The organism is Mycobacterium malmoense (assembly GCF_019645855.1).
GTDB classification, from domain to species: domain Bacteria; phylum Actinomycetota; class Actinomycetes; order Mycobacteriales; family Mycobacteriaceae; genus Mycobacterium; species Mycobacterium malmoense.
The window spans coordinates 1,990,109-2,220,794 of record NZ_CP080999.1; the positions used below are offsets into that span (position 1 = coordinate 1,990,109).

203 protein-coding genes and 10 pseudogenes (2 of these 213 cut by a window edge) are annotated in these 230,686 nt (G+C 69.0%); 139 read left to right on the top strand and 74 right to left on the bottom strand.

All coding sequences use genetic code 11. The features are described from left to right. From K3U93_RS09370 to K3U93_RS09385, 4 genes are all read right to left on the bottom strand, one after another. Window positions 1-632, bottom strand: partial view of an Rv2629 family ribosome hibernation factor gene (locus K3U93_RS09370; RefSeq protein WP_083011357.1) — the 5' portion only. The gene continues 508 nt to the left of window position 1, outside the view; the window shows 632 of its 1,140 coding nt (coding positions 1-632); its start codon is at window positions 630-632; the stop codon falls past the left edge of the window. Window positions 633-708: 76 nt separating this feature from the next. Next, on the bottom strand, window positions 709-1,887 hold the full coding sequence (locus K3U93_RS09375; RefSeq protein WP_071509304.1) for a GAF domain-containing protein: 1,179 nt from the start codon (window positions 1,885-1,887) through the stop codon (window positions 709-711). Window positions 1,888-1,963: 76 nt separating this feature from the next. Next, window positions 1,964-3,313 (bottom strand): nicotinate phosphoribosyltransferase, encoded by a 1,350-nt coding sequence (locus tag K3U93_RS09380; RefSeq protein ID WP_083011358.1) that lies wholly within the window; start codon window positions 3,311-3,313, stop codon window positions 1,964-1,966. Continuing rightward, a complete protein-coding gene (locus K3U93_RS09385; protein WP_230981621.1) occupies window positions 3,310-5,163 on the bottom strand; it encodes an AMP-dependent synthetase/ligase in 1,854 nt (617 codons plus the stop codon). Before K3U93_RS09385 ends, K3U93_RS09380 begins: the two co-directional genes overlap by 4 nt. Before the next feature lie 199 nt (window positions 5,164-5,362). Here K3U93_RS09385 and pat point away from each other — a divergent pair, with 199 nt between their 5' ends. From pat to K3U93_RS09400, 3 genes are all read left to right on the top strand, one after another. After that, window positions 5,363-6,373, top strand: coding sequence for an acetyltransferase Pat (pat, locus tag K3U93_RS09390; protein ID WP_083011359.1), 1,011 nt, complete (start codon window positions 5,363-5,365; stop codon window positions 6,371-6,373). A gap of 115 nt (window positions 6,374-6,488) precedes the next feature. Beyond that, complete coding sequence (locus K3U93_RS09395) at window positions 6,489-6,971, top strand: flavodoxin family protein (protein WP_071509300.1); 483 nt, start codon at window positions 6,489-6,491, stop codon at window positions 6,969-6,971. A 7-nt stretch (window positions 6,972-6,978) separates the two neighbouring features. Beyond that, a complete protein-coding gene (locus tag K3U93_RS09400) occupies window positions 6,979-8,406 on the top strand; it encodes a wax ester/triacylglycerol synthase family O-acyltransferase (RefSeq protein WP_083011360.1) in 1,428 nt (475 codons plus the stop codon). A gap of 25 nt (window positions 8,407-8,431) precedes the next feature. On the opposite strand, the gene K3U93_RS09405 is transcribed toward K3U93_RS09400, so the two are convergent. Both K3U93_RS09405 and K3U93_RS09410 read right to left on the bottom strand, forming a co-directional pair. Further along, a complete protein-coding gene (locus K3U93_RS09405; protein WP_083011361.1) occupies window positions 8,432-9,775 on the bottom strand; it encodes a YhgE/Pip domain-containing protein in 1,344 nt (447 codons plus the stop codon). 134 nt (window positions 9,776-9,909) lie between these two features. Next, on the bottom strand, window positions 9,910-10,116 hold the full coding sequence (locus K3U93_RS09410; protein WP_176220023.1) for a hypothetical protein: 207 nt from the start codon (window positions 10,114-10,116) through the stop codon (window positions 9,910-9,912). A 232-nt stretch (window positions 10,117-10,348) separates the two neighbouring features. Here K3U93_RS09410 and K3U93_RS09415 point away from each other — a divergent pair, with 232 nt between their 5' ends. The 3 genes from K3U93_RS09415 to K3U93_RS09425 all read left to right on the top strand — a co-directional run bounded on the left by K3U93_RS09415 (window position 10,349) and on the right by K3U93_RS09425 (window position 13,189). Continuing rightward, window positions 10,349-10,981: a hypothetical protein gene (locus tag K3U93_RS09415; RefSeq protein WP_083011363.1), complete on the top strand. Its 633-nt coding sequence runs from the start codon at window positions 10,349-10,351 to the stop codon at window positions 10,979-10,981. 235 nt (window positions 10,982-11,216) lie between these two features. Continuing rightward, window positions 11,217-12,368 (top strand): site-2 protease family protein, encoded by a 1,152-nt coding sequence (locus tag K3U93_RS09420; protein WP_071509314.1) that lies wholly within the window; start codon window positions 11,217-11,219, stop codon window positions 12,366-12,368. A gap of 29 nt (window positions 12,369-12,397) precedes the next feature. After that, on the top strand, window positions 12,398-13,189 hold the full coding sequence (locus K3U93_RS09425) for a universal stress protein (RefSeq protein WP_083011364.1): 792 nt from the start codon (window positions 12,398-12,400) through the stop codon (window positions 13,187-13,189). 4 nt (window positions 13,190-13,193) lie between these two features. On the opposite strand, the gene K3U93_RS09430 is transcribed toward K3U93_RS09425, so the two are convergent. From K3U93_RS09430 to K3U93_RS09440, 3 genes are all read right to left on the bottom strand, one after another. After that, window positions 13,194-13,793, bottom strand: coding sequence for an MBL fold metallo-hydrolase (locus K3U93_RS09430; RefSeq protein ID WP_230981622.1), 600 nt, complete (start codon window positions 13,791-13,793; stop codon window positions 13,194-13,196). Window positions 13,794-13,806: 13 nt separating this feature from the next. Beyond that, entirely contained in the window at window positions 13,807-14,703 is an 897-nt protein-coding gene (locus tag K3U93_RS09435; RefSeq protein ID WP_071509294.1) for a universal stress protein, read from the bottom strand. A 111-nt stretch (window positions 14,704-14,814) separates the two neighbouring features. Next, the gene (locus K3U93_RS09440; RefSeq protein WP_071509293.1) at window positions 14,815-15,612 is read right to left on the bottom strand and encodes a class I SAM-dependent methyltransferase; all 798 of its coding nucleotides are present in this window, start codon (window positions 15,610-15,612) and stop codon (window positions 14,815-14,817) included. Window positions 15,613-15,727: 115 nt separating this feature from the next. Here K3U93_RS09440 and fdxA point away from each other — a divergent pair, with 115 nt between their 5' ends. The 5 genes and pseudogenes from fdxA (at window position 15,728) to K3U93_RS09465 (ending at window position 18,517) form a co-directional block, all read left to right on the top strand. Then, window positions 15,728-16,084: a ferredoxin gene (gene fdxA, locus K3U93_RS09445; protein WP_071509292.1), complete on the top strand. Its 357-nt coding sequence runs from the start codon at window positions 15,728-15,730 to the stop codon at window positions 16,082-16,084. After that, complete coding sequence (locus tag K3U93_RS09450; protein WP_071509291.1) at window positions 16,081-16,758, top strand: helix-turn-helix transcriptional regulator; 678 nt, start codon at window positions 16,081-16,083, stop codon at window positions 16,756-16,758. The genes fdxA and K3U93_RS09450 overlap by 4 nt, the downstream gene beginning before the upstream one ends. Continuing rightward, window positions 16,755-17,180, top strand: coding sequence for a hypothetical protein (locus K3U93_RS09455; RefSeq protein WP_083011365.1), 426 nt, complete (start codon window positions 16,755-16,757; stop codon window positions 17,178-17,180). The genes K3U93_RS09450 and K3U93_RS09455 overlap by 4 nt, the downstream gene beginning before the upstream one ends. A 31-nt stretch (window positions 17,181-17,211) precedes the next feature. After that, on the top strand, window positions 17,212-17,562 hold the full coding sequence (locus K3U93_RS09460) for a cupin domain-containing protein (RefSeq protein WP_071509289.1): 351 nt from the start codon (window positions 17,212-17,214) through the stop codon (window positions 17,560-17,562). A gap of 9 nt (window positions 17,563-17,571) precedes the next feature. Next, a pseudogene (locus K3U93_RS09465) lies at window positions 17,572-18,517 on the top strand (NAD(P)H-dependent flavin oxidoreductase). Between the two features lie 18 nt (window positions 18,518-18,535). On the opposite strand, the gene K3U93_RS09470 reads toward K3U93_RS09465, so the two are convergent. Then, window positions 18,536-19,036 (bottom strand): DUF1990 domain-containing protein, encoded by a 501-nt coding sequence (locus K3U93_RS09470; RefSeq protein WP_083011366.1) that lies wholly within the window; start codon window positions 19,034-19,036, stop codon window positions 18,536-18,538. Between the two features lie 71 nt (window positions 19,037-19,107). Between K3U93_RS09470 and K3U93_RS09475 the strand changes: the two genes are divergently transcribed. From K3U93_RS09475 to K3U93_RS09510, 8 genes are all read left to right on the top strand, one after another. Continuing rightward, window positions 19,108-19,968 carry an aldo/keto reductase gene (locus K3U93_RS09475; protein ID WP_420915410.1) on the top strand — a complete coding sequence of 287 codons (861 nt, stop codon included), beginning with the start codon at window positions 19,108-19,110 and terminating at the stop codon, window positions 19,966-19,968. A 79-nt stretch (window positions 19,969-20,047) separates the two neighbouring features. Next, a complete protein-coding gene (locus tag K3U93_RS09480; protein ID WP_083011368.1) occupies window positions 20,048-20,692 on the top strand; it encodes a PaaI family thioesterase in 645 nt (214 codons plus the stop codon). 85 nt (window positions 20,693-20,777) lie between these two features. Beyond that, entirely contained in the window at window positions 20,778-22,877 is a 2,100-nt protein-coding gene (thrS, locus tag K3U93_RS09485) for a threonine--tRNA ligase (RefSeq protein ID WP_083011369.1), read from the top strand. Further along, a complete protein-coding gene (locus tag K3U93_RS09490) occupies window positions 22,870-23,463 on the top strand; it encodes an ATP adenylyltransferase (protein ID WP_071511521.1) in 594 nt (197 codons plus the stop codon). The genes thrS and K3U93_RS09490 overlap by 8 nt, the downstream gene beginning before the upstream one ends. Then, window positions 23,460-24,116, top strand: a complete 657-nt coding sequence (gene pgsA, locus K3U93_RS09495) for a phosphatidylinositol phosphate synthase (protein ID WP_071511511.1) — start codon at window positions 23,460-23,462, stop codon at window positions 24,114-24,116. The genes K3U93_RS09490 and pgsA overlap by 4 nt, the downstream gene beginning before the upstream one ends. Further along, window positions 24,113-25,051, top strand: a complete 939-nt coding sequence (locus K3U93_RS09500; RefSeq protein WP_230981623.1) for a phosphatidylinositol mannoside acyltransferase — start codon at window positions 24,113-24,115, stop codon at window positions 25,049-25,051. The genes pgsA and K3U93_RS09500 overlap by 4 nt, the downstream gene beginning before the upstream one ends. Next, entirely contained in the window at window positions 25,051-26,187 is a 1,137-nt protein-coding gene (locus K3U93_RS09505; protein ID WP_071511519.1) for a glycosyltransferase family 4 protein, read from the top strand. The genes K3U93_RS09500 and K3U93_RS09505 overlap by 1 nt, the downstream gene beginning before the upstream one ends. Beyond that, window positions 26,187-27,239: an NUDIX hydrolase gene (locus tag K3U93_RS09510; protein ID WP_083011370.1), complete on the top strand. Its 1,053-nt coding sequence runs from the start codon at window positions 26,187-26,189 to the stop codon at window positions 27,237-27,239. The genes K3U93_RS09505 and K3U93_RS09510 overlap by 1 nt, the downstream gene beginning before the upstream one ends. 3 nt (window positions 27,240-27,242) lie before the next feature. Here K3U93_RS09510 and K3U93_RS09515 read toward each other — a convergent pair whose 3' ends face one another. Next, complete coding sequence (locus K3U93_RS09515) at window positions 27,243-28,229, bottom strand: LLM class flavin-dependent oxidoreductase (RefSeq protein ID WP_071511509.1); 987 nt, start codon at window positions 28,227-28,229, stop codon at window positions 27,243-27,245. A 205-nt stretch (window positions 28,230-28,434) separates the two neighbouring features. Between K3U93_RS09515 and K3U93_RS09520 the strand changes: the two genes are divergently transcribed. The 6 genes from K3U93_RS09520 to K3U93_RS09545 all read left to right on the top strand — a co-directional run bounded on the left by K3U93_RS09520 (window position 28,435) and on the right by K3U93_RS09545 (window position 33,267). Further along, the gene (locus K3U93_RS09520; RefSeq protein WP_083011371.1) at window positions 28,435-29,175 is read left to right on the top strand and encodes an SDR family NAD(P)-dependent oxidoreductase; all 741 of its coding nucleotides are present in this window, start codon (window positions 28,435-28,437) and stop codon (window positions 29,173-29,175) included. A 118-nt stretch (window positions 29,176-29,293) separates the two neighbouring features. After that, the gene (locus K3U93_RS09525) at window positions 29,294-29,893 is read left to right on the top strand and encodes a TetR/AcrR family transcriptional regulator (RefSeq protein ID WP_217808436.1); all 600 of its coding nucleotides are present in this window, start codon (window positions 29,294-29,296) and stop codon (window positions 29,891-29,893) included. Window positions 29,894-29,990: 97 nt separating this feature from the next. After that, window positions 29,991-30,899, top strand: coding sequence for a pyridoxal 5'-phosphate synthase lyase subunit PdxS (gene pdxS / locus K3U93_RS09530; RefSeq protein WP_083011372.1), 909 nt, complete (start codon window positions 29,991-29,993; stop codon window positions 30,897-30,899). A gap of 9 nt (window positions 30,900-30,908) precedes the next feature. After that, window positions 30,909-31,754, top strand: a complete 846-nt coding sequence (gene tesB / locus K3U93_RS09535; protein ID WP_071511506.1) for an acyl-CoA thioesterase II — start codon at window positions 30,909-30,911, stop codon at window positions 31,752-31,754. After that, window positions 31,751-32,347, top strand: a complete 597-nt coding sequence (gene pdxT / locus K3U93_RS09540) for a pyridoxal 5'-phosphate synthase glutaminase subunit PdxT (protein ID WP_083011373.1) — start codon at window positions 31,751-31,753, stop codon at window positions 32,345-32,347. Before tesB ends, pdxT begins: the two co-directional genes overlap by 4 nt. Before the next feature lie 167 nt (window positions 32,348-32,514). Beyond that, entirely contained in the window at window positions 32,515-33,267 is a 753-nt protein-coding gene (locus K3U93_RS09545) for a YebC/PmpR family DNA-binding transcriptional regulator (protein WP_083011405.1), read from the top strand. Window positions 33,268-33,286: 19 nt separating this feature from the next. Here the strand turns inward: K3U93_RS09545 and K3U93_RS24820 are convergent. Next, window positions 33,287-33,370 (bottom strand): annotated as a pseudogene (locus K3U93_RS24820) (DUF2617 family protein); the annotation flags it as partial. A 10-nt stretch (window positions 33,371-33,380) separates the two neighbouring features. Further along, the gene (locus K3U93_RS09550; RefSeq protein ID WP_071511503.1) at window positions 33,381-33,998 is read right to left on the bottom strand and encodes a DUF4178 domain-containing protein; all 618 of its coding nucleotides are present in this window, start codon (window positions 33,996-33,998) and stop codon (window positions 33,381-33,383) included. A gap of 202 nt (window positions 33,999-34,200) precedes the next feature. Between K3U93_RS09550 and ruvC the strand changes: the two genes are divergently transcribed. From ruvC to ruvB, 3 genes are read left to right on the top strand one after another with little or no spacing between them, the layout of a single operon-like run. Beyond that, the gene (gene ruvC / locus K3U93_RS09555; protein WP_083011375.1) at window positions 34,201-34,779 is read left to right on the top strand and encodes a crossover junction endodeoxyribonuclease RuvC; all 579 of its coding nucleotides are present in this window, start codon (window positions 34,201-34,203) and stop codon (window positions 34,777-34,779) included. Next, entirely contained in the window at window positions 34,776-35,366 is a 591-nt protein-coding gene (gene ruvA, locus K3U93_RS09560; RefSeq protein ID WP_083011376.1) for a Holliday junction branch migration protein RuvA, read from the top strand. Before ruvC ends, ruvA begins: the two co-directional genes overlap by 4 nt. After that, window positions 35,363-36,415: a Holliday junction branch migration DNA helicase RuvB gene (ruvB, locus tag K3U93_RS09565; protein WP_083011377.1), complete on the top strand. Its 1,053-nt coding sequence runs from the start codon at window positions 35,363-35,365 to the stop codon at window positions 36,413-36,415. The genes ruvA and ruvB overlap by 4 nt, the downstream gene beginning before the upstream one ends. Before the next feature lie 4 nt (window positions 36,416-36,419). Here the strand turns inward: ruvB and K3U93_RS09570 are convergent, their stop codons facing one another. Beyond that, on the bottom strand, window positions 36,420-37,940 hold the full coding sequence (locus tag K3U93_RS09570; protein WP_083011378.1) for a PE family protein: 1,521 nt from the start codon (window positions 37,938-37,940) through the stop codon (window positions 36,420-36,422). A 334-nt stretch (window positions 37,941-38,274) separates the two neighbouring features. On the opposite strand from K3U93_RS09570, the gene K3U93_RS09575 reads away from it, so the two are divergent. Beyond that, window positions 38,275-38,934: a hypothetical protein gene (locus tag K3U93_RS09575; protein WP_083011379.1), complete on the top strand. Its 660-nt coding sequence runs from the start codon at window positions 38,275-38,277 to the stop codon at window positions 38,932-38,934. A 12-nt stretch (window positions 38,935-38,946) separates the two neighbouring features. Here the strand turns inward: K3U93_RS09575 and car are convergent, their stop codons facing one another. Together car and gabT are read right to left on the bottom strand one after the other, a co-directional pair. Then, the gene (car, locus tag K3U93_RS09580; RefSeq protein ID WP_083011380.1) at window positions 38,947-42,489 is read right to left on the bottom strand and encodes a carboxylic acid reductase; all 3,543 of its coding nucleotides are present in this window, start codon (window positions 42,487-42,489) and stop codon (window positions 38,947-38,949) included. Between the two features lie 148 nt (window positions 42,490-42,637). Then, entirely contained in the window at window positions 42,638-43,987 is a 1,350-nt protein-coding gene (gabT, locus tag K3U93_RS09585; protein ID WP_083011381.1) for a 4-aminobutyrate--2-oxoglutarate transaminase, read from the bottom strand. A gap of 168 nt (window positions 43,988-44,155) precedes the next feature. Between gabT and yajC the strand changes: the two genes are divergently transcribed. The 6 genes from yajC (at window position 44,156) to K3U93_RS09615 (ending at window position 52,334) form a co-directional block, all read left to right on the top strand. After that, window positions 44,156-44,521, top strand: coding sequence for a preprotein translocase subunit YajC (yajC, locus tag K3U93_RS09590; protein ID WP_083011382.1), 366 nt, complete (start codon window positions 44,156-44,158; stop codon window positions 44,519-44,521). Window positions 44,522-44,598: 77 nt separating this feature from the next. Further along, window positions 44,599-46,455, top strand: coding sequence for a protein translocase subunit SecD (secD, locus tag K3U93_RS09595; RefSeq protein WP_083011383.1), 1,857 nt, complete (start codon window positions 44,599-44,601; stop codon window positions 46,453-46,455). A gap of 3 nt (window positions 46,456-46,458) precedes the next feature. Next, complete coding sequence (secF, locus tag K3U93_RS09600; RefSeq protein ID WP_071511493.1) at window positions 46,459-47,748, top strand: protein translocase subunit SecF; 1,290 nt, start codon at window positions 46,459-46,461, stop codon at window positions 47,746-47,748. A 5-nt stretch (window positions 47,749-47,753) separates the two neighbouring features. Beyond that, window positions 47,754-49,403, top strand: a complete 1,650-nt coding sequence (locus tag K3U93_RS09605) for an ABC transporter substrate-binding protein (RefSeq protein ID WP_071511492.1) — start codon at window positions 47,754-47,756, stop codon at window positions 49,401-49,403. Next, window positions 49,400-49,942: an adenine phosphoribosyltransferase gene (locus tag K3U93_RS09610; RefSeq protein WP_176220020.1), complete on the top strand. Its 543-nt coding sequence runs from the start codon at window positions 49,400-49,402 to the stop codon at window positions 49,940-49,942. The genes K3U93_RS09605 and K3U93_RS09610 overlap by 4 nt, the downstream gene beginning before the upstream one ends. Before the next feature lie 43 nt (window positions 49,943-49,985). Then, window positions 49,986-52,334, top strand: a complete 2,349-nt coding sequence (locus tag K3U93_RS09615) for a RelA/SpoT family protein (protein WP_071511516.1) — start codon at window positions 49,986-49,988, stop codon at window positions 52,332-52,334. Window positions 52,335-52,431: 97 nt separating this feature from the next. On the opposite strand, the gene K3U93_RS09620 is transcribed toward K3U93_RS09615, so the two are convergent. Together K3U93_RS09620 and K3U93_RS09625 are read right to left on the bottom strand one after the other, a co-directional pair. After that, window positions 52,432-54,135 (bottom strand): protein kinase domain-containing protein, encoded by a 1,704-nt coding sequence (locus K3U93_RS09620; RefSeq protein ID WP_071511515.1) that lies wholly within the window; start codon window positions 54,133-54,135, stop codon window positions 52,432-52,434. Between the two features lie 38 nt (window positions 54,136-54,173). After that, a complete protein-coding gene (locus tag K3U93_RS09625; protein ID WP_071511491.1) occupies window positions 54,174-55,070 on the bottom strand; it encodes a peptidylprolyl isomerase in 897 nt (298 codons plus the stop codon). Window positions 55,071-55,174: 104 nt separating this feature from the next. On the opposite strand from K3U93_RS09625, the gene K3U93_RS09630 reads away from it, so the two are divergent. The 4 genes from K3U93_RS09630 (at window position 55,175) to K3U93_RS09645 (ending at window position 59,762) form a co-directional block, all read left to right on the top strand. Then, window positions 55,175-55,837, top strand: a complete 663-nt coding sequence (locus K3U93_RS09630) for an MBL fold metallo-hydrolase (protein WP_083011384.1) — start codon at window positions 55,175-55,177, stop codon at window positions 55,835-55,837. Further along, entirely contained in the window at window positions 55,834-57,096 is a 1,263-nt protein-coding gene (hisS, locus tag K3U93_RS09635; RefSeq protein ID WP_083011385.1) for a histidine--tRNA ligase, read from the top strand. Before K3U93_RS09630 ends, hisS begins: the two co-directional genes overlap by 4 nt. A 78-nt stretch (window positions 57,097-57,174) precedes the next feature. Next, window positions 57,175-58,695: an HNH endonuclease signature motif containing protein gene (locus K3U93_RS09640; protein ID WP_083011386.1), complete on the top strand. Its 1,521-nt coding sequence runs from the start codon at window positions 57,175-57,177 to the stop codon at window positions 58,693-58,695. Window positions 58,696-58,733: 38 nt separating this feature from the next. Then, a complete protein-coding gene (locus K3U93_RS09645; RefSeq protein WP_071511487.1) occupies window positions 58,734-59,762 on the top strand; it encodes an Rv2578c family radical SAM protein in 1,029 nt (342 codons plus the stop codon). A gap of 1 nt (window position 59,763) precedes the next feature. Here the strand turns inward: K3U93_RS09645 and K3U93_RS09650 are convergent, their stop codons facing one another. Continuing rightward, window positions 59,764-61,335: a purple acid phosphatase family protein gene (locus tag K3U93_RS09650; RefSeq protein ID WP_083011387.1), complete on the bottom strand. Its 1,572-nt coding sequence runs from the start codon at window positions 61,333-61,335 to the stop codon at window positions 59,764-59,766. Between the two features lie 87 nt (window positions 61,336-61,422). On the opposite strand from K3U93_RS09650, the gene K3U93_RS09655 reads away from it, so the two are divergent. Beyond that, entirely contained in the window at window positions 61,423-61,878 is a 456-nt protein-coding gene (locus tag K3U93_RS09655; protein WP_071508799.1) for an Rv2576c family protein, read from the top strand. Here K3U93_RS09655 and K3U93_RS09660 read toward each other — a convergent pair whose 3' ends face one another. Together K3U93_RS09660 and K3U93_RS09665 are read right to left on the bottom strand one after the other, a co-directional pair. Beyond that, window positions 61,879-62,217, bottom strand: coding sequence for a gamma-glutamylcyclotransferase family protein (locus K3U93_RS09660; RefSeq protein ID WP_083011388.1), 339 nt, complete (start codon window positions 62,215-62,217; stop codon window positions 61,879-61,881). Next, window positions 62,214-62,732 carry a helix-turn-helix domain-containing protein gene (locus K3U93_RS09665; RefSeq protein WP_083011389.1) on the bottom strand — a complete coding sequence of 173 codons (519 nt, stop codon included), beginning with the start codon at window positions 62,730-62,732 and terminating at the stop codon, window positions 62,214-62,216. The genes K3U93_RS09660 and K3U93_RS09665 overlap by 4 nt, the downstream gene beginning before the upstream one ends. Before the next feature lie 63 nt (window positions 62,733-62,795). On the opposite strand from K3U93_RS09665, the gene K3U93_RS09670 reads away from it, so the two are divergent. Both K3U93_RS09670 and K3U93_RS09675 read left to right on the top strand, forming a co-directional pair. Beyond that, window positions 62,796-63,587 (top strand): aldolase, encoded by a 792-nt coding sequence (locus tag K3U93_RS09670; protein ID WP_083011390.1) that lies wholly within the window; start codon window positions 62,796-62,798, stop codon window positions 63,585-63,587. Window positions 63,588-63,598: 11 nt separating this feature from the next. Beyond that, entirely contained in the window at window positions 63,599-64,471 is an 873-nt protein-coding gene (locus K3U93_RS09675; protein ID WP_139797090.1) for a dihydrodipicolinate synthase family protein, read from the top strand. On the opposite strand, the gene ypfJ is transcribed toward K3U93_RS09675, so the two are convergent. The 3 genes from ypfJ to K3U93_RS09690 are packed head-to-tail and all read right to left on the bottom strand — an operon-like array spanning window position 64,468 to window position 66,757. Beyond that, complete coding sequence (ypfJ, locus tag K3U93_RS09680; protein ID WP_071508803.1) at window positions 64,468-65,346, bottom strand: KPN_02809 family neutral zinc metallopeptidase; 879 nt, start codon at window positions 65,344-65,346, stop codon at window positions 64,468-64,470. The genes K3U93_RS09675 and ypfJ overlap by 4 nt on opposite strands. Before the next feature lie 9 nt (window positions 65,347-65,355). Then, a complete protein-coding gene (locus K3U93_RS09685) occupies window positions 65,356-65,859 on the bottom strand; it encodes an SRPBCC family protein (RefSeq protein WP_071508804.1) in 504 nt (167 codons plus the stop codon). 10 nt (window positions 65,860-65,869) lie between these two features. Then, window positions 65,870-66,757, bottom strand: a complete 888-nt coding sequence (locus K3U93_RS09690) for an oxidoreductase (protein ID WP_217808437.1) — start codon at window positions 66,755-66,757, stop codon at window positions 65,870-65,872. Window positions 66,758-66,811: 54 nt separating this feature from the next. Between K3U93_RS09690 and aspS the strand changes: the two genes are divergently transcribed. From aspS to K3U93_RS09705, 3 genes are all read left to right on the top strand, one after another. Next, window positions 66,812-68,593, top strand: coding sequence for an aspartate--tRNA ligase (gene aspS, locus K3U93_RS09695; protein WP_139797091.1), 1,782 nt, complete (start codon window positions 66,812-66,814; stop codon window positions 68,591-68,593). Window positions 68,594-68,642: 49 nt separating this feature from the next. Continuing rightward, window positions 68,643-69,086 (top strand): nitroreductase family deazaflavin-dependent oxidoreductase, encoded by a 444-nt coding sequence (locus K3U93_RS09700; protein WP_083011392.1) that lies wholly within the window; start codon window positions 68,643-68,645, stop codon window positions 69,084-69,086. A 152-nt stretch (window positions 69,087-69,238) separates the two neighbouring features. Beyond that, a complete protein-coding gene (locus K3U93_RS09705; protein ID WP_083011393.1) occupies window positions 69,239-70,294 on the top strand; it encodes an FUSC family protein in 1,056 nt (351 codons plus the stop codon). 6 nt (window positions 70,295-70,300) lie between these two features. Here K3U93_RS09705 and K3U93_RS09710 read toward each other — a convergent pair whose 3' ends face one another. Continuing rightward, window positions 70,301-70,690, bottom strand: a complete 390-nt coding sequence (locus K3U93_RS09710; RefSeq protein WP_083011394.1) for an MmcQ/YjbR family DNA-binding protein — start codon at window positions 70,688-70,690, stop codon at window positions 70,301-70,303. Between the two features lie 113 nt (window positions 70,691-70,803). On the opposite strand from K3U93_RS09710, the gene K3U93_RS09715 reads away from it, so the two are divergent. From K3U93_RS09715 to K3U93_RS09740, 6 genes are all read left to right on the top strand, one after another. Continuing rightward, window positions 70,804-71,724, top strand: coding sequence for a transglutaminase family protein (locus K3U93_RS09715; RefSeq protein ID WP_083011395.1), 921 nt, complete (start codon window positions 70,804-70,806; stop codon window positions 71,722-71,724). Then, complete coding sequence (locus K3U93_RS09720; RefSeq protein ID WP_083011396.1) at window positions 71,717-72,772, top strand: zinc-binding metallopeptidase family protein; 1,056 nt, start codon at window positions 71,717-71,719, stop codon at window positions 72,770-72,772. The genes K3U93_RS09715 and K3U93_RS09720 overlap by 8 nt, the downstream gene beginning before the upstream one ends. Before the next feature lie 253 nt (window positions 72,773-73,025). Further along, the gene (locus K3U93_RS09725; protein ID WP_071509599.1) at window positions 73,026-74,222 is read left to right on the top strand and encodes a hypothetical protein; all 1,197 of its coding nucleotides are present in this window, start codon (window positions 73,026-73,028) and stop codon (window positions 74,220-74,222) included. A gap of 674 nt (window positions 74,223-74,896) precedes the next feature. Then, on the top strand, window positions 74,897-76,162 hold the full coding sequence (gene ltrA / locus K3U93_RS09730; RefSeq protein ID WP_230981624.1) for a group II intron reverse transcriptase/maturase: 1,266 nt from the start codon (window positions 74,897-74,899) through the stop codon (window positions 76,160-76,162). A gap of 140 nt (window positions 76,163-76,302) precedes the next feature. Then, window positions 76,303-76,530, top strand: coding sequence for a ribbon-helix-helix domain-containing protein (locus K3U93_RS09735; RefSeq protein WP_083013021.1), 228 nt, complete (start codon window positions 76,303-76,305; stop codon window positions 76,528-76,530). Continuing rightward, on the top strand, window positions 76,527-76,829 hold the full coding sequence (locus K3U93_RS09740) for a toxin (protein ID WP_083013019.1): 303 nt from the start codon (window positions 76,527-76,529) through the stop codon (window positions 76,827-76,829). Before K3U93_RS09735 ends, K3U93_RS09740 begins: the two co-directional genes overlap by 4 nt. A gap of 46 nt (window positions 76,830-76,875) precedes the next feature. On the opposite strand, the gene K3U93_RS09745 is transcribed toward K3U93_RS09740, so the two are convergent. The 5 genes from K3U93_RS09745 to K3U93_RS09765 all read right to left on the bottom strand — a co-directional run bounded on the left by K3U93_RS09745 (window position 76,876) and on the right by K3U93_RS09765 (window position 84,810). Next, window positions 76,876-77,268: a type II toxin-antitoxin system VapC family toxin gene (locus K3U93_RS09745; protein ID WP_083013017.1), complete on the bottom strand. Its 393-nt coding sequence runs from the start codon at window positions 77,266-77,268 to the stop codon at window positions 76,876-76,878. Beyond that, complete coding sequence (locus tag K3U93_RS09750) at window positions 77,265-77,510, bottom strand: type II toxin-antitoxin system Phd/YefM family antitoxin (protein WP_071508812.1); 246 nt, start codon at window positions 77,508-77,510, stop codon at window positions 77,265-77,267. Before K3U93_RS09750 ends, K3U93_RS09745 begins: the two co-directional genes overlap by 4 nt. 140 nt (window positions 77,511-77,650) lie before the next feature. Then, window positions 77,651-80,311 (bottom strand): circularly permuted type 2 ATP-grasp protein, encoded by a 2,661-nt coding sequence (locus K3U93_RS09755; RefSeq protein ID WP_083013015.1) that lies wholly within the window; start codon window positions 80,309-80,311, stop codon window positions 77,651-77,653. Further along, window positions 80,311-83,652, bottom strand: coding sequence for a transglutaminase family protein (locus K3U93_RS09760; RefSeq protein WP_083013013.1), 3,342 nt, complete (start codon window positions 83,650-83,652; stop codon window positions 80,311-80,313). The genes K3U93_RS09755 and K3U93_RS09760 overlap by 1 nt, the downstream gene beginning before the upstream one ends. Before the next feature lie 99 nt (window positions 83,653-83,751). Further along, window positions 83,752-84,810, bottom strand: coding sequence for a DUF2189 domain-containing protein (locus K3U93_RS09765; RefSeq protein ID WP_220688605.1), 1,059 nt, complete (start codon window positions 84,808-84,810; stop codon window positions 83,752-83,754). Window positions 84,811-84,949: 139 nt separating this feature from the next. Here K3U93_RS09765 and K3U93_RS09770 point away from each other — a divergent pair, with 139 nt between their 5' ends. Beyond that, window positions 84,950-86,293 (top strand): replication-associated recombination protein A, encoded by a 1,344-nt coding sequence (locus tag K3U93_RS09770; RefSeq protein ID WP_083010823.1) that lies wholly within the window; start codon window positions 84,950-84,952, stop codon window positions 86,291-86,293. Window positions 86,294-86,406: 113 nt separating this feature from the next. On the opposite strand, the gene K3U93_RS09775 is transcribed toward K3U93_RS09770, so the two are convergent. Further along, a complete protein-coding gene (locus K3U93_RS09775; protein ID WP_071512833.1) occupies window positions 86,407-87,030 on the bottom strand; it encodes a hypothetical protein in 624 nt (207 codons plus the stop codon). A 197-nt stretch (window positions 87,031-87,227) separates the two neighbouring features. On the opposite strand from K3U93_RS09775, the gene K3U93_RS09780 reads away from it, so the two are divergent. From K3U93_RS09780 to aroQ, 10 genes are all read left to right on the top strand, one after another. Beyond that, entirely contained in the window at window positions 87,228-87,617 is a 390-nt protein-coding gene (locus K3U93_RS09780; protein ID WP_176219989.1) for a secondary thiamine-phosphate synthase enzyme YjbQ, read from the top strand. Between the two features lie 128 nt (window positions 87,618-87,745). Continuing rightward, complete coding sequence (gene alaS, locus K3U93_RS09785) at window positions 87,746-90,442, top strand: alanine--tRNA ligase (protein WP_083010824.1); 2,697 nt, start codon at window positions 87,746-87,748, stop codon at window positions 90,440-90,442. Next, window positions 90,443-90,964, top strand: coding sequence for a Holliday junction resolvase RuvX (gene ruvX, locus K3U93_RS09790; RefSeq protein WP_083010825.1), 522 nt, complete (start codon window positions 90,443-90,445; stop codon window positions 90,962-90,964). It abuts the gene before it with no gap. Continuing rightward, complete coding sequence (locus K3U93_RS24825) at window positions 90,957-92,204, top strand: endolytic transglycosylase MltG (protein WP_230981625.1); 1,248 nt, start codon at window positions 90,957-90,959, stop codon at window positions 92,202-92,204. Before ruvX ends, K3U93_RS24825 begins: the two co-directional genes overlap by 8 nt. Next, complete coding sequence (locus K3U93_RS09795; protein WP_230981664.1) at window positions 92,191-92,988, top strand: shikimate dehydrogenase; 798 nt, start codon at window positions 92,191-92,193, stop codon at window positions 92,986-92,988. Before K3U93_RS24825 ends, K3U93_RS09795 begins: the two co-directional genes overlap by 14 nt. A 10-nt stretch (window positions 92,989-92,998) precedes the next feature. Continuing rightward, a complete protein-coding gene (locus K3U93_RS09800) occupies window positions 92,999-93,415 on the top strand; it encodes a prepilin peptidase (RefSeq protein WP_083010827.1) in 417 nt (138 codons plus the stop codon). A 100-nt stretch (window positions 93,416-93,515) separates the two neighbouring features. After that, entirely contained in the window at window positions 93,516-94,721 is a 1,206-nt protein-coding gene (aroC, locus tag K3U93_RS09805) for a chorismate synthase (RefSeq protein ID WP_083010828.1), read from the top strand. Further along, a complete protein-coding gene (locus tag K3U93_RS09810; protein WP_083010829.1) occupies window positions 94,721-95,266 on the top strand; it encodes a shikimate kinase in 546 nt (181 codons plus the stop codon). Before aroC ends, K3U93_RS09810 begins: the two co-directional genes overlap by 1 nt. Then, on the top strand, window positions 95,263-96,360 hold the full coding sequence (gene aroB, locus K3U93_RS09815; protein ID WP_083010830.1) for a 3-dehydroquinate synthase: 1,098 nt from the start codon (window positions 95,263-95,265) through the stop codon (window positions 96,358-96,360). Before K3U93_RS09810 ends, aroB begins: the two co-directional genes overlap by 4 nt. Next, window positions 96,357-96,791, top strand: a complete 435-nt coding sequence (gene aroQ, locus K3U93_RS09820) for a type II 3-dehydroquinate dehydratase (protein ID WP_071512842.1) — start codon at window positions 96,357-96,359, stop codon at window positions 96,789-96,791. Before aroB ends, aroQ begins: the two co-directional genes overlap by 4 nt. 8 nt (window positions 96,792-96,799) lie before the next feature. Here aroQ and K3U93_RS09825 read toward each other — a convergent pair whose 3' ends face one another. Beyond that, complete coding sequence (locus K3U93_RS09825) at window positions 96,800-97,498, bottom strand: B-4DMT family transporter (protein ID WP_176219985.1); 699 nt, start codon at window positions 97,496-97,498, stop codon at window positions 96,800-96,802. Between the two features lie 33 nt (window positions 97,499-97,531). On the opposite strand from K3U93_RS09825, the gene K3U93_RS09830 reads away from it, so the two are divergent. The 7 genes from K3U93_RS09830 to cas7c all read left to right on the top strand — a co-directional run bounded on the left by K3U93_RS09830 (window position 97,532) and on the right by cas7c (window position 106,009). Continuing rightward, complete coding sequence (locus K3U93_RS09830) at window positions 97,532-98,665, top strand: M24 family metallopeptidase (RefSeq protein ID WP_083010831.1); 1,134 nt, start codon at window positions 97,532-97,534, stop codon at window positions 98,663-98,665. A gap of 14 nt (window positions 98,666-98,679) precedes the next feature. Beyond that, window positions 98,680-99,243: an elongation factor P gene (efp, locus tag K3U93_RS09835; RefSeq protein WP_071512844.1), complete on the top strand. Its 564-nt coding sequence runs from the start codon at window positions 98,680-98,682 to the stop codon at window positions 99,241-99,243. 2 nt (window positions 99,244-99,245) lie between these two features. Then, complete coding sequence (gene nusB / locus K3U93_RS09840) at window positions 99,246-99,731, top strand: transcription antitermination factor NusB (protein WP_083010832.1); 486 nt, start codon at window positions 99,246-99,248, stop codon at window positions 99,729-99,731. A gap of 27 nt (window positions 99,732-99,758) precedes the next feature. Next, window positions 99,759-102,587 carry an aminotransferase class I/II-fold pyridoxal phosphate-dependent enzyme gene (locus K3U93_RS09845; RefSeq protein WP_083010833.1) on the top strand — a complete coding sequence of 943 codons (2,829 nt, stop codon included), beginning with the start codon at window positions 99,759-99,761 and terminating at the stop codon, window positions 102,585-102,587. A 104-nt stretch (window positions 102,588-102,691) separates the two neighbouring features. After that, the gene (gene cas5c, locus K3U93_RS09850; protein ID WP_071512847.1) at window positions 102,692-103,360 is read left to right on the top strand and encodes a type I-C CRISPR-associated protein Cas5c; all 669 of its coding nucleotides are present in this window, start codon (window positions 102,692-102,694) and stop codon (window positions 103,358-103,360) included. Further along, complete coding sequence (cas8c, locus tag K3U93_RS09855) at window positions 103,360-105,102, top strand: type I-C CRISPR-associated protein Cas8c/Csd1 (RefSeq protein ID WP_083010834.1); 1,743 nt, start codon at window positions 103,360-103,362, stop codon at window positions 105,100-105,102. Before cas5c ends, cas8c begins: the two co-directional genes overlap by 1 nt. A gap of 1 nt (window position 105,103) precedes the next feature. Further along, window positions 105,104-106,009, top strand: a complete 906-nt coding sequence (gene cas7c / locus K3U93_RS09860; protein ID WP_083010835.1) for a type I-C CRISPR-associated protein Cas7/Csd2 — start codon at window positions 105,104-105,106, stop codon at window positions 106,007-106,009. A gap of 133 nt (window positions 106,010-106,142) precedes the next feature. On the opposite strand, the gene K3U93_RS09865 is transcribed toward cas7c, so the two are convergent. Continuing rightward, window positions 106,143-106,754 (bottom strand): TetR/AcrR family transcriptional regulator, encoded by a 612-nt coding sequence (locus K3U93_RS09865; RefSeq protein WP_071512891.1) that lies wholly within the window; start codon window positions 106,752-106,754, stop codon window positions 106,143-106,145. Window positions 106,755-106,836: 82 nt separating this feature from the next. On the opposite strand from K3U93_RS09865, the gene K3U93_RS09870 reads away from it, so the two are divergent. The 7 genes from K3U93_RS09870 to K3U93_RS09900 all read left to right on the top strand — a co-directional run bounded on the left by K3U93_RS09870 (window position 106,837) and on the right by K3U93_RS09900 (window position 115,148). After that, a complete protein-coding gene (locus K3U93_RS09870; RefSeq protein ID WP_083010836.1) occupies window positions 106,837-108,294 on the top strand; it encodes an FAD-dependent monooxygenase in 1,458 nt (485 codons plus the stop codon). Window positions 108,295-108,539: 245 nt separating this feature from the next. Continuing rightward, window positions 108,540-109,232, top strand: a complete 693-nt coding sequence (locus tag K3U93_RS09875; protein WP_230981666.1) for a GntR family transcriptional regulator — start codon at window positions 108,540-108,542, stop codon at window positions 109,230-109,232. After that, window positions 109,229-109,459 carry a 4Fe-4S dicluster domain-containing protein gene (locus K3U93_RS09880; RefSeq protein ID WP_071512852.1) on the top strand — a complete coding sequence of 77 codons (231 nt, stop codon included), beginning with the start codon at window positions 109,229-109,231 and terminating at the stop codon, window positions 109,457-109,459. Before K3U93_RS09875 ends, K3U93_RS09880 begins: the two co-directional genes overlap by 4 nt. A gap of 16 nt (window positions 109,460-109,475) precedes the next feature. After that, entirely contained in the window at window positions 109,476-110,864 is a 1,389-nt protein-coding gene (locus tag K3U93_RS09885) for an ABC transporter substrate-binding protein (protein WP_083010838.1), read from the top strand. Then, a complete protein-coding gene (locus tag K3U93_RS09890) occupies window positions 110,861-111,718 on the top strand; it encodes an ABC transporter permease (protein WP_071512854.1) in 858 nt (285 codons plus the stop codon). The genes K3U93_RS09885 and K3U93_RS09890 overlap by 4 nt, the downstream gene beginning before the upstream one ends. After that, the gene (locus K3U93_RS09895; protein WP_083010839.1) at window positions 111,715-112,464 is read left to right on the top strand and encodes an ABC transporter ATP-binding protein; all 750 of its coding nucleotides are present in this window, start codon (window positions 111,715-111,717) and stop codon (window positions 112,462-112,464) included. The genes K3U93_RS09890 and K3U93_RS09895 overlap by 4 nt, the downstream gene beginning before the upstream one ends. Then, window positions 112,461-115,148, top strand: a complete 2,688-nt coding sequence (locus K3U93_RS09900; RefSeq protein ID WP_176219986.1) for a fumarate reductase/succinate dehydrogenase flavoprotein subunit — start codon at window positions 112,461-112,463, stop codon at window positions 115,146-115,148. Before K3U93_RS09895 ends, K3U93_RS09900 begins: the two co-directional genes overlap by 4 nt. Here K3U93_RS09900 and K3U93_RS09905 read toward each other — a convergent pair. The 5 genes and pseudogenes from K3U93_RS09905 to K3U93_RS09925 all read right to left on the bottom strand — a co-directional run. Next, window positions 115,115-115,528 (bottom strand): annotated as a pseudogene (locus K3U93_RS09905) (FAD-binding monooxygenase); the annotation flags it as partial. The gene K3U93_RS09900 and the pseudogene K3U93_RS09905 sit on opposite strands and share 34 nt — an antisense overlap. A gap of 50 nt (window positions 115,529-115,578) precedes the next feature. Then, a complete protein-coding gene (locus tag K3U93_RS09910; protein WP_071512857.1) occupies window positions 115,579-116,118 on the bottom strand; it encodes a GNAT family N-acetyltransferase in 540 nt (179 codons plus the stop codon). Window positions 116,119-116,120: 2 nt separating this feature from the next. Then, complete coding sequence (locus K3U93_RS09915) at window positions 116,121-117,326, bottom strand: serine hydrolase domain-containing protein (protein WP_071512858.1); 1,206 nt, start codon at window positions 117,324-117,326, stop codon at window positions 116,121-116,123. Window positions 117,327-117,331: 5 nt separating this feature from the next. Continuing rightward, the gene (locus K3U93_RS09920; RefSeq protein WP_083010840.1) at window positions 117,332-117,988 is read right to left on the bottom strand and encodes a class I SAM-dependent methyltransferase; all 657 of its coding nucleotides are present in this window, start codon (window positions 117,986-117,988) and stop codon (window positions 117,332-117,334) included. 10 nt (window positions 117,989-117,998) lie between these two features. Beyond that, window positions 117,999-119,250, bottom strand: a pseudogene (locus tag K3U93_RS09925) (HNH endonuclease). 140 nt (window positions 119,251-119,390) lie between these two features. Here K3U93_RS09925 and pyrR point away from each other — a divergent pair. The 7 genes from pyrR (at window position 119,391) to pyrF (ending at window position 128,080) form a co-directional block, all read left to right on the top strand. Further along, a complete protein-coding gene (gene pyrR, locus K3U93_RS09930) occupies window positions 119,391-119,942 on the top strand; it encodes a bifunctional pyr operon transcriptional regulator/uracil phosphoribosyltransferase PyrR (RefSeq protein ID WP_083010841.1) in 552 nt (183 codons plus the stop codon). Continuing rightward, the gene (locus K3U93_RS09935; protein ID WP_071512862.1) at window positions 119,939-120,895 is read left to right on the top strand and encodes an aspartate carbamoyltransferase catalytic subunit; all 957 of its coding nucleotides are present in this window, start codon (window positions 119,939-119,941) and stop codon (window positions 120,893-120,895) included. The genes pyrR and K3U93_RS09935 overlap by 4 nt, the downstream gene beginning before the upstream one ends. Further along, a complete protein-coding gene (locus K3U93_RS09940; RefSeq protein ID WP_083010842.1) occupies window positions 120,892-122,184 on the top strand; it encodes a dihydroorotase in 1,293 nt (430 codons plus the stop codon). The genes K3U93_RS09935 and K3U93_RS09940 overlap by 4 nt, the downstream gene beginning before the upstream one ends. Then, a complete protein-coding gene (locus K3U93_RS09945) occupies window positions 122,181-122,690 on the top strand; it encodes a PH-like domain-containing protein (protein WP_083010843.1) in 510 nt (169 codons plus the stop codon). The genes K3U93_RS09940 and K3U93_RS09945 overlap by 4 nt, the downstream gene beginning before the upstream one ends. Beyond that, the gene (gene carA, locus K3U93_RS09950; protein WP_083010844.1) at window positions 122,687-123,805 is read left to right on the top strand and encodes a glutamine-hydrolyzing carbamoyl-phosphate synthase small subunit; all 1,119 of its coding nucleotides are present in this window, start codon (window positions 122,687-122,689) and stop codon (window positions 123,803-123,805) included. Before K3U93_RS09945 ends, carA begins: the two co-directional genes overlap by 4 nt. A gap of 94 nt (window positions 123,806-123,899) precedes the next feature. Continuing rightward, window positions 123,900-127,244, top strand: coding sequence for a carbamoyl-phosphate synthase large subunit (gene carB / locus K3U93_RS09955; RefSeq protein ID WP_083010845.1), 3,345 nt, complete (start codon window positions 123,900-123,902; stop codon window positions 127,242-127,244). Further along, entirely contained in the window at window positions 127,241-128,080 is an 840-nt protein-coding gene (gene pyrF, locus K3U93_RS09960) for an orotidine-5'-phosphate decarboxylase (RefSeq protein ID WP_071512867.1), read from the top strand. The genes carB and pyrF overlap by 4 nt, the downstream gene beginning before the upstream one ends. Window positions 128,081-128,239: 159 nt before the next feature. Here the strand turns inward: pyrF and K3U93_RS09965 are convergent, their stop codons facing one another. Continuing rightward, window positions 128,240-128,662 (bottom strand): TOBE domain-containing protein, encoded by a 423-nt coding sequence (locus tag K3U93_RS09965; RefSeq protein WP_071512868.1) that lies wholly within the window; start codon window positions 128,660-128,662, stop codon window positions 128,240-128,242. Between the two features lie 478 nt (window positions 128,663-129,140). On the opposite strand from K3U93_RS09965, the gene mihF reads away from it, so the two are divergent. The 5 genes from mihF (at window position 129,141) to metK (ending at window position 133,157) form a co-directional block, all read left to right on the top strand. Further along, window positions 129,141-129,458 carry an integration host factor, actinobacterial type gene (gene mihF / locus K3U93_RS09970; protein ID WP_015355818.1) on the top strand — a complete coding sequence of 106 codons (318 nt, stop codon included), beginning with the start codon at window positions 129,141-129,143 and terminating at the stop codon, window positions 129,456-129,458. Window positions 129,459-129,514: 56 nt separating this feature from the next. After that, window positions 129,515-130,117, top strand: coding sequence for a guanylate kinase (gmk, locus tag K3U93_RS09975; RefSeq protein WP_083010846.1), 603 nt, complete (start codon window positions 129,515-129,517; stop codon window positions 130,115-130,117). Window positions 130,118-130,187: 70 nt separating this feature from the next. Further along, window positions 130,188-130,520: a DNA-directed RNA polymerase subunit omega gene (gene rpoZ, locus K3U93_RS09980; protein WP_071512870.1), complete on the top strand. Its 333-nt coding sequence runs from the start codon at window positions 130,188-130,190 to the stop codon at window positions 130,518-130,520. Between the two features lie 35 nt (window positions 130,521-130,555). Continuing rightward, on the top strand, window positions 130,556-131,827 hold the full coding sequence (coaBC, locus tag K3U93_RS09985) for a bifunctional phosphopantothenoylcysteine decarboxylase/phosphopantothenate--cysteine ligase CoaBC (protein WP_083010908.1): 1,272 nt from the start codon (window positions 130,556-130,558) through the stop codon (window positions 131,825-131,827). A gap of 118 nt (window positions 131,828-131,945) precedes the next feature. After that, window positions 131,946-133,157, top strand: coding sequence for a methionine adenosyltransferase (metK, locus tag K3U93_RS09990; RefSeq protein WP_071512871.1), 1,212 nt, complete (start codon window positions 131,946-131,948; stop codon window positions 133,155-133,157). Between the two features lie 69 nt (window positions 133,158-133,226). Here metK and K3U93_RS09995 read toward each other — a convergent pair whose 3' ends face one another. The 4 genes from K3U93_RS09995 to K3U93_RS10010 all read right to left on the bottom strand — a co-directional run bounded on the left by K3U93_RS09995 (window position 133,227) and on the right by K3U93_RS10010 (window position 136,993). Beyond that, window positions 133,227-134,708, bottom strand: coding sequence for a flavin-containing monooxygenase (locus tag K3U93_RS09995; protein WP_083010847.1), 1,482 nt, complete (start codon window positions 134,706-134,708; stop codon window positions 133,227-133,229). 46 nt (window positions 134,709-134,754) lie between these two features. Then, window positions 134,755-134,982 carry a hypothetical protein gene (locus K3U93_RS10000; RefSeq protein WP_083010848.1) on the bottom strand — a complete coding sequence of 76 codons (228 nt, stop codon included), beginning with the start codon at window positions 134,980-134,982 and terminating at the stop codon, window positions 134,755-134,757. 65 nt (window positions 134,983-135,047) lie between these two features. After that, complete coding sequence (locus tag K3U93_RS10005) at window positions 135,048-136,010, bottom strand: alpha/beta hydrolase (protein ID WP_083010849.1); 963 nt, start codon at window positions 136,008-136,010, stop codon at window positions 135,048-135,050. Window positions 136,011-136,033: 23 nt separating this feature from the next. Beyond that, entirely contained in the window at window positions 136,034-136,993 is a 960-nt protein-coding gene (locus K3U93_RS10010) for an alpha/beta hydrolase (protein ID WP_083010850.1), read from the bottom strand. On the opposite strand from K3U93_RS10010, the gene K3U93_RS10015 reads away from it, so the two are divergent. From K3U93_RS10015 to K3U93_RS10025, 3 genes are all read left to right on the top strand, one after another. After that, window positions 136,992-137,732, top strand: a complete 741-nt coding sequence (locus tag K3U93_RS10015; protein ID WP_083010851.1) for a lysoplasmalogenase — start codon at window positions 136,992-136,994, stop codon at window positions 137,730-137,732. The genes K3U93_RS10010 and K3U93_RS10015 overlap by 2 nt on opposite strands. 131 nt (window positions 137,733-137,863) lie before the next feature. Next, window positions 137,864-139,822: a primosomal protein N' gene (locus K3U93_RS10020; RefSeq protein WP_083010909.1), complete on the top strand. Its 1,959-nt coding sequence runs from the start codon at window positions 137,864-137,866 to the stop codon at window positions 139,820-139,822. 145 nt (window positions 139,823-139,967) lie between these two features. Beyond that, on the top strand, window positions 139,968-140,456 hold the full coding sequence (locus K3U93_RS10025; protein WP_071512877.1) for a MarR family winged helix-turn-helix transcriptional regulator: 489 nt from the start codon (window positions 139,968-139,970) through the stop codon (window positions 140,454-140,456). A gap of 59 nt (window positions 140,457-140,515) precedes the next feature. Here the strand turns inward: K3U93_RS10025 and K3U93_RS10030 are convergent, their stop codons facing one another. Then, window positions 140,516-141,349: a class I SAM-dependent methyltransferase gene (locus K3U93_RS10030; RefSeq protein WP_071512878.1), complete on the bottom strand. Its 834-nt coding sequence runs from the start codon at window positions 141,347-141,349 to the stop codon at window positions 140,516-140,518. Window positions 141,350-141,531: 182 nt separating this feature from the next. On the opposite strand from K3U93_RS10030, the gene fmt reads away from it, so the two are divergent. From fmt to ribD, 4 genes are all read left to right on the top strand, one after another. Next, complete coding sequence (fmt, locus tag K3U93_RS10035; RefSeq protein WP_071512879.1) at window positions 141,532-142,464, top strand: methionyl-tRNA formyltransferase; 933 nt, start codon at window positions 141,532-141,534, stop codon at window positions 142,462-142,464. Then, a complete protein-coding gene (locus K3U93_RS10040; RefSeq protein ID WP_071512880.1) occupies window positions 142,461-143,834 on the top strand; it encodes an RsmB/NOP family class I SAM-dependent RNA methyltransferase in 1,374 nt (457 codons plus the stop codon). The genes fmt and K3U93_RS10040 overlap by 4 nt, the downstream gene beginning before the upstream one ends. Window positions 143,835-143,911: 77 nt before the next feature. Then, window positions 143,912-144,619 carry a ribulose-phosphate 3-epimerase gene (rpe, locus tag K3U93_RS10045; RefSeq protein ID WP_139797006.1) on the top strand — a complete coding sequence of 236 codons (708 nt, stop codon included), beginning with the start codon at window positions 143,912-143,914 and terminating at the stop codon, window positions 144,617-144,619. Beyond that, a complete protein-coding gene (gene ribD / locus K3U93_RS10050) occupies window positions 144,616-145,644 on the top strand; it encodes a bifunctional diaminohydroxyphosphoribosylaminopyrimidine deaminase/5-amino-6-(5-phosphoribosylamino)uracil reductase RibD (protein WP_071512882.1) in 1,029 nt (342 codons plus the stop codon). The genes rpe and ribD overlap by 4 nt, the downstream gene beginning before the upstream one ends. Here the strand turns inward: ribD and K3U93_RS10055 are convergent. Together K3U93_RS10055 and K3U93_RS10060 are read right to left on the bottom strand one after the other, a co-directional pair. Further along, the gene (locus K3U93_RS10055; RefSeq protein ID WP_071512883.1) at window positions 145,641-147,326 is read right to left on the bottom strand and encodes an MFS transporter; all 1,686 of its coding nucleotides are present in this window, start codon (window positions 147,324-147,326) and stop codon (window positions 145,641-145,643) included. The genes ribD and K3U93_RS10055 overlap by 4 nt on opposite strands. After that, a complete protein-coding gene (locus tag K3U93_RS10060) occupies window positions 147,323-148,039 on the bottom strand; it encodes an LppX_LprAFG lipoprotein (protein WP_071512884.1) in 717 nt (238 codons plus the stop codon). The genes K3U93_RS10055 and K3U93_RS10060 overlap by 4 nt, the downstream gene beginning before the upstream one ends. 83 nt (window positions 148,040-148,122) lie before the next feature. Between K3U93_RS10060 and K3U93_RS10065 the strand changes: the two genes are divergently transcribed. The 6 genes and pseudogenes from K3U93_RS10065 (at window position 148,123) to K3U93_RS10090 (ending at window position 154,247) form a co-directional block, all read left to right on the top strand. Further along, on the top strand, window positions 148,123-148,725 hold the full coding sequence (locus K3U93_RS10065; RefSeq protein WP_071512885.1) for a riboflavin synthase: 603 nt from the start codon (window positions 148,123-148,125) through the stop codon (window positions 148,723-148,725). Window positions 148,726-149,304: 579 nt separating this feature from the next. Beyond that, window positions 149,305-150,582, top strand: coding sequence for a bifunctional 3,4-dihydroxy-2-butanone-4-phosphate synthase/GTP cyclohydrolase II (locus K3U93_RS10070; protein ID WP_071512886.1), 1,278 nt, complete (start codon window positions 149,305-149,307; stop codon window positions 150,580-150,582). Then, a complete protein-coding gene (gene ribH / locus K3U93_RS10075; protein ID WP_071512887.1) occupies window positions 150,579-151,061 on the top strand; it encodes a 6,7-dimethyl-8-ribityllumazine synthase in 483 nt (160 codons plus the stop codon). Before K3U93_RS10070 ends, ribH begins: the two co-directional genes overlap by 4 nt. Further along, window positions 151,058-151,528 (top strand): PH domain-containing protein, encoded by a 471-nt coding sequence (locus K3U93_RS10080; protein WP_071512888.1) that lies wholly within the window; start codon window positions 151,058-151,060, stop codon window positions 151,526-151,528. Before ribH ends, K3U93_RS10080 begins: the two co-directional genes overlap by 4 nt. A 172-nt stretch (window positions 151,529-151,700) precedes the next feature. Further along, window positions 151,701-152,786 (top strand): annotated as a pseudogene (locus tag K3U93_RS10085) (HNH endonuclease signature motif containing protein); the annotation flags it as partial. A gap of 21 nt (window positions 152,787-152,807) precedes the next feature. Beyond that, window positions 152,808-154,247 carry a recombinase family protein gene (locus K3U93_RS10090; protein WP_083010853.1) on the top strand — a complete coding sequence of 480 codons (1,440 nt, stop codon included), beginning with the start codon at window positions 152,808-152,810 and terminating at the stop codon, window positions 154,245-154,247. Here K3U93_RS10090 and K3U93_RS10095 read toward each other — a convergent pair. The 4 genes and pseudogenes from K3U93_RS10095 to K3U93_RS10110 form a co-directional block, all read right to left on the bottom strand. Continuing rightward, window positions 154,169-154,441 carry a cyclin family protein gene (locus tag K3U93_RS10095; RefSeq protein WP_071509278.1) on the bottom strand — a complete coding sequence of 91 codons (273 nt, stop codon included), beginning with the start codon at window positions 154,439-154,441 and terminating at the stop codon, window positions 154,169-154,171. The genes K3U93_RS10090 and K3U93_RS10095 overlap by 79 nt on opposite strands. Continuing rightward, window positions 154,441-156,045, bottom strand: a pseudogene (locus K3U93_RS10100) (replication initiator). Before K3U93_RS10100 ends, K3U93_RS10095 begins: the two are co-directional and overlap by 1 nt. A 23-nt stretch (window positions 156,046-156,068) precedes the next feature. Beyond that, entirely contained in the window at window positions 156,069-157,511 is a 1,443-nt protein-coding gene (locus K3U93_RS10105) for an FtsK/SpoIIIE domain-containing protein (RefSeq protein WP_083010854.1), read from the bottom strand. A gap of 102 nt (window positions 157,512-157,613) precedes the next feature. Beyond that, window positions 157,614-157,952: an SCO3933 family regulatory protein gene (locus K3U93_RS10110; protein WP_054585837.1), complete on the bottom strand. Its 339-nt coding sequence runs from the start codon at window positions 157,950-157,952 to the stop codon at window positions 157,614-157,616. Between the two features lie 288 nt (window positions 157,953-158,240). On the opposite strand from K3U93_RS10110, the gene K3U93_RS10115 reads away from it, so the two are divergent. Both K3U93_RS10115 and K3U93_RS10120 read left to right on the top strand, forming a co-directional pair. After that, window positions 158,241-158,582, top strand: a complete 342-nt coding sequence (locus K3U93_RS10115; RefSeq protein WP_230981626.1) for a putative quinol monooxygenase — start codon at window positions 158,241-158,243, stop codon at window positions 158,580-158,582. Next, on the top strand, window positions 158,569-159,786 hold the full coding sequence (locus K3U93_RS10120) for a helix-turn-helix domain-containing protein (RefSeq protein ID WP_071510779.1): 1,218 nt from the start codon (window positions 158,569-158,571) through the stop codon (window positions 159,784-159,786). Before K3U93_RS10115 ends, K3U93_RS10120 begins: the two co-directional genes overlap by 14 nt. Window positions 159,787-160,398: 612 nt before the next feature. Here K3U93_RS10120 and K3U93_RS10125 read toward each other — a convergent pair. The 3 genes from K3U93_RS10125 to K3U93_RS10135 all read right to left on the bottom strand — a co-directional run bounded on the left by K3U93_RS10125 (window position 160,399) and on the right by K3U93_RS10135 (window position 162,636). Continuing rightward, the gene (locus K3U93_RS10125) at window positions 160,399-161,082 is read right to left on the bottom strand and encodes a class I SAM-dependent methyltransferase (RefSeq protein WP_071510775.1); all 684 of its coding nucleotides are present in this window, start codon (window positions 161,080-161,082) and stop codon (window positions 160,399-160,401) included. A gap of 491 nt (window positions 161,083-161,573) precedes the next feature. Further along, window positions 161,574-161,804: a hypothetical protein gene (locus K3U93_RS10130; RefSeq protein WP_230981627.1), complete on the bottom strand. Its 231-nt coding sequence runs from the start codon at window positions 161,802-161,804 to the stop codon at window positions 161,574-161,576. A gap of 1 nt (window position 161,805) precedes the next feature. Further along, entirely contained in the window at window positions 161,806-162,636 is an 831-nt protein-coding gene (locus K3U93_RS10135; protein ID WP_071510778.1) for a RelA/SpoT-related domain-containing protein, read from the bottom strand. Window positions 162,637-162,793: 157 nt separating this feature from the next. Here K3U93_RS10135 and K3U93_RS10140 point away from each other — a divergent pair. The 6 genes and pseudogenes from K3U93_RS10140 to K3U93_RS10165 form a co-directional block, all read left to right on the top strand. After that, window positions 162,794-163,171 (top strand): annotated as a pseudogene (locus K3U93_RS10140) (HNH endonuclease signature motif containing protein); the annotation flags it as partial. Between the two features lie 19 nt (window positions 163,172-163,190). Further along, complete coding sequence (gene uvrC / locus K3U93_RS10145) at window positions 163,191-165,134, top strand: excinuclease ABC subunit UvrC (protein WP_083010857.1); 1,944 nt, start codon at window positions 163,191-163,193, stop codon at window positions 165,132-165,134. Continuing rightward, window positions 165,131-166,018 (top strand): RNase adapter RapZ, encoded by an 888-nt coding sequence (rapZ, locus tag K3U93_RS10150; RefSeq protein ID WP_071513530.1) that lies wholly within the window; start codon window positions 165,131-165,133, stop codon window positions 166,016-166,018. Before uvrC ends, rapZ begins: the two co-directional genes overlap by 4 nt. Beyond that, a pseudogene (gene yvcK, locus K3U93_RS10155) lies at window positions 166,015-167,047 on the top strand (uridine diphosphate-N-acetylglucosamine-binding protein YvcK). Before rapZ ends, yvcK begins: the two are co-directional and overlap by 4 nt. Then, window positions 167,044-168,021 carry a DNA-binding protein WhiA gene (gene whiA / locus K3U93_RS10160; protein WP_071513528.1) on the top strand — a complete coding sequence of 326 codons (978 nt, stop codon included), beginning with the start codon at window positions 167,044-167,046 and terminating at the stop codon, window positions 168,019-168,021. Before yvcK ends, whiA begins: the two are co-directional and overlap by 4 nt. 20 nt (window positions 168,022-168,041) lie before the next feature. After that, window positions 168,042-169,445: a WS/DGAT/MGAT family O-acyltransferase gene (locus tag K3U93_RS10165; RefSeq protein WP_083010858.1), complete on the top strand. Its 1,404-nt coding sequence runs from the start codon at window positions 168,042-168,044 to the stop codon at window positions 169,443-169,445. Here K3U93_RS10165 and K3U93_RS10170 read toward each other — a convergent pair. The 4 genes from K3U93_RS10170 to K3U93_RS10185 all read right to left on the bottom strand — a co-directional run bounded on the left by K3U93_RS10170 (window position 169,442) and on the right by K3U93_RS10185 (window position 173,744). Next, complete coding sequence (locus tag K3U93_RS10170) at window positions 169,442-170,695, bottom strand: alpha/beta hydrolase (RefSeq protein WP_083010859.1); 1,254 nt, start codon at window positions 170,693-170,695, stop codon at window positions 169,442-169,444. The genes K3U93_RS10165 and K3U93_RS10170 overlap by 4 nt on opposite strands. After that, complete coding sequence (gene fadD12, locus K3U93_RS10175; protein ID WP_083010860.1) at window positions 170,695-172,317, bottom strand: acyl-CoA ligase FadD12; 1,623 nt, start codon at window positions 172,315-172,317, stop codon at window positions 170,695-170,697. Before fadD12 ends, K3U93_RS10170 begins: the two co-directional genes overlap by 1 nt. A gap of 3 nt (window positions 172,318-172,320) precedes the next feature. Then, on the bottom strand, window positions 172,321-173,142 hold the full coding sequence (locus K3U93_RS10180; RefSeq protein WP_083010861.1) for a lysophospholipid acyltransferase family protein: 822 nt from the start codon (window positions 173,140-173,142) through the stop codon (window positions 172,321-172,323). 284 nt (window positions 173,143-173,426) lie between these two features. After that, window positions 173,427-173,744, bottom strand: coding sequence for a hypothetical protein (locus K3U93_RS10185; RefSeq protein ID WP_176219988.1), 318 nt, complete (start codon window positions 173,742-173,744; stop codon window positions 173,427-173,429). A 148-nt stretch (window positions 173,745-173,892) separates the two neighbouring features. On the opposite strand from K3U93_RS10185, the gene K3U93_RS10190 reads away from it, so the two are divergent. Both K3U93_RS10190 and K3U93_RS10195 read left to right on the top strand, forming a co-directional pair. Beyond that, on the top strand, window positions 173,893-175,662 hold the full coding sequence (locus K3U93_RS10190; protein ID WP_083010862.1) for a DUF3556 domain-containing protein: 1,770 nt from the start codon (window positions 173,893-173,895) through the stop codon (window positions 175,660-175,662). 156 nt (window positions 175,663-175,818) lie between these two features. Continuing rightward, a complete protein-coding gene (locus K3U93_RS10195; protein WP_083010863.1) occupies window positions 175,819-176,634 on the top strand; it encodes a L,D-transpeptidase in 816 nt (271 codons plus the stop codon). 65 nt (window positions 176,635-176,699) lie between these two features. Here the strand turns inward: K3U93_RS10195 and K3U93_RS10200 are convergent, their stop codons facing one another. Further along, a complete protein-coding gene (locus tag K3U93_RS10200; RefSeq protein WP_071513541.1) occupies window positions 176,700-177,284 on the bottom strand; it encodes a hypothetical protein in 585 nt (194 codons plus the stop codon). A gap of 452 nt (window positions 177,285-177,736) precedes the next feature. Between K3U93_RS10200 and gap the strand changes: the two genes are divergently transcribed. The 6 genes from gap to ppc are packed head-to-tail and all read left to right on the top strand — an operon-like array spanning window position 177,737 to window position 185,654. Beyond that, window positions 177,737-178,756, top strand: coding sequence for a type I glyceraldehyde-3-phosphate dehydrogenase (gene gap / locus K3U93_RS10205; RefSeq protein WP_071513520.1), 1,020 nt, complete (start codon window positions 177,737-177,739; stop codon window positions 178,754-178,756). A gap of 3 nt (window positions 178,757-178,759) precedes the next feature. Then, window positions 178,760-179,995, top strand: a complete 1,236-nt coding sequence (locus tag K3U93_RS10210; RefSeq protein WP_071513519.1) for a phosphoglycerate kinase — start codon at window positions 178,760-178,762, stop codon at window positions 179,993-179,995. Next, window positions 179,992-180,777: a triose-phosphate isomerase gene (gene tpiA, locus K3U93_RS10215; RefSeq protein ID WP_083010864.1), complete on the top strand. Its 786-nt coding sequence runs from the start codon at window positions 179,992-179,994 to the stop codon at window positions 180,775-180,777. The genes K3U93_RS10210 and tpiA overlap by 4 nt, the downstream gene beginning before the upstream one ends. Before the next feature lie 47 nt (window positions 180,778-180,824). After that, window positions 180,825-182,543, top strand: a complete 1,719-nt coding sequence (locus K3U93_RS10220; protein WP_083010865.1) for an FUSC family protein — start codon at window positions 180,825-180,827, stop codon at window positions 182,541-182,543. A 24-nt stretch (window positions 182,544-182,567) separates the two neighbouring features. Further along, window positions 182,568-182,801: a preprotein translocase subunit SecG gene (gene secG, locus K3U93_RS10225; RefSeq protein WP_071513516.1), complete on the top strand. Its 234-nt coding sequence runs from the start codon at window positions 182,568-182,570 to the stop codon at window positions 182,799-182,801. A 45-nt stretch (window positions 182,802-182,846) separates the two neighbouring features. Then, window positions 182,847-185,654, top strand: coding sequence for a phosphoenolpyruvate carboxylase (gene ppc, locus K3U93_RS10230; RefSeq protein ID WP_083010866.1), 2,808 nt, complete (start codon window positions 182,847-182,849; stop codon window positions 185,652-185,654). Between the two features lie 40 nt (window positions 185,655-185,694). Here ppc and K3U93_RS10235 read toward each other — a convergent pair whose 3' ends face one another. From K3U93_RS10235 to tkt, 6 genes are all read right to left on the bottom strand, one after another. After that, window positions 185,695-186,093, bottom strand: a complete 399-nt coding sequence (locus K3U93_RS10235; RefSeq protein WP_071513540.1) for an ATPase — start codon at window positions 186,091-186,093, stop codon at window positions 185,695-185,697. Between the two features lie 80 nt (window positions 186,094-186,173). Continuing rightward, window positions 186,174-186,917, bottom strand: coding sequence for a 6-phosphogluconolactonase (pgl, locus tag K3U93_RS10240; RefSeq protein WP_071513514.1), 744 nt, complete (start codon window positions 186,915-186,917; stop codon window positions 186,174-186,176). Next, entirely contained in the window at window positions 186,914-187,825 is a 912-nt protein-coding gene (gene opcA / locus K3U93_RS10245) for a glucose-6-phosphate dehydrogenase assembly protein OpcA (RefSeq protein WP_083010910.1), read from the bottom strand. Before opcA ends, pgl begins: the two co-directional genes overlap by 4 nt. A gap of 49 nt (window positions 187,826-187,874) precedes the next feature. Continuing rightward, the gene (gene zwf, locus K3U93_RS10250) at window positions 187,875-189,419 is read right to left on the bottom strand and encodes a glucose-6-phosphate dehydrogenase (protein ID WP_071513512.1); all 1,545 of its coding nucleotides are present in this window, start codon (window positions 189,417-189,419) and stop codon (window positions 187,875-187,877) included. Beyond that, window positions 189,416-190,537 carry a transaldolase gene (gene tal / locus K3U93_RS10255; RefSeq protein ID WP_083010867.1) on the bottom strand — a complete coding sequence of 374 codons (1,122 nt, stop codon included), beginning with the start codon at window positions 190,535-190,537 and terminating at the stop codon, window positions 189,416-189,418. The genes zwf and tal overlap by 4 nt, the downstream gene beginning before the upstream one ends. Window positions 190,538-190,552: 15 nt before the next feature. Next, complete coding sequence (gene tkt / locus K3U93_RS10260; protein WP_083010868.1) at window positions 190,553-192,655, bottom strand: transketolase; 2,103 nt, start codon at window positions 192,653-192,655, stop codon at window positions 190,553-190,555. Window positions 192,656-192,913: 258 nt separating this feature from the next. On the opposite strand from tkt, the gene K3U93_RS10265 reads away from it, so the two are divergent. Both K3U93_RS10265 and K3U93_RS10270 read left to right on the top strand, forming a co-directional pair. Continuing rightward, the gene (locus K3U93_RS10265) at window positions 192,914-193,867 is read left to right on the top strand and encodes a heme o synthase (protein ID WP_071513509.1); all 954 of its coding nucleotides are present in this window, start codon (window positions 192,914-192,916) and stop codon (window positions 193,865-193,867) included. 403 nt (window positions 193,868-194,270) lie between these two features. After that, entirely contained in the window at window positions 194,271-195,782 is a 1,512-nt protein-coding gene (locus tag K3U93_RS10270) for a PPE family protein (RefSeq protein ID WP_083010869.1), read from the top strand. Here K3U93_RS10270 and K3U93_RS10275 read toward each other — a convergent pair. Further along, window positions 195,779-196,753, bottom strand: a complete 975-nt coding sequence (locus K3U93_RS10275; protein WP_083010870.1) for a quinone oxidoreductase family protein — start codon at window positions 196,751-196,753, stop codon at window positions 195,779-195,781. The genes K3U93_RS10270 and K3U93_RS10275 overlap by 4 nt on opposite strands. A gap of 19 nt (window positions 196,754-196,772) precedes the next feature. On the opposite strand from K3U93_RS10275, the gene K3U93_RS10280 reads away from it, so the two are divergent. After that, window positions 196,773-197,621, top strand: coding sequence for a DcsG N-terminal domain-containing protein (locus K3U93_RS10280; protein ID WP_083010871.1), 849 nt, complete (start codon window positions 196,773-196,775; stop codon window positions 197,619-197,621). Here K3U93_RS10280 and K3U93_RS10285 read toward each other — a convergent pair. The 4 genes from K3U93_RS10285 to mptB are packed head-to-tail and all read right to left on the bottom strand — an operon-like array spanning window position 197,571 to window position 202,047. Next, the gene (locus K3U93_RS10285) at window positions 197,571-198,542 is read right to left on the bottom strand and encodes a COX15/CtaA family protein (protein WP_420915411.1); all 972 of its coding nucleotides are present in this window, start codon (window positions 198,540-198,542) and stop codon (window positions 197,571-197,573) included. The genes K3U93_RS10280 and K3U93_RS10285 overlap by 51 nt on opposite strands. 27 nt (window positions 198,543-198,569) lie before the next feature. Then, window positions 198,570-199,349, bottom strand: a complete 780-nt coding sequence (locus K3U93_RS10290; protein ID WP_083010872.1) for an ABC transporter permease — start codon at window positions 199,347-199,349, stop codon at window positions 198,570-198,572. After that, window positions 199,346-200,296, bottom strand: a complete 951-nt coding sequence (locus K3U93_RS10295; RefSeq protein ID WP_083010873.1) for an ABC transporter ATP-binding protein — start codon at window positions 200,294-200,296, stop codon at window positions 199,346-199,348. The genes K3U93_RS10290 and K3U93_RS10295 overlap by 4 nt, the downstream gene beginning before the upstream one ends. After that, window positions 200,293-202,047 carry a polyprenol phosphomannose-dependent alpha 1,6 mannosyltransferase MptB gene (gene mptB / locus K3U93_RS10300; protein ID WP_083010874.1) on the bottom strand — a complete coding sequence of 585 codons (1,755 nt, stop codon included), beginning with the start codon at window positions 202,045-202,047 and terminating at the stop codon, window positions 200,293-200,295. The genes K3U93_RS10295 and mptB overlap by 4 nt, the downstream gene beginning before the upstream one ends. Before the next feature lie 18 nt (window positions 202,048-202,065). Here mptB and K3U93_RS10305 point away from each other — a divergent pair. The 7 genes and pseudogenes from K3U93_RS10305 to K3U93_RS10335 all read left to right on the top strand — a co-directional run bounded on the left by K3U93_RS10305 (window position 202,066) and on the right by K3U93_RS10335 (window position 210,614). Beyond that, window positions 202,066-202,946, top strand: a pseudogene (locus K3U93_RS10305) (helix-turn-helix transcriptional regulator). Beyond that, window positions 202,943-206,602, top strand: a complete 3,660-nt coding sequence (sufB, locus tag K3U93_RS10310) for an intein-containing Fe-S cluster assembly protein SufB (protein ID WP_083010876.1) — start codon at window positions 202,943-202,945, stop codon at window positions 206,600-206,602. The pseudogene K3U93_RS10305 and the gene sufB overlap by 4 nt, the downstream one beginning before the upstream one ends. Beyond that, entirely contained in the window at window positions 206,599-207,771 is a 1,173-nt protein-coding gene (gene sufD / locus K3U93_RS10315; RefSeq protein WP_083010877.1) for a Fe-S cluster assembly protein SufD, read from the top strand. The genes sufB and sufD overlap by 4 nt, the downstream gene beginning before the upstream one ends. After that, window positions 207,768-208,544 carry a Fe-S cluster assembly ATPase SufC gene (sufC, locus tag K3U93_RS10320; protein WP_071513500.1) on the top strand — a complete coding sequence of 259 codons (777 nt, stop codon included), beginning with the start codon at window positions 207,768-207,770 and terminating at the stop codon, window positions 208,542-208,544. The genes sufD and sufC overlap by 4 nt, the downstream gene beginning before the upstream one ends. A 2-nt stretch (window positions 208,545-208,546) precedes the next feature. Continuing rightward, entirely contained in the window at window positions 208,547-209,806 is a 1,260-nt protein-coding gene (locus K3U93_RS10325; protein WP_083010878.1) for a cysteine desulfurase, read from the top strand. After that, a pseudogene (gene sufU, locus K3U93_RS10330) lies at window positions 209,803-210,292 on the top strand (Fe-S cluster assembly sulfur transfer protein SufU). The gene K3U93_RS10325 and the pseudogene sufU overlap by 4 nt, the downstream one beginning before the upstream one ends. Further along, the gene (locus K3U93_RS10335; protein WP_083010879.1) at window positions 210,267-210,614 is read left to right on the top strand and encodes a metal-sulfur cluster assembly factor; all 348 of its coding nucleotides are present in this window, start codon (window positions 210,267-210,269) and stop codon (window positions 210,612-210,614) included. The pseudogene sufU and the gene K3U93_RS10335 overlap by 26 nt, the downstream one beginning before the upstream one ends. Window positions 210,615-210,619: 5 nt before the next feature. On the opposite strand, the gene K3U93_RS10340 is transcribed toward K3U93_RS10335, so the two are convergent. Together K3U93_RS10340 and K3U93_RS10345 are read right to left on the bottom strand one after the other, a co-directional pair. Further along, window positions 210,620-211,369: a DUF5666 domain-containing protein gene (locus K3U93_RS10340; RefSeq protein ID WP_230981628.1), complete on the bottom strand. Its 750-nt coding sequence runs from the start codon at window positions 211,367-211,369 to the stop codon at window positions 210,620-210,622. Between the two features lie 378 nt (window positions 211,370-211,747). After that, a complete protein-coding gene (locus K3U93_RS10345) occupies window positions 211,748-213,577 on the bottom strand; it encodes an acyl-CoA dehydrogenase (RefSeq protein WP_083010880.1) in 1,830 nt (609 codons plus the stop codon). 237 nt (window positions 213,578-213,814) lie between these two features. On the opposite strand from K3U93_RS10345, the gene K3U93_RS10350 reads away from it, so the two are divergent. Together K3U93_RS10350 and trxA are read left to right on the top strand one after the other, a co-directional pair. Beyond that, window positions 213,815-215,794: a heavy metal translocating P-type ATPase gene (locus K3U93_RS10350; RefSeq protein ID WP_083010881.1), complete on the top strand. Its 1,980-nt coding sequence runs from the start codon at window positions 213,815-213,817 to the stop codon at window positions 215,792-215,794. Between the two features lie 57 nt (window positions 215,795-215,851). Further along, window positions 215,852-216,184: a thioredoxin gene (trxA, locus tag K3U93_RS10355; RefSeq protein ID WP_071513493.1), complete on the top strand. Its 333-nt coding sequence runs from the start codon at window positions 215,852-215,854 to the stop codon at window positions 216,182-216,184. Window positions 216,185-216,212: 28 nt separating this feature from the next. Here trxA and K3U93_RS10360 read toward each other — a convergent pair whose 3' ends face one another. After that, window positions 216,213-217,670 carry a condensation domain-containing protein gene (locus K3U93_RS10360; RefSeq protein ID WP_071513492.1) on the bottom strand — a complete coding sequence of 486 codons (1,458 nt, stop codon included), beginning with the start codon at window positions 217,668-217,670 and terminating at the stop codon, window positions 216,213-216,215. A gap of 302 nt (window positions 217,671-217,972) precedes the next feature. Between K3U93_RS10360 and K3U93_RS10365 the strand changes: the two genes are divergently transcribed. The 4 genes from K3U93_RS10365 to K3U93_RS10380 all read left to right on the top strand — a co-directional run bounded on the left by K3U93_RS10365 (window position 217,973) and on the right by K3U93_RS10380 (window position 221,499). Next, window positions 217,973-218,683: a GAP family protein gene (locus tag K3U93_RS10365; RefSeq protein ID WP_071513491.1), complete on the top strand. Its 711-nt coding sequence runs from the start codon at window positions 217,973-217,975 to the stop codon at window positions 218,681-218,683. 10 nt (window positions 218,684-218,693) lie between these two features. Next, entirely contained in the window at window positions 218,694-219,542 is an 849-nt protein-coding gene (locus K3U93_RS10370; RefSeq protein ID WP_420915412.1) for an enoyl-CoA hydratase, read from the top strand. An 18-nt stretch (window positions 219,543-219,560) separates the two neighbouring features. Further along, window positions 219,561-221,189 (top strand): ABC-F family ATP-binding cassette domain-containing protein, encoded by a 1,629-nt coding sequence (locus K3U93_RS10375; protein ID WP_083010883.1) that lies wholly within the window; start codon window positions 219,561-219,563, stop codon window positions 221,187-221,189. Between the two features lie 103 nt (window positions 221,190-221,292). Beyond that, entirely contained in the window at window positions 221,293-221,499 is a 207-nt protein-coding gene (locus K3U93_RS10380; RefSeq protein WP_071513488.1) for a helix-turn-helix domain-containing protein, read from the top strand. A gap of 38 nt (window positions 221,500-221,537) precedes the next feature. On the opposite strand, the gene K3U93_RS10385 is transcribed toward K3U93_RS10380, so the two are convergent. Then, window positions 221,538-222,119 (bottom strand): TetR/AcrR family transcriptional regulator, encoded by a 582-nt coding sequence (locus K3U93_RS10385; RefSeq protein ID WP_071513487.1) that lies wholly within the window; start codon window positions 222,117-222,119, stop codon window positions 221,538-221,540. A gap of 14 nt (window positions 222,120-222,133) precedes the next feature. Next, window positions 222,134-224,953, bottom strand: a complete 2,820-nt coding sequence (locus K3U93_RS10390) for an aconitate hydratase (protein WP_139797000.1) — start codon at window positions 224,951-224,953, stop codon at window positions 222,134-222,136. A 258-nt stretch (window positions 224,954-225,211) separates the two neighbouring features. On the opposite strand from K3U93_RS10390, the gene K3U93_RS10395 reads away from it, so the two are divergent. The 6 genes from K3U93_RS10395 to K3U93_RS10420 form a co-directional block, all read left to right on the top strand. Further along, window positions 225,212-225,751, top strand: a complete 540-nt coding sequence (locus K3U93_RS10395; RefSeq protein ID WP_083010885.1) for an Rv1476 family membrane protein — start codon at window positions 225,212-225,214, stop codon at window positions 225,749-225,751. Window positions 225,752-226,000: 249 nt separating this feature from the next. Next, a complete protein-coding gene (gene ripA, locus K3U93_RS10400) occupies window positions 226,001-227,437 on the top strand; it encodes an NlpC/P60 family peptidoglycan endopeptidase RipA (protein ID WP_220688607.1) in 1,437 nt (478 codons plus the stop codon). A 10-nt stretch (window positions 227,438-227,447) separates the two neighbouring features. Continuing rightward, entirely contained in the window at window positions 227,448-228,188 is a 741-nt protein-coding gene (gene ripB / locus K3U93_RS10405; RefSeq protein WP_083010887.1) for an NlpC/P60 family peptidoglycan endopeptidase RipB, read from the top strand. Between the two features lie 197 nt (window positions 228,189-228,385). Continuing rightward, window positions 228,386-229,519, top strand: coding sequence for a chaperone MoxR1 (moxR1, locus tag K3U93_RS10410; protein ID WP_071513482.1), 1,134 nt, complete (start codon window positions 228,386-228,388; stop codon window positions 229,517-229,519). Continuing rightward, a complete protein-coding gene (locus tag K3U93_RS10415) occupies window positions 229,516-230,469 on the top strand; it encodes a DUF58 domain-containing protein (RefSeq protein ID WP_071513481.1) in 954 nt (317 codons plus the stop codon). The genes moxR1 and K3U93_RS10415 overlap by 4 nt, the downstream gene beginning before the upstream one ends. Continuing rightward, window positions 230,466-230,686, top strand: partial view of a VWA domain-containing protein gene (locus tag K3U93_RS10420; RefSeq protein WP_071513480.1) — the beginning only. Its footprint extends 787 nt past the window's final position; 221 of the gene's 1,008 nt are visible here — the first part of the coding sequence; the start codon lies at window positions 230,466-230,468; the stop codon falls past the right edge of the window. Before K3U93_RS10415 ends, K3U93_RS10420 begins: the two co-directional genes overlap by 4 nt.

Below are 230,686 nucleotides of genomic sequence, written 5' to 3' on the forward strand. Positions count from 1 at the left end.
TCGGAAACCAGGTCCGTGCGCGAACGAACTTCGCCGCACAGGAAAACCACCGCGGGATCCGCCTCGTCCACCAGCCGCGCGAGTTCGTCGGCGACCGCGCGGCAGTTCATGCGGATAGCTTCCTCGGTGGTGTGCTGGAGGTCGCCGTAGCCGTTCCAGCCGGCGGTGGCGGGCTTGTGCACCGGATAGCCGCCGCCGTCGACGCTTATGGAGCGCACGGCGCCGCCCTGATGCAGGGTTATGTCCGCGCCGGCGTGGTCGACCGCGGCAAACACGTAGGTCGGTCGCCGCGTCTCGAGCTCGATCAGCGGCATGACGTAGGGGTAGTCCGAGAGGCGAACCACCGTCGACGTCGGCGGCCCGGCCAGGTGCTCGTTGACCAGCACCTGATCGCCGGTCGCGATCACCGCGCGGCCGCGCCGGCCGACGGCCGGCCGATGGCGCAGCACGGCTTCCTCCAGCGTGCCGAGGATTTCCGCGCCCGCCCCCAAATCCTCGAGACGCCTGCGGATGTCGTGCCATTCCGTTTCCAGCCGCTCGGCGGCATCCGCGGTGTCGTGTGAGTCGTCGAAATAGACCGAGGCGAACGGGCCTTCGGCTTTCACCAGCCACCTGAGGCGCTCCGATTGCATGCCATCCCTCTCCGCTGTTGCGCCTTATGTATGTCGGCCAACCGTACGAAGGACGATCGCGGATGCGCGAGGGCCGTTAGCCCCCAGATACGGGCCTTTGGTCCCGGGCGGCCGCGTCCCGCTCGTGGCGTTCGAGTTCGCGAATCCGCTGCTGGGTGGTGGAGTACTGCAGGGCGACCGCGGCGTGGTCGGCGTAACCGGCGACCAGCTCGCGTTCATCCTCGGTGAACACGGCCCGGTGGTTCGCGCGGCCGACGATCAGCGCCCCGGCGATCACGTTCGCGTCACGCAGCGGCGCCACGATCGCCGGACCGAGGCCGGCGGTGTCGGCGGTGAGCGTCAGTTCCCGGACGGCGAGCGTGGCGCGGTCGTGAAACGCGGCCCAGACCGGTGAACGGTCGGCCCGGATGGCCAGCCCGACCTCGATCGGCGCGGGGGGTGACCCGTCGATCGCGCCCACCACCAGTCGGTCGACTTCTTCGGCGGCGGCGGGTTGGGGCGGCACGGCCAGCAACGACCACTCCGCCCCGACGAGCCCGCGCACGCGCTCGACGATCAGCTGCCGCACCGGGCCCAATTCGGTGCCGGCCAGCAACGCCATCGACACCGCGCGGGTAGCCTCCAGCCAGGCCTGCCGCGCACGTGTCTGCTCGAACAGCCGCGCGTTTTCGATCGCGATGGCCGCCGCCGCCGCCAGCGCCTGCATCATCACCTCGTCGTCCTCGGTGAAGGTCGCATTGTCGGCTTTCTCGGCCATGTAGATGATCCCGAACACCTCGCCGTCCCTGAGCACGATCGGGACACCCAGAAACGTCCGCATCGGCGGATGGTGTGGCGGGAACCCCGCCGACGCCGGGTGGGCGGAGATGTCCTCCAGCCGCAGGGGACGCGGATCGTTGAAGAACAACCCGAGCACGCCGGCACCGTGCGGGAAGTCGCCGATCTCGGCCCGGGTGGCCTCGTCGATCCCCTCAAAGACGAGATCGGACAGCTCGTTTCCCACCCCGCGCACGCCCAGCGCACCGTATCGGGCGCCGGTGAGCTCGACGGAGGCGTGCACGATCCGGCGAAAGGTCTCGTTGAGCTCCAGACCCGAGGCCACCATCAGCATCGCCTCGATCAGCCGGTCCAGGCGGTCGCGGATCTGGACGATTTCGGCAACCCGGTCGCGGACCTCGGCGAGCAACTCGTCCAGGTGAAGGCGATTGAGCATCCCGTCCAGCCCCGGGTTGTCTGCGTGCCCCTCCTCGCTCACAGTCCGACATCCTCCCACGCGTGGACGCGACTCATGACGAGGGATGATAGTGCGTCGCGCCGATGGCGCCCGCCGGTCAACTCGTCGATTGCCGGGCGCGGCGCAGGCTTTCGAGTTCGCCCGCGATCCCCGGGCTGACGTCCACGGGGTAGGACCAGCCGGTGGCTTCCAGCGAACGAAGCTGCGGCGGAAGCCGATCGACCTGCTGGCGCGCCCAATTCCGCGACTCCTGAAGATTGCGTTGCGGAAGGCGCCGGCCGTTTTTCATGACGGGCACCAACAGCGGCTCGCCGTCGAGGTGTTCGCCGGGCATGCCGATCGTGTCGCCGGCGAAGAGCCCGTCGGCAAGCCGGCGCACCACCTGCTTGCGGCCGGGATAGATCACCTTGCCACTGGAGAACTTCGTCCGCCCGGTGCCCTCGTACTCCACCAGCTTGTACGCCATGTCGAGCGCCGGCGCATCTTGGGCCACGACGAGTTTGGTGCCCACGGCGAAGGTGTCGATGGGGCAGTCGTCGTCCATCAGCGCCGCGATGCGGTACTCGTCGAGACCGGACGACGCCACGATTTCAACCCGGCCCAACCCCGCCGCGTCCAGCTTGGCGCGCGCCGCCTTCGACAGCGCACCCAGATCGCCGGAATCGAGCCGGATCGCCGCCACGTCGAGGCCTTCCCGGCGTTTGGCGAGTTCGATGACGTGGTCGACGCCGCGCAGCGTGTCGTAGGTGTCGACGAGCAACGTGGTGCCGGGGTAGAGCCGGGCGAACGCGTCGAAGGCGTCGAGCTCGTCGTCGAAGGCCTGGATGAAGCTGTGGGCCATCGTGCCGAACGCGGGGATTCCGTATTGCCGGGCCGCGAGCAGGTTCGAGGTGCCCGCTAGGCCGGCGAGGTAGCCGGCCCGCGCGACCTTGAGCGCCGCGTCGGTGCCGTGCGCGCGCCGCGCCCCGAAGTCCACCACCATCCGTCCGCGGGCCGCGTCGACCACCCGGGCGGCCTTGCTCGCGAGCACGCTCTGCAGGTGAATCTGGTTCACGACGAAGGTCTCGGCGAGTTGGGCTTCCAGGATCGGCGCGATCACCTGGACGATCGGCTCGTGGGGAAAGACCACGGTGCCTTCCGGAACCGCCCACACGTCTCCGGTGAACCGAACCGCGGACAGCGATTGCAGGAATTCCTCGGTGAACAGCCGCAATCCCCGCAGGTAGTCGATGTCCTCCGGCTGGAATTGAAACGCCTCGAGAAAGTCGAGCACGTCCGACAGGCCGGCGGCCATCACATAGGACCGGCCATGGGGGAGCTTGCGATACATGGTCTCGAACACGGCCGTTCCCGACACGTGTTCGGCCAGATAGGCCTGCGCCATCGTGACCTCGTAGAGATCGGTGAACAGCACCGAAAAGTGCTGGGGCGCAGTATCTTTCGTCATGTGGATGATCGTTCGTAAAGGCCCGAAAGGCGGTCGGCGAACTTTTCGATGACGACCTTGCGGCGAAGTTTCATGCTCGGCGTCAGGTCACCGGCGTCGACGGAGAGTTCGCGGTCGAGGATCGCGAATCTTTTGATCTGTTCCCAGCGGTTCAGTTCCACGTTCAGCGCGTCGACGTATCCGGCGATCAGTTGCCGCGTCCTCTCGTCGCGCGCTATCTCGGCGAACGACATGCCCGCCAGCCCATGCTTGGCGGCCCAATCTGTGATCGCCTCGCCGTCGAGGCTGACCAGCGCCACGCAGTACGGCTTGGCCTCGCCGTAGACCAAGAGCTCGCTCACGTACGGGCACAGGCCCTTGAATTTCGCGTCGATCGCCGACGGCGCAACGTATTTGCCCTGCGAGGTCTTGAACATGTCCTTCTTGCGGTCGGTGATCCGCAGAAAGCCCTCGGCGTCGATCTCCCCGATGTCGCCGGTGTGGAGCCAACCGTCGTCGTCGAGCGCCTCGGCGGTGGCGTCCGGGAGATCGTGGTAGGAGGTCATCAAACCCGGTCCCCTGAGCAGGATTTCGCCGTCGTCGGCGATCTTGGCTTCGGTGGCCGGGAACGGCCAGCCGACCGTGCCGAACCGGTAAGCCTTGGGGCGGTTGATAAACGACGCGGCGGCGGTCTCGGTGAGCCCGTAGCCCTCGAGGACGATGATGCCGACGGCGTCGAACCACTGCGCGACGTCACGGTCCAGGGCGGCGGCCGCGGAGACGAAGAACCGCAAGCGGCCGCCGAAGCGTTCGCGGATGGTGGAGAACACCAACCGATCGGCCACCTTGTAGGCCAGCGACGACGCCAGCGACGGCTTCTTTCCGGCTTGCCGGGCTTCCGACACCGTCATGCCGACCCCGATCGCCCAGTCGAACATCTTCTTGGTGAGCCTGCCCCGCTCGGCAACCATCCCCTCGATATGGGCATGCGCTTTCTCGAAAATGCGTGGTGCGGCGCCCATGATGGTGGGACGTAGGGTCGCCAGGTTGTCGACGATCCTCTCGACGCGGCCGTCGATCGCGGTAGGGAAGCCGATCTGCAGCGGCAGCGCCAGCATCACCTTGCCGAACGCATGGGCCAGGGGCAGCCACAGGAAGTTCAGGTCGTCGGGGCCGAGGATGCCCAGCGCGTCGATGGCCGCCGCGGTGTACGTCCACGCCCCATGGGTCAGCCGCACCCCCTTCGGACGGCCGGTGGTGCCGGAAGTGTAGATGAGGCTGGCGAGTTGGCCGGGGCCGACGGCCGCGACGCGCTCCGTGATGGCGTCCGGCGAGTTGGCGAGCAGTTGCTTGCCCAACTGCTCGCACTCGGCGAGCGTGATCACCCAGTCGCCGTCACCGTCGCCGTCGATGATCACGACCCTGCTCACGTCGGGCAGTTCGGCGCGGTGCTCGAGCAGCTTATCGAGCTGGGCCTGATTCTCGGCGACCACCACCCGGCTTCCCGAATTGGCAACGATGTAGGCGACATCGGCGGCGTTCGTCGTCGGATAGACGGTGGTGGTCGCCGCGGCCGCGCACATCACGGCGAAATCGACGAGCACCCACTCGTAGCGGGTCGACGAGGCGAGCGCGACCCGGTCCTCCGGGGCGATTCCGAGCGCGATCAGCCCGCCGGCGATGTTGTGGACGCGTTCGCCGACCTGCCGCCAGGTCACGCTCTCCCAGCTGTGGTCCAGTGGGTATCGAAAAGCCTCCGCGTCCGGGGTGGCGGCGACGCGGCGGAGGAACAGGTGTGCCACCGACGGCGCCCGACCCTCGATCTTGGCGAAGTCGGGCCGCTCCACCGCGGCGAGCGGTGCTATCTTCATGTTGCTAATCCGTTGGTGCCGAACCGAATACCGTCGGCGTGGCCAAGCCGATACACCCCTCGATCGTGGCGCGCCCTGCCAGTGGCGGATAGAGGCAAAGGTCACGCGGAGTCCCGGCCCGACAGGGTCCTTTGTCACCGCGCTTGCCTACCTACTTCCCGGGCGGTGGCCGCGCCGGTCGCGTACCGTACATCGAGTGATGGCACGCAATTGCCGAGATGCCCGGTGTGCCAATCGATCACCATCGGAGCTGGCGGCGCTGGACGTGTTCGCCGACGTTCCCGCGCGCGACCTCGCGGAACTGGCCGCCGGCCTGCGGCCCCTGCATGCGGCCGCCGGCGAGGTCCTGATGCGCCAGGGTGAACAAGCGGTGTCGTTCGCGATCATCGTCTCGGGCCGGGTCGAGGTCAGCCACCTCGGCCCCGACGGGCAGGTCGCGGTGACCGAGCTGCCGGCGGGGACGATCGTCGGCGAAATCGCCTTGCTGCGAAGCGCGCCCAGGACGGCGACGGTGATCGCGAAGGATGAGGTGCGCGGCTACCTCGGGTACGACGGCGCTTTCGAGCGCATGCTGGCCATGCCGGCCGTCGCCGACCGGATGGTCCGCACCGCGCGGCAGCGGTTGGCCGCATACGTCGCCCCGATCCCGGTATCGGCCGGCGACCGCGCCGGGCTGTTGCTGCGCCCCGTCCTGCCCGGGGACGCCGAGCGGTTCAAGGGCAATGGCTCGTTCTCGCGGGAGACGCTGTACCGGCGGTATCAGGGCGGTGCCCCGACCGACGCCCGGCTGGCCTACCTGTTCGAGGTCGATTACGTCGACCACTTCGTCTGGGTCGTCGCCGACGGCCCGCACGGGCCGGTCGTCGGCGATGCCCGCTTCATCCGGGACAAAGACGACCCGGCTTCGGCAGAGGTGGCCCTCACCGTGGCGGACGCCTATCAGGGCCACGGGCTCGGGACGCTGCTGCTCGGTGCGCTGGCGGTGGCGGCGCGCGTCGACGGCGTCAAGCGGTTTCACGCCCGCGTGCTTTCCGACAATCCGCCCGCGCGGGCGTTGGGCGACAGGGTGAACGCCCGTTGGGAGTGCGCCGAGCCCGGGGTGGTGACGACGACGGGCGAGATCCCGGAATTCGTTGACCTGTCCCTGGATCCCGGCACGCGTCTGCGAATCCAACGGGTGGCCCACCAGGTCATCCACGCGTTCGGCTGACACGAGCGCAAGTGACCAATGCCCCGGGCATTCGTGCCTTTGCGCCCTTCCCGGACGGCGAGACATGCGCGCAGCATGGATCCGTCCGGGCAAAGTCCTCCAGGAGGAGTTGGCAATGAAGTCGCTCATCGTCTGTGTTTCGAAATCGCACGGCAATACCCGCCGCGTGGCCGACCGGATGGCCGAGGTGCTCGGCGCCGAGGTCGTCGAACCCGAATCGGTCGACCCGGAGAAGCTTTGCGAATACGACCTCGTCGGATTCGGCTCCGGCATCTATTACATGACGGTGGACACGAGGCTGCGGGACTTGATCCGCCGCCTACCGCGCGTCAGCGGCGTTCGCGCGTTCACGTTCTTCACCAGCGGCGCCCGGGAAATCCCGCTGTTGGACTACAACAAACCGGTTCAAAAGCACCTCGAATCGAAGGGCTTTGAGGTAATCGGTTCGTTCTCCTGCCGCGGGTTCGACACGGTCGGGCCGTTCGGGTTCATCGGCGGGATAAACCGGGGACGCCCGAACGACCACGACCTCGACCGGGCCGCGAAATTCGCGGCACGCCTTCGCGACCGGGCCGCGGGCTCCCACGCAGCTTCCTGACCGGGCCATGAACCCGCCGAACCCGCTCGACCCGCTCGACGTGGCGATGATGACGGCGGAGTTGGTGGGCAGCCCGATGCACGTCGGCGCCGTGCTGATCCTGTCGCCGCCGGCAGGCGCCGGCCCGAACTACGTCGACGAACTGTATCGTGGGGCGCTCGCCGGCGACGACCCGATCGACCCCAGGCTTCGCAGGCATCCGCATCGCGGGGTGGACACCGGTGGCGTGTGGGTCTGGCGTGCCGCCAACGACGTTGACATAAGCCAACATTGCCAGCGCCGGACCGTGTCCGCGGACCCCGACGAGTTCTGGCGGCTGATCGGCGAGCTGGATGCTGAGCGCCTCGAGCGGTCCCGCCCCATGTGGATGTCGTATCTGATCGACGGCCTCGACCGCGGCCGGTTCGCGTTCTATATCAAGGTCCATCACACCGTCATCGACGGTGTGGCCGGCTTCCGGATGATCGCCGACGCCCTGAGCACCGATCCGCGACGCCGATCGATGCCACCCTTCTTCGCCGACCGCCGTCGCGAATCGACGCCGCAGCCGGCGCGCGGGCCGCTGCCTCGACTGGTGGCGCCGCTGCGGTCGCTGGTCGGCACGGCGGCGTCGGGCGTCGGGCTGATCGGGCGGGTCGTCACGGGCGAGTTGTCGACCGTGGTCGACAGCCTGGTCGGTCACACGACCGTGCTGCCCTTCGGGGCGCCCCACACGCGGTTCAACGGTCGCCTCGGGCCCGGGCGTGCCATCGCGGCCGGCAGCTGGCCGAAAGACCGCATCGATGCGGTGCAACGGGCGGCAGGCGTTACCGGCAACGACGTGGCGACCGCCATGGTGGCCGGCGCGGTGCGCCGCTGGCTGCTGGAGCGTGGGGAACTGCCCGGGCAGTCAATGGTAGCCATCTGCCCGATCACGGTGCGCAAGCGTAATGCGCCAAATAGTCAGCACGGCAACATGTTCGGCCTCTGGCTGTGCCCGTTGGGCACCGACATGGACGATCCGGCCGCGCGGCTGGGCCTGATCCACCGGTCGATGTCGGAGGGGAAACGCTGGGTGGCCAAGCGCGGATCCGCGGCGTCGCTGCTGACGACCGCGGGAAGCATCGCCGCGACGGTGGTTGTTCCGCTGCTGCCGTTCACGCCGAAGATCCGCACCGGATGCAACCTTCCGATCTCGCACGTCCCCGGTCCCCGGGTCGAAATGTATTGGAACGGCGCGCCGGTCGAGGAGATATATCCGGTTTCGACGGTCTATGACGGCATGGCGCTCAACGTCACGACGTGCTCGTACGCCGACCGGGTTGGATTCGGCTACGTTGCGGGCGCCGACGTGGTGCCCGACGTCGACACGCTGATACCGCTGACCGAGCAGTGTCTGACCGAACTCGAATCGGCTGTGGGCGTGCGCATCAACCGCGGTCGCCGCCGGCACTGATCTCGCATACACGCGGGACGTCGGGTTACCGGTCTGTGCCGGCCGAAACACGTTCTGCCGCTTGCCCGGTGGCGGGTGCCGCGCGGACCTCGATGCGGTGGACGCCCGTGCGGTCGTAGAACCAGGCGACCACGGCACCGAACACCAGGCCGATGCCAAGCCCGATCACGCCCACCACCAGCGCACGCGACAGCCCGGCGTCGGCGCGACCGTCGAAGTACAGCAGCGCCCTCGACCCCAGGAAAGCCTGCCGCATCGGTTCGAATCCGGCGAGCCAGCCGAAGAACCGCGGCGTGGCCTCCAGCGGGATGGTGGCGCCCGTCGACGGCAGGCCGAAGAAGAGGAAGACGAACAGGCTGATCAGCGTGCCCAGGGAGCCGAGGGCCGCGATCAGCGACGCCGACGTGACACCCACCGCGGTGATGACGAACGCACCGAACAGCCACACCGACAACGGATGCGGCACCGGCATGCCCAGCGCGGATGCTATCCACAGGTAGACCGCCGACGTCGACAGCCCGAGCAGCACCACCAACGCCCACTCGACCAGCAGCGTCTGCAGCCGAGAAACCTTGACCTTGCTGGCAAGGCGATACCACGGCCCGAATTCCGCTGGGACGTAACCCAATAACGCGTCGGTGGTCATGCTCACCACGATCGCGGCGGTGACACCGCCGATCAGCAGCATCAACGAGAAATAGAAGGCCGAAAGTCCGGCTCCGGTGCCGGCGGGCAGCGGGTTGTCGGCAATGGTCTGGATGTCGATCGGGCTGGCCAGCACCAGGGAGGCGCCTCCCGGCGGCGGCGCTCCACCGTTGAGCTGTTGCAGCAGCGGGGTGAGCTTCGCGCCGGTCGTGGCGTTGACGGCCGCCATCGCCTTGGTGATGGCTTTCGCGGCGATGGCGGCGCCCATGGCGCTGGCGCGCGGGTTGGTCGAGATCGTGATGACCGGCCTGGCCGGCTGTCCCGGCTGCAGCGCGGCCTGCGGCAACGCGAGCAGTCGCGGCGTCAGGTCGGGTGGCAGCAGGACTTCGGCATAGACCTTCGCGGTGTCGAGTTGGTGACGTGCCTCGTCGGCCGGCAGCATCCGGAGGTCGAACTGATCCTTGTCCACGTTGGTCAGCAGGCCGTCGGCGATCGTTTTGCCCGTCGGCCCCGCGTCCTGGTCGACGACCGCGATCGGGAAGTGCCGCAGGTTCGCCGAGGGATTGAGGATGCCGCCGAAGTACAGCATGGCGAACCCGGACAGCAAGGCCAGGCAGATGACGATCGGCGCCAACCAGAATCGCAGCTTCAGCAGGGTGTTGCCGCTCGCGGGACTGGGCGCCTCGTGTTGGGGATGATGGTCGGACGACTGATGGTCAGTCATTGGGGAACTCCTTGCGCCGCAACCATTGCCGGTCATCTCCGATCCACGCCGATGGGCACCACTATCCGGCGCGCGGCGCGACGGCCGATAGTGCCGTTGGTCCCAAACGGCGGTGCCGGTGTTCCCTGGGCCGGTTAGCCGCGAGGCGCGACGCGCACGTGGGCCATGATGCGATCCAGCACGATGTTGGACAGATCGCCGTCGTCGGCGACGCGGGACAGGCCGCGCCGCCGCAGGAAGGTGTCGATGCGTCGATCGGGCGACCAGCCGGCGTACGTGGGCCCAAGGTAGCGTGAGCGCAGGAATTCCCGCGCGAGGCCATCTACGTCAGAATCGGTCAACAGCAACGGTGGGTTGGCACCCATAACCGTCATACTCCTTTGTTCAGCCGCAACCGCCGCAGCCAAGTTACGTCAGACGAGATCATTATTCGGTCACGCACGGATTGCCGATAGGGTCCAAAGTCACCGCGGCCGCGGCGAAGCGAGCCGGCGCGCGCCGCCAGGCACAGCGGCGTGGCCGCGAGGACCATTGACCCTGGCGGGCCGGGCACCGCCCACCCAGACTGGCGGCATGGCCAAGGCGACAAGACGGATCACCAAGGCGGCGGCGCTGCTCGCGATGCTCTACGGGGCGCGGCGGTATTACCGCAATTGGGGTGCCACCAAGGCGGAGTGTCGGATGCCGCTGCCCGGTGACACGCTGGTCGGCGATCCGGCCATCCAGACGACCGAGGCGGTGTACATCGACGCGCCGGTATCCGCGGTCTGGCCGTGGCTGTTGCGGATGGGTCAGGACCGCGGTGGTCTGCGCCACCGGGACGCCGATCGAGTGCACCCGGGATGGCAACGGCTCGCGGTCGGGGATGTCGTGCGCCTGGCCCCCGAAGGCTGGCTGGGGCTGTCGGACGGGGTGACGTTGAGCGTCGCCGAGATCGTTCCCGAAAAGTACCTCGTGCTCAATGCGACGCGAGCGGACCTGCGCTGGAATGCGGTGTGGTCGTTCCATGTCCAGCCGCACTGGGAGGACCGCGTCCGGCTGCTGACCCGCACCAGAATCTCCCTGCGCCACCCGGGTGAAGTGTTTGCCATGGAACTGGTCCGGCCGCTGATCGCGTTGGGCACGCGGGGATTGCTGCTGGGAATCAAGCACCGGGTCGAGCGGCAGGCCCCGGCGAACCCGCGGCCGGCCGTCGAGATCAGTTGACGGTCACCGTCTTTGGGCGCCGGTCGCTCTCGTTGTTCGGCCGTGCAGGCCCATTGGCCGCCGGCGGAAGGTCCAACGGCCCTAGCGGCGGGGTGCGGCGTCGCCTTACGTTCGTCAACAGGCGGCACCGAAAAGGATTCTCAAATGACCACCGCGCGCGACATCGTGAATGCCACCCGTGTTGGCGAGCGCGTCGCCACCTGCCCTGTTCACCAGCACTTTTGGAGGTTCTGAGGTGCGCGACACAATCCCACTGGGGCGGGTCGCCGGGTTTCCGGTGAATGTGCACTGGAGCGTGCTGGTCATCCTCTGGTTGTTCACGTGGAGCCTGGCCAGCACGCTGCCCGGCGCCGTCAAGGGGTATTCAACCCTGGTCTACTGGCTCGCTGGAGGGTGCGGCGCCCTGGTGCTGCTGGCGTCGCTGCTGGCCCACGAGCTCGCGCACGCCGTCGTCGCCCGCCGCGCGGGGGTAGCCGTGGGGAGCGTGACGCTGTGGCTGTTCGGCGGCGTGACAAGGCTCGGCGGCGAGGCGAAGACGCCCAAAGCCGCCTTCCGGATCGCGATCGCGGGCCCGGCCACCAGCCTCGCGCTGGCGGCCATCTTCGGCGGGCTGGTCGCGGCGTTGGACACCGTGCGTGCCGCCCCGATCGTCGTCGGCGTCTTTTCGTGGTTGGCCGTCATCAACCTGCTGCTGGGGCTGTTCAACCTGTTGCCGGGCGCCCCGTTGGACGGTGGCCGGGTGCTGCGGGCCTATTTGTGGCGCCGCCACGGCGACATCGTGCGCGCCGGCATCGGCGCGGCCCACGCGGGACGGGTGGTCGCGTTCATTTTGATCGCGCTGGGGTTGGCCGAATTTATGGCGGGCGGCCTCGTCGGCGGCGTCTGGCTGGCATTCATCGGCTGGTTCATCTTCGCCGCCAGCCGTGAGGAGGAAACCCGGATATCGACCCAACAGGTCTTTGCCGGGGTCCGCGTGGCCGACGCGATGACCGCCCGGCCGCACACCGCTCCCGGATGGATCAGCGTCGAGGATTTCATCCAGCGTTACGTGCTGGGTGACCGTCACTCGGCGTACCCGGTCACCGACCGGGGTGGAACGATCGTGGGACTGGTCACGCTGACGCAGTTGCGCGACGTTGCGCCCGGCCGGCGGACCGCGACCAGCGTCGGTGAGATCGCCCTGCCGCTGCACGACGTGCCGACCGCGGCACCGCAGGAGCCGCTGACCGCGCTGCTCGAGCGGATGGCGCCGGCCGGTCCCCGCAGCCGTGCCCTGGTCGTCGATGACGGCGGGGTGGTCGGCATCGTCACGCCGAGCGATCTCACCCGGCTGATGGATGTCTACCGGCTCGCCCAGCCGGGACCAGCCATGACGGCACGGCGTTGACGGCCGAGAAGTATTGCGGAGCGCGGACGATGAAACCGATCATCGTGGGTATCGACGGTTCGCAAGCGGCGATCGCGGCGGCCCTGTGGGGTGTCGACGAGGCCGCCAGCCGCGGCGTGCCGCTGCGGCTCGTGTCGGTCATGAAGCTGACGCATCCGTCCCCGGACGACTACGCCCGCGACCTCGAGCACGCCGAGAAAGCGCTTCGCGAAGCGCAATTCGCCGTTGAGGCCAGCCGCAAGCCGGTCAGCGTCAAAACCGACATCCCGCGTGGCCCGGCCGGGCCGGTGCTCGTGGAGGCGTCGCGCGATGCCGAGATGGTCTGCGTCGGCTCCGTCGGGATCGGGCGCTACGCGCGCTCGATCCTGGGTTCGGCGGCGACCGAGCTCGCCGGGACGGCGCACTGCCCGGTGGCGGTCATCCGCACGGAGCTCGACCAGCCGCCCGACATCAACTGGATCGTGGTCCGGATGACCGGCGCGCCCGACAACGACATCGTTGTCAAATACGCTGTGGGGGAAGCGAAGTTGCGCAGGGCGCCCATGCTGGTCCTCGGCAGCCGGCCGGAGGACCTCACCGAGCGCGCGGACGGGGAGTTCGAGCGTCGGGTGCAGCGATGGCGGCGGCTTCATCCCGAGGTGCGTGTCTACCCGATCACCACCAAGGACGCGGTCGCCGACTTCCTGCGCGTCAACGACGAGCGGGTTCAGCTCGCGGTGATCGGCGCCGCCGAGGCGGGTCAGCTGGCGCGGCTCGTCGGTCCTTACGGGCATCCGCTCTTCCGCCACCCCGAGTGCTCGGTGCTCGTCGTCCGCCGATAAGCGCTCAGCGGAGCCGGTATTCGGCGCCGTCGTTGCCCCACGACCCGAATGGTGGACGCTCGCCGCGATCGATCGCCCGGATGCTCGGCCGGCCGATGTGGGCGAAGACCAGCCGCCGCACGCCGGCGCCGCGCGCCGCGGCGGCGATGTCGCGGGCACACGCGTGTCCGCCGACGCCACCGGCGAAGCGGATCGGCGTGTTCCACCCGGCCGCGTCGGCGAACATCACATCCACGCCGGCCGCCCACGCGGGAAACGCCCAGAACTCCGGCGCCCAGGCCGCACGCTGCCGTGCGGTTTCGATGAGATAGCCGTAGGTCGGATGCGACGTGTGCCGCACCGGCAGCGGTCGCACCGATACACCCCCGGCTTCGAAAGGCCCAACCGCGGCGCGCACGCCGAGATCACGGGCCCGACGGCGGATTTGGGCCATCAGCTCGGCCCGCTCGTCGCTGACCAACCAGGCGTCCAATGGCGGCGCGGGATCCGCGCCATCGCCGCCGTCGAGCATCACCCGATGACCGGCCCAGCTCACCAGCAACCCGGCCGGACGGTAGCGGGGCGAGTTCATCGCTCCAACGCCGAGCAGTACCAGCCGCGGCATGCGCTCGCCGGAGCTAGGCCGACGACTCCCGCGCCACGATCACCGGCACCCGCGCCATTTGGGCAACGGCCTCGCCGACCGAGCCCACCAGCATCCCGGCGTAGCCGCCGCGGCCCCGGCTGCCGACGACCACCAGCTGGGCCTGTTCGGACTGCTGGACGAGCTGGCGCGCCGGCTGGGCCTGCACGACGGTGCGTGTCACCCGGACGTCGGGATATTGTTCCTGCCAACCCGCCAAACGCTCGGCCAGCACCTCTTCAGCCATGGATTGCGTTGCGGGCCAATCGATTCCGGGCCACTCGGAGACGTCCAGATCACTCCACGCGTGCAGGGCGACCAATCCCACCTGCCGGCGCGAGGCTTCATCGAAGGCGATCGCGGTCGCCGACTCGGATGCCGGCGAGCCGTCGATGCCGACCAAGACCGGCCCCGGCACCGCGGGCGGCGGGGCCGATGGGTCCTCCTCGTGGACGATCGCGACGGGGCAATGCGCGTGACGGAGCAGCGCCGAACTGACCGAACCCAGAAGCCGGCCGGGCCACCGCCCGCTGCCGAGCGACCCCGCGACCACCATCTCCGCGTCTTTGGACAGGTTGATCAACGTGGGGACGGCTCCCGACGCCAGGATTTCGGTGTGCACGCCGGCGGGACCGCCGCGCTGGGAAACCTCTTCGACGAGCTTGAGCCCCTCGTCGATCAGCCGGCGGCCGTGATCTTGCTGCCAGCGCATGACGCCGGCGGGCGGCGGCGTCTTCAGCCACGTCGACACCTCCGGCGAGATCGCGTGCACGAGCGTCAGCGGGACGTTTCGCAGCTCGGCGTCGTGTGTCGCCCACTGCACCGCCACCCTGGCGGCCGGCGAGTCGTCGATGCCGACGACGATGCCCAAAGGTGCGTTGCGCGATGACATGGTTAGTCCTCGATTCGTTGGCGTCCTTGGCTTCATCGGCTCGGCCGAAATTGGCTTGGCCGCTTCGGCACAACCGTATCGAGGCTGGGGTGTTCGGGTCAGGGGCGTTTGTCACTGGATCTGCGCCGCGGCCTTGTGGGCGACGATGGCGACGGCGGCCAATCGCTCGCGATGCTTGCGGAACGTGCGGCGCATGGTGAGCACGCGCTTGCGGGCGTCGCGATGGACGAGCACGTTCTTGGCGAACCGCAGCGCCCCGAGCAGCCCTTCGTCGGCGATCACCCGCCGCGGTTGCAGCAGCGCCATCGGCGCGGTCGCGATGTGATCCACCACCAGCCCGTGCTCGGCCAGCAGTCGCGACCATTCCGCGACCGTCAACGGACGCGCGTTCACCTTGATGGCGCGGGCGAGCGACTGCCGGATGTCGGCGCTGACTTCCGGCGCGACCGTGTCGGGTGTCAGCGCCAGTTCGTGAATCGCGTAGCGACCGTTCGGCCTCAGCACCCGCGCCGCCTCGGCGACGATGGCGTGCTTGGCCGCATCGCCCTGCATGGTCAGCATCGCTTCCCCGATGACGACGTCGCTGCTGGCATCCGGTAACCCGGTGTCGGCCGCGTCGGCCACCACGACGGACCCGCGCTCGGCTCCGAGTTCGGCGAGCACGCCGCGCACGATCTTGGCCGCGTCGGGGTCGGCCTCGGCGCCGACGTAGGACCGCGGACCCCGGGTCAGGATCTCGATGGCGGTGCGGCCGAGGCCCGGCGCCAACTCGAGCACGTCGGCCCCGGCCACCCCGGCGCGGGCGAGCAGGGTGCGGGTGAGCTCGATACCGCCCGGGCGCAGCACGCGCTTGCCGAGCCGCGCCAGCAGCCAGTGCCCGGGCACGGCGTCGTCGGCGCGATTCGACATGGGGGTCGACGACGGTAGAGGTCGCCGCGGCTGGCGCGCGTCAAGTTCGTTGTCGGTCACTGGTTCTCCCGCGATTCATTGGTTTTCACAACATGTATTGTGTAAACTCTAGCGGATGACGTACGTGATCGGAAAGCCATGCATCGACGTGATGGACCGGGCTTGCGTCGAGGAGTGTCCGGTGGACTGCATCTACGAGGGCGGCAGGTCGCTCTACATCCACCCCGACGAATGCGTGGACTGCGGCGCGTGCGAGCCCGTGTGCCCGGTGGAGGCGATCTACTACGAAGACGACCTGCCCGAGGAGCTGACGCCCTACCTGGCCGATAATGAGGCGTTCTTCACCCAGGTCCTGCCGGGTCGGGACGAGCCACTAGGGTCGCCGGGCGGGGCGGCCAAGATCGGTCCGCTCGGTGTCGACGCACCTCTGGTGGCCGCCCAGCCCAGGGCCGAGGACGCTGAAGGAGCGTGAGCGACATTAGGGCAGTCGGAGAACCCACCGGACGCCGCCGCGAGGTGCTGCGGTTATTGCGGTCGTCGCCCGTTCCGATGAGCATCGTCGCGATCGCCGACGAGCTCGGCGTGCATCCCAACACCGTGCGCTTTCACCTCGACAGCCTGGTCGGCGACGGCCAGGTGGAGCAGGTCGAGGCCGGCCGCAAGGGGCCCGGCCGCCCGGCGCTGATGTTCCAGGCGATCCGGCAGATGGACCGCAGCGGAACGCGACACTACCGGGTGCTCGCCGAGATCCTGACCCTGGCGTTGGCCGCCGAACGAAACCCGCGCGCCAAGGCGATGGCCGCGGGCCGGGAGTGGGGGCGAAAGCTGGATGCGAGCCTCGAATCGCCGCCGGGAGGCGCCACGAGCGCCGACGACGCCATCGACCACCTGGTCGGGATGCTCGACGAGCTTGGGTTCGCCCCCGAACGCCGGACCTCCGACGGGGAGCAACAAGTCGGCCTGCGGCACTGCCCCTTCCTGGAGCTCGCCGAAACCCGTGGTTCCGTCGTCTGCCCGATCCACCTCGGGCTGATGCAAGGGGCCCTGGAGACGTGGGCGGCGCCGGTTTCCGTCGATCGGCTCGACGCGTTCGTCGAGCCCGATTTGTGCCTGGCCCACATCGCGCCGGTGGGGGCGGCCGGATGAGCACCGGAACGGCGATCGCCATCGCGGTCACGTTCGTCTGGCTCGGCATGGTGCTGGCCATCTCGTTCCTGGAAGCCCCGCTGAAGTTTCGCGCACCCAACGTGACGCTGCAGATCGGTCTCGGCATCGGACGGTTGGTCTTTCGCGCGCTGAACACCGTGGAGGTCGGCTTCGCCCTCGTCATCCTGGCTATCGTGGCGGCCAACCCGACACCGTCGCGGATCACCGTCGCGTTTTCCGTCGCCATTGCCGCCCTGGCCGTTCAGTTGATCGCGGTGCGCCCCCGGCTGACCCGCCGATCCGACCAGGTGCTCGCCGGATTGGAGGCGCCCCGCTCCCGGGCTCACTACGCCTATGTCGGCTTGGAGGCGGTCAAGGCGGTGGCATTGATCGTGGCGGGGATACTGCTATTGACCGCCTGAGTGCGGGCTTTCACGACCGAAGGGGCCGATTATGGAATCCATCTCGTTGACCAGCCTCGCCTCCGAAAAGCTGGCCGAGGCGGGGCGGTCGCACAGCGGACGCGCCGCGCACACCATCCACGGCGGTCACACCCACGAATTGCGGCAGACCGTGCTGGCCTTGCTCGCCGGCCACGACCTCTCCGAACACGACAGCCCCGGCGAGGCGACGCTGCAGGTGCTGCAGGGCCACGTGCGCCTGACCGTCGGCGGCGACGCCTGGGACGGCAAGGCCGGCGACTACGTCGCGATTCCGGCCGAACGGCACGCCCTGCACGCGGTCGAGGACTCGGTGATCATCCTGACCGTGCTGAAGAGCATCCCCGGCGCACCGCCCTCATAGGCGGGCCGGATGCTGTCCACGCCCTGGTCCCGCAGTTTCGGGCTGCGGGTACCGATCCTCAACGCCCCGATGGGCGGGGTCGCCGGCGGCCGGCTGGCCGCCGCGGTCACCGCCGCCGGCGGACTGGGCATGGTCGGCATGGGCAGCGACGGGAGCAGGGAGTTGCTGCGAACCGAATTGCGGCATGCGCGGGGACGGTTCGGCATCGGCCTGGTGGACTGGGTGATGCGCGGCGAGGCGGGTCTGCTGGAGGATGCGCTGGCCGCGCGGCCCGCCCTGTTGTCGGTCAGCTTCGGCACCGACTGGTCGTGGATCGGCAAGGCACACGACGCCGGAATCGCCACCGTCACACAGGTTTACGACGGTCTGGGGGCCCGCCGGGCGGCCGACGCCGGCATCGACATTCTGGTCGCGCGCGGGTCCGAGGGCGGCGGGCATGGGGAGGCGAGGCTTGGGACGCTGCCGTTGCTCGACGACGTGCTGGCCGCCGTGGACGACGCCGCCGTGCCGGTGCTCGCCGGCGGCGGCATCGCCTCGCCGCGAAGCCTGGCCGCCGTGCTGGCCGCCGGCGCGAGCGGGGCGTGGGTGGGCACCCGGCTGGCGGCGTGTCCAGAGGCGCTGACCGGCGACGGCGGCCGCCGCGCCCTGGTCGCGGCCCGGGCCACCGACACCGCCGTCACCCGGGTCTTCGACGTCGCCAAGGGCCTGGCCGGCGCGGTTCCCGTCGCGCGTGTTGGCCAACGACTTCGTCGCGCGCTGGGCGGGCAACGAGGACGCACTCGATCCCTCGGCCCGCGACGAACTGGCGACGGCGACCGCCGCCGACGACCGCCGGATCGCGCCCGTGGACGCCGGCCAGGGCGTCGGGATGATCGGCGACGACGCGCCGGTGGGCGAGGTCATCGAGCGGATGTGTGCGGGCGCCGAGCGGTTGCTGGCCGGCTGGGCGTTCTGAGGGCCTTGAGCCGCGGCGTCACACCGCGCGCAGGTAGCGCCTGGCGATGACGCGCTGGCCCAGCGGCACCAGCGGCCCACCGGCCCTGCTCCACCAGGTCGCGGGCCGGGAGAACGCCGACACCTCCGCAAAGACCGCCGAGGTGGTCGGGTCGTGGCGTACGACGAAGCGTTCCTCGCCGGACTCCGGATGACCCGGCAGGGTGCCGTAGGCGAACCCGCGGATATCCGGTTCGTCGATGACGTACACCACGCGGCACGGCGCGGGCAGGAAGCCCATTTTCACCAGCACGACGGTGGCGACTTCCGCGACCTCCGAGCTGGCCCACACCCGCAGGCCGGCGCCGCGCTGCATGCCCCAGCGCATGACGGCGTCGGCGGCTTGCTCGAAACGCTGTCGGCCCGTGCCGATCTGGGTCTCCAGCTGAAGGTGGCCATATCCCGCGGGCAGCTGACCGGCCGCCGTCGCACCCACCTCCGGGTAGGTCAGCGGAAGTTCCTCGAGCGCTGCTAGGTCCACCCGCCCCAGCTTGCCACGCCGAGATGCGCGGCCGCGTTTCCGGCGTACGGTCTACAGATGTGGCCAAAGCGATAGCCCAAGCATCCGGAACGTTCACCCTCGGCGGCGACCTGACCGTCAACCGACTCGGTTTCGGCGCCATGCGCATAACCGGCAAGGGCGTGTGGGGCCCGCCCGCCGACCGCGACGAATGCGTCCGGGTCCTGCGGCGCGCCGTCGAACTCGGCGTGAACTTCATCGACACCGCGGACTCCTACGGCCCCTACGTGTCCGAGGAGATCATCCACGAGGCGCTGCACCCCTATGACGGCGTGGTGATCGCGACCAAGGCGGGGCTGCTGCGCACCGGCCCGGACGTCTGGATCCCGCTGGGCAACCCCAGCTACCTGCGCCAGGAGTGCGAGATGAGCCTGCGCCGCCTCGGCGTCGACACGATCGACCTCTTCCAGCTGCACCGCATCGACCGCAACTTCCCGCTGGCCGACCAGGTCGGCGAGCTGCTCGCCCTGAAGAACGAGGGCAAGATCCGCCACATCGGCCTGTCCGAGATCGACGTCGACCAGCTCGACGCGGCCCAGCGGATCACCGAGATCGTGTCGGTGCAGAACATGTACAACCTGTCGTCGCGGGCGGCCGAACCGCTGCTGGACGCCGCGACCAGCCGGGGCATCGGCTTCATTCCGTGGTTCCCGCTGGCCGCCGGGCCGCTGGCCGCCCCGGACGGCCCGCTGCAGCGCATCGCCGCCGAACACGACGCGACGCCGTCGCAACTGGCGCTGGCCTGGCTGCTGAAGCGTTCGCCGGTGATGCTGCCGATCCCGGGCACCTCCAGCGTCGCGCATTTGGAGGAGAACGTCGCGGCCGCCGAGATCACCCTGACCGACGAGGAGTTCGAGACTTTGGCGGCCGCCGGAGCGCAGACGACCGTGTAGTCGCTGGAGCGCCGCGAAACTGTATTCCACGACGCGTTTCGCGAGTGAACCCGTCGGTAGTTGCAGTCTCGCGGGCTGGATGCGGGCTGGATACGGTGTCCTGGTGGCGGACAATCAGCGACACCCCGGCGGCGGATTCAACCCGCCCGAGCCGACGACCAAGGGCGGGCCCGACTACGGGCGCTTCGTCGACGCCGTGCGCAAGCTGCAAGATCACGCTCGCGCCGTCGACGCGCCCGACGAGGTGATCACCGAGGCCGCCGACCTGCTGGAGAAGGTGTCGCTGCTACTGAGCCCGTTCGACGCCGACGAGTGGGAGTCGCCGTCCGGGCGGCGGATGGACCTGCCCATGCGCGGCAACATCCTGACGGTGCCGATGTCGGCGAGCAAGGGCGACGACGGCCGGATCCACGGCACGGCGCGCTTCGCCCGGTTTCACTTGGGCCGCAACGGCGCCGTGCACGGCGGGGCGCTGGGGATGCTGTTCGACACCGTGCTCGGGTTGACGTCCGCGGTCCTCACCGGCGGCCCCTACCAGCGCACCGCCTACCTGAAGATCGACTACCGCAACATCGTGCCGGTCGAAAAGGAATTGCGGTTCGACGCGGGAGTCGACAAGGTGGACGGGCGCAAGATCTTCGTGTCCGGGCGGCTCAGCGACGGCGACACCCTGCTGACCGAAGCCGACGCCCTGTTCGTGCGGCTCAAGCCTGGCCAGCCCTGAGGCCGGTCGGCCCCGATAGCATGGCAGCGACCACCGAAGGACTCGCAGGATTTATTAGGCCCTAACCTTTTGGAGAACCAACCCGATGAGCGCCCCCGTCAACCCCGCCCCGGGAGCCCACCCGCAGCGCCCGGCCACGCCGGGCTTGCGGTCGCCGCAAGCCGCCATCCGGGTGCCCGCCGGGACCACCGCGGCCGCCGCGGTCGGTGAGGCGGGGTTGCCGCGGCGGGGAACGCCGGACGCGGTCGTCGTCGTCCGCGACGCCGACGGCAGGCTGCGCGACCTGAGTTGGGTGCCCGACGCCGACACCGAGGTCATCCCGGTGGCGGCCAGCACCGACGAGGGCCGCAGCGTCATCCGGCATTCGACCGCGCACGTGTTGGCCCAGGCCGTCCAAGACCTGTTCCCGCAGGCCAAATTGGGCATCGGGCCACCCATCACCGACGGCTTCTACTACGACTTCGACGTGGCGGAGCCGTTCACGCCCGAGGACTTGGACAAGCTGGAAAAGCGGATGCGCCAGATCGTCAAGGACGGCCAGCTGTTCGACCGGCGCGTCTACGCGTCCAAGGACCAGGCGCGCGAAGAGCTGGCCGACGAGCCCTACAAGCTCGAGCTTGTCGACGACAAGTCCGGCGACCCTGACGTCATGGAGGTCGGCGGCGACGAACTCACCGCCTACGACAACCTCAATCCCCGCACCCGCGAACGCGTTTGGGGCGACCTGTGCCGGGGACCGCACATCCCCACGACCAAGCACATCCCGGCGTTCAAGCTCACCCGAAGCTCGGCGGCCTACTGGCGGGGAAATCAGGAAAACGCCAGCCTGCAACGCATCTACGGCACGGCCTGGGAGTCGCAGGAGGCGCTGGATGCCTACCTTCAGCTGATCGCCGAAGCCCAGCGCCGCGACCACCGCAAGCTGGGCGTCGAGCTGGACCTGTTCAGTTTCCCCGACGAAATCGGTTCGGGCCTAGCGGTTTTCCACCCCAAGGGCGGCATCGTGCGCAGGGAGCTGGAGGAGTACTCGCGGCGCAAGCACATCGATGCCGGATACGAATTCGTCAACACCCCGCACATCACCAAGGCGCAGCTGTTCCACACGTCGGGCCACCTGGACTGGTACGCCGACGGCATGTTCCCGCCGATGCACCTCGACGCCGAGTACGACGCCGACGGCGCGGTGCGCAAGCCGGGCCAGGACTACTACCTCAAGCCGATGAACTGCCCGATGCACACCCTGATCTTTGCCTCCCGCGGGCGCTCGTATCGGGAACTTCCGTTGCGGCTCTTCGAGTTTGGGACCGTATACCGCTACGAGAAGTCCGGCGTGGTGCACGGGCTGACCCGGGCGCGCGGGTTCACCATGGACGACTCGCACATCTACTGCACCCGCGAGCAACTGCACGACGAGCTGGCGTCGCTGCTGCGGTTCGTGCTCGAGCTGCTCGGCGACTACGGGCTGCAGGACTTCTATTTGGAGCTCTCCACCAAGGACCCGGAGAAGTTCGTCGGCTCCGACGACATGTGGGAGCAGGCCACCAACGCCCTGGCCGAAGTGGCGGCGGAGTCGGGCCTCGAGCTGGTTCCCGATCCCGGCGGTGCGGCGTTCTACGGCCCGAAGATCTCGGTGCAGGCCCGCGACGCCCTGGGCCGCAGCTGGCAGATGTCGACCATCCAGGTGGACTTCAACTTCCCGGAGCGTTTCGAGCTGGAGTACACCGCCCCGGACGGGACCCGCCGGCGGCCGGTGATGATCCACCGCGCGCTGTTCGGGTCGATCGAGCGGTTCTTCGGCATCCTCACCGAGCACTACGCCGGGGCGTTCCCGGCGTGGCTGGCGCCCGTCCAGGTGGTCGGCATCCCGGTCGCCGACGAGCACGTGCCCTACCTGGAAAGCATTGCTGCGCAACTGAAGTCGCACGGGGTGCGGGTCGAGGTGGACGGCAGCGACGATCGGATGGCCAAGAAGATCGTCCACCACACCGGCCAGAAGGTGCCGTTCATGCTGCTGGCCGGCGACCGCGACGTGGCCGCCGGGGCGGTGAGCTTCCGTTTCGGTGACCGCACACAGCTCAACGGCGTGCCCCGCGACGGCGCGGTCGAGGCCATCGTCAAGTGGATCGCCGATCGCGAGAACGCCGCTCCCACAGCAGCATTGGTGAAAGTGGCAAGTGGTGAGTGACCGGGAAAGGGCCCAGGGCAAAGCCGGGGAATGCGGCGGCCGCACCGAAGACACCATCCTCGACAGGGGCGTCGGCGAGCCGGACCATCTGCAGCGGTTGTGGACGCCGTACCGGATGACGTATCTGGCCGAGGCGCCGATCAAGCGCGACAACGGCAAATCCGAGCAGCCGTTCACCGACATTCCGCGTCTGCCCGACGAGGACGGCCTGGTGGTCGCTCGCGGCGAGCTCGTCTACGCGGTGCTCAACCTCTATCCCTACAATCCCGGGCATCTCATGGTGGTGCCCTACCGGCGGGTCTCCGAGCTCGAGGAGCTGACCGAGGCGGAGAGCGCGGAGTTGATGGCGTTCATCCAGAAGGCGATTCGCGTCATCAAGAACGTGTCGCGGCCGCACGGCTTCAACGTCGGCCTGAACCTGGGAACGTCGGCGGGGGGATCGCTGGCCGAGCATCTGCACGTGCACGTCGTGCCGCGCTGGGGTGGCGATGCCAACTTCATCACCATCGTCGGCGGGTCGAAAGTCATCCCGCAGTTGCTGCGCGAGACTCGTCAGCTGCTGGCCACGGAGTGGGCAAAGCAGTGAGCAAGGTGCCGTTCCTGTCCCGGGCGGCGTTCGCGCGGCTCACCGTTCCGACCGCCAGGGCATGCCTGCGGGTGGGATTGACCCCGGACGCCGTCACGATTTTGGGCACCGTCGTGGCGGTCGCGGGGGCGCTGGCGCTTTTCCCGACGGGCAAGCTGTTCGCCGGCGCGGTGGTGGTCTCGTTCTTCGTGCTCTTCGACATGCTCGACGGCGCGATGGCCCGGGAAAGGGGCGGCGGCACCCGCTTCGGTGCGGTGCTGGACGCCACCTGTGACCGCGTCAGCGACGGCGCGGTGTTCTGCGGGCTGCTGTGGTGGATCGCGTTCGGCCTGCACGATCGGCCGCTGGTGGTGGCCACCCTGATCTGCCTGGTCACCTCGCAGGTGATCTCCTACATCAAGGCCAGGGCAGAAGCCAGCGGGCTGCGCGGCGGCGGCGGCATCATCGAACGGCCGGAACGGCTGATCATCGTGCTGGTCGGAACCGGCGTATCGGACTTTCCGTTTGTTCCCTGGCCGCCGGCGCTACCGGTGGCGATGTGGCTGCTGGCGGTGGCCAGCCTGGTCACCTGCGCGCAGCGCCTGCGCACGGTGCGGACCTCGCCGGGAGCCAGCGATCCCATGGATCCCGTGGCGGGATCGAGCGAGCCGTGATCGTGGGTCGCCTGGCGGTGACCCATACCGCCACCGACTGGGCGTACGCGGCCGGCTGGATGGCCATGCGGGCACTGCCGGAGTTCGCCGCGCGCAGCGCATTCGACGCCGGAGCGCGGTATGCGGCCCGCCGCGGCGGGCCCGACCAGTTGCGTAAGAACCTGGCCCGCGTCATCGGCGCGCGCCCGGCCGACGTGCCGGACGCGCTGATGCGCGCCTCGCTGGCCTCCTATGGCCGCTACTGGCGGGAGACCTTCCGCCTGCCGACGATGGACCTGCCCGCGCTGGCGCGCCGGCTCGACGACTCGATGCTGGGGCAAGACCATCTGGATGCGGCGCTGGCCGCCGGCCGCGGCGCGGTGCTCGCGCTGCCGCACAGCGGCAACTGGGACATGGCCGGGGTATGGCTGGCGCACGCCCACGGCACCTTCACCACCGTCGCCGAGCGCCTCAAACCCGAGTCGCTGTACCGGCGTTTCATCCGTTACCGGGAAAGCCTCGGCTTCGAAGTGCTGCCGCTGTCCGGCGGCCAACGACCACCCTTCGAGGTGTTGTGCGACCGGCTGCGGGACAACCGGGTGGTGTGCCTGATGGCCGAGCGCGACCTGACCCGCACCGGTGTCGAGGTCGAGTTCTTCGGCGAACCCACCCGGATGCCGGCCGGGCCGGCGAAACTGGCGATCGCGACCGGGGCGGCCTTGCTGCCGGTGCACTGCTGGTTCGAGGAGAACGGCTGGAAACAATCGATACACCCGGCGCTGGACTGCACCGGCGGCGACGTCTGTGATGTTCAAGCCATCACCCAGGCGCTGGCCGATCAGTTCGCCAAGAACATCGCCGCCCACCCCGAGGACTGGCATATGCTGCAGCCGCAGTGGCTGGCCGACCTGTCCACTGACAGGCGGGCCAAACGGGCCCGGCTGGGGGAAGTTTGATGCGGATCGGGATGGTGTGCCCGTACTCGTTCGACGTGCCGGGCGGGGTGCAGTCCCATGTCTTGCAACTGGCCGAGGTGATGCGCGCCCGCGGCCACCAGGTGAGCGTGCTGGCGCCGGTGTCGCCGCGCGCCTCGCTGCCCGACTACGTCGTCTCCGCCGGCAGGGCCGTCCCCATTCCCTACAACGGGTCGGTGGCCCGGCTGCGGTTCGGTCCGGCCACCCACCGCAAGGTCAGGAGGTGGCTCATACAGGGTGACTTTGATGTGCTGCACCTGCATGAGCCCAACGCGCCCAGCCTGTCGATGCTGGCCCTGAACATCGCTGAGGGGCCGATCGTGGCGACGTTTCACACGTCGACCACCAAATCGCTGACCCTGACGGTCTTCCAGGGCATCCTGCGGCCGATGCACGAGAAGATCGTCGGCCGCATCGCGGTGTCCGACCTGGCCCGGCGCTGGCAGATGGAGGCGCTGGGCACCGACGCGGTGGAGATCCCCAACGGCGTCGACGTCGCCTCGTTCGCCTCGGCACCGCGGCTGGACGGATACCCGCGGCCGGGCAAAACGGTGTTGTTCCTCGGCCGCTACGACGAGCCCCGCAAGGGCGTGTCGGTGCTGCTCGACGCGCTGCCACGGGTGATCGAGCGCTTCGGCGACGTGCAGCTGCTGATCGTCGGACGCGGCGACGAGGACCAATTGCGCGGCCAGGCAACCGGATTGGTGAAACACCTCCGCTTTCTCGGCCAGGTCGACGACGCCGGCAAAGCGTCGGCGATGCGCAGCGCCGACGTCTACTGCGCGCCCAACACCGGAGGGGAGAGTTTCGGCATTGTCCTGGTCGAGGCGATGGCCGCCGGCACCCCGGTGGTGGCCAGCGACCTGGACGCCTTCCGGCGCGTGCTGCGCGACGGTGAGTGCGGGCGGCTGGTACCGGTTGACCCCCCAGATTTGCAGGCCGCCGCGCTGGCCGACGCGCTCATCGAGGTGCTGGAGAACGACGTGCTGCGCGAACGTTACGTGGCGGCCGGTTCGAAGGCGGTTCAGCGGTACGACTGGTCGGTGGTGGCCAGCCAGATCATGCGGGTGTACGAGACCGTCGCCGGCCCGGGTGCCAAGGTCCAGGTGGCCAGCTGATGACGTGGCTGATCGTCGCTGTCTTGGTATTGGTGGCGCTGGTCAGCTTGGCCGGCGCCTGGGCGTATCGGACGGCCAACCGGCTGGACCGGCTGCATGTCCGCTACGACCTGTCGTGGCAGGCGCTGGACGGTGCGCTGGCGCGGCGCGCCGTCGTGGCGCGCGCTGTCGCGATCGACGCCTATGGCGGCGCGTCGAAAGCCGCCGAGGGGAGGCGGCTCGTGGCGCTCGCCGACGCCGCGGAGGGCGCACCCCAGCACGCGCGTGAGGCGTGCGAAAACGAGCTTTCGGCCGCGCTGGCGATGGTTGATCCGGCGTCACTGCCGGCCGGTCTGATCGCCGAGTTGGCCGACGCCGAGGCCCGCGTACTGCTGGCCCGCCGATTCCACAACGACGCAGTTCGCGACACCCTCGCGCTGGCCGAGCGGCACCTGGTGCGCGCGTTTCGGCTCGGCGGAACCGCTTCGCTGCCAAGCTATTTCGAAATCGTCGAGCCGCCGCAGACGTTGGCGCAAGGCGGCTCGAGCGCGCCAGGCGTGCTCAGGCACCGCACGTCGGCGCGGGTGGTGCTGCTCGACGAGGCCGGCGCCGTGCTGCTGCTGTGCGGGTCGGACCCGGCAAATCCCGCCTTTGGAGACGGGGCCGCGCCGAGGTGGTGGTTCACCGTCGGCGGGGAGGTGCGGGACGGCGAGCGGCTGGCCGAGGCCGCCGCACGGGAATTGGCCGAAGAGACCGGTCTGCGGGTCGCGCCGGCCGACTTGGTCGGGCCCATCTGGCGCCGCGACGAGGTCTTCGAGTTCAACGGCTCACTGATCGACAGCGAGGAGTTCTTCTTCGTTCACCGCACGCACCGGTTCGAGCCGTCAACGGCCGGGCGGACCGAGCTGGAACGCCGCTACCTCCACGGTCACCGCTGGTGCGACGCCGCCGACATCGCCCACCTGGTGGCCGGCGGCCAGACCGTGTACCCGCTTCAGCTGTCCGAACTGCTTACCGACGCCCACACGCTGGCCGGCGGGCGGGCGCCGCGCCAGCTGCAGTCCATCCGCTGATCCTTAGGCGGGTTTGGCTGCCTCGATGAATCGCGCCAGTTCGCCGGGGATGTCGGGTCCGGTGGGTTGGTAGATCACCTCGGTGATGCCGTCGGCGGCGAACGCCCGCAGGCGCTCGTGCAGTTCGGCCGCGGTGCCCGTCAGCGTGGTGGTCGGGATTGCTTTCCAGCCGCCGGCCTCCCACGCCGCTCGGTCGATGTCGTTGAGAGCGACGAGATGACGGTCGTGAATCGCGAAATGCCGTTCTTCCGGGTCGATTTGGTTGACGGCGTCCAGCCAGACCCGCCCGGCCGGCAGCGCTGTGACGTCGCCCCCGAATTCATATGCGGCGTGGTAGGCCAGGGCGTTGCCGGGTCCCGCCGCGGCCTGGACTCTGGGCGAATCGAGCCGCTCGCCGGCGGCGAGCACGGTGCCGTGTACGCCCAGCGCGGCCCAGCTGAACTGGTTGGCGAAACCCGTCTCGCCGTTCACGGTGAACAACCCGTCCGCCAAATCCAGTGCGGCGGCAAGGCCTTTGGGGCCCAGCGCCGAGATCAGCACCGGCACGTCGATCGGCCGGCGCGGGGCGTGGCCGTCCGGGTGTAGCATCCGCATGCGCTGTCCGCGCCACTCGACGGTCTCGCCGTTCAGCAGCCTTCGGAAGCCGCGGACGTAGTCCGCGAGGTGTTCCCAGCTGACCGGCTTGGCGCCCATCGCGCGGGCGCCGGCGAAGCCGGTGCCGAAGGCGACGGCGACCCGGCCCGGCGCCATCGCGGACAGGGTCGCCGCGCCGGAGGCGTTCACCATCGGGTGACGCAACGAAGGGACCAGCACGCCCGGGCCGAGTCCGATCCGCTCGGTGCGTTGCGCGGCCAAAGCCAGCATCATCCAGACGTCCGGACCCTGTTGCGGCGTGTCGTGCAGCCATGCCCGGTCATAGCCGAGTTCCTCGGCGATCGCGATGTGCCTGGGCGACTCCAGCGAGGTGGCGAATTGAGCCGAAACCTGCATCGTGACGCTCCTTATCCGTGTCGGGTCCGCCTTAGTGGACAGATCCGTCTAATGCGTGAAGTCGCGATTCCATTCCCCGTTCGGTCACCATCCCGTGTGAGCGAGCCCACGCCACGCCGCCTTGTATTGATTAGACAGGTCTGTCTAATATAACGAGGACTAGACAGAACGGTCTAATCGCAAGCACCTAGCGCAAGGAGCCATCATGGTCGAGCAGCCCACCTCCCGCAGCCGGCAGCCTGCGGCCCTGGTGACCGGAGCGACGTCCGGCATCGGCCAGGCGGTGGCATTCGCGCTCACCGATCGGGGTTATGAGGTGATCGTGCACGGTCGCGACGCCGTGCGTGGCGCCGAGACCGTCAAGGTTATCGAGGACCGCGGCGGCCGCGCCCGGTTCATCGCCGCCGATCTGGCCGAGCCCGCCGGCGTCGCCGCCCTGGTCGCCGGGGCGGGCCCCATCGACGTGCTGGTCAACAACGCCGGCTTCTCCTGGTTCGGTCCAACCGACCGGCTGGACGACGCCACCTTCGACGAGCTGTTCGCCGCCAACGTCCGCGGCGCCTACCGGCTGGTCGCCGCGCTGGCACCCGGGATGGCCGAGCGAGGCCACGGCAGCATCGTCAGCGTCGACAGCATGGCCGGCCACATCGGGCTGTCCGGCGCCGCCGCCTACGGCGCGACGAAAGCGGCCCTGACGGCGATGAGCCGGGCGTGGGCCGCCGAGTACAGCCCCGCCGGCGTCCGGGTTAACACCGTCGCGCCCGGCCCCGCCTACACCGGAGGCGCCTCAGAGGACCTGATCACCGAACTCGGCGCCACCACGCTGCTCGGCCGGGCCGCGCAGCCGGAGGAAATCGCGGAGGTGATTGCCTTCCTGGTGTCCGACAAGGCCAGCTACATCACCGGCGCCGTGATCCCCGTCGACGGCGGACGCACCGCTATCTAGGTCCCTGTACGCGAATACCGCGCGCGGGCCGGGGCACGGGAGATCCCCTGATCGTCCTCGAACCCGCCGCGGACTAGTCTAGACAGACCTGTCTGTAGCAGTGAGGAGCCAGGGAGCCGTGCCGGATAGCGCACCGACGATCGACACCAAAAGCCGCGGTATCCGAGGATCCGCCCGGGAGCGACTGCTGGCGGCGGCCAGCGAGCTGTTTTACGCCGAAGGCATCCAGACGGTCGGCATCGACCGGGTCGTCGAGCACGCCGGGGTCGCCAAGGCGTCGTTGTACAACACCTTCGGCAGCAAGGAGAACCTGGTGCGGGCCTACCTCGAGGCCCGCCACGAGGCGACGCTGGCCAGACTGCGGCGCGCAGTCGAACGCCACAGCGATCCGCGTCAGCGACTATTGGCGGTCTTCGACGCGCAAGCCGAATTCTTCGCCGAACCGGCCTTCCGCGGCTGCGCCTTCGTCACGGCCAGCGCCGAAGCGCCCGACGGCGGCGCGATCCAACACGCGGCCGACGAGTATCGCGCCGAAATCCGTGGCCTGCTCGCCGAACTCGCCCGCCAAGCCGGTGCGGCCGACCCGGCCGCGCTGGGCCGCCAGCTCCAGCTGCTCTACGACGGGGCCGGGCTGGTCGCCCGGATGGACCGGGATCCGCATGCCGCCGCGACGGCCAAAGCGGCGGCCGAAGCGCTTCTCGACGCCGCCACACGCTGAGCCCGCTGCACGGCGGTCGGCGAGATATCGGCTGGTCGTCGACCACTACACTGGACTGGCAGCAGGGGGGCAAAGGGACATCAAGATAGAGGTAGCGGTGGATAGCGCGGCGCAGAACGGCACCGGGCAAACCGGAACGGCGCGGGTCAAGCGCGGCATGGCCGAGATGCTCAAGGGCGGCGTCATCATGGACGTCGTCACCCCGGAGCAGGCCCGGATCGCCGAGGGCGCCGGCGCCGTCGCGGTGATGGCGCTGGAACGGGTGCCGGCCGACATCCGCGCCCAGGGCGGGGTGTCGCGGATGAGCGACCCCGACATGATCGAGGGCATCATCTCCGCCGTGACCATCCCGGTGATGGCCAAGGCGCGCATCGGGCATTTCGTCGAGGCCCAGATCCTGCAGAGCCTCGGCGTGGACTACATCGACGAGTCCGAGGTGCTGACCCCCGCCGACTACACCCACCACATCGACAAGTGGAAATTCACCGTGCCGTTCGTGTGCGGGGCGACCAACCTCGGCGAGGCGCTGCGGCGCATCAGCGAGGGCGCCGCCATGATCCGCTCCAAGGGCGAGGCCGGCACCGGTGACGTCTCCAACGCCACCACGCACATGCGGGCCATCGGCGGCGAAATCCGCCGGCTGACGTCGCTGTCCGAGGACGAATTGTACGTGGCCGCAAAGGAATTGCAGGCGCCCTACGAGCTCGTCACCGAAGTGGCCCGGGTCGGCAAGCTGCCGGTCACGCTGTTCACCGCCGGTGGCATCGCCACCCCCGCCGACGCGGCGATGATGATGCAGCTCGGTGCCGAGGGGGTGTTCGTCGGCTCGGGCATCTTCAAGTCCGGGGCGCCCGAGCACCGCGCCGCCGCGATCGTCAAGGCCACCACGTTCTACGACGACCCCGACGTGCTGGCCAAGGTGTCGCGCGGGCTGGGCGAGCCGATGGTGGGCATCAACGTGGAGCAGATCGCGCAGCCGCATCGCCTGGCTCAGCGGGGCTGGTAATAATCGGTCGTGGCGATCGAGCAAATCCTCGATCTCGAGCAACTCGAGGTCAACATCTATCGCGGAAGCGTGTTCAGCCCGGAATCGGGTTTCCTGCAGCGAACGTTCGGTGGCCATGTCGCCGGCCAGTCGCTGGTGTCGGCGGTGCGCACAGTCGACCCCCGCTACCTGGTGCACTCGCTGCACGGCTATTTCCTGCGGCCCGGAGATGCCCAGGCGCCCACCGTTTTTCTCGTCGAACGCCTCCGCGACGGCGGCTCGTTTTGCACCAGGCGGGTCAACGCCATCCAGCACGGCGAAACCATCTTCTCCATGTCGGCGTCGTTCCAGACCGACCAGGAAGGCGTCAACCACCAGGACGCCATGCCGGCCGCGCCGCCGCCGGATGACATGCCGGGGCTGAACTCGATGAAGGTGTTCGAGGACGCCGGGTTCCGTCAGTTCGAGGAATGGGACGTCCGCATCGTGCCGCGGGAACGCCTGCACCTTGTGCCCGGCAAGGCCGCCCAGCAGCAGGTGTGGTTTCGGCACCGCGATCCACTGCCCGACGATCCGGTGCTGCACATCTGCGCGCTGGCCTACATGAGCGACCTCACGCTGTTGGGCTCGGCACAGGTCACCCACCTCGATGAGCGCGAGCACCTACAGGTGGCGTCGCTGGACCACGCGATGTGGTTCATGCGGGTGTTCCGGGCCGACGAGTGGCTGCTCTACGACCAGTCCTCCCCGTCGGCTTGCGGCGGCCGCGCGCTGTGTCAGGGCAAGATTTTCAACCGGTACGGCGAGATGGTCGCCGCGGTCATGCAGGAGGGCCTCACCCGCTTCGCGCGCGGGCATCAGCCCGCACGCCGGTGAGCGCGCCAAAGATCGGGGTCTTGGCGCTGCAGGGCGACACCCGTGAGCACCTGGCGGCGCTGCGCGAGGCCGGGGCCGAGTCGATGCCGGTGCGTCGCCGCAGCGAGATCGAGGCGGTGGACGGGCTCGTCATTCCCGGCGGGGAATCCACCACCATGAGCCACCTGTTGGCCGACCTCGATCTGCTCGAGCCGTTGCGGGGGCGGCTGGCCGACGGGCTTCCGGCCTACGGCGCTTGTGCCGGCATGATCCTGTTGGCCAGCGAGATCCTCGACGCGGGCGCGCGGGGGCGCCAGGCGCTGCCGCTGCACGCGATCGATATGACGGTGCGGCGCAACGCATTTGGACGACAGGTCGACTCGTTCGAGGGCGACGTCACGTTCGCGGGTCTCGACGATCCGGTGCGTGCGGTGTTCATCCGCGCGCCCTGGGTGGATCGGGCCGGTGACGGCGTGCGGGTGCTGGCCCGCGCGGCGGGCCACATCGTGGCGGTGCGGCAAGGCCCGATGCTGGCGACGGCGTTTCACCCGGAGATGACCGGAGACCGTCGCATCCACCGGATGTTCGTCGACATCGTCAACGGCGTCGCCTGATCCACGCCGCGTCGCCTGATCCACGCCGCGCCGCCGAACGTCACGCCAGCGTGGCTGACGGCGGCGACCGCCACGCTGGCGTGACGTTCGGCGAGTGCCTGCGCCCACGTAGACTCGTGGGCGACTTTCACGCGACAGAAGAGGTGCAAAAGAGGGATGTCACACCGATGAGCGGCCATTCCAAGTGGGCCACCACCAAGCACAAGAAGGCCGTCGTCGACGCCCGCCGCGGCAAGATGTTCGCCCGGCTGGTCAAGAACATCGAGGTCGCGGCCCGTGTCGGCGGCGGCGACCCGGCGGGCAACCCCACGCTCTACGACGCCATCCAGAAGGCCAAGAAGAGCTCGGTGCCCAACGACAACATCGAGAAGGCCCGCAAGCGCGGCGCCGGCGAGGAAGCCGGCGGCGCCGACTGGCAAACCATCACCTACGAGGGCTACGCCCCCAACGGCGTGGCGGTGCTGGTCGAGTGCCTGACCGACAACCGCAACCGCGCCGCCAGCGAGGTGCGGGTGGCGATGACGCGCAACGGCGGCACCATGGCCGACCCCGGGTCGGTCGCCTACCTGTTCTCCCGCAAGGGCGTGGTCACGCTGGAAAAGAACGGCCTGACCGAGGACGACGTGCTGACCGCGGTACTCGACGCCGGCGCCGAGGACGTCAACGACCTGGGCGACAGCTTCGAGGTCATCACCGAGCCGGGCGACCTGGTCGCGGTGCGGACCGCCCTGCAGGACGCCGGCATCGACTACGACTCCGCCGAGGCGGGGTTCCAGCCGTCGGTGACCGTTCCCCTCGACGCCGACGGCGCCCAGAAGGTCATGAGACTGGTCGACGCCCTGGAAGACAGCGACGACGTGCAGGACGTGTACACCAACGCCGACATCCCCGACGAGATCCTGGCCCAAATCGAGGAGTGATCCGCGTCGATCGCAAGCGCGGCGCAGGCGCCGGGCGCAGCGCGAGCCCCAGCCGTTCCCCGGACACGTCCGCCGGGGTCACGGCGAGCTGATGGAGCGGCACCGGCCCGGTCCTACGGGACAGACGGTGGCGGCGCCGGGTAGACGGTGAGCTCGCCGGCCAGCACGGACTTGCCCGTCGATATCTCCCACGGCATGTCCGGGGCCCAGCGCTCGAACGAGAGCAGCGCCGTCCCGTCGGCATTGGTGCAGTCGAGAAATTCCATCTCGCCGCCCGCCGGCAGGCCGGTCGTGCCCTCGGTGGTGTAGGAGGAGCGGCCGTGTTCCGACTCGTGAAACGTCACGCCGTCGACCACGTACCGGTCGCCGGGCTGCAACGCAATGTCTTTGCGGGTGACCCACATCGCCAGCTTCAGGCGCCCGTCGTCCTCTTCGACGCTGAACCAGACCGGCTGGTCGCCGCCCTCCAGCAGGTGCTCCCACCACACGAACGGTCCCTCGCGGAACGTCACCGACCCGCGCACCACGTAGTCGACCCCGCCGTAGCTGACGACGGCGCCGGGCCCGAGTTGGCGGGGCCCGAGCTGCGGCACCGCGTTGAACGAAAGCGGATCCTGGCGGCCGCCGGCCTCGGCCGGTCGACCCTGCCGTGGACGCCGCAAAGCCACCACGAGCACCACAATGGACGCGATGAACAGGACTGCCGCGAGCACGACCAGCAGTGTTCCCACGCAGACCCTTCCGTTGCCGTGGAGGCCGAGCGAATGTGGGCTTTAAGTTAACAGCTTTTGCCGGGGCGGGAGCCGTAACCGGCGCCCCGAAGAACGCTGTGAAAACGCGGTGAAGAAGCGCCCCGCCGCCGCGTGTCCTACCGGCTCTCGTCGGCCCCACCCGCTAGGCTATCGAACAGCTGTTCGTACGAAGGAGCGGGTAATGCGGGTGATGGGCGTCGATCCCGGACTGACCCGATGCGGCCTCTCGGTCGTCGAAAGCGGGCGCGGTCGTCGGGTCGTTGCGCTGGACGTCGACGTGGTGCGTACCCCGTCGGACGTGCCGCTGCCCAAGCGGTTGCTGACCATCGGCGACGCCGTCGAGTACTGGCTGGACACCCATCGCCCGGACGTCGTGGCCATCGAGCGAGTGTTCTCCCAGCTCAACGTGACGACGGTGATGGGCACCGCGCAGGCCGGCGGCGTCATCGCGCTGGCGGCGGCCAGGCGCGGCATCGACGTGCACTTCCACACCCCCAGCGAGGTCAAGGCCGCCGTCACCGGCAGCGGGTCCGCCGGCAAGGCGCAGGTCACCGCGATGGTCACGAAAATCCTTGCGCTGCAAGCCAAACCGACGCCGGCCGACGCGGCCGACGCGCTGGCCCTGGCGATCTGCCACTGTTGGCGCGCGCCGATGATCGCCCGGATGGCCGAGGCCAAAGCCAAGGCCGACGCCCTGGCCGCCCGGCAGCGGCACGCCCACCGGGCCGCGTTGGCGGCGAAGCCGAAGGCCGCCCGATGATCGCCTCGGTGCGCGGCGAGGTGCTCGAGGTGGCGCTCGACCACGTGGTGATCGAGGCGGCCGGCGTCGGCTACCGGGTGAACGCCACGCCGTCGACGCTGGCGACGCTGCGGGCCGGAACCCAGGCCCGGCTGATCACCGCGATGATCGTGCGCGAGGATTCGATGACGCTGTACGGGTTCGCCGATTCCGACACCCGCGACCTGTTCCTCACGCTGCTGTCGGTGTCGGGGGTCGGGCCCCGGCTGGCGATGGCGACGCTGGCGGTGTACGACGCCGCGGCGCTGCGGCAGGCGCTGCACGACGGCGACGTGGCTGCGCTGACCCGGGTGCCCGGCATCGGCAAGCGCGGCGCCGAACGGATGGTGCTGGAGTTGCGCGACAAGGTGGGCGGCCTGGCGGCCGGGGCCGCGCCGGCGCTCAACGGCCACGCGGTGCGGGGCCCGGTGGTGGAGGCGCTGGTGGGCCTCGGTTTCGCGGTCAAGCAGGCCGAGGAGGCCACCGACAGGGTGCTGGCCGGCGAGCACGACGCGACGACGTCCAGCGCCCTGCGTGCCGCCCTGTCGCTGCTCGGGAAATCGACATGAGCGAGTTCGACGACCCGGACGAGCGCGAGGTCTCGCCGGCGCTGACCGTCGGCGAGGGCGACATCGACGGCAGCCTGCGGCCCCGCTCGCTGGGGGAGTTCATCGGCCAGCCGCGGGTCCGCGAGCAGCTGCAGCTGGTGATCGAGGGGGCCAAGAACCGCGGCGGCACCCCGGATCACATCCTGCTGTCCGGCCCGCCGGGGCTGGGCAAGACGTCGCTGGCGATGATCATCGCCGCCGAGCTGGGGTCCTCGCTGCGGGTGACGTCCGGCCCGGCGCTGGAACGCGCCGGCGACCTGGCCGCGATGCTGTCCAACCTGGTCGAGCACGACGTGCTGTTCATCGACGAGATCCACCGCATCGCCCGGCCCGCCGAGGAGATGCTCTACCTGGCGATGGAGGACTTCCGGGTCGACGTGGTCGTCGGCAAGGGCCCCGGGGCGACGTCGATTCCGCTGGAGGTGGCGCCCTTCACCCTGGTCGGCGCCACCACCCGGTCCGGCGCGCTGACCGGCCCGCTGCGCGACCGGTTCGGTTTCACCGCGCACATGGACTTCTACGAGCCCGCCGAGCTGGAGCGGGTGCTAGCGCGTTCCGCCGGGATTCTCGGCATCGAGCTGGGCGCCGCCGCCGGCGCGGAGATCGCCCGCCGGTCGCGGGGCACGCCGCGGATCGCCAACCGGCTGCTGCGCCGGGTCCGCGACTTCGCCGAGGTGCGCGCCGACGGCGTGATCACCCGCGACGTCGCCAAGTCCGCGTTAGAGGTCTACGACGTCGACGAGCTGGGCCTCGACCGGCTGGACCGGGCGGTGCTGTCGGCGCTGACCCGCGGCTTCGGTGGCGGCCCGGTCGGGGTGTCGACGCTCGCCGTGGCGGTCGGCGAGGAGGCCGCCACCGTGGAAGAGGTGTGCGAGCCCTTCCTGGTGCGCGCCGGCATGGTCGCGCGCACCCCGCGGGGCCGGGTGGCCACCGCGCAGGCCTGGACCCACCTCGGCATGACGCCGCCGGCCGGGGCCGCCGGGTTGGGCCAGCCCGGGCTGTTCGACTAGGCGGCTACGACGATCCGTTCGTCCCGTCAGCGCCACCATATGTGCCGCCGCTGCCGCCGATGCCCCCATTCCCACCGTTGACGCCGTTACCGCCGTTACCGCCGAAGCCGATGAGCGCCGGCTCGAAGGAGCCGTCGGAAGTTAAGCCAGCGTTGCCGCCGTTGCCGCCATCGGCAGCCTCGACGCCGCTGCCGCCGGTGCCGCCATGCCCGCCGACGCCGATGCTGAGTAGCCCGCCGCCGTCGCCGCCGTCACCGCCATGGCCGCCGGTTCCAATGTGAGTGGAGCTGCCAAAACCGCCGACGCCGCCGACGCCGCCGAGGCCCGCACCGATGAGCGCGGCGCCCTGGCCGCCGTGGCCGCCGGCGCCACCGGTGTCGGTGGCGAACCCGCCGACGCCGCCGACGCCGCCGAGACCTGCGCCGATGAGCGCGGCGCCCACGCCGCCCTGGCCGCCCGCGCCGCCGGTGTCGGTGCCGGTGCCCCCGATGCTGCCGGCGCCGCCGACACCCGCGCCGATGAGCGCGGCGCCCACGCCGCCCTGGCCGCCCGCGCCGCCGGTGTCGGTGCCGGTGCCCCCGGCGCCGCCGGCACCGCCGACGCCCGCGCCGATGAGCGCAGAGGCCTCGCCGCCCTGGCCGCCGATGCCGCCGATGTCATGGGCGGTGCCGCCGGTGCCGCCGGCACCGCCCATGCCAAAGAGCAGACCGTCTCCGGCGCCGCCGGTGCCCCCGGCACCACCGGCGGTATAGCCCTTTCCGCCGGCGCCGGCCGCACCGCCGACTGCTCCGAGTCCGCTGCTAGCGCCGCCGTTGCCGCCGGCCCCGCCAGTTCCATTGACAGCCTCACCGCCAGCACCGCCGTTGCCTCCCGAGCCGAGCAATGGGGCGTCGCCGCCGGCCCCGCCAGCACCACCTGTCGCGCCAGCAACGGTCGTCGCACCTCCGGCACCGCCGGCGCCACCGTTGCCGAACAGCCACCCGCCATGACCGCCGGCACCGCCGGCCCCGCCCAAAAAGCCGTTGCCGCCTCCTCCGCCGTTACCGATCAATCCCGCCACGCCACCGTTGCCGCCGACCTCGCTAGTGGTGCCGCTGGTGAAGCTGTAGCCCGTACCACCATTGCCGTACAAGATCCCGCCCGCCCCGCCGTTGGGATTGGCCGCCGTGCCGGCGGCACCGTTGCCGATGAGCGGGCGGCCCAACAGCGCGTTGGTCGGCGCATTGATCAATCCCAGCGCGTCCTGTTCGAACGTCTGTAACTGCGGCGCGTTCGCCGCCTCGGCGCTCGCATACGCTTCAGAAGCCGCACTCAGCGCTTGCACAAACTTCGAGTGAAACGTCGCCGCCTGGGCGTTCAGCGCCTGGTACGCCGACGCATATTCGGAAAATGCCGACGCAACGGCCGCCGACACCTCGTCAGCACCGGCCGCCAGTACCCCCGTCGTGGGCACTTCTGCCGCTGCGTGGGCTGCAGTCAGTGTCGAGCCGATGCCGAACAGGTCCTGCGCCACCGCCGTTAGCATCTCTGGAGTTGCGATCACGAACACGCGAGATACCTCCTACAAAAGTCACGCCACACCTAGGGATCACTACGTATTCGACACGTGACCACTAGCCACAGGTAATTTATCCCAGGGCGGCACCGCATGCCGGGTCTCCCGCAGATGTTTGTCCGTCCGCCGCGCCCAGCTGCCGCATCGCGTACTGAGTTGTTAACGCTCGCATCGATTTTTTTCGGGCTGGCCAAACCCATCGGCCAGCGCCGCGGAGGCCATCCCGGGTTACATCTCGGCGCGGTCGGGTACCCAGCGGATGCCCGTGTAGCCGGCGTCAATCGAGGGGATGTGAGGAGACGCAATGAAACACGCAGAAAAAGACTACTCAGGCAGGGTGGGCATGCCGCGTTCGCGCGGGGCGGTCAGCGGCGTGCTCCTTGTCATCTTGGGTGCTTGGGGCGCCTTGATACCGTTCGTCGGCCCCCACCTCAACTTCGCCTACACACCCGATAAGGACTGGGTATGGACGTCGGCCCGGGGCTGGCTCGAAGTCCTGCCCGGTGCCGCCACCGCGGTGGGTGGACTGCTGCTCATCGTTTCGGCAAATCGGGTCGGCGCGATGGTGGGCGGCTGGCTGGCCGTCCTGGCCGGCGCGTGGTTTGTCGTCGGCGGTCAGGTCGCGCCGCTGTTGGGAATCGGGTCGGTCGGCGATCCGGTCGCGGCGACCGAGCGCAAACGCGCCGCGCTGGAGGTTTCCTATTTCTCCGGTCTGGGTGCCCTGATCGTCTTCGTGGCCGGGGTGGCGCTGGCGCGCACGGCGGCGCGGCTGGCCCGCGATGTGGAACCCCTGGCCGCCGAGCCATACGCGCCCGACGCGTCATCGGGTGCGCTGACCAAGCCGCGGGATGGGCTCGCGTCTTCGGCGGCCGAGCCCAGGCGCGGGTGGCGCCGCCGGCGCGCGGGCGCGCCGCCGGGATCGCCGGGCGCCGCGTATCTGCGGTGGCCGCATCCGCAGCAGTGATCGCGTCGAGCGTCAGAGCAATCCGAGCAACTGCAGGTCGGTGACGTACTTGACGATGATCGGCGCCGAGACGTGCGGAATGTCTTTGTCCGGGCCGATTTTCGCCTCCTGCACCGCGGCGCGGAACCGGTCGGTCGGCGCCAGCGATCCGCGGATCGGCTTTTCCGGCTTCTGGTAGTTGTGCAACAGCGGCAGCAGCGAGTACTGGCGCTGCCGCTCCGGCAGGGCCCGCATCGACCCTTCGAACCGGCGCAACCATTCGCCGTAGTCGGCGATGCGCTGGATCGGGTAGCCCGCGATGGCTGGGTCGATGAGCCAGTCGACGTACTCGTCGAGGCCGATGCCGTCGTCGTACGGGTTCATCACGTGATACGTCTGGTAGCTGGGCCCGTTCTCCAGGGCCTGGGCACCCAGCGTGCAGATCGCCTCCGCGATGAACTCGACGGGCAGGCCGTCATAGTGGGCGCGCTGCCGGTTGCCCTCGGGGTCGAACTCGTAGAACGAACCGGGCGCGATTCCCGTCGCGACCAGGCTCAGCATCAGCCGGGTGAACATGTCCGGCAGGTTGAGCTGCCCCGCGTAGGTGGTGTCGGCCAGGATCATGTCGCACCGGAACACCGCGACCGGCAGGCCGCACAGGTCGTGGGCCTCGCGCAGCAGCACCTCGCCGGCCCACTTGCTGTTGCCGTAGCCGTTGGCGTAGCCGTCGTTGACCTGGCGGGTCGGGCTGATCTCCCGGATGTCGGCGTCCTCGACGAACGTGCCCGGCCCGATCTGGTCGCCCACCCCGATCGTCGACACGTAGGTGTACGGCTTCAGCTTCGTGGTGAGCGCGATCCGGATCAGCTCGGCGGTGCCCACCGCATTGGGGCCGAACAGCTCGCTGTACGGCAGCACGTGGTTGACCAGCGCCGCGGGGTCGACGATCAGGTCGACGGTGTCGGCCAGCCGCTGCCAGGTCCGCTGGTCCAGGCCGAGGTTGGCCTCGCCCTTGTCGCCGGCGATGACCTCGAGGTGGTCGCCGGCCAGTTCCCGGTAGTGCGCCAACAGCTTGGGGTCGCCGCTATCGAAGGTCTTGTCCAGCCGTTGCCGCGCGGCGGCGTTGTCCTTGGCCCGCACCAGGGCGATCACCTTGCCGTCGACCAGGTCCATCCGCTCCAGCCATTCCAGGGCCAGGTAGCGGCCCAGGAAACCCGTTGCGCCGGTGAGCAACACGGTGCGCACCTCGGAACCGGGCCGCGGCAGCGTGGGCGCGGCGGCCAGCGTCTTCGTGTCGATGAACTTGTCCAGCGTGAGGTCGCTCGCGCGCACCTCGACCGCGTCCCGGCCATGTACCAAGGCGAAGGTGGGCCGCTTCGTGCCCTGCCGCTCGCCCTCGATGTAGCCGGCGATGGCCGCCAAGTCGTTGGCCGGGCTGACGATGACACCCACCGGCACGTCGATGTCGAAGATCTCGCGCAGCAGGTTGCCGAATGTCAACGCCGACAACGAGTCTCCGCCCAGGTCGGTGAAGTGCGAATCGGGTGACAGGTCGGTGGTCGACGCGCCCAGCAGGGCGGCCGCGGCCCGGCTCACCGTCTGCAGCACGGGTGCCTCGGCGCCGCTGCGGCGCAGTTCGGCCAACTCGTTGGCCTGGCCCTCGGCCAGCTCAGCGTAGAGCCGTTCCAGCCGTTCGCCGTAGTGCTGCTTGAGCTTCGGCCACGCCAGCTTGCGGATGCCGGTGAGCAGACCGTTCTCCAGGGTGAACGGCGTGGTCTCGATGATGAAGTCGCGGGGCACCTCGTAGGACTGCAGGCCGGCCTCTTTGGCGACGTTCTGCAGCGAATCGGCGATCAGCGGCTTGAGCGCCTCAATATCGTTGTTAGCCAACGCATCTGGTGTGGGCACCACGACCGCCAACAGGTAAGGGTGCGCGCTGTTGCCGTAGACGTAGATCTGCCGGACCAGTGGGCTGTTGCCGAACGCGGCCTCCAGCTTCGCGAGGGTGACGAACTCGCCCTGCGCGAGCTTGAGCACGTTGTTGCGGCGATCGACGTAGACCAGCCGGCCGGGACCGACCTCGGCGACGACGTCTCCGGTCCGGTAGTACCCGTCGGCGTCGAATACGTCGGCGGTGACCTGCGGCCGCTTGTAGTAGCCGGGGAACATGTTCTCGGTCTTCAGCAGCAACTCGCCCCGCGGATGCGGCCGGTCGGTGGAGAAGTAGCCCAGGTCCGGGACGTCGACCAGCTTGTAGTCGATGACGGGCGGGCGTTGCACTTCGCCGTCGAACAAGACCATCCCGGCCTCGGTGGAGCCGTAGCCGTCCAGCAGATGCATCTCGAGCAGGGACTCGACCCACTCCTTCAGCTCCGGGGAGGTGGGCGCCGAGCCCGTCATCGCGAAGATGAACCGCCCGCCCAGCAGGTACTGCCGCTGTTCCTGAAGGACCTCGGTTTCGGCGGCGCGACGGGCCGCCTCGTCGGCGCCGTCGACGAGCCGCCGGTCCACCTGGCGCTGGAACTCGCCGAACAGGGTCTCCCAGATGCGCGGCACGAAGTTCAGCTCGGTGGGGCGCACCAGCTCGAGGTCCTCGAGCAGCGTCGAGAGGTCGCTCTTGGCGGCGAAGTAGGCGGTGCCGCCGTTGCCGAGCGTGCCGTAGAGGATGCCGCGCCCCATGACGTGGCTCATCGGCATGAAGTTGAGGGTGATCGACGCGGCGCTCTCCCCAAACCAGTTTCTGCTCGACCGGCGCCACATCTTGCCGACGTTGCTCTGCGGGTACATCGCGCCCTTGGGTGCGCCGGTGCTGCCGGAGGTGTAGATCAGCAGGGCCAGCGGGTCTTGCTCTTCGGGTGCCACGACGACCGTTGCCGGCAGCGCGCGCCCGCGCTCGACGGCGTCGGGCAGGGTCTCGACGGTGACCGTCGTGTCCGCCAGCCGCCCGCGAGCGGTTTCGACGGCCTCGCGGTGGTCGTCGACCTCGGGGTGGTAGTCGAACACCACCAGCTTGGCGGGCCCGGGGCCGGCTTGAATGCCGCTCAGGATCAGCTCGACGGCGTCGGGCAGTTGGTCCACGCTCGCCGCGATCACGCTGGGCTCGGTCTCGGCCACGATCGGCTGCAGCTGGGTGATCGCCGCGCTGGTCTGCAGCGGGACCGACACCGCGCCGATGGTGCCCAGCGCCACGTCGATGGTGGTGTAGTCGACGCTGTTGAAGCCCAGCGCGCAGACCCGGTCACCGGGCCGCACCGAGTCGTGGGTCAGGGCGCGGGCCAGCGCGTCGACGCGCTCGCCCAGTTCGCGGTAGGTGACGGTCTCGAAGCGGGGGAGCAGCTCGGCGACGGTCCGTCCGGTCTTGGGGTCCCTGACGAACTCCACGGCGCGCCGCCCCAACGCCGGCCGGTCGGCGTAGCCCTCCAGCACGGTCGCCACGATCTGCGGCAATCGCAGCCCGGGCCGCTCAAGGGCCGCGGCGACCGCCGGGTCGGGCCGGGCGGCGGCGAACTGGGGGTCGCTGGCGGATAGGTCCTCGATGCGGCGGGCGAGCCGCTCGTCATAGGTAACAGTCGACATAACGATTCCCTCTTATCGGCCAAGAAGCTTAGGTGGTTCGATCGCGCGACGTTGCGCTGATAGATAGAACGTTAGCTAAACTAACGGGTATTCCTCAATGACCACCCGCCCACCGATGGTGTGAGATTTCGCACCCCGGCCGCGGGGTCTACAGCTCGCCCAGGATCCGGCCCAGGATGTCGAGGCCCTCGACCAGTAGCTCGTCGCTGATGGTCAGCGGCGGCAGCAGCCGGATGACGTTGCCGAACATGCCGCAGGTCAACACGATGACCCCGGCCGCATGGGCCGCGGCGGCCAGCCTTTCGGTCAGTTCGGCGTCGGGGTCGGCGGTTCCCGACTTGACCAGCTCGATGGCGATCATGGCGCCGCGGCCGCGGACGTCGCCGATCCGGTCGTCGCCCGCCTGGAGCCGCAGCAGCCGCTCGGTCATTATTCGTTCGAGCTGCCGTGCCCGCTCGATGAGGCCGTCGCTCTCGATGGTCGCGATGGTGGCCAGCGCCGCCGCGCAGGCGACCGGGTTGCCGCCGAACGTGCCGCCCAGGCCGCCGACGTGCGGGGCGTCCATGATCTCGGCCCGGCCGGTCACCGCCGACAGCGGCAGTCCGTCGGCGATGGCCTTGGCGGTGCAGATCAGGTCGGGCTCCAAGCCGTCGGGGCCCTCGTGCTCGCAGGCGAACATCGCGCCGGTGCGCGCGAATCCGGTTTGCACCTCGTCGGCGATGAACACGACGCCGTTCTTGCGACACCAGTCCAGCAGGGCGGGCAGAAACCCCTCGGCCGGGACGATGAAGCCGCCTTCGCCGGCAATGGGCTCGATGAGGACGGCGGCGAGGTTGGCGGCGCCGACTTGGCTGTCGATGACACCGATGGCCCGGGCGGCGGCCTTGTCCCCGTCGGTGGCCAGTTCCTTGTCGAGCAGGCCGTCCCGGTAGGGGTAGGACAGCGGCGCCCGGTAGACCTCGGGCGCGAACGGACCGAAGCCGCTCTTGTAGGGCATGGACTTGGCGGTCAGTGCCATCGCCAGGTTGGTGCGGCCGTGGTAGGCGTGGTTGAACGCCACGACGGCGGGCTTGCGGGTGTAGGAACGCGCGACCTTGACGGCGTTCTCGACCGCTTCGGCGCCGGAATTGAACAGCACCGTGCGCTTCTCGCCCGTGCCAGGTGTGATCCGGTTGAGCTCCTCGGCGACGGCGACGTACCCCTCGTACGGGGCGACCATGAAGCAGGTGTGCGTGAAGTCGGCCACCTGCGCGCGCACCGCGTCCACCACGCGGGGCGACGAGTTGCCGATCGTGGTGACCGCGATGCCGGAACCCAGGTCGATGAGCCGGTTCCCGTCGACGTCCTCGACGATGCCGCCGCCGGCGCGGGCCACGAACACCCGCAGGGAGACGTTCACCGCGCGGGACACCGCCGCGGCCCGGCGTCTGTTCAGCTCCAGCGATGCGGGCCCGGGGATTTCGGTGACCAGCTGGCGACTCTGTTCGAGGCTGGCCACGACATCCCTCCTCACCGCGGCGCGGCTGTCACGTCGCGGATAAAGCCTATCTGGTTGGCCGGGGGTCAGCCGGGCGGAGCGGGCGCGGTTGGGGACCTGCGGTGATGGCAGACTGACCGTTACGAGGTGCGCATTAGCGCCGTATCGAACACGAAAGACAGGCGCGTAATGGAGAGTTTGGTCTTGTTCTTGCCGTTCCTGCTCATCATGGGCGGCTTCATGTACTTCGCGTCGCGTCGCCAGCGGCGAGCGATGCAGGCCACCATCGACCTGCAGGAGTCGCTGCGGCCGGGCGACCGGGTGCACACCACGTCCGGGCTGCAGGCCACCGTCGTCGCGATCGCCGACGACACCGTCGACCTCGAGATCGCGCCGGGCGTGGTGACCACGTGGATGAAGCTGGCCGTCCGCGACCGGATCCTGCCGGACGACGACCTCGACGGTGCCGATGGTGCCGACGATTTGGAAGAATCCGACGAACGGGATGATTCCGCCGACTCCGCCGACGAGAGCCGGGTCATCAAGGATTCTTGACACGCCGCACGCGCGAAGGGAATGCACGTAGGCTCTGTCGGGACAAGAAACCGAATTCTCAAGGAGATATAAGGAACGTGGCATCGTCTTCGGCGCCGGTGCACCCCGCCCGCTACATATCGGTTTTCTTGTTCCTGCTCATCGGCGTCTACCTGCTGGTGTTTCTGACGGGCGACAAGCGCGCCGCCCCCAAGCTCGGCATCGACCTGCAGGGCGGCACCCGCGTCACGTTGACCGCTCGCACCCCGGACGGCTCGGCGCCGAGCCGGGAGGCCCTGGCACAGGCGCAGCAGATCATCAGCGCGCGGGTCAACGGGCTCGGCGTGTCCGGGTCGGAGGTCGTTGTCGACGGCGACAACCTGGTCATCACGGTGCCCGGGAACGACGGCAACGAGGCCCGCAACCTCGGACAGACCGCGCGGCTCTACATCCGGCCGGTGCTCAACTCGGTGCCGGCGCAGAGCGCCGAGCCCAAGCCGCCGCCCCACCAGCCCGCCGGACCGGCGCCCGGGGCCCCTGCCGGACCGGGTGGACCGGCACCCGGCCAACTGGGGCCGGGACCCGGCCAATTGGCGCCGGGACCGGGCCAACTGGCACCGGCACCGGGCCAACTGGCGCCGGGACCCGGCCAACTGGCACCGGCACCGGGCCAACCGGCGCCGACCGGCCAACCGGGCACCCAACCGCGGCCCTACCCGCAGGACCCGCCGCCGACACCCAGCCCGGAGCCGGCTCCGGCCCCGGCTTCTGGGGCGCCGGCCGAGCAGCCCGCGCCGTCGGCCGAGCAGCCGGCCCCGCCGGACCCGCGCAAGGATCTCGCCGAGCGCATCGACGATGAGAAGAAGTGGCGGCAGAGCACCCGCCAGGGCATTCAGTTCCTGGCCCTGCAGTTCCAGGCGACCCAGTGCGACAAAAAAGACATCCTGGCCGGCAACGACGACCCGGCCCTGCCGCTGGTGACCTGCTCGACCGACCACAAGGTGGCGTACCTGCTGGGGCCGTCGATCATCAGCGGCGACCAGATCCAGAACGCCACGTCGGGCATGAACCAGCACGGCATCGGCTACGTCGTCGATCTGCAGTTCAAGCCGGCGGCGGCAAACACCTGGGCGGACTTCACCGCGGCCCACATCGGCACCCAGACCGCCTTCACGCTGGACTCGCAGGTCGTCAGCGCCCCGATGATCCAAGAGGCCATCCCCGGCGGCCGCACCCAGATCACCGGGGGAGATCCGCCGTTCACCGCCGCATCCGCGCGCCAGCTGGCCAACGTCCTGAAATACGGGTCGCTGCCGCTGTCCTTCGAATCGTCGGAAGCTCAAACCGTTTCGGCGACACTGGGATTGACCTCGCTACGCGCGGGTCTGATCGCCGGTGCGATCGGCTTGCTGTTGGTGTTGCTGTATTCGTTGGCGTACTACCGGATACTCGGATTGCTCACGGCGTTGTCGTTAGTTGCTTCCGGCGCAATGGTTTTCGCGATCCTGGTGCTCCTGGGCCGATATATCAACTACACCCTGGACCTGGCGGGCATCGCGGGTCTGATCATCGGTATCGGCACCACCGCCGACTCTTTCGTGGTGTTCTTCGAACGCATCAAAGACGAGATCCGCGAAGGCCGTTCGTTCCGTTCGGCGGTGCCGCGGGGCTGGGTGAGGGCACGCAAGACGATAGTGTCGGGCAATGCCGTCACGTTCCTGGCCGCCGCTGTGCTGTATTTCCTGGCGATCGGCCAGGTGAAGGGATTCGCCTTCACTTTGGGCCTCACGACGATCCTCGACCTGGTGGTGGTGTTCCTGGTGACCTGGCCGCTGGTATACCTGGCCTCCAAGTCTTCGAGGCTGGCAAAGCCCGCGTACAACGGCCTGGGAGCGGTTCAGCGGGTCGCCCGCGAACGCCGGGCTTCGGCGCACGTGAAGACGGGACGGGGATAGCGCATGACTTCCTCCAAGGCGTCCAAAGAGAAGACCGAAACCGAGGCGGCCGAAATCACCGAACCGACGTCGGGCGCCGTGGAGCCGACCGACGGCTCCGACCAGCCGCCGCGTCACGGCTTCATTTCCCGGCTCTACACGGGCACGGGCGCGTTCGAGGTGGTCGGACGCCGCCGGCTGTGGTACGGCATCAGCGGAGCGATCGTCGCGGTGGCAATCGCCAGCATCGTCTTGCGGGGCTTCACTTTCGGGATCGATTTCAAGGGCGGCACCACGGTGTCGATGCCCGCCGCGGGCGCGACGGGCACGGTCCAGACCGCGCAGGTGTCCGACGTCTTCCGGAAGACCCTCGGCAGTGAGCCGGAGTCGGTGGTGATCGTCGGCAGCGGCGCGTCGGCGACGGCGCAGATCCGTTCCGAACATCTGTCCAACGACCAGACGACGAAGCTGCGCAACGCCCTGTTCGAGGCGTTCCAGCCCAAGGGCGCCGACGGCAAGCCCAGCAAGCAGGCCATCAGCGACTCGGCGGTGTCGGAGACCTGGGGCGGTCAGATCACCAAGAAGGCGTTGATCGCGCTGGTGGTGTTCCTGGCGCTGGTCAGCCTGTACATCACCGTGCGCTACGAGCGCTACATGGCCATCTCCGCGCTGACGACCATGTGTTTCGACCTGACCGTCACCGCCGGCGTGTACTCACTGGTCGGCTTCGAGGTCAGCCCGGCCACGGTCATCGGCCTGCTGACGATCCTCGGTTTCTCGCTCTACGACACGGTCATCGTGTTCGACAAGGTCGAGGAGAACACCCACGGGTTCCAGCACACCAACCGGCGCACCTTCGCCGAGCAGGCCAACCTGGCGATCAACCAGACGTTCATGCGTTCCATCAACACCAGCCTGATCTCGGTGTTGCCGGTGCTGGCACTGATGGTGGTGGCCGTCTGGTTGCTGGGCGTCGGCACGCTGAAGGACCTGGCGCTGGTGCAGCTGATCGGCATCCTGGTGGGCACCTACTCCTCGATCTTCTTCGCGACCCCGCTGCTGGTCACGCTGCGGGAACGCACCAAGCTGGTGCGCACCCACACCCGCCGGGTCGTCAAACGGCGCAGCCCCGGCTCGCCGGCCGAGGCGGAAACGGCCTCCGACACCTCCGACGGGGAATCGGCCGCGGACACCACCACCGGCGCCGCCGCGTCCAGCTCTCCCGCACCGAGCAAACCGGCGCCGGGCGCGCGCCCGGCGCGGCCGACCGGGACCCGGCGTCCGACCGGCAAGCGGAACGCCGGCCGGCGGTAGGCGCGATGCCCACCTGGTCTCGGCGAACTGGGGGCATTGTCGTCTTGGCCGCGACGTTCGCGGCGGCCTACCCGTTGGCCGCGTGTTCCGGCGGCGCCGCCTCGGAGATCGACTACGTGGTCGACGGGCCGCTGGTCACCTACAACACCAACACGGTCGTGGGTGCCGCGTCGGCGGGAGCGCAGGCGTTTGCCCGCACGCTCACCGGCTTCGGCTATCACGGCCCGGACGGACAGGTCGTGGCCGACCGTGACTTCGGCACCATCTCGGTCGTGGGCGGTGCGCCGCTGGTCCTCGATTACCAGATCGCCGACAACGCCGTCTACTCCGACGGCAAGCCGGTGACCTGCGACGACCTCGTGCTCGCCTGGGCGGCGCAGTCCGGCCGGTTTGCCGGCTTCGACGCCGCCACCCAGGCCGGCTACGTCGACGTCGCCAACGTCGAGTGCATGCCGGGGCAAAAGAAGGCGCGGGTGTCTTTCGTCCCGGACCGCAGCGTCGTCGACTACACCCAGCTCTTCACCGCGACGTCGATGATGCCGTCGCACGTCATCGCCGACCAGCTGAACGTCGACGTGACCGCGGCCCTGCTGAGCAACGACGCGCCGCTGGTGCAGCAGATCGCGAAGCTATGGAACACCGCCTGGGACCTCAAGCCCGGCCTGGACCTGAAGCGCTTCCCGTCGTCGGGACCGTACAAGATCGAATCGATCCTCGACGGTGGCGCGGTGGTGCTCGTCGCCAACGACCGCTGGTGGGGTCCCAAGGCGATCACCAAGCGGATCACGGTGTGGCCGCAGGGGGCCGACATCCAGGACCGGGTCACCAACCGCAGCGTCGACGTGGTCGACGTCGCGGTCGGGTCCTCGGGGGCGCTTGCCACCCCGGACAACTACGAGCGCACCGATTCGCCGTCGGCCGGCATCGAGCAGCTGATCTTTGCGCCGCAGGGACCGTTTTCGCGGGCCAAGGCCCGGCGCGCGTTCGCGCTGTGCACGCCGCGCGACGCGATCGCGCACGACGCCGGGGTGCCGATCGCCAATTCACGCCTGGACCCGGCCACCGACGACGCCCTCGCCGCCGGCGACGGTGCCACCGAGGCGGCGCCGTTCGGCCACGCGGATCCCGCGGCCGCCCGCGACGCGCTGGGTGGCGCGCCGCTGACGGCGCGGATCGGCTACCGGGGACCCAATGCGCGGCTGGCGGTCACCGTCGGCATCATCACCAAATCCTGCGCCGCGGCCGGGATCACGGTCTCCAACGTCAGGCTGGATTCCTCGGGGCCCCAGGCACTCAAGGACGGAAAGATCGACGTGCTGCTGGCCAGCACCGGCGGGGCCACCGGCAGCGGATCGACCGGATCGTCGGCGATGGACGCCTACGACCTGCACAGCGGCAACGGCAACAACCTGTCCGGCTATGCAAATCCCCAAGTCGACAGCGTGATCGGCGCGCTGGCGGTGTCGGCCGACCCCGCCGAGCGGGTCAGGCTGCTGGCGCAAGCGGCCCCGGTACTCTGGGCCGACATGCCGACCCTGCCCCTGTACCGGCAGCAGCGCACGCTGCTGATGTCGAAGAAGATGTATGCCGTCGGCCGGAATCCGACCCGTTGGGGCGCGGGCTGGAACATGGACCGCTGGGCGCTAATACAGTGACCGGTGTCAGCGGGAGGGCGCCGGTGGCCGACCTGATCGCGTCGTTGACGCGGCAGGTCGCCGATTTTCCGCGGCCGGGCGTCCAGTTCAAGGACCTCACCCCGTTGTTCGCCGATCGGGAGGCGATGACGGCGGTGACCGACGCGTTGGCCGGCATCGCGTCCGGCGCCGACCTGGTGGCCGGCATCGACTCCCGCGGCTTTTTGGTCGCGGCGGCCGTCGCCGACCGGCTGGGCATCGGCGTGCTGGCCATCCGCAAGGGCGGCAAGCTGCCGCCCCCGGTGCACGCCGAGCACTACGACCTGGAGTACGGCAGCGCCACCCTGGAGATTCCCGCCGAGGGCGTCGATCTGCGCGGCCGCGACGTCGTGATCGTCGACGACGTGCTGGCCACCGGCGGCACCCTCGCCGCGGCGACGAGGTTGCTGAAACGCGCCGGGGCCAACGTGACGGCGGCGGCGGTGGTCATGGAACTCACCGCGCTGGGCGGCCGCCAGGCGCTCGCGCCGTTGCCGGTGTACAGCTTGAGCCGCGCCTAACCGCCCGACTTTGGCGATATCCTCGAGATCGGAGGTGACCAACGTGGCCGACGATCAGGGCACAACGCAGGCTCTTGACGCGCCCGCGGAGTCGCCGGTGGCCACTGAGCCGGCCGAGACGCTCAAGACGTCCAGCAGCGCCTCACGCCGGGTCCGGGCCCGGCTGGCCCGGCGGATGACCGCCCAGCGCAGCACGCTCAATCCCGTGCTCGAACCGCTGGTGGCGGTGCACCGGGAGATCTATCCCAAGGCGAACCTGTCGATGCTGCAGCGGGCCTTCGAGGTGGCCGACCAAAGGCATGCCACCCAGTTGCGGCATTCCGGTGATCCCTACATCACCCACCCGCTGGCCGTCGCCAACATCCTGGCCGAATTGGGCATGGACACCACCACTTTGGTGGCCGCGCTGCTGCACGACACCGTCGAGGACACCGGCTACACGCTGGAGGCTTTGAGCGAGGAATTCGGCGAGGAGGTGGGCCACCTCGTCGACGGCGTGACCAAGCTGGACCGGGTCGTGCTGGGCAGCGCCGCCGAGGGCGAGACCATCCGCAAGATGATCACCGCCATGGCCCGCGACCCGCGGGTGCTGGTGATCAAGGTCGCCGACCGGCTGCACAACATGCGCACCATGCGCTTCCTGCCCCCGGAAAAGCAGGCCCGCAAGGCCCGCGAGACGCTGGAAGTCATTGCGCCCCTGGCGCATCGGCTGGGGATGGCCAGCGTCAAGTGGGAGCTGGAAGACCTGTCGTTCGCGATCCTGCACCCCAAGAAGTACGAGGAGATCGTCCGGCTGGTCGCCGGCCGCGCGCCGTCCCGCGACACCTACCTGGCCAAGGTCCGCACCGAGATCGTCAACACCCTGGGTGCGTCGAAGATCAAGGCGACGGTGGAGGGCCGGCCCAAGCACTATTGGTCGATCTACCAGAAGATGATCGTCAAGGGCCGCGACTTCGACGACATCCACGACCTGGTCGGCATCCGCATCCTGTGCGACGAGATCCGCGACTGTTATGCCGCCGTCGGCGTGGTGCATTCGCTGTGGCAGCCGATGGCGGGGCGGTTCAAGGACTACATCGCCCAGCCGCGGTACGGTGTGTACCAGTCGCTGCACACCACCGTGGTCGGGCCGGAGGGCAAGCCGCTGGAGGTGCAGATCCGCACCCGCGACATGCACCGCACCGCCGAATACGGCATCGCCGCGCACTGGCGCTACAAGGAAGCCAAGGGCCGCAACGGCGTTCCGCACCCGCACGCCGCCGCCGAGATCGACGACATGGCCTGGATGCGTCAGCTGCTCGACTGGCAGCGGGAGGCCGCCGACCCGGGTGAGTTCCTGGAGTCGCTGCGCTACGACCTCGCGGTGCAAGAGCTTTTCGTCTTCACCCCCAAGGGCGACGTCATCACGCTGCCGACCGGGTCGACGCCGGTGGACTTCGCCTACGCGGTGCACACCGAGGTCGGCCACCGCTGCATCGGCGCCCGGGTCAACGGGCGGCTGGTGGCGCTGGAACGCAAGCTCGAAAACGGCGAAGTCGTCGAGGTTTTCACGTCCAAGGCGCCCAACGCCGGGCCGTCGCGCGACTGGCAGCAGTTCGTGGTGTCCCCGCGCGCGAAGACGAAGATCCGGCAGTGGTTCGCCAAGGAACGCCGGGAGGAGGCGCTGGAGGCCGGCAAGGAGGCGATGGCCCGCGAGGTACGCCGGGGCGGACTTCCGTTGCAGCGCTTGGTGAATGGCGAGTCCATGGCGGCGGTGGCCCGCGAGCTGCATTACACCGACGTGTCCGCGCTCTACACCGCCATCGGGGAGGGGCACGTGTCGGCCCGGCACGCCGTGCAGCGGCTGCTGGCCGAGCTCGGCGGCATCGACCAGGCCGAGGAGGAGCTGGCCGAGCGGTCGACGCCGGCGACCATGCTGCGCCGCCCGCGCAGCACCGACGACGTCGGGGTCTCGGTCCCCGGCGCCCCGGGGGTGCTGACCAAGCTGGCCAAGTGCTGCACGCCGGTGCCGGGCGACCAGATCATGGGCTTCGTCACCCGCGGCGGTGGGGTCAGCGTGCACCGCACCGACTGCACCAATGCCGCGTCGCTGCAACAACAATCCGAGCGCATCATCGAGGTGCTGTGGGCGCCGTCGGCGTCGTCGGTGTTCCTGGTGGCCATTCAGGTCGAGGCGCTCGACCGGCACCGGCTGCTGTCGGACATCACGCGGGTGCTGGCCGACGAGAAGGTCAACATCCTGTCGGCGTCGGTCACCACGTCCGGCGACCGGGTGGCGATCAGCCGGTTCACCTTCGAGATGGGTGACCCCAAGCACCTCGGGCACCTGCTCAACGTCGTGCGCAACGTCGAAGGCGTCTACGACGTCTACCGCGTGACGTCCGCCGCCTGACGGCGATCGAGTGTGCGCCTACGGCTTTCGCAGTGAATCCTGGGCGCAAATTTGGCCCAAAATCACACCGTCAGCTCACACGCGATGCCCGAACGGGTCAGCCCAGCCGCACCGAGGTGATCGTGACCGTGCTGGCGGGCATGCCGCTTTGACGATTGCCGGCGACGCCCGCCTTGGCGATCTTGTCGAGCGTCGCCAGGCCCTCCTGGTCGACCGTGGCGAACACGGTGCACTGTGGCTCCAGTTCGGCGTCGCGGTACACCATGAAGAACTGGCTGCCGTTGGTGTTGGGTCCGCTGGTGGCCATGGCCACGGTGCCGCGCGGGTAGATCACCGTCGCCTTGAGCGCGGGATCGCCGGCCCTGTACTGGTTGGTGGGGTATTCGTCGGCGAATTCATAGCCCGGGCCACCGCTGCCCTCGGTATCGGGGCCGCCGCACAGCAGCGTCCCCCCGTCGGGCGCGTCGACGAGGCGGCCGCATTCGGTGTTGTCGAAGAATCGTTGCGTGGCCAGGCTGGTGAAACTGTTTACCGTGCAAGGGGTTTTGGCGTTGGCGAGCTGGATGCCGATATCGCCGACGTTGGTGACGATGGTGGCGTGGATCTGGGCCGGATCCGTGGATACCCTGCCCGACGGCGGCGGGTTGACCGGCCTGCTGGCCGGGTCCGGCGAGGCCGGGTACTGGCAGTCGGCGCCGAGGTCGGCAGGAGGCGCGAACGCCGGCAACGGCGGCACGGTCTGGGCGGCCGTCGGCGACGATCCGGCCCTGGCCGGCACCCGGGCGCGGGTCGGGGTAGTGGTTGCCGCGCTGTTCGAGGGGCCGTGGCTCTGGGTCACCAGGGAGATGACCAGGGCGACCACCGCCGCCAGCGCGATGACCGACCCCCCGACGATGCCCAGCACCATGCGCCTGCTCAGCGCCCTCGTCGGAGGCTGCGGGGGCGCTTGCCGCGGGCCGGGCGCCGCCGCGCCGAGGGGAGCGGCCAGTGCCGCTCTGGCGGCCTCGGCGAGCTCGAGTGCCGACTGGTAGCGGGATTCGACGTCCTTGGCCATCCCGCGAGCCACCACCGCATCGAGGGCAGGCGGCACGCCGGGTGCGGCGAGGGACGGCCGCGGCGGCGGTGCGTTCACATGCGCGTTGAGCTGCTCCTCAAGGCTGTCGCCGGGGTAGGGGCGGCTTCCGGTCAGGCACTCGTACAGCACGCAGGCCAACGAATACACGTCGGCGCGGTGATCCGTTGTCCCCCTGAAGCGCTCGGGCGCCATGTACGCCACGGTGCCCATCGTGTGCCCGGTGTTGGTGAGCGTGGTGTCGGTGGCGGCGCGCGCGATCCCGAAATCGATCAGATACACGAAGTCCCGCGCGGAGGTGACCAGGATGTTCTTCGGTTTGACGTCGCGATGTATCAATCCCGCCCGGTGGGCGGTATCCAGCGCCGCCGCAACCTGTTCGATCACCGCGACCGCGCGTTCGGGGCTGAGCCGCCCGCCGTTTTCGGCGATGTACTGGGGCAGGTCGCGGCCCTCGATCAGGCGCATGTCGACATACAGCCGACCGTCGATGTCGCCATAGCCGTGGATGGGCACCACGTGCGGGTCGTTGAGGCTCGCCGCTATGCGGGCCTCGCGGCGAAACCGTTGCTGAAACTGGTGGTCCTCGGCCAGATGCGGCGGCAGGACCTTGAGCGCGACCACCCGGTCGGTGGTGGCGTCGTAGGCGCGGTACACCTGCCCCATCCCGCCGTGGCCCAACACGTCCAGCAATTGGTACTGGCCGAATGACTTCCCGGACAAGGCCATCGCCACCGGTCTCCTCCCCGCAGGCGCCGCTTAGGCGGTTAATCGAGCAGCAGCGACTTGATGGTCACTTCGGCGGCCGGCGGCCCGTCTTCGCCGCCGCCGGCGACGCCGGCCTTGGCGATCTTGTCCAGGGTGGCCAGCCCGTCGGCCTGAATCGTGCCGAAGACCGTGTACTGGGGCGGCAGCTGGGAGTCCTTGTAGACCATGAAGAACTGGCTGCCGTTGGTGTTGGGTCCGGCGTTGGCCATCGCCAGCGTGCCGCGCGGGTAGAGCACCGGCTCCTGCAGCTTGGGGTCGTGCGGCGGGTACTGGTCGGTCGGATACTCGTTGGCGAATTGGTAGCCCGGCCCGCCGGTGCCGTCGCCCTTGGGGTCGCCGCACTGCAAGACGCCCAGCGCCGGCGAGGTGGTCAGCCGGTGGCATGTGGTGTTGTTGAAGAACCCCTGTCCGGTCAGGCTGGCGAAACTATTGACCGTGCAAGGTGATTCGTTGTTGGCCAGCATCAGGCCGACGTTGCCCTGGTTGGTCACCATGCTGGCGCTCACTTCGGCCGGGTCGGTGGGCACCTTGCCGGTGCGCGGCGGCTTGACCGGCTTGGCCGCCGTATCCGACGACGCCGGGTACTGACAGTTGGCGCCGAGGCTGGCCGACGGCTTGAACGGCGGCAGGGGCGCTATGGACGGAACCGGCCCCGTATGCGGAGCCGTCGTGGTGGTCTCCGGGGAGGGACTGGTGCTGGTTGCCGCGGTGTTGCCCTTGTGCTCGTGCTTGGTGTTGACGACCGCGATCGCCACCACGGCGATCACGGCCACCGCCACAATCGAGCCACCGGCGATCACCAGGATCCGGCGCGTTCGGGCTCGCGTTGCGCGGCGCTCCAGCCGCCGTTCGAGTTTGCGCTTGGCTGTGGCACGTCGCTGTTCATTGGTCGGCACGGCCGGTATGCCTCCATGGTCGATTGGGGCCCCTCAGTAGCCAGCCCAGGCTAATGTGGGCGCCGCGACCCTTGTCAACCGGGCCCCGTGGGAAACTGAGAACCGTGTTGATCACCGGATTTCCCGCCGGCGTGTTGCAGTGCAACTGCTACGTGTTGGCCGAGCGGCCCGGAACGGACTGCGTCATCGTGGATCCGGGGCAGCGTGCCATGGGCCCGCTGCGGCGCATCCTCGACGAGAATCGGCTGACGCCGGCCGCGGTGCTGCTCACTCACGGGCACATCGACCACATGTGGTCCGCGCAGAAGGTTTCCGATACCTATGGCTGCCCGACCTACATCCATCCCGAGGACCGGTTCATGCTGAAAGACCCGATCTACGGCCTGGGCCCGCGGCTGGCGCAGGTGGTGGCGGGTGCGTTCTTCCGCGAGCCCAAGCGGGTGGTGGAGCTGGACCGCGACGGCGACAAGCTCGACCTGGGCAGCGTGACCGTCAACGTCGATCACACGCCCGGGCACACCCGCGGATCGGTGGTCTTCCGGGTTTACGGGGACCAGGATGTCGTCTTCACCGGCGACACGCTGTTCGAGCGCTCGGTGGGCCGCACCGATCTATTCGGCGGCAGCGGCCGCGACCTGCTGACCTCGATCATCGACAAGCTCTTGGTGCTCGACGACGACACCGTCGTGCTGCCGGGACATGGCAATTCGACGACCATCGGCGCGGAGCGGCGCTTCAATCCATTCCTGGAGGGCCTGAGCCGGTGACCCAGTTTTTCGCTCCCAAGGGGGTGCCGGACTACGTCCCGCCCGATTCGGCGGGCTTCGTCGCGGTGCGCGACGGGTTGCTGGGTGCCGCCCGCCGCGCCGGCTACGGCGACGTCGAGCTGCCCATCTTCGAGGACACCGCGCTGTTCGCCCGCGGCGTCGGCGAATCCACCGACGTGGTGTCCAAGGAGATGTACACCTTCGCCGACCGCGGCGACCGCTCGGTGACGCTGCGGCCCGAGGGCACCGCCGGGGTGGTGCGCGCGGTGATCGAACACGGCCTGGACCGCGGCGCACTGCCGGTCAAACTCTGTTACGCCGGACCGTTTTTCCGCTACGAGCGCCCGCAGGCCGGCCGCTACCGCCAGCTGCAGCAGGTCGGTGTCGAGGCGATCGGCGTCGACGACCCCGCGCTGGACGCCGAGGTGATCGCCGTCGCCGACGCCGGGTTCCGCTCGCTGGGCCTGGACGGGTTCCGGCTGGAGATCACCTCGTTGGGTGACGAGAGCTGCCGCCCGCAGTATCGGGAACGGTTGCAGGAGTTCCTGTTTGGGCTCGACCTGGACGAGGAGACCCGGCGGCGCGCGCAGCTGAATCCGCTGCGGGTGCTCGACGACAAGCGACCCGAGGTGCGGGCGATGACGGCCGGCGCGCCGGTGCTGCTCGATCACCTGTCCGACGTGGCCAAGCAGCACTTCGACACCGTGCTGGCGCACCTGGACGCGCTCGGGGTGCCGTACGTCCTCAACCCGCGGATGGTGCGCGGGCTGGACTACTACACCAAGACCACGTTCGAGTTCGTGCACGACGGGCTGGGCGCGCAATCGGGCATCGGCGGCGGCGGCCGCTACGACGGCCTGATGCGCGAGCTCGGCGGGCAAGACCTGTCGGGCATCGGGTTCGGGCTGGGGGTGGACCGCACGCTGCTGGCGCTGCGCGCCGAGGGCAAGAGCGTGGGGGAGACCACGCGCTGCGACGTGTTCGGCGTGCCGCTGAGCGAGCCGGCCAAGCTGCGGCTGGCCGTGCTGGCCGCGCAGCTGCGCGCGTCGGGTATCCGGGTGGATCTGGCCTACGGTGACCGGGGTCTCAAGGGCGCGATGCGCGCCGCCGATCGTTCCGGCGCGCGTCTCGCGCTGGTGCTGGGTGACCGCGATATCGGGGCCGCGACGGTCGGGGTGAAGGACCTCGCGACGGGCGGGCAGGTGTCCGTGTCGATGGATTCGGTTGTCGCCGAGGTGCTTTCGAAGCTGGGCGGCTGAGCTTCGAGCATCCCTACTTTATCCACAGTCTGAAGGCGTGGGTGGAAGTTATCGGATCGCGCGGCTATAGTCGAACGTATGTTCGAAGAACAGCCCGGTGGTCAGTCGGATCCTGAGGTGATGGCGCGGTTTGATGACTTGTTTGAGCGGCATTATCCGTCGACGACGGCGGTTTCGGCGGGGTGGGTGGATCGGATTTGTGCGGCGACGCGGGTGGAGAATCGGGCGGCCGCTGAGCAGTTGGTCGCGATTGGGGAGTTGTTCGGTTATCGGTTGTCGCGGTGTTCGGAAAATGAGGACTGGGCGATCGACACCATGGAGGCGGTGGCTGCCGAGGTGGCCGCGGCGTTGCGGATCAGTCAGGGGTTGGCCGCCAGCCGGTTGCGCTATGCCCGCGCGATGCGGGAGCGCCTGCCGCGGGTGGGAGATGTGTTCCGCGGCGGTGACATCGATTTTCGGCTGTTTCAAACGATCGTGTATCGCACGGATTTGATCACCGATCCCGATGTGCTGGCGCGCGTGGACGCCGAGTTGGCCGTGCAGGTGGGGCGGTGGCCGTCGATGACGCGGGGTCGCCTGGCCGCGCAGGTGGACAAGATCGTGGCCCGGGTGGACGCCGATGCGGTGCGGCGGCGCAAGGAGCACCAGACCGACCGCGAGATCTGGATCGGGGATCTCGTCGAGAGCGGTATCTCCCAGATCAACGGCATCTTGTTCACTCCGGATGCCCGCGCGCTAGATCAGCGGTTGGATGCGTTGGCGGCCACGGTGTGCGTCCAGGACCCACGCACCCGCGCCCAGCGCCGCGCCGATGCGCTGGGGGCGCTGGCCGCCGGCGCGGATCGGCTGGGGTGCCGGTGTGGGCGCACCGATTGTGCGGCCGGCACGAGGCCGGCGGTGGGCCCGGTGGTCATTCATGTGATCGCCGAGCAGGCCACCCTCGAGGGCACCAGCACTACGCCGGGATCCGAGGTGGGCGCCGACGGGTTCATCCCGCCCGAGCTGATCGCCGAACTCGCTCAATCCTCTACGGTGGTGCCGTTGGTCCACCCCGTCGACGCGGCGCCGGAGAAGGGGTATGTGCCGTCGAAGGCGTTGGCGGATTTTGTGCGGTGCCGGGATTTGACGTGTCGCTGGCCCGGTTGTGATCGGCCCGCGTGGCACTGCGATCTGGATCATACTGTCCCCTACGCCCAAGGCGGGCCAACGCATGCGTCAAACCTCAAGTGCTACTGTAGAACTCATCACTTGGTGAAGACGTTTTGCGGCTGGACCGACAAGCAGCTACCGGACGGGACGCTGATCTTGACCTCGCCGGCCGGGCAGACCTATGTCAGCACCCCGGGCAGCGCGCTGCTATTCCCCAGCCTGTGCGCACCCACCGCTGAGCTGCCCACCCCACCCACCACCACCACCGAGCGCCACACCGAGCGCCACGGCGAGCGCACCGCGATGATGCCCCGACGCCGCCGCACCCGCGCCCAAGACCGCGCCACCCGCATCGCCACCGAACGCCAACACAACCGCCAAACCCGCCTGGCCGCCCAAACCAAACACACGGGCCCCGCACCACCCAACAACGACCCACCGCCATTCTGAGCTTGACTAGTAATCGAACTATTGTTCGAATAGAAGGCATGCGCTGGGCTAGCCAGGCCGTGGCGGTCAACGGGGATCCCGTCGACGACGGGGCGCTGCCGGGGCTGCAGCGGATCGGCCTGGTGCGCAGCGTGCGCGCACCGCAGTTCGACGGGATCACCTTTCACGAGGTGCTGTGCAAGTCCGCGCTGAACAAGGTGCCCAGCGCGGCCGCGCTGCCGTTCCGGTATACGGTCAACGGCTACCGCGGCTGCTCGCACGCCTGCCGCTATTGCTTCGCGCGTCCCAGCCACGAATACCTGGACTTCGACTGCGGCACCGACTTCGACACCCAGATCGTGGTCAAGACCAACGTCGCCGAGGTGCTGCGCCGCGAGCTGCGCCGGCCGTCGTGGCGGCGCGAGACGGTCGCGCTGGGCACCAACACCGATCCCTACCAGCGCGCCGAGGGCCGCTACGGGCTGATGCCGGGCATCATCGGCGCGCTCGCCGGATCCGGTACGCCGCTGTCCATCCTGACCAAGGGCACGCTGCTGCGGCGTGACCTGCCGCTGATCGCCGATGCGGCGGGGCAGGTTCCGGTGTCGGTCGCGGTGTCGCTGGCGGTCGGCGACCCGGAGCTGCACCGCGACGTCGAGCCAGGCACCCCGACGCCGCAGGCGCGCCTGGGTCTCATCGCCGCGATCCGCGACGCCGGCCTGGACTGTCATGTGATGGTCGCGCCGGTGCTGCCGCACCTCACCGACTCCGCCGAGCACCTCGATCGGCTGCTCGGCCAGATCGCGGCGGCCGGGGCCACCGGCGTGACGGTTTTCGGCCTACACCTGCGGCGCTCGACCCGCGGCTGGTTCATGTCCTGGCTGGCCCGCTCGCATCCCGAACTGGTCGGCCGCTATCGCGAGCTGTACCGGCGCGGAGCCTACCTGCCGCCGGGCTACCGCGAGGCGTTGCGGGAACGGGCCGCACCGCTGATCGCGAAGTATGGGCTGGCCGGTGATCACCGCCCGTTCCCGCGGCCCGTCACACCGGCGGCCCCGCCGGAACCCGTTCAGCAGACGCTGTTTTGAGCTAGCCGGGCCCGTCGCCGCGCGGTTTGGTGAGCGTGAACTGATCCACCGCGGTGACCGCGCCGAACGGTCCGCTCAACGCGTAGTGCGTCGCCTTGATCGACGTGTTGCCGCCGGGTTGACCCGGGTCGACGTCGAAAGCCGCGAAGCCGTAAGGGTTGTCGCGGTCGCGAAACGCCGACCACGGCGCCTCCTCCATCACGTAGATCGGTGCCTTGTGCCCGAGCGCGGGATCGAATGCCCCGACGCCGGTCAACACGCGGCACCGCGGTTCGGGGAAGAGGAACCCGTTGGTCGGCGCGGACGTGCCGCCCCCGCCGATGACGAGGTGCACGGTTCCCCGGGTCGTGTCGATGAGGTCGTCGCGGGTGTCGACGGGGATCGGCGTGCGGGTGTCGGTACCCAGCGTTCCGCGCAGCGGATGCGACCGTTCGTAGTGGTGTTCGTGGCCGCACACCACCAGATCGACCCGATACCGGTCGAACAACGGCAGCCACTCCTCGCGGATCCCCAGGTCGGCCCCGTTGGCCTTGTCGGCGGTGGAGATCGCCGTCTGATGCATGCAAACGACGATCCAGTCGATATCCGGGTCGCGCCGTGCGGAGGCGAGTTCGGTTGCGAGCCAGCGCTTTTGATCGCCGCCGGAGTAGCCGTGCACGTAGAAGTTACCGCCGTCCTGGAAGCACACGTCGTCGTTGTTGAGGCTGATCACCCGCACCGAGCCGGCGGTGAACGAGTACCACAGCCCGCGGGTCTGCGGACCGGACCCGGAATCCGGCAATGCGAAGTAGGTTTGGTAGGCGCCGTAACCGATTGGCCCGTTGCCCCATTCGTTCTCGTGGTTGCCCGCCGCCGGCATCCACGGCCGGTAGCGCGCCGAACGCGTGTTGTTCTCGAACCAGTTCGACCAGGTGCGTATCCGGTCCTGTGCGAGGTTGGCGTAGCACAGGTCGCCGTTGACCAGGTTGAACAGCGGGCCGACGCGCTCGATCGCCAGCGTGGTGTCCGCCGCCGCGGGTGAACCGATGTTGTCGGTGGCATACCTGCCGTCGGGCAACTTGGCCAGCGTCGGCGTGGACTGGTCGCCGAAGCTGGTGAAGCGCAGCGGCTTTCGCCCCGACGGCGCGGTCCGTACCGTGCCGTACTCCGGTTCGGCCCCGTCGTGCACGGCGGCGTACACGTAGTCGGTGTCCGGGCCGAGATCCGTCAGGCGGGCATGGTTGACGCGAATCTCGGTGTGGGACTTGGCGTCCCGGTACGTGCGGGTTTCGGCGGTCACGGTGCGGCCGAGGCCGGACGCCGGCGTGCCCAGCATGACGCGCGGGTTGCGGACGGCGTCGGTGGTGTGCCACGACACCACCACCTCGGTGGCGGCATCCTTGCCGAATTGCAGATGCAGGCCCGTCACCGGCGGGGCGCCGTCGCGATCCGGCTGAAACCAGACACCGGGTCCACGGGGCGCAGACCACACCAGCGTGGCCCCACCCCCGATGCCCGCCCCGAGGGCGGCCGAGACGGCGCCCGTCGTCAACAACCTGCGACGGCTGATGCCCGGGACCGGATCGTCGCTCATGCATGCTTCATACCCGAGGCGGGCGACCGCCCGGTAAACGTCCACTTCGGCCGAGCCGTCGGTAACGAATCCGGTAGCGTTTTCGATATGACGAACGTGCGAAAGGCGGTAGGCGCGGTCTCGGTATCAGGGTGCGTGGCAACGCTTGCGGCCGCCGCGGCAGTGGCCGTCGCGCCCGCGACCTCATCCGCGGATCCGGCCGGCCATCAGGTGACCTACACGGTCACCGCCACCGGCAACCTGACCGGCAACGTCCGGTACATGAACAGCGATCCGCCCAGCCAGGCGGCCTACGACGCCAACTCGTCGCAGTACATGAACAGCGTGCAGACGGCGTTCGGCGCCGGGCAGCCGCTGGTTTACACCGCCACGCTGGCGAACCCGAACCAGTGGGCGATCGTCACCGCCAGCGGCGGGTGTCACTGGCCGGACTGCGGCTCGGGGGCGACCCCCGAGTTGCACTGCGAGATCGCCGTCGACGGCCAGGTGGTGGCGACGCAGAACGCCACCACCGGCGTCACGTGTTCGACGCGGCCCTGGTGATCACCCGGCGAATACGTACACCCATGCGGTGACGCCCGACCGGAGCGGCACCGCGATGCGGCGATAGTCGTCCACCTCGTACTCGTCGGCCGCGGCCAGTTCGGCTTCGCTGAGGGCGAACACCATCCCGTCGACGTGCGCGTCGGCGCGCTCGGTCGGCCGCAGGATCGGGTGGCGGTCGCTGCCGCTGGTGGCGACGACGTGCGGGTCGGTGATGGTCACGTGGTCCAGCTCGAAGCCCACGATCGCGTCGCGGCGGCCGCCCAGCTCCCGGCCGAACGTCGCACGCTGGACCTCCGGCTGCTGCAGCGTGCCGTAGGAGAACAACAGCTCGGTCATCGCGGCTCGTCGTGTGCGACGACGACGACCTCGGCCCGCTCGCCAACCGCCCGGATCTTGTGGCCAACCGACGCGTCGAAGTAGGCGCTGTCGCCGGTGGCCAGCGCGATCGTCTGGTCTCCGTAGTCAAGTTCGACCCGTCCGGCGTGGACAAATACGAACTCCTGACCCGCGTGCTCCGGGTGGGGATCGTCGGCCGGGTTTTCCGTCGGCCGAACCACGAAGGGCGACATGGACTTTCCCAGCAGCGACGACGCCAGCGCCCGGTAGCGTTCGCCGCCCGCGCGGTCCGGGGCCCGGTCGACGGTGATCTTCTCCTCGGCCGCGTCGTCGGAGAACAGCCGCCCGACGTCGACGTCGAGCGCTCGCGCGACCTTCAGTGCCACCGCGATCGACGGTGTGCTGCACCGGCGTTCGATCTTCGACAGGTAGCTCTTGGTCAGCCCGGTCTGCCGGGCGAGTTGCTCCAGGGTGAGGCCGCGTTGCCGGCGGACGGCGCGCAGCAGTGCTGTCACTGAGCCTCCCTCGATGACGCATTTAGGACACGAAGTTTCCTACAATCGTCTATTGTGTCACATATGGCCTCCACGTTCACCGACTCGAAATCCGACTTGATGCGTCGGGCCGCCGAACAGCTGGCCACCTCCCAAGGCGATTCGCGGTTGACCACCCGGCAGAAGCTGGCGTTGACGTGCCGCGCCCTGTTCGACGCCGGGCACGACTCCGGGCTGGCCGGACAGATCACCGCCCGCGCAGAAAAGGCCGGGACCTACTACACCCAGCGGCTGGGGCTGGGGTTCGACGAGATCACCGAAGCCAACCTGCTGCTGGTCGACGAGGACCTCAACGTGCTCGACGGGGATGGACCCGAAGCTGGAATCGCCAACCCGGCCAACCGTTTTCACAGCTGGATCTACCGCGCGCGGCCGGACGTGCAATGCATCGTGCACACCCACGCCTTCCACGTGGCGGCGCTGTCGATGCTGGAGGTCCCGCTGATCGTGTCCCACATGGACACCACGCCCCTCTACGGCGACTGCGCGTTCCTGGCCGAGTGGCCGGGCGTGCCGGTCGGCAACGAGGAGGGGGAGATCATCACCGCCGCGCTCGGCGACAAGAAGGCGGTCCTGCTGGCGCATCACGGCCAGGTGGTGGCCGGCGCCAGCGTCGAGGAGGCGTGCTCGCTGGCGATCCTGATCGAGCGCGCCGCGAAGCTGCAGCTGGCCGCCATGGCCGCCGGCACCGTCAAGGAACTGCCCGAGCGGCTCGCCCGCGAGGCCCACGACTGGACGCTGTCACCGCAACGCAGCCGGGCCAACTTCGCCTACTACGCCCGCCGCGCCCTGACCCGCCACCCCGACGCCCTCTGAGGAGCCCGTCCGTGCCCGACATCCACGGCATCATCGCCTACCCGGTGACCCCGTTCGACGAAGACGGCATCAACACCGCGCGGCTGGCGGCGCTGGTCGAAAAGCTCGTGTCCTCCGGGGTCCACGCGATCGCCCCGCTCGGCAGCACCGGCGAATTGGCCTACCTCGACGAGCCCGAGTTCGACGCCGTGGTCGACACCACCATCGCCACCGTCGCCGGCCGGGCGCCCATCATCGTCGGCGTGTCGGATGTGACCACCGCCAAGACGATTCGGCGCGCCCAGTACGCACAACGGGCCGGCGCCGACGCGGTGATGATCCTGCCGGTGTCCTACTGGAAGCTCACCGAGCGCGAGATCGCCCAGCATTATCGCAGCATCGGCGACGCCATCGGGATCCCGATCATGGCCTACAACAACCCGGCCACCAGCGGCGTCGACATGCCCCCCGAGCTGTTGGTCCGCATGTTCGAGACCATCGACAACGTCACGATGGTCAAGGAGTCCACCGGTGACCTGACCCGGATGCGGCGCATCGCCGAACTGTCCGGCGGCCGGCTGCCCTTCTACAACGGCAGCAACCCGCTGGTGCTCGACGCCCTGAAGGCCGGCGCGTCCGGATGGTGCACGGCCGCACCGTGTTTGCGGCCGCAGCCGTGCATAGACCTGTACGAGGCGGTGCGCGCGGGTGACCTCGACAAGGCCCAGGCCCTCTACGACGAACTCAAGCCATTGCTCACGTTCATCGTCGCGGGCGGGCTGGCCACCACCGTGAAGGCCGGCCTGGACCTGCTCGGCCTCCCGGTCGGGGATCCGCGCCCGCCGCTGCTGCCGCTCGACGAGCGGGGCCGAACCACGTTGCGGGGCTTGCTGAGTGGCGTTTAGCCGAGGTTGGCGGCGGCGAAGGTGTCGCACTTGTTCGGGTCGCCGGTCTGATAGCCGACGGTGAACCACTTCTGCCGCTGCGCGGCCGAACCGTGCGTCCACGATTCGGGGTTGACGCGCCCGGTCGAGGCCTTCTGGATGCGGTCGTCGCCCACCGACGCCGCGGCCGAGAGCGCGTCTTGAATGTCCTTGTCGCTCAACGGCTCCAGGTATGGCACGCCGGTGCTCTCCTGCCTGACGGTCGACGCGTAGTGCGCCCAGATGCCGGCGTAGCAGTCGGCCTGCAGCTCGGTGCGCACCCCGTTGCCGCCGGCCCCCTGCGCGCCTTGCTGGGAGCGGCCCAGGATGCCCTGCAGTTGTTGCACGTGATGGCCGTATTCGTGGGCCACCACGTACTCCTGCGCGAAAGGTCCACCGCTGGAACCGAATCGGTCGACCAGCTCCCGGAAGAAGCCGGTGTCGAAGTACGCCGTCTGATCCACCGGGCAGTAAAACGGCCCCACCGCGGTGGTGGCGGGACCGCAGCCGGTGTTCACCTGGCCGGTGAACAGCCGCACGTGCGGTCGGGTATAGCTCGGCATCAGCTGATGCCACACCGCGTCCACGGAATTGCCGGTGGCCACCACGCGGCATTGCACGTACTTGTTGGCGTCGGCCCCGGTCCGGCACCGGCTCAGGTCGAAACCGGGCGCGACGTCGTTGCGGGTGTCCATCGGCTGCTGGCTCACGACGCCACCGGGATCGACGCCGAGGAACATCGCGATGAAAAGGATCAGCAGCCCGCCGACGCCGCCCCCGATGGCCATCCGCATCCCGCCCCCGCCGGACGACGACGCGGTGCTGGTGTCGATCTGCATACCCTCGTTGAAGGTCATGGCACGCTCCTAACGTTGCCCGGTGGCGGCGAACCGGGCGTCGGTGTAGCCGCGCAGGTTGCGCAGGAACCGGCGCAGGGCCAGGTTCAGCAGCGGGCCCGCCACGACCATCGCCAGCCGCGCCGGTCCGGCGGGTTTCTGCGCCATGGTCCACGTCAGCCGGCAGCCGCCCGGGGTGGCCTCCACCCGGTAGTCCTCGGCGAAGGCGGCAACCGACCGCGTCGAGCATTCGTTGAACCGGAATGCCATGCGGGTGAACGGTTCCCAGGCGAGGAACTCTTCGTTGCCGACGATGCCGCCGCGCATCTCGACGATGCGGGTGGTGCCGACACCGCGCGGCTCGGGACTGGTCCAGGTCACCTTGGTGATCACGCTGGCCCAGCGCGGCCAGGACTCGGCGTCGCCGAGGACCTCGAACAGTTGCTCGGGCGTGACGGCGAGGTCGACGCCGTTGCGGAATACGAATGGCGCGTTGTCGACGAAGTCTAGGTCCACGCGTTCGCAGGGATGCATGGCACTAAACCTATCCCGGGCCGTCGCTGGCCGCCGCCAGCAGCGGTACCACGACGTCGCTGATCGGCGTCGCCAGCCCGTGCGCGCGGGCCTTGCGGATGATCACGCCGTTGCGGATGTCCCATTCCAGCCGCCGGTGGTGTTCCCGGTCGGCCAGCATCGACGTGCCCATGTCCTCGGGGGCCTGACGGAAGAGGTCGACCAGCTCGTCGACCACGTCGTCGGCCAGCCGGGCGCCCTCGGCCCGCGCGACGGCCAGGCATTCGGCGACATAGCGGCGCGACAGCGCGGCGACGTCGTCGCGGCGGAACATGCCGGACCGCCGCCCGGACAGGGCCATGAACCCGGCCAGCGCGTTGACGAGCAGCTTGCGCCACGCCGCGGTGATGAAGTCGGGGTCGCAGTCCACCCGGCAGCCCGCGCCGCGCAAAAGCTCGGCGACCGTCTCGGCCGCCGGTCCGCTGGGCAGCACCAGCGCGGCCTCGCCGCGCAGCCGCACCCACCCCTGCGGCTGGGTCTCGGCCGAGTACCACACGATCCCGGGGACGACGGGCGACGACGGGCAGTGCGGCTTGACCTGCTCGACCTGCTCGACACCGTTCTGCAGCACGGCGACGAGGGTGTGCTCCTGGCACAGGCGGGCCAGCCAGCCGGCGGCGGCATCGTTCTGGGTGGCCTTGACGGCCAGGAACACCACGTCCGCCGGACCGTTGATGGCGCGGGGGTCGGTGTGCACGGGGCCGGGCACCACGATCGGGGCGGCGCCGTCGGGCCGCAGCTCGATGTTGTCGCGGGGAGTGCGCCCGCACACGAGCACCGAATGCCCGGCCCTGTGGAGCAGCGCGGCGACCGTCGTTCCGACGGCACCGGGACCGACCAGTGCGATGTTCGTGGCGATAAGAGCGAAGCTACACCGCCCCTTAGACTGGTCAGTCGTTTAACGTAAAGGGGAGTGTTTGTGCTGCGCAGCCACGTTGCGGGATCGCTTCGAAGTAGCGACGCCGGCCAAAAGGTGACGTTGGCGGGGTGGGTGGCTCGCCGCCGCGACCACGGCGGCGTCATCTTCATCGATCTGCGGGACGCCTCCGGTGTCGCGCAGGTGGTGTTCCGCGTCGAGGACGTGTTGGCCCAGGCGCACCGGCTGCGCGCCGAGTTCTGCATCGCGGTCTCCGGTGTCGTCGAGATCCGCCCGGAGGGCAACGCCAACCCCGAGATCGCCACCGGCGACATCGAAATCAATGCCACCTCGCTGACCGTGCTCGGTGAGAGCGCGCCGCTGCCGTTCCAGCTCGACGAGCCCGCCGGCGAGGAGCTGCGGTTGAAGTACCGCTACCTCGACCTGCGCCGCGACGGCCCGGCCGCGGCAATTCGCTTGCGCTCCAAGGTGAATGCCGCCGCGCGCTCGGTGCTGGCGGGGCTCGATTTCGTCGAGATCGAGACGCCGACCATCACCCGCTCGACCCCGGAGGGGGCGCGCGACTTCCTGGTGCCGGCGCGGCTGCACCCCGGTTCGTTCTATGCCCTGCCGCAGAGCCCGCAGCTGTTCAAGCAGTTGCTGATGGTGGCCGGGATGGAGCGCTACTACCAGATCGCCCGCTGCTACCGCGACGAGGACTTCCGCGCCGACCGCCAACCCGAGTTCACCCAGCTCGATATGGAGATGAGCTTCGTCGACGCCGAGGACGTCATCGCGATCTCCGAGGAGATCCTCTCCGCGCTGTGGGCGCTGATCGGCTATACGATCCCGACGCCGATCCCGCGGATCGCCTACGCCGACGCCATGCGGCGGTTCGGCTCCGACAAGCCCGACCTGCGGTTCGGGCTGGAGCTCGTCGAATGCGGAGAGTTCTTCAAAGACACCACCTTTCGCGTCTTCCAGGCGCCGTATGTCGGCGCGGTGGTGATGCCCGGCGGGGCCTCGCAGCCGCGGCGCGCCCTGGACGGCTGGCAGGAGTGGGCCAAGCAGCGTGGGCACCGGGGGCTGGCCTACGTGCTCGTCGCCGACGACGGCGAGCTGGGCGGCCCGGTGGCCAAGAACCTGACCGACGCCGAACGCGCCGGCCTGGCCGCGCACGTCGGGGCCAAGCCGGGGGACTGCATCTTCTTCTCCGCGGGCCCGGTCAAATCCTCGCGGGCGCTGCTCGGCGCGGCGCGCGGCGAGATCGCCACGCGGCTGGGCCTGATCGACCCGGACGCGTGGGCGTTCGTGTGGGTGGTCGACCCGCCGCTGTTCGAGCCGGCCGAGGAGGCGACCGCCGCCGGGGACGTGGCCGTCGGGTCGGGGGCGTGGACGGCGGTGCATCACGCGTTCACCTCGCCCAAGCCGGAGTACGAGGACGCGGTCGACACCGATCCCGGACGCGTGCCGGCCGACGCCTACGACATCGTCTGCAACGGCCACGAGATCGGTGGTGGCTCGATCCGTATTCACCGCCGCGACATTCAGGAGCGAGTGTTCGCGGTGATGGGCCTGGACAAGGCCGAGGCGCAGGAGAAGTTCGGATTCCTGTTGGAGGCGTTCACCTTTGGCGCGCCGCCGCACGGCGGGATCGCGTTCGGCTGGGACCGGATCGTGGCGCTGCTGGCCGGGGCGGACTCGATTCGTGAGGTGATCGCGTTCCCGAAGACCGGCGGTGGCGTCGACCCGCTCACCGACGCGCCGGCGCCGATCACCGCCCAGCAGCGTAAGGAGTCCGGAATAGACGCCAGGCCGGAACCGGTTGATGGGGCATGACCCGCGCCGGCGACGATGCAGCGCGAAGCAATGAGGAGGAGCGGCGCCAATGACCGAAGTTCCCGACACCGAGACCATCAACGCGTTCAACACGAGCATCATCGACGAGTTCCGGGCCAACGGCGGCAAGGTCGGTGGCCAGTTCGCGGGCGCCGACCTGCTGCTGCTGACCACGACGGGCGCCAAGTCCGGCCAACCCCGGGTGTCGCCGCTGGCGTATTTCCGCATCGACGGCAGGCTGATCGTCGTCGGGTCCTTCGCCGGCGCCCCCGTCAACCCGGCCTGGGTGCACAACCTGCGGGCCAACCCGGCGGCGCACGTGGAGGTCGGTGCCCCGCAGGGAGTGCAAGCCTACGACGTGACGGCCCGCGAGCTGCCGCCCGCGGAGCGCGAGGAGCTTTTCCCGAAGGTCACCGCCGCGGCGCCCGGCTTCGCGGAGTATCAGTCCAAGACCAGCCGGGTGATCCCGCTGTTCGAGTTGCGGCCGGTCTAGCCGGCGCGGCGCGCCAATTCACCGAGCCTGTAAATCTGCAGGCCCGCACTCGCACTTCTTCTGCATACTTACAGGCTCGGCGAAGGGGCCGGCCAAGCCGGCGCAATCACCACCGCGAGCGATGGCGTGTGGCCTGAGGTAAGCAATCCTTCATGACCACTTCGCTGCGGACGGTGCCATCCGCCGCGTACGCGGCCGTCAAACGGCTGCGTGACCGGTGGTTCAACCTGGTGCAGACGTCGGTCGCCGCGGGCCTGGCCTGGTACCTGGCGCACGACGTGCTCGGTCACCCTCAGCCGTTCTTCGCGCCCATTGCCGCCGCGGTGTGCCTGTCGATCACCAACGTCCTGCGCGCGCAACGCGCCGTTCAGATGATGATCGGGGTGACCCTGGGGATCGGGCTGGGCACCCTGGTGCAGGGGCTGCTCGGGACCGGGGCCGTCCCCATCGCCCTCGCGGCGCTGCTCGCGCTGTCGGCCGCGATCCTGGTCGGCCAGGGCTACATCGGACAGGGCATGATGTTCGCCAACCAGACCGTCGTGTCGTCGATCCTGGTGCTTGCGTTGTTCCGTAGCGGCGTCGGTTGGGAACGCATCGACGACGCCCTGATCGGCGGTTGCCTGGCCATCGTGTTCGCCGTCCTGCTTTTCCCGGCCGACCCGTTGAAGGTGCTCCGCGGAGCGCGCATCGGCGTGCTGCGCGTGTTGCAGGGGGTCCTGTCGCGCGCCGCGGACGTCGCCGCCGGACGCAGAGTGCCCGCTCCCGACTGGCCGCTGTCGGTCGTCGACCGGGTGCACGAACAGCTGGGCGGGCTCATCCAGGCCCGCGCCACCGCCCGTCAGGTCGTGCGGATTTCGCCGCGGCGCTGGGGAATGCGCGACGCCGTCGAGGCCGCGGATCACCAGGCCGTCCATGTGGCCCTGCTCGCCGGCTCCGTGCTGCAACTCGCGCGCGCCGTCACGCCCGTCGTTGATAGCTGCCGCGAACGGCTTCCGAAGCCCGTGCGGGCCGTGCTGGTCGAACTCGCGGCGGCAACAGCGCTCGCCGACTCGGATCCCGCCGGGGCGTCCGCATACACCGCCGCGGCGCGCGGCCACGCTTCGAAGCTGCAGTCGGATGCCCGCGAGAAAACCGAGGTGGTGCTCGCCGACGTCGTCCGGGCCTGCGTCGACGACCTGCAACGGGTGATCGACCTGCGTCAGGCTTGACGCCGCTTACAACGAGTCGGCCAGGAACTCCCGGACGAGCTTCTTCGGCGCCTGCGTGAGCCATGCCTCGGTGATCAGCTCCTCGAGGTCGCGGACACCGATCTCGGCCAGCCTGACCAGCACCGCCGGATAGCCGTCGAAATGTGGGGTGGTGAAGTACACGCCCGGCTCGTCGGCGATCAACGCGAACTTGACGCCCTCGTCGGACACCCGGACGCCCAGGATGTCGCCCTCCGGTGGCGCCACCCCGCCGCGCGCCAGCGCTTCGCGATCCGACGGGCGCAGGGGACGCTCCCACGCCAGCAACTTCTTGCCGACCCGCCAGTCGTGCGGTGACGGCTCGGAGGTGAGGGCCAGCTCACCAACGATGCGGGCGACGTCGTTCCACGTGGCCACGTCTCGATTGTGCTCCGGGATGGCGCGCTTGGCTCCGCATTGGCAAGCGGGTGTCAACCATGCATCCGACGTAGGGCGGTGTGTGATGTGATCACCGGTGAGGAGGTGGCTCGTTGTCAGAAGATGAGGCCCGCCGTCATCGGGTCACCCACCGGACCGAGTATCGCTACTCCGACGTTGTGACCAGCTCCTATGGCCGCGGCTTCCTCACGCCGCGGGACTCGCTGCGGCAGCGTTGCATCGCGCACCGGCTCGTCATCGACCCGGCCCCCGCCGACAGCTCCACCAGCGAAGACTGCTACGGCAACGTCAGCTCCTACTTCCACGTCACCGAGCCGCACCACACCCTGACGATCACCAGCGACTCCATCGTCGACGTGTATCCGCCGGCGCCCGGGCTGTACACCAGCGGACCGGCGGTACAACCGTGGGAGGCTGCCCGGCCGTCCGGGCGAAAAGGAGCGCTCGCGACCGAGTTCGCCCTGGATTTGAACCCGCCGGAGATCACCGACGAGGTCCGCGAGTACGCGGCCCCCAGCTTCGTGCCGGAACGTCCGTTGGTCGACGTGTTGCGTGATCTGGCGTCGCGGATCTTCACCGACTTCACCTATCGGTCCGGGTCGACGACGATTTCCACCGGTGTCAACGAGGTTCTGGCGGCCCGGGAAGGGGTATGCCAGGACTTTGCAAGGCTCGCGATCGCCTGCCTGCGAGCCAACGGTCTGGCGGCCAGCTACGTGTCCGGGTATCTGGCCACCGACCCGCCACCGGGAAAGGATCGGATGATCGGTACCGACGCCACCCACGCCTGGGCCGCGGTGTGGACGCTGCGGGCGCCCGGTCAGTTCGAGTGGCTGGGGCTCGATCCCACCAATGACCAGATGGTCGACGAGCGCTACATCATCGTGGGGCGCGGACGCGACTACGCGGACGTGCCGCCGCTGCGCGGCATCATCTACACCAATTCGGAGCACAGCGTGATCGACGTCGCCGTCGACGTCGTGCCCTTTGACGGTGAGGCGCTGCATGCGTGACTTCCACTGTCCCAACTGCGCCCAGCGCCTGGCGTTCGAGAACTCGGCCTGCCTGTCGTGCGGCAGCTCGCTGGGGTTTTCCCTCGACCAGATGGCCCTCCTGGTGATCGCGGAGGGAGAAGCCGGCGAGCACGCCGGCGCCGTGGCTGCCGACGACTTTCAACTATGCGCCAATCTCTATCTGGCCGAATGCAATTGGCTGGTCCCCGTTGATCTGCCCGGCGGGCTGTGCACGTCGTGCGCGCTCACCTTGGAGCGCCCGAACGATACGGACACCGACGGCCTGGCGGCCTTCGCCCGGGCCGAGGCGGCCAAGCGGCGGCTGATCGCCGAGCTGCACGAGCTGAAGTTGCCGATCGTCGGCCGTGACCGGGATCCGGACTACGGGTTGGGATTTCGCCTGCTGTCCAGTGCGCACGAGAAAGTGCTGACCGGCCACGACAACGGAGTCATCACACTGGATTTGGCCGAGGGCGACGACGTTCATCGCGAGCAGTTGCGGGTCGAGATGGACGAGCCGTACCGGACGTTGCTTGGGCACTTTCGCCACGAGGTCGGGCACTACTACTTTTATCGGCTGATTAGTGGGTCCGGCGACTACCTGGCGCGGTTCAACGAGCTGTTTGGCGATCCCGATGCCGATTATCAGGAGGCGCTGGATCGGCATTATCGTGACGGGGCGCCGGAGGGTTGGCGGGAAAGCTTCGTGTCGTCGTATGCGACGATGCATCCCGCCGAGGATTGGGCCGAGACGTTCGCCCACTATCTGCACATCCGTGACACCCTGGACACGTCGGCGTGGTGTGGTCTGGCGCCGGCGTCGGCGACGTTTGATCGGCCGGCTTTGGGCCCCAGTGCTTTTCAGACGATTATCGAGATGTGGTTGCCGTTGTCGTGGTCGTTGAACATGGTGAACCGGTCGATGGGTCACGATGATCTGTATCCGTTTGTGTTGCCGGTGGCGGTGTTGGACAAGATGCGGTTCATCCATACCGTGATCGACGAGGTGACCTCGGGATCGAGGGGTCCTGCCGCGGTCGCGGGCTAGGGGCGTTGCGCGAGTGTGGCAAACATGTATCAAGTGGCGCCTTCGGGTAGTTTCGCTCTGAACTAAAATTCGGGGGGGGGGTAACTCCGGGCTTTTCAAAATCTCTACAAGCATTATCTCCTATATCTCGTATAGTTTGCGAGACTCGATGTCTGTGGGACTAACTTGACCAAACTCGCCCAATCTCGCCCGTAACTCAGGTTGTTCTCAGCTACTTTCTGACCATCCGAATTTGACTCACCGATCAAAGGAGATGGTCGTGGATCTCGCAGCCCGCCCCCATATCACCGCCGGGATAGCCCTGGCTAGCGCCGCTGTTGTCGCAGCGGGTCCAGTGGCCCAGCACCTACCGGATCTTGGCCCGGCGCAGCACCAGGTGAGCGTGTCCGACATCAAGCTCACCGACGCGGCCAGCGGCATGGTGGATCTGTTCACCGGCGTCGAAAACGAACTCGCATCCCTCGTTAGCGGAGCAAGCGCGGCCGCGGTGCCCGCGAGCGTGGTCAGCAATGCCATCAACCCGGTTCAGGCCTGGATTAACGCTTTCGAATCGGCGGGCACAAATATTCAGTCGATTTTTAACACTTGGAGCAAGACCCCGTTCCCCGTACTGCAACAGATTGCCGCCAACGGAATTCAGTACGGAAGCATTTATGCCGGGGCGTTCCAAACATCGGCGAACGATCTTGCCGCCTACTTCAGTTCGGGTGCCGGCACAACATTCTGGAATATTCTAAGCACTGCCCAGAAGGCGTTCGCCGCAGGAAATATTTCATCGGCAATGGGTTCTCTTTACAGCGCGTTCTGGGGCGACCTCATAGTATTCGGTGGTTTACCTCTCGAACAGATTTTGAACATCCCTATCGACGTTACCCAGAACATTGCGAATGCAACTTTATACGGGTTGAAAACCGGCTTGTCACAAGCAGTTACTTGGGGTGTTCTGGATCTGCCCGAGCAACCCTGGATAGCACTGGGCACTAGTTTACAAGCCATTTCTACTGCCTGGGGTGCCGGAGATCCCGTGGGACTATTGACTAATATAATCAATATTCCAGGCGCAATGGTAAACGCATTCCTTAATGGGGCAAAAAACAATTCCACCGGTTTATTAAGCGCTCCTATCACCGGCTTCCCGCACGGCGATGGGCTCGTTAATGTCTTGGTGAACAGCGTTCTCCCCAACCTCGCGGAGCAGATTGTCGTTCCTGGCGCCCAGAACGTCGTGGGGGGCGGCAGCCTTGTCACGGCGATCCAGAATTTTGCCAACAAGCTGATCACCGGCTGGCCGTCTGCAAGCACTCTTAGCGGCATCGGCGGCGCATTCGGTAGTGAATTGACTGCACTGCTGCAAAGCGTCCCGTCAGCCCTGTCGAGCCTTCCGTCGACGTTGGGCACCATCGCAACCCAGCTTGGGACATTGCTCATCAACCTCCTCAGGATGCTCTAAGTCCGCTGGTGGTCGCCGATGCGAGCCGGTGACCGCCACCGGCGATGGCCCCCTTCGCAAGGAGGGGGCCATCGTTGTACGCCCAGCATGGATATTCGCTTGGAGGTGTGAGTCCTCTGGAGGAGAAGGTGGTTTAACTCCTAGTTGATGGCAACTGCGTCACTGTGAGGTGGGGTGGGAAGGAAGCCGGAGACGAAATCCTGCACCGAGGGATACGAATCGCATAGAAGGCATGCCGGTCGGGGTGAGCCAGCAACGGATGGTGAAGCCCGTTGCCCCGAAGCGGCTGGTGTGTAAATGCGGCGGGGGCAGGAGGAAAGTGGATGTTCTTATCTGGGGAGATCTGTCCTGGTGCGTCGGTGAGGGTGCCGAAGCGACACGGTTCGTGAGGGCGGTGTTGATGGGGCAGAAGTCAGCAGAGGCCGTAGTACCGGAGGGGATGGTTGGTCGCGCCGGGAAGGGCTGAACGCTGGGAATTGATGGTTTGATGCAGTGCTTCTCGTGAAGATTGCGGTGATCGCAGCCAACCCGCGAACGCGGGGCAGACAGAAGTGGAGGGACCGGTGAATCCGGAAGTGCCGTCGTCTGTGCGTAGTGGTCTTTCGGTGGGTGCTGGAAAGGACGTCAGGGACGGTCAGGGATTGTGGGGGCAGGTGTTTGCTCCACGGAACTTGATGGTCGCGCTGGAACGTGTCGAGCGTAATCGGGGCGCGGCCGGTGTGGACGGTATGAGCACGCAGGAGTTGCGGGGCTGGTGTCGCGAGCATTGGGCCGAGGTCAAGGTGGCGTTGGATGCGGGCACGTATCGCCCGTCGCCGGTGCGTCAGGTGATGATTCCCAAACCTGATGGCGGGCAACGGAAATTGGGGGTGCCCACGGTGCTGGATCGGTTGATCCAGCAGGCTATCGCGCAAGTGCTGGTCCCGGTGTTTGATCCGGGGTTTGTGCCGGTCTCTTATGGGTTCCGGCCGGGCAAAAGCGCCCACGATGCGGTCAAGGTCGCCAGGTTGGTGATCGAGCAAGGGTATCGGTGGGTGGTCGCAGTGGACCTGGATGCGTTTTTCGATCGGGTCAACCACGACGTGCTGATGGCCCGGGTTGCGCGCAAGGTGAACGACAAACCGCTGCTCAAGCTGATCCGCTGCTATGTGCAGGCGGGGATCATGGCTGATGGGGTGCGGCAGTCGGTGAGCCAGGGGACCCCGCAGGGGTCGCCGTTATCGCCGTTGTTGTCCAACATCATGGGCGATGATTTCGATCAGGAGTTCTGGGCGCGTGGGCATCGGTTTGTCCGGTATGCCGACGATATCCGGGTCTTTGTGAAATCGAAGCGAGCTGCCCAGCGGGTGCTCGACCAGAGCACCATGCTGCTCGAGCAGCGGTTGAAACTGAAGGTGAACCAGGACAAGTCCTCGATCACTCCGGCCACCTCAGCGTTGCTGTTGGGGTTCGGGTTCTTCTTCACCGGCTCCGAGGTCAAGATCCGGGTCGCGCCCAAGGCGTGGCAACGGGTCAAAGCACGCATCCGCGCGCTGACGTCGCGGCGGTGGAGTGTGTCCATGGGATACCGCATCATGCGGCTCAACCAGTACGTCCGGGGATGGATGGGATATTTCCGGCTAGCGCAAACCCCGCGCAAGTTCCGTGACCTGGACGAATGGTACCGCCGCCGGATGCGCCAGATCCGTTGGAAGGAATGGAAACGCGGCCGCACCAGGGCCACGAACCTGCGTAAGCTCGGGATCCGGGCTGATCTGGCCTGGCAATGGGGCAACAGCAGTCGCGGTTACTGGCGGGTCGCCGGCTCACCAATCCTCTCGCGGGCCCTGCCCAATGTGTACTGGGAAGGGCTTGGCCTCACCTTCTTTCACCAAGCCTGGACCAGATTCCAGCGACCCAGCGAACCGCCGTATGCGAGGCCCGCACGTACGGTGGTGTGAGAGGAGGGCCGGCAAACCCGGCCCTCCTACTCGATTATGCGGCATGAGGAATCGTGATGCGGATGCCTGGGCGAGCAAAGGCCGTGACGCCCCGACGGCTGGTGGGGGACAGTTGGTAGTACGATCAGTACGATATTCGTATGGCGAAGCGGAAGATTTCAGTGACGGTCGACGCGCACATTCTCGCCGCAACCGACGCAAACGCCAGGTCCGCCGGGTTGAATCGCTCGGAGATGATCGAACAAGCTCTACGCAACGAGCATCTGCGTATCGCCCTGCACAACTACACGAACCGCACCGTTCCGGCGCTGGACATCGACGCGTACGCGCAGAACGTATATCGGGCGAACCGATCCTCCGGCCTGTGATCAGCCCGGGCGACATCGTCCCGCGTCGCGGCAGCGACCACGAGCTGTACGTTGTCGTCCTGTCCAACGCGATCCATCTCGCCGCCGCTACCGGACGCGTGGTCGCATGCCCTTTCATTCCCGGCCGCGTGCCCGACGACGCGATGGCAATGGTCGTTGCGGTTCGGCAGCCTGAAGGCACGCTTTTGCCGGAACTTGTGCAGTGGCTCCCACTGTCTGCGCTTGACGAGCCGATTGGTGCCGTCGGCGCGGCGGCCCTGCGCGAGACCACGACGATCGTGACTGCTCTTATCTCTTAAGCCCAGCCGATCCTCGCCGCACTAAAGTTCGGGGGAATTCGACTATTCATGCCGCGACGACCGCGACGTCATAGGCAGACAGCTGTTCGTCGGCCGTCATGATCGTCAGGTCGAGCAGCTGCGCCTGGGCGATGAGGAGCCGGTCGAACGGATCCCGGTGGTGATCCGGAAGCTCGGCGGTTCGCAGCGCGTGTGCGTGGTCGACCGGCAGCGGAGACGTTCCGGAACGGCGCATCCGATCGGGCAGGTAGGAGGCCGGCGCTTCGGGCAACGGGAGTTTGCCGAGCCGGTATTTGATCGCGATCTCCCAGGCGCTGGCGGCCGAGAGGAGAACGCTGTTGCGGGCGTCCTGGACGATTTCGCGTGCTTCGTCGCGTAGCCGGTCGGGGTCGGACTGCATCCACAGCCACACATGGGTGTCGACGAGGTAGCGCTTCACCGGTAGAAGCTGTGGAGGACGTCGTCGGGTAACGGTGCATCGAAATCGTCGGGCACGGCGTAGACGCCGTGGTCTATGCCCAAGCGGCGGATCTCTGGGGAGCGAAACGGCACCAGCTTGGCCACGGGTTCACCGCCGCGGGCGATCTCGATCTCCTGCCCGCTGTCGACCAGCCGCAGCAGCTCCGACATGCGGGTCTTCGCCTCGTGGACGCCGACCCTGATGGCAGCGGACTTAGTCATAGACTTAGTTTATCCCAAGCCTAGGCTTGCTAGTCGGCCCCCTCGCTCCAGTCGACCGCCACGGCAATACCGCACTACGGACGTATTACAGGGTCCAAACCTCATGCCTCCCAGGAGGTCACCGGGCGGCTAGGCCTGGGTCACGCGGGCATCACCCGCCGCTCGTCGGGACCCCACAGCGGCTGCATGCCGCCGGGCAGCGCCAACTGCGTCTCGGTGATGGCCTCGGCCAGGCTGCGCAGCTCGGCGTGGATCGCATCGAGCAGGTCGGCCAGCTCGGCGCGGTGCCCGTCGGCGGAAACCCCTTCCAGCTCCTCGGGATGCGACCGGCGCAGCAGGGTGCCGATCTCGTCCACCAACCGCTCCGGACGCGACGACCCCGACGAGCTGGGCAGGTCCTTGAGATCGGCGCGCAGCCGCTCCAGCTGATACAGCAGCGAGCGCGGGTTTTTCGCGTCAAAGAGCATCAACTCGGTCACGGCCGCGACGCTGACCTTGCCCACGGTGCGGCGACGGTAGATGACCGACGATTCACACGCCACCAGCGTTGCCTCGATGATCGTTTGCTCGGCGGCGGTGCCGCGAACGGTGGTCAGTGTCGCCCGCAACAACGCCGTCAGCCACAGGCCACGCTCGATGCGTTTGCCGATGTCCATCACCGTCCAGCCCACATCACGCACCATCGACTCGCCGGCCACCCCCGACAGCGTCAGCATCCCGACCAGCGTCTGCGCCTGGGCCGACGCGAGCAGGGCGTCGGCTTCGGCGAGGGAGTCCGGCGGGTCGCACTGGAGCGCAAGCGCACGCTCCACCCCGGCCAGCACCATCCAGGTGTCGTTGGACAATTGGTCGCGCACCGCCCTGGCGGCCAGCGCCAGCCCGTCCACCGACTGGGCAAGGGATCCCGAGTGATCCGGGTCCACCGTCAGCGACCAGAGCGTCGACGGGGCGACGGCAATCATCTCGGCCTGGTCGCTGTCGCCGGTGTCGGTCCCGGTAATTCGGCCCAGCGCGACCATCAGCACCGGCACGCACTCGCTTTCTTCGGTGTCCTGGTGATGCCGGTAGACGTGGAAGCGGTCGCGGGCCACGAGCAGCAACCGGGCCGTCCCCTCCGCGCGCTCGCCGTAGCGTCCCATCCAGAACAGGTCGGACAGCACCCGCGGCGAGCTGACCCCCCACGTGCCCGCGGCGGTCTTCGCCGGTGGCTCCACGGCCGGCAGTGTTACCGTCTCGGCCCGCGCCCGCGCCGTTGGCCGAACCCAGACATCCTTTGCCGCAACGGTTTTCAGCGTGTATGCGGCGGGCCCGGGCGCCAGCACGTAGCCGATGCCGCCGATCATCGGCGCATACCCGCTGCGCTGGGCAACCGTGAACAACCGCATGCCCACGCCGGCCGACGACAGCACGCCGGCATGGTCGGTGGGCGCCGACGAGAATTGCGGCAGCTCCTGGCCGACCCACTGCCACGGCGTGTTCTCGATTCGCGCGGCCAATCGAGCCAGCTGCTCGGACGAAAGTGTGGGTCCGACAAGGGTTTTCCCGCCGATGGTGGACTTGATCAACAGCGACGAGAGATTGGCCAGCAGGTGCGAGCGTTCGCTGGCGATGCCGCCCCAATAGACCGGCGCGGTGTGCAGCAGCGCGGGTTCCCCGAGCAAGCGTTCGGCCAGCCCTGGCAAAAAGCGCAGCAGCCCAGGGCTTTCCAGGATGCCGCTGCCCAGCGTGTTGACCACGGTCACCGTCCCGCGGTGTTGCGCCTCCACCAAGCCGACCACGCCGAGCCGGGAATCGGCGCGTAGGTCCAGCGGGTCGGTGTAGTCCGCGTCGACGCGGCGCAGCACCACGTCGACGCGTTTCAACGTGCCCAGCGAGCGCATCCACAGCTTGCCGTCGCGCACCACCAGGTCGGCGCTTTCCACCAGCGGGAAACCCAGCAGGGTCGCCAGATACGCCTGGTCGAAGGCGGTCTCGGAGTAGATGCCCGGGGTGAGCACCACCACCACCGGGTCCTGGGCGACGTCGGGTGCGGTGTCGATCAGCGCCAGCCGCAACGCCTGGGCGAACGGCGTCGTCGGTCGCGGCGCGATCCGCTCGTAGAGGTCCGGAATCGCGTGCGCCACAACGCGTCTGTCGGCCAGCGCGTAGCCGGCGCCCGAGGGCGCCTGCGTCCAGTCGGCGTTGACCTGAAAGCCGCCGTCCGGCAGCCGGCTGACGTCACAGGCGTGCATGAAAAGCTGGTGGTGCCCGGGCACTTCGACGCCGTTGGCGGCGCGCACGTAACCGGGGTGGGCGAACACCAGCTCCGGCGGCAGGACGCCCTCGGTGAGCAGGCTGCGCGGCCCGTACAGGTCCGCCAGCACGGCATCGAGGAGTCGCGACCGCTGCACCAGCCCAGCCTCCAGCAGGTCCCAGTCGGCCGCCGACACGACGATCGGCAGGGTGTCCAGGCTCCAGGGCCTCGGCTCCAAACCCTGGCCGTCCGGGCCGGAATCGACCTCGGTGTAGGTGATGCCGTCGTTGTCGATGAGGCCGTGCACCACCGAGCGCAACCGGTCCAGCCCGGCCCTGCCGCGCTCCGCGACCGCGTCGGCCAGCTCGGACCAGGCCGGCCGCACGTTCCCCTCGTGGTCGACGAATTCGTCGTAGCCGACCCCCGGGCCTTTCGAACCGGGTGAGCGCAGGTCGAACAGCGCTTCCTGGGCGCGCGCGGCCCGGTATCCGGCCAACAGCCGGTCGGCGTCGTAGCGGTCGGCGGCAGTGCCGGTGACCGCCGTCGCGTGCCAATTCGGGGATGCCATCACTGCTGCACGGTACGCACGCGCCGCAGGTCGAGGATGCCCGGCGCGCCGACGTCGGTGAGGATCCGGGCCTGTCGCTCCCGCAGGGCGGACAGGTCGAGCTTGCCCGGGGTGAAGCCGGTCGCCTCGAAGCGGCGGGCGCGGCGGGACTCGGCCTCCACGGCGTTGACCGGTGGCTCGTCGTAGGCGCGGCCGCCGGGATGGGCGACGTGGTAGGTGCAGCCGCCGCGCGACGTTGCGGTGGTGAGGTCGATCAGCTCGAACCGCAGCGGGACGTCGGTGCTGATGGTCGGGTGCAGCGCGCTGGGCGGCTGCCACGCCTTGAAACGCACGCCGCCGACGTGGATGTCGGGGTTGTCGGTCGCCAGCAACGGCACCGGGTAGCCGTCGACCGTCACCACGTAGCGGTGGCGGTCGGCGCCGATGATGCGGACCTGGATGCGTTCCACCGACGAGTCGACGTAGCGGGCGGTGCCGGTGGCGGTGGCCTCCTCGCCGAGGGTGTTCCACGGTTCGATCGCGCCGCGCAGCTCGATCTCCACGCCGTCGAAGACCGCGGTGCCGATGCGCGGGAAGCGGAACTCGGTGAACGGGTCCAGCCAGCTGGTCTCGAACGCGATGCCGTGTGCGCGCAGGTCGGCGGCCACGTCGGCGATGTCGTGAATCAGGAAGTGCGGCAACAGGTATCGGCCGTGCAGGTTGGCGCCGTGCCGGATCAGCGGGGCGCGCAGCGGCTCGTCCCAGAACCACGCCACCAGCGAGCGCACCAGCAGCGACTGCACCATCGCCATCCGCAGGTGCGGCGGCATCTCGAAGCCGCGCAGCTCCAGCAGCCCGAGCCTGCCGCGGGGGCTGTCGGGGCTGTAGAGCTTGTCGATGCAGAACTCGGCGCGATGGGTGTTGCCGGTGATGTCGGTGAGCAGGTGCCGCAGCGCGCGGTCGGTCACCCACGGTCGCGCGGTGTTTTTTGGCCCACCGCCTCCCAGCCGCGCGATCTCGGCGAACGCGATCTCGAGCTCGTACAGCGCGTCGGCGCGGCCCTCGTCGACCCGCGGCGCCTGCGACGTGGTGCCGACGAATCGCCCGGCGAACACATAGGACAACGACGGGTGCCGCTGCCAGTACGTCAGCAGCGAGACCAGCAGGTCGGGACGGCGCAGCAGCGGCGAGTCCGCGGGCGTGACGCCGCCGAGCGTGATGTGGTTGCCGCCGCCGGTGCCGCCGTGCGTGCCGTCGACGTCGAACGACTCCGTAGAAAGACGGGCCAGCCGGGCCTGTTCGTACAGCGTTTCCAGCAGCTGCGCTTGCTCGGCGAAGCTGGCGGTGGGCGCCACGTTGACCTCGATGACGCCCGGGTCGGGGGTGATCGTCGTCGACCTCAGCCGCGGGTCCGGCGGCGGGCCGTAGCCCTCGATCACCACCGGGCAGTGGACCTTTGCCGCCGCGGCCTCGACGCGGGCGATGAGGTCGACGAAGTGCTCGAGCGCCTCGGTGGGCGGCATGAAGACGTGCAGCAGCCCGTCGCGGACCTCGGCGACCATCGCGGTCGGCGGCGCGGTCTCGGGGTCCACGAGCACGGCGGTGCCCGGCTCCGCCGGCAGCGCGTCCCCCACCGTCAGGGGGTCGACGTCGAACGACGCGCGTGGCGGCCGCCAGCTGATCGAATCCAGCGGCAGCCGCAGGCCCGCGGGAGAGTCCCCGTCGAGCAACACGATGCGGCCGCGGCGCAGCCGCCAGTTGGCGCTGGCCCAGCCGAGGTCGTCGTCGCGGCGGTGCAGCGGCAGCACGAAAGCGGCTGGGGCCGAAGTGGATTCGTCGAGGCGCGCCAGCAGCGCGGCGCGGCCGGCGGGGGAGTCCTCGGTGAGATCGTCATCCGATGACACCGGGTTTCCCTGGGGCATGCGCACTTTGGCCGCCAGCCGGGACAGCGGATCCTCGTAGGCCGGCCGGACCTGCGAGGGCGGCAGCGCAAAGCCGTCGGCAATCGCGGCGAGCACCCGGTAGCCGGCGTCCTTGTCAACGCAGCCGCCGACGGGGTCCGGCGGGTTGATCCAGGGGTCGGCCAGCAGCGTGTCGTCGGTCCACAGCGGTCGGCCGTCGGTGCGCCAGTAGAGCGCAATCTGCCAGCGCGGCAACGGTTCTCCCGGATACCATCTGCCCTGTCCGCGCTGGATCAGCCCCCGCGGGGCCCACGCCGCCTTCAGGCGGGCGGCCAGATCGGACGCGCGCCGCCGCTTGTGCGGACCGTCGGCGGCCGTCGTCCACTCCTCGGCCGACTTGTCCGGGTGGATGCCCACCGACACAAACGTCGGCTCCCCGCCGACGGTCAGCCGGACGTCGCCCGCGGCCAGCCGCTCGTCCACGCGCCGGCCGACATCGCAGATCGTCCGCCACGCCTCGTCGGTGTAGGGCAGCGTGACGCGCGGGTCCTCGTGGACCCGGGTGACGGTGTTGGAGAACTCCAGCACCGATTCGCAGGGCTCGGTGCCGCCGCTGATGGGCGCCGCGGTCGCCGGGTGCGGCGTGGCCGCCAGCGGGATGTGGCCCTCGCCGGCGAACAGCCCGGACGTCGGGTCCAGCCCGATCCAGCCCGCGCCGGGGACGTACACCTCGGTCCAGGCGTGCAGGTCGGTGAAGTCGGCGGCGGGTCCCGACGGCCCGTCGAGCGCCTCGACGTCGGAGGCCAGCTGCACCAGGTAGCCGGACACGAACCGGGCGGCCAGGCCCAGCTGGCGCAGGATCGACACCAGCAGCCACGCCGAGTCCCGGCACGACCCGACGCCGGTGCGCAGCGTGAAATCCGGTGTCTGGACCCCGGGTTCCATGCGCACGCTGTAGGCGACGTCGGCGTTGACCGCGCGGTTGAGCGCGACCAGGAAGTCGATGGTGCGAGCGCCCTCCGGCGCGGTGAAGTCACGCAACCACGCCCGCACGAGCTCGCCGGGACCCGAGCCGTCACCGCCTTCGTCGACGGGCCGCAGGTACGGCTCGAGGTCGTCGGCCAAAGCCCTGGGGTAGGCCAACCCGGTGGCGGGCCACGCCTCGGCCCAGTCCTCGATGAAGAAGTCGAACGGGTTGATCACCTTGAGGTCGGCGATGAGCCCGACGGTGATGGTCAGCCGGTTCGTGGGATTCGGAAACACCAGGCGGGCAAGGAAATTGCCCACCGCGTCCTGCTGCCAGTTGATGAAGTGGTCGCTCGGTTCGACGCGCAGCGAATAGGCCTCGATGGGCGTGCGCGAGTGGGGCGCCGGGCGCAGCCGCACGACGTGCGGATGCACCCGGACCGGCCGGTCAAAGGTGTAGCTGGTGCGGTGCTCCAGCGCAACTTTGATGCTCACCCGCTGATCTCATCACACCCGCCACAAGGCCGCAGCGCAGCGCAATTCGGCCTTCGTCAGGCGCCCGAACGCCGTTTCGGCGTTGCGGGCCCGCGGGGCTCAGGCCGGCGCGATGCCGGGCGGCGGTCCCGGTTGGTAACCGGACCGCTCCAGCCCGACGACCTGACCGCCGGACAGCTTGCGGTAGGTGTAGATCAGGATCAGCGCGGCGATGGGTCCGCCGACGAGCAGGCCCACACCGCAAGCCAGTACGCCGACGATGATCGCCGCCGCTTGTACCAGCCACGCCAGCAGAGCGTTTCCGAAGTTGGACGAGACGGTCGAGAAGCTGGACTTCAACCCGCCGATGGCGGACTGCGAACGATCGATGACGAACGGGATGGTGAACTGGGCGAAGATGCCCAGGATGAGGCCGGGAAGGAAGCACACGATCGAGGCGATCGCGGTGAGGACGCTGACCAGCAGCGCGGCGAGGATCACCATGCCGAGGTTGCGCGGCTTGAAGAACGAACCGATGGTCACCGGCCGGCCGTCGGCGATGTCGAGACATCCGGACAGGAAGGCGGATTGGGCGAATATTCCTATCGCGTAGGCGAGAACGTAGCCGATGATCATGACGGCCAACCCACCGGCGCTGATGCTCGTCTCGGTGGCGCTGGTGAAGCCGTCGGAGCTCGTCGTGGTGGTGGTGCTGCCCATGCTGCCGCCCAGCGCGCTCGCCCCGTAGGCCAGGCCGAGCAGCACGGCGTAGATGAAGGCGGAAACGATTAACGTCGCGGGGTTCTGCGTGAACTTGTTCCACGCCCAGCTGAACGCCTCACTGATGCTGAACGCAGGTTTGGGCTGGCCGCCGTAGCCGGGCGGCGGCGGGTAGCCGGGGGGCGGGCCATAGCCGGGTGGGGGGCCGGGCGGCGGCCCGTAGCCCGGCGGCGGTCCGGGGGGCGGCCCATAGCCGGGGGGAGGGCCGGGCGGTGCACCGTACCCGGGCGGCGGAGGGCCGTAGCCGGGGGGCGGGCCGGGTGGTGGGCCGGGTGGTGGGCCATAGCCCGGGGGCGGGGGCGGTGCGCCGTAACCGGGCGGTGGCGGGTAGCCCGGAGGGTTCTCGTTCCCCCCGCGGGGGTCGGCCGGGCTGCCTGGATACTCGGGAGGCTGGCTCATTGGCGTCCTAGCTGTTTGATTCAACTCGATGGGCACGCGCACGGATACTTGGCAAACCGGAACTTAGCAAATATGTGGCGCAAGTGCGCGGATTGGTTGCGCCTGCCGCCGGTCGGCGCGCCCGTCGCCCCGACGTGGTATGCCTAAAGCCGTGTCCGACGGTCTGTTTGACCTCCCCGGCGCGCCGCAGACCACCAATCCCGACCTGGGCGCGTCGGCCGGTACACCGCTGGCGGTCCGGATGCGTCCGGCATCGCTGGACGAGGTGGTCGGGCAGGACCACTTGTTGGCGCCGGGATCGCCGCTGCGGCGGCTGGTCGAGGGCTCGGGCGTGGCGTCGGTCATCCTGTACGGCCCGCCGGGCAGCGGAAAGACGACGCTGGCCGCGCTGATCTCGCAGACGACCGGCCGGCGATTCGAGGCGCTGTCGGCGCTGTCGGCCGGCGTCAAGGACGTTCGGGCCGTTATAGAAGGGGCGCGCAGGGCGCTCCTCTCCGGCGAGCAGACCGTGCTGTTCATCGACGAGGTGCACCGCTTCTCCAAGACCCAGCAGGACGCCCTGCTCTCCGCCGTGGAGAACCGGGTGGTGTTGCTGGTGGCGGCCACCACCGAGAACCCGTCGTTCTCCGTGGTGGCGCCGCTGCTGTCGCGGTCGCTGATCCTGCAGCTGCGGCCGCTGACCTCCGACGACATCCGCGCCGTCGTGCGGCGCGCCATCGACGATCCCCGCGGCCTGGGCGGGCGGGTCACCGTGGCGCCCGAGGCCGTCGACCTGCTGGTGCGATTGGCGGCCGGCGACGCCCGCCGGGCGCTGACAGCGCTGGAGGTGGCGGCCGAGGCCAACGAGGCGGTGACCGTCGAGACCGTCGAGCGGTCCCTGGACGAGGCCGCGGTGCGCTACGACCGCGACGGCGACCAGCACTACGACGTCATCAGCGCCTTCATCAAGTCGGTGCGCGGTTCCGACGTCGACGCCGCGCTGCACTACCTGGCCCGGATGCTCGTCGCCGGTGAGGATCCACGGTTCGTCGCGCGCCGGCTGCTGATCCTGGCCAGCGAGGACATCGGCATGGCCGATCCGACCGCGCTGCAGACCGCGGTCGCCGCCGCGCAGACCGTGCAGCTGATCGGCATGCCCGAGGCGCAGCTGACGCTGGCGCACGCCACCATCCACCTGGCCGCCGCGCCGAAGTCGAATGCCGTCACCACCGCGCTGGCCGCCGCGATGGACGACATCAAGGCGGGCAAGGCGGGCCTGGTGCCGCCCCATCTGCGCGACGGGCACTACTCGGGTGCGGCGGCGCTGGGCAACGCCCAGGGCTACAAGTATTCCCACGACGCCCCGGATGGCGTTGCCGCCCAACAATATCCGCCCGACGAGCTGGTGGGCGTGGACTACTATCGGCCGGCCGGCCGCGGCGGTGAACGCGAGATGGCCGGCCGGCTGGACCGGCTGCGCGCGATCATCCGCGGGAAACGGTGAACGGCGCCGCGCAACTTTCACCGACGAGGCCGCCGAGCGTCACGCTGGCGTGGCATTCGGCGGCCACTGCCACGCTGACGTGACGCTCGGCGAGAAGCCGGCGTGACCCGGGCTCAGACCAGCTCGGGCACCCTCAGGTGGGCGATCGCCAGCTCGAACTCGGCCACGTCGACCACCTCGGCGCCCAGCTCCCGGACGCGCCTGCTGCGCAGCTCGGTCGCCCGGTCGCGGTTTCGGGCCATGGCGTCGATGCTGTCGAACGTCGAGCAGGACACCGCCCGCCGGCACGCGGGGTGGTCGACCATCAGGCTGGCGCTGCAGAACCCGTCGAGCTGTTCCATTTCCGGAAGCACGGACGTGCGGTAGAAGTCCAGCGATCCGCTGAGCTGGTCCGGCACCACCTTGAGCCAGGTGGCCCGCACGCAGGCCCCGTCCCGCGAGTGGTGGTCGCGGTGCAGTAAAGCGATGTCCCATTCCTCGACCCGCGCGCTGCCGTCGAACATCAACGCCGCGCGGTCGCGGACGGGCGCCACCCGTTCGGCGCTGGCGCGCATCGCTTCCATGGTCTGCCAGGCGCTGGTGGCGATGCATCTGCCGGACTGGCGGTCCACCAACAGCGACAACCCGACGCACCCGTTCATCTCTTGCAGGGCGGGCATGACGACGTCGCGAACGTGCGCAATGCCGATGTCGATCGACAAGGGTTGCGCCTGGATGGTGGTGGAGCGTGCGTACACGATTGACCCCCTCCCGTGTCGGGGCTTGTATCTCGTTGGGTCCCGGTAACGCCACCGGTCCCACCAGATACCTTCCTCCTGCCGGTTACCGCTGGCAACGGCTTTCGGGGGAGTTCTGTGGCCGCGCTCACAAACGATTGGCCGGTCACTGACACGTCCCGAGGCCCCGCCGTAGGCTTGTTCGGGTGCATACCGATGTGCTGGATGTGGACACCAGCCGTTGCCGCATCGTCGATCTCACCGATGCGGTGCGCCGGTTCTGCTTCAGCTATGGCGACGGTCTGTGCAACGTGTTCGTCCCGCATGCGACGGCCGGGGTGGCGATCATCGAGACCGGCGCCGGCTCCGACGACGACCTGGTCGACACGTTGGAACGGCTGTTGCCGCGCGACGACCGTTACCGGCACGCGCACGGCTCCGAGGGCCACGGCGCCGACCACGTGCTGCCGGCGATCGTCGCGCCGTCGGTGACGGTGCCGGTCGCCAGCGGCGACCCGCAGCTGGGCACCTGGCAAAGCATCGTGCTGGTCGACCTCAACCGGGACAACCCGCGGCGGTCGGTGCGGTTGAGCTTTTTGGAGGGTTAGCGACACGGTGAGGGACCGCGCCGGGCAGGTACTGTGTGCGGTCGACGAGCGTCGTTAGACAGCCTTCCAATAACCCGGGGAATTAGGCTGGGAACCAACGCCCAAGCAACAGGAAGAAGCGGACGAGAGTGCAGACACACGAGATCAGGAAGCGATTCCTCGATCATTTCGTGAAGGCGGGCCACACCGAGGTGCCGAGCGCGTCGGTGATCCTCGACGACCCCAACCTGCTCTTCGTCAACGCCGGCATGGTCCAGTTCGTGCCGTTCTTCCTGGGCGCGCGCACGCCGCCGTACGCGACGGCCACCAGCATCCAGAAGTGCATCCGCACACCCGACATCGACGAGGTGGGCATCACCACCCGGCACAACACCTTCTTCCAGATGGCCGGCAACTTCTCGTTCGGCGACTACTTCAAGCGCGAGGCCATCGAACTGGCCTGGAGCCTGCTGACCGACGGCATCGACGACGGCGGATACGGCCTTGACCCTGAAAGGCTTTGGGCCACAGTGTATTTCGACGACGACGAGGCCTTCAGGCTGTGGCAGGAGATCGCCGGGCTGCCGGCGGAGCGGATCCAGCGCCGCGGCATGGAAGACAACTTCTGGTCGATGGGCATCCCCGGGCCGTGCGGCCCGTCGTCGGAGATCTACTACGACCGCGGCCCGGAATTCGGTGTGGGCGGCGGCCCGATCGCCAACGAGGACCGCTACGTCGAGCTGTGGAACCTGGTGTTCATGCAGAGCGAACGCGGCGAGGGCACCGGCAAGACCGACTTTGAGATCCTCGGGCCGTTGCCCCGCAAGAACATTGACACCGGCATGGGCGTCGAGCGGGTGGCGTTCGTGCTGCAGGGCGTGCACAACGTCTACGAGACCGACCTGCTGCGCCCGGTCATCGACCTTGTCGCCGCCCGCGGCCCACGCCCCTATGACGTCGGGAACCACGAGGACGACGTGCGTTACCGCATCATCGCCGACCACAGCCGCACCGCGGCGATCCTGATCGGCGACGGCGTCAGCCCCGGCAACGAGGGACGTGGGTACGTGCTGCGCCGGTTGCTGCGCCGGGTGATCCGCTCGGCCAAGCTGCTGGGTATCGAGGGCCCCATCGTCGGTGACCTGATGGCCACCGTGCGCGACGCGATGGGCCCGTCGTATCCCGAACTCGTCGCCGATTTCGACCGGATCAGGCGCATCGCCGTCGCCGAGGAGACCGCGTTCAATCGCACGCTGGCGTCGGGTTCGAGGCTGTTCGAGGAGGTCGCCGGGGCCACCAAGGCGGCGGGCGCCGGGGCGATTTCCGGTTCCGACGCCTTCACCCTGCACGACACCTACGGCTTCCCGATCGACCTCACCTTGGAGATGGCGTCGGAGGCCGGCCTGCAGGTCGACGAGATCGGCTTCCGCGAACTGATGGCCGAGCAGCGCCGCCGCGCCAAGGCCGACGCCGCCGCGCGCAAGCACGCGCACGCCGACCTGAGCGCCTACCGCGAGCTGGTCGATGCCGGACCCACCGAATTCACCGGATTCGACGAATTAGCCTCGGAGGCAAAGGTTCTGGGCATCTTCGTCGACGGCAAGCGGGTGCCGGTGGTCGCCCACGGCACTGAGGGCGCGGACCGGGTCGAGCTGGTGCTGGACCGCACCCCGCTCTACGCCGAGTCGGGTGGGCAGATCGCCGACGAGGGCACCATCAGCGGCACCGGCGCCAACGAGAGCGCCCGCGCGGCCGTCACCGACGTGCAGAAGATCGCCAAAACCCTGTACGTGCACCGGGTTAACGTGGAGTCCGGGGAATTCGTGGAGGGCGACACCGTCGTTGCGGCGGTGGACCCGGGCTGGCGCAAGGGCGCCACCCAGGGGCACTCGGGCACCCACATGGTGCATGCCGCGCTGCGACAAGTGTTGGGGCCCAACGCCGTTCAGGCGGGCTCGCTGAACCGGCCCGGCTACCTGCGGTTCGACTTTAACTGGCAGGGGCCGCTATCGGACACCCAGCGCACCCAGATCGAGGAGGTCACCAACGAGGCCGTGCAGGCCGACTTCGAGGTGCACACGTTCACCGAGCGGCTGGAGAAGGCCAAGGCGATGGGGGCGATGGCGCTCTTCGGCGAGGCCTATCCCGACGAGGTGCGGGTGGTGGAGATCGGCGGGCCGTTCTCGCTGGAGCTGTGCGGTGGAACGCACGTGCACAACTCGGCGCAGATCGGGCCGGTGACCATCCTGGGCGAGTCGTCGATCGGCTCCGGGGTGCGCCGGGTGGAGGCCTACGTCGGGCTGGACTCGTTCCGGCACCTGGCCAAGGAGCGCGCGCTGATGGCGGGGCTGGCGTCGTCGCTGAAGGTGCCGTCCGAGGAGGTGCCCGCCCGGGTGGCCAACCTGGTGGAGCGGCTCAGGGCGGCCGAGAAGGAACTCGAGCGCGCCCGGCTGGCGGGCGCCCGGGCCGCCGCGACCGACGCCGCGGCCGGCGCGCAGCGCATCGGTAACGTGCGTGTGGTGGCGCAGCGGATGGCGGACGGGATGACGGCGGCCGATTTGCGCTCCCTGGTCGGCGACATTCGCGGCAAGCTGGGCGGCGATCCCGGCGTGGTGGCCCTCGTCTCGGGGGGCGACACCGTGCCGTACGCGGTCGCCGTCAACGCGGCCGCCCAGGATCTCGGCCTCCGCGCCGACGACCTGGTCAAGCACTTCGCCGTGGCCGTCGACGGCCGGGGCGGCGGCAAGGCCGACCTGGCGCAGGGCTCGGGGAAGAATCCGGCCGGCATCGACGCGGCGCTCGACGCGGTACGCTCCGCGATCGCCGTGATAGCGCGGGCCGGTTGAGTGGTTTCCGCACAGCACCGGCTACCCGACCGGCCCGGCGACCCTGACCAGGATCAGCCGGGGCAGGGGCCCCGGCGCGGGAGAAGCCTCGGCGTCGACGTGGGTAGCGTGCGCATCGGGGTGGCCGTCAGCGACCCGGACGGCATCCTGGCCACCCCGGTGGAAACGGTGCGCCGCGACCGTTCCGGCAGGCACGTGGGCCGGCTGGCGGAGCTGGCCGCCGAGCTTGAGGCGGTCGAGGTGATCGTCGGGCTGCCGCGGACCCTGGCCGATCGCATCGGGCCGTCTGCGCAAGACGCGATAGGGCTGGCCGAAACCCTCGCCACGCGCATCGCCCCCACGCCGGTGCGGCTCGCCGACGAGCGGCTGACCACCGTCAGCGCCCAGCGGTCGCTGCGCGCGGCGGGGGTGCGGGCCAAGGACCAGCGGGCGGTGATCGACCAGGCTGCGGCCGTGGCGATCCTGCAGAGCTGGCTCGACCAGCGCCGCGCCGAGGGTGCCAAAGGGGCCACCGATGGTTGACAGCACACGGCGCGCCGAACCCGAGGCGGTCGGGTCGCCGCGGCGCAGGATGAGCCGCGTCGACCGGGCCGCGCGTCGACGCGCCGAACAGAGCAAACGGCGGCGCCGCCACGCGGGCAGAATCGCGTTCGCGCTCATCGTCGTGGTCGTGGTGGCCGCCGTCTTCGCCGGCGCCAAGCTCTGGCACACGGTGTTCGGGTCCGGCGACGACTACACCGGCGCCGGCAAGCGCGACGTCGTGATCCAGGTCCAGGCCGGCGACTCGACCACCATGGTCGGGGAGACGCTGCAGAGCCAGCAGGTGGTCAAGACGGTGCGGGCGTTCGTCAACGCCGCCCACGGCAACAGCGCGATCAACTCGATCCAGCCCGGCTTCTACCGCCTGCGCACCGAGATCCCGGCGGCCAACGCCGTCGCGCGGCTGGCCGACCCCAACAACCGGGTGGGGCGGCTGGTCATCCCGGAGGGTCGTCAGCTCGACGACACCACCGACATGAAGACCAACAAGGTCAATCCCGGCATCTTCACCCTGATCTCCGTTGCCACCTGTGTGGATCTCGACGGCAACCGGCACTGCGTGTCGGCGGACGACCTGCGCGCGGCCGCGACCAACAGCAGCCCCGCGGTGTTGGCGGTGCCGCCGTGGGCCGTCGAGCCGGTCACCGAGCTGGGCAAGGATCATCGCCGGATCGAGGGCCTGATCGCGCCGGGGACCTTCAACGTCGATCCCGCGGCGTCGGCCGAAAGCATCCTGACGAGCCTGATCAGCGCCGGCGCCGTGGAGTACATGAAGTCCGGCCTGCTGGACTCCGCCCAGGCCATGGGGTTGTCGCCGTACGACATCCTGGTGGTGGGGTCGCTGGTGCAGCAGGAGGCCGACTCGCAGGACTTCCCGAAGGTGGCGCAAGTCATCTACAACCGCCTGCACGCCCACCACACGCTGGAATTCGACTCGACCGTGAACTATCCGCTGGACCGCCGCGAGGTGGCCACCACCGACGCCGACCGCGCCCAGCGGACCCCGTGGAACACCTACGTGTCCCAGGGCCTGCCCGCCACGGCGATCTGTTCGCCCGGCGTCGATGCGCTGCGCGCGGCCGAGCATCCCCAGCCGGGTGACTGGCTGTACTTCGTCACCATCGACGCCCAGGGCACGACGCTGTTCACCAAGGATTATCAACAGCATTTGGCCAATATCGAGCTGGCTAAGCGCAACGGTGTCCTCGATTCAGCGCGCTAGAAAGGCCGGGGTGCTGGGCTCCCCGATAGCCCATTCCCGGTCGCCGGAACTCCACCTGGCCGCGTACCGGGCGCTGGGCCTGCACGACTGGACCTACGAGCGCATCGAGTGCGGCGCCGAGGAGCTGCCGACGGTCGTTTCGGGCTTGGGGCCGGAGTGGGTCGGCGTGTCGGTGACGGCGCCGGGCAAGTTCGCCGCCCTGCGCTTCGCCGACGAGCGCACCGAGCGCGCGGCGCTGGTCGGGTCGGCCAACACCCTGGTGCGCACGCCGGCCGGCTGGCGTGCCGACAACACCGACGTCGACGGCGTAGCTGGCGCACTGGGCCCGGTCTCGGGACGGGCGCTGGTCTGTGGATCGGGCGGCACCGCGCCGGCGGCCGTCGTGGGCCTGGCCGGGCTCGGCGTCACCGGCATCACCGTCGTGGCGCGGGACGCGCAGAAGGCGGCCCGGCTGGTGGACCTGGGCGCGCGACTCGGCGTGGCGACGCGGTTCTGCGACCTGGACAGCGATGCGTTGGCGAACGCGGTGACGGGCGCGGCGGTGCTGGTCAACACGCTGCCGGCGGACGTGGCGGCGCGGTATGCCAAGACGCTCGCGGGGGTGCCGGTGCTGCTGGACGCCGTCTACGACCCGTGGCCCACGCCGCTGGCCGACGCGGTGGCCGCCGCCGGCGGCCGGGTGATCGGCGGCCTGCAGATGCTGCTGCATCAGGCGTTCGCGCAGGTGGAGCAGTTCACCGGGTTGCCCGCGCCGCGAGCGGCGATGGCGGCCGCGCTGCGTTAGCCTGCCGGGCATGCTGGCGGGGGCGGTGCTGCTGTGGATGGGGGCGCTGAGCGGCTACGACATCCGGCAACGCCGGCTGCCCAACTGGTTGACGCTGCCCGGGGCCGGTGCGATCCTGCTGGCCGCCGGCTTGGCCGGCCGCGGGTTGCCCGCGCTGGCGGGGGCGGCGGCGCTGGCCGGGACGTATCTGCTGGTGCACCTGGCGGCCCCGGCGGGCATGGGCGCCGGCGACGTCAAGCTGGCGATCGGCCTGGGCGGGCTCGCCGGCTGCTTCGGCGCCGGGGTGTGGTTCCTGGCGGCGCTGGGCGCGCCGCTGCTGACCGCGCTCTGCGGCGCGGTCGCCGGGCGGCGCGGCATGCGCACCGTGCCGCACGGCCCGTCGATGTGCCTGGCCACCGGGCTGGTCTTGCTCCCACTCCTGCGTTGATGACTCTGCGTCCACCAGGGTCTCTACTCGTAGTTTTGCCTGGTGGGCGCAGAGTCAACGGCGTGAACGGGCATCGGCCGCGGCGTGGGAAGATGGTCGGGTGTTGAGCTGGATCACCGCCGGGGAGTCGCACGGCCGCGCGTTGGTGGCCGTGGTCGACGGCATGGTCGCCGGCGTGGAGGTCACGTCGACCGACATCGCCGACCAGCTGGCCCGCCGGCGCCTCGGCTACGGTCGCGGCGCGCGGATGGCGTTCGAGCGCGACGCGGTGACCGTGCTGTCCGGCATACGCCACGGCGTCACGCTGGGCGGGCCCATCGCCATCGAGATAGGCAACACCGAATGGCCCAAGTGGGAAACCGTGATGGCCGCCGACCCGGTCGACCCCGCCGACCTGGAAAATTCAGCCCGCAACGCCCCGCTCACCCGGCCGCGGCCCGGCCACGCCGACTACGCGGGCATGCTCAAGTACGGCTTCGACGACGCCCGCCCGGTGCTGGAGCGGGCCAGCGCGCGCGAGACCGCGGCCCGGGTGGCGGCTGGGACCGTCGCGCGGGCGTTCCTGCGTCAGGCGCTGGGCGTCGAGGTGCTCTCCCACGTCATCGCGATCGGCCCGTCGGCGCCCTACGGCGGCCCGCCGCCGCGGGCCGAGGACCTGCCCGCCATCGACGCCAGCCCGGTCCGCGCATTCGACAAGGCCGCCGAGAAGTCCATGATCGCCGAGATCGAGGCGGCCAAGAAGGACGGCGACACCCTCGGCGGCGTGGTCGAGGTCGTGGCGGTGGGCCTGCCCGTCGGACTCGGATCGTTCACCAGCGGCGACAACCGGCTGGACGGCCAGCTGGCCGCCGCCGTCATGGGCATCCAGGCGATCAAGGGCGTCGAGATCGGCGACGGCTTCGAGACCGCGCGCCGCCGCGGCAGCCGCGCCCACGACGAGATGTACCCCGGGCCCGACGGCGTCGTCCGCTCGACCAACCGCGCCGGTGGGCTGGAAGGCGGCATGACGAACGGCCAGCCGCTGCGGGTGCGGGCCGCGATGAAGCCCATCTCGACCGTGCCGCGGGCGCTGGCCACCGTCGACATGGCCACCGGCGACGAGGCCGTCGCCATCCACCAGCGCTCCGACGTGTGCGCGGTGCCGGCCGCCGGGGTCGTGGTCGAGACCATGGTGGCGCTGGTGCTGGCCCGCGCGGCGCTGCAGAAGTTCGGCGGCGACTCGCTGGCCGAGACCCGCCGCAACGCCGAGGCGTACCGGCGCGCGGTCGCCGACCGGGAATCCCCGGCCGCGCGGGGTACCGCGTGATGGCGCCCAGGGCGGTGCTCGTCGGGCTGCCGGGCTCCGGCAAGTCCACCATCGGGCGGCGGCTGGCCAGGGCGCTCGGGGTCGGCCTGCTCGACACCGACGCGGCGATCGAGCAGCGGACCGGCCGCACCATCGCCGACATCTTCGCCACCGACGGGGAGGCGGAGTTCCGCCGCATCGAGGAGGACGTGGTGCGCGCCGCGCTGGCCGACCACGACGGCGTCGTGTCGCTCGGCGGCGGAGCCGTCACCAGCCCGGGGGTGCGCGAGGCGCTCGCCGGACACACGGTCGTCTACCTGGAGATCGGCGCCGCCGAAGGCGTCCGGCGCACCGGCGGCAGCACCGTGCGACCGCTGCTGGCCGGGGGAGACCGCGCGGCGAAATTCAAAGCCCTGGCGGCGGAACGGACCCCGCTCTACCGGCGCGTCGCGACCATCCGGGTCGACACCAACCGCCGCAATCCCGGGGCGGTGGTCCGCCACATTCTTTCTCGCTTGGAGGCCGAGCGGCTGCAGGCACCCAGTCCGAGCCAGGCGGCCACATGACCGGCACCGGCACACCGGTCACCGTGCGGGTGGCCGTCGAGCCGCCGTACCCGGTGGTGATCGGCACCGGCCTGCTGGGCGAGTTGGACGAACTGCTGTCCGGCCGGCACCGGGTCGCGATCCTGCATCAACCGGTGCTGGCCGAAACGGCCGAGGAGATCCGAAACCGCTTGGCCGACAAGGGGATAGACGCACACCGCATCGAGATCCCGGACGCCGAGGCCGGCAAGGACCTGCCCGTCGTGGGATTCATCTGGGAAGTGTTGGGCCGCATCGGGATCGGCCGCAAGGACGCCCTGGTCAGCCTCGGCGGCGGCGCGGCCACCGACGTCGCCGGCTTCGCGGCGGCCACCTGGCTGCGCGGCGTTGACATCGTGCACGTGCCCACCACGCTGCTCGGCATGGTCGACGCGGCCGTCGGCGGCAAGACCGGCATCAACACCGAGGCGGGCAAGAACCTGGTCGGCGCGTTCCATCAGCCGCTCGCGGTCCTGGTCGACCTGGCGGCGCTGAAAACGTTGCCGCGCAACGAACTCGTCGCCGGGATGGCCGAGGTGGTCAAGGCGGGGTTCATCGCCGACCCGGTGATCCTGGACCTCATCGAGGCCGACCCGCGGGCGGCGCTGGACCCGGCGGGCGACGCGCTGCCGGAGCTGATCCGGCGCGCGATCGCCGTCAAGGCGGAGGTCGTCGCCGCCGACGAGAAGGAGTCGGAGCTGCGCGAAATCCTCAACTACGGACACACTTTGGCGCACGCGATCGAGCGCCGGGAGCGCTACCGGTGGCGGCACGGCGCCGCGGTGTCGGTGGGCCTGGTGTTCGCCGCGGAGCTGGCCAGGCTCGCCGGCCGGCTCGACGACGCCACCGCGGCGCGCCACCGCACCATCCTGACCTCGCTCGGCCTGCCGGTCGGCTACGACGCCGACGCGCTGCCGCAGCTGCTGGAATACATGGCCGGGGACAAGAAGACCCGCGCCGGCGTGCTGCGGTTCGTGGTCCTCGACGGGCTGGCCAAGCCGGGCCGGTTGACGGGACCGGACCCGTCGCTACTGGCGGCGGCCTATGACGGGCTAGCGGGGCTGGAGGCCTCATGACCGTGCACGTGATCAACGGCCCGAACCTGGGCCGGCTGGGCCGGCGTGAGCCCGACGTGTACGGCGACACGACGCACGAGCAGCTGGCCGCGCTCATCGAGCGCGAAGCCGCCGCGCTGGGCCTGAAAGCCGTTGTGCGGCAAAGCGATAACGAAGCCCAACTGCTGGACTGGATCCATTCGGCCGCCGACGCCGCACAGCCGGTGATCCTCAACGCCGGGGGCCTCACCCACACCTCGGTCGCGCTGCGCGACGCGTGCGCCGAGCTGAGCGCGCCGCTGATCGAGGTGCACATCTCCAACGTGCATGCGCGCGAGGAGTTTCGGCGCCACTCCTACATCAGCCCGGTCGCGACGGGAGTGATCGTCGGGCTGGGAATCGAGGGTTACCTGCTTGCCCTGCGCTACCTGGCCGAGCCGGCTAAGAGCTAATCCTAGGGCTAATCCCGTTTCGGGTCGGTGTCCGTGCGGATCACCTCGGTTTTCGCGTCGTCGTCGGCCGTCGGGATCGCTTCGGTGCGCGCTTCGGGTTCGGGCTGGGGTTCGGCCTCGGGTTCGGCCTCCCGCTCGACCGTCGCCACCGCCGACGCCTGTCGCTCGGTCTGGGCGTCGGCCGCCTGCGGCGGTATCTCGCCGGTCGGAGCCTCGTCGGCGCGCACGGCGGAGAAGACGTCGGTGTCGACGCGTTCCTCGTCCGGCCCGCCTTCCCGCCGGGGCGGGGGATTGCGGTCCACCCGCCAGCGGCCTCCGGTCACTCCGATGATCCCGGGCAGGAAAACGATGAGCGCGGTGAAGGCCGCGAAGGTCGTCAGCTCGTTGATCAGGCCGCCGGTGTACAGGCCCGAGTACACCAGCGCGATGAGCCAGGAGACGGCGCCGCTGACAACCCCCGCCACCAGGCCGGCCAGCAACCAGACCATCGCGAGGTCCTGGCGGCGATCCGGATCCGGGTTGGCGACCGCGTCGGCCCGGCCGTCGAGAACGCCCCACACGGCGACGCCGATCACGAACAGGAGCAGCAGCACAATGCTGAACAGCCCGGCCTGCGTCTGCCACGCATTGATCAGCGCCCCCTGGAACAAGCGGACGATGACCATGACCGCGGCGAACACCAGTCCGCGCAGCATCCAGTTCCTCATGGGTGCTCAGCGTAGCGAGTACCGTCAAGGGTCGTGACACATTCCCAGCGTCGAGACAATCTGAAAGCGCAAATGGGTGCCAGCGGGCTGGACGCGATGCTGGTCACGGACCTGATCAACGTACGTTATCTGTCGGGTTTCAGCGGGTCGAACGGCGCGTTGCTGGTGTTTGCCGACGACTCGAACGATCGAGGCGCGGTGCTGGCCACCGACGGCCGGTACCGCACCCAGGCCGCGGAGCAGGCACCCGACCTCGAGATCGCCATCGAGCGGGCCCTCGGGCGCTACCTGGTGGGCCGGGCCGCCGACGCCGGCGTGGGCAAGCTGGGCTTCGAAAGCAACGTGGTCACCGTCGACGGCTTCGACGCGCTCACCGGCGAGCTCGACGAGCGAAAGGCGGCCACCGAGCTGGTGCGGGCCGCCGGGACCGTCGAGGCGCTGCGCGAGGTCAAGGACGCCGGCGAGGTGGCGCTGCTGCGGCTGGCCTGCGAGGCGGCCGACGCCGCGCTGACCGATCTGGTGGCGCGCGGCGGCCTGCGGCCCGGGCGCACCGAGCGCGAGGTGAGCCGCGAGCTGGAGGTCCTGATGCTCGACCACGGCGCCGACGCGGTCTCGTTCGAGACGATCGTGGCCGCCGGGCCGAATTCGGCGATCCCGCACCACCGCCCGACCGGCGCGGTCCTGGCGGCCGGCGATTTCGTCAAGATCGACTTCGGCGCGCTGGTCGCCGGCTATCACTCCGACATGACCCGCACTTTCGTGCTGGGCAAGGCCGGTAAGGCCGCCGACTGGCAGCTGGAGATCTATCGGCTGGTCGCCGAGGCGCAGCGGGCCGGCCGGGAGGCGTTGCGGGCGGGCGCCGCCCTGCGCGACGTCGACGCCGCGGCGCGCAAGCTGATCGTCGACGCCGGCTACGGCGAGCAGTTCGGCCACGGTTTGGGGCACGGCGTGGGCCTGCAGATCCACGAAGCGCCGGGAATCGGCGCGACGTCCGCCGGTACACTGCTTGCGGGCTCCGTGGTGACCGTGGAGCCCGGCGTCTACTTACCCGGCCGCGGCGGTGTCCGCATCGAGGACACGCTCGTCGTGCCTGGCAAGAGCTCAGAAACCACCGGGCACGCCCCGGAATTGCTGACCCGGTTCCCCAAGGAACTGGCCATCCTGTAGGAGATAGACCGACCGTGGCAACCACTGCCGACTTCAAGAACGGACTTGTCCTGGTAATCGACGGACAGCTGTGGACGATCACCGAGTTCCAGCACGTCAAGCCCGGCAAGGGCCCGGCCTTCGTGCGCACCAAGCTGAAGAACGTGCTGTCGGGCAAGGTTGTCGACAAGACGTACAACGCCGGGGTCAAGGTGGAGACCGCCACCGTCGACCGGCGCGACACCACCTACCTGTACCGCGACGGCTCGGACTTCGTGTTCATGGACAGCCAGGACTACGAGCAGCACCCGCTGCCGGAGTCGCTGGTCGGCGACGCGGCCCGGTTCCTGCTGGAGGGCCTGCCGGTGCAGGTGGCGTTCCACAACGGGGCGCCGCTGTACCTCGAGCTGCCGGTGACCGTGGAACTGGAGGTCACCCACACCGAGCCGGGTCTGCAGGGCGACCGGTCCAGCGCCGGCACCAAGCCGGCCACCCTGGAGACCGGCGCGCAGATCAACGTGCCGCTGTTCATCAACACCGGCGACAAGCTGAAGGTGGACTCGCGTGACGGCAGCTATCTGGGCCGGGTTAATGCCTGAGGATGCCTGACGGAAAGCCGGGCAAACCGGTCAAGGGACGCCATCAGGCCCGCAAGCGCGCGGTGGACCTGTTGTTCGAGGCCGAGGCCCGCGGCATGAGCCCGGCCGAGGTGGTCGACGCCCGTACCACGCTGGCCGAAGCCAACCCGGACGTCGCGCCGCTGCACCCGTACACGGCCGCGGCGGCCCGAGGCGTCGGCGAGCACGCCGCCCACATCGACGACCTGATCGGCGCGCATCTGCAGGGCTGGACGCTGGACCGGCTGCCCGCCGTGGACCGGGCCGTCCTGCGGGTCGCGGTCTGGGAGCTGCTCTACGCCGACGACGTGCCGGAGCCGGTCGCCGTCGACGAGGCCGTGCAGCTGGCCAAGGAGCTGTCCACCGACGACTCGCCGGGCTTCGTCAACGGGGTGCTGGGCCAGGTCATGCTGGTGACGCCGCAGATCCGGGCGGCCGCCCAGGCGGTCCGCGAGCAGCGGGCACAATAGCGGCTACCCGCAGGAACAGGTGACGACATGAATCGAGACAGCGCCCGGCCGCGACGGCTCCGTGTGTCCGCGCTGGCGGCGGTCGCCAACCCGTCGTACACGCGCCTGGACACCTGGAACCTGCTCGACGACGCCTGCCGTCACCTCGCCGAGGTGGACCTGGCCGGGCTTGACAAGGCCCACGACATCGCGCGGGTGCGACGGCTGATGGACCGGCTCGGCGCCTACGAGCGGTACTGGCTGTACCCGGGCGCGGGAAACCTGGCGACGTTCCGCGCCCACCTCGACGCGCTTTCCACGGTGCGGCTCGCCGAGGAGGTGTCGCTGGCCGTGCGCCTGCTCTCCGAATACGGCGACCGCGCGGGGCTGTTCGACACGTCCGCGCCCCTGGCCGAGCAGGAGCTGGTCGCGCAGGCCAAACAGCAGCAGTTCTACACGGTGCTGCTCGCCGACGACGCCCCGGCGACGGCCCCCGACAGCCTGGCCGAGTGCCTGCGGGCGCTGCGCAACCCGTCCGCCGAGGTGCAGTACGAGCTGCTCGTGGTGGGGAGCATCGAGGACGCCATCACCGCGGTCGCGCTGAACGGCGAGATCCAGGCGGCGATCATCCGCCACGACCTGCCGCTGCGATCCCACGACCGGGTGCCGTTGATGAACACGCTGCTGGGCAGCGCCGGGGACGACGTGGTGGCGGACGGCACCCAGGACTGGGTCGAGTGCGCCGAATGGATCAGGGAGCTGCGGCCGCACATCGACCTCTATCTGCTCACCGACGAGTCGATCGCCGCGGAGACCGAGGACGAACCCGACGTCTACGATCGCACGTTCTACCGACTCAACGACGTCACCGACCTGAACAGCACGGTGCTCGCGGGCTTGCGAAACCGTTACGCCACACCGTTTTTCGACGCCCTGCGGGCCTACGCGTCGGCACCGGTCGGCCAATTCCACGCGCTTCCCGTCGCGCGGGGCGCCAGCATCTTCAACTCCAAGTCGCTGCAGGACATGGGCGAGTTCTACGGCCGCAACATCTTCATGGCCGAGACGTCGACCACCTCCGGCGGGCTGGACTCGCTGCTGGACCCGCACGGCAACATCAGGGCGGCGATGAACAAGGCGGCCGTGACCTGGAACGCCAATCACACCTACTTCGTCACCAACGGAACCTCGACCGCCAACAAGATCGTCGTGCAGGCCCTGACCCGCCCGGGCGACATCGTGCTCATCGACCGCAACTGCCACAAGTCGCATCACTACGGCCTGGTGCTCGCCGGGGCCTACCCGCTGTATCTGGACGCCTACCCGCTGACCGAGTACGCGATCTACGGGGCGGTGTCACTGCACACCATCAAGAAGGCGCTGCTGGACCTGGAGGCGGCCGGGCAGCTGCACCGGGTGCGCATGCTGCTGCTCACCAACTGCACCTTCGACGGCGTCGTCTACAACCCCCGCCACGTGATGGAGGAGGTGCTGGCGATCAAGCCGGACATCTGCTTTTTGTGGGACGAGGCGTGGTACGCGTTCGCGACGGCGGTGCCGTGGGCGCGGCAGCGGACCGCGATGGTGGCCGCCGAGCGCCTTGAGCAGATGCTGGCGTCCCCGGAATACGCCGCGAAATACCGGGATTGGGCCACAGAGATGGAAGCGGTCGACCGGTCCGGGTGGCTCGATCGCCGGCTGCTTCCCGACCCCGCCCGCGCCCGCGTGCGGGTGTACGCGACGCACTCCACGCACAAGTCGCTGTCGGCGCTGCGGCAGGCGTCGATGATCCACGTCCGCGACCAGGATTTCAACGCGCTGACCCGTGACTCGTTCGCCGAGGCGTTCCTGACCCACACCTCCACGTCGCCCAACCAGCAGCTGCTCGCGTCGTTGGACCTCGCGCGCCGGCAGGTCGACATCGAGGGCTTCGAGCTGGTCCGCAACGTCTACAACATGGCGCTGGTCTTCCGGCACCGGGTGCGCAAGGACCGGCTGATCAGCAAGTGGTTCCGCATCCTCGACGAGTCCGACCTGGTGCCCGACGAGTTCCGGGCGTCGTCGGTCAGCTCGTACCGGCAGGTCAGGCAGGGCGCGCTGGCCGAGTGGAACGAGGCGTGGCGATCCGACCAGTTCGTGCTGGACGCGACGCGGGTCACGCTGTTCGTCGGCAAGACCGGGATGAACGGGTACGACTTCCGCGAGAAGATCCTGATGGAACGGTTCGGCATCCAGATCAACAAGACGTCGATCAACAGCGTGCTGCTGATCTTCACCATCGGGGTCACCTGGTCGAGCGTGCACTACCTGCTCGACGTGCTGCGGCGGGTCGCCACCGACTTCGATCGCAGCCAGAGCGCGGGCGGCAAGGACGACCGCGCCCTGCAGCAGCGCCGGGTCGAGGAGATCACCGAGGACCTGCCGCACCTGCCCGATTTCAGCGAGTTCGACATCGCCTTCCGTCCCGTCGACGCCTGCAAGTTCGGCGACATGCGGGCGGCCTTCTACGCCGGATACGAGGAGTCGGACCGCGAGCACGTGTTGATCGGCAGGGCCGGGCGGCGGCTGGCCGAGGGCAAGACGCTGGTGTCCACCACGTTCGTGGTGCCCTACCCGCCCGGCTTCCCGGTGCTGGTCCCGGGTCAGGTGGTCTCCAAGGAGATCGTCTATTTCCTCGCCCAGCTCGACGTGAAGGAAATCCACGGCTACAACCCCGAACTCGGGCTGTCGGTGTTCACCGCGGAGGCGCTGGCCCGGATGGAGGCCCAGCGGAACGCGGCGATGGCCGCGGTCGGTTCGGCGTTCCCGCTCTTCGAGCTGCCGTCGGACGCATCGGCTTTGAATGGCGACCGCGTCGTGGTTCCCGAAGAGGCCTGACGCCTCCGGTTTCCCGGCTTCCCGGCGTCGAATTGTGCTGCCGTGGCGCCAATTACCGCATATTCACCCCAAAGGGCCGTCAATAGACTGCAATATATTTCAATATGCAAACAAATGGAGGCTTTGATCCGGTGAACCGCCGCCGTCCTGACGAGGTCGCGGTGCGCGTGTGGGGTCCGTTCGCCTGCTTCACGCGGCCCGAGTACGCGACCGAACGCGTCTCCTACCCGGTGATCACACCGCCCGCGGCGGTCGGTGTGCTCTCGTCGATCTTCTGGAAGCCCGAGTTCGACTGGATCATTACCCGGATCTGGGTACTCGCTGAGCCACAATGGGTGTCGATGACCCGCAACGAGGTCAAGAAGCGCGCCACCCTCAACGTCAAAATCAACGTGCTGGCCGACCGGACACAGCGACACAACCTCTTCCTTCGAGATGTCGATTACGTCATCTTCGCGCGCCTATCGCTTCGGCCCCACGCGTCCGATCCGGTTGCCAAGTACCGTGACCAGTTTCGCCGGCGCGTCGAGCGCGGTGCGTTTTTCGCGCCGCCCTATCTGGGGCTGCGCGAGTATGCCGCGTCGTTCGCTCCCGTCGATATCGCTGGGACGCGGCCACTTTCAAGCCTGACGATCCCCGTCGGCCCGATGAGCCTCGACCTCGGCTATCACGGCGACGACGGGCGGCTCACCGAGCCCGAGTTCTTCGGCGCGACGGTTACCGGTGGCGTGCTCGACGACATCCCCGTTCCGGCTCGGCTCAAGGGCCGTTGATGCTGCTGGCGAGCCTGAACGAGCTCCACGGCCTACTCGTTGCCACGGATCGATTGCCCCCGATCGGGTACCGGCGTAAGCGCGTCCGGTTTCTCGTCGACCTCGACGACGACGGGCGATGCCTGTCCGTCATCGACACGGCGCCGGACGAAACCGTGCGGGCGGTGCCGGAGATCGGCCGGACGAGCGGTGTCAAACCGTTCTTGGCATGCGACAACGGCCGGTATGTTCTTGGCCTGCCCAGACGCGTTGGCGACGAGGCTAGGGCGCTCAGATGCCACGCGGCGTTCCTGGATCTGCTCATCGACGCGGCCGCGGCGCTGGACACCACGGACCGTTCAGCGGCGCGGCAGCTGCGGGTGGTCGCCGGCTTTGTGTCCGACCGGAATCGGGCGATCAGCGATTTTCGCCGCCACGGCATCGTGTTCGACCGCGACTACAAGGGGGAACTGACGGCGGCCGGCTGGCGAATCGCGTTCAGGGTCAACGGTGTCAATCCCGTCGAGTTGCCCGCGGTCCAAGACTGGTGGGCGGAGATCGTCAGTGACGACCTCGTCGGCGAGGCCGAAGGGTGGTGCCAGGTTTCGGGCGCCCGATCGCGGCTCGCCAGGAAAATGCCCGGCGTGGCCGTCAAGCCCGGAACCCCTCAGGCATTGATCTCGGCGAATTTCGTAGCCGCGGAACGTTACAACGCGAGCCAGTCCGGCGGCGCCCGGATCGCGGTGCCGGTTGCGATTCGGAGCCACCAGGCGCTCAACTGGTTGCTGGCCGATCCGCATCACCACCGCGGTCTCGGCGACCTGACGTTCGTCTGGTGGCTGGCCACTGATATGGAAGTCGATCCGTTCAACGTGATCGCCCGGCCATTCGACGACGATGTCGCGGCTTTCCTCGAAAAGCCGTGGACCGGTTGGCCCGGACTTTCGCCTTCGGACAGCTTCCGCCTGCTCGAGTTGTCCCTGACCGAGGGCCGGGTGGTGATCCGATTCGATCATGTGAGCACGCTCGCCGAGATCGAGCAACGCACACGACGGTGGCTCGAGCTCATTGCGCGCCCGGGCCGGAACGGTACGACCTACCGGCCCACCTTTCGGCACCTTGCCAAGGCGACCGCCCCGCCCGACGAGGGGAACGTGCGAAAGGCGCGCAAGGACCGGGCCGTCGAAGCGTTCGCCCGCGCGGCGGTGGCGGGCACACCACTGCCACGCCCGGTGTTGGCGGCGCTTGTCGGCCGTTGTCGCGCCGTTCCGGTTCCCCGTGTGGGGGACAGGGTCGACTGGCTAGCCGTGGACGCTCGCCTGGCATGCCTGAATCTCCATGTGCACCTCGAGGAGGATCGGATGGGTGAAATCCACACGGCCGCAGAGCTTTGCGGCCGGATGCTTGCCCAGCTCGACGCCGCACAGCGTGCCGCGCTCGGCGACGACGTCAACCGCACGATCGCCGACCGCTACTACGCCAGCGCCTCGACGATGCCGAAAAGGGTCTTCGCGGGCCTCTTCAAGACCGCCAGCCACCACCTGGCGACGGCCGGTGGATCGGACGGCGGCAAGGCCGCCCAGGTCGCGATCTCGCGCCGGTTGGCCGAGCTGGTCGCGTTGCTGGCCGAGGCGGGCGGCTGGCCCACCGCACTCGGGTTGGAGCAACAGGCCGACTTCGCGCTCGGCTATTGGGACGAACGGCAGGCGGGTTTCCGCCGCGCGCCGGCGGACACCGACGAAACAACCTCCGAGGAGGCATGAGATGACGAAGCCGGCCCATCTCGACGTCGCGAGACGGCACGACTTTTTGATGCTGTATGACGTCACCGGCGGCAACCCAAATGGAGACCCGGACAACGAGAAGGCGCCGCGCGGTGATCCCGAAACGGGCCACGCCTGGGTCAGCGACGTGGCGATCAAGCGCAAAGTCCGGTCGTTTATCGCCGATGCTTACGCGGGCCGTGAGGGCTTCGATATCTATGTCGGCGAGGCCGTTGCCCTCAACCAGCGGCACCGCGCCGCGTCGGAACGCCTTGGCATGCGGCCAAATAGCAAGCGCTCCGTCGCCGACCAACAGAAGGTGGCTGTCGAACTCGCCCGACGCTACTACGACGTCCGCGCTTTCGGCGCGGTCATGTCCACCGGTGACCATCCCGCGGGCCAGCTTCGCGGGCCGATTCAGATCGCGGGCATCAGCACGAGCGTCGAACCCGTACAACCATCCGAGTTGACGATTACCCGTGTCGCGGTGACCAAGGAATCGGATTTGGCGAAGTTTGCCGCGGGTGAGAGGGGCGGCAAGGATCGTGAGATGGGCACGAAACACGTTGTGCCGTATGCGCTTTTCCGCGTACTGGGATTCGTGACACCCGCCCTTGCCGAGAAGACGGGGTTCGACGACGAGGACCTCAAAGTCTTCTGGGACGCGCTGCAACGCATGTGGTCGATCGATCGGTCGTCATCGCGCGGCATGACCGGGTGCCGCGGCATTCACATCTTCAGCCATGACGACCGTTACGGGCGCTGCCACCCCGATCGGCTGTTCAGTCGCGTATCGGTCACCCGCAAGGTGGAGGGTCCGGCGCGCCACTTCAGCGACTACCACGTCGACGTCGACGTCGCAGGTCTCGATTCGCTTGGCGTCACGCACACGCTCATCGGTGATTGACGACGAGCGCTAGATCCGCTGCGTTCTCTTCGCCGTCTTGATAAGTTCGTCATCGTTGCGGCCGTGAGGCCGAGGATCGGAACGGGGGCCGTAGCACTGAGACGCGCCGGGATCCGCGTGGGGAAAGTAACCCCTATCCCGGCCGTCCATTGAGCGCGCGGTAGACGAAATCGGTCAGCGCGTCGATGGCCTCGTCTTCGTCGACGCGGCGGTCGCCGAGCCGGCCGCCGGACATCTGCCAGTGCGATCCGAATCCGTCCAGCAGCCCGGCGAACATTGCCAACACCACGTCGGGAGAGCCGGGCAGCGTGCGGCCGGCCGCGGTGATGGGGTCCAGGTGATCGCGAATGTGGGTGATGTCTCGGTTCATCAGGGCCTGCACCTGGGCGCCGAACTCGGCGTTGACCAATGCGGCCTGCCGCAGCGCGGTCAGTTCCACGGTGTGACGGGTGTAGAAGCGCCAGTACGCCTCGATGTGCCAGCGCACGGCGGCGCGGTCGGTGAAGTCGGGGCTGTGCCGGGAATCGGCGACCTGCTCGTCGCTCTCGGCGAGCAGGTCCGCCAGCAGCGCCTTGAGCAGGTCCTCCTTGCCGGTGAAGTGGTTGTAAAACGACCCCGCCGCACGACCGGCCTCGGCGGTGATGTCGGTGATCTTGGTGTTCAGATAGCCCTTTTGCGCGAACACGCGCCGGGCGGCGTCCTTCAGCGCCGCCTCGGTGCCGGCGGCCCGTTCCACGCGTTTCACCGCCACCTCCTTGACAGGCAAGCTAGCACCGGCACAGTATGAATCAATATTCACTGAATTCTAATTCATCTTAGGGGCGCCGATGGACACGCAGGTGTTGATCACCGGAGCCGGGCCGACCGGGCTCACGCTGGCAATCGAGCTGGCCCGCCGCGGGGTCGACCTGCGGATCGTCGACAAGGCCGAGCGGTTTGCGGTGGGCTCCCGCGGCGACGGGCTGCAGCCACGCACGCTGGAGGTCTTCGAGGACCTCGGTGTCCTCGACGAGGTGTTCGCCGCCGGCATCGGCGCGCCGCTGACGCGCGTCTACGACGGGCAGTCGGTGGTGTGGGAGGGGCGGATGGCCGAGCCGGAGCCGCCGCGCTCCGACCGGCCCTATCCGAACCTGTGGTTCGTGCCGCAGTGGCGCACCGAGGAAATCCTGCGGGCCCGGCTGTCGGGTTACGGCGTCGACGTGCGACTCGGTGCCGAGGTGGCGGCCGTGGAGCAGGGTGACGACGCGGTGACGGTGCGCCTGCGCGGCGGCGAATCCGTGCGGGCGGCCTACCTGGTGGGCGCCGACGGCGGGGGAAGCACGGTGCGCCGCCGGCTCGGCATCCCGTTCCTCGGCACCACCGACGACGAGGCGCGGATGGTGCTGGCCGACGTGCGGGTCGAGGGCCTGGACCACGACCACGGGCACGGCTGGATGCTGGACGGCCGCGATTTTTTCGGTTTCACCCCGCTTGCCGGGGGCGCCGACACGTTTGTCGTGGCCACCACCGCGGCCGGCGTGCAGCCGACCCTGGAAGGGCTGCAGGCCACCGTCGACGCGGTGTCCGGTCGGACCGACATCCGGTTGCGCGAGCTGACCTGGGCGACCGCCTGGCGGCCGAATATCCGCCTGGCGCAACGGTTTCGGGCCGGACGGGCGTTCCTGGCCGGCGACGCCGCGCACGTGCACCCGCCGACCGGGGGACAGGGGCTCAACACCGGTGTGCAGGACGCCTACAACCTCGGCTGGAAGCTGGCCGGCGGGGCTGCCCGGGATGGCGAAACGCTGCTCGACAGTTATGAGGCCGAGCGACTGCCGATCGCCTCGCGCGTCCTCGGGATCAGCACCGAGCTGCTGGACAAGCTCCTGAGCGGCAGCGACGACGCCCGCGAGCGCGGGGAGGAAACCCGCCAGCTCGACCTGAGCTACCGGGGCGGGCCGCTGACCCTCGACGACGGCTGCAGCGGCACGCTGGCCGCCGGTGACCGCGCGCCCGACGCGCCGTGCCTGCGCGGAAACGGTGACCCGGCGCGATTGTTCACGCTGTTCGCCGGCCCGCACTGGACGCTGCTGCGCTTCGGGCCCGACGCGCCCACGCTGGACCACGACCTGGTCCACTCGCACCGCATCGGCACCGACCTCCTCGACGCCGACCGCCATATCCACCGGGCCTACGACGTCAAGCAGGGCGGGGCGGTACTGATCCGCCCGGACGGCCACATCGGCGCCATCACCACGCACCCGGAGGCGCTCGCGGCCTACGGAAAACGGCTGCTCCCCGATTGAGGTTCTACTCACCGGGATCGGAAAGGCGATGCGGCATCCGGGGTGGCGCAATGGCGGGACGACCGCGGGTTTGGGCTGTTCGCGGCCGAATACCGGCTGGCGTAATGGGCCGATCACCCGCTTTGCCCGCGGTTGGGCGCCCTCAATACGCCCCTGAGCTGCATTAGCGTGACGGCGTGGCCGACGCCATACGGATCTCGCGCTTTGAGGGCTCCCGCGCCAACCGTGCCCGCCGGGCGGCCGACGTGTTGCGCCAGCAGATCCACGCCGGGGCCTATCCGGAAGGGCTGCCCGCGGAAAACGAACTGGCCGCCGAATTCTTGGTTTCCCGCAACACCATTCGCGAGGCGCTCGGCATCCTGAAGAATGAAGGACTGATCGACCGCGGTCCCAAGGTCGGCACCCACGTCGCGCAGCGCAAGTACGACCACCGGCTCGACGCGCTGTTAGGGCTGAAGGAAACCTTCAAGCACCTCGGAGAGGTCCGCAACGAGGTGCGGGCCGCCATGCCGGTGACCGCCCCGCCGTCGGTGGCTCACCGGCTGCAGCTGCAACACGGCGAGCAGGCGGTGTTCATCGAGCGGTTGCGTTACCTCGGCGACCTTCCGGTCAGCCTCGACCTGACCTACCTGGCCCCGGACATCGGAAGCCGCATTCTGGGCTACCAACTCGAGACCAACGATCTGTTCGCGCTCATCGAGCAGGTGAGCGGACAGCGGCTGGGCTCGGCATCGCTGGCGCTGGAGGCCATCCCGGCCGACGCGCATTCGGCGGCCACGCTGCAGGTGCCCGACGGGGCGGCGCTGCTCATGCTGGAGCGGCTCACCAGCCTCGAGGACGGCAGACCCGTTGACCTGGAATACATCCGGATGCGGGGCGATCGAATCACCATGCGGGGCTCTCTAATGAGAGCCGAGCCGATAAGGAGCAAGCCATGACGCTGGTCAACAACGTCCGCGTCGACGTGCCGGTGACGATCGACGAGTCGCTGTGCATCGACGGCTGCACCCTGTGCGTCGAGGTCTGCCCGCTGGACGCGCTGGCCATCAACCCCGACACCGGCAAAGCCTTCATGCACGTCGACGAATGCTGGTACTGCGGCCCGTGCGCGGCCCGCTGCCCGACCGGCGCCGTCACGGTCAACATGCCCTACCTCATCCGCTGAAACACAAAGAACCGCAATGAAAAAGCACGCCCTCCGGCTGTTGTCGGTCGCGATCACGGTCGCCGCGGTCACGTCCGGCTGCTCGCTGGAATCGCTGTCGCAGTCCTCCGGCGTGGTCAACGTCGTGGTGGGCTACCAGTCCAAGACCATCAACACCGTCACCGCGGGCACGCTGCTGCGCGCGCAGGGCTACCTCGAGCGCCGCCTCGCCGACATCACCACCCGAACCGGCACCAAATACGCGGTGCGATGGCAGGATTACGACACCGGCGCTCCCATCACCGCGCAGATGCTCGCCGAGAAGATCGACATCGGCTCGATGGGCGATTACCCGTTGCTGATCAACGGCTCCAAGACGCAGGCCAACCCGCTGGCCCGCACCGAGATGGTGTCGGTCACCGGCTACAACCCCAAGGGCGCGCTGAACATGGTGGTGGTGGCGCCGGATTCGTCGGCGGCCACGCTGGCCGACCTGGCCGGGGCCAAGGTCTCGGCCAGCGTGGGCTCGGCCGGCCACGGCACCTTGGTCCGCGCCCTGAACCGAGCCGGGATCAATGGCGTCGAGGTGCTCAACCAGCAGCCGCAGGTCGGCGCCTCTGCCCTGGAATCCGGCCAGGTGCAGGGGCTTTCGCAATTCGTCGCCTGGCCCGGCCTGCTGGTCTACCAGGGCAAGGCCAAACTGCTCTACGACGGGGCCGAGCTGAACCTGCCCACCCTGCACGGCGTGGTGGTGCGGCGCGCGTACGCGTCCGCGCACCCGGAGGTGCTCGCGGCCTTCCTGCAGGCACAGCTGGACGCCACCGATTTCCTCAACCGCAAGCCGCTGGAGGCCGCCCGCATCGTCGCCCAGGCCAGCGGGCTGCCCCAGGAGGTGGTCTACCTCTACAACGGTCCCGGCGGCACGTCGTTCGACACCACACTCAAGCCGTCGCTGGCCGACGCGCTGAAAAGCGATGTGCCCTACCTGAAGTCGATCGGCGACTTCGCCGACCTCGACATCGGGAAGTTCGCCGTCGACGAGCCGCTACGCGCGGTGTTCGCCGCCCGCGGGCGCAACTACGACGCGGCCCGGGCGGCCACCGCCAACCCCTCGGCGCTCGCCGGCGATTCGGCGCTGGCGAGCGAACTCTGGCTGGACGGAACCGATGCGACCCAAACGGTGCCCAACCCCACCGGCCTGCTGCGCGCGGTCAGGGACGCGACCGCCCACGGCGCCAAGGTTCGGGCGGCCTACGTTCCCGACGCCGAGCTGGGCACCCGGTGGTTCGCCGACAAGGCGGTGTGGGTGCAACAAGGCCAGGACTATCTTCCCTTCGGCACCCCGGCCGGGGCGCGCCGCTACATCGCCGCGCATCCGGGCGGCGTCGTCATGAATTACCAACAGGCACTGGGAGGTTCGGTATGACTGCCCAAGCGGTGTCCGAGCACGTTCTCGGCGCGGTCCCGGCGCCCACGCTGGCGCCGCCGCGACGGCTCGCCTCGTCGTGGCGGTCGCGGCTGGTGCGGCTGGCCTCGGTGGCCGCCGCGATCGGGCTGTGGCAGGTGCTCACCGCCGGCAAGGCGCGGCTGTTGCTGCGATTCGACACGTTGCCCACCGTCACCGAGATCGCCGGTGCGCTGCACCGCCGGCTCGGCGCCTACGAGTACTGGCTTGACCTGGCGCAGTCATTGATCCGCATTCTCACCGGTTTTGGCCTGGCCGCCGTGATCGGCGTCGCGACCGGTGTGCTGCTGGGCCGCTCCCGGGTGTTCGCCGACGTCTTCGGTCCGCTGGCCGAGCTGGCCAGGCCGATCCCCGCGATCGCGATGGTGCCGGTGGCGATCCTGCTGTTCCCGACCGACGAGGCCGGCATCGTGTTCATCACCTTCCTGGCGGCCTACTTCCCGATCATGGTCAGCACCCGGCACGCGGTGCGGGCGCTGCCCACGCTGTGGGAGGACTCGGTGCGCACCCTGGGCGGGGGCCGGTGGGAGGTGCTGAGCCGGGTGGTGCTGCCGGGCATCCTGCCGGGGGTGTTCGGCGGCCTGTCGGTCGGCATGGGCGTGGCGTGGATCTGCGTGATCTCCGCGGAGATGATCTCCGGCCGGCTCGGCGTCGGCTACCGCACCTGGCAGGACTACACCGTCCTGGCCTACCCGCAGGTGTTCGTCGGCATCATCACCATCGGCGTGCTGGGGTTCGCGACGTCGGCGGCCGTCGAACTGGTGGGCCGCCGCGTGACGCGCTGGCTGCCGCGCGCGCAGGAGGGGTCGCGATGACCCTCAACAAGGCGGGTATGAGCCTCGAGCTGGATCGGGTTCGGTTGTCCTACACCGGAACTCCGGTGATCGACGGCCTGAGCCTGACGGTGCGGCCGGGCGAGATCCTGGTGCTCACCGGGCCGTCGGGGTGCGGCAAGTCGACGCTGCTGCGGGCGCTGGCGGGCCTGCTGATACCCGACGGCGGCCGGGTGCTGGCCGACGGCGCCGAGGTCACCACCACCTCCGGTGACCGCGGCATGGTGTTCCAGGACAACGCGCTGCTGCCGTGGCGCACGGTGCGGTCCAACATCGAGCTGGCGCTGCGGCTGCGGGGCCAGCCCCGCGCCACCCGGCGCGCGGCGGCCGAGCGCTGGATCGACGAGCTCGGGCTCACCGGTTTCGGGCACTACCTGCCCAAGAACCTGTCCGGCGGGATGTGCCAGCGCGTCCAGCTGGCCCGCGGCCTGGCCGGGGCGCCGCGCGCGGTGATGATGGACGAGCCGTTCGGGGCGCTGGACACCCAAACCCGCGCCGCCATGCAGCGGCTGCTCATCGAGGCCTGGCGCACCCACCCGACCACCATCGTCTTCGTCACCCACGACGTCGACGAGGCGCTGGCGCTGGGGGACCGGATCGTGGTGCTGGGCCGGGCCGGTCAGCCACCGCGTGCGTCGCTCGACGTGCCCGATCCCCGCAGCGACCGGCCGTCGGACGAGTTGCGGGTGGAAATCATTGCGGCGCTGGATCATTCGGTGGCGGCATGATGCAGATCCCAGATTCCGCAACGCCGGTGCGCCTCGACTGCGACGTGCTGGTCATCGGCGGCGGCACCGCGGGCACCATGGCGGCCCTGTCCGCCGCCGAGCACGGGGCGCGGGTGCTGCTGCTGGAGAAGGCGCACGTGCGGCACTCCGGCGCGCTGGCGATGGGCATGGACGGGGTCAACAACGCCGTCATCCCCGGCAAGGCGGAGCCGGAGGACTACGTCGCCGAGATCACCCGCGCCAACGACGGAATCGTCAACCAGCGCACCGTGTATCAGACCGCCACCCGCGGGTTCGCCATGGTGCAGCGGCTGGAGCGCTACGGGGTGAAGTTCGAGAAGGACGAGCACGGCGAGTACGCGGTGCGCCGCGTGCACCGCTCGGGCTCCTACGTCCTGCCCATGCCGGAGGGCAAGGACGTCAAGAAGGCGCTGTACCGGGTGCTGCGGCAACGCTCGATGCGGGAGAAGATCCGCATCGAGAACCGGCTGATGCCGGTGCGGGTGCTGGTCCAGGACGGCCGCGCCGTCGGCGCCGCCGCGCTGCACACGCGCACCGGCGAATTCGTCGCCGTCGGCGCCAAGGCGGTGATCCTGGCGACCGGGGCGTGCGGGCGCCTCGGCCTGCCCGCCTCGGGCTACCTGTACGGCACCTACGAGAACCCGACCAACGCCGGCGACGGGTACGCGATGGCCTACCACGCGGGCGCGGAGCTGTCGGGAATCGAGTGCTTCCAGGTCAATCCGCTGATCAAGGACTACAACGGGCCGGCCTGCGCGTACGTGGCCAACCCGTTCGGCGGCTACCAGGTCAACGCGCACGGCGAGCGGTTCGTCGACTCCGACTACTGGTCGGGGCAGATGATGGCCGAGGTCAAGAGCGAGATCGACTCCGCCCGCGGGCCGATCTACCTCAAGGTGTCGCACCTGGCCGACGAGACGCTGACCGCGCTGGAGAACATCCTGCACACCACCGAACGGCCCACCCGCGGCACCTTCCACGCCAACCGCGGGCACGACTACCGCACCCACGACGTGGAGATGCACATCTCCGAGATCGGCCTGTGCAGCGGCCATTCCGCGTCCGGGGTCTGGGTCGACGAGCACGCCCGCACCACGGTGCCGGGGCTATACGCCGCCGGGGACCTCGCCTGCGTCCCGCACAACTACATGATCGGGGCGTTCGTCTTCGGCGACCTCGCCGGCACGCACGCCGCGTCCGCTCTCTCGGAAGTGCCTGCGCCGCAACGACTCCCGTCCGAACAACTTCGCGCCGCGCACGAGCTGATCTACCGGCCGCTGCGGCATCCGGACGGGCCGCCGCAGCCGCAGGTCGAATACAAGCTGCGGCGGTTCGTCAACGACTATGTGGCGCCGCCGAAGACGGCGGCCAAGCTGTCCCTCGCGGTGCGCACCTTCGACCGGATGCGCGACGAGATCGCCGAGATGGGCGCCCGCACTCCGCACGAGCTGATGCGCGCCGTCGAGGTGTCGTTCATCCGGGACTGCGCCGAGATGGCCGCCCGGTCCTCGCTCACCCGCACCGAATCGCGCTGGGGCCTCTACCATGACCGCGCCGACCTGCCGGGCCGCGACGATCGCGAATGGGGCTATCACCTCAACCTGCACAAGGGACCCGACGGCCGGATGGCGTTCCTCAAGCGGCCGGTGGCGCCGTATTTCGTGCCGGTCCCCGAACTGGACGGCCTGCCGCCCGTCGACCAGACGGTGCACCAGGTGGCGCAGCCGCCGCTGATCGGCGGCCAGGCCCCGGCCACCACGCGGTCCCGAGTCGCCTCGGCCGCAACCGCATTCGAGCCGCCCTCGCCGCGCATCGCCGAGGTCCTGGCCCTCGAGGAGCCGACGATCGCCGGCCTGGAGCCGTATCTGGTCGACCCCGATCCCGGGGTGCGCCGCACCGCGGTGGCCACGCTGACCGAGCACATTCCGGACGGGTACGCGCCCGCCCTGTTCGCGGCGCTGGACGACGCCGACGCCGCGGTGCGCCGCACCGGCGCCGAGGGAATCCGCGAGCTGGTCGAGGTGCTGCCCGACCCCGCCTGCGCGCGGGCATACCTGGGCTCCAACGACACGGTGGTGCGCGCGGCCGCCGTCTACCTGCTGGCCGCGCGGCGCGCCGGTGACGCCGGCCAATACCGCCGCGCGCTGGCCGATCCCGACCACCGGGTGCGGATCGAGGCGGTGCGGGCGCTCGTTTCCGTCGACGACGTGGCCGGGGTCGTCGCGGCCACCGCCGACGAGAACCGGGAGGTCCGCATCGCGGCCGCCGCGGGTTTGGCCACGCTGCGTGGCGGCGGTGACGCCGTGAGCGCGCTGCTCGCCGATCCCGACCCGCTGGTGCGCGCCGCCGCGCTGGCCGCGCTGGGTGAAATCGGCTGCGGCGAAGTCGATTTCGACGCCGTCGAGCGCGCGCTGCGGGCGCCGGCGTGGCAGGTGCGCGAGGGCGCGGCCCGCGCGCTGGCGGGTGCGTCGTCCGAACTTGCCATGCCGCTGCTGTCCGGCGCCGTCGCCGACGCGCATCTCGACGTGCGCAAGGCCGCCGTGCTCAGCCTGACCCGGTGGGCCGGTGAACCCGCCGCCCGCGATGCACTGCGCATCGCGCTCAAGGACGGCGACGCCGACGTGCGGGCCTACGCGCGTCGCGCCTTGGAACAGGGCGGGTAGTTGGGCAGGTCGACGGCGTCGGCGGTGGTAAACCATTTGCGTTCGGCGAGGCCGCGAAACGGCCAGCGCTGCATGTACTTCATCACCAAGATCATGAGGCGAACGTCGAAAGCGGACTTCGGCACGTAGCCGTCGATGCCGTTCGGCAGGTTCTGGCACCTATCCACGTAGGGCCGCATCACCGTGTGATAGCGGTCCAATTCGCCCGCCAACACGTACGCCCCCACCAGCGCCAGGCTGGTGCCCATGCCGCTCAGCGGCGACGCGCAGTATCCGGCGTCGCCGATCAGCGTGACCCGCCCTGACGACCAGGTGTCCAGGTGAACCTGGGCGAACGCGTCGAAGTAGAAGTCGTCGGCCTCGCGTGCCGCGGCGACCAGGCGCGGATTTCGGGATTTTCCCGCCCGGGACGCACGCTTGACCGGCGAGGTCACCGTAAAGCCTTGGCGTACAGCAAGCTATCGCGCGGCTCGGGTCCCATCGTGGGGTAGACGGCGTGGCGGGCCAGCCGGCCCTCCAGGTAGAAACCGGCGCGCTCCAGCAGTCGCGCCGACCGCTCGTTGTCGACACTGCAGGTGGCCCACGCGCGGTACACGTCGCGATCGGCCTGCAGGGCGGCCAGCAGCATGTCGAGCACCTCCGACATGAAACCCTTTCCCCACCAACGCCTTCCGAGGCAGTAGCCGATCTCGACCGAGTGGGCCACCGGGCGCCGGCAGCTGGTCAGCCCGATGACCTCGCCGCTGTGCCGCAGCTCGATGACCCACGTCCGCTCGTCGTCGCTGACGTTGAGCTTCTCGGTGATCACCCGCCGGGTTACCGCCACGTCGCGATGCGGCGCCCACAGCAGATACCTGGTGACCTCCGGATCGCGCGCGACCCGTTGGAAGAGCGCGCCCGCGTCGTCGAGCACGGGCGGGCGCAGCACCAGCCGCGGCCCGGTGATGCGGTCGGGGAGGTAGGTGACCATCTTCAAAGGTCGAGCGCGCGATAGGTGCGGCGGACGAATTTCGGTTGCGCGGTGCGCAGTTTCGCCAGCGACGTGTTGCCCGCGACGGCCGTGGCCGCGTCGACGGTCAGGTCGGGCAGGTTCTGGATCAGGTACAGCAGGATCAGGTCGGCGCTCGGGTCGGCCTGCCACCACGTCCCGTAGGCGCCGGGCCAGCTGAACGTGCCCAGCCCGCCCGGCCCAAACAGCGGGGTGGACTTCGCCGGGTCGGTCACCACCGACAGGTTCAGCCCGAACCCGCGGCCGACCCAGTACGGCGCCCCGAGGAAGTTGTGCCGCTTCTGGTCGTCGGTGAGCCGGTCGGTGCGCATCAGGCGGGCCGAGTCGGGGGACAGCACCCGCACCCCGTCGACCGTCCCGTCGCCGAGCAACATCCGCACGAACCGCAGGTAGTCGTCGGCGGTCGACCACAGGCCGCCTCCCGCGTTGCAGAAGGACGGCGGGGTGATGTGCGGCGGCCCCATCACGTCGTGCCGCAGCCGGTGACTGTCGTTGAGCGAATACATGGTCGCGGCGCGTCGGCGCGCCTCGGGGGAGACGAAGAACCCGGTGTCGGGCATGCCCGCCGGACCCAGGACCCGCTCGTCGAGAACCTGGTGGAAGGGCTTGCCCTCGACGCGGGAAGCGATGACGCCCAACAGGTCTATGGAATGGCTGTAGGTGACGCGGTCGCCGGGCTGGTGCACCAGCGGCAGCTTGGCCAGCTCGCTCAGCCAGGCGTCGGGGCCCTGGTTGAACGGCAGCCGCAGGTAGGCCTTCGAGATCGGCCCGGACACCGAAAATCCGTAGGCCAGGCCGCTGGTGTGGGTGAGCAGATCTTCGATCAGGATGGCGCGCCGCGCCGGATGCGTGCGGTCCAGCGGACCGTGCGGGTCGTCGAGCACCCGCACCCCGGCCAACTCCGGCGCCCAGCGCACGACCGGGTCTTTCAGCGTCAGCTTGCCGTCGTCGACCAGGCTCATCACCGCCGCGACGGTGACCGGCTTGGTCATCGAGGCGATCCGAAACAGCGTGTCCCGTCGCATCGGCAGGCCCGCGTCGATGTCCCGGCAGCCGATCTCGTTGACCTGCAGCAGTTTTCCGCGCCGCCAGACCACCGTCACCGCACCGGCGAGCAGGCCGGCGTCGCACACTTCGCGGATGGAGGCCTGGTTGACGTCCAGATTCACCCGGTTCAGGGTAGTGCGCGCCGTCGCGCGCGGACGTACCAGAACGCCATCTCGATTTCGTGCCCGTCCACGTCGCGGCGCCACGTGGCGGGCTCCAGCGACTCGACGTCCCAGCCCGCACCGCCGAGGACGTCACGCAGCGTCTGCTCGGACACCGCCGGCCGCGGCCACTCCTCATCGGGCGGGGTGGCGTCGGAGAAACAGCTGATGAGCAGGGTGGCGCCCGGCCTGGTCGCCCGGTGTGCCGCGGCGGCGTAGCTGCGCTTGCCGTCGTCGTCCAGGCAGTGGAACATGCCGCTGTCGACGACGGTGTCGAACGCTTCGGTGTAGCCCTCGAGTTTGGTGGAGTCGGTCACCGCGAACCTCACGTCGACGCCGGCGTCCTTGGCCCGCCGCTCGGCGGTGATCAGCGCGGTCGGGGAGATGTCCAGCCCCGTCACGCGGTATCCGTTCTTGGCCAGGTAGACGGCGTTGTCGCCGAGCCCGCAGCCGATGTCGAGAACGTTACCGTGGATCCAGCCGCCCTCGTGCCACGCGATGACGTTCTCCTTGGGTGCCTTGGTATCCCACGGCGGCGTGGTCACCGCCGGGAAGCCTTCCGCCGGGCTTTCACCGCGGTAAAGGGCGTCGAAGTCGAGGCGTGGAAAGTGGGGGCCCGTCATTTCCGCCAGCTTACGCGGCGTGCGGTTCGGCGATCGTGACGCCGGGCGCCGCGGGCATCGGTGGTGCGGTGGACTGGTAATGCGCCCCGGTCGGTGTGATGAATTCCGCTGTGTGCGAACCATTTTTGTCCACCTCGGTGGTGACACGCCAGCCGGGCGCCTCCTTGGCATAGTTACAGCGCTCACACAACCCGAGCCCGTTCGCCGCCGTGGTCGCACCGCCGCGGCGACGCGGCTGGGCGTGGTCGCGGTGGCGGATCGGGGCATCGCAGTATGGGGTGCGACAGCGCTGATCCCGCAACCCGATGAAGGCGGCCAGCCCCTTCGGGAAGCGGCGCGCCCTCGACTCCATGGCCACCAACGCCCCCCGAGTTCGGGCACCCGTAGAGCCGGCGCAACGTGGCCCGCGATTGGGAATCGGCGACCGCGCCGCCCACCAGGTGGCGCGCCACCGCCGCCGGGATCGGGCCGTAGCCGTCGACCGTCGCCGCGGTGTCGTCGCCGCCCAGCAGCGTCTCGTCGGAAATGACCAGGTTGACCGCCACCGGTTGGGCCACCGCGGCGTCGCGTCCCGTGACCCGTTCAACGAGGGTGTCTGCCATGACCTGGCCGCGCGTGCGGCCGTCGAACGTAATGTCGGCGGCCCGCTTGAGCGCCGCATACACCGACACACCTTGGGCCACCGGCAGCAGCGCCGTCACCCAGGTCATGGTGTCGGGGGCCGGCCGAATCGTCACCGTGCGCTCGGATTCGGCCTTGGCGGCCCGATCCACCACCGCTCGCGCATTGAGCCGGTAGGCGATCGCCTTGGCCGCCGCGGCGATCCGGGCGTCACCCATCCCGTCCAACGTCGACCCGTCGGCGCACAGCTCGGCGTCCAACGCGCGGCGATCCTCGACGTCCAGGCATGCGCTTTCGCGCACGATCAGCGTGGCCCGCCACTCGGACAACCGCCCGGCGTCCAGCGCCGCCAGCGTGTGCGGCATCTCGTAGACCAACGCCTTGGCGAACCCGAGATGGCGCCCACCCCGGGCGGGAGAATCCCGTCGCGCCAGCGCGACCTCACTGGCCACCCCGCGGCCACGCTGGGCCGCCGGCACCCCGGCGTCGGCCTCGTTGGAGCGGCGCAGCGCATCCAGCGCCGCGGCCGCCCGCGCCTGACCCGCGGAGGCCGCCGACTTCGCGCGCTCCAGCTCGGCGATCCGCGCGATCAGCGCCGATTCGTCGGCCGCCGGGGCGACCCTAGCCAAGTAGTCGAACATGTGTTCGAGTGTAGCACGAGGCCGCCGACACGTCGATCCAACCGCATCGTCGCCGGACGGGGCCAAGTGCTACGCTGCCGGGCAGTCGACATCCTTTAACGATCCGTCCGGCGAGGCGGAGAAGGAGGTCAGGATCTCGCATGGCTGCCGCCACCGGCAGGGAATTGATGTCCGCGGCCGACGTGAGCCGCACCATTTCCCGCATCGCGCACCAGATCATCGAAAAGACCGCGCTGGATGGCCCCGACGCGCCACGGGTGGTGCTGCTGGGCATCCCGACCCGCGGCGTGACCCTGGCCAACCGCCTGGCCGCCAACATCGGCGAATACAGCGGTGTGGAGGTCGGCCACGGGGCCCTCGACATCACGCTGTACCGCGACGACCTGATGACCAAGCCGCCGCGGCCGCTGGAGGTCACCTCGATCCCGGCCGGCGGCATCGACGACGCGCTGGTGATCCTCGTCGACGACGTGCTGTACTCCGGCCGCTCGGTGCGCTCGGCCCTGGACGCGCTGCGCGACGTGGGCCGGCCGAGCTCGGTGCAGCTGGCGGTGCTGGTCGACCGCGGCCACCGGGAACTGCCGTTGCGCGCCGACTACGTCGGCAAGAACGTGCCGACCTCGCGCACCGAGAGCGTGCACGTGCAACTGCGCGAGCACGACGGCCGCGACGGCGTGGTGATCTCCCGATGAGCACGAGACACCTGCTCACCGCCGGCGACCTGAGCCGCGACGACGCCACCGCCATCCTCGACGACGCCGACCGGTTCGCCCAGGCCCTGGTGGGCCGCGAGATCAAGAAGCTGCCGACGCTGCGCGGCCGCACCATCGTCACGATGTTCTACGAGAACTCGACCCGCACCCGGGTGTCGTTCGAGGTGGCCGGCAAGTGGATGAGCGCCGACGTGATCAACGTCAGCGCGGCCGGATCGTCGGTGGGCAAGGGCGAGTCGCTGCGCGACACCGCGCTGACGCTGCGGGCCGCCGGGGCCGACGCGCTGATCATCCGCCACCCGGCATCCGGTGCCGCGCACCTGCTCGCCGAGTGGACCGCCGCCAACGAGGCTGGCTCGGAAGGCCCGTCGGTGATCAACGCCGGCGACGGCACCCACGAGCACCCGACGCAGGCGCTGCTCGACGCGCTGACCATCCGCCAGCGGCTCGGCGGCATCGAGGGCCGGCGCGTCGTGATCGTCGGCGACATCCTGCACAGCCGGGTCGCCCGCTCCAACGTCGCGCTGCTGCACACCCTGGGCGCCGAGGTGGTGCTGGTCGCGCCGCCGACGCTGCTGCCGGTCGGGGTGAATGGCTGGCCGGCCACCGTCTCCTACGACTTCGACGCCGAGCTGCCCGCCGCCGACGCGGTGCTGATGCTGCGGGTGCAGGCCGAGCGGATGAACGGCGGCTTCTTCCCGTCGGTGCGCGAGTACTCGGTCCGGTACGGGCTTTCCGACCGGCGCCAGGCGATGCTTCCCGGGCATGCCGTGGTGCTGCATCCCGGGCCGATGGTGCGCGGCATGGAGATCGCGTCCTCGGTGGCTGACTCGTCGCAATCGGCTGTGCTGCAACAGGTTTCCAACGGGGTGCACGTGCGGATGGCGGTGCTGTTCCACGTGCTCGTGGGGGCCGAGGAGGCTGTAGCATGACCGTCCTGATCCGCGGGGTCCGGCTCTACGGCGAAGGCGACCGCGTCGACGTGCTCGTCGAGGACGGCCAAATCGCCGACATCAGCACAGGCCTGGCGATCCCCGATTACGCGGACGTCATCGAGGCCACCGACCAGATCCTGCTGCCCGGATTCGTCGACCTGCACACCCACCTGCGCGAGCCCGGCCGCGAATACGCCGAGGACATCGAAACCGGTTCGGCCGCAGCGGCTTTGGGCGGATTCACGGCGGTGTTCGCGATGGCCAACACCGACCCGGTCGCCGACAGCCCGGTGGTCACCGACCACGTCTGGCACCGCGGTCAGCAGGTCGGCCTGGTCGACGTGCATCCCGTCGGCGCCGTCACCGTCGGGCTGGCCGGAACCGAGCTCACCGAGATGGGCATGATGGCCGCCGGCGCCGCGCAGGTGCGGATGTTCTCCGACGACGGCGTCTGCGTGCACGACCCGCTGATCATGCGCCGCGCCCTGGAGTACGCCACCGGGCTGGGGGTGCTGATCGCCCAGCACGCCGAGGAGCCGCGGCTGACCGTCGGCGCGGTCGCCCACGAGGGCCCCACCGCCGCCCGGCTGGGCCTGTCGGGATGGCCGCGGGCCGCCGAGGAATCGATCGTCGCCCGCGACGCCCTGTTGGCCCGCGACGCCGGCGCCCGGGTGCACATCTGCCACGCGTCGGCCGCCGGAACCGTCGAGATCGTGAGATGGGCTAAGGCGCAAGGCATTTCGATCACCGCCGAGGTCACCCCGCATCACCTGGCGCTCGACGACGGCAGGCTGGCCGGCTACGACGGGGTGAACCGGGTCAACCCGCCGCTGCGCGAGGCCGCCGACGCGGTCGCGTTGCGTCAAGCGCTGGCCGACGGGGTAATCGACTGTGTGGCCACCGACCATGCCCCGCACGCCGAGCACGAGAAATGCTGCGAGTTCTCCGCGGCGCGCCCCGGCATGCTGGGGTTGCAGACGGCGCTGTCGGTGGTGGTGCGGACGATGGTGGCGCCCGGGCTGCTGACGTGGCGCGACGTCGCCCGGGTGATGAGTGAGAATCCGGCGCGCATCGCGCGCCTGCCCGATCAGGGCCGGCCGCTGGAGGTGGGCGAGCCGGCCAACCTGACCGTGGTGGACCCCGACGCCACCTGGACGGTCACCGGGCCCGATCTGGCCAGCCGGTCGGCCAACACGCCCTACGAGTCGATGACCCTGCCCGCCACCGTGACCGCCACCCTGCTGCGCGGAAAGGTCACCGCCCGGGACGGAAAGAGCCCGGCATGAATTCGGGAACGCTGGTGGGGTCGTTGATCTTCGCGGCCGTGCTGGTGGTGGTGATCGCGGTGGTGATCCAGCTGATGATGCTCGGCTGGCGCCGTCGCGCGCAGCGCCAGGAGGAGCTGATCGGCGACCTGCCCGCCGTGCCCGACGAGGTGGGCGCCGCGACCACCACGCTTCGGGGCGTCTATGTCGGTTGCACGCTGGCGCCGGAACGGAGCGAACGGATCACGGCCGGCGACCTCGGCTACCGCAGCAAGGCGGTGCTGAGCCGCTATCCCGAAGGAATCCTGCTGGAACGCTCCCACGCCAGCCCGATCTGGATTCCCCAGGGCTCGATCACCGAAGTCCGCACCGAGCGCGTGCTGGCCGGCAAGGTCGCGGCCCGCAGTGGAATACTGGCGATCCGATGGCGGCTGCCGTCGAGCGTCGAGATCGACACCGGGTTTCGGGCCAACGACCGTGGCGAGTACGGGATTTGGCTGGATGGCTGGCCGAAGGAGGCCGCGTGAATAAGGCCCTGCTGGTGCTCGAAGACGGTCGCGTCTTCACCGGGACGCCGTTCGGCGAGATCGGCGAAACCCTCGGGGAAGCCGTCTTTTCCACCGGCATGTCCGGCTATCAGGAGACGCTGACCGATCCCAGTTATCACCGCCAGATCGTGGTGGCCACCGCGCCGCAGATCGGCAACACCGGCTGGAACGGCGAGGACGCCGAGAGCCGCGGCGACAAGATCTGGGTCGCCGGCTACGCGGTGCGCGACCCGTCGCCGCGCGCCTCCAACTGGCGCGCCACCGGCACATTGGAGGACGCGCTGGTCCGCCAGCGCATCGTCGGGATCGCCGGCATCGACACCCGGGCCGTGGTCCGGCACCTGCGCAGCCGCGGCTCGATGAAGGCGGGCGTGTTCTCCGGTGACGCGCTTGCCGACCCAGCCGAGTTGCTGGATCGGGTGCGGGGCCAACGGTCCATGCTGGGCGCCGACCTTGCCGGCGAGGTCAGCACGCCCGAGACCTACACCGTGGAACCCGAAGGCCCGCAGCGCTTTACGGTGGCCGCGCTGGACCTGGGGATCAAGACCAACACCCCGCGCAACTTCGCCCGGCGCGGCATCCGCAGCCACGTGCTGCCGTCGTCGGCGACCTTCGAGCAGATCGCCGACCTCAGGCCGGACGGCGTGTTCCTGTCCAACGGCCCCGGCGACCCCGCCACCGCCGACCACGTCGTCGCGCTCACCCGCGAGGTGCTGGGCGCCGGAATCCCGTTGTTCGGAATCTGTTTCGGCAACCAGATCCTGGGCCGGGCGCTGGGGTTGTCCACCTACAAGATGGTGTTCGGCCATCGCGGCATCAACATCCCGGTCATCGACCACGCCACCGGCCGGGTCGCGGTGACCGCGCAGAACCACGGTTTCGCGCTGGAAGGGGAGGCGGGCCAGTCCTTCGACACGCCGTTCGGCCCGGCGATCGTCAGCCACACCTGCGCCAACGACGGGACGGTCGAGGGCGTCAAACTCGCCAGCGGCCGGGCGTTTTCGGTGCAATACCACCCCGAAGCCGCCGCCGGCCCGCACGACGCGGAATACCTGTTCGACCAGTTCGTCGACCTGATGGGCGGTCGCCCATGACCCCCCCTTCCGCGAGCGTGCGTGTCTGTACAAGGACACGCCGTAAACGGTGTACAACTGCGCACGCTCGCGCCCGGACCGAAGGGGGGCGCTAGTGCCGCGGCGAACCGACCTCAACCACGTGCTGGTGATCGGCTCGGGGCCGATCGTCATCGGGCAGGCCTGCGAGTTCGACTACTCCGGCACCCAGGCGTGTCGGGTCCTCAAGGCCGAGGGCCTGCAGGTGAGCCTGGTCAACTCCAACCCGGCCACCATCATGACCGACCCGGAGTACGCCGACCACACCTACGTCGAGCCCATCACCCCGGCCTTCGTCGAGCGGGTGATCGCCCAGCAGGCGCAGCGCGGCAACAGGATCGACGCGCTGCTGGCCACGCTGGGCGGGCAGACCGCGCTCAACACCGCCGTCGCGCTGTACGAGAGCGGGGCGCTGGAGCGCTACGGCGTCGAGCTCATCGGCGCCGACTTCGACGCCATCCAGCGTGGCGAGGACCGCCAGCGGTTCAAGGACATCGTCGCCAAGGTCGGCGGCGAATCCGCCGGCAGCCGAGTCTGTTTCACCATGGAAGAGGTCCGCGAGACGGTCGCCGAGCTTGGCCTGCCGGTGGTGGTGCGGCCCAGCTTCACCATGGGCGGGCTGGGCTCGGGCATGGCGCGATCGATCGATGAGGTCGACCGGATGGCCGGTGCCGGGCTGGCCGCGAGCCCCAGCGCCAACGTGCTCATCGAGGAATCGATCCACGGCTGGAAGGAATTCGAGCTCGAGCTGATGCGCGACGGCCACGACAACGTGGTGGTGGTGTGCTCGATCGAGAACGTCGACCCGATGGGCGTGCACACCGGCGACTCGGTCACCGTGGCGCCCGCCATGACGCTCACCGACCGGGAGTACCAGCGGATGCGCGACCTGGGCATCGCCATCCTGCGGGAGGTCGGCGTGGACACCGGCGGCTGCAACATCCAGTTCGCGGTCAACCCGCGTGACGGCCGGCTGATCGTGGTCGAGATGAACCCGCGGGTGTCACGGTCAAGTGCGTTGGCGTCCAAGGCCACCGGCTTCCCGATCGCCAAGATCGCCGCCAAGCTGGCCATCGGCTACACCCTGGACGAGATCGTCAACGACATCACCAAGGAAACCCCGGCCTGCTTCGAACCCACCCTGGACTACGTCGTGGTCAAGGCGCCGCGATTCGCGTTCGAGAAATTCCCCGGCGCCGACCCCACCCTGACCACCACGATGAAATCCGTCGGGGAGGCAATGTCGTTGGGCCGCAACTTCATCGAGGCGCTCGGCAAGGTGATGCGCTCCCTGGAGACCACCCGCGCCGGGTTCTGGACCAAGCCCGATCCCGACGGCGACCTCGGCGAGGTGCTGACCCGGCTGCAGACGCCCACCGAGGGCCGGCTCTACGACATCGAACTGGCGCTGCGGCTGGGCGCGTCGGTCGAGCAGGTGGCGGGGGCCAGTGGCGTCGACCCGTGGTTCGTCGCGCAGATCGGCGAGCTGGTCAAGCTGCGGGCCGAGCTGGCCGCCGCGCCCGTCCTTGATGCCGACCTGCTGCGGTGCGGCAAGCACAACGGCCTGTCGGACCGCCAGATCGCCGCGCTGCGACCGGAATTGGCCGGCGAGAACGGGGTGCGGTCGCTGCGCGAGCGCCTCGGCATCCACCCGGTGTACAAGACGGTGGACACCTGCGCCGCCGAGTTCGAGGCCAAGACGCCCTACCACTACAGCAGCTACGAGCTCGACCCGGCCGCCGAGAGCGAGGTCGCCCCGCAGGCCGAGAGGCCCAAGGTGCTGATCCTGGGATCCGGGCCCAACCGGATCGGCCAGGGCATCGAGTTCGACTACAGCTGCGTGCACGCGGCAACCACGTTGAGCCAGGCCGGTTTTGAGACCGTGATGGTCAACTGCAACCCGGAGACGGTGTCCACCGACTACGACACCGCCGACCGGCTCTACTTCGAGCCGCTGACGTTCGAGGACGTGCTCGAGGTGTTCCGCGCCGAAACCCAGTCGGGCGAGGGCGGCCCCGGTGTCGCGGGCGTGATCGTGCAGCTCGGCGGCCAGACCCCGCTCGGGCTGGCGCAACGGCTCTTCGACGCCGGCGTTCCGATCGTGGGCACCCCACCGGAGGCCATCGACCTGGCCGAGGACCGCGGCGCCTTCGGCGACGTGCTGGGCGCCGCCGGCCTGCCCGCGCCGAAGTACGGCACCGCAACGACTTTCGCGCAGGCCCGCCGCATCGCCGAAGACATCGGATACCCGGTGCTGGTGCGGCCGTCGTACGTGCTGGGTGGCCGCGGCATGGAGATCGTCTACGACGAGGAGACGCTGAAGGGCTACATCACCCGCGCCACCGAGCTCTCGCCCGAACACCCGGTGCTCGTCGACCGCTTCCTCGAGGACGCCGTCGAGATCGACGTCGACGCGCTGTGCGACGGCGCCGAGGTCTACATCGGCGGGATCATGGAGCATATCGAGGAGGCCGGCATCCACTCCGGCGACTCCGCCTGCGCGCTACCGCCGGTCACGCTGGGCCGCAGCGACATCGAGAAGGTCCGGAAAGCCACCGAGGCCATCGCGCACGGCATCGGCGTCGTCGGCCTGCTCAACGTGCAGTACGCCCTCAAGGACGACGTCCTCTACGTCCTGGAGGCCAACCCCCGCGCCAGCCGCACGGTCCCGTTCGTGTCCAAGGCCACCGCGATCCCGCTCGCCAAGGCGTGCGCCCGGATCATGTTGGGCGCCACCATTTCCCAGCTTCGCCACGAGGGACTGCTGGCGCCCGACGGGGACGGCGCCCACGCGCCGCCGCAGGCCCCGATCGCGGTCAAGGAGGCCGTGCTGCCGTTCCACCGCTTCCGCCGCGCCGACGGGGCGGCCATCGACTCCCTGCTCGGCCCGGAGATGAAGTCGACCGGCGAGGTGATGGGCATCGACCGCGACTTCGGCAGCGCCTTCGCCAAGAGCCAAACCGCCGCCTACGGATCGCTGCCGGCCCGCGGCACCGTATTCGTGTCCGTCGCCAACCGGGACAAAAGGTCACTGGTGTTCCCCGTCAAGCGGCTGGCCGACTTGGGATTTCGCGTCCTGGCCACCGAGGGAACCGCGGAGATGTTGCGCCGCAACGGGATTCCCTGCGACGAGGTCCGCAAGCACTTCGAGGAGCCACGGCCGGGCCGCCCCGCGGTGTCCGCGGTCGACGCCATCAAGGCCGGCGAGGTCGACATGGTGATCAATACCCCCTACGGCAACTCCGGTCCGCGCATCGACGGCTACGAGATCCGCTCGGCCGCCGTAAGCGTCAACATCCCCTGCGTCACGACGGTGCAGGGCGCGTCGGCCGCCGTGCAGGGCATCGAGGCCGGCATCCGCGGCGACATCGGCGTGCGGTCGCTGCAGGAGCTGCACAGCTCGATGGGCGGCCACCGGTGACCGGCTTCGGCGCCCGGCTGGCCGCGGCGAAGGCGGAACGCGGGCCGCTGTGCCTGGGCATCGACCCGCATCCCGAGCTGCTGCGGGCGTGGGACCTGCCGGCCACCGCCGACGGGCTGGCCGCGTTCTGCGACACCTGCGTCGAGGCGTTCTCCGGATTCGCCGTCGTCAAACCCCAGGTGGCGTTCTTCGAGGCCTACGGCGCCGCCGGATTCAGCGTGCTGGAACGCACCATCGCCGCGCTGCGCTCGGCCGGGGTGCTGGTGCTGGCCGACGCCAAGCGGGGGGACATCGGGACGACGATGGCCGGCTACGCGGCCGCCTGGGCGGGCGATTCGCCGCTGGCCGCCGACGCCGTGACCGCCTCCCCGTACCTCGGGTTCGGCTCCTTGCGGCCGCTGCTGGAAGCCGCGGCGGCACACGACCGGGGGGTGTTCGTGCTGGCGGCGACCTCCAACCCGGAGGGCGCGACCGTGCAACACGCCACCTTCGACGGCCGCACGGTGGCCCAGCTGATCGTCGACCAGGCGGCGGTGGTGAACAGGGAAGCGAACCGGTCGGCCAACCCGTCCGAGCCGGGATACGTCGGGGTGGTCGTCGGCGCGACGGTGTTCGAGCCGCCCGACGTCAGCGCCCTGGGCGGACCGGTGCTGGTGCCCGGCGTCGGGGCGCAGGGCGGGCGGCCCGAGGCGCTCGGCGGCCTGGGCGGGGCGGCGCCGGGCCAGCTGCTGCCCGCGGCGGCCCGCGAGATCCTGCGGGCCGGACCGGGCGTGCGGGACCTGCGGGCGGCGGCCCAACGGATGCTGGACGCCGTCGCGTACCTGTCCGGCCGGTAGGCGAGGGCGCTAAGCCGCGGCGAGACGGTGTCCGGGTTTGAGTGTGAGCCCACGGCGCTGCGTGCGAGCCCACGGCGGAGAAATCGCCCAAATCGCACCCTGGGCTCACACCGAAAGCCGTCAGCTCACACCGAAAGCCGTGGACGCAACGGCCGGACTTCAGTCCGAGGCTATTGCCGTGCTGGGCCGCGCGGTTTCGACGATGACGGTGGTGGCCTTGACGACGGCCACGGCGACGCTGCCGGGCTGCAGCTTCAGCTCGTCGGCGGCCTCGGTGCTCATCAGCGAGATGACGGTGAAGGGGCCGCACTGCATCTCGACCTGGGTCATCACTTTGTCGCTGACGACCTTGGTGACCAGCCCGACGAACCGGTTACGGGCCGAGCTACCGATGGCGAGCGGGTCCGGCGGCGGGGCGGGCGCGTTGGTGCGGGCAAACTCGGCCAGGTCCTCGCTGGCGATGACTTTGCGGCCGGCCGCGTCGTGACTGACCGCCAACGTGCCTTGGTTGATCCACCGTCGGACGGTGTCGTCGCTGACTCCCAGCAGCTCAGCCGCCTGACGGATCCGCAGGTTCGGCACGGCTCGATGGTAACTGATATTTGACTGCGTATTAGCTGAAACGTGGCTGGGCACGGCGGATCGCCAGGGCGCCGGCTTGCCCCCGGCCGGCGGCGCGACACGCGCGACACGTCACGAAAAATGCGTGATCCCTCGCACCCCGACTTGCGGCCGTCCGCCGTCGGCATCCGCGGCGGCCGCCACCGCGCCGCACCGCGCTCCCGATAAGCCCAAAACTGCTGGTAGAAGCCATGATTCAGGTTTGCGTGAGGGCGCCGCAGCCGTCGTTGCGGGGCGGTGTCCAGCCCTTGTCGGCGATGCCTCGAGGACCGCTTGCGGGGCCCACGCCCCGGTCCCACGCTGGGCATTTATCCCATTAACCAGGGGGTCGGGTTAGATTTCGTCAGGAAGCCTGAGTACGGTCATCTCCGCTGGCTGAAGTACCCGGCAGAGACAAGAAGAGATCGATGCGGATCGATTGATCAGATACGGAGGAATCGTGGCCCTTCCCCAGTTGACCGACGAGCAGCGCGCGGCCGCGTTGGAGAAGGCGGCTGCCGCCCGTCGAGCGCGAGCAGAGCTCAAGGACCGCCTCAAGCGCGGTGGCACCAACCTGACCCAAGTGCTCAAGGACGCCGAGACCGATGAAGTCCTGGGCAAGATGAAGGTGTCCGCGCTGCTTGAGGCGTTGCCGAAGGTGGGCAAGGTCAAGGCGCAGGAGATCATGACCGAGCTGGAAATCGCCCCCACCCGCCGCCTGCGCGGCCTCGGCGACCGGCAGCGCAAGGCACTGCTGGAAAAGTTCGGCTCCGCCTAACAGGCCCGGCCGATGCAGGCCGGAAGGCCTGAGGGCGTGCCGACCCAGGGGCGCCGGTGAGCGTCGGCGGAGGACCGGGCACGGGCCGTGTGGTCGTGCTGTCCGGTCCCTCCGCGGTCGGCAAGTCCTCTGTGGTCCGGTGCCTGCGCGAGCGGATTCCCAGCCTGCAGTTCAGCGTCTCGGCCACCACCCGGGCGCCGCGGCCGGGCGAGGTCGACGGCGTCGACTACCACTTCGTCAGTCCCGCCCGCTTCCAGCAACTGATCGACGAGGGCGCCCTGCTGGAGTGGGCCGAGATCCACGGCGGGCTACACCGATCGGGCACCCTGGCCGAGCCGGTGCGGGCCGCCGCCGCGGCCGGGCTTCCGGTGCTCATCGAGGTCGACCTGGCCGGGGCCAGGGCGGTCAAGAAGGCGATGCCCGAGGCCGTCACCGTCTTCCTGGCGCCGCCCAGCTGGGAGGACCTGGAGGCCAGGCTCGTCGGCCGCGGCACCGAGACACCAGAGGTGATGCGGCGGCGCCTGGAGACCGCTCGCGTCGAGATGGCGGCCCAAGACGACTTCGACGAGGTCGTGGTCAACAGTCGATTGGAGTCTGCGTGCGCCGAATTGGTATCCTTGCTGGTGGGAACTGCGCCAGGCCCGACATCGGGCGCCTAGCATTTCTAGCCGCTTCTAACCGTTTCGATGGCTTTTAACCGCCTTCAACCGCCGAGGAGATTGACCTAACGTGACTATTTCCCAGCCCGACGCGTCGCTGACCACCGTCCCTGCCGTGGATCAGTTCGATCCGTCGGCGGGCGGACAAGGCGCCTATGACACCCCGTTGGGCATCACCAACCCGCCCATCGACGAGCTGCTGGACCGCGTCTCGAGCAAATACGCCCTGGTGATCTATGCGGCCAAGCGGGCCCGGCAGATCAACGACTACTACAACCAGCTCGGCGAGGGCATCCTCGAATACGTCGGTCCGCTGGTCGAGCCCGGGCTGCAAGAGAAGCCGCTGTCCATCGCCTTGCGCGAGATCCACGCCGACCTGCTCGAACACACCGAGGGCGAGTAACGGGCGGGCCGGGGCGCGCTGTGGACGGTAAGCGGATCCCCAACCGGGTCCCCAAACAAGTCCCCAAACAAGTCATTGTCGGCGTCTCCGGGGGCATCGCCGCCTACAAGGCGTGCACCGTCGTTCGTCAGCTCGCCGAGGCGGGTCACGAGGTCCGTGTCGTCCCCACCGAATCCGCGCTGCGTTTCGTGGGGGCCGCCACCTTCGAGGCGCTCTCCGGCCAGCCGGTGCACACCGGCGTCTTCGAGGACGTCCGGGAGGTGCCGCACGTCCGCCTCGGCCAGCAGGCCGATCTGGTCGTGGTGGCGCCGGCCACCGCCGACCTGCTGGCCCGGGCGGTGCACGGCCGGGCCGACGACCTGCTCACCGCGACGCTGCTCACGGCCCGATGCCCGGTGTTGTTCGCGCCGGCGATGCACACCGAGATGTGGTTGCACCCGGCCACCGTCGACAACGTGGCCACGCTGCGCCGGCGTGGGGTGATCGTGCTCGAGCCCGCATTCGGGCGGCTCACCGGCACCGACAGCGGCCCGGGCAGGCTCCCCGAGGCCGAGGAGATCACCACGCTGGCCCACCTGCTGCTGGAGCGCCACGACGCGCTGCCCTACGACCTCGCCGGCTGGCGGCTCTTGGTGACCGCCGGCGGCACCCGTGAACCCATCGATCCCGTGCGTTTCATCGGCAACCGCAGCTCCGGCAAGCAGGGCTACGCGGTGGCGCGGGTCGCCGCCCAGCGCGGCGCCGAGGTCACGCTGATCGCCGGGCACACCGCCGGACTGATCGACCCCGCCGGTGTCCACGTCGTGCACGTCAGCTCGGCGGAACAGCTCGGCGACGCGGTGTCCAAGCACGCTCCCGAGGCGGACGTCCTGGTGATGGCGGCGGCGGTCGCCGACTTCCGGCCCGCGCGGGTCGCCGCCGCCAAGATCAAGAAGGGCCCGGGCGACCAGGACGAGCCGCCGCTGATCACCTTGGTGCGCAACGACGACGTGCTGGCGGGCGCGGTGCGGGCCCGCGCGCACGGGCAGCTGCCCAACATGCGGGCCATCGTGGGCTTCGCCGCCGAGACCGGCGACGCGAACGGCGACGTGTTGTTCCATGCCCGGGCGAAGCTGCGGCGCAAAGGCTGCGACCTGTTGGTGGTCAACGCCGTCGGCGAGAACAAGGCGTTCGAGGTGGACAGCAACGACGGCTGGCTGCTGGCGTCCGACGGCACCGAGTCGGCGCTGGAGCACGGCTCCAAGACGTTGATGGCCAGTCGTATCGTGGATGCGATCGTCGCGTTCCTGCACGGCGAGAACGGGTAGCGGGGTCCCGCTTCTGTGCGGCGCCTGGAGGGGTGCTGGACGATCCCTTGCTCGGGTGGCCGCGACCAAATACCGGCCGATATAATTCGGCTAACTAATTATTGGAAGGATTGAGACTGTGAGCGAAAAGGGTCGGCTGTTTACCAGTGAGTCGGTGACCGAGGGGCACCCCGACAAGATCTGTGACGCGATCAGCGACTCGGTCCTCGACGCGCTGCTGGCGCAGGACCCCCGCTCGCGTGTCGCGGTCGAGACGCTGGTCACCACGGGCCAGGTGCACGTGGTGGGCGAGGTGACGACGACGGCGAAGGAGGCGTTCGCCGACATCACCAACACCGTGCGCGAGCGCATCCTGGAGATCGGCTACGACTCGTCGGAGAAGGGCTTCGACGGGGCGTCGTGCGGGGTGAACATCGGCATCGGCGCGCAATCGCCCGACATCGCCCAGGGCGTCGACACCGCCCACGAGGCCCGCGTCGAGGGCGCGGCGGACCCGCTGGACGCGCAGGGCGCCGGCGACCAGGGCCTGATGTTCGGCTACGCGATCAACGACACCCCGGAACTGATGCCGCTGCCGATCGCGCTGGCCCACCGCCTGTCGCGGCGGCTGACCGAGGTCCGCAAGAACGGCGTGCTGCCCTACCTGCGTCCCGACGGCAAGACGCAGGTCACCATCGCCTACGAGGACGACGTTCCGGTCGCACTCGACACCGTGGTCATCTCCACCCAGCACGCGGCCGACGTCGACCTGGAGCACACGCTGACCCCCGACGTCCGGGAGAAGGTGCTCAACACCGTGCTCGACGACCTGGCCCACGACACGCTGGACACCTCGTCGACCCGGTTGCTGATCAACCCGACGGGCAAGTTCGTGCTCGGCGGACCGATGGGCGACGCGGGGCTGACCGGCCGCAAGATCATCGTCGACACCTACGGCGGCTGGGCCCGGCACGGCGGCGGCGCCTTCTCCGGCAAGGATCCGTCCAAGGTGGACCGGTCGGCGGCGTACGCGATGCGCTGGGTGGCCAAGAACATCGTCGCCGCCGGGCTGGCGGAGCGGGTCGAGGTGCAGGTGGCCTACGCCATCGGCAAGGCCGCCCCCGTCGGCCTGTTCGTCGAGACCTTCGGAACCGCCACGGTCGATCCGGTCAAGATCGAGAAGATCGTGCCCGAGGTCTTCGACCTGCGGCCCGGCGCGATCATCCGCGACCTGGACCTGCTGCGCCCGATTTACGCGCAGACGGCCGCCTACGGGCACTTCGGCCGCACCGACATCGATCTGCCGTGGGAGCGGCTCGACAAGGTCGACGACCTCAAGCGCGCCGTCTAGTTCCTTTGGCGAGCAGTCGCAGAATCGCACGCGCGGGGCCCGCGCAGTGCGATTCTGCGACTGCTCGCGCTAGGCGGTGAACCGGTAGTCGTCGAGGTCGAAGCGCCGGCTGCGCCAGTAGGCCTCCAGCGTGGTGGTGGGGCGCAGCGGCACGTCGCCGTTCTTGTCGAAGTAGTAGCTGTTGGCCAGCCGGCAGCTGTCCTGCCAGAACACCTGCCGATGCCGCCGGCGCATTACCTCGGCGAAGTACCGGGCGTTGGCTTCCTCGGTCACCTCCACGCGGGTGGCGGAGGCGCGCCGGGCCCGCTTCAGGCACCGCACGATGTGGTGGGTCTGCGTCTCGATGAGCGCGAAATACGACGAGCCAACGTAGCCGTACGGGCCGAACACGGTGAACATGTTCGGGAAACCCGGAACGCTGACGCCCTCGTAGGCCTGCAGCCGCTGGTCGTCCCAGAACCGGCTCAAGGACCGGCCGCAGCTTCCGGTGACCGAAAAGGTGGGGACGTTGTCGGTGTCCATCACCTTGAAGCCGGTCGCCAGCACCAGCACGTCGATCTCGTGGCTTTCGCCGTCGGTGGTGGTCACCGCGCGCGGCGTGATCTTGTCGATCGGCTCGGTGACCAGCCGCACGTTGTCGCGGTTGAAGGTGGCCAGGTAGCCGTTGTGGAAGCCGGGCCGTTTGCAGCCGACGGCGTAGCGCGGGGTGAGTCGCTCGCGCACCGTCGGGTCGTGGACCTGTTGCCGCAGATAGGCCAGCCCGGCCGATTCCATCCTCTTGGCGAGCGGGAACACCGTGAAGTAGTGCGCCGCGATCGGGAAGGTCAGCTCGACGAACGCCTGGCTGAGTGTCCGCTGGACCAGGTTGCCGCCGGGAATCCGCATCGCCCAGCGGGCCGGCGCCGGCAACGGGACATCCAGCTTGGGAAAGCACCAGATCGGGGTGCGCTGGAATACGGTGAGGCGCTTGACAATCGGCGCGATCTCGGGAATGACCTGCACGGCCGAGGCTCCGGTCCCGATGATCCCGACGCGCTTGCCGGTCAGGTCCTGGCCGTGGTCCCACCGCGCGGTGTGCATGGTGATGCCGGCGAAGGAGTCCACGCCGTCGATGTCGGGCAGGTTCGGCACGGTGAGCACGCCGCTGGCGCCGATCAGGAATCTGGCCGTAATCTCCCCGCCGGGATCGGTCTGCACGCGCCACAAAGACCGCTCGTCGTCGAACTCGGCGGCTAGCACCTTGGTGTTGAACCGGATCCGTGACCGGAGCCCGTATTTGTCGACGCAGTGCTCGGCGTAGGCCTTCAGCTCGCGCCCCGGCGCGTAGGTGCGCGACCAGTGCGGGCTCTGCTCGAAGGAGAACTGGTAGGAGAACGACGGAATGTCCACGGCGATACCGGGATAGGTGTTCCAGTGCCAGGTGCCGCCGACCCCGTCGCCGGCTTCGACCAGCAGGTAATCGGGGAGCCCGGCTTTGTCCAGCTTGATCGCGGCGCCGATGCCGGAGAATCCGGCGCCGACGATCAGGGTGTGGTGGTCGGGGGTTCTCATGGGCGCCCGCTTGCGATGACGTGCACCCCGCGCCTGGGTCGCAGGGTCATCGTCGCCTCGAGTTCGACGGGATGGCCGGGCATGAGGGACGATCCCCGTCCAGCGGGCGAAAACGGTTGGGGCCGAAGGCTTCCGGGTCGGGCCGCCAGCGCGGGCCGCGCCGGATGCGGTGCGTCCCGATGACGTCGTCGTCGATGGCCCGCCGCGCGATGATCCACACGGCGGAGAAGTAGCGCCGCGCTTCGTGCAGCCGCCCGGCGGTGAGGGTCGCCATGACTCCACTGTATGGATGACGCGGGCGTGGCGCCCAGCGGGTGTTCACGCCGCGGCTGAGCGAGCCTAGGGGTGCAGCGCCTTCTTCAGCGCCGCCAGCCCGCGGTTGGTGGCCTCGGCGGCGGCGGGTATCACCAGGGCGAAGCTGGCGTAGCCGTGCACCAGGGTTGGCTCGTTGCTGAGTTCGGCGGGCACGCCCGCGGCGTTCAGCAGCTCGGCGTAGCGGGCCCCGTCGTCGCGCAGCGGATCATGTTCGGCGGTCCCGACGTAGGCGGGCGGCAGACCGGATAGATCGGCGGCATTGGCCGGGGCCAGCGTGCTGGGCAAGGCCCTCGGGTCGGCGATGTCGAGGTCGGGCAGGTACCAGGTCAAAAAGGCGTCGATGACGTCGCGGTCCAGGATCGGCGCGTCGGCGTTCTCGATGAACGACGGCAGGGACAGGTCCGCGGTGACCACCGGATACCACAGCAGTTGGAAGGCCAGCGCCGGCCCGCCGTTATCGCGGGCCAGCTGCGCCATGACCGCGGCGAGGTTGCCGCCCGCCGAGTCGCCCGCGACGGCGATCCGGTCCGGGTCACCGCCCAGCTCGGCGGCGTGCTCACCGACCCATCGCAACGCGGCCCAGCAGTCATTCACCCCCGCCGGAAACGGATGCTCGGGGGCCAGCCGGTAATCGACGGACACCACGATGGCCTCCGCGCCCGTGGCGTGGCCCCGGGCCAGGGGGTCGTGGGTGTCCAGGTCGCCGAGCGAGAATCCGCCGCCGTGGTAGAACACGACGACCGGCAAGGCCGCGTCGTCGCGGGGCGGCCAGTAGATCCGAACGGGGATGTCGGTGAGGTCGCCGTGACCGATCGACCGCTCTTCGATCCGCAGGTCGGGAAGCATTTCCGGGGGCACCTTGAGCTGCCGCAGCCGCGAGCGTGCCACCTCGACGCCGTCGGCCGCGTTGAAGGTCATCGGGAACGTGTCCAGCAACGTCTTGAGCGTCGGATCGATGTCCGGTCGGGCGATGGTCGGCTCGATCATGGGGTTCACCGTACGCTTCGGCTCTACCCGTGCAGCGCATTCCGCAACGCCGCGAGCCCGCGCTCCAGCCCCGCGGTGGCCGCGGGCACCACGCCGGCGTAGCCGAGGTAGCCGTGCACCATCGTCTCGGCGTTGTGCACCTGGACGGGGACGCCGGCGGCGGCCAGCAGCTCGCCGTACCGGATGCCGTCGTCGCGCAACGGGTCGTGACCGGCGACGCCGATGTAGGCCGGCGGCAGGTTCGCCAGGCTTTTCGCCCGCCCCGGCGCCATGCCCGGGGGCGGGTCGGACAGGTCGACTTCGCCTGCGTACCAACGGGAGAACGCGGCGATGGCCCTGGCGTCGAGGATCGGGGCGGTGGCGTTTTCGGTGAAGGACGGCAGCGACGGGTCCCACAGCGTGGAGGGATACCACAACAGCTGGAACGCGATCGGCGGGCCCGCGTTATCCCGGGCCAGTTGCGCCGTCGCCGCCGCGATGGTCCCGCCGGCCGAATCCCCGGCGACGGCCAGCCGGGCGGTGTCGGCGCCGATCTCGGGACCGCGCTCGGCGGCCCAGAGCGTTGCGGCCCAAGCGTCTTCGACGGCGGCCGGGTAGGGGTGCTCGGGCGCCAGCCGGTAGTCGACGGACACCACGATCGCGTCGGCGCCGACGGTGTGCTGGCGACACGAGCCGTCGTGGGTGTCCAGGTCGCCCACGACGAAACCGCCACCGTGGAAATACAGGACGACGGGTGCGCCGTCACCGGGATCGGTTGGCGGCCAATAGATCCGGATGTCGACGGGGCCGGCGGGACCCGGGATGGCCCGGTCCTCGACGCGCAGCTCGGGGTGCACCGGCCGGCGCGGCAGGTCGCGGAGCCGTTGCCGCGCCGCGTCGACACCATCGTCGGTTGTTAACCGAAAGGGAACCGCATCCAGTACCTTCAGCAGGATGGGGTCGATAGCGGGTTTCTCGTCGGCTGTCCTGTCCAAGCTGGGCATGGAAGTACCGTACGCACCTCGCCTGGTGGCCGGCGGCTGGGTGCTGGCCGGCTGGGCGGGCGTCGGCTACGGCGTCTACTTGACCGTGCTCGCGTTGCGCTCCCCGCCGGGAGCGGAATTGACCGGGCACTGGATCCTGCAGCCGCCGTTCAAGGCGTCGATGGCATTGTTGCTGGCCGTCGCCGCGGTGGCGCATCCCGTCGTCCGCGAGCGGCGGTGGCTGATGCCGGCGCTGCTCTTGTCGGCCATGGGCGACTGGCTGTTGGCGATCCCGTGGTGGACGCTGTCATTCGGCTTCGGGCTGGTGGCATTCCTGTTGGCGCACTTGTGTTTCCTGGGCGCGCTGCTCCCGCTGGCGCGGCCGTCGCGGGTGCGCCTGGCCGCCGTCGCCCTGGTGTGCCTGATGTCGGTGTCGTTGTTGGCGTGGTTCTGGCCCCACCTGGGCCGGGACAAGCTGACGATTCCGGTGACGGTCTACATCCTCGCGCTGACCGCGATGGTATGCGCGGCGCTGCTGGCCGACCTGCCGACGATCTGGACGGCGGTGGGGGCGGTGTGTTTCGCGGTGTCGGACACGATGATCGCCATCGGCCGTTTCGTCCTGTACAACGACGCGTTGGCGGTGCCGATCTGGTGGATGTACGTCGCCGCGCAGGTGCTGATAACGGCCGGCTTCTTCTTCGGTCGAGAGGAACCCGACTACGCGCCGGAGCCCGAGCCTGACGAATACGAGGGCTAGTTGTCGGTCCTCGGCGGTACGGTGTGCCCCGAGATGAACATGTTGGCTAGCAAGGTATCTCGGGTACCGTGACGCGGACCGGTGCCGCACGCACGCCCGCCTGCGGGGCGCCGATCGCCCGGGTGCTGCCCATGCTGTCGGTGCCGCACCTGGATCGCGAGTTCGACTACCTGGTGTCGGCCGAGCAGTCCGGCGATGCCCAGCCCGGGGTGCGGGTGCGGGTCCGGTTCCACGGCCGGCTGGTCGACGGGTTCGTGTTGGAGCGGCGCGATGACACCGACCACACCGGCAAACTGGGCTGGCTCGACCGCGTCGTGTCGCCCGAACCGGTGCTCACCGCGGAAATCCGTCGGCTGGTCGACGCGGTCGCGGCGCGCTACGCCGGGACCCGGCCGGACGTGTTGCGGCTGGCGGTGCCGCCCCGACACGCCAGGGTGGAGCGGGAACCCGCGGCGATCCTTCCGCTGCCGGTCGTCAAGCCGGTCGATCCGTCGGGCTGGGACGTTTACGGCCGCGGCGGGCAGTTCCTGGCCGCGCTGGCCGAGTCCCGCGCCGCCCGGGCCGTCTGGCAGGCGCTACCGGGCGAGCAGTGGGCGGACCGGCTCGCCGAGGCCGCCGCGCAAACCGTCCGGACGGGACGCTCCGCGCTGGCAATCGTGCCCGATCAGCGGGATCTGGACGCGCTGTGGCGGGCCGCGACGGCCCACGTCGACGCCAACAGCGTGGTAGCGCTGTCGGCGGGGCTCGGGCCGGCCGCCCGCTACCGGCGTTGGCTTGCGGCGCTGCGGGGCGCGGCGCGGTTGGTGATCGGCACCCGCAGTGCGGTGTTCGCGCCGCTGAGCGACCTGGGATTGGTCATGGTGTGGGCCGACGCCGACGACACCCTGGCCGAGCCGCGGGCGCCGTACCCGCATGCCCGCGAGGTGGCGATGCTGCGGGCGCACCAGGCGCAATGCGCGGCGCTGATCGGTGGCTACGCGAGGACCGCCGAGGCCCAGGTATTGGTGCGCGGCGGGTGGGCGCACGACATCGTCGCGGCACGGCCAGTGGTGCGGGCCCGCACGCCGCGGGTGGTCGCGCTCGACGACAGCGGATACGCCGAGGAACGCGACCCGGCGGCGCGCACCGCGCGGCTTCCGTCCATCGCGCTGCGCACGGCTCGCTCGGCGCTGGAGACCGGGGCGCCGGTGCTGGTGCAGGTGCCGCGGCGCGGGTATGTGCCTTCGCTGGCCTGCGCGCGTTGCCGCGCCATCGTCCGCTGCCGGCACTGCACCGGTCCGCTGTCGCTGCAGGAGCGGGGCGCCCTCGGTGCCGTCTGCCGCTGGTGCGGCCGGGTGGACCCGACGCTGCGGTGCGCGCGCTGCGGATCGGACGCGGTGCGCGCGGTGGTCGTCGGGGCCCGGCGGACGGCCGAAGAGCTCGGCCGGGCGTTCGCCGGCACGGCGGTCATCACCTCGGCGGGCGACGCCATCGTGCCGGAGGTCGCCGCCCGGCCGGCCCTGGTCGTCGCCACGCCGGGTGCCGAACCCCGCGCGGCGGGCGGCTACGGGGCGGCCCTGCTGCTCGACACGTGGGCGCTGCTGGGCCGGCAGGATTTGCGCGCGGCCGAGGACGCGCTGTGGCGCTGGATGACCGCGGCCGCCCTGGTGCGTGCCCGCGGCGACGGCGGCGTGGTGCTGGTGGTCGCCGAATCGTCCATTCCCACAGTGCAATCGCTGATCCGGTGGGACCCCGTGGGGCATGCGGAAGCCGAGCTCACCGCCCGCACCGAGGTCGGCCTGCCGCCCGGTGTGCACATGGCGGCCGTCGACGGCAGCTACGAGGCCGTGATGGCTCTGCTCGACGAGGCGCGGTTGCCCGACCAGGACGCCTTGCAAGCCGACCTGCTCGGCCCGGTGGACCTGCCGCCCGGGGTGCGCCGTCCCGTCGGGACCCCCGCCGACGCGCCGGCCATCAGGATGCTAGTCCGGGTCCGCCGCGAGCACGGCCTGGCGCTGGCGGCGGCGCTGCGCCGCGGCGTGGGCGTGCTCAGCGCCCGGCAAAACCACGAACCGGTCCGGGTCCAGATGGACTCGCTGCATATCGGATAGCCGGCCGCACCCAACCATGTCCCGCAACGATAGTTTTCGTGGGAAACAATTCCTGGATACGACATTAAGGCTTGTTACACTTTCTACGCCTTAGCCCGCTAATGGCTCGAGACGGCCCAGGGAAAGCCTGGAGGAGGGGCGCGCGATGGCCGCGGACAACGCGACGACAGCTGACGAGTCACTCGATGTGATCACCGACGCGCTGCTGACGGCCTCCCGGTTGCTGGTGGCCATCTCGGCTCGCTCGATCGGGCAGGTCGACGAGACCATCACCATTCCGCAGTTCCGGACCCTGGTGCTCCTGTTCAACCGGGGTCCGGTCAACCTGGCCACGCTGGCCGGCCTGCTGGGCGTGCAGCCGTCGGCCACCGGCCGGATGGTCGACCGGCTCGTCGCCGCCGGTCTGATCGACCGCCTGCCACACCCGACTTCCCGGCGCGAGCTGCTCGCCGCGCTGACCAAGCGTGGACGCGAGGTCGTTCTCCGGGTCACCGCGCACCGGCGTGCCGAGATCGCTGCCATCGTGGAGCAGATGCCGCGCCCGGAGCGCCATGGGCTGGTGCGGGCCCTCACGGCGTTCACCGCCGCCGGCGGTGAACCCGACGTCCACCTGGACGCGGATATCGATCTCTAGTTATCTTTTAGTCGTCGGGACCCGTGCCGGGCTGGGGGCGGCCCGGCACGGATCCTGACTCACCGTTTGGCCTGCTTTTCCGCGGTGACCAGCAGGTACTCCCAGTGCATGGAGCCGTTGGTCAGGTACTGTTGCGCGAGCTCGACGAGCTGGGCGTCGAGTTCGGCGGCCAGCACCCGATTGTGGCCGATGTTCGCGTACGCCTCGATCGTCGGGCCGTAGTGATTCTTGAAGTAGTCGTGCACGGCCTCGGCGCTGTCGAACCGGTTCACCTCCAAATTGCCCCGCAGGGTCGCGATGCGGCCGACCCTTCCGCGCAGCAGCCCGGCCACATAGCCCTCACGCCCCCATAGCGCCGCCGGGGGCACGGCCGGTGACAGGCTCGGACGGTATGGCCTGATGGTGGCCAGCATCCGGCCGAAGAACCCTTCCGGGGTCCAGCTGATCACCCCGATCGTCCCGCCCGGCCGGCAGACCCTGGCCAGCTCGTCGGCCGCGCGCCGATGGTCCGGCGCGAACTGCACGCCGATCGCCGACATCACGATGTCGAACTCGCCGTCGCCAAACGGCAGCGCGTGCGCGTTGGCTTCCCGGTAGTCGAGCGTCAACCCCTGTGCCGCGGCCCTGGCCTGGGACCGCCGCAGCAGCTCGGGTGTGAGGTCGGTGGAAACGACGTCGGCGCCCGCCGCCGCCGCGGGCAGCGAGATGTTGCCCGAGCCGGCGGCCACGTCGAGCACGCGAACGCCCGGCGCGATGCCCGTGGCCTTGACCAGCACCGGGCCCAGCGGGGCCATCACTTCCTCGGCCATCAGGGCGTAGTCGCCCAGCGCCCACATCGCTCGGTGCGTGGCCGCCAGCCGATGGTCGTCGCGTACGGGTGTGTCGAGAGTCATCAGACCTCCTTCAGTAAGGAATGGGCTGCCCACTCGACCTCGTTGTCGTCAGCACGGCAGTGCGATACGTGGCCATAAACTATGACCTCAAGCAATAGTATGCATTAGCAATAGTGTACGCGTGCAGTTCGAGACCGCTCCGGCATGTCGGGCCGGGGTCCGGCGCTTCCTAGACTGTGCCCGTGCGTCTCGTCTTCGCCGGCACCCCCGAACCCGCGCTGCCCGCGCTGCGGCGCCTCACCGACTCGCCCCGGCACGAGGTGATCGCCGTGCTCACCCGGCCCGACGCGGCCGGCGGCCGGCGCGGCAAGCCGGAGCCCTCGCCGGTGGCCCGCGAGGCCCTCGACCGTGGCATCCCGGTGCTGCGGCCGGCCCGGCCGAACTCGGCGGAGTTCGTCGCCGAGCTGTCGGAGCTGGCGCCGGACTGCTGCGCGGTCGTGGCCTATGGCGCGTTGCTGCGCGACGACCTGCTCGCGGTGCCCCCGCACGGCTGGATCAACCTGCACTTCTCGCTGCTGCCCGCCTGGCGGGGCGCGGCGCCGGTGCAGGCCGCGATCGCCGCGGGGGACACCATCACCGGGGCCACCACCTTCCGGATCGAGCCGAGCCTGGACTCCGGACCGGTCTACGGCGTCGTCACCGAGACGATCCGGCCGACCGACACCGCGGGCGATCTTCTTGAGCGGCTTGCCCTTTCGGGGGCGGTACTGCTGTCGACCACGCTGGACGGCATCGCCGACGGAACGCTGACGCCACGACCGCAACCGGCCGACGGGGTCAGCATCGCGCCGAAGGTCACCGTCGAGCAGGCCCGGGTGCGCTGGGACCTGCCGGCGCCGGTGGTGGAGCGCCGGATCCGTGCCGTCACACCCAACCCGGGCGCCTGGACGCTCGTCGGTGACCTGCGCGTCAAACTCGGAGCGGTGCACCTCGATCCGGCGGCACCAAAACCCTTGCCGCCCGGTGCTATTCACGTGGACCGCCAAAGCGTGTGGATCGGCACCGGCTCGGATCCGGTGCGGCTGGGCCAAATCCAGCCGCCCGGAAAGAAATTCATGGACGCCGCCGACTGGGCGCGGGGCGCCCGGCTCGACCCCGCCGCGCGGGCGTCATGAGCGCCACATCGCGCAGGCGGCGGCCGCTGGACCCGGCCCGCGCCGCCGCGTTCCAGGTGCTCCGGGCTGTCAGCGAGCGCGACGCGTACGCCAACCTCGCCCTGCCCGCGCTGCTGCGAGAACGCGGAATCACCGGCCGCGACGCCGCTTTCGCGACCGAGCTGACCTACGGCACCTGCCGAACCCGGGGCCTGCTCGACGCGATCATCGGCGCGGCCGCCCGCCGCCCGCCGGAGGCCATCGACCCGGTGCTGCTCGACCTGCTCCGGCTCGGCGCGTACCAGCTGCTGCGCACCCGGGTCGACGCCCACGCCGCGGTGTCCACCACGGTCGAGCAGGCGGGAATCGAATTCGATTCGGCGCGAGCGGGTTTCGTCAACGGTGTGCTGCGCACCATCGCCGGCCGAGACGAGAAGTCCTGGGTCGACGAGCTGGCCCCCGACCCGTCGCGGGATCCGATCGGGCACGCCGCGTTCGTGCACGCCCATCCGCGCTGGATCGCCCAGGCCTTCGCCGACGCGCTGGGCGCGGCCGCGACGGAGCTCGACGCGGTGCTGGCCAGCGACGACGAACGCCCCCAGGTGCACCTGGCGGCGCGCCCCGGAGCGCTGACCGCCGCCGAGCTGGCCGACGCGGTGGGCGGCACCGTCGGCCGTTATTCGCCGTATGCGGTGTACCTGCCGGGCGGTGACCCCGGGCGACTGGCGCCCGTGCGCGACGGCGCCGCGCTGGTCCAGGACGAGGGCAGCCAGCTGGTGGCCCGGGCGCTGACGCTGGCGCCGGTCGACGGCGATACCGGGCGCTGGCTGGACCTGTGCGCCGGGCCGGGCGGCAAGACCGCGCTGCTGGCCGCGCTGGGCGTTAACGCCGGGGCCCGGGTGACGGCGGTGGAGCCGTCGCCGCGCCGCGCCGACCTCGTCGTGGAAAACACCCGCGGGCTGCCGGTCGACGTGCTGCGGGTCGACGGGCGGCACACCGGTCTCGAGCCGGGCTTCGACCGGGTGCTTGTCGACGCCCCCTGCACCGGGCTGGGCGCGCTGCGCCGCCGGCCCGAGGCCCGGTGGCGGCGCCAGCCGGCCGACGTGCCGGCGCTGGCCAAGCTGCAGCGCGAGCTGCTGGCCGCCGCGATCGCGCTGACCCGGCCCGGCGGCGTGGTGCTGTACGCGACCTGTTCGCCGCACCTCGTCGAAACCGTCGGCGTGGTCGGCGACGCGCTGCGCCGCCACCCGGTGTGCGCGCTGGATGCCCGCCCGCTGTTCGAGCCCGTGAGCCTGGGGGAGGGCCCAGCTGAGGGCTCAGTGCAGCTCTGGCCGCATCGGCACGGCACCGACGCCATGTTCGCGGCTGCGCTGCGCCGCTTGGGGGCGTAGCAAGGCCGCGACTCAAAGGACTTGGCCGCGGCTGCGCTGCGCCGCCTGACGTGAGCTTGGCCGCCGGGCTGCGTAGTCTGTCGCTCATGCCACGCAGCACGGGACCGTCAAAGGGGCCGCTGATCGCCCCGTCGCTCCTGGCCGCCGATTTCGCCCGGCTCGCCGACGAAGCGGACGCCGTGGCCGGCGCCGACTGGTTGCACGTCGACGTGATGGACAACCATTTCGTGCCGAACCTGACCATCGGCCTGCCGGTGGTGGAGAGCCTGCTGGCCGCCACCACCATCCCGATCGATTGCCACCTGATGATCGAAAACCCCGACCGCTGGGCACCCCCGTACGCCGAGGCGGGCGCGCACAACGTCACCTTCCACGCGGAGGCCACCGACAACCCGGTCGGGGTGGCCCGCGACATCCGCGCCGCCGGCGCCAAGGTGGGGATCAGCGTCAAGCCGGGAACCCCGCTGGAGCCCTACCTGGACATCCTGGCGCACTTCGACACCCTGCTCATCATGTCGGTGGAGCCCGGTTTCGGCGGCCAGAGCTTCATCCCTGACGTGCTGAGCAAGGTCCGCACCGCGCGCAAGTTGATCGAGGCGGGGGAGCTGACGATCCTGGTCGAAATCGACGGCGGCATCAACGAAGACACCATCGAGCAAGCCGCCGAGGCCGGCGTCGACTGCTTCGTCGCCGGGTCGGCGGTGTACGGCGCGGAGGACCCGAAGGCCGCGGTCGAGGCATTGCGGCGACAGGCCGCCGCGGCGTCGGCGCATCTACGCGCATGAACCAACCCGAGTCGGTCAACAGCCTCGACGCGGCCATGCGTCTGGCGATCGAACATTCCTACAAGGCGAAGGGCACCACCTATCCGAATCCGCCGGTCGGATGCGTGATCGTCGACCCCCAGGGCCGGGTGGTTGGCGTCGGCGCCACCGAGCCCGCCGGCGGCGACCACGCCGAGGTGGTGGCGCTGCGCCGGGCCGGCGGTCTGGCGGCCGGCGGCATCGCCGTGATCACCCTCGAGCCGTGCAACCACTACGGCAAGACCCCGCCGTGCGTGAACGCCCTGATCGAGGCCAGGGTGGGCACGGTGATCTACGGGGTCGCCGACCCGAACGCCATCGCGGGCGGCGGCGGGGGCCGGCTGCAGGCGGCGGGCGTGCAGGTGCGGTCCGGCGTGCTGGCCGACCAGGTGGCGGCCGGGCCGCTGCGGGAATGGCTGCACAAGGTGCGGACTGGGCTGCCGCACGTGACGTGGAAGTACGCCAGCAGCGTCGACGGCCGCAGCGCCGCCGCCGACGGCTCCAGCCAGTGGATCTCCAGCGAGGCCTCCCGGTCAGACCTGCATCGCCGCCGCGCCATCGCCGACGCGATCGTGGTCGGCACCGGCACCGTGCTGGCCGACAACCCCGCGTTGACCGCCCGACTGGCCGACGGCTCGCTGGCCGAGCGGCAACCGCTGCGCGTGGTGGTGGGCATGCGCGAAATACCGCCGGAGGCAAGGGTTCTCAACGACGATTCGCGCACCATGGTGATTCGCACGCACGACCCCATGGAGGTGATCAAGGCGGTTTCCGACCGCACCGACGTGTTGCTGGAGGGCGGTCCCACCCTGGCCGGCGCCTTCCTGCGGGCCGGGGCGATCAACCGCATCCTGGTCTACGTCGCGCCGATCCTGCTGGGCGGCCCGGTCACCGCGGTCGACGACGTGGGGGTGCCCACCATTGCGCGGGCGTCGCGCTGGCAGTTCGACGGCATTGACCGGGCCGGCCCCGACCTGATGCTCAGCCTGGTGCCGCGCGGCGGTTAGGGCGTCGGCGCTCCGACGGGCTCTTGCTCGGGAACCGCCGGCTCCTCGGCGTGGTCCTCGCGGCCGCTGATCAGTAGGCCCAGCAGCGCTCCCACCACGCAGACGCCCGCGGTGATGCTGAATATCTCGCCGTACATCGCCGCGAATGACGGAATGGCGTTCTCCGCTTTGGCGATTGCCTGCTCGGTCATGCTCAAGCTGGTCGATACGGCCGCGTTCTTCTCGCTGAGAATGTGGTAGAAGCGGTATAACCCCCACGCGCTCAGCGCCGCCACCCCGATCAGCATGCCGGTCATTCGGGCCACCACCACCGCCGCCGAAGCGATGCCGTGCTCAGCCGAAGGGACGATCCGAAGGGCGGCCGACGTCAGCGGCCCGATCACCAGCCCGAGTCCCACGCCAGCTATCAGCAGGTCGTTGTTGACCGCGACCCCCCCGATCATCAGGTCGCTGTTCATCGCCGGCACCGAGAACAGTCCGAAGAAGCTGTGCCGATAGTGGGGCAGGTCTACTGGCCAATGCGAGATCAGCAGGTAGCCGCCGGCGGCGATGAGTAATCCGACGAAGGCAACCGCGCGATCCCCGACCCGAGTGGCTATGACACCGCCCAACAACGCCCCTATCGGCAGCGCGATCAAAAACGACGTCAACATTGCGGCGGCTTTGTTCTGGTCCAGACTCAGCACACCCTGACCGAACAGCTCCACATCGACGAGCGTCACCATCAACGCGGCACCGGCGGCGAACGAAGCTCCCAACGCGGCCAGGAACGGCCGGAATTGCACGCCGGCCGGGTCGATCAGCCGGGTCCGCGCAAACCGCTCCCAGACGAGGAACGCCACCGCGGCGCAGGCCGCGGCAATCACCAGCGGCAACCCATAGCTGGGCAGCGCCTGCTGGCCGTTCGGATTGGGGTTGTACAACCCGATGACCGCGAGACCGAGGGTGATGGCCAGTAGCACGCCACCGACCACGTCGATCTTTTCCGGGGCCTCATTGCGGTTGTGCGCCGGCAGGCTGATCTGGATCAGCGCCATCGCCAGCAATGTCAGCGGGATATTGATCCAGAACACGTCTCGCCAGTCGCGGAACAACCAGACGATGAAAATGCCGTACAGCGGGCCCAGCACGCTGCCGAGTTCCTGCGCGGCGCCAATGCCGCCCAGCACGGCCGCGCGGTTGTGCTGCGCCCACAAATCGGCGCCCAGGGCCAGGGTGACCGGCAAGAGCGCACCACTGGCGATGCCCTGGATGGTGCGGCCGACGATCAGCACCTGAAGGCTTTGCACGTGAAGATCGACCACCGGGTAACCGAGAATCTGCAACGTCTGCAGGGGGTGCCCGAGGATCTGAACGTTCAAGTCGGCGACATTGAAGTTGCCGATGGCCACCGAGAGCGCGGTGATGATCGAGCCGACCATGAACGTCGCCAGGCTGACCTGGAGCAGCCGCTTGCGGCCGAACCGGTCGGAAGCCTTGCCAAGCAGCGGCATGGCCGCGATGTAGCCCAGCAGATACATCGTGACAATCGGGGTGATCCGCTGCAGTTGGTTAATCGGGATGCCGACGTCGTGCATGATGTCGCGCATGATGGTGACCACGACATACGCGTCGAGGGCACCCAGCAGGACCGCTAGGCTGCCCGCGCCGATCGCGACCCGGCGTCCTGCCAGCCCCTTCATGAGCTCGCTGCAGGCTTGTTTATCTGCACCGGCTTATTCCAGTTCGACAAGGTCATTTGGACGTTATTGCCTTGGCTTTTCTGCAGACTGACCTGGGCCAGTTGATGGTCGCCGTTCTCCACAATCCAGACCGTGGCCGGCACCGGAGCGGTCGCCTTGAAGGGAGCCGCAATCTTGTTCACGGCGTCTGCGGAGACGTTTCCGCTGATGCGGACGGTGGTTTGGCCGCTGATTTGGTCGCGGCCCTCGGCCTTCGCGTCGTTGAAGTTCGCCAGCACATTGGCCAACCCGGTGTCCGGGTTCAGGATTGCCGAGGGATCGTAGACCTGCGAAGCCGGACCGACATCGGTCATCGTTTTGTCGCCTGGGTTGAGGGCGTTGGTGTACAAATCACCGCCTATCACCACAAAGTCGGCACTGATGTCCTGCCCGCCCAAAGTGATCTGGGCGTTCCCTTGCGCGGCAGTGCTCGGCGATGTCGTGAGGTCGCCGGTCAAGTTCTTGACGGGTAATCCAGCGATCTTGCCGATCACGGTCAGCACCAGGTGTGCGCTCTTCAGATCCTTGGTGCTGTTGGCGGACTGGCTCACCAACGTCTTGCCGTCGGGCAACGGCCCGCCGCTGTTCGTCGAGCTAAACGAGCAGCCGGCGATCAGCGCGGTGGCGAGGGTCAGGGAAGCGAGGACGGCCAATAGACGGTGGCGGGTCGGCATACCTGCATCGTAAAGGGTGCCGGTGACCGGCCCCGGGAACGCGGGGCCCGCTTCCCGGCGCGTTGGCGAATTAACCTGGTGCAATGTTCACCGGAATTGTCGAGGAACTCGGGGAGGTGACCGGCCGAGACGTCCTCGCCGACGCCGCGCGCCTGACCATTCGCGGACCCTTGGTGACGGCCGACGCCGGCCACGGCGATTCGATCGCCGTCAACGGCGTGTGCCTGACGGTCGCCGAGCTATTGCCGGACGGTCAATTCACCGCCGACGTGATGGCCGAGACCCTGAACCGGTCCAACCTCGGCGCGTTGGAAGTCGGCGGCCGGGTGAACCTCGAGCGCGCGGCGGCCGTCAACAGCCGGCTCGGCGGGCACATCGTGCAGGGGCACGTGGACGGCACCGGCCGGGTGGTGGCCCGGGCGCCCTCCGAGCACTGGGAGGTGGTGCGGATCGAGGTCCCCGCGGCGGTGGCCCGTTACGTCGTCGAGAAGGGGTCGATCACCGTCGACGGGATTTCCCTGACGGTCGCCGGGCTGGGCGCCGAGCCGCGGGACTGGTTCGAGGTGTCGCTGATTCCCACGACGCGGGAACTGACCACGCTGGGCCGCGCCCCGGTCGGAACCCGAGTGAACCTCGAGGCCGACGTCATCGCGAAGTACGTTGAGCGGCTTCTTACCGCAAAATAAGCCTTTACCTGCGCAAACCTACTGCATTGGCGCGGAACAGATCACCGATGGCGGGCGTCAGCGGGCGCCCGATGAGACCAGTTGCTGCACCCTCTGATGCGAGATACCAAGAGCAACACCGACATCACGCACCGTTAAGCCCGCGCCCTTGAGTTCAATCGCGGCTTGGCGGTGCCTTAGACAAGGTTGTCGAGGTCGGGGCCTTATGACGTTAGATCTTCCGGTTGGTCAGCTCCTCGGCCACCTCGTCCAGCGTCGTCCCCTCGCCGTTGTTAAAGGCGCGCCGTTAGAGCGGGTTCCACCGCCCGTCATTCCAGAAGCCCCAACCGTTCGTGCCGGGATTCCACACGGGGTGGGCCGAGGCGGATAGGCCAGGCCGCCGGACACCAGCGCGCCGGTGCACGGGCGAGGCCACGGTTGTGTGTCATGCCCCCGCAAATTCCCCTGAAGATCGGCCGGGTTTTCACGTCGCGTCCCGCTGACTAAGCCGTGGCAATAACGACGTCCGTGCGGTGGTTCATACTGAATGCAACACTGGGGCCTTCCCTATGGGGCCCTGCCGACAGCAAGGCAGCAGCGATGACGAGGTTGGATTCCGTCGAGAGGGCGGTTGCCGACATCGCGGCCGGTAAGGCCGTCATCGTCATCGACGACGAGGAACGCGAGAACGAGGGCGACCTGATCTTCGCCGCCGAAAAGGCGACGCCGGAGATGGTGGCCTTCATGGTCCGCTACACCTCGGGATATTTGTGCGTGCCGCTGTCCGGCGCGATCTGCGACCGGCTCGGGCTGCTGCCGATGTACGCGGTGAACCAGGACAAGCACGGCACCGCCTACACCGTCACTGTCGACGCGAAAAATGGTGTCGGCACCGGGATTTCGGCGTCCGACCGGGCCACCACGATGCGGTTGCTGGCCGATCCCGCCAGCGTCGCCGACGATTTCACCCGCCCCGGCCACGTGGTTCCGTTGCGCGCCAAGGACGGCGGCGTGTTGCGCCGGCCCGGCCACACCGAGGCCGCCGTCGACCTGGCCCGGATGGCGGGGCTGCAGCCCGCGGGCGCGATCTGCGAGATCGTCAGCCAGAAGGACGAGGGCTCGATGGCCCAGACGGACGAGTTGCGGGTCTTCGCCGACGAGCACGACCTCGCGCTGATCACCATCGCCGACCTGATCGAATGGCGGCGCAAGCACGAGAAGCACATCGAGCGGATCGCCGAGGCGCGGATCCCGACCCGGCACGGCGAGTTTCGCGCCATCGGTTACGCCAGCATCTATGAGGACGTCGAGCATGTGGCGCTGGTCCGGGGCGAGATCGCCGGGCCAAACGCCGACGGCGACGACGTGTTGGTCCGTGTGCACTCCGAGTGCTTGACCGGTGACGTGTTCGGTTCGCGTCGCTGCGACTGCGGGCCGCAGTTGGATGCCGCGATGGCGATGGTCGCCCGCGAAGGGCGCGGCGTGGTGTTGTACATGCGCGGCCACGAGGGCCGCGGCATCGGCCTGATGCACAAACTGCAGGCCTACCAGCTGCAGGACGCCGGTGACGACACCGTGGACGCCAACCTCAAGCTCGGATTACCCGCCGACGCAAGGGATTACGGCATCGGCGCGCAGATCCTCGTCGACCTCGGGGTGCGCTCGATGCGGCTGCTGACCAACAACCCGGCCAAGCGGGTCGGGCTGGACGGATACGGGCTGCACATCATCGAGCGGGTGCCGCTGCCCGTGCGGGCCAACGCCGAGAACATCCGCTACCTGATGACCAAGCGCGACAAGATGGGCCATGACCTCGCCGGGCTGGACGATTTTCACGAATCCGTGCATCTGCCAGGGGAATTCGGCGGTGCTCTGTGAGCGGTGGCGCCGGTGTGCCGGAGATACCGGCGCTTGACGCGTCCGGCCTGCGGCTCGGCATCGTGGCGAGCACCTGGCATGGCCAAATCTGCGATGCGCTACTCGCGGGTGCCCGCAAAATGGCCGCCGAGTCGGGCGTCGAGAACCCGACGGTGGTCCGCGTGCTCGGCGCGATCGAGATTCCGGTGGTGGCGCAACAATTGGCCCGCGATCATGACGCCGTCGTCGCGCTGGGTGTCGTAATCCGCGGTGAGACTCCACATTTCGACTATGTGTGCGATTCGGTGACCCAGGGGCTGACCAGGGTCTCGCTGGACGCCTGCACACCGATCGGTAATGGGGTGTTGACCACCAACACCGAGGAGCAGGCGCTGGCCCGGGCCGGACTTCCGGCGTCGGCCGAGGACAAGGGCGCCCAGGCCGCCGGGGCGGCGCTGACCGCCGCGCTGACCCTGCGCGACCTGCGCGCTCGGTCGTGAGTCCGCAGGCGCGGGGCGAGGTCTGGGATGTCGAGCTGCGTCCGCACCTGACCCCGTTATTCGTTTACGCCGCGGCGTTTCTGATCGCCGCGGCGCACATCGTGGTGGGCCTGCTGCTCAAGATCAGCTCCAGCGGGGTGATCTTCCACACCTCCGACCAGGTGGCGATGGCCGTGTTGGGCCTAGTCATAGCCGGCGTCGTGTTGTTGTTCGCGCGGCCCCGGCTGCGGGTGGGGCCGGCTGGGCTGTCGGTGCGTAACCTGTTGGGGTACAGGCTTATTCCGTGGCCTGAGGTGGTCGGTGTGTCGTTTCCCGCGGGCAGCCGCTGGGCGCGGATCGACCTGCCCGACGACGAGTACATCCCGCTGATGGCGATCCAGGCCGTCGACAAGGAGCGCGCCGTGGACGCGATGGACACCGTGCGCTCGCTGCTGGTGCGATATCGGCCGGACCTGCGCACGGGCTGACGTTTTCGCCCGACGGCGTCGTCATTGATATTCCTATCGGTGTCCAATTGGAAGACGACCCAACAGGGCGTGAGAGTCACCACCGGCAGCGGGCCGCCACGACCATCATCGACCGGGCCGCTTTAACAGCATCAATGGCGGCGGCGGGTGGGGATGTGGTAGTATCGAACATATGTTCGAGTACTGGTATGCCTCCCGGCCGACTCCCGAGTCCGCGGCGTTGCTGGACCGGGTGCGCGACGCTACGCGGACGGAGGCGCAGTCCGCCGCGGAGCGGCTGGTGGCCGTCGGCGAGTTGTTCGTGCTGCGCTGCCGCGATTCCGGGGAGCGGGAGGACTGGGCGGCCGACACCTGGGAGGCGGTGGCCGCCCAGGTTGCTGCGGCGCTGCAGTGCAGCGTGGCGATGGGTTCCAGCTACCTGCGCTACGCGATGGCGATGCGGGACCGGCTGCCGGAGGTGGGAAAGGCGTTCCGGGCCGGCGACATCGACTATCGCGCGTTCCAAACCATCGTGTTTCGCACCGATTTGATCACCGACGCCGACGTGCTGACCAAGGTGGACGCCCGGCTGGCGGCGCTGTTGTCGCGACGTCCGTCAATAACGCGAGGCGGATTGGCCGCGGCGGTGGACCAAGTGGTGGCGAAGGTCGATCGCGACGCGGTGCGCCGGGCCGCCAGGGCGGGCAAGGACCGGTTTGTTGACGTCCTCGACGACGGGTCGGGGATGGCCTGGGTGGACGGTTGCGTGTTCGGCACCGACGGACACGCCCTTGATCGGCGGCTCGACGAGATTGCGGGCAGCGTGTGCGATGCCGATCCGCGCAGCCGAAAGCAGCGGCGCGCCGATGCGCTCGGGGCACTGGCCAGCGGCGTCAACCGGCTGGTGTGCGGCTGCGGATCCGCCGGGTGCCCGGCGGCGGGCGGGCCGGCACCCAAGAGCAACGTGGTGATCCACGTGATCGCCGAGCGGTCCACCGTCGACGGCACCGGCGCCACGCCGGGCGTGGTGCCCGGCCTTGAGGGACTGATTCCGGCCGAGCGGATCGCCGAGCTGGCGAAGGCCGCCAGGCTGCAGCCGGTGATCCGGCCGGCCGAAGACCCGGAGCCGGGATACGTCCCCTCGGCCAAACTTGCCGACTTCGTGCGGTGCCGGGACCTCACCTGCCGCGCGCCCGGTTGCGATCAGCCGGCGGTTGCATGCGATGTGGACCATACCGTCGCGTACGCCGACGGCGGTCGCACCCACGCGTCGAAGGTCATAAGTTATTAAACTACCCCCATGGTTGCGAAGAAAACTGCTGTTCAGCGGGTCGGGGTGAGGTCGGCGGCGATTTATGCCCGGATTTCCTCGGATGCGGAGGGCACCGGGTTGGGGGTGGCGCGGCAGTTGGAGGATTGCCGCAGGCTCGCTGCTGACCGGGGGTGGCCGGTGGGCGCGGAGTACGTGGATAACGATGTGTCGGCGTTCTCGGGCAAGCTACGCCAGCAGTATGCGCGGATGCTGGCCGATCTGGAATCGGGTGCCCGGGATGCGGTGATCGTCTACAACCTGGATCGGCTGCATCGGCGTCCGGTGGAGTTGGAGGAGTTCGTCACGCTGTGCGAGTCGGTGGGGGTGCGTGATGTGGCGACGGTGACCGCCGATATCGACTTGGGTAATGATGACGGGTTGTTCATGGCACGGATTTTCGCGGCGTTCGCCGCCAAGGAGTCGGGCCGCAAGTCGGCGCGTGTCCAGCGCAAGATGTTGCAGAACGCCCAAGCGGGATTGCCGCATGGTTCAGCACGGCCGTTCGGCTACGAGGACGACAAGATCACCGTGCGTGAGTCGGAGGCCGCGGTGGTGCGCGAGATGGTGGATCGGTATCTGGCTGGGCAGTCGTTGCGGTCGTTGACGATCTGGCTCAACGAGACTGGTATCGCTCCGAGCGTGGCGAAATCGTGGCAGACCACAACAGTCCGCCAAGTGATGTCGTCGGGCCGGATTGCGGGGTTGCGGGAGCATCGCGGGGAGGTGATCGGGGCCGCGGTGTGGCCGGCGATCATCACCGCCGCTGAGCGTGATCGGGTGCTGGCACGACTATCGGCACGCTCGGTGACGAAAACCCGCACGGCGCGCACGTATCTGTTGTCGGGGATGTTGCGGTGCGGCCGCTGCGGTAACCGGCTGTATTCCCAAGCACGGCATAGTAATCCGCAGAATCGGGTGCGCCGTTATGTGTGTTTGAAAGGCCCGGATCATGGTGGGTGCGGCCGGTTGACGGTGGTCGCCGCCCCGGTGGAGGAGCTGTTGGTCGAGTCGGTGCTGACCCGACTGGATTCACCGCAGCTGGCTGATGTGCTGGCGGGTAAAGTCAGCACCGATCACGATGTGGCTGCGCTGGCCGCTCAGGTCGAGGCGGATCAGGAACGCCTTGATGAGTTGGCCGGTTTGTATGCCGATGGGGCGATCAGCGCGCGGGAGTGGATCGCGGCGCGTGATCCGATCACCGAGCGGATCACGGCGGCCCGCCGCGATATCGCCGCGGCCACCGACACCACCGCGATCTTTGAGCTGGTGGGTACTGGCGGTGCATTGCGTGCCGGCTGGGCTGATCTGGATTTAGGTCGTCAGCAAGCCATCGTCAAAGCGGTGTTGGATCACGCCGTGATCGCACCGGGCACCCCTGGTTCGCGCAGCCTGGATATCGGCCGGGTGGCGCCGGTGTGGCGGGTCTGAACCGCCGGCCGCACCGGGTGGTCTGTCCCGATCAGGGTGGCGATGCGGGCGATGACGGCCGGGTCGGTGACGGTGACCGACAGGCCTTGGCGTTCACATGAGGCGGTGAGCCAGGCGATGAACTCCGGGCGCTCGTGCAGCGGGACCGCGCCGTCATCGCGGTTGCCGGCCGCTGGCGGGGGTGTCGTGGCCATCACCCGGCGCCGCGTGGTGGCGGCGGGATACGGGTAGTGACAGTGCGGGATTCGGTGATACCGGTGATGCGGGCGCCGATGTGGCGCAGGGCTGCGGAGATGACCAGGACGCGGTCCCCGGCGCTGGTGTGTCCGGCACGGTCGAATTCCCAGAGCATCTCATCGGTGTCGATCGGTTGCTGCCGCCCGCCTGCCGCCGCGTCGTCAGCGAAATAGGAGGATCGCGGATCATCTTGTCGCTGTATATGTTTGGTTATCTGGTGGCGGGTCCAGGTGGCGCGGGCGGCGCGCAGGGCGCCCATGGTGGTCGAGTAGCGCCGCGATTTGGTGGTGATATGGCCGCGGTAGCCCAGGGTGTGCAGTCAGCGCCCGATCCCCGCCAACGACGGGCCTGCGGATGCTGTGTGTTCGGCGAGTTCGGCGATGGTGACCAGGATGGCACGTATATGTTCGCTGACTGCCAGCTCGCTGATCGCCTCGGCGGACAGCCGGCGCGCGGTGATGCCGAAGTCGTGCAGGGATTTGGTGACGTATTTCGCCAGATACGCCGCGACCCGGCGCGGCGACAACCGCGATACCGTCATGCATGCGGTGTCGTCGACTTCGGAATCGCTTGCGGTTATCGGCGTTTCGGGTGCCAGTGGTTGGGTGTCGATCTGGGTGCCAAACCGTACGGTGCGCACCCCGCCCTGGGTGGGGTCGCTGTCGCCGGCGTCTATGTCGATGCGGACGTGGCGGGCGGCGCGCTGGATCAGGGCGGCCAGCTCGGCCGCTGTGATCGGTGACGACCAGCCGGTGTGCTGGTCGGCTACCGGACGGGGCTCCCCACCACCCCACGGGGCGGCGGGGCCGTAACGGTTGTGGTCACCCGATCCGGTGGCGTCGTTGGCGGGGGGTGGTGGGTCGAGGCGAATCAGCGCGTGGATGTGCGGGATGGCGCGGGCTTGCAGTTCCACGACTTTGACGAAGCTGACCCGCACCGAACCGGGCTTGACGCCAACTGTTTTCAGGTGTGTTGAGACGACTCGCCGTAACGCGATGGTGAACCGCCGCCACAGCTCAGGCAGATACCAGGTGAACAAGACATGCCCGAGGTAGTCATAGCAGTGACGACACAACGGCTGGCCGACCGTAGGGTCGTCGATACTGTGAATTATGTTGCACTGCAACTGGTTTCCGTGCGAGCACCGCGTGGATGAGCTGGCGCCATTGCGAGTGTGACAGGGTGTGCCGGTGGCGTTGTGCACGGCCCCGTAGCTGGGGGCGGTCAGGGTGGTGAACACTTGCGGTCGGGCCGCGACCTCAACCGGGATGTCGTGGTGGCCGCCGACGGCTCCGGCATGCACGAGTTGCCAGGTGTCACGGGCGTAGAGGTCTGAGCATGACGGGCACACGGTCGCGCGGCGGTTGTTGCAGCGTGTCCACACGGTGTGCTGGCGCCCGCCGGTGTCGGCACCGGACAGCTGGATGGGGTGGGCGCAAAACCCGACCGATTCAGCACGGCGCCACCACGACTCGAAACCGGGTGAGGAGGCGCGGCGCAGCATCTGGGTGATCACCGGCCCGGCATCAGCGGTGGTGGGTAGCCCCGGCAATACGATCATCGGGCTGTCTGCGGCGACGTTGTTCACCGCTGCCCCCGATGGTCACCGTTGTCGGTGCCGGGGGTGGCGTCTCCCGCGTTGCCTCGTGTGCGGGGTGCGGGGAATGTGCCGGCCAGGGCGGTGATGTCGCGGTCGGTGACGTGGAAGGCCCGCACCCGGATCGGGTCGGTGGTGCCGTCGATCATCATGTATCCGACGCCGGGTGTGGCGTCGGCGATGAGGTCGCATTCGGCACCGGCATCGCGTGCTCCTTGGCCCAGTACCATCGCGGTCTGGGTGGCTTCGGTCATCCGCAGTCCGATGCGCACGGTGAACAACTGGCGCACCGGCAGGGTGTCTTTGGCCGGGTCTTGCACCGCGGCGACCACCGAGATCCCCACCGCGCGGCCCTGGGAGAGCAGCAGGCCAAGCAGTTGTTCGGTCTCGGCGCGCAGTTTGCGGTCGGTGAGGTAGGCAGTCAGCGCGGCGATCTCGTCGATGACGACCACGATCAACGGTTCGGCCGGGGTGGGGGTGTGCAGGCGGGTGTGTCCGCGCAGCCGGTTGGCCCGCGCCTGCATCAACCCCACCAGCTCGCGCAGCAATTCGATCGTGGGTTGGCCGGTGTGGTGGCAGAACCGGGTGAACATCGGGGCGCCCGCGCCCAGCTCCATGCCGCCTTTGGGGTCGATCACGCATAACCGCACCCGCCCGGTCACGACGTGTGGCGCCAGTCCGGCGATCAGCGACCACAACACCGAGCCCTTCCCTGCTCCGGTGGCACCGGCGATCAGGATGTGCTGTCCCACAACGGGAAGCCGCCACCAGGTCCGCATCTCGGTGATCCCGACCCGCACCGCAGCCAGGTCGACCAGGGTTGCTCGCGTCGGCATCGGCAGCGCGATGGGTTGGGCCAACGCGTCGCCGCGACTGATGATGATCCGCAGCTCGCCGGGGGTGGTGGCGCGGATGGTGAGCCGCTCGGCCCGCCACGTCGCCGCCAGCGCGTCGCCGCGCTTTTGCCAGTCAGCGATGGACTGGCCCGCCACCACCCGCACGATGAGCACGTCGGCGTGATGCCCGATGCGCACCGACCGCAAGGCTGGAACCAGGGTGCGCTCGCCCAGCTTGGCGCACAAGCCGTGCAGGGTGCACACCGATTCCCAAGTGCGGTGATACCGCCACCACGACAGCCAGCGTTGCCGCACCGGGTCGGTCACCCACGCGGTGAACGAGGACGGCTCCAGCACGGCCCAGCCGATATAGGCTGCGGCGGCCAACCCGGCGGTCAGCAAGCCTGCGCCGGGGCCGTGGGCGATGGCAACCCAGATCGAGACGATGACCGGGATACTGAGGACGGGGAACAGGATTGCCCACCACAGCAGCTGCCCGGCGGCTTTGACCAGTCCGACGATCAGCTCGCCGACCCAGTCATCATCAGATGCTTGATTAGTGTTGCGGTTATTACGGTTTGAGGTGTTCGACATGATGGCACGCTTTCCATTGCGACGGGGGTTGTGGTGTTGCCGGGGAGGCCGGCTCGACAGCCACGCCGCGCTCAAGCGGGTGCTGCCGGGCCGGCCCTTCGGTTACCGGGCCTGCTGGCCCGCCTTCGCGGCGGCTGCCGGGTCGGCGGCGGTGATGGCCTCGGCGCGATAGGCGATGCCCGAGCGGCCGTCCTGTGACCACGGCAACGCCACCAGACCCGACACCGCAACCGGTTGCCCGACAATCACTTTCGGCTCACCAACCACGGTGACTGCCAGCACCTCACCGCCGGTGGCGTCTAGGGCGATCAGCTGGACCTGCCACAACACCTGCCCGGTCGCCTTGTCGATGCGTGGGGCGCCGGTGTCGAAATTGGTGCGCTGCTCGGGAATCCGGGTGCACAGAAACGTCACGCCGGTCGTCTCGATTCGCAATTTCATGATGGTGTGTCCTGTCTTCTCGGTGAGCGGCCCAACGGTGTTGTTGGACGCGCCACCCAGTGCAGCCCGACACCAGCCCAGCTCACCAACGGAGGACTGAAACACACAGCACGGCTGTGCAAAACTGTGCGCCGCCCACGCCGTGGGGGGTGGATTCACGGCGTTGACGCCGCCCCGCCAGTGCGCGCGCTTCTTGTGTCAACGTCGCCATCGAGGCAGCCGGGTAGGGTGTGTGGCAACCGCGCACACCACAACGTCGACAGTGCTGCGCGGAATCGGCTCGCGGGGGTGACATTGTTCGCACTGCTGGTCAGGTTCAGTCTTCGCCCTGGACACGAGAACGCCTTCGACGCGCTTGTGGCCGAAACATTGGCCGCGATCACTACCGAGGAACCCGACACAATCGTTTATGCGACTCACGCTCAGGCCGCCGAGCCCAGCGTGCGGGTGTTCTACGAGTGCTACCGAAGCCACGACGCCTTCCAAGCACACGAAGCCGCGCCGCACACCCGCCGGTTCCTGTCCGAGCGAACCCAGCACCTGGGTGGCCCGCCGGAAGTGTGGACCCTGACCCCCGTTGCCGGTGCGATCAATGGGCAGCCGCTTCGAGGTGACGGTGCCTCGCGCTGACCCCACAGCCGGCGATCTGGTTCGTATCTACCGAGAGGAAAAGAACTGGTCCCAGAAGCGCCTGGCGGGCCAGATGCACAAATCGGTCAGCTGGGTCTCCCAGACCGAACGCGGCGAACTGCCGCTGAACGACCTCACCGTCATACAACGGCTGGCCGCAGTGCTCGGCGCACGGCCACAGGAACTCATCGAAGCCGCCCTGGGACCCGACGCCGAAACCATCCGCAACCGCCCGTATGTGGAACAGCTTCGTCTGGCCATCGCCGGACACCCCGCCCCAGACCACATCATCACCCCGGTAGCCGACGGCCCGCCCTGCGACCTGGAATCACTACGGCAACGCACCCTGCATATCTGGGAGCGCGTCCACGCCAGCGCCTACCGCGACATGGGACCAGCCATCGCCGCCCTGATCAGCGAACTCGAACACGCCAGCCGCACTGCCGCGAAAACCCAACGCTCTCAACTGCTTTCGCTGCTCGCCCAGACCTATCAAGCCGCCGCGGCGATGCTGGTCAAAGTCGGCGACCGCGGTGCCGGATGGGTCGCCGCCGACCGCGCTATCGCCGCCGCCGAACGCACCCACAACCCCGCCCTGATCCTGGCCGGTCAACTGCGCATGGCCCGCACCCTGCTCGACTCCAGCGAACAAGCACTGGCCCGCCACGTCTTAACCCAAGCAACCCAACGACACGAAGCCATCATCGCCGGCGGCGATCACGGCCTGATCTCACTCGTGGGCTCCAGCGCGCTGCTGCTGGCGATCCTGCACGCCCGCGACGCCAACACCGAGTCCGCCGAGCAGTGCCTGACAGTGGGACGCCGGCTCGCCGCCGTGCTGGGCGCCGACCGCAACCACCACGACACCGAATTCGGACCCACCAACGTCGCCATCCACGCCGTCGGCGTCGCGGTCGAACTCGGCAACGGACAACAAGCCCTCGACCGCGCCGCCCACGTCCGCCACCCCGAGCAGCTCTCACCCGAACGCCAGGCCCGCTACCTGGTCGATCTGGCCCGCGCTCACCTGCTGACCCGCTCCGGCCGTGACGCACTGCGCGCCCTGATCAAAGCTGAACAGATCGCCGCCGAAGAACTCGCCGAATCACCCCGCGTCGCCGAACTCATCGACGACATCGAAGCCCTGAACCGACGCCCGCGCCTGCCCGGCCTGCGTGAACTCCGCCAACGCCTCTACGGATAAACGCCCACTCCCGCGACCCCGACACGGCCGCGCGCGCCCGCCGCCACCGCATCTCGCCTCACCAGCCCCGGCGATCGCAGCTCAGCTCCCACAGCGCACCAGCCCACCCAAGCAGATCCACCCCTGCGGGCGGCTACCTCCGGGCTCCGCTGCGCTCCCTCTGCTCCCGTCCGCTAACGCTCCCGTCCGCGCCGGTCGCTCCACTGCGCCCCGCGTCCGCCGCCCACCACCGAGACCAGCCCACCAGTGAGCCGTGGGAGAACTTCCGCCGTCCGGACAACGGGCAGCGACGACCGTGCGCATGGCCCCAACAAGCGCAGCCGTCGAGTCGCCCTCGCTGCCGCAGAACAGGTCACGACCAACTTCTGAAAAAACGATGTCTGACCTCGGCGGTGAGGAGTTTCCTTACTGCTATCAAGTTCGTCAGCTCACGGGCGGGCCCGGCGTCCCGGGCAGGGCGGACGGCGCGGAGACCGCGCTGATGTGCCACCTGATCTACAGTTTGCTGCCGCCCTGGTTCACCCCCTACCGGATTGGAACCAGCACCGGCGCAGCAAGATCGTGATGACGGCGGGCACCCCCGCATCGCTGACCCATTTGCTGATGCACACGTCAGTCGTCTAATCGCACCCCGCTACCGGATTCTAGAGTCGCTTGATTGCGGGACAGCTCTAGGCGGCGGATCTGGCTACGACCACTGGCTATCCGTGCCTTCATTCGGTAGGGGATGCGGGTGTGACGCATGATTTCTTCGACCGGAACCAGGGCGTTGGCGTGGAGTTCCCAGCCCGCAAAGCGGTGCGCGTCTTGTTCACAAATCCCGGTGGCTGTCCCGGGGCGCCTTGTGCCGCCGGCGATGAGTAGCAGCGCCTTGGGAGCGGCGACCTGGGTGACACCGGCCGCGTAGGCATTGCGCTGGACGTCGGACAGGCTTTTGTAGCAGCCGCTGTCGATGATCAGAGTGAAACCGTCGCCGATGTCGAGGTCGGCAAGCCTAGACACGTCGCCTCGCAAGAATCGTGCCGGGGCCACTGCGTCGACTGCTTTGGAACGCGCCTTTTCGATAGCGCGACCGACGAAGTCGATGCCGATCGCCTCCCAGCCGTGCCTGGCCAGGTAGAGGGTGTTGCGTCCGGCGCCACAGCCGAGGTCGAGGGCCCGACCCGGGTCGAGCCGTTGCGGCCCCTCTACCAGTTCCACCAGTCGCGTGTCGGGGATGTCGGCGGCCGCGAGCGCCGGATTCAACCCGGTGCGGGAGAGCACCTCGTAGAGCACGCGCACGACGAAGGGAGTCATGGCAACACCCATCTGGTGAACGCCGACTGTGCAACTCCACCGCTATTGCACCGACCTAGCGCATCGTGCATGCGATGGAAACGCCCAGAAGTCACCAGCCATCCTATTCGTCAGAGCCGAAATGGCGTCGCAGCGTCTCTCCGTTGGGCTTTCCATCGAGAGCGGCAGAGATCTGGTCCCACGACCAGTCGGCGGCACGGGCTTCGCGCACAGCCACCTGGAGCGCTTTCTGAGCGACGCGCCTGGCGTCGTCGGCCGCTTGGATTAACTCTTCAACTGTAGTTGTCATGCCGCATAGCATGCCATAATTTATGGCACTTGTCGAGCACGGATATCACTGGGCTCGGTTAGCGTGTCGGCTTCCGATGTGGGCTAGCTGGTCGTTTCGCGCCGTGATCATGCCCAACGTCGGCCACGGGGGACGGGTAGATTCCCGACTTGCAGCCAAGGTGAGATCTCTCCGTCGGCGATGCAGCCCGCTGCCCGTTACATCAGGTCAGCATGCAGTCTTCTGCAGCCAGTTCTGCGCCGCTGAAGTAACGCGAGTGGGTTTGCTTCAAGGTGTCTAGCGACTTGCTAACGAGCGCGGCGATCTCCACGTTCTTGTCGGTGCGCTCGGCTTCGAGCTTCAGCCGGTACTCCATCGCCTCGCGCGTGGTCACGAACTCGGTGATGCGACGCTCGTGGGTGCGCCGGTTGTATTCGACGACATAACCAGCCATGTCACCCATCTTCCCCTTTGGAGGACTCAGCCTCACCACTAGCCTTCTGTGCAGCATAAGCCACCAAACCGACCCACATCGCCCTGTCCATGGCGGCTGTTCCGAGCGCGACTCCGCGCCGACCAGGGTCTTCGATCTCGGAACACTGTTGCCAGTCCGCTTCGCTAGCTGCCACCTTTGCCGAGAATTCCTGCATGCTCTGCACCGCGCGCTGAATCCGTCCTACGTCTACGCCGGGCGACGGTTCGACAGGTTCGCCGTAGCGGATGCCCCGGCCGACTTCATCTGCGAGCTTCTCAAACAGGTTCGCCCACAGGCTTTGAAGAATCGTCCGAATCTGTATTTCGACCCGCCCAGCAGGCAACCGAAGCCAGACATGAACGCCACGGTAACCAGCGTGCGTGCCATCGCGCAGATCATGGATGGCTGACTCGTCCGCACAGAAGTAACTGGCGATCTCCCGAGCGAGGCTCATCTGTTCGCCCAACAGCAGGTCGGCGTCAATGCGAACACCAGCGAGGTCTTGGACAGCATTCAGTTGCAGGCTGGGCTGCCGTTGCAGCTTTTCCACCAACGTGTCTTGGGTCTTTGGGCGTGAGCTAACCTGTAAATCCGGCGTCAGCCGTCCTGCTTTGGTCGCCAACAACTCCGACCTGATCGACCAACTCCCGCTCTCGATTTGATCCTGCACTTCGGCAGCCAGGTCGAAGTGCCACAACATCACGTCTGCGTACGACGGGCAATCGATCGGCGGGTCGACTCCATCGCGAAGCGCCGCCCCAAGACGACGCAGCGCGTTGTTCGACCACGGTGGTCGAGACTCCAAGTCCACGATTGCTCAGCCTACGGGGGCGAGCAGACATGTCCTGGTACCGCGAAGACGCGCAGACGCGCTTTGCTGGAAGTAGCAGCGGCCTCGCTCCGGCCCCGCCACGACGGCTACACGCCGGGCAAACCGCGTCGGCGCGAAGGGGGTAGATTACTGACTTGCAAGCAACCTGAAATGCCTCTGCCGACGTCACCATTTGCTGAAAACCTTCTGGGGCTGGCGTGACATGCAGCTACCCGACGGGACGGTGATCTGGACCCTTCCCGACGGGCACACCTACGTCACCATGCCGGGCAGCGCGCTGCTATTCCCGCACCTGTGTGCGCCGACGGGCGACCTGCCGGCCGTGGTCCCCACACCCGACGTCCGCTGCGGAAGCCGGGTCTCGATGATGCCCGGGCGCACCCGCACCCGGGCCCAAAACCGGGCCCACCGCGTGGCCGCCGAGCGCAGGCACAACCGCCAAAATCGCCAGGCCGCCCACGCCGCGCAGAGCCCGCCCCCGCCACGGGATCCCGAGGAGCCGCCGCCCTTTTAGCGGCTACTAGCCTGGACACGTGCCAGATCCCGCGACGTATCGCCCCGCACCCGGGTCCATCCCGGTCGAGCCCGGCGTCTACCGATTCCGGGACTCGCACGGGCGCGTCATCTACGTCGGCAAGGCCAAGAGCCTGCGCAGCAGGCTGACGTCATACTTCGCCGACATCGCCGGCCTGCACCCGCGCACCCGGCAAATGGTGACCACTGCGGCCAAGGTCGAGTGGACGGTGGTCAACACCGAAGTCGAGGCGCTGCAGCTGGAATACAACTGGATCAAGGAATTCGATCCGCGCTTCAACGTCCGCTACCGCGACGACAAGTCCTATCCGGTGCTGGCCGTCACCCTCAACGAGGAGTTTCCCCGGCTGATGGTCTACCGCGGCCCGCGGCGCAAGGGCGTGCGCTATTTCGGGCCGTACTCACACGCGTGGGCCATCCGGGAAACCCTCGATCTGCTCACCCGGGTGTTTCCGGCGCGCACCTGCTCGGGCGGAGTGTTCAAGCGGCACAAGCAGATCGACCGCCCCTGCCTGCTCGGCTACATCGACAAGTGCTCGGCGCCGTGCATCGGCCGGGTCAGCGCCGAGCAACATCGCCAAATCGTCAACGACTTCTGCGACTTCCTGTCCGGCAAGACCGACCGGTTTGCCCGCGACCTGGAACAGCGGATGAACGCCGCGGCCGGGGAACTCGATTTCGAGCGGGCCGCGCGGCTCCGCGACGACCTGTCCGCGCTGAAGCGGGCCATGGAGAAGCAGGCCGTGGTGTTCGGCGACGGCACCGACGCCGACGTGGTGGCGTTCGCCGACGACGAGCTCGAGGCGGCCGTGCAGGTGTTCCACGTGCGCGGCGGCCGGGTGCGCGGCCAGCGCGGCTGGATCGTCGAAAAGCCCGGGGACCCAGGTGATTCCGGCGAGGAACAACTGGTCGAGCAATTCCTGACGCAGTTCTACGGCGAACAGGCCGAGCTGGATGGCGCCGCCGACGAATCCGCCAACCCGGTTCCCCGCGAGGTGCTGGTGCCGTGCCTGCCGTCCAACGCCGACGAGCTGGCCAGCTGGCTGTCCGGTCTGCGCGGATCGCGGGTCGCATTAAGGGTGCCGCGGCGTGGCGACAAGCGGGCGCTGGCCGAAACCGTGCAGCGCAACGCGAAAGAGGCGCTGCAGCAACACAAGCTGAAGCGGGCCGGCGACTTCAACGCTAGATCGGCTGCGCTACAGAACATTCAGGACGCCCTGGGCCTGGCCGACGCGCCGCTGCGCATTGAATGCGTGGACATCAGCCACGTGCAGGGCACCGATGTGGTGGGCTCGCTGGTGGTGTTCGAGGACGGACTGCCGCGTAAATCGGACTACCGCCACTTCGCGATCCGGGAAGCCGCCGGGCAGGGACGCTCCGACGACGTCGCCTCCATCGCCGAGGTGACCCGCCGCCGGTTCCTGCGGCACCTGAGTGACCAACACGATCCGAACATGCTTGCCCCGGAAGGAAAATCGCGCCGGTTCGCCTACCCGCCCAACCTGTATGTCGTCGACGGCGGTGCGCCGCAGGTCAACGCGGCCAGCGCCGTGCTCGAGGAGCTCGGCATCACCGACGTCGCGGTGATCGGCCTGGCCAAGCGGCTGGAAGAGATATGGGTGCCCTCCGAGCCGGACCCGATCATCATGCCGCGCAACAGCGAGGGCCTCTATCTGCTGCAGCGGGTGCGTGACGAGGCGCACCGGTTCGCCATCGCCTACCACCGCAGCAAGCGGTCGAAGCGGATGACCACCTCGGCGCTGGACTCGGTGCCGGGATTGGGAGAACATCGCCGCAAGGCGCTGGTGACCCATTTCGGATCGATCGCTCGCCTCAAGGAGGCCACCGTCGAACAGATCACCGCCGTTCCGGGCATCGGCGTGGCCACCGCCGCCGCCGTCCTCGAGGCGCTGCGGCCCGAGCAGCCCGGAGCCTCGGGATGACCGCGACCGCCGCCGGCATCGACGTCGTTCTGGTGACCGGACTGTCCGGGGCCGGGCGGGGCACCGCGGCCAAGGTGCTCGAGGACCTCGGCTGGTATGTGGCCGACAACCTGCCGCCCCAGCTGATCACCCGGATGGTCGACTTCGGGTTGGCCGCCGGGTCGCGGATCACCCAGCTGGCGGTGGTGATGGACGTGCGGTCGCGCGGGTTCACCGGCGACCTCGACGAGGTGCGCACCGAGCTGGCCACCCGCAACATCACCCCGCGCGTGGTGTTCATGGAGGCGTCCGACGACATGCTGGTGCGCCGCTACGAACAGAACCGCCGCAGCCACCCGCTGCAGGGCGAGCAGACCCTGGCCGAGGGCATCGCCGCCGAGCGCAGGATGCTGGCCCCGGTGCGCGCCACCGCCGACCTGATCATCGACACCTCGACGCTGTCGGTGCGGGGCCTGCGGGAAAGCATCGAGCGTGCGTTCGGCGGCGACACCGGCGCGTCCACCAGCGTCACCATCGAGTCCTTCGGCTTCAAGTACGGCCTGCCGATGGACGCCGACATGGTGATGGACGTGCGGTTCCTGCCCAACCCGCACTGGGTCGACGAATTGCGCCCGCTCACCGGCCAGCATCCGGCGGTGCGTGATTACGTGTTGAGCCAGCCGGGCGCGGCCGAGTTTCTCGACGCTTACCATCGATTGCTAAACCTGGTCGTCGACGGCTATCGCCGGGAGGGCAAGCGCTATATGACGGTCGCGATCGGCTGCACCGGCGGCAAGCATCGCAGCGTCGCCATCGCCGAGGCGCTGATGCAGCGGCTGGAGGGCCAGAAGGCCGAAGCGCAGCTGGCGGTGCGGGCACTGCACCGGGACCTGGGCCGCGAATGAGCCCGCCCAACAGCGAGGGCATCGTCGCGCTGGGCGGCGGACACGGCCTGTACGCCACGCTGTCGGCGGCCCGCCGGCTGACCCCCTACGTCACCGCCGTGGTGACCGTCGCCGACGACGGCGGCTCGTCGGGCCGGCTGCGCAGCGAACTGGACGTGGTGCCGCCGGGCGACCTGCGAATGGCGTTGGCGGCGTTGGCATCCGACAGCCCCTATGGGCGGCTGTGGGCGACCATCCTGCAGCACCGGTTCGGCGGCAGCGGCGCCCTGGCCGGGCACCCGATCGGCAACCTGATGCTGGCCGGCCTTAACGAGGTGCTGGCCGACCCGGTCGCCGCGCTCGACGAGCTCGGCCGCATCCTCGGTGTCAAGGGCCGGGTGCTGCCGATGTGCCCGATCGCGCTGCAGATCGAGGCCGACGTGTCCGGCCTGGAGGCCGACCCGCGGATCTTCCGGCTGATCCGCGGCCAGGTGGCGATCGCGACCACACCCGGCAAGGTGCGGCGGGTGCGGCTGCTGCCGGCCGACCCGCCCGCGACGCGGCAGGCCGTGGACGCGATCATGGCCGCCGACCTGGTGGTGCTGGGCCCGGGTTCGTGGTTCACCAGCGTGATCCCGCACGTGCTGGTGCCGGGGCTGGCGGCGGCGCTGCGGGCCACCACCGCCCGCCGGGCCCTGGTGCTCAACCTGGTGGCCGAGCCGGGGGAGACGGCCGGTTTCTCGGTGGAGCGCCACCTGCACGTGCTGGCCCAGCACGCACCCGGGTTCACCGTGCACGACATCATCATCGACGCCGAACGGGTGCCCAGTGAGCGGGAACGCGAGCAACTGCGCCGCACCGCGACGCTGCTGCAAGCCGAGGTCCACTTCGCCGACGTGGCCAGACCTGGTACACCTTTACATGACCCGGGCAAGCTCGCGGCGGCCCTGGACGGGGTCCGAGCCGGGCGCAAGGGCCCGGGTGCGCCTCCGGTGACGGCCACCGAAGAGATACGGATCGATAATCAGGGGTGACGACGCGTGGCGATGACGACCGAGGTCAAGGACGAGCTGAGCCGCCTGGTAGTGAAATCGGTCAGCGCGCGCCGCGCGGAGGTCACGTCCCTGCTCAGGTTCGCCGGCGGGTTGCACATCGTGGGCGGCCGGGTGGTCGTCGAGGCCGAGGTGGACCTGGGCAACATCGCGCGGCGGCTGCGCAGGGACATCTTCGAGCTCTACGGGTACAACGCGGTCGTGCATGTGTTGTCGGCCAGCGGGATTCGCAAGAGCACCCGCTACGTGCTGCGGGTGGCCAACGACGGTGAGGCGCTCGCGCGGCAGACCGGGCTGCTCGACATGCGGGGGCGTCCGGTGCGCGGCCTGCCGGCCCAGGTCGTCGGCGGCAGCATCACCGACGCCGAAGCCGCGTGGCGGGGCGCGTTTTTGGCGCACGGGTCGCTGACCGAGCCGGGACGTTCGTCGGCGCTGGAGGTCAGCTGCCCCGGCCCGGAGGCCGCCCTGGCGCTGGTGGGCGCGGCCCGCCGGCTCGGGGTCAGCGCGAAGGCCCGCGAGGTGCGCGGCGCCGACCGGGTGGTGGTGCGCGACGGCGAGGCGATCGGCGCCCTGCTGACCCGGATGGGCGCCCAGGACACCCGGCTGGTGTGGGAGGAGCGCCGGCTGCGTCGCGAGGTGCGGGCGACGGCCAACCGGCTCGCCAACTTCGACGACGCCAATCTGCGGCGCTCGGCGCGGGCCGCGGTCGCGGCGGCCGCCCGGGTGGAGCGTGCCCTGGAGATCCTCGGCGATACCGTCCCCGACCACCTGGCCTCGGCCGGCAGGCTGCGCGTCGAGCACCGGCAGGCCTCCCTGGAGGAGCTCGGGCGCCTCGCCGACCCGCCAATGACGAAAGACGCTGTGGCCGGCCGCATTCGGCGCCTGTTGTCGATGGCCGACCGCAAGGCGAAGGTCGACGGCATCCCCGACACGGAGTCGGCGGTGACGCCCGACCTGTTGGAGGATGCCTGACCGGGGGCTACCGTCAGGGCATGAAACGGCTTTCGAGCGTCGACGCGGCGTTTTGGTCTGCAGAAACCGCGGGCTGGCACATGCACGTGGGTGCGCTGGCGATCTGCGATCCCAGCGACGCGCCCGAGTACAGCTTTCAGCGCCTCCGCGAACTGATCATCGAGCGACTGCCGGAGTTGCCGCAGCTGCGTTGGCGGGTCACCGGTGCGCCGCTCGGCCTGGACCGGCCGTGGTTCGTCGAGGACTCGGAACTCGACGTCGACTTCCACGTCCGTCGCATCGGCGTTCCCTCCCCGGGCGGTCGCCGCGAGCTCGAAGAGCTGGTGGGCCGGCTGATGTCCTACAAGCTGGACCGCTCCCGGCCGCTGTGGGAACTGTGGGTGATCGAGGGTCTGGAAGGTCCCGACGGCGGCCGGTTCGCCACGCTGACCAAGATGCATCACGCCATCGTCGACGGGGTCTCGGGCGCCGGGCTGGGCGAAATCCTGTTGGACACCACGCCCGAACCCCGTCCGCCGCAACGGGAAACGGTCGGGTCGCTGGTGGGGTTCCAGCTTCCGGGTCTGGAGCGGCGCGCGCTGGGCGCGCTCATCAACGTCGGAATCAAGACGCCCTTCCGCATCGCCCGGCTGGTGGAGCAGACGCTGCGCCAGCAGATCGCCGCGTTGGGTGTCAGCAGCAGGCCGCCGCGCTACTTCGAAGCGCCCAAGACCCGGTTCAACGCGTCCGTGTCGCCGCACCGGCGGATCACCGGCTGCCGCGTCGAGCTGGTGCGGGTCAAGGCCGTCAAGGACTCCTTCGGCGTCAAGCTCAACGACGTCGTGCTCGCGCTCGTCGCCGGCGCCGCCCGCGAATACCTGCAGAAAAGGGGTGAGCTGCCGACCAAACCGCTCATCGCCCAGATCCCGGTCTCCACCCGCACCGACCAGACGATAAGCGACGTCGGCAACAAGATCAGCTCGATGACCGCCTCCCTGGCCACCGACATCGAGGACGCCGCCGAGCGGCTGCTGGCCATCCACCAAAGCACCCAGAGCGCCAAGGAGATGGCCAAGGCGCTGTCGGCGCATCAGATCATGGGCCTGACCGAGACCACGCCGCCGGGGCTGCTGCAGTTGGCCGCGCGGGCCTACACCGCGACGGGGCTATCGCGAAACCTGGCCCCCATCAACCTGGTTGTGTCCAACGTCCCCGGGCCGTCCTTCCCGCTGTACATGGCGGGCGCCAAGGTGGATTCGCTGGTGCCGCTGGGGCCGCCGGTCATGGACGTCGCCCTGAACATCACCTGCTTCTCCTACCGGGACTACCTGGACTTCGGTTTCGTGACGACGCCCGAGGTGGCCAACGACATCGACGACATGGCCGACGCCATCGAACCGGCGCTCACCGAACTGGAGACCGCCGCCGCGGAGCTGAACGGCTAGCCCAGGTAGCTCGTCGCATAGACCCAGGACAAAAACCGCGCCACGGCCTCCGCGGATCGATGCGCCCGCGGGGAACCGAAGATGTCGAAAGCGTGTTGCGCGTTGGGCAATTCGGCGTAGGCGACGGGCGATTTCGACACCGCCCGCAGTTGCTCGACGAACTCCTGGGCTTCGCCGACCGGGATGAGGGAATCGTCGTGGCCGTGCAAGACGAAGAAGGGTGGCGCGTCGGCGCGCAGATGCCGGATCGGCGAGGCGTCGAGGTAGACGTGGTGGTGGGTGGCGAATTTCCGTTTGACGACGAACTTTTCGAGCAGCCCGATGAATTCGCGGCGGCCCTCGCCGTGGGTGGAGAACCAGTCGTAGCGCCCGTACACCGGAACCGCGGCGGCCACCGAGGTGTCGGCGTCCTCGAAGCCCGGCTGGAATTGGGGGTGGCCCGGGGTCAGCGCCGCCAGCGCGGACAGATGCCCGCCGGCGGACCCGCCGGTGATCGCGACGAAGTTCGGGTCGCCGCCGTAGCGCGCGATGTTGTCCTTGACCCAGGCCAGCGCCCGTTTGACGTCGACGATGTGATCGGGCCAGGTGTGCAGCGGGGAGACCCGGTAGTTCAGCGACACGCACACCCAGCCGCGGGCGGCCAGGTGGCTCATCAGCGGATAGGCCTGGGGGCGGCGCCAGCCGATCACCCAGGCGCCGCCGGGCACCTGCACCAGCACCGGCGCCTTGCCGTCGCGTGGGAGGTCGCGGCGGCGCCAGATGTCGGCCAGGTTGGCGCGGCCGTGCGGGCCGTAGGACACGACGTTCGTCTTCTCGACGTAGCGCCGGCGCGCCACGGTGGTGCCCAGCGGCAGGTTGCGCCGCCCGCTGCGGGTGGGTTCCGTCCGGGGCAGGGCAGAGAGCGCCTCTTCGTAGTCGTCGCCGAGTTGCTCGCGCAGGCCCGCCTCCAGCACCGGGCCCGGGGTGGTGACGCCGCGGTAGCGGATCACCGCCAGGATCGCCCACGACACCGCCGTCAGCGCCAGCGCCGCCTTGCCCCGCCGCCCGGCGAAGTCGCCGCGGCGCCCGCGGCGCAGGGCGTCGGCCAGCGAGGCGGAGAAGTACAGGCCCGGCACCTCCGACGTCGGCCAGCCGAACCAGAACACCAACACGGTGCTGTAGCCCTTGCGGGCCAGCGGGCGTAATCCGTTGGCGGCGTTGGCCAATTCCACCGCGGCGCGCGCCAGCGGCCTGGGCTTGCGCAGCCGCATCAGCCGGTCACCCGCGCTTGCAGCTCGTTGCGCAGGACCTTGCCGGTGCTGCCGCGGGGCAGCTCGTCGAGGACGGTGATCTCGCGCGGCACCTTGTAGTTGGCCAGGTTCTCCCGCACGTGTTGCTTGAGGGTCTCGGGGGTGGCCGACATGCCCGGGGCCAGCACCACGAACGCCGCCAGCCGCTGGCCGTACTGTTCGTCGTCGACGCCGATGACCGCCGCCTCCGCCACGTCGGGGTGTGCCGCCAGCGTCTTCTCCACCTCGATCGGGTAGACGTTCTCGCCGCCGGAGACGATCATCTCGTCGTCGCGGCCGACGACGAACAGCCGCCCGGCCTCGTCCAGGTACCCGACGTCGCCCGACGCCATGAACCCGGCGTGGAAGTCTTTGCCGGTCGAGCCCGACGTGTAGCCGTCGAATTGGGTGTCGTTGCGGACGTAGATGCCGCCGACCTCGCCGGTGGGCAGTTCGTTGAATTCTGGGTCCAGGATGCGGATTTCGGTTCCGCCCGCGGGCCGGCCCGCGGTGTCGGGCGCCGCACGCAGGTCTTGCGGGGTGGCGGTGGCGATCATGCCGGCCTCGGTGGCGTTGTAGTTGTTGTAGATCACGTCGCCGAACCGGTCCATGAACGCGGTGACGACATCGGGCCGCATGCGTGAGCCGGATGCCGCGGCGAACCGTAATGACTTGCCGCTGTAGCGGTTTCGCACCTCGTCGGGCAGCTCCATGATGCGGTCGAACATCACCGGCACCACCGCCAGCCCCGTCGCCCGATGGCGGTCGACGAGGTCCAGCGTCGCCTCGGGGTCGAATTTGCGCCGGGTGACCACCGTGCAGGCCATCGACGCGGCGAACACCAACTGCGAAAAACCCCACGCGTGAAACATCGGCGCCACGATCACGATCGTCTCCTCGGCCCGCCACGGCGTGCGATCCAGGATCGCCTTGAGCGTGCCCATGCCGGCGCGGCCGCCAGACTGCTTGGCGCCCTTGGGTGTTCCGGTGGTGCCGGAGGTGAGCAGGATCATCCTGCCTTTGCGCCCGGTGCGCTTGGGCCGTTGCCCGGCGTGGGCGGCGATGAGTTTCTCGACGGTGAGATCGTGCTGGCCATTGGTCCAGGCCAGGATGCGGGTGGCGTCCGGTTTGTCGGCCAGCGCGCGGTCGACCGTCGCGGTGAACTCCTCGTCGTAGACGACGGTGTCGGCGCCCTCGCGGTTGACCACGTCGGCGAGCGCCGGCCCGGCGAACGACGTGTTGAGCAACAAGATGTCGGCGCCGATCCGGTCGGCGGCCACCAACGACTCGACGAAACCGCGGTGATTGCGGCACATGATCCCGACTACCCTCGGCGTCCCGCCCGGCAGCCCTTGCAGCGCCGCGGCCAACGCGTTGATCCGCTCGTCGAGCTGCCGCCAGGTCAGCGTGCCCAGCTCGTCGACCAGGCCGGGACGGTCGGGGCAGCGCCGCGCCGCGCTGGCGAAACCCACGGTGATGCCCATGCCTTCGCGACGCATGGCCGCGGCGATCCTCAGGTAGCGGTCGGGTCGCATCGGCGCGATCAACCCCGCGCGGCGCATGGTGCCGATCAGGCCGAGGGCCTGGCTGATACGGGTCGCCATGGCTCAGCCCAGGATCGGGAACCGGCGCTCGGCGGCGAGGCCGTCGAGGGCCCGTTGCATCACCGAGCGCACGTGCTCGTCGACCTTGTCCACGTCTAGGTCCACGTCCGGGTCCTCGCCGAACCGCTCCGCGAGGTCGATCGGATCGAGCACCTGCGTGACGATCTTGGCGGGCAGCGGCAGGTTCGGCGGGATCGCGGCGCTGAACCCGAACGGGAAGCCGAACGAGAGCGGCAGGATGTCGCTGCGCAGCAAGCGCTTCAGCCGCAGCCGCTCGGCCAGCCAGGTGCCGCGGGACAGGTAGAGCTGGGTCTCCTGCCCGCCGATGGACACCGCCGGCACGATGGGCACGCCGGCTTCGATCGCCGCGCTGACGTAACCCTTGCGGCCGTTGAAGTCGATGACGTTCTCCGAGAGCGTGGGCCGGTACGCGTCGTAGTCGCCGCCGGGAAAGACGATCACCACCCCGCCGGACCGCAGGGCCTTGGCCGCGTTCTCCCGGCTGGCCCGGATGTAGCCGGTGCGCCTGAAGAGCTCTCCGGTGGGGCCGGTCATCAGGATGTCGTGGCTCAGCGTGTAGACCGGCCGGTCGTAGCCGAACTTTTCGTAGAAGTCGACGCTGAAGACCGGGACGTCCATGGGGAACATGCCACCGGAGTGGTTGGCGACCACCAGCGCTCCGCCGGGCGGGAAGGAATCCAGGCCGCGCACCTCCGACCGGAAGTACGTCTTCAGGACGGGGCGCATCACGGCCATCAGGCGCCGGGTCAGGCCAGGGTCGAATTTGCCGATGTCCCCCGTTTTGGGGCTATCGCTGTCGGTCACGTTCCTCCCTTGACGCTCCGCCCGGGGCCGCTTGGGTTTGGCGGGCCTCGTCGAGCCCCTCGATGGTAGCGACCGGGGGCGCAGCCGCCGTCACGGTGTTTCGCCCGGCCGCGTGGCGGGCCGACGGCAAGCAGTTTGACGTTGGTCGTGGGAACGTATGGTGCCCATCGTTTCGGCGCGCTATGGTTACCCCGCCGAAGTTGAAATCAGCAGCTGAGAGTGACGCCATGGATGTCGCCGGTTTGTCCGAAGAGCGTGGTGCGCGCCCGGTCGCTGGGTACAGGTCAAACGGCGCCCGTGATCGGCGTGGGTTTCGGCCCCGCGGTAGTGCGGTCCGCCCCGTGGCGATGGGTCAGGCCGCTATTGGCGGCGACCAAACCGCCGCCGCGGCGGATACGGCCGATCACCGTCAGGCCGACTACTTCCTGCGTCTGCTCGCCCAGAGCCGCCGCCTCGTCGATCATCGCATCGGCCAATACCACAAGGTGATCGCCCAGGCGGAGGCCGACGGTGACGCCGAAGCCGCCTGCGGCTTTCGGCGCATGGCGCGTGTCGAAGAACAGGACCGCCAAACGCTCGACGGCCTGATCGAAAACCTGCACCGGCGATTCGCCCTTCGGCCCTCGGCCGGGGTGCCCCCGCGCAGGGCGCGGTCCGTGGTCCGGTAGGCCTTTGAGTCCGCGGCGGCTGAATCAGCACCCGCCCCAGCGGTTTTCGGCGTCGGCATCGCCGGTCGAGGCGGTGCGATAGATGGGATTCATGTCACCGGAGCTTCCGGACGTCGACCGTGACACGTGGCGGACACTGCCGCGGGCGGCGCGACTGCAGGTCGCGACCCGGCACTGGGCCGAACATGGCTTCGGGACTCCGTACGCGGTGTATCTGCTCTACCTGATCAAGATCGGGCTGTACGTCGCCGTTCCCGCCGCGGTCATCTCGCTGACCCCCGGCCTGGGCGGGCTGGGCCGCATCGGCGACTGGTGGACGCAGCCGATCGTGTACCAGAAGCTCATCGTCTTCACGCTGCTGTTCGAGGTTTTGGGCTTTGGCTGCGGATCCGGGCCGCTGACAGGGCGGTTCATGCCACCGATCGGCGGGTTCCTTTATTGGTTGCGTCCCAACACGATTCGGCTACCTCCCTGGCCGGGCAAGGTTCCGTTCACCCGCGGTGACACCCGCACCGTCGTCGACGTCGCGCTGTATGTCGTCGTGTTGATCGGCGGGGTGTGGGCGCTGTTGTCGGCCGGTCAGGGCGGGCCGGTCACCGGCGGCGGCTCGGGCGCGCAGGTCGGACTGATCGACCCGGTGCTGGTGGCGCCGACGATCGTCGCCCTGGCGATCCTGGGCCTGCGCGACAAGACCATCTTCCTGGCCGCCCGCGGCGAACATTATTGGCTGAAGCTGATCGTGTTTTTCTTTCCGTTCACCGATCAGATCGCGGCCTTCAAGATCATCATGCTCGGCTTGTGGTGGGGCGCGGCGACTTCCAAGCTCAACGAGCATTTCCCGTACGTCGTGTCGGTGATGACGAGCAACAACGCGCTGCTGCGGAGCAAGCTGTTCAACGGGTTCAAGCACGCGCTGTACCTCGACCCGGTCAACGACCTACGACCCTCCTGGTTGCCCAAGGCCATGGCCCATGTCGGCGGCACCACGGCCGAATTCCTGGTTCCGGGGATTCTGGTGTTCGTCGCCGACGGGCAGCCATGGCGCTGGTGGCTCATCGGGTTCATGGTGATCTTCCACCTCAACATCCTGTCCAACCTCCCGATGGGAGTCCCGTTGGAGTGGAACGTGTTCTTCATCTTCTCGCTGTTCTATTTGTTCGGGCACTACGGCGCCATCCACGCCGTCGACCTGTCATCGCCGCTGCTGCTGGCCATCCTGATCGTCGCGCTCGTCGTGGTGCCGATCGCGGGAAACCTTTTCCCGGAAAAGATTTCGTTCCTGCCCGCGATGCGCTACTACGCCGGCAACTGGGCCACCAGCGTGTGGTGCTTCCGCGCCGGCGCCGAGGACAAGATCGAGGCCGACGTGGTCAAAAGCTCCGCGCTCGTTGTCAATCAGTTGGCCAAGCTCTACGACGCGGCCACCGCCGAGATCATGAGCGACAAGACGGCCGCGTTCCGCGCGATGCACGCGCATGGCAGGGCGCTCAACGGCCTGCTGCCCCGCGCTTTGGAGGGAGAGGCAAGCGAGGCCGACTACAGCGTGCGCGAGGGCGAAATCGTTGCCGGGCCCCTCGTCGGATGGAACTTCGGCGAGGGCCACCTGCACAACGAGCAGCTGCTGGAAGCGGTGCAACGGCGCTGCCGCTTCGAGGAGGGCGACGTCCGCGTCATCGTTCTCGAAGGCCAACCGATCCACGTCCAAAAGCAGTGGTACCGCATCCTCGACGCCAAGACCGGGCTGCTCGAGGCGGGCTACGTCGACGTCGCGGACATGCTGACCCGCCAGCCGTGGCCCGAGCCCGGTGACCAGTTCCCCGTCCACGTCACCGCCCAGCGCCGCACGCGATGACGACGTGTGATTTCTTGCGTTTCGGTGCCCATGGCTCGCCGTAACCAAAACGTGACCGAGGCTTGATCCAATTGCTAACGCGCCCTTTCACTTCCGCTCTTCACCGCACCCCTACGATCACTATTACAACTATGTCAGTTAAAAGGGATTGGGGCCATGCGGACGGCTGTTCGGTGTGTTCTTGCGGTGATCGGGGTCACGGCGAGTGTGGTTCCGGGGCCGGCCGGCGTCAGCCAAGCGGCGGCGGACCATTCGTATGGGTCCGCCATCGCGTCGGTTCTACCAGCGCCGGGCGCGGTGGTGGGTGTGGCGCACCCGGTGGTGGTGACGTTCGGTGCGCCCATAGCCACCCCAGCCAACCGGCACGCGGCCGAGAGTGCCCTCAATGTCAAGTCGGCGCCCCCGATGACCGGCAAGTTCGAATGGCTCGACAACAACGTTGTGCGGTGGGTCCCCGACCACTTCTGGCCGGCGCACACCACAGTGGCGCTATCGGTGGGCGGCCTTGCCACGGACTTCAAAACGGGCCCTGCCGTCGTCGGCGTCGCCAGCATCTCGGATCACACGTTCACCGTGAGCGTCGACGGAGTCGAGTCGGGGCCGCCGCCTTCACTACCGGCGCCCCACCACCGACCCCACTGGGGCGAAGAAGGGGTGATGCCGGCCTCGATGGGTAGGCCGGAGTTCCCGACGCCCGTCGGCACCTACACCGTCTTGTCCAAGGAACGCACGGTGATTATGGACTCGAGCAGCGTCGGCATCCCCGTCGACGATCCCGACGGGTACCGGATCCCGGTGGATTACGCCGTCCGCATCACCGGCCGCGGCCTCTTTGTGCATTCGGCTCCGTGGGCCGTCAATTCACTGGGGCTGGAGAATGTCAGCCACGGCTGCATCAGCCTGAGCCCCGCGGACGCGGAGTGGTACTTCAACGCGGTCAACGTTGGCGACCCGGTGATCGTGCAGGAATAACAGCGGCCGTCGGCTTCACGAGGCTCCCGCACCGCCGATGGGCGTGAGCCATCGCTGGAAGAGCCTCAGCGCGCGCCCGTCGCCGGAGAGGTGGCCGAAGGGCCGGGCAGAACCGGCTGACCGGGCACGGGCCCGCCAGCCGGCGGCGGACCACTCGGCGCGTCCTTGGCCCCGGCCATGTCGATGAGGGGAGCGACCGGGACGGGATCCACAGGGGCGCCCACCGCCAACGGCGCACCCCCGAGCGCGATCAGCGGCGCACCAACCGGCAGCACCGGAGGCACCGGAGCACCGGCCGGCACCGGCGCGCCCAAGGGCAGGGGAGCACCGGCTGGCACCGGCGGGCCAAGCGCAATCAGCGGAGCGCCAACCGGCACCGGCGCACCCACCGGCACCGGCCCGGGCACGGCCAACGGGACACCGGCCATGTCCGTGAGTGCGGCGCTGCACACGTCCCCGGCCGCCGCTCCGGCGGCGGCTGCCGGTCCGCCGGCCGCCGGCGCTGCAGCGTCGCCAGCCAGCCCCTGGACGCACGCATAGCCACCGGTTTTCAGCGGGGCGGCTGCCGCGTCCGGGCTCAACGCTATAGCGGCCCCGCACAACCCGGCGCTGGCGACTACTTTGATGTTGAACCGATCGACGATCGCCATCAGCGTCAACTCTCCTTATATTCGCGCTCAGATATTTCTGCGATCAATTGGTGCAGCAGAACCGCATAGCCGTCGTTTTTCGACGACTGGGCCAATTGTCGGCAGCCCGTGCGGAACACGGGTCGCGCCGCACCGCGCCGTTTCCAAATGGTGACGTCACGACGGTGTCACAATCCGGCGCGGTGGCCCGGTGATGCCGGACACATTGCGACCGTTCGGCCACCGCGTCATCGACCGTCCGAATATGGTGCGGCGAGGAAGGGCATCGGCGGATGGTTGTCACATACGTCCGTCGACGCCCTTCAACCACATCTCCCCGGTTGAACCTGGCTTTTCGCGCGGCAACGGGGACAGAAGCCGGGGATTGTCACCAGCCCCCTAGCCGTTCTCCTTGCTGATCTAGGCTGACAATGATTGCTCATTGGCGGACATAGGTAGACAGGGAGAGACAAGTGACGGTCCGAGTAGGCATCAACGGCTTCGGTCGAATCGGGCGCAACTTCTACCGGGCCTTGCTGGCTCAACGGGAGGGGGGCACCACCGGCATCGAGGTGGTCGCCGTCAACGACATCACCGACAACGCCACGCTGGCGCACCTGCTGCGCTTCGACTCGATCCTGGGTCGGCTGCCCTATGACGTCAGCCTCGAAGGCGAGGACACCATCGTCGTCGGCAACCACAAGATCAAGGCGCTCGAGGTCAGGGAGGGCCCGGCGGCGATGCCGTGGAAGGACCTCGGCGTCGACGTCGTCGTCGAGTCCACGGGCCTGTTCACCAACGCGGCCAAGGCCAGGGGTCACCTGGACGCCGGCGCCAAAAAGGTGATCATCTCCGCGCCCGCCACCGACCCCGACATCACCATCGTCCTGGGCGTCAACGACGACAAGTACGACGGCAGCCAAGACATCATCTCCAACGCCTCGTGCACCACGAATTGCCTTGCGCCGCTGGCCAAGGTGCTGCACGACGAGTTCGGCATCGTCAAGGGCCTGATGACCACCATCCACGCCTACACCCAGGACCAGAACCTGCAGGACGGGCCGCACAAGGACCTGCGTCGCGCCCGCGCCGCCGCGCTGAACATCGTGCCGACCTCCACCGGGGCGGCCAAGGCGATCGGGCTGGTGCTGCCGGAGCTGAAGGGCAAGCTCGACGGTTACGCCCTGCGGGTGCCGGTTCCCACCGGCTCGGTCACCGACCTGACCGCCGACCTGGCCAAGTCCGCCAGCGTCGACGAGATCAACGCGGCATTCAAGGCCGCCGCCGAGGGCAGGCTCAAGGGCATCCTGAAGTACTACGACGCGCCGATCGTGTCGAGCGACATCGTCACCGACCCGCACAGTTCGATCTTCGACTCGGGCCTGACCAAGGTGATCGACAACCAGGCCAAGGTGGTGTCCTGGTACGACAACGAATGGGGCTACTCCAACCGCCTCATCGACCTGGTCGCCCTGGTCGGCAAGTCGCTGTAAACCGTGTCCGTCCATTCCCTCAAAGACCTTCTGTCCGAGGGTGTTTCGGGCCGGGGTGTGCTGGTGCGCTCGGACCTGAATGTGCCGCTCGACGACGGCGAGATCACCGACCCCGGCCGGATCACCGCCTCGGTACCGACGTTGCGGGCGCTGCTCGAGGCCGGCGCCAAGGTGGTGGTCGCCGCCCACCTGGGTCGCCCCAAGAATGGACCCGACCCGAAGTTGTCGTTGGCACCGGTCGCCGCGGCGCTCGGCGAGCAACTGGGCCGGCACGTGCAGTTGGCCGGCGATGTTGTGGGCGCCGACGCGCTGGCCCGCGCCGAGGGGCTGACCGACGGTGACATCCTGCTGCTGGAGAACGTTCGCTTCGACCCCCGCGAGACCAGCAAGGACGACGGCGAGCGGTTGGCGCTGGCCCGGCAACTGGCCGAATTGGTCGGGCCGGCAGGCGCTTTCGTCTCCGACGGCTTCGGGGTGGTGCACCGCAAGCAGGCCTCCGTGTACGACGTCGCCACCCTGCTGCCGCACTACGCCGGCACGCTGGTGGCCCAGGAGATAGCGGTGCTGGAGCGGTTGACCAGCTCGACCGCACGCCCCTACGCGGTGGTGCTCGGCGGGTCGAAGGTGTCCGACAAGCTCGGCGTCATCGAGTCACTGGCGACGAAGGCCGACAGCATCGTGATCGGCGGCGGGATGTGCTTCACTTTCCTTGCCGCGCAAGGCTACTCGGTGGGCAAGTCGCTGCTGGAAGACGACATGGTCGACACCTGCCGCAGGCTGCTGGACACCTACGTCGACGTGCTGCGGCTGCCGGTGGACATCGTGGTGGCCGAAAAGTTCGCCGCCGACTCGCCGGCGCACACCGTCGCGGCCGACGCCATCCCGGGTGACACGGTGGGCCTGGACATCGGGCCGGGATCGGTCAAACGCTTCGCGACCTTGCTGTCCAACGCCAAGACGATCTTCTGGAACGGCCCGATGGGCGTGTTCGAATTTCCGGCGTTCGCGGCGGGCACCAGGGGTGTCGCCGAGGCGATCGCCGCGGCGACCGGCAAGGGCGCCTTCAGCGTGGTGGGCGGCGGGGACTCCGCGGCCGCGGTGCGCGCGCTTGGCATCCCGGAGGGCGACTTCTCGCACATCTCCACCGGAGGCGGCGCGTCGCTGGAATACCTTGAGGGCAAGACGCTGCCGGGCATCGAGGTGCTGGGCCGGCCCCAGCCAAGCAAAGGAGACTCGTGAGCCGCAAGCCACTGATCGCCGGCAACTGGAAGATGAACCTCAATCACTTCGAGGCGATCGCGCTGGTGCAAAAGGTCGCGTTCGCGCTGCCGGACAAGTACTACGACAAGGTCGACGTCACGGTTCTGCCGCCGTTCACCGACCTGCGCAGCGTGCAAACCCTGGTCGACGGCGACAAGCTGCGGCTGACCTACGGCGCCCAGGACCTGTCCCAGCACGACTCGGGCGCCTACACCGGCGAGGTCAGCGGGGCCTTCCTGGCCAAGCTGGGGTGCAGCTTCGTCGTCGTCGGGCACTCCGAGCGGCGCACCTACCACCACGAGGACGACGCGCTGGTGGCCGCCAAGGCCGCCGCCGCGCTCAAGCACGGATTGACCCCGATCGTCTGCATCGGCGAACACCTCGAGGTCCGGGAGGCGGGCGGGCACGTCGCCCACTGCGAGGAGCAGCTGCGCGGCTCGCTGGCCGGGCTGTCGAGCGAGCAGATCGGCAGCGTCGTCGTCGCCTATGAGCCGGTGTGGGCGATTGGAACCGGGCGGGTGGCCAGCGCGTCCGATGCTCAAGAGGTGTGCGCGGCGATCCGGAAGGAATTGGCTTCACTCGCGTCGTCGGGGGTTGCCGAGGCCGTCCGGGTGCTCTACGGCGGCTCGGTGAACGCGAAAAACATCGGCGACATCGTCGCCCAGGTCGACATCGACGGGGCCCTAGTCGGCGGGGCGTCGCTGGACGGTGAGCAGTTCGCGACCCTGGCGGCCATCGCCGCCGGTGGGCCCCTTCCCTAGGCTTCCGTAGGGTTGCCGTAGGCCCGGCCGACAACCAGCACCGAACGATGGATCACCTTGCGGCGCTGGGCCGAAGCGTTGCCGCGGCGCTGCGTCCGGCGAGCGCGCCGTGGGCCCTCGAGCCCGCCGTGTGGGCGATGGCGACCGCGGCGCTCGTCGCCGGCGCAGGTGTGGTGACCGGAGACCTCCAGGTTGTCGGGCTCGCGTACCTCGGGGCGGCCTGCGCCGTCGGCTTCCTTGCCACCGGCTTCTACCGCGCCCGGTGGCGGGCGTGGATCGCCCAGGCCGTCGGCGGCGCGCTCGGGATCGGCGTGGGTGCGCTGCCGCCGCACGGCTTCGGCGCCGGGCTGGTCCTCGTGGCGGCGGCCGCGGGCGTGATCTCGGGGATGGCGGGCGGAATCGGGCCGAGCGCACCCGCGTTCGGGATGATGCTGTCCGTCGGTGTGGCGTTCGGTCAGTTCGGCGGGTCGTCGCTGCCGTGGTGGCAGCAGGCGTTGTGGTACCTGGCCGGCACCGCCGTCGCCGCGGTGGCCGTGGTGGCGCCGTGGGCGTTGCGGCGCGGTGTACCCGAACGTCGGGCGGTGGCGCGGGTGTACTCCGCGGCCGCGGACCTGTGCGCGGCGATCGGCACCGACGAAGCCGGCCCGGCCCGCACCCGGTTGGCCGCCGCATCGGCCGTCGTGCGCGACACCCGGGACCGCAGGCGGGCGGACCTGGTGGCCTTCGCGGCGGCGACGTTGTACGCGCAGGGCCGGCCGGTGCCCGACGATGCCATTGCGGCGATCCGCCGGGCCGGGAACCAGATTCGGGCCGCCACGCCGCTGTCGGTCGACTTCTCGGCCGACGATGCCGGTGGGGATCCGGGTTTGCTGGAGCTGGCCGATGCGCTCGGTCCCGCGCCGGCCCGGCCGGGCGCGCCGGTGCCGGCGACGCGTCGGCTGTCGGCGCTGATCCGCGCCGCCACCTCGCACACCGCCCTGTCCAACGGGGTGCGCATCGGACTGTGCCTCGGCGTGGCCACCGGCATCACGGTCGCCATGCACGAACGGGCGCACTCGTTCTGGCTGCCGTTGACCACCGCCGTCATCGTGCGGCCCGAATATGCCTCGGTGTTCGTGCGCACGGTGAACCGGATCTTCGGCACGTTGGCCGGTGCGCTATTGGCGACGGGATTGCTGGCCGTGTTCTCCTCCGGGCTGCCGCTGGTGGCCGCGACCGCGCTGGCGCTGGGGTTTGTCGTGCTCGCGGCGCCGAAGCTGTACGGCCTCAGTGTGATCGGAATCACCACCGCCGCGTTGCTGTCGCAATCGATCGGCCACGTGGATCCGGTCGCGCCCGCGCTTCGGCTGGTCGACACCCTGATCGGCGCCGTGGTGGCGGTCGTGTTCGGCTACCTGTTGTGGCCGGGCGCTCGGCGGTTTCCGGCCTACGCGCGGTTGTCGTCGGCGCTGGCCGCGGCTCACGGCTATTTCGGCGAGGCGGTCAAACCGGCCGGCCAACGCCGCCGTTGGCAATCTTCCCGAGACGACGCCTACCGGCTCGCCCACCAGGTGCGTGCGACGGCCGAGGCCGCCGCGCTGGAACCGCTGGCGGTGAGCTCACTGGCCCTGCGGGTCATTCCGGCGGCCATCGAGCTGGAAGACACCGTGGACGCGATCACCGCGGTCGGCTCGGCGGTGGACGCCGGCGCGGAGCCGGCGGTGCTGATCGGCGACGTGCGGCGCCGGCTCGAACGCCTCGATCGGACCGCGCTCGCCCTGGGGTGAGGCATACCAGGTAGGGTGGCCCCCATGGAGTTAGCCCTGCAGATCACCCTGGTGGTCACCAGCGTGCTGGTGGTGCTGCTGGTGCTGCTGCACCGCGCCAAGGGTGGCGGCCTGTCGACGCTGTTCGGCGGTGGTGTGCAGTCGAGCCTGTCCGGGTCCACCGTGGTGGAAAAGAACCTGGACCGGCTGACGCTGTTCATCACCGGCATCTGGCTGGTGTGCATCGTCGGCGTGGCCCTGCTGATCAAGTACCGCTGACCTGTCGGTGGGCGGACCGCGCGGTCCGCCTCGATACTGGGACGCATGGTCGAGGTTTCCGATACCGCGCTGGCACCGATCGGCGCCGTCCGGCGGACCCAGGTCGGTCGCGAGGCGACCGAGCCGATGCGCGCCGACATCAGGCTGCTGGGCACCATCCTGGGCGACACCGTCCGTGAACAGAACGGCGACGAGGTGTTCGACCTCGTGGAACGCGCCCGGGTGGAATCCTTCCGGGTGCGCCGCTCCGAGATCGACCGGGCCGAGATGGCCCGCATGTTCTCCGGCCTCGACATCCACCTGGCGATCCCGATCATCCGCGCGTTCAGCCACTTTGCGCTGCTGGCCAACGTGGCCGAAGACATCCACCGCGAGCGTCGGCGCGCGATTCACATCGCCGCGGGCGATCCGCCGCAGGACAGTAGCCTGGCCGCAACGTACGCGAAACTCGATCGGGCAGAGCTGGATTCGGCCACGGTGGCCGACGCCCTGAAGGGTGCCCTGGTGTCCCCGGTGATCACCGCCCATCCGACCGAGACCCGGCGGCGCACCGTCTTCGTCACCCAGCACCGGATCACCCAGTTGATGCGGCTGCGCGCCGAGGGACACACCGACACCGACGACGGCCGCGACATCGAACTCGAGCTGCGCCGCCAGGTCCTCACGCTGTGGCAGACCGCGCTGATCCGGTTGTCCCGGCTGCAGATCACCGACGAGATCGACGTGGGCCTGCGGTATTACCCCGCCGCGCTCTTCGAGGTGATCCCGCAGGTCAACTCCGAGGTGCGCAACGCTCTGCGCGCCCGCTGGCCCGGCGCCGACCTGCTGTCGGAGCCCATCCTGCAACCCGGCTCGTGGATCGGCGGTGACCGCGACGGCAATCCCAACGTGACGGCCGACGTCGTGCGGCTGGCCACCGGCAGCGCCGCGTTTACCGCGCTGGCGCATTACCTGCAGGAGCTCACCGCCCTCGAACAGGAGCTGTCGATGTCGGCGCGACTGGTCACCGTCACCCCCGGGCTGGCCGAACTCGCCGAGGGCTGCCGGGAGAAGGCCAGAGCCGACGAGCCATACCGGCGGGCGGTGCGGGTGATCCGCGCCCGGCTCACCGCGACCGCCACCGAGATCCTGGACCGGCGGCCGCGGCACGAGCTCGACCTGGGCCTGCCGGCGTATCCCGCGCCGGCCGCGCTGCTGGCCGACCTCGACACGATCGACGAGTCGCTGCGCGCCCACGGCAGCGCGCTGTTGGCCGACGACCGGCTGGCTCGCCTACGGGAAGCGGTGCGCGCGTTTGGTTTTCACTTGTGCGGGCTGGACATGCGGCAAAACTCCGACGTGCACGAAGAGGTGGTCGCCGAGCTGCTGGCGTGGGCGGGGGTGCACCCGGACTACGGTTCGTTGCCCGAAGCGGAACGGGTCGCGCTGCTGGCGGGCGAACTGGGCATCCGCCGCCCGCTGGTCGGTGACCGCACCCAACTGTCGGACCTGGCTCAAAGCGAACTCGGTGTCGTCACGGCCGCCGCGGAGGCGGTCGAACTCTACGGTCCCGCCGCGGTGCCCAACTACGTGATCTCGATGTGCCGCTCGGTTTCCGACGTCCTGGAGGCCGCGATCCTGCTGAAAGAGGCCGGCCTGCTGGACGCCTCCGGTCCGGAACCGTACTGCCCGGTGGCCATCTCGCCGCTCTTCGAGACGATCGATGACCTGCATAACGGCGCGGCGATCCTGCACGCGATGCTGGGACTGCCCATCTATCGGGCGCTCGTCTCCGCGCGCGGAGACTCCCAAGAGGTCATGCTGGGCTACTCCGACTCCAACAAGGACGGCGGGTACCTGGCCGCCAACTGGGCGGTCTACCGGGCCGAGCTGGCCCTGGTCGAAGTGGCCCGCAAAACCGGAATCCGGTTGCGGCTCTTCCACGGTCGTGGCGGCACCGTCGGCCGGGGTGGCGGCCCCAGCTACCAAGCCATCCTGGCGCAACCGCCGGGGGCGGTGAACGGGTCGCTGCGCCTCACCGAGCAGGGTGAGGTGATCGCCGCCAAGTACGCCGAACCCCAGCTGGCGCGGCGCAACCTGGAAAGCCTGCTCGCCGCCACGCTGGAGTCCACGTTGCTGGATATGGAGGGCCTCGGCGACGCCGCCGAGCCGGCCTACGCGGTGCTCGACGAGGTGGCCGCCTTGGCGCGGCGCGCCTACGCCGAATTGGTGCACGACACACCGGGTTTCGTCGAATACTTCACGGCGTCCACACCGGTGAGCGAGATCGGGTCGCTGAACATCGGCAGCCGGCCGGCGTCCCGCAAGCCCACCTCCTCGATCGCGGACCTGCGCGCCATCCCGTGGGTGCTGGCCTGGAGCCAGTCGCGGGTGATGCTCCCGGGTTGGTATGGCACCGGATCGGCGTTCGAGCGGTGGATCGCGGCGGGGCCCGAAACCGAAACCGAGCGGGTGGAAATACTGCACGAGCTGTACCGGCGGTGGCCGTTCTTTGCCAGCGTGCTGTCGAACATGGCGCAGGTGCTGGCCAAGAGCGACCTGGGCCTGGCGGCCCGCTATGCCGAGCTGGTGCCCGATGAATCGTTGCGGCACAGGGTGTTTGACAAGATCGTCGACGAGCACCGGCGCACCATCGCCATGCACAAGCTGATTACCGGTCAAGACGACCTGCTGGCCGACAACCCCGCGCTGGCGCGGTCGGTGTTCAACCGCTTCCCGTATCTGGAGCCGCTGAACCATCTGCAGGTCGAGCTGCTCCGCCGCTACCGGTCGGGTGACGAGGACGAATTGGTGCGGCGCGGCATCCTGCTGACGATGAACGGATTAGCCAGCGCGCTGCGAAACAGCGGTTAGCCCGGTGACGATGCGCGCCGCAAGGGGACGGGCAATCCGATTAGCGGGCCGCGCGGTTGCGCAGCCTGTCCAGCACGCCGCGGACGGCGTGCTCGGTGACCGACAGCGGGGACATCACCGTTTCGCCCACGGTCACCAGGTAGTCGATCCGTTCGACGATGGCCTCCACCGGCTCGACGAGCACGATCAGCCGCTTCGCGAGATCGTCCAGGCTGGCCAGGGTGCCCTCCAGGTGGTCCAGGCCGCCCTCCAGGCGCTCCACCGTGGCGTTGAGGGCCGACAGCGAACTGTTCAGGTCCTGCATGGTTTTGCCCAGGCCGTCGAGGACGTCTTCGACCTGCTCCACCGTCTTGTCGGCGTTCAGCGCGGCCTGGGCGAGCGTCTTGATCCGGCTCCGCTCGGGCCCGCCGCGCACGGTTCTGTCTGCCATGAGGGCAATTATGTTCGTTGCGCCCAGCGTCACGCCAGCGTGGCGTTCCACGCCGACCGTCACGCTGGCGTGACGCTGGGCGCCGGGGATCAGCGAGGCAGCTTGGCCGCGGCCTCCTCGTCGAGCAGCCAGATCGTGGCCTCACGCCCGACGGCTCCGGCGGCCGGTATCGATGCCGGTGGGGCGCCACCGATCGCGGCGGCCACCGCGTCGGCCTTGGCCGCCCCGGACACCATCAGCCACACCTCACGGGAACGCCGGATTGCCGGCAGCGTCAAGGTGATTCGTCGCGGCGGTGGTTTGGGGGAGTCGTCGACGGCGACCACCATGTGGGTGGTCTCCAGCACCGCAGGGGTGTCGGGAAACAGGGAGTTGATGTGGCCCTCTGGCCCCATCCCCAGCAGGTGGACGTCGAAATCCGGTGCCGGCTGGCCGGGTTCGGCGTTGGCCGCCAGCAACTGCTCGTAGGCCAGCGCCGCGGCGGCGAGGTCGTTGCCGAATTCGCCGTCGCTGGCCGGCATCGGGTGCACGTGGCTCGACGGGATGTCGATGTGATCGAGCAAGGCCGCTCGCGCCTGCTTGTCGTTGCGCTCGTCGTCGTCCTCGGGAACGTAGCGTTCGTCGCCCCAGAACAGATGCACCTTCGACCAGTCGATCCGCTGCCGCCGGGCGTCGAGGTACCGCAGCAGCCCGATGCCGTTGCCGCCGCCGGTCAGCACGATCAGCGCCCGCCCCCGGGCCGCCACCGCGGCCCCGATGGCGTCGATCAGTCGTTCGCCCGCGGCCTCGACCAGGGCCTCGCCGTCCGGAAAAACCTCGACGATGGCGTTCACACGTACTGCACCTTCTTGATGCCTTCGAGCGCCGTCAGGTAGATCTCGTCGGCATCCAGGCGTCGCAGGTCCTCAGCCAGGCATTCACCGGTTTCCCTGCGCGCCAACGGAAGCAGGGCATCCGGCTTGCCCGTGCGGCTCAGCGTCGCCGTCCTGCCCTCTTGCGGACGGCTCAAGACGATGGTCTCGCTCTTGCGTACCAGCTCGACCTTGAGCTCGCCGACCGCACGGCGCACCGGCCCGTCGATCCGGCCGGCCAGCCAGCCCGCCAGGATGTCGAGAGCGGGCTCCGTTCGCAAACCGGAAACCAGCGCCGACTCGATCGGCTCGTGGGGCGACTGGTCGACGGCCGAGGCCAGCAGCGCCCGCCAATAGGTGATGCGCGCCCAGCACAGGTCGGTGTCGCCGGCGGTGTATCCGGGCAGTCGGCTCTTGATAGCCGACAACGGATCGATGCCGTTGGTGGCATCGGTGATGCGCCGAATCGCCAACTTGCCCAACGGGTCTTGGGCGGGCTTTTTCGGGGCGATGTCGGGCCACCACGCCACCACCGGGATGTCGGGGAGCAGGAAAGGGATGACCACGCTGTAGGCGTGGCCGGCGAGCGGCCCGGACAGCCGCAACACCACGACCTCGCCCGCGCCCGTGTCGCCGCCGGAGCGCAGCTGTGCATCCAGGCGTGCCTTGTCGGCGTACGGATCGCCCCTCATCGTGACGATGATCCGGCTGGGGTGTTCGTGGCTGGCATCGTTGGCGGCCTTGATCGATTCCTCCAGCACGTCTTCGCTGTCCGGCGCGATGAGCAGCGTCAGCACGCGTCCCATCGTGACGGCGCCGGCCTTTTCGCGTAGCTCGGCTAGTTTCTTGTTGACCGCCGTGGTGGTGGTGCCGGGCAGATCGACGATCATTTGCGCCACTCCTCCTCACTGCTTCGCAGTGCATCGCCGCCGGCGGGGGTCACGGCCGCCGCCATTCCCGGCCGGTGCGGCGCAGCATTTCGAAGGACGACTCCGGGCCCCAGGTGCCGGCCTCGTAGGGATCGGGCTTACCGTGTGCCGCCCAGTTGTCGAGGACGGGATCGAGTATCTCCCAAGCCAATTCGACCTCCGCGTTAACCGGGAACAGGGATGGCTCGCCGAGCAGCACGTCGAGGATCAGCTGCTCGTAGGCCTCGGGCGATTCTTCGGCGAACGCCGATCCGTAGGAGAAGTCCATGTTGACGTCGCGGACCTCCATCGCGGTGCCCGGCACCTTGGAGCCAAATCGCAGGGTGGTCCCTTCGTCCGGCTGCACCCGGATGACCATGGCGTTGGCGCCCAGCTCGTCGGTCATTGTGGCGTCGAACGGCAGATGCGGCGCGCGTTTGAAGATCAGGGCGATTTCGGTCACCCTGCGGCCCAGGCGTTTACCCGTGCGCAGATAGAACGGCACACCCGCCCAGCGGCGGGTGTCGACCTCGAGGGTGATGGCGGCGAACGTCTCGGTGGTCGAGTCCTTGGCGAACCCTTCCTCGTCGAGCAGCCCGACGACTTTCTCCCCACCCTGCCACCCCGCGGTGTATTGGCCCCGGCTGGTGGTCTCGTCGAGCGGCTCGGCGAGCTGCGTCGCCGACAGCACCTTGATCTTCTCGGTTTGCAGCGCGGACGGATTGAAGCTGACCGGCTCCTCCATCGCGGTCAGCGCCAGCAACTGCATCAGGTGGTTCTGGATCACGTCGCGGGCGGCGCCGATGCCGTCGTAATAGCCCGCGCGTCCGCCCAGCCCGATGTCTTCGGCCATGGTGATCTGCACGTGGTCGACGTAGTGCGCGTTCCAGATGGGGTCGAACAACTGGTTGGCGAACCGCAGCGCAAGGATGTTGCGCACCGTCTCCTTGCCCAGGTAGTGGTCGATCCGGAATACCGCCTCCTCCGGGAAGACGGCGTTGACGGCCTTGTTCAGGGCTTGCGCGCTTTCCAGGTCGTGGCCGAACGGTTTCTCGATGACCACCCGGCTCCACCTGTCGCCCTGCGGGCGGGCCAAACCGGACTTGTGCAGCTGCTCGCACACCACCGGGAAGGACCTGGGCGGGATCGCCAGGTAGAAAGCGTGGTTGCCGCCGGTGCCACGCTCGGCGTCGAGCTTTTCCAGGGCCTCGGCGAGCCGGCCAAACGAATCGTCGTCGTCGAAAGAGCCCGGCACGAACCGGAATCCCTCGGCCAGCCGCTCCCAGTTCTCCTGGCGGAACGGCGTGCGGCAGTGTTCCTTGACGGCGTGATAGACCACCTCGCCGAAATCCTCGGTGTCCCAGTCCCGGCGGGCGAAGCCCACCAGGGAGAAGGTGGGCGGCAGCAGCCCGCGGTTGGCCAGGTCGTAGATGGCCGGCATCACCTTTTTGCGGGCCAGGTCGCCGGTGACGCCGAAAATCACCATGCCGCACGGGCCGGCGATGCGGGGGAGCCGCTTGTCCCGCTTGTCCCGCAGCGGGTTATGCCACTGTGTGGCGGATTTGGCGGGGCTCATTTGGCGGCGGAACCCAGTTGCTTCTGAGTTTCCTCCAGCAGCTCCGTCCAGGACTCCACGAACTTGTCCACGCCTTCCTTCTCCAGCACCACGAAGACGTCGGTCAGGTCGATACCGACCTTTTGCAGCTTGTCGAAGAGCTCTTGCGCGGCCGGCCCGGTGCCGGTGACGGTGTCGCCCTTGATGACACCGTGATCGGCGACGGCGTCGATCGTCTTCTCCGGCATGGTGTTTACCGTGTTGGGCGCGACCAGCTCGGTGACGTAGAGGGTGTCGGCGTAGTCGGGATTCTTGACCCCCGTCGACGCCCACAGCGGGCGCTGCACCCGGGCGCCGTCGGCCTTGAGCGCGCGGTAGCGATCGCCGTTCTCGAAGACCTCCTGGTAGGCGGCGTAGGCCAGCCGGGCGTTGGCCACACCGGCCTGGCCGCGCAGCGCCAGCGCGTCGGCCGAGCCGATCTTCTCCAGCCGCTTGTCGACCTCGGTGTCCACCCGGGACACGAAAAACGATGCGACCGAATGAATCTTGGACACGTCGTGTCCGGCCTCGCGGGCCTTTTCCAGCCCGGCCAGGTAGGCGTCCATCACGTGCCGGTGCCGTTCGACGGAGAAGATCAGCGTGACGTTGACCGAAATCCCTTCCGCCAGAACGGCGGTGATGGCCGGAAGTCCGGCCTTGGTCGCCGGAATCTTGATGAACAGGTTCGGCCGGTCGACGATCTTCCACAGCTCGACGGCCTGCGCGATGGTCTTGTCGGTCTTCTCGGCCAGCCGCGGGTCGACCTCGATGGACACCCGGCCGTCGACCCCGTCGGAGGCCTCCCACTCGCGCGCCAGCACGTCGCACGCGGTGCGCACGTCGTCGGTGGTGACGGTGCGCACGGTGGCGTCGACGTCGGCGCCACGCTCGGCAAGCTCGGCGATCTGGCCGTCGTAGGCATGGCCCTCCGCGAACGCCTTCTGGAAGATTGACGGGTTGGTGGTCACGCCGACAACGCTTTTGGTGTCGATCAGCTCCTGTAGGTTGCCCGACTGCAGCCGCTCCCGCGACAAGTCATCCAGCCAAACGGACACCCCGGCGGCGGATAGCGCCGCGAGGTTAGGGTTCTGACTGGTCATGCGAATCACCCTTTCTCAGTTATCCACTACCTGCTCCGCGGCGGCGGCGACGGCTTCGGCGGTAAAGCCAAACTCACGGAACAACGTCTTGTAGTCGGCGGATTCGCCGTAGTGCTCGATCGACACGATCCTGCCGGTGTCGCCGACCAGCTTGTGCCAGCACTGCGCGACCCCGGCCTCGACGGCCACCCGGGCCGACACCGACGGGGGTAGCACGCTATCGCGGTAATCCTCGGGTTGGGACTCGAACCACTCGACGCACGGCATCGACACCACCCGCGCGACAATATCCTTGTCCGCCAACAGCTTTCGCGCCTCGACCGCGAGCTGAACCTCGGAACCGGTGGCGATCAACACCACGTCGGGCTCTTGGTCGGTGTCCGGGCCGCCGTCGTCGCCCAGCACGTATCCGCCCCGGGCGACGCCCTCAAAGTTGGTGCCCTCCAGCACCGGCACGCCCTGCCGGGTCAGGATCAGGCCGACCGGACCGCTGCCGTTGCCGCGGGCCAGGATCGTGCGCCAGGCGTAGGCCGTCTCGTTGGCGTCGGCCGGGCGCACCACCGAGAGGTGGGGGATGGCGCGCAGCGCCGCAAGGTGCTCGATCGGCTGATGGGTCGGGCCGTCCTCGCCGAGCCCGATCGAGTCGTGCGTCCACACGTAGATGGTGTCGATGTTCATCAGCGACGCCAGCCGCACCGCCGGGCGCATGTAGTCGGAGAACTGCAGGAACGTGCCGCCGTAGGCCCGGGTGGGGCCGTGCAGCACGATGCCGGACAGGATGGCGCCCATCGCGTGTTCGCGAATACCGAAGTGCAGCGTGCGCCCGTACCAGTGCGCGGTGTAGTCCTTGGTCGAAATCGACGGCGGGCCAAAGGAATCCGCGCCCTTCATGGTGGTGTTGTTGCTGCCCGCCAGGTCGGCCGAACCGCCCCACAGCTCCGGCAGCTTCGGGCCCACCGCGGACAGCACCTCACCGGACGCGGCGCGGGTGGCCAGCGCCTTCGATCCGGGTTCCCAGTGCGGGATGTCGTCGTCCCAGCCGTCGGGCAGCCGCTGGGCGGTCAGCCGGTCCAGCAGCGCCTTGCGTTCGGGTTCGCGCTGGGCCCACGCCTCGAACCCCGGCCGCCAGCGCTCATGGGCCTCCTTGCCGCGGGCCACCAGCCCCCGGGTGTGGGTGAGGACGTCCTCGCGGACCTCGAATGTCTTGTCGGGATCGAAGCCCAGGATCCTCTTGACGGCCGCGACCTCCTCGTCGCCGAGGGCCGCGCCGTGCGCCTTGCCGGTGTTCATCAGGTTGGGCGCCGGATAGCCGATGATGGTGCGCAGCGAAATGAACGACGGCCGGTCGGTGGCGGCCCTGGCGTTGGCGATGGCCTCCTCGATGCCGACGACGTTCTCGCCGCCCTCCACCTCCTGCACGTGCCAGCCGTAGGCGCGGTAGCGGGCGGCGGTGTCCTCGCACAGCGCGATGTCGGTGTCGTCCTCGATCGAGATCTGGTTGTGGTCGTAGAACACGATGAGGTTGCCCAGCTGCTGCACGGCCGCCAGCGACGACGCCTCGGAGGTCACGCCCTCCTCGATGTCGCCGTCGGAGGCGATCACGTAGATGAAGTGGTCGAACGGGCTGGTTCCCGGTTCGGCGTCCGGATCGAAGAGGCCGCGCTCGTAGCGCGACGCCATCGCCATCCCGACCGCCGACGCCAGGCCCTGGCCGAGCGGGCCGGTGGTGATCTCAACGCCCTTGGTGTGCCGGAACTCCGGGTGTCCGGGGGTCTTGGATCCCCAGGTGCGCAGCGACTCGATGTCGGACAGCTCCAGGCCGAACCCGCCGAGGTAGAGCTGAATGTAGAGCGTCAGGCTGCTGTGCCCGGCCGACAACACGAACCGGTCGCGGCCCAGCCAGTGGGTGTCACTGGGGTCGTGGCGCATCACACGCTGAAACAGGGTGTAGGCCAGCGGGGCCAGGCTCATCGCCGTGCCGGGGTGGCCGTTGCCGACCTTTTGGACGGCGTCGGCGGCCAGCACCCGGGCGGTGTCGACCGCAGCCGAATCGATCTCGGTCCAGTCGTCGGGGTGGTGTGGTTGGGTCAGCGCAGAGATCTCTTCGAGTGTGGTCACAGACTCAGTCCTTGGGTCATCCAGCTGATAATGCTCACCCTAATGCGGGAGTGCCGGCTCTTGCAGCGCGGAATTTTCGGATACCCGCGGCCGGCCGCTGTGAAAATTACGCGTTGGCTGCTCACGCTCTGCAGTCAGTCCCGCAATGTGGCGAAAAATCCGCCGGAACCGACCCTGCGGGCTGGCCGCCGCCGGTACGCGGTCTACCATCGTGCGTAGTAGATGCCGCGCGCCGCTGCGACCCGAGGAGTTTATTGCGTGAGCGTTCGCGGGCGCGTCGCGCCGAGCCAAGTACCGACCGGAATGCACGGCGGCCCGAGGGGGAGCCGGGCGATCGGTACGACGCTGGCTTACCTGGCGCTGACCAAGCCGCGGGTCATTGAGCTGCTGCTGGTCACCGCGATACCCGCCATGCTGCTCGCCCACCGCGGCAGCGTGAACCCGCTGCTGATCCTCAACACGCTGATCGGCGGGATGCTGGCCGCCGGCGGCGCCAACACGCTCAACTGCGTGGCCGACGCCGACATCGACAAGATGATGAAGCGGACCGCGCGCCGGCCGCTGGCGCGGGCCGCGGTGCCGACGCGAAACGCCCTGGTGCTGGGGCTGGTGCTCAGCGTGGGCTCGTTCTTCTGGCTGTGGTGGACGACGAACCTGCTGTCGGGACTGCTGGCCGTCGCCACCATCGCCTTCTATGTGTTCGTCTACACGCTGCTGCTCAAGCGGCGCACGTCGCAAAACGTCGTGTGGGGCGGTGCGGCCGGCTGCATGCCGGTGATGATCGGCTGGTCGGCGGTCACCGACACGATCGGCTGGCCGGCGTTGGTGATGTTCGCGATCATCTTCTTCTGGACGCCGCCGCACACCTGGGCCCTGGCGATGCGCTACAAGGACGACTACCAGGCGGCCGGCGTGCCGATGCTGCCGGCCGTGGCGACCGAGCGCCAGGTCACCAAGCAGATCCTGATCTACACCTGGCTGACGGTGCTGGCCACGCTGGTGCTGGCGCTGGCCACCGGCTGGCTGTACGCGGCGGTCGCCGTGGTGGCCGGGGTGTGGTTCCTGACGATGGCCCATCAGTTGTACGCCGGCGTGCGCGCCGGTGAGCCCGTCAAGCCGCTGCGGTTGTTCCTGCAATCCAACAACTACCTGGCGGTGGTGTTCTGCGCGCTGGCGATCGACTCGGCCAGCGCGCTACCGACCCTGTTCTGACGCGATCCGTCCCCGTGAGGCCCGGGTGGGACTCACATCCGCTCTCAGAACCAGGGCGATTCAAAACTTGGCTGTTGCCCGCGCCGCGGCGGGCCAGGACGCGCATCGCCGTCGAATTCGGCACAGTCCCAACAAGTTTCGATCACGGCACCGGTGGACCCGGGGCGATCGAACGCCCGGGACGAGTCGGCCCGGCCGCTGACCCAATTTGCGATACCGCCCGTCGCGATATCGGATCTTTGTGTAATAACAATCCATTTCAACTGGTCGTCCGGCTCAGGGAAGGAGTGTCTGGCATGACGTTGCGTGTCGTTCCCCAAGGCCTGGACACCTCCTGTATCGGCACAGGGGCGTTGATCACGCCCTGGGCGGGATCGTCTTATCTGGCCGCCACTGGCTGACGATGACCGCGCCCATCTGGATGGCTTCGCCACCAGAGGTGCATTCGGCGTTACTGAGCAGCGGTCCGGGTCCTGCGTCGTTGTTGACGGCGGCCGGAACGTGGAACTCGTTGAGTGCCGAATATGCCTCAGCGGCAGCAGAACTCGGTGCCATACTGGCCTCGGCACAGGCCGGGGCGTGGCAGGGTCCGAGCGCGGGGTCGTATGTGGCGGCCCATGCGCCGTACCTGGCCTGGTTGGCCCAGGCGAGCGTCGGCAGCGCGGAAGCGGCCGTCCAACATGAGACGGCGGCCGCGGCCTACGGCGTCGCCTTGGCGGCCATGCCGACGCTGGCGGAGCTGGCCGCCAACCACGCTCTCCACGGGGTATTGGTGGCGACGAATTTCTTTGGCATCAACACGATTCCGATCGCGCTCAACGAAGCCGACTATGTGCGGATGTGGATTCAGGCCGCCACGACGATGGGGACCTATCAGGCGGTCGCCGGCATAGCGGTCGCGTCAACGCCGCAAACCACCGCGGCGCCGCAGATCCTCAAGTCGGACACGCAAACCCAATCCTCGGCGGCCACGAACGCGGCCGCGGACCCGCTGCAGGAGATCGAGCAAATCCTGCAGCAGGTCTTGCAGCCGATCCGAGAGATCGGGCAGCAGATCTATATCTGGTCGAGTACCCGAACCGGCGATTACGCCGGGGACATTCGGGCCTTTGTGTATGCGTTGACCACCAATCCGGTGCAGCTCTTGCAGTCCCTGGGCACCATCACACCGGTCCAGGTCGTCGCCTACTTGTCCCTACATCCGTTTCTGGCCATTGCGATTGCGTTGGGCGCGACGTCCCCGCTGTTGTCCACGCTTTCCGGTGCGGCGGCAGCGGCCAGTGTGGCGGCGGTGGCCGCCATACCCGCTGCGGCGCCCGTCGCCGCGGCAGTGGTTGGCCCCATCGCGGCCGCGTCCCACGTGTTGCCGGCCGTCGGGGTCGCTCCCACTCTCGCCGGGTCCGTGGGCGCCGGCTCGCCCGCGAGTCCGGTGACCGCCGCAGGCACCGCCGCCGGTTCGGCACCGCCGTCGGCGCCGCCGGCTCCCGCCGCGCAGGGTTTCGTCCCCTACATAGTCGGCGGCGGGCCCGGCATCGGATTCGGGTCGGGGCACACCAGAACCGCGGCCGCCAGCGTCCGGGCACGGGCTTCGGAGCCGGACATCGCCGCCGTCGCCGCGGCCGCGGCGGCACGGCGGCGGTCACGGCGGCGGCGGAAGCAGGACGCGGTGGTGCGCGGGTACGCCGATGAATTCGCGGATTTGGACAACGACGTCGACGCCGACCCGCCGCCCGAGGTGAGGGCCTCGGATGAAAGCGCGGGACCGTTCGGGTTTACCGGAACGGTCCCGAAGGAAGGTGTGCAAGCGGCAGGGTTGACGGTGTTGGCCGGGGATGGGTTTGGTGGCGGCCCGACGGTGCCGATGGTGCCGGGCGCCTGGGTCCCCGACGAGGAGCCGCGCGGCGCGGTGGGCTAAGGCAGCAGCACGATCGAGCCGGCGGTCTTGCGGCCCTGCAGGTCCCGGTGGGCGCGGGCCGCTTCGGCAAGTGGATAACGTCCGCCGACCTCGACGGTGATGGCGCCGTCCGCGATCGACTCGAACAATTCCGTTGCCCGCCAGGCGAACTCGTCGCCGGTACGGATGAAGTGCACCAGCGAGGGCCGGGTCAGATACACCGAGCCGGCGGCGTTGAGGCGCTGCGGGTCGACGGGCGGGACGGGTCCGCTGGCGGCGCCGAACAGCGCCAGCGTGCCGCGGACGGCCAGGCTGGCCAGGCTGGCGTCGAAGGTCGTCGCGCCCACGCCGTCGTACACCGCCGCCACCCCGGATCCTCCGGTCAACGCCCGAACCCGCTGGCCGAACGCCGCGGCGTCGTCGGGGTAGGAGAGCACCTCGGCGGCGCCGGCCTCCCTGGACATCCGCGCCTTCTCCGGGGTGGAGACCGTGGTGATGACCCGCGCGCCCAGCAGGGCGGCCCACTGCGTCAGGATCAGGCCAACGCCGCCCGCGCCGGCGTGCACCAGCACCGCGTCGCCGCCGTGCACCGGATAGACCGACTTGACCAGGTAGTGCGCGGTCAGGCCCTTCAGCAGCACCGAAGCCGCGACATCGGACGTCACGCCGTCGGGCACCTTAGCAGTGAAAGATGCTGGGGCGGTGGAGAATTGGGCGTAGCCACCGGATGCCGTGGCGGTGACCACCCGATCGCCCTCGTGGAAGCCGTCGGCCCCCTCGCCGGTGGCGACGACGGTGCCGCACATCTCCGAGCCGAGGATGAACGGCAGCTCTCGCGGATATTGTCCGGAGCGGAAGTAGGTGTCGATGTAGTTGACGCCGATGGCCTCGGCCTTGATCAGCACCTCGCCGGGGCCGGGCGTGGGCTGTGGCACCTCGACGTAGCGCAGTACCTCGGGGCCGCCGGTTTCGCTGACTTGGATCGCGTGCATGCGATTATCATGCCCGGGCATGAAGCTGGCCCGCCCGGACGTCTTCCATCCCCGCATCGTGCTTGCCGGCTATAGGCGGCACGTCGCCGGGGACGGGGACGACGCCGGGCTCGTGCCCGCGCTGCGGCGGCGCGGCCTGCACGCGCGCTGGTTGGCGTGGGACGACCCGGAAACCGGCCGCGCGGACCTGGTGATTCTGCGGGCCACCCGCGACTACGCCGACCGGCTCGACGAGTTCCTGGCCTGGACCACCGGCGTGGCCAACCTGCTCAACGCCCCCGCCGTCGTCGCCTGGAACGCCGACCGGCGCTATCTGGGCGACCTGGCGGGGCGGGGGGTGCCGACGGTGCCGGGCGAGGTAGTGGCGCCGGGCGCGCGAATCCGGTTGCCGCGCACCGGCGACGTCTTCGTCGGCCCGTCGATCGGCACCGGCACCCGCCGTTGCGCCGACCGGGCCGCGGCCGCCGCCCGCGTCGCCGAGTTGCACGAGGCCGGCCGGAGCGCGCTGGTGCAGCCGGGCGCCGCGGCCGCCGAGACGGTGCTGGTGTTCCTCGGCGGCAAGCCGTCGCACGCGTTCACCGGCGCCGGCGAAGCGATGGCCGAGCCCGACTTCGAACTCTGGGACGTCGGCGCCGCCGCCCTGGCCGCCGCCGCGGCCCACGTGGGCGTCGTGCCGAGCGAGCTGCTCTACGCCCGCGCCCACCTACTCGGCGAGCGGCTGCTCGAACTGCAGCTGGTGGAGCCGTCGCTGGGCTGGCGCCGGCTGGACCCCGACGGCCGCGACCTCGGCCAGCGCCGGTTCGCACTGGCGGTGGAGTCAGCGTGCGAGCGGCTGGGGCTCGGCCCGCTCTCGCATAGACGCCCATAGCGCCGCGGTGGCCGCCGTGCACGCCGCCGCACCGGCCACGTGGACCGCGACCAGGGCCGCGGGCACGCCGGTGAAGTATTGCGCGGTGCCCACGGCGGCCTGCGCGCACACCAGGGCAACCAGCACGCCGAGCCGCAGCAGGATGGCCCGCGCGGCGCCCACCGCCAGCAGCCCGAAACCCAGCCCGACCAGCAGCGCCAGATAGGCCACCAGCAGCGACGAATGCGCGTGCACCAGCGTGGTGATCTCGACCCTCAGCCGCGGCACCGCCCGGCTGGGGCTGCGGTCACCGGCGTGCGGGCCGGCCGCGGTCACCAGCGTGCCAGTCACCAGCACCGCCGCCAGATTCACCGCGCTCAGCGCCGTCAGCGCCCGCAGCGGCCTGCCCACCCGGTCGTCGACCACCCCGTCGTCGGGCTCGCCGACCTTGACGTAGAGCAGCACCGACAGCCACACCATCGTCATCGACGTCAGCAGGTGAATGGCCACCGTCCACCACAGCAGCCCGGTGCGCACCGTGATGCCGCCGATCACCGCCTGCACCACCGTCGACACCGGCATCAGCCACGCGTAGACCAGGACCTCGGCGCGCCGGCGCGCCCGGGTCACGGCCAGCACGGCCAGTATCGCGGCGATCACCACCGCGAAGGTGACCATCCGGTTGCCGAATTCGACGGCCTGGTGGACGCGCGGCACCTCCGCGTGCGCCACCGGGGTGAAGCTGCCCGGAAAGCACTGCGGCCAGGTGGGGCAACCCAGTCCCGACGCGGTGACGCGGACGATCGCGCCGGTGACGGCGATGCCGCCCTGGGTGAGGATGACGAACGCGGCGACGATCCGCTGGACACGCAGGCTGGGGTAGGGGAGCAGGTCCACCACCCGCAGCAGCGCTCGTCCTAGCACCGCCCGATCGTAAGGCAACGACAACTACGGCCCGTAGTAGGGATGTCAGCTGAACCGAAACCAGCGCAGCGCGGCCAGCGCCGCGACCGCGCCCCACACCGCCAGCACGACGATCCCGAACCAGTCCACCGACAGGCTCATCGCCTGGGAGAGCGCCTCGGTGAGCGCGCCCGACGGGGTGAGCCGCGCCGCCCACTTGACCGCCGCCGGAATCATGCCGGTTTCCACGGTCAGCCCGCCGAGCCCGGCGAAGACGAACCACAGCAGGTTGGCGACCGCGAGCACGATCTCGGCCCGCAGCGTCCCGCCGAGTAACAGGCCGAGGGCCGCGAAGCCAGCCGTGCCCAGCGCGATGACCGCCGCGCCCAGCGCCAACGCCGCAAGAGCCGGACGCCAGCCGAGCGCAAAACCAATGGCGCCCAACAGGATTGCCTGCAAGAACACCACGGCGACCACCGCCAGCGACTTGCCGGCGATGATTCCCCAGACCGGCAGCGGGGTGGCCCCCAGCCGTTTCAAAGCCCCGTAGCGACGATCGAACGCGACCGCGATCGCCTGCCCGGTGAACGCCGTCGAGATCACCGCCAGCGCCATGATCACGGGCACGAACGTGGCGGCGCGGTTGTGGCCGAACGAGCCGAGCGGCAGCAGCGTGAGTCCGACCAGCAGCGTGATCGGGATGAACATGGTCAGCAGCAGCTGTTCGCCGTTGCGCAGCAGCAGCTTGAGCTCCAGGCCGAACTGCGCGGCCAGCATCCGCGGCACGGCACTGGGGCGCGGGTCGGGGGCGAAGGTCCCCGGCGGGAAGGTCGGACCGCTCGTCATCGCAACTTCCTGCCGGTGAGGTCGAGGAACACGTCCTCGAGGCTGCGTTGCTCGACACGCATGTCGGTGGCCAGCACGTCGATCTGCGCGCACCACGCCGTGACGGTCGCCAGCACCTGCGGGTCGACCGGGCCCTCGACCAGGTACTCGCCCGGCGTTATCTCGGTGGCCTTGTAGTCCTCGGGCAGGGCGGACGCCAACAGGGACAGGTCGAGCCGCGGCGGCGCGGTGAACCGCAGCTGGCCCTTGGCGCCGGTGCGCATCAGCTCCGCCGGTGTGCCCGCGGCCACCGTGACCCCGCGGTCGATGATGACGAGCCGGTCGGCGAGCTCCTCGGCCTCCTTGAGCTGGTGGGTGGTCAGCACCACCGTCACGCCGTCGCGGCGCAGCGCGTCGATCAGCTCCCACACCAGCAGCCGGGCGTGAGCGTCCATGCCGGCGGTGGGCTCGTCGAGGAACACCAGCTCGGGACGGCCGACCAGCGCGCAGGCCAGCGCGAGCCGCTGCTGCTGCCCGCCGGAGAGCCGCCGATAGGTGGTGCGGGCCGCGTCGGTGAGGCCCAGGGTGTCCAGCAGCCACGCCGGGTCCAGCGGGTCGGCGGCGTAGGCGGCCACCAGGTTGAGCATTTCCCCGGCGCGCGCCGCCGGGTAGCCGCCCCCGCCCTGCAACATCACCCCGATGCGGGCGCGCAGGCGCGCGTTGTCGGCGATCGGGTCCAGGCCGAGCACCTGTATCGTCCCGGCGTCCGGGCGGACGAAGCCCTCGCACATCTCGACCGTCGTGGTCTTGCCGGCGCCGTTGGGGCCCAGCAGGGCCAGCACCTCGGCGGCGCGCACCTCCAGATCGAGGTTGGAGACGGCTTCAACAACGGCCCCGCTCGGCCCGTATCGCTTGGTCACCCCGCGCAGCCGCACCACCGTTTCGGGGACTTGGGGGGCCGAGTTCACGTGGAGTCAGCGTAGGCGTCCGGTGTCGCCTTGGAACGAGGGGTCTCGCCGTTCGGCGACGCGTCCGTGACCGGTTGCTCGGGTTCGCGGCCCTCGGTCGGCTTCTGGGGTGGCAGTGGTCGCCACGGCAACCGGGTGTACGTCAACGCGATGAGCGCCGCGACGATGACGGTGCTGGCCAGGGTGGCGTCGACGATCTGAAACAGCGCGAAGCGATCCCCGTTGGCCGTCGGGCCGAAGATGCCGACGACGAGGGTGACGACGATCGCCGCCACCCGGAAGCCGGTGCGGGTCGCCCAGGCGGCCAGCGGGATGATCGCCCACAGCAGATACCACGGCTGCACGACGGGAAACAGCAGCACGGTGACGCCCAGGGCGACGCCCAGGCCGCCGATCGGGTGCAGCCGCCCGCGGAAGACGGCCACCAGTAGCCAGGCCACCACCACCGTGATGATCAGCACGCCGATGGCGCGGGTCAGCCCCAACACCGCGGTGGTGTGGTCCCCGAGGCCCAGCAGGATCCCCACCTGGCCGGTGCCCAGGGCCAGCAGCGTGGGCGGGGACATCCAGCTGCGCACCACGTTGGCGGTGCCCAGCGTGTACATCCAGCCAAACCCCAGGCCGCTGGCCCAGCCGACCAGGGCCATCACCGCCAGCGCCAGCCCCGACATCGCGCCGCCGGCCAACAGCAGCGCTTTCAGGGTGCCGCCGCAGCGATAGGCCAGCGCCATCGTGACGAAGCCCAGCGCCAGCAGCGACGGCAGCTTCACCTGCGACGACAGCACGATCAGGATCGAACCCGCCAGCAGCATGCCCAACGGTTCCCAGTCCCGGGCGGTCTTGGTTGCCCAGCTTCTCCTCCGGTCATCGGCCGGCATCGTCGCTGGGCGCAGCCACGAGGTGGGCAGAAGCCGCGGCGAGTCGATACCGCGCAACGCGAATTCGGCGCCGGCCAGCATCAGCCCAAGCATCAGCGCCTCGTTGTGGACGCCGGCGACCAGGTGCATGATCAGCAGCGGATTGGCCGCGCCCAGCCACAACGCGCTGACCTCGGCCACGCCGCAGCGCCGGGCCAGGCGCGGGGTCGCCCACACGATCAGGCCCACGCCGACCAACACCACAAGCCGGTGGCAGAGCACCGCGGCGACGATGTTCTCCCCGGTCAGGGCGGAGATTCCGCGCCCGATCCACAGGAACAAGGGGCCGTAGGGCGCCGGCGTCTCCCGCCACAGAGTGGGCACGGACAGCGTGAACACGTGGGACAGGCCCAGGCCCGACGCCGGGCCCACCCGGTAGGGGTCGAGCCCCTCCAGCGAGATCTGGCTCTGGGCCAGGTAGGAGTACACGTCCTTGCTGTACATCGGCGGCGCGATCAGCAGCGGCAGCGTCCACAGCAGCAGGGTGCGGTCCAGGTCGCCGCGCGACATGCGCCTGCTGCCCAGCGCGAACCGGCCGAGCATCAACCACGCCAGCGCCATCATGACGGCCCCCGTCGTCGTCATGGTCAACGACACGGTCTGGATTCGCGACGGCAGGTTGAGCAGCCGCACCCCGAACGTGGGGTCCTGCACGACGGGCCGCGCCCCGGCGCCCAGCGCGCCGATCGCCATCAGGACGGTGCCGGTGGCGCCGAACAGCCGGGTGCGCTGCAGTGCGGTGAGTTCGGTATCGTTCAGCGGCGAGCCCACCGCCTGCTCGTCGCCGTGCAAGCTGGCGATCGACGAACTCAGCGTGTGGTGGCGGGCTGCCATCAGAGCAGCGTAGCCGGTGTGACCAGCACAACCGCCGACAGAGGGCACCCTTGCTAGACCGATCCCCGGAATTGCGTCACACTGGTGTTGTGAAAATCCCCGTGGTTCCAGCGGCCGTCGCTGCGCCGGTGCAGGACGGTCACACCCGTCGTGCCATCGTGCGGTTGCTGCTGGAATCCGGATCGATCACCGCCGGCGAGATCGGTGACCGGCTGGGCCTGGCGGCCGCCGGTGTGCGGCGTCACCTCGACGCGCTCGTCGAGGCGGGTGACGCCGAGTCGACGGCCGCCGCGGCGTGGCAGCAGGCAGGCCGCGGGCGCCCCGCGAAGCGCTTCCGGCTGACCGCGGCCGGTCGGGCCAAGCTCGACCACGCCTATGACGACCTGGCGGCGGCGGCCATGCGGCAACTGCGGGAGATCGGCGGCGAGGACGCGGTGCAGACGTTCGCCCGGCGGCGCATCGACGCGATCTTGGCCGGTGTCGAGGCGGCCGACAGCGCCGACGACGCCGCGATCGAGGCGGCCGCCGAGCGGGTCGCCGCGGCGCTGACCAAGGCCGGCTACGTCGCCACCACGACGCGCGTTGGCCCACCGATCCACGGCGTGCAGATCTGCCAGCACCACTGCCCGGTGTCGCACGTCGCCGAGGAATTCCCGGAGCTGTGTGAAGCCGAGCGGCAGGCGATGGCCGAGGTGCTCGGGACCCACGTGCAGCGGTTGGCGACCATCGTCAACGGCGACTGCGCCTGCACCACCCACGTACCCCTCACCGTGCCCATCACTGTGCCTGTCTCGAAGGCGCCCGGCCCGCGCCGCGCCGGCGACGATGCAGGGCGAAGCGATGCGGAGGAGCGGCGCCACATGACCGACACCACGAGCATCGAAGGAGCGTCGATATGACCCTCACACCCGAGGCCAGCAAGAGCGGCACCGCGCCGCTGACCCAGGAAGAGGCCATCGCCTCCCTGGGCCGGTACGGCTACGGCTGGGCGGACTCCGACACCGCGGGGGCCAGCGCGCAGCGTGGGCTGTCCGAGGCGGTGGTCCGCGACATCTCCGCGAAGAAGGACGAGCCCGAATGGATGCTGCAGAACCGGCTGAAGGCGCTGCGCATCTTCGAGCGCAAGCCCATGCCGACGTGGGGCGCCAACCTCGAGGGCATCGACTTCGAGAACATCAAGTACTTCGTGCGCTCCACCGAAAAGCAGGCCGCGAGTTGGGAAGAGTTGCCAGAGGATATTCGGAATACCTACGACCGGTTGGGAATTCCCGAAGCGGAAAAGCAAAGGTTGGTTGCTGGGGTAGCCGCACAGTACGAGTGCTTGGCCGGTGACACCCTGGTGTGGACCGCCAATCGCGGCCAGATCCCAATCAAGGATGTTGGGTTCGGCGATCGGGTCTTCGCCTATGACGAGGGGGCGGAGCGATTCATCGTGGCGCCGGTTAAGGCGTCGGCGCAGACCGACACCCGGCTCACCTACGCGGTGAAGACGACGCGCCGCGGTATCCGAGCGACCGAAAATCACCCGATGCTGGTGCTGCGCGATGAGCGCAAGCCAGGTCGCCAGCGCAGCCGGTACGCGCGTCGGTGGGTGACTGTCGGCGAGATCAAGCCGGGCGATTTCATCGCCGTGCCGCGGCAGGTGCCCGAATTTGGTGCGAGCGTTGATCTTCCGAGTGTTCCCGGGTTCAAGTCGCCGGCAACGAGTTCCGTCGACCTGATGTGGCTTCTGGGTCTGTACATCGGCGACGGCAACCTGCATCTCTCGACGAGGACGTATCGCGTTCAGTTCGCGATCCCCGCAACGGATGTCGAGCTTCGTGCCGAGCTGGCGCGCGTCGTGAACGACTTGTTCGGTCTCCGTTGCATAGAAGCCGACGAGTACCGCGTCGTGGTGAACTCCAAGGCATTAACCGAGTTGATTGTCGAGCTCGGCTTCGGCGGTTTGTCGCTGACGAAGCGGGTACCCGACTGGGTCTATGGCTTGCCTGTCGATCAGCGGCTGGCATTCCTCGGCGGCTGGGTTGACGCTGACGGCTATGTAAGCCCGGATAAGAGCGGTTCAATCCTGCTGACCTGCGCCAACGAGGCGCTTATCGGCCAAGCGCGCGAATTGGCCCAGCTGTCTGGATTGCGGACGGGCGGTCCATGGTCATTTACCCAGCCATACCGGCACGCGCCAGAGCGCATGCAGATCGCTTGGCGGCTCGGCATTTCCGGCGAGTTCGAGCGGCTTGGTTGCCGCAACGTCAAGCGAACCGGGCGCTTCGGCCGACGTCGGTACGCGCATTCGTCCAACGGTGCGCACGGGACGACGATTCGGGCACACACCAACGAATGGCTCGGCTTCGAGCGGGTCAAGTCGATCGAACCGTACGCGGTGGAACCGGTCTACGACATCGAGGTCGACGGGCCGCACAACTTTGTGGCCGAAGGTTTGGTGGTGCACAACTCGGAGGTGGTGTACCACCAGATCCGGGAAGACCTTGAAGCGCAAGGGGTTATCTTCCTTGACACCGATACGGGCTTGCGCGAGCACCCCGAGATCTTCAAGCAGTACTTTGGCACCGTGATTCCGGCTGGGGACAACAAGTTCTCGGCGCTGAACACGGCTACGTGGTCGGGCGGCTCTTTTATTTACGTGCCGCCGGGTGTCCACGTCGACATCCCGCTGCAGGCCTATTTCCGGATCAACACCGAGAACATGGGCCAGTTCGAGCGGACGCTGATCATCGCCGACGAAGGCTCTTATGTGCACTACGTTGAGGGCTGTCTGCCGGCCGGTGAGTTGATCACGACCGGCGACGGCGACGTGCGACCCATCGAGTCGATCCGGGTCGGTGACTACGTCACCGGCCACGATGGGCGGCCACATCGCGTGACCGCTGTGCAAATGCGCGACCTCAACGGTGAGCTCTTCAGCTTCACGCCGATGTCACCCGCCAACGAATTCTCCGTTACGGCAGAGCATCCCCTGCTGGTCGTTCCGCGCGACGAGGTGCGTGTCCCGCGCAAGGAGCGCAACGGGTGGAAGGCGGAGGTCGACAGCGCCAAGCTGCGTCGAGCCGCACCGCGGTGGATCGCGGCCAAGGACGTGGCCGAGGGTGACTTCCTGGTCTACCCCAAGCCGAAGCCCATCCCGCACAAGACGGTTCTGCCGCTGGAGTTCGCGCGGCTGGCCGGCTACTACCTGGCCGAGGGGCATGCTTGCCTCACCAATGGCTGTGAGTCGCTGGTGTTCTCGTTCCATAGTGACGAATTCGAGTACGTCGAAGAGGTGCGGCAGGCGTGCAAGTCGCTGTATGAGGCTGCAGGCTCGGTCCTCATCGAGGAGCACAAGCATTCCGCTCGCGTGATGGTTTACACCAAGGCCGGCTACGCGGCCATGCGCCAGCACGTCGGGTCGGGCTCGGCCAACAAGAAGCTGTCCGACACCCTGATGCGTCAGGACGAGACCTTCCTGCGCGAGCTGGTCGACGCCTACGTGAATGGCGACGGCAACGTCATCCGGCGTGGCGGCGCGCTGTGGAAGCGGGTGCACACGACGTCGCGTGTCTGGGCCTTCCAGCTGCAGTCGATTCTGGCTCGGCTAGGTCGCTACGCGACCGTCGAACTGCGTCGACCGGGCGGCCCCGGGGTGATCATGGGCCGCAACGTCGTTCGCAAAGACATCTACCAGGTCCAGTGGACCGAGGGCGGGCGTGGACCGAGGCAGGCCCGCGATTGCGGCGACTACTTCGCGGTGCCGATCAAGAAGCGTGCCGTGCGCGAGGCACACGAGCCGGTGTACAACCTCGATGTCGAGGAGCCCGACAGCTACCTTGCTTATGGGTTCGCCGTCCACAACTGCACTGCGCCCGTTTACAAGTCGGATTCGCTGCATTCGGCGGTGGTCGAGATCATCGTGAAACCACATGCGCGCGTGCGCTATACCACGATCCAGAACTGGTCGGGCAATGTCTACAACCTGGTCACCAAGCGGGCCCGGGCCGAGGCCGGCGCCACCATGGAGTGGATCGACGGCAACATCGGATCGAAGGTCACCATGAAGTACCCGGCGGTCTGGATGACCGGCGAGCACGCCAAGGGCGAGGTGCTGTCGGTGGCGTTCGCCGGTGAGGACCAGCACCAGGACACCGGCGCCAAGATGCTGCACCTGGCGCCGAACACGTCGAGCAACATCGTGTCCAAGTCGGTGGCCCGCGGTGGCGGTCGCACCTCCTACCGCGGCCTGGTCCAGGTGAACAAGGGCGCGCACGGGTCACGCTCCAGCGTGAAATGCGATGCGCTGCTGGTCGATACGGTCAGCCGCAGCGACACCTACCCCTACGTCGACATCCGCGAGGACGACGTCACCATGGGCCACGAGGCCACCGTGTCGAAGGTCAGCGAAAATCAGCTGTTCTACCTGATGAGCCGCGGGCTGACCGAGGACGAGGCGATGGCGATGGTGGTCCGGGGCTTCGTCGAGCCGATCGCCAAGGAGCTGCCGATGGAGTACGCGTTGGAGCTCAACCGGCTGATCGAGCTGCAGATGGAGGGCTCTGTGGGATGACGGGCCGGATGACCGTTACCGCACTGAACAAGGGCGAGCTGTTCTCGTCCTTCGACGTTGACGCGTTCGAGGTTCCGCACGGTCGCGACGAGATCTGGCGGTTCACCCCGCTGCGGCGGCTGCGCGGCCTGCACGACGGTTCCGCAAAGGCGACCGGCCGGGCCGAGATCACCGTCGGTGAGCGGCCCGGCGTGCGGGTCGAGACCGTCCGCCGCGGCGACGAGCGGCTGGGCCAGGGTGGCGCTCCCACCGATCGGGTTGCGGCACAGGCATTCTCGTCGTTCAACTCCGCGACGCTGATCACCGTCGGGCGGGACACCCAGATCTCCGAGCCGGTGAACGTCACCGTCACCGGCCCGGGCGAGGGCGCGGTGGCCTACGGGCACCTGCAGATCCGGGTCGACGAGCTCGGCGAGGCCGTCGTGGTCATCGACCAACGGGGCAGTGGAACCTACGCCGACAACGTGGAATTCGTCGTCGGCGACGCCGCCCGGCTCACGGTCGTGTGGATCGCCGACTGGGCCGACGACATGGTTCACGTCAGCGCCCACCACGCCAAGCTGGGCAAGGACGCGGTGCTGCGGCACGTCGCCGTCACGCTGGGCGGCGAGGTCGTGCGCATGTCGGCCAACGTGCGGTTCTCCAGCCCCGGCGGGGACGCCGAGCTGCTGGGCCTGTACTTCGCCGACGACGGCCAGCACCTGGAGTCGCGGCTGCTGGTGGACCACGCCCAGCCCGACTGCCGGTCCAATGTGCTGTACAAGGGTGCGCTGCAAGGGGATCCGGAATCCGCGCTGCCCGACGCGCACACCGTCTGGGTGGGCGACGTGCTGATCCGCGCCGAGGCCACCGGCACCGACACCTTCGAGGTGAACCGCAACCTGGTGCTCACCGACGGGGCGCGCGCCGACTCGGTGCCCAACCTGGAGATCGAGACGGGCGAGATCGTCGGCGCCGGACACGCCAGCGCCACGGGACGTTTCGACGACGAGCAGCTGTTCTACCTGCGTTCCCGCGGTATCCCGGAGGAGCAGGCCCGCCGGCTGGTGGTCCGCGGCTTCTTCGGGGAGATCATCGCCAAGATCGCGGTGCCCGAGGTGCGGGAACGCCTGACGGCAGCCATCGAAAAAGAATTGGCCATCACCGAATCGAGAGCAACAGTTTCATGACCAGTCTGGAAATCAAGGACCTGCACGTCAGCGTCGCGGATCCGTCGGACGGCGAACGTGACATCCCCATCCTCAACGGCGTCGACCTGACCGTGAAATCCGGTGAGACGCACGCGCTGATGGGCCCCAACGGCTCCGGCAAGTCGACGCTGTCCTACGCCATCGCCGGCCACCCGAAGTACCGGGTGACCTCGGGATCCATCACGCTGGACGGCGAGGACGTGCTGGCGATGAGCGTGGACGAGCGCGCGCGGGCCGGGATCTTTTTGGCCATGCAGTATCCCGTCGAGGTGCCCGGCGTCTCGGTGTCGAACTTCCTGCGCTCGGCCGCGACGGCGATCCGCGGTGAGGCCCCGAAGCTGCGGCACTGGGTCAAGGAGGTCAAGGGGGCGATGAGCTCGCTCGAGATCGACCCGGCCTTCGCCGAGCGCAGCGTCAACGAGGGTTTCTCCGGTGGGGAGAAGAAGCGCCACGAGATCCTGCAGCTGGAGCTGCTCAAGCCCAAGATCGCCATCCTCGACGAGACCGACTCCGGGCTGGACGTCGACGCGCTGCGGGTGGTCAGTGAGGGCGTGAACCGTTATGCCGAATCCGAGCATGGGGGCATCCTGTTGATCACGCACTACACCCGCATCCTGCGCTACATCCATCCGGAATACGTGCACGTGTTCGTCGGCGGTCGCATCGCCGAGTCCGGTGGGCCCGAGCTGGCCGACGAGCTCGAGCAGAACGGCTACGTCCGCTTTTCCCACGCGGCGGCCACGGGGGCCTAAGCATGACCGCGACGCATTTGGACCTCGCGGCGATCCGTGCCGACTTCCCCATCCTGAAGCGGGTCATGCGCGGCGGAAACCAGTTGGCGTACCTGGATTCCGGTGCCACGTCGCAACGGCCGCTGCAGGTGCTCGACGCCGAACGGGAATTCCTGTTGACGTCCAACGGCGCCGTTCATCGCGGTGCGCACCAGCTGATGGAGGAGGCCACCGACGCCTACGAGCAGGGCCGCGCCGACGTTGCCGCGTTCGTCGGCGCCGACAGCGACGAGCTGGTGTTCACCAAGAACGCCACCGAGTCGCTCAACCTGGTGTCCTATGTGTTGGGCGACAAGCGATTCGACCGGGCCGTCGGGCCCGGGGACGTTATTGTCACCACCGAACTCGAACACCATGCCAACCTGGTCCCGTGGCAGGAGCTGGCCCGGCGCACCGGGGCGACGCTGCGCTGGTACGGGATCTCCGGCGGAGAAAAAGAGGCGGGCCGCATCGACCTGGACTCGCTGCGCCTCGACGAGCGCGTCAAAGTCGTTGCTTTCAGCCATCATTCGAACGTGACCGGCGCGGTGGCGCCGGTGGCCGAGCTGGTCGCCCGGGCCGGGGCCGTGGGCGCGCTGACCGTCCTGGACGCCTGCCAGTCGGTGCCGCACCAACCCGTCGACCTCCACGCGCTCGGCGTCGACTTCGCCGCGTTCTCGGGGCATAAAATGCTGGGCCCCAACGGCATCGGCGTGCTCTACGGCCGGCGTGAGCTTCTCGACAAGATGCCCCCATTTCTCACGGGTGGGTCGATGATCGAGACGGTGACCATGGAGGCCACCACCTACGCCCCGGCGCCGCAACGGTTCGAGGCCGGCACCCCGATGACCTCCCAGGTGGTCGGATTGGCCGCGGCCGCACGCTATCTCGGCGCCATCGGCATGGACGCCGTCGAGGCCCACGAACGCGAGCTGGTCGCCGCCGCCATCGAGGGCCTGTCCGGCATCGACGGCGTGCGCATCGTCGGCCCGGCGTCGATGGAAAACCGTGGATCCCCGGTGGCGTTCGTCGTCGACGGCGTGCACGCCCACGACGTCGGGCAGGTGCTCGACGACGACGGTGTCGCGGTGCGGGTCGGGCACCACTGCGCGCTGCCGCTGCACCGCAGGTTCGGCCTGGCCGCCACCGCGCGGGCGTCGTTCGCGGTGTACAACACCGCCGACGAGGTCGAGCGCTTGGTGGCCGGGGTGCGCCGGGCGCTGGATTTCTTTGGGAGAGACTGACGTTGCGCCTCGAGCAGATGTATCAGGACGTGATCCTCGATCACTACAAGCATCCGCAGCACCGGGGGCTGCGGGAGCCGTTCGGCGCGCAGGTCTACCACGTCAACCCGATCTGCGGCGACGAGGTGACCCTGCGGGTCGCGCTGTCCGACGACGGCGAAACCGTCACGGACGTCTCCTATGACGGGCAGGGCTGCTCGATCAGCCAGGCGTCGACCTCGGTGCTCACCGAGCAGGTCATCGGCCACAGCGTCGGCGAAGCCCTCAAGACCATCACCGCGTTCACCGAGATGGTGTCCTCGCGCGGCACCGTCGAGGGTGACGAGGAGGTCCTGGGCGACGGGATCGCGTTCGCCGGAGTGGCGAAATATCCGGCGCGGGTGAAATGCGCGCTGCTGGGTTGGATGGCTTTCAAGGATGCATTGGCCCAAGCCAGCGCAGGTTTCGAGGAGGACCAAAAATGAGCGAAACCACCGCACCGGGTGAGGAATTCCTCGCCGATGTCGAGGAGGCGATGCGCGACGTCGTCGACCCCGAACTCGGCATCAACGTCGTCGATTTGGGACTGGTCTACGGCCTGAACGTCGAGGAGGGTGAGGGGGGAACCGTCGCCCTGATCGACATGACCCTGACGTCGGCGGCCTGCCCGCTCACCGACGTCATCGAGGACCAGTCGCGCAGCGCGCTGGTCGGCAGCGGTCTCGTTGACGACCTGCGGATCAACTGGGTGTGGAACCCGCCGTGGGGCCCCGACAAGATCACCGAAGACGGGCGCGAGCAGCTGCGCGCCCTCGGCTTCACCGTCTGATCGGGTCACCCGCCGCGGTGCGCGGGCTTCCCGCCGCCGCATTTGCCGTCGTTGGCCGGTCGCAGGTCGACGGTCGTGGCCTGCAGCGTGCCGCCGGTGTCCTTGGTTCCCCGCGCCGCAATGCACTTGCCCGCGGCGATCGCCTGACCGGTGGCCGGCGCCTGCTTGGTGTATTTGGTCTTGTCGTTCACCGCGACGGCCGTCTGCGAGGTGTTGCCGCTGGCGTCGGTGGTCGTGACGTTGATGGTGTTGCCGGCGACGGAGGCGACCGCGCCCCGCACCCCGGCTCGCCTTGCTGGCGCCGGGGTGGTGGCATCTGGCCCTGAACCCGGCCCGGCCCCCTCGTCCTGTGGGCATTTGCCGTCGACGGCGGGCCGGACGCGCACCGTCGCCGCGGTGATCGGTTGGCCGCCCTCCTCCTTGGTGGGCCGCACGCTGACGCAGCTGCCGGTGGCGACGTCGGTCAGCGCGGCAGGCGTGACCTCGGTCACTTTGGTCGACGGGGTGAAGCCCACCGTGGCGTTGCCGTTTCTGTGCTGGGTGACCTGAATCGTGTTGCCCGACACCGACGCGATCAGCCCACTGACTTGCGCTTCGCCGTTGGCGGGCGCCGGGGAGGTCGTGGAACTCGGTGACGACGTCGGGCTCGATGTGGTCGACGAGCCGCAGGCCGCGAGGGACAGTGCGGCGGCTCCGATGGCAGTGAGAACGGCGAACCGGGTGAGCCGAGGCGCATGAGAGCTGGCGGATATCAACGTTTCTCCAATCGTCGGTGGTGCCCGACGATTGGTTCTACCCGCTGGAGCTGTGCCTGACCTGTGGGTGACTTGCGTTGGCTCACATGGGTGCGCTGCGCGGCGAACCAATGGTCGACTTGTCAATGTGGTAGCACATGCGCTAGCAACTTCTCGGATCGTCTCATGGTCTCGGCCTGGCTCGAATTGGCGCGCAGCGTCTGGCGGCGCGCGCAGTGGGCCAAAGTCGGGCGTCAATTCCATGCGTCGCATCGGTAACTCGCTGGCCGGCATACGCCGATGCAGCGACTGCCCACAGTCGCGCTGAGGTGGGCACGAAAGTATGTGCCCGCGGCGCCGTGACGAATGTGACCACCAGGCCCCGTGCGTAATGACCTGTCAGAAGGCGCTTTCGGAGACGCGCATGATGTCGTCGTCGAGGGATTCGATGACCCGGCGCTGCGCGGTCAGTTTCGGCAGCATGTTCTTAATGAAGAACGTCGCGGTCGCGATCTTGCCCCGGTAGAACGGCTCGTCGCTATTGGCGGCGCTAGTCGCCGCCCCGGCCAGCGCGATGCCCGCCTGCACCAGCAACCGCCAGCCGATGAGCAAATCCCCGACCGCGAGCAGGAACCGCACCGAGGCGAGCCCCACCTTGTAGATCTCGGTGGGGTGTTGGGTGGCGGACATCAGGTATCCGGTCAGCGCGCCCGCCATCGCGGTGACGTCGTCGAGCGCGGTTTGCAGCAGCTCGGCTTGCGGTTGCAGCGCCTCGTCGCAGGTATCAATAGTGTTGCTGATCTGCGCCGTCAGAAACTGCAGGGCCTGGCCGCGGTCGCGGACGATCTTGCGGAAGAAGAAGTCCAGCGCCTGGATGGCGGTGGTGCCCTCGTAGAGCGAATCGATCTTGGAATCGCGGATGTACTGCTCGAGCGGATAGTCGACCAAAAAGCCGGAGCCGCCCAGCGTTTGCAGCGACTCGGTCAGGATCTCGTAGGCCCGTTCCGAGCTCACCCCTTTGACGATCGGCAGCAGCAGGTCGTCGATGCGGTGCGCCATGTCGTGATCGGCACCCGAAACCCGTTGCGCCACAGCGTCGTCCTGATGCGCGGCGGCATACATGTAGAGCGCCCGCAGGCCCTCGGCGTACGCCTTCTGCGTCAGCAGGCTGCGGCGCACGTCAGGGTGGTGGATTATGGTGACCCGCGGCGCGGTCTTGTCGGCCATCTGCGTGAGATCCGCACCCTGCACCCGCTCCTTGGCGAAGGCTAGCGCGTTCAGGTAGCCCGTGGACAGGGTGCCGGCGGCCTTCACGCCGATCGTCATGCGGGCCTGCTCGATCACGGTGAACATCTGCGCGATCCCGTTGTGCACGTCGCCGACCAGGTAGCCGACGGCCGGCACATCGGTGGCGCCAAAAGTCAATTCGCACGTGGGGGAGGCCTTGATGCCCATCTTGTGTTCCAGGCCGGTGGCGAAAACCCCGTTGCGGGAACCGAGTTCGAACGTCTCCGGGTCGAACAGGTACTGGGGGACGTAGAACAGGCTCAAGCCCTTGGTGCCCGGGCCGGCGCCCTCGGGCCGGGCCAGCACCAGGTGGAAGATGTTCTCGGCGGTGTCGCCCACGTCGCCACCGGAAATGAACCGTTTGACGCCCTCGATGTGCCAGGTGCCGTCGGGCTGTTCGACGGCCTTGGCGCGACCCGCGCCGACGTCGGATCCGGCGTCGGGTTCGGTGAGCACCATGGTGGCCGCCCAGCCGCGCTCCACGCCCTCGGCCGCCCAGCGCCGCTGCTCGTCGTTGCCCTCGACATACAGCGCCTGCGCCATGAACGGGCCGAGGCAGAAGAAGTTCGCCGAGGGGTTGGCGCAGATGATCATCTCGTTGACCGCCCAGGCCAGCGGCGGCGGCGCCGGCATGCCGCCGATCTCTTCGGCCAGGCCCAGCCGCCACCAGCCGGCGTCCTTGATCGCCCGCACAGTTTTGGCCAGCTCGTCCGGCACGCTGATCGTGTGCTCGGCCGGGTCGAACACCGGCGGGTTGCGGTCGGCGAAGGCGAAGGATTCGGCGACCGGACCTTCCGCCAGGCGAGCCGCCTCGGCCAGTATCGTGCGGGCGGTGTCCTCGTCGAGGTCGCCGTAGCGTCCGGCGCCGAGGACGGCGCCCACATCGAGCACCTCGAACAGGTTGAACTCGAGATCGCGGACGTTAGCGATGTAGTGGCCCAAGGCGATTCCTTCACTGGTCCCGTCACACGCGGAGCATCGGCCCTCAGTCTGTCCGACGTCGGAAAACGTACGCAACCGTAACCTCGGCCGGCCGGCGGGCGCACGCCCTTGTGCCAGAGCCCAATTCGGGTCAATTTAATGGCATACCGCAATGCAACCGAGACAATTACAGGTGTCTGCGTCAATTAATTTGGGTTAATCCTCTTTCGCACCCAGCCACCTTGTGAGGCCAACGGCATGACCCTGACCACCCTCGAAAAGCCCACTCAGCCGGCAGGTGGGGCGCGCTCCCAAGACCAGCAAAGCGCGAGGCCCTCGAATTGGCGGGCGGCCCTGTGGTCCGTGATCTCGGTGCGCTGGGCGGCCGCCGCGCTGGGGCTGTTTCTCGCGGGGCTGACCGCCGAGCTGGGCGGCGCGCCCGAAGCCGTGTGGTGGACGCTATATCTGGCCTGCTACGTCACCGGGGGATGGGGCTCGGCGTGGGCCGGCGCACAAGCGTTGCGCAACAAGGCTCTCGACGTGGACCTGTTGATGATCGTCGCGGCGATCGGAGCGGTCGCCATCGGCCAGATCTTCGATGGGGCGCTGTTGATCGTGATCTTTGCCACCTCCGGCGCGCTCGACGACGTCGCGACCACGCACACCGCCGATTCGGTCAAGGGCCTGTTGAACCTGACGCCGGATCGGGCCGTCGTGGTCGATGACGACGGCGGCGAACGGTCGGTGGCGGCCACCGAGCTGGCGGTGGGCGACCTCGTGGTGGTGCGTCCGGGGGAACGCATCCCCGCCGATGGCGACGTCGTGGCCGGGTCCTCCGAGGTCGACCAATGCTCGATCACCGGCGAGTCCATGCCGATCGCTAAGGACCGCGGCGACGAGGTGTTCGCCGGCACCGTCAACGGGTCGGGCGTCTTGCAATTGGTCGTCACCCGCGACCCGTCGCAAACCGTCGTCGCCCGCATCGTCGAGCTGGTGGCCGAGGCCTGCGCCACCAAGGCGAAAACCCAACTGTTCATTGAGAAAATCGAGCGGCGCTACTCCGTCGGGGTGGTGGCGGCGACGCTGGCACTCATCGCCATCCCCCTGATGTGGGGCGCCGCGCCGCAACCGGTATTGCTGCGCGCCATGACGTTCATGATCGTGGCCTCGCCGTGCGCCGTGGTGCTGGCTACCATGCCGCCGCTGCTGGCGGCCATCGCCAACGCCGGCCGTCACGGCGTGCTGATCAAATCCGCGGTCGTCGTCGAACACCTCGCCGACACCAGCGTCGTCGCGCTGGACAAGACCGGCACACTGACCTGTGGCGTCCCGCGACTGACCGTCGTCGAACCGCTGGATCCGAAAATCGGCGACCGGCGTTTGCTCGAATTAGCCTCCGCCGCAGAACAATTCAGCGAACACCCGCTCGGGCGGGCCGTGGTGGAGGAAGCCCGCACGCGCGGCATCGCCATCCCGCCCGCCGAGGACTTCCGCGCCCTGCCGGGTCGCGGCGTCCGCGCCACCGTGGGACGCGATTTCGTCGAGATCTGCAGTCCGCACGGCTACCGGGGCGCGCCGCTACCGCAGGTGGCATCGATCCTGGAGGCCGGCGCCACCGCCGCCATCGTGTTGGTCGACGGCGTCGCCGTCGGTGTGCTCGGCCTGACCGACCGGGTTCGTCCCGGCGCCGCGCGCGCCGTCGCGTCGCTGACCGCGTTGACCTCCTTGCCCCCGATGCTGCTGACCGGTGACAACGAACGCGCGGCCGGGCGGGTGGCCCGGCACGCCGGGATCACCGACGTGCGCGCGGCGCTGCTGCCCGAGCAGAAGGTCGAGGCGGTCCGCGGTCTGCGGGCCGGCGGTCACCGCGTGCTCGTCGTCGGCGACGGCGTCAACGACGCACCGGCCATGGCGGCGGCGTGCACGTCGGTCGCGATGGGCGCCGGGGCCGACCTCACGCTGCAAACCGCCGACGGCGTCACCGTGCGCGACGAACTGCACACCATCCCGACGATCATCGGGCTGGCGCGGCAGGCCCGCCGCGCCGTGACCGTCAACCTCGCCATCGCCGCCGGCTTCATCACCGTTCTGGTGCTGTGGGACCTGTTCGGACGGCTGCCACTGCCGCTGGGCGTCGCCGGCCACGAAGGCTCCACCCTCATCGTCGCGCTCAACGGCGTGCGCCTGCTGACCGACCGGTGCTGGCGGGCGGCGGCGTCGCCGGCCGTGGGGGCTTGATCCGAGCCGCGTCGACCGTGCGGGAACATCGCACCGGTTCGAGACGTTAGGGCGGTTGTGACAACACTCGATCTCACCGCTGACCAGTTCGACGAAACCATCGAGGGCAACGACATCGTGCTCGTCGATTTCTGGGCCTCCTGGTGCGGACCGTGCCGCCAGTTCGCGCCGACTTTCCACGAATCGTCGGAGAAACACCCCGACATCGTCTACGCGAAAGTCGACACGGAGGCCGAACAACAATTGGCGGCGGCCGCCCAGATCCGGTCCATCCCCACACTGATGGCCTTCAAGAAGGGCAAGCTGCTGTTCAATCAGGCCGGGGCGTTGCCGCCGGCGGCCCTGGAAGACCTGGTGCAGCAAATCAGGGCCTTCGACGTCTCGGAGTGACCCGGGCGGCCCGGGCCGAACAATCCGATCAGACCAGTTGCCGCTGGAATTGAGTGACATTGCATAGCGGTGCCGCGCAACGGCCTTCGGCGACACGGGCATACACGGATTTCAGCGTCTCGAGATAACGGGTTACCGATTCGCGGGCAACCGGATTGTTGGGGAAAAACACCATTGCGTGCGTCTCCTTTTCGTACCGATTCACGCGCAAATCGAATCGAGCCGGAACCCCACCGTCGTGGTGAATCCTGATATTCGACCCGCCCCATTCGGATTTGACGATGGTGGAAAGGGGAGGGCCGCTGGCATCGAGATGAAACAGCAGGGGCACACGCCCCTGAGGCATCCTCAGCCACGGCGCCAATTCCAGCACGCGAATGAACGGCACGTTCGCCAGGTCTTTGCCCGAATCGAACGACTCCTGCGCCGCACGCGCGGTCGCACCGAACGACGATGCGTTGACCGGGATGGTGACCGGAACGAAACCGGTGAACCAACCGATCGTCAGAAACTCCGCCGGGGCGCTGCGGGTGTCACACGCGATGATTCCGTAATACGTTTCCGCGCCGGTCAACTCGTATTGCGCCAGGGCGGCGCAGGCGAACACGCCGCCGCTGAAACGGGCGCCCGCCGCTAGGCACGCGGATTCGAATTCGGCCGTCTGTCGCTCGTCCATCACCCGTACGAACATCAGGTCACAGGACCCCGACCCGTCGCCCAGTGACACGGGGCAGTCCGGGAGGGTTCCGTCATTTTTCTCGAAGAAATCGACCCAGGCACGCACCGGCGGCGAGTCCAAGGTCAGGGCGGACGTGTGCTCGTGCTGCCGGACGCAGTAATTCTCGTAGCTGCCCGGGGCGGGAAGCGAAACGGGCGCTTCGCCCGCCAGCAGGGTGGTGTACATCAGATAGAACTCTATGCGGATCGCGCCAAGAAACTGCGCGTCGATGTGGAGATGATCGACGCCGAAACAGAAGGTGAAGTGATCCGCACGCTGAATAATCGCGAAACGAAAACAATCCCACTCCAACGGGCTCGGCGTCGCCAATATGTGCTCCCGAAAAGCCGCCGGCGTCATCTCACCGTGCTTAATCGGAACGCACCGAATATCGGCGGGATTGCGAAGCGTGTGCCGAAGGATCTGGTCGGCATCGGTGTGCTCGAACCAACTGTGATAGGTGTCGTGCCGCCGAAGGTGCGCGTTGATGACGTACGTCAGGACCCGGACGTCGCACTGGCCGGGCATGTCCCAACTGCCAATGCACAGCCGCGACATGTCGACCCCGCGCGCCGCATGGTCACGGAAGTTACGGATGTGCCGGGCTTGCTGATGGCTGGCCGGCACGGCGCTGATCGGGGCTTGTCGGGCTTTGGCAAGCGAGCCGGGCGAGGGATGCCAACACACGACCGAGCCGGGGTCCGGTGACCAGTCGTTGATAGCACCGAACGCCTCCTCTCCTGGGACGAACACATTCCCCTCCCTCATGCTTCAGCGCGTATCAGCGAATCCTTCAGGTCGGCGGCGCCATCGTCACATTTGAAAATGGCGCATTTCACCTCTAGCGGTCGAAAACTGTTGCGGTACAGTCCTTCCCGCGCCACAGCCCACGCTAGCGTGACTCCGCGCTGCCAACCAACACTGCAAATTGGTCCGTAATTGATACGTGCGTTCAACGGTGGGTAAAGATAGCAGACCAAACGAACTAAAATGGGACAACTCGACACTTTGAGACCTACGACTCCGTCATCGACGACCGCCCCGCCGCCACCGGGGGTAGAGTCCCGCCCATGTGGGGCACGGTGCTGGTGCTGGCGCTGGTCGCGACGGCGGATCCGGTGCGGATCGGCATCGCCGTCCTGCTGTTCTCGCGGCGACGTCCCGCGCTTCATCTGGTCGCGCTGTGGCTTGGCGGTCTGGCGGTCGGTGTCGTCCTGGCCTTGGCCGTGCTCTTCGGGTTGCACGACCCCGCGCTTGGGGTCATGCATCGGGTGCAGCTTGCCGCCACCAGCTCCACGGCGGGGCACATCCAGATCGCCATGGGTGTGCTCGCCCTGGTGGTCGCCGCGGCGATCGCGCTCGGCTTTTCGGTGCGTCAACGCACGCGAGCGCCAATGCCCGCCGACGATCCGTCGCGCCGCGCCGGATTTTCGCGATTGTCGGCGCGCGCCGTGGATGCGCTGCACGTCGGCCCGCCGTGGGTCACATTCCTTGTCGGAGTGGTGATCTCGACGGACTTCCGGTACTTGGCGGCGCTCACCGCCATCCTGGCCTCGGGCGCCGCCCTGAGCACCCAGGTCGGCGCGGCGGCGGTCTACACGGTCGTGGCGCTCGGGTTCGCCGAGATCCCACTCGCCAGCCAGCTGGCGGCGCCGGCACGGACGAGCGCGGTGATGTCGCGCGTGCACGATTGGGTGACGGCCCGCAGGCGGGGGCTCCTCGGCGCCATCGTGGCCGTGCTGGGGGTTCTCCTGATGACCACAGGGATGGGTCACGTCTGAGCCGTAGGGCATCCCGCGCCCGCCGCCGGGTTCGCGCTACCTTTCACGGGTGAGTTTGGTATTGCTAGAGCAACCGCGACCCGGCGTCGCGCTGATAACCCTCAATCGGCCCGAGCGAATGAACTCCATGGCGTTCGACGTCATGGTGCCGCTCAAGGAGGCCCTCGGGAAGGTCACCTACGACAACTCCGTGCGCGTGGTCGTGCTGACCGGGGCGGGCCGGGGGTTCTCCTCGGGCGCCGATCACAAGTCCGCGGGCGCGGTGCCGGGTGTCGACGGGCTGACCCGTCCGACCCACGCGCTGCGCTCCATGGAGCTGCTCGACGACGTCATCCTGGCGCTGCGGCGGCTACACCAGCCGGTGATCGCCGCGGTCAACGGCCCGGCCATCGGCGGTGGGCTGTGCCTGGCGCTGGCCGCCGACGTCCGGGTGGCCTCGACCAGCGCCTACTTCCGGGCCGCGGGCATCAACAACGGGCTGACCGCCAGCGAACTGGGGCTGAGCTACCTGTTACCCAGGGCCATCGGATCGTCGCGCGCGTTCGAGATCATGCTGACCGGTCGCGACGTCACCGCCGAGGAGGCCGAGCGCATCGGGCTGGTGTCGTGCCAGGTACCGGAAGGCCAGCTGCTCGACACCTGCTACGCGATCGCCGCGCGGATGGCGGCGTTCTCCCGGCCGGGAATCGAGTTGACCAAACGCACACTGTGGAGTGGGCTGGATGCCGGTAGCCTGGAGGGGCACATGCAAGCCGAGGGCTTGGGACAGCTTTTCGTCCGCCTGCTCACCGCCAACTTCGAAGAAGCGGTTGCCGCGCGCGCGGAACGGCGGCCGCCGGTGTTCACCGACGACAAATGACTAACGGGGAGAGCGAATGTGATCACGGCCACGGGCCTTGAGGTCCGCGCCGGCGCGCGCATTCTGCTCTCGCCCGACGGCCCGGACCTGCGCGTGCAGCCCGGCGACCGCATCGGGCTGGTCGGTCGCAACGGTGCGGGCAAGACCACGACCCTGCGCATCCTGGCGGGGGAGAGCGAACCGTATGCCGGATCGGTCACCCGCACCGGCGAAATCGGTTACCTGCCACAGGATCCCAAAGAAGGCGACCTCGACGTGCTGGCCCGCGACCGGGTGCTTTCGGCCCGCGGGTTGGACGTGCTGCTCACCGATCTGGAGAAGCAGCAGGCGTTGATGGCCGAGGTCGCCGACGACGACGCGCGCGACCGCGCGATCCGCCGCTACGGGCAGCTGGAGGAGCGGTTCGTCGCGCTGGGCGGCTACGGCGCCGAAAGCGAAGCCGGCCGCATCTGCGCGAGCCTCGGCTTACCGGAACGGGTGCTGACGCAACAACTGCGCACCCTGTCCGGGGGGCAGCGCCGCCGGGTGGAGCTGGCGCGCATCCTGTTCGCGGCATCCGATACCGGCGCAGGCTCTTCGACGACGCTGCTGCTCGACGAGCCGACCAACCACCTCGACGCGGATTCGCTTGGCTGGCTGCGGGATTTCCTGCGGGCGCACACCGGCGGCCTGGTCGTCATCAGCCACAACGTCGAATTGCTCGCCGACGTCGTCAACCGGGTGTGGTTCCTGGACGCCGTGCGCGGTGAGGTCGACGTCTACAACATGGGCTGGCAGAAGTACCTCGACGCCCGGGCCACCGACGAGCAGCGCCGCCGCCGGGAACGCGCCAACGCCGAACGCAAGGCCGCCGCGCTGCGCACCCAGGCCGCCAAGCTAGGCGCCAAGGCCACCAAAGCCGTTGCGGCCCAGAACATGTTGCGCCGCGCCGACCGGATGATGGCCGCGCTCGACGAGGAGCGGGCGGCCGACAAGGTGGCCCGGATCAAGTTCCCCACCCCGGCCGCGTGCGGGCGCACACCGCTGGTCGCCACCGGGCTGAGCAAGTCCTACGGATCGCTGGAGGTGTTCAGCGGCGTCGATCTGGCCATCGACCGCGGCTCGCGGGTGGTCGTGCTGGGGCTCAACGGCGCCGGCAAGACCACGCTGCTGCGCTTGCTGGCCGGCGCCGAAAACCCCGACACGGGAGCGCTGGAACCCGGACACGGTTTGCGGATCGGCTATTTCGCGCAGGAGCACGACACCCTCGACGACGACGCGACCGTCTGGCACAACATCCGCCACGCCGCACCCGACTCGGGCGAACAGGAGCTGCGCGGCCTGCTCGGCGCGTTCATGTTCAGCGGCGCGCAGCTCGACCAGCCGGCGGGGACCCTGTCCGGCGGGGAGAAGACCCGCCTGGCGCTGGCCGGTCTGGTGGCGTCCACGGCCAACGTGTTGCTGCTCGACGAACCCACCAACAACCTCGATCCCGCGTCGCGTGAGCAGGTGCTCGACGCGCTGCGCAGCTATCAGGGCGCGGTGGTGCTGGTGACGCACGACCCGGGCGCGGCCGAGGCCTTGGACCCGCAACGCGTCGTGCTGCTGCCCGACGGCACCGAGGACTATTGGTCCGACGAGTATCGGGATCTCATCGAGCTGGCCTAGATCGCCGGCGATTTCGGCCAAATCGGCCCGCGACCGACGCCCGTGTTCTTACTCTATGTGCTTGGAATCGAGTTCAAGCGTGGAGCGGACCTTGAAAAATACAGTGAGAAAGTCGAAGAAGACGCGCGACCAGTTGCTGCACGAGTTACGCAACGCCTATGAGGGCGGCGCCAGCATCCGCAATCTGGCCGCCACCACCGGCAGGTCGTACGGATCTGTGCACAGCCTGCTGCTCGAGTCGGGTACCACCCTGCGCGGCCGCGGTGGACCCAACCACACGTCTCGCCAGCGCCAGACCGCGCGAGCGTAACGTCACTGCGAAATCCGACTGGATTTTTCGCAGTGACGTTACGCTCGCGGCCCAGAATCGTTGCGGCGCACCGACTTCTCCACCAGGTCGAGGACGGCGCCCAGCCGCCGCGGATCCTCGCCGGATGCCAGCCGGGCCACCAAGCCGTCGAGAACCAGCTCGAGGTAGCACTGCAACACGTCGCCGGGAACGTCGTCGCGCACCCGGTGCGCCTCCTTCTGGCGGCGCAGCCGATCGGTGGTCGCCGCCGCCAGCTCCGCGGAACGCTCCGCCCAGCCGCGGCTGAAGACGGGGTCGTTGCGCAGCTTGCGCGCGATCTCCAACCTGGTGGCCAGCCAGTCGAACTGGTCGGGCGCCGCGAGCATGTCGCGCATCACCTGGATGAGGCCCTCGCGGGACGCCACGTCGGCCATCCGCTCGGCGTCCTCGTGCGCCAGCGCAAAAAACAGCGCGTCCTTGTCGCGGAAATGGTGGAAGATCGCGCCGCGCGACATCCCGATCGCTTGTTCCAGCCGGCGCACCGTGGCCTTGTCGTAACCGTATTCGGCGAAGCAACGGCGGGCGCCGTCGAGAATCTGGCGACGGCGGGCCGCCAGGTGGCCCTCGCTGACCTTGGGCACGGGTTAGCCTGGGACTAACCCGACTTGAGCATGTTACGCAGCACGTACTGCAGGATGCCGCCGTTGCGGTAGTAGTCGGCCTCACCCGGGGTGTCGATGCGCACCACCGCGTCGAACTCGATCGGCTCGCCGGCATCCTTGCTCGCCTTGACGTGCACCGTCTTGGGCGTCTTGCCGTCGTTGAGCGCCTCGATGCCGGTGATGTCGAAGACCTCGGTGCCGTCCAGCCCCAGCGACGTGGCCGACTCGCCCTCGGGGAACTGCAGCGGGATGACGCCCATGCCGATCAGGTTGGAGCGGTGGATGCGCTCGAACGACTCGGCGATCACAGCCCGCACGCCCAGCAGCAACGTGCCCTTGGCCGCCCAGTCGCGGGAGGAGCCGGACCCGTACTCTTTACCGCCCAGCACCACCAGCGGAATGCCTTGTGCCGCATAGTTTTGCGCCGCGTCGTAGATGAAGGCCTGCGGAGCCCCGGACTGGGTGAAGTCGCGGGTGTAGCCGCCGGACACGTCGTCCAGCAGCAGGTTACGCAACCGGATGTTGGCGAACGTGCCGCGGATCATCACCTCGTGGTTGCCGCGCCGCGAGCCGAAGGAGTTGTAGTCCTTGCGCTCCACGCCGTGCTCGTCGAGGTACTGCGCCGCGGGGGTGCCCGGCTTGATGCTGCCGGCGGGGGAGATGTGGTCGGTGGTCACCGAGTCGCCGAGCAGCGCCAGCACCCGGGCGCCGGTGATGTCGCCGACCGGCTCCGGGTCGGCCGACATCCCCTCGAAGTACGGGGGTTTGCGCACGTACGTCGAATCCGGGTCCCAGTCAAAGGTATTGCCGCTCGGGGTCGGCAGGTTGCGCCACCGCTCGCCGCCCTTGAACACGGAGGCGTAGTTGTTGACGAACATCTCCTGGTTGATCGCCGAGGCGATGGTGCCGGAGACGTCCTTCTGCGACGGCCAGATATCTTTCAAATAGACATCCTTGCCTTCTTTATCTGTGCCCAGCGGCTGGGAGTCGAAGTCGAAGTCCATCGTCCCGGCCAGCGCGTAGGCGATCACCAGCGGCGGCGACGCCAGGTAGTTCATCTTCACGTCCGGGTGGATGCGGCCCTCGAAGTTCCGGTTGCCCGACAACACGGCGGCCACCGAAAGGTCGTTGTCGTTGACCGCCTTCGAAATCTCCTCGGGCAGCGGACCGGAGTTGCCGATGCAGGTGGTGCAGCCGTACCCCACCAGATAGAAGCCCAGCTTCTCCAAATACGGCCACAGGCCGGCCTTTTCGTAGTAGTCGCTGACCACCTGGGAGCCCGGCGCCATCGACGTCTTGACCCACGGCTTGGAAGTCAACCCCTTCTCGACGGCGTTGCGCGCCAGCAGCGCGGCGCCCAGCATCACCTCAGGATTGGACGTGTTGGTGCACGACGTGACCGCGGCGATCACCACCGCGCCGTGGTCGAGCACGAACTCCCCGAGTTCTTGCGACTTCACCCGCACCGGGTCGCTCACCCGGCCCTTGGCGTGTGTGGCGGCCGAGTGCACGGCGGGCACGTCGTCGACGTGGCCGTTGGACGGTGCCCCCGGATCGCTGGCCGGGAATGTCTCCTCGACCACCTCGTCGAGTTTCGAGTAGCCCTGCCCGCCGTCACCGTTACCGACGTAGTGCGGAATCTGCTCGCGGAACGTCGACTTGGCTTGCGACAACGGGATTCGGTCCTGCGGGCGCTTGGGCCCGGCGATCGAGGGCACCACGTCGGACAGGTCGAGCTCCAGGTATTCGGAGAACGCCGGCTCGTGCTTGGGGTCGTGCCACATGCCCTGCTCTTTGGCGTAGGCCTCGACCAGCGCCAGCTGCTCGGGCTTGCGGCCGGTGAACCGCAGGTAGGAGATGGTCTCGTCGTCGATCGGGAAAATCGCTGCGGTGGAACCGAATTCGGGGCTCATGTTGCCCAGGGTGGCGCGGTTGGCCAACGGCACCTCGGCCACGCCCTCGCCGTAGAACTCGACGAATTTGCCGACCACGCCGTGCTTGCGCAGCATCTCGGTGACCGTCAGCACCACGTCGGTGGCCGTGACACCCGGCTGGATCTCGCCCGTCAGCTTGAAGCCGACGACCCGCGGGATCAGCATCGACACCGGCTGGCCGAGCATCGCGGCCTCGGCCTCGATGCCGCCCACGCCCCAGCCGAGCACGCCGAGGCCGTTGACCATCGTGGTGTGCGAATCGGTGCCCACACAGGTGTCGGGGTACGCCACCCCGTCGCGGTCCATCACCACACTGGCCAGGTACTCGATGTTGACCTGGTGCACGATGCCGGTGCCCGGGGGCACCACCTTGAAGTCGGCGAACGCGCCTTGGCCCCAACGCAGGAACTGGTAGCGCTCCCCGTTGCGCTGGTACTCGATCTCGACGTTGCGCTCGAACGCGTCGGCCCGGCCGAACAGGTCGGCGATCACCGAGTGGTCGATCACCAGGTCGGCCGGCGCCAGCGGGTTGACCTTGTCCGGGTTGCCGCCCAGGTCGCCGATGGCCTCACGCATGGTGGCCAGGTCGACGATGCACGGCACCCCGGTGAAGTCCTGCATCACGACGCGGGCGGGCGTGTATTGGATCTCAATGCTGGGCTCCGCCTTGGGATCCCAGTTCGCGATGGCCTCGATGTGGTCTCTGGTGATGTCGCTGCCGTCCTCATTGCGCAGCAGATTCTCGGCGAGGACTTTGAGGCTGTAGGGGAGTTTCTCGGTATTGGGGACGGCGTCGAGGCGATAGATCTGGTAACTCTTTTCGCCGACCTTCAGGGTGCCGCGGGCTCCGAACGAGTTCACAGAATCTTTGCTAGTCACTTGTACTCCCGAGGATTAAGTTCTCCCGCCGACGGGCCGTGTCGGCGGCGCTTCGAATGCCGAACCACTTTAACAGTACGCTTGTCCTGCATTACGGGCGGCACCCGTTACCTAGTCTTCCCGTTGGAAGGCCGCTTTACCGCCGAGCCGGTAAATCTGCAGGGGAAGTGCGAGTAGGGCCCTGCAGGATTACAGGCTCGGCGAAGTCGGTGTGCAGGTCGCGTAATGTGCCCCTAGCACGGTGACAGGAGGGACACGATGACCGGGCAAGTCCTGCCGCTCTACATCCCCCAAGACGTCGACATGACCGCGGTCAAGGCTCAGGTCGCCGCCGTCGGCGTCAGCGCGCCGCCGGCGGCCATGCCCGGGCTGCTCGACGTGGTCAACCAGGCCCACGCCGAGGGCATCAACCTCAAGATCGTCCTGCTCGACCACAACCCCCCCAACGACACACCCCTGCGCGACATCTCCACCGTGGTCGGCGCCGACTACCACGACGCCACGGTCCTGACGCTCAGCCCGAATTACGTCGGCAGCTACAGCACGCAATTCCCGCGCGTCACCCTCGAAGCCGGCGAGGACATCGCCAAGACGGGCAACCCGGTGGTCTCGGCGCAGCATTTTTTGCACGAGCTGAACGCCCCGGAGTTTCCCTGGACCGGCTTGACCATATTCCTGCTGATCGCCGTGTTCGCGGCGGCCGTCGGGACCCGATTGCTGCAGTTGCGCAGTGGGCGCCCAGCAACGTCGGCCAACGCGGCGGAAACGCCGACCGAGGCGTCTGGTAGCGCCGAGTAACGGCGCCTGACACACGCATCCGGCCCGGGCTGCCTTACCGGCGAGGCCCCGCGACTTAATGCGGCAAACACCGCAGGTCACCGTTAGGTCACATTAAACGCACGTCCAGAGTGCAGTTTGTGGCCAGCGTTTCCACGACGTCCCCTGTGACGTACGGTGCAAATGATGCTCCTGTTGTTTCTGGCGCCGTCAGCGAATGCTGTCCCCGGTGCCGCCCGTCCGCGTTGAGCCGTAGGAGACCTGAGCCGAATGAGACGCACCCGCTGGGGCTCTTCTGCGCGACCGGCCGCGAGGCTGGTCCGGCCGGTCATACCGTCGGTCTTGAGTGCCGCCCTGCTGCTATGCACGCCCGGGCTGGCGCACGGTGATCCCGCCGCCGACAGCCTGGCCGCGCTCATCGCCAACGTCGCCAAGGCCAACCAGCGCCTGGAAAACCTGAGCGCGGAAATCCAGACGGAGCAGGAAAGCGTCAACAAGGCGCTGGTCGACGTGGAGACCGCACGCGACAACGCGACCGCCACCGAACACGACCTCGAGGCCAGCCAGCGGGCGGTCAAAGACGCCGATGCGGCAATCGCTTCCGCCCAACGCCGGTTCGACACGTTCGCCGCGGCCACCTATATGAACGGCCCGTCGGGCAGCTACCTGACCGCGACCAGCCCCGAAGACATCATCGCCACCGAAACCGCCGCCCGGACGCTGACGGCCAGCTCCCACACGGTGATGGACAACCTGCAGCGGGCCCGGACCGAACAGGTCAACAAGGAGTCTGCGGCGCGGCTGGCCAAGCAGAAGGCCGACAAGGCCGCCGCCGACGCCAAGGCCAGCCAGGACGCCGCGGTGGCGGCGCTCACCAACTCGAGGCGCACGTTCGACGAACAGCGCGACGAGGTCATTCGGCTGGCCGCCGAGCGTGACGAGGCTCAGGCCAAACTCGAGGCCGCCCGCCGCGAGGCCGCGAGCCAATGGTCGGCGGGGAAGGGCGGGGCGGGCGTCCCGGCGTCGGGCGACCGGTGGGATCCCGGGTCACCCGGCGGTGCGCCGCCGGCGGGCGGCCGCACGTGGGATGGCGCCTGGGATCCGACGTTGCCCATGGTGCCCAGCGCCAACGTCCCCGGCGACCCGATCGCGGTGATCAACCAGGTGTTGGGCATCTCGGCGACCTCGACGCAGGTCACCGCCGGCATGGGCCGCAGCTTCCTGCAGCAGCTGGGCATCCTGCGGCCCGACGACACCGGCATCACCAACGCCTCGCCCGGGGGCCGGATCCCGCGGGTCTACGGGCGGCAGGCCAGCGAGTACGTGATCCGGCGCGGGATGTCACAGATCGGGGTGCCTTATTCCTGGGGTGGCGGCAACGCCGCGGGCCCGAGCAAGGGAATCGACTCGGGGGCCGGCACTACCGGCTTCGACTGTTCGGGCCTGGTCTTGTATTCATTCGCCGGGGTGGGCATCAAGCTGCCGCACTACTCGGGTTCGCAGTACAACCTGGGCCGCAAGATCCCGTCCTCCCAGATGCGCCGCGGCGACGTGATCTTCTACGGCCCCGGCGGCAGCCAGCACGTGACGATCTATCTCGGTCAGGGTCAGATGCTCGAGGCGCCCGACGTCGGGTTGAAGGTCCGGGTCGCACCGGTTCGTACCGGCGGTATGACGCCTTACGTAGTCCGCTATATCGAGTACTGAACGAGGAGCTATGCGCCGCAGCCAATTTCGCCTGATCAACCTGGCTTCCAGGCTGGGTGTGCTCACCGCACTGGTGACCGGGCTGACGTTGTCTGTAGCCAGCCCGGCTCCACTGGCCAGGGCCGACCCCGGCCAGTGGGATCCCACGCTGCCGGCGACGGTCAGTGCCGGCGCGCCCGGGGATCCGCTCGCGGTCGCCAACGCTTCGCTGCAGGCCACCGCCCAGGCCACCCAGACCACGCTGGATTTGGGTAAGCAATTCCTCGGCGGGCTGGGCATCAACCTCGGCGGCAATGACGCCCCCGCGGCCGCCACCAACCCCGGCGGCAAGATCCCGCGCGTCTACGGCCGCCAGGCCATCGAGTACGTGATCAAGCGGGGCGGCTCCCAGATGGGCGTGCCGTATTCCTGGGGCGGCGGCTCGCTGCAGGGTCCCAGCAAGGGCGTCGACTCCGGAGCCAACACCGTCGGCTTCGACTGCTCGGGCCTGATGCGGTACGCCTTCGCCGGTGTCGGCGTGCTGATCCCGCGGTTCTCCGGTGACCAGTACAACGCGGGCCGCCACATTCCGCCCAATGAAGCCAGGCGCGGCGACCTGATCTTCTATGGCCCGGGCGGCGGCCAGCACGTCACCATGTACCTGGGCAACGGCCAGATGCTGGAGGCGTCCGGAAGCGCCGGCAAAGTCACCGTCAGCCCGGTGCGCAAGCCCGGCATGACGCCGTTCCTGACTAGGATCATCGAGTACTGACCAAGGTGTGGTCGCCCGCGCAAAGGTCCGGGCCGGGGCCAAATTGCCCGGCTCGTTCCGGCCCGCATCGTCGCCGGGCGGGGCCGCGGCGTCGACGGAATCCGGCAGGCCTGGAATAGTTGGACCCGGGCACGTCGCTGCCCCACGACATTGGTCGTGCCAGCAGTCGTGTCCGATTGAGCTGTGGAGGGTTCTTGATGACGTCAGCAGGTGGGCCGCCCCCGGGCGCCAGCAGTTACTCGGGCCCGGGTGGGCAGTCCGGCCCGCCGGCCCATGAAGCGCCGCCCGGTGGCGGTAATGGGCTGGCCGCCGAGGTCCACACGCTGGAGAGGGCCATCTTCGAGGTCAAACGGATCATCGTCGGCCAGGACCAGCTCGTGGAGCGGATGCTGGTCGGGCTGCTGTCCAAGGGCCACGTGCTGCTCGAGGGTGTGCCCGGCGTGGCCAAGACGCTGGCCGTGGAGACGTTCGCCCGCGTGGTCGGCGGGACGTTCGCCCGCATCCAGTTCACCCCCGACCTGGTCCCCACCGACATCATCGGCACCCGCATCTACCGGCAGGGCAAGGAGGAGTTCGACACCGAGCTCGGCCCGGTGGTGGTCAACTTCCTGCTCGCCGACGAGATCAACCGCGCGCCGGCGAAGGTGCAGTCGGCGCTGCTGGAGGTCATGCAGGAACGCCACGTGTCGATCGGCGGCAAGACCTTCCCGCTGCCCAACCCGTTCCTGGTGATGGCCACCCAGAACCCGATCGAGCACGAGGGTGTCTACCCGCTGCCCGAGGCCCAGCGCGACCGCTTCCTGTTCAAGATCAACGTGGGCTACCCGTCGCCGGAAGAGGAGCGGGAGATCATCTACCGGATGGGTGTCAAGCCGCCGGTGCCCAAGCAGATCCTGAACACCGGCGACCTGCTGCGGCTGCAGGACATCGCGGCCAACGTCTTCGTCCACCACGCCCTGGTCGACTACGTGGTGCGCGTCGTCACCGCCACCCGTCACCCCGAGCAGCTGGGGATGAACGACGTCAAGACCTGGATCTCGTTCGGCGCGTCCCCGCGGGCCTCGCTGGGCATCATCGCCGGTGCTCGCTCGCTGGCGCTGGTGCGGGGCCGCGACTATGTGATCCCGCAGGACGTCGTGGAGGTCATTCCCGACGTGCTGCGGCACCGGTTGGTGCTCACCTACGACGCGCTCGCCGACGAGATCTCACCGGAGATCGTCATCAACCGAGTCCTGCAGACGGTCGCCCTGCCGCAGGTGAACGCCGTTCCGCAGCAAGGCCATTCGGTGCCGCCGGTGATGCAGGCCGCGGGCGCGGCTAGCGGTCGGTGACTAATCCCCAGGAGCCGGCGGTGCTGCATCCGCCGTCGTTTCAGCGCGGGCAGATCGAGGACCCGAAGCTGGCGGCGGCGCTGCGCAATCTCGAGCTCACCGTCCGGCGCAAGCTCGACGGTGTCCTGCACGGCGACCATCTCGGCCTGATCCCGGGACCGGGATCGGAGCCGGGGGAGTCGCGGGAGTACCAGCCCGGTGACGACGTGCGGCGGATGGACTGGGCCGTCACCGCGCGCACCGCGCACCCGCACGTCCGGCAGATGATCGCCGACCGCGAACTGGAGACCTGGCTGGTGGTCGACATGTCGGCCAGCCTGGACTTCGGCACCGTGGGGTGCGAGAAGCGCGACCTGGCCATCGCGGCCTCGGCGGCGATCACGTTCCTCAACAGCGGCGGCGGCAACCGGTTTGGCGCGATCATCGCCAACGGCGCGACGGTCACGCGGGTGCCGGCCCGCTCCGGGCGCCAGCACGAGCAGACGCTGTTGCGCACCATCGCGACGACGCCCAGGGCGCCGGTCGGTGTGCGCGGGGATCTGGCGACGGCCATCGACGCGCTGCGACGGCCGGAACGCCGCCGGGGGATGGCGGTGATCATCAGCGACTTCCTCGGTCCGATCAACTGGATGCGGCCGCTGCGGGCGATCGCCGCGCGCCACGAGGTGCTGGCCATCGAGGTGCTCGATCCCCGCGACGTCGAGCTGCCCGACATCGGCGACGTCGTGCTGCAGGACGCCGAATCCGGTGTCACCCGCGAGTTCACCATCAACGCGCAGCTGCGCGACGACTTCGCCAAGGCCGCGGCGGCGCACCGCGCCGAGGTGGCCCGCACCATCCGCAGCTGCGGGGCCCCGATGATGACGCTGCGCACCGACCGGGACTGGATCGCCGACATCGTCCGCTTCGTCGAGTCCCGCCGCCGCGGGGCCCTGGCAGGGCGCCAGTGACTCTGCCTTTGCTGGGCCCGATGACGCTGTCCGGCTTCGCGCACTCGTGGTTTTTCCTTTTCCTTTTCGTCGTCTTCGGATTGGCCGCGCTGTATATCGTGCTGCAACTGGCGCGCCAGCGGCGGATGCTGCGGTTCGCCAACATGGATCTGCTGGAAAGTGTTGCGCCCAAACGGCCTTCGCGCTGGCGGCACCTGCCGGCGATCCTGCTGGTGTT

Bases quoted from the DNA above. Each gene is read 5' to 3' on its own strand.
- K3U93_RS10040 (WP_071512880.1), top strand. From the start codon at position 142,461: ATGAGCGCCACATCGCGCAGGCGGCGGCCGCTGGACCCGGCCCGCGCC.
- K3U93_RS10070 (WP_071512886.1), top strand. From the start codon at position 149,305: ATGACGAGGTTGGATTCCGTCGAGAGGGCGGTTGCCGACATCGCGGCC.
- pyrR (WP_083010841.1), top strand. From the start codon at position 119,391: ATGGCTGCCGCCACCGGCAGGGAATTGATGTCCGCGGCCGACGTGAGC.
- ltrA (WP_230981624.1), top strand. From the start codon at position 74,897: ATGGTCGCGCTGGAACGTGTCGAGCGTAATCGGGGCGCGGCCGGTGTG.
- ypfJ (WP_071508803.1), bottom strand. From the start codon at position 65,346: ATGACCTTCAACGAGGGTATGCAGATCGACACCAGCACCGCGTCGTCG.
- pat (WP_083011359.1), top strand. From the start codon at position 5,363: ATGGCACGCAATTGCCGAGATGCCCGGTGTGCCAATCGATCACCATCG.
- K3U93_RS09910 (WP_071512857.1), bottom strand. From the start codon at position 116,118: ATGGTCACCTACCTCCCCGACCGCATCACCGGGCCGCGGCTGGTGCTG.
- K3U93_RS10005 (WP_083010849.1), bottom strand. From the start codon at position 136,010: ATGATCGAGCCGACCATCGCCCGACCGGACATCGATCCGACGCTCAAG.
- K3U93_RS10395 (WP_083010885.1), top strand. From the start codon at position 225,212: ATGACCGGGCAAGTCCTGCCGCTCTACATCCCCCAAGACGTCGACATG.
- K3U93_RS09455 (WP_083011365.1), top strand. From the start codon at position 16,755: ATGAGCACCGGAACGGCGATCGCCATCGCGGTCACGTTCGTCTGGCTC.
- K3U93_RS09435 (WP_071509294.1), bottom strand. From the start codon at position 14,703: ATGTCATCGCGCAACGCACCTTTGGGCATCGTCGTCGGCATCGACGAC.
- mptB (WP_083010874.1), bottom strand. From the start codon at position 202,047: ATGGCAGCCCGCCACCACACGCTGAGTTCGTCGATCGCCAGCTTGCAC.
- ruvA (WP_083011376.1), top strand. From the start codon at position 34,776: ATGATCGCCTCGGTGCGCGGCGAGGTGCTCGAGGTGGCGCTCGACCAC.
- K3U93_RS10335 (WP_083010879.1), top strand. From the start codon at position 210,267: ATGAGCGAAACCACCGCACCGGGTGAGGAATTCCTCGCCGATGTCGAG.
- K3U93_RS09380 (WP_083011358.1), bottom strand. From the start codon at position 3,313: ATGACGAAAGATACTGCGCCCCAGCACTTTTCGGTGCTGTTCACCGAT.
- K3U93_RS10220 (WP_083010865.1), top strand. From the start codon at position 180,825: ATGGATCACCTTGCGGCGCTGGGCCGAAGCGTTGCCGCGGCGCTGCGT.
- K3U93_RS10015 (WP_083010851.1), top strand. From the start codon at position 136,992: ATGGAAGTACCGTACGCACCTCGCCTGGTGGCCGGCGGCTGGGTGCTG.
- K3U93_RS10055 (WP_071512883.1), bottom strand. From the start codon at position 147,326: ATGAAGGGGCTGGCAGGACGCCGGGTCGCGATCGGCGCGGGCAGCCTA.
- K3U93_RS09810 (WP_083010829.1), top strand. From the start codon at position 94,721: ATGGCGCCCAGGGCGGTGCTCGTCGGGCTGCCGGGCTCCGGCAAGTCC.
- K3U93_RS09880 (WP_071512852.1), top strand. From the start codon at position 109,229: ATGACGCTGGTCAACAACGTCCGCGTCGACGTGCCGGTGACGATCGAC.
- K3U93_RS09890 (WP_071512854.1), top strand. From the start codon at position 110,861: ATGACTGCCCAAGCGGTGTCCGAGCACGTTCTCGGCGCGGTCCCGGCG.
- fadD12 (WP_083010860.1), bottom strand. From the start codon at position 172,317: ATGGCGACCCGTATCAGCCAGGCCCTCGGCCTGATCGGCACCATGCGC.
- K3U93_RS10025 (WP_071512877.1), top strand. From the start codon at position 139,968: ATGGCCGCGGACAACGCGACGACAGCTGACGAGTCACTCGATGTGATC.
- thrS (WP_083011369.1), top strand. From the start codon at position 20,778: ATGAGCGCCCCCGTCAACCCCGCCCCGGGAGCCCACCCGCAGCGCCCG.
- ripB (WP_083010887.1), top strand. From the start codon at position 227,448: ATGCGCCGCAGCCAATTTCGCCTGATCAACCTGGCTTCCAGGCTGGGT.
- K3U93_RS09870 (WP_083010836.1), top strand. From the start codon at position 106,837: ATGGACACGCAGGTGTTGATCACCGGAGCCGGGCCGACCGGGCTCACG.
- car (WP_083011380.1), bottom strand. From the start codon at position 42,489: ATGTCGACTGTTACCTATGACGAGCGGCTCGCCCGCCGCATCGAGGAC.
- aroQ (WP_071512842.1), top strand. From the start codon at position 96,357: ATGACCGTGCACGTGATCAACGGCCCGAACCTGGGCCGGCTGGGCCGG.
- sufD (WP_083010877.1), top strand. From the start codon at position 206,599: ATGACGGGCCGGATGACCGTTACCGCACTGAACAAGGGCGAGCTGTTC.
- K3U93_RS09520 (WP_083011371.1), top strand. From the start codon at position 28,435: ATGGTCGAGCAGCCCACCTCCCGCAGCCGGCAGCCTGCGGCCCTGGTG.
- yajC (WP_083011382.1), top strand. From the start codon at position 44,156: ATGGAGAGTTTGGTCTTGTTCTTGCCGTTCCTGCTCATCATGGGCGGC.
- K3U93_RS09705 (WP_083011393.1), top strand. From the start codon at position 69,239: ATGACCACTTCGCTGCGGACGGTGCCATCCGCCGCGTACGCGGCCGTC.
- K3U93_RS09505 (WP_071511519.1), top strand. From the start codon at position 25,051: ATGCGGATCGGGATGGTGTGCCCGTACTCGTTCGACGTGCCGGGCGGG.
- K3U93_RS10065 (WP_071512885.1), top strand. From the start codon at position 148,123: ATGTTCACCGGAATTGTCGAGGAACTCGGGGAGGTGACCGGCCGAGAC.
- ruvC (WP_083011375.1), top strand. From the start codon at position 34,201: ATGCGGGTGATGGGCGTCGATCCCGGACTGACCCGATGCGGCCTCTCG.
- K3U93_RS09510 (WP_083011370.1), top strand. From the start codon at position 26,187: ATGACGTGGCTGATCGTCGCTGTCTTGGTATTGGTGGCGCTGGTCAGC.
- zwf (WP_071513512.1), bottom strand. From the start codon at position 189,419: ATGAGCCCCGCCAAATCCGCCACACAGTGGCATAACCCGCTGCGGGAC.
- K3U93_RS09640 (WP_083011386.1), top strand. From the start codon at position 57,175: ATGTTCGAAGAACAGCCCGGTGGTCAGTCGGATCCTGAGGTGATGGCG.
- K3U93_RS09575 (WP_083011379.1), top strand. From the start codon at position 38,275: ATGAAACACGCAGAAAAAGACTACTCAGGCAGGGTGGGCATGCCGCGT.
- K3U93_RS09845 (WP_083010833.1), top strand. From the start codon at position 99,759: ATGAATCGAGACAGCGCCCGGCCGCGACGGCTCCGTGTGTCCGCGCTG.
- K3U93_RS09670 (WP_083011390.1), top strand. From the start codon at position 62,796: ATGGCCTCCACGTTCACCGACTCGAAATCCGACTTGATGCGTCGGGCC.
- opcA (WP_083010910.1), bottom strand. From the start codon at position 187,825: ATGATCGTCGATCTGCCCGGCACCACCACCACGGCGGTCAACAAGAAA.
- K3U93_RS09940 (WP_083010842.1), top strand. From the start codon at position 120,892: ATGACCGTCCTGATCCGCGGGGTCCGGCTCTACGGCGAAGGCGACCGC.
- K3U93_RS09660 (WP_083011388.1), bottom strand. From the start codon at position 62,217: ATGACCGAGCTGTTGTTCTCCTACGGCACGCTGCAGCAGCCGGAGGTC.
- nusB (WP_083010832.1), top strand. From the start codon at position 99,246: ATGCCTGACGGAAAGCCGGGCAAACCGGTCAAGGGACGCCATCAGGCC.
- K3U93_RS09405 (WP_083011361.1), bottom strand. From the start codon at position 9,775: ATGACTGACCATCAGTCGTCCGACCATCATCCCCAACACGAGGCGCCC.
- K3U93_RS09700 (WP_083011392.1), top strand. From the start codon at position 68,643: ATGACCGAAGTTCCCGACACCGAGACCATCAACGCGTTCAACACGAGC.
- cas7c (WP_083010835.1), top strand. From the start codon at position 105,104: ATGACGAAGCCGGCCCATCTCGACGTCGCGAGACGGCACGACTTTTTG.
- K3U93_RS09385 (WP_230981621.1), bottom strand. From the start codon at position 5,163: ATGAAGATAGCACCGCTCGCCGCGGTGGAGCGGCCCGACTTCGCCAAG.
- tal (WP_083010867.1), bottom strand. From the start codon at position 190,537: ATGACCAGTCAGAACCCTAACCTCGCGGCGCTATCCGCCGCCGGGGTG.
- K3U93_RS09650 (WP_083011387.1), bottom strand. From the start codon at position 61,335: ATGAGCGACGATCCGGTCCCGGGCATCAGCCGTCGCAGGTTGTTGACG.
- K3U93_RS10290 (WP_083010872.1), bottom strand. From the start codon at position 199,349: ATGACGAGCGGTCCGACCTTCCCGCCGGGGACCTTCGCCCCCGACCCG.
- K3U93_RS09620 (WP_071511515.1), bottom strand. From the start codon at position 54,135: ATGGCCTTGTCCGGGAAGTCATTCGGCCAGTACCAATTGCTGGACGTG.
- ripA (WP_220688607.1), top strand. From the start codon at position 226,001: ATGAGACGCACCCGCTGGGGCTCTTCTGCGCGACCGGCCGCGAGGCTG.
- cas5c (WP_071512847.1), top strand. From the start codon at position 102,692: ATGCAAACAAATGGAGGCTTTGATCCGGTGAACCGCCGCCGTCCTGAC.
- K3U93_RS10325 (WP_083010878.1), top strand. From the start codon at position 208,547: ATGACCGCGACGCATTTGGACCTCGCGGCGATCCGTGCCGACTTCCCC.
- K3U93_RS09545 (WP_083011405.1), top strand. From the start codon at position 32,515: ATGAGCGGCCATTCCAAGTGGGCCACCACCAAGCACAAGAAGGCCGTC.
- K3U93_RS09885 (WP_083010838.1), top strand. From the start codon at position 109,476: ATGAAAAAGCACGCCCTCCGGCTGTTGTCGGTCGCGATCACGGTCGCC.
- K3U93_RS10125 (WP_071510775.1), bottom strand. From the start codon at position 161,082: ATGACTCCCTTCGTCGTGCGCGTGCTCTACGAGGTGCTCTCCCGCACC.
- K3U93_RS10190 (WP_083010862.1), top strand. From the start codon at position 173,893: ATGGGATTCATGTCACCGGAGCTTCCGGACGTCGACCGTGACACGTGG.
- K3U93_RS09945 (WP_083010843.1), top strand. From the start codon at position 122,181: ATGAATTCGGGAACGCTGGTGGGGTCGTTGATCTTCGCGGCCGTGCTG.
- ppc (WP_083010866.1), top strand. From the start codon at position 182,847: ATGGTCGAGGTTTCCGATACCGCGCTGGCACCGATCGGCGCCGTCCGG.
- K3U93_RS09570 (WP_083011378.1), bottom strand. From the start codon at position 37,940: ATGCTAACGGCGGTGGCGCAGGACCTGTTCGGCATCGGCTCGACACTG.
- sufC (WP_071513500.1), top strand. From the start codon at position 207,768: ATGACCAGTCTGGAAATCAAGGACCTGCACGTCAGCGTCGCGGATCCG.
- K3U93_RS09655 (WP_071508799.1), top strand. From the start codon at position 61,423: ATGACGAACGTGCGAAAGGCGGTAGGCGCGGTCTCGGTATCAGGGTGC.
- K3U93_RS10365 (WP_071513491.1), top strand. From the start codon at position 217,973: ATGTGGGGCACGGTGCTGGTGCTGGCGCTGGTCGCGACGGCGGATCCG.
- ruvB (WP_083011377.1), top strand. From the start codon at position 35,363: ATGAGCGAGTTCGACGACCCGGACGAGCGCGAGGTCTCGCCGGCGCTG.
- K3U93_RS09400 (WP_083011360.1), top strand. From the start codon at position 6,979: ATGAACCCGCCGAACCCGCTCGACCCGCTCGACGTGGCGATGATGACG.
- K3U93_RS10165 (WP_083010858.1), top strand. From the start codon at position 168,042: ATGAAACGGCTTTCGAGCGTCGACGCGGCGTTTTGGTCTGCAGAAACC.
- K3U93_RS09995 (WP_083010847.1), bottom strand. From the start codon at position 134,708: ATGAGAACCCCCGACCACCACACCCTGATCGTCGGCGCCGGATTCTCC.
- K3U93_RS10060 (WP_071512884.1), bottom strand. From the start codon at position 148,039: ATGCCGACCCGCCACCGTCTATTGGCCGTCCTCGCTTCCCTGACCCTC.
- K3U93_RS09480 (WP_083011368.1), top strand. From the start codon at position 20,048: ATGCGGGCTGGATACGGTGTCCTGGTGGCGGACAATCAGCGACACCCC.
- K3U93_RS09900 (WP_176219986.1), top strand. From the start codon at position 112,461: ATGATGCAGATCCCAGATTCCGCAACGCCGGTGCGCCTCGACTGCGAC.
- K3U93_RS10110 (WP_054585837.1), bottom strand. From the start codon at position 157,952: ATGAAATTGCGAATCGAGACGACCGGCGTGACGTTTCTGTGCACCCGG.
- K3U93_RS10170 (WP_083010859.1), bottom strand. From the start codon at position 170,695: ATGCGGCTGCGCAAGCCCAGGCCGCTGGCGCGCGCCGCGGTGGAATTG.
- K3U93_RS09440 (WP_071509293.1), bottom strand. From the start codon at position 15,612: ATGTCGAATCGCGCCGACGACGCCGTGCCCGGGCACTGGCTGCTGGCG.
- rapZ (WP_071513530.1), top strand. From the start codon at position 165,131: ATGACCGCGACCGCCGCCGGCATCGACGTCGTTCTGGTGACCGGACTG.
- K3U93_RS09430 (WP_230981622.1), bottom strand. From the start codon at position 13,793: ATGCCGCGGCTGGTACTGCTCGGCGTTGGAGCGATGAACTCGCCCCGC.
- K3U93_RS10360 (WP_071513492.1), bottom strand. From the start codon at position 217,670: ATGAGGGAGGGGAATGTGTTCGTCCCAGGAGAGGAGGCGTTCGGTGCT.
- K3U93_RS10090 (WP_083010853.1), top strand. From the start codon at position 152,808: ATGGTTGCGAAGAAAACTGCTGTTCAGCGGGTCGGGGTGAGGTCGGCG.
- K3U93_RS10020 (WP_083010909.1), top strand. From the start codon at position 137,864: ATGCTGTCGGTGCCGCACCTGGATCGCGAGTTCGACTACCTGGTGTCG.
- K3U93_RS09415 (WP_083011363.1), top strand. From the start codon at position 10,349: ATGGCCAAGGCGACAAGACGGATCACCAAGGCGGCGGCGCTGCTCGCG.
- K3U93_RS09935 (WP_071512862.1), top strand. From the start codon at position 119,939: ATGAGCACGAGACACCTGCTCACCGCCGGCGACCTGAGCCGCGACGAC.
- K3U93_RS09755 (WP_083013015.1), bottom strand. From the start codon at position 80,311: ATGGCATCCCCGAATTGGCACGCGACGGCGGTCACCGGCACTGCCGCC.
- K3U93_RS09895 (WP_083010839.1), top strand. From the start codon at position 111,715: ATGACCCTCAACAAGGCGGGTATGAGCCTCGAGCTGGATCGGGTTCGG.
- K3U93_RS09645 (WP_071511487.1), top strand. From the start codon at position 58,734: ATGCGCTGGGCTAGCCAGGCCGTGGCGGTCAACGGGGATCCCGTCGAC.
- K3U93_RS09750 (WP_071508812.1), bottom strand. From the start codon at position 77,510: ATGACTAAGTCCGCTGCCATCAGGGTCGGCGTCCACGAGGCGAAGACC.
- K3U93_RS09800 (WP_083010827.1), top strand. From the start codon at position 92,999: ATGCTGGCGGGGGCGGTGCTGCTGTGGATGGGGGCGCTGAGCGGCTAC.
- K3U93_RS09720 (WP_083011396.1), top strand. From the start codon at position 71,717: ATGCGTGACTTCCACTGTCCCAACTGCGCCCAGCGCCTGGCGTTCGAG.
- sufB (WP_083010876.1), top strand. From the start codon at position 202,943: ATGACCCTCACACCCGAGGCCAGCAAGAGCGGCACCGCGCCGCTGACC.
- K3U93_RS10195 (WP_083010863.1), top strand. From the start codon at position 175,819: ATGCGGACGGCTGTTCGGTGTGTTCTTGCGGTGATCGGGGTCACGGCG.
- K3U93_RS10270 (WP_083010869.1), top strand. From the start codon at position 194,271: ATGACCGCGCCCATCTGGATGGCTTCGCCACCAGAGGTGCATTCGGCG.
- K3U93_RS24825 (WP_230981625.1), top strand. From the start codon at position 90,957: ATGGTTGACAGCACACGGCGCGCCGAACCCGAGGCGGTCGGGTCGCCG.
- secF (WP_071511493.1), top strand. From the start codon at position 46,459: ATGACTTCCTCCAAGGCGTCCAAAGAGAAGACCGAAACCGAGGCGGCC.
- K3U93_RS09605 (WP_071511492.1), top strand. From the start codon at position 47,754: ATGCCCACCTGGTCTCGGCGAACTGGGGGCATTGTCGTCTTGGCCGCG.
- K3U93_RS09515 (WP_071511509.1), bottom strand. From the start codon at position 28,229: ATGCAGGTTTCGGCTCAATTCGCCACCTCGCTGGAGTCGCCCAGGCAC.
- K3U93_RS10095 (WP_071509278.1), bottom strand. From the start codon at position 154,441: ATGGCCACGACACCCCCGCCAGCGGCCGGCAACCGCGATGACGGCGCG.
- cas8c (WP_083010834.1), top strand. From the start codon at position 103,360: ATGCTGCTGGCGAGCCTGAACGAGCTCCACGGCCTACTCGTTGCCACG.
- K3U93_RS10000 (WP_083010848.1), bottom strand. From the start codon at position 134,982: ATGGCGACCCTCACCGCCGGGCGGCTGCACGAAGCGCGGCGCTACTTC.
- K3U93_RS09765 (WP_220688605.1), bottom strand. From the start codon at position 84,810: ATGAGCCAGCCTCCCGAGTATCCAGGCAGCCCGGCCGACCCCCGCGGG.
- K3U93_RS09395 (WP_071509300.1), top strand. From the start codon at position 6,489: ATGAAGTCGCTCATCGTCTGTGTTTCGAAATCGCACGGCAATACCCGC.
- K3U93_RS09425 (WP_083011364.1), top strand. From the start codon at position 12,398: ATGAAACCGATCATCGTGGGTATCGACGGTTCGCAAGCGGCGATCGCG.
- moxR1 (WP_071513482.1), top strand. From the start codon at position 228,386: ATGACGTCAGCAGGTGGGCCGCCCCCGGGCGCCAGCAGTTACTCGGGC.
- K3U93_RS10030 (WP_071512878.1), bottom strand. From the start codon at position 141,349: ATGACTCTCGACACACCCGTACGCGACGACCATCGGCTGGCGGCCACG.
- ribD (WP_071512882.1), top strand. From the start codon at position 144,616: ATGAACCAACCCGAGTCGGTCAACAGCCTCGACGCGGCCATGCGTCTG.
- K3U93_RS09735 (WP_083013021.1), top strand. From the start codon at position 76,303: ATGGCGAAGCGGAAGATTTCAGTGACGGTCGACGCGCACATTCTCGCC.
- K3U93_RS10275 (WP_083010870.1), bottom strand. From the start codon at position 196,753: ATGCACGCGATCCAAGTCAGCGAAACCGGCGGCCCCGAGGTACTGCGC.
- secG (WP_071513516.1), top strand. From the start codon at position 182,568: ATGGAGTTAGCCCTGCAGATCACCCTGGTGGTCACCAGCGTGCTGGTG.
- K3U93_RS09770 (WP_083010823.1), top strand. From the start codon at position 84,950: ATGCCTAAAGCCGTGTCCGACGGTCTGTTTGACCTCCCCGGCGCGCCG.
- K3U93_RS10200 (WP_071513541.1), bottom strand. From the start codon at position 177,284: ATGGCGATCGTCGATCGGTTCAACATCAAAGTAGTCGCCAGCGCCGGG.
- K3U93_RS10280 (WP_083010871.1), top strand. From the start codon at position 196,773: ATGAAGCTGGCCCGCCCGGACGTCTTCCATCCCCGCATCGTGCTTGCC.
- K3U93_RS10105 (WP_083010854.1), bottom strand. From the start codon at position 157,511: ATGTCGAACACCTCAAACCGTAATAACCGCAACACTAATCAAGCATCT.
- K3U93_RS09825 (WP_176219985.1), bottom strand. From the start codon at position 97,498: ATGAGGAACTGGATGCTGCGCGGACTGGTGTTCGCCGCGGTCATGGTC.
- K3U93_RS09685 (WP_071508804.1), bottom strand. From the start codon at position 65,859: ATGCATCCCTGCGAACGCGTGGACCTAGACTTCGTCGACAACGCGCCA.
- K3U93_RS09725 (WP_071509599.1), top strand. From the start codon at position 73,026: ATGGTCGTGGATCTCGCAGCCCGCCCCCATATCACCGCCGGGATAGCC.
- K3U93_RS10010 (WP_083010850.1), bottom strand. From the start codon at position 136,993: ATGCCCAGCTTGGACAGGACAGCCGACGAGAAACCCGCTATCGACCCC.
- K3U93_RS09460 (WP_071509289.1), top strand. From the start codon at position 17,212: ATGGAATCCATCTCGTTGACCAGCCTCGCCTCCGAAAAGCTGGCCGAG.
- K3U93_RS09920 (WP_083010840.1), bottom strand. From the start codon at position 117,988: ATGACGGGCCCCCACTTTCCACGCCTCGACTTCGACGCCCTTTACCGC.
- whiA (WP_071513528.1), top strand. From the start codon at position 167,044: ATGACGACCGAGGTCAAGGACGAGCTGAGCCGCCTGGTAGTGAAATCG.
- K3U93_RS10130 (WP_230981627.1), bottom strand. From the start codon at position 161,804: ATGGCTGGTTATGTCGTCGAATACAACCGGCGCACCCACGAGCGTCGC.
- aroB (WP_083010830.1), top strand. From the start codon at position 95,263: ATGACCGGCACCGGCACACCGGTCACCGTGCGGGTGGCCGTCGAGCCG.
- K3U93_RS10350 (WP_083010881.1), top strand. From the start codon at position 213,815: ATGACCCTGACCACCCTCGAAAAGCCCACTCAGCCGGCAGGTGGGGCG.
- fdxA (WP_071509292.1), top strand. From the start codon at position 15,728: ATGACGTACGTGATCGGAAAGCCATGCATCGACGTGATGGACCGGGCT.